The sequence below is a fragment of the Spirosoma flavum genome, assembly GCF_042686045.1.
GTDB lineage: Bacteria > Bacteroidota > Bacteroidia > Cytophagales > Spirosomataceae > Spirosoma > Spirosoma flavum.
Genome location: NZ_JBHUOM010000002.1, coordinates 1,108,084 through 1,308,486 on the forward strand (window position 1 = coordinate 1,108,084; position 200,403 = coordinate 1,308,486).

Here is a 200,403-nt window from a genome sequence, read left to right on the forward strand (position 1 = left end):
AAAGGCACTTGGAACGGCTAACATAGCCACCAACGAACCCCTGACAACCAAGTCGGCGTTCAATTTGGCCTCTGTCTCAAAGCAGTTCATCGCTATGATGATCATGCAGTTGCAGGAACGGGGAAAGCTGCGGTACGATGAATTAGTGGGGACGTATCTGCCTGTTTTTCCGTATGATACCATCACCGTTCGCCATTTGCTGACGCATACATCGGGCCTACCCGAATATTTCGATCTGGCGCAACAATACACGGGGCCGCTCGATACGCTCACCAACGCCGGGATGCTTCACTTGCTTCATCAAGACAAACCGCCCCTGGTGTTTCGACCGGGCAGCCGTTGGGACTATTGCAACACGGGTTACGTACTGTTGGGGTCTATTATTGCTAAGCTGAGTGGCCTACCCGTCGAAACGTTTTTCGAACAAAATATTGCCCGTCCGCTCAAGCTGAAGAACACCTACATCTATTATTATAAGAGCAGTACAACGCCCCGCAATCGGGTGTACGGCTTCAATCGGGAGGACGGTAAAAACGTGCTTAACGACCTGATTCGGCTGGATGGCGTTATTGGCGATGGTAATGTTTACTCGTCTGCCGAAGATCTGCTGGTTTGGGATCAGGCTTTATATACGGAAAAGTTGGTTAAGGCTAGTACGTTACGCGAGGCTTTTACGCCGGTAAAACTCAGTTCCCGTAGCGACGAACCGGGCAAGACGTATCCGTATGGCTTTGGCTGGTTTATCGACGAGGGCGGAAAAGTGTTGAAACATACGGGTAGTTGGGCCGGTTTTCGGACGCTGATTGTTCGGTATATCGACAAAAAACAAACGTTGATCGTACTTACCAACGGGACAAATGCCGCTGGTCGGATGGCCGATGAAATTCTGTCCGGTAAACGTCCACAGCTACCCAAAACGCAGTTAATTACCAACATTCGGCTCATTGATGGAACGGGTGCAGCTTCCCGCAAGGCAGCCGTTCGGCTCCGAAACGATAGAGTCTGGGAAACGGGCGACCTGACTGCCTTCCCGAATGAACCGGTCACCGATGGGCGAGGACTTGCGCTGGCACCGGGTTTTATCGACAGTCACAGCCACCACGACTGGGCTTTGAAACCCGATGCAATTCCTGTGGTCAATCAGGGTATTACAACCATTGTCGTTGGACAGGATGGGGGCGGGGTACCTTTCGATACGTTACAAGTCCGGTTGAAACAGCAACCCGTTTCGGTGAATATGGCGAGTTACACGGGACATGCTATGTTACGCCAACAGGCGATGGGTATCAATGGGCTTTATCGGACGGCCAAACCCGATGAAGTCGCTCGGATGAAAACCCTTCTGCGTACTGAATTGCAAAATGGGTCACTGGGCTTATCGACGGGTCTTGAATACGAAGCCGCGTTTTTTTCTAACCGGGACGAGGTTATCCAACTGGCTCAGGTAGCCGCCGATTCGGGTGGGCGATATATCAGCCATATCCGCAGCGAAGACATGATGCTGGACGATGCGGTGGATGAGATAATCCAGATTGGACGCGTGACGAAAATGCCTGTCCAAATTTCACACCTGAAAATTGCCCTTCGCGACAAGTGGGGGCAGTCGGCACGATTGCTGGCGCAACTGGAAAAAGCCCGCGCTGAGGGTGTAAACATCACCGCTGACTGTTACCCGTATGATTACTGGATGTCTACCTTGCGGGTGCTGTTTCCGAAGCGTGATTACACCAACCCAGCCAGTGCCGAGTTCGCCGTGAATCAACTGTTCGATCCGGCGCAATCGGTGCTAGTGCGTTTTGCCGCCAACCCGACGTATGCCGGAAAAACCGTTGGTGACATAGCCAAACTACGGCAGGAGAAACCTGCTCAAACGCTGATGGGTTTAGTGGCCGAAGCGTCGGCGTTTTCCAAAAAGAACCCTGATGCCAGTGGTGTAGAAGGAATTATGGGAAAATCTATGGATGAGCCTGACGTAGCCAATTTTTTGACCTGGCCCCACACGAATATCTGTTCTGATGGCGCGAACGATGGGCACCCACGGGGATATGGCGCGTTTACGCGGGTGCTGGGTCGGTACGTGCGCGACCAGAAAATTATGCCGCTCGAAACGGCCATCTATAAAATGACGGGGCTGTCAGCCGAACATCTTGGGCTTAAAGGCCGGGGATTAATTGCGCCGGGTTACTACGCCGATCTGGTGTTGTTTAATCCTGATACGGTGCAGGATAACGCCCGCATTGGCGACAATCGCGCACTCTCAACGGGCATCGAAGCCGTATGGGTAGCGGGTCAATTGGTGTATCAAGGGCAGAAATCAACGGGGGCACATCCCGGCGTATTAATCCGTCGCTGATGTAGTTTAGTTACGTTTCGTCTGCCACCTGAACCACACAGAAAAGGTTACCATCAGGATCTTCCAACACAATAAAATCATCATCGGGACCATACCGCCACGGGTATCGGTTTGCCCCAATCCTGACTAATCTATCCACTTCTTCTTGCTGGTTATTCGTGTATAAATCAAGGTGTATCCTACTTCTTTTCCCTGAACGTTTATCCGGAACTTGATCTAATGATACATTGGGTCCTTTACCCTGTGGATCATGAAGAACAACCCAACCGCCACTCGCTGGTTTTCTGGGAACATAATGAAGTGTTTCCTGCCAGAAGGCCAGCATTTTCTCAAAGTCAAAACAACGGATAACAATCGAACCGATTTTCATTCGCTAACACATACATAAATTTTTATCGTATTGAAATTAGTTAAACGACTGCCTGAATTCAAGCGGTGAACTATTCGTTTTGTTTTTGAATAATTTACTAAACGATTGCGGGTATTCGAAGCCAAGTTGATACGCTATTTCGCTCACGGATAATGAGGTTGTGGTAATCAGTTCTTTGGCCTTCTCTATCAGTTTATTGTGTATATGCTGCTGGGTACTTTGCCCGGTAAGGGTTCGTAACATATCACTCAGATAATTTGGAGAAACATTTAATTTCTCGGCAATATAATGAACGGTGGGTAAGCCTAATTCCTGCACTTTCCCACTAATAAAATAATCTGAAAGCAGTTCTTCCAACTGTATCAAAAGGTCATTCGTCGAGTTTTTACGGGTTATGAATTGCCGATTATAAAACCGGTTGCAATAGTTGAGTAATAATTCGATATGTGAAATCATTACATCCTGGCTATAGCTGTCAATGGGTGAGTGGTATTCCTGTCCAACATTTTGCATAATGGACGTTATCATGGCTTCTTCTTTCTCAGACAGATGCAATGCTTCATTTACTGCGTACGAAAAATAGCCATAGTCTTTGATATTTTTGGCTAATGAATAATTTCGCATAAAATCTGGATGCACGACCAGCCACCAGCCGGAAAGCGACCTATCATCATCCGTTATGGTGGAAATCACCTGTCCGGGTGAGAAAAAGGTCATGATGCCTTCGTCGAAATCATAATAGTTCTGCCCATATTTCATTTTGCCTTTAAAATCTTTTTTAATGCAGATCGAATAAAAATTGTAGATCACACTTTGTAGACTTTCATCTAAATAACATTCTATTTCACTGAGATTAATAACGCTTACCAGCGGATGCTCTGGTTTGGGCAATGACAGTAAACGATGCAATTCGGAAATTGAATTGATTACGTAAGGCTCACTTATTGCTTTTTTCATTTGTGTAGATATAAAGCAAACAGGAAAGCTACCCGTATCGATAGTACCGATAACTTTTCTGTTTGCTTTGTTTACGTTTTATAAGCTAACCATAGCCATTCCGGCTGCGTCGTAGCGGTCGCCGGTAGAGATGCCTACCGGAATAATTGCTTCTAATTGAGCCAGCTCGTCCGTCGTTAAGGTTATGTCTGTTGAGGCAATATTCTCGGTCACATAATTAACGCGTTTGGTGCCGGGAATAGGCACAAATCCTTTAGAAATAATCCACGCAATAGCTAGTTGTGATGGGCTGATGTTTTTGGTATCAGCCAGCTTTTTGATGGCATTGACTAACTCAATGTTCTTGTAAAATTGTTCACCCTGAAAACGGGGTATGCTTCTTCTGAAATCATTTTCAGGAAAATCATCCGGGCTTTGAATAGCACCGGAAAGAAACCCTCTTCCCACCGGAGAATACGCGACAAAGCCGATTCCGAGTTCGTGAATGGTGTCTAAAATACCCTCTTCTTCCACACTCCGTTCAAAAAACGAATACTCTGTTTGTACCGCTGTCAATGGATAAGTCTGATGCGCTTTTTTAATGGTTGCCGATGAAACTTCTGACAGCCCTATATAGCCAACTTTTCCTTCTTTAACCAATTCTCCCATCGCCCCAACTGTTTCTTCAATTGGTGTATTTGGGTCTAATCGGTGCAAATAATAAAGGTCAATAAAATCGGTACCCAGGTTTTTTAACGACCGTTCCACCGCTTTTTTTACATAATCCCGTTTGCCGTTTATCTGCCAGGTCAATTGTTCGTTATCATCGATTTCATACCCAAATTTGGTAGCAATAATATAGCTGTCTCGATTTCCTTTTATTGCTTTCGCAATCAGCCTTTCGTTTTCTAAGGGACCGTACAAATCGGCTGTATCTAAAAAATTACCGCCCAATTCCAACGAACGATGAATGGTCGCAATGGATTCCGCTTCATCGGCTTTCCCATAAATATCCATCCCGGCAATCTTGGTCATGCCCATGCAGCCAAGTCCTATTGCCGGAACAATAAGTCCCTGACTTCCCAGTTCAATTTTTTTAATGCTGCTCATTCCTTGTTTTCTTTATTTGTGAGTTTTGTTTTGACAAGGCAAAGGTCAGTCCAATCGCAAGGAAAAAAGTAGCTGAATCTCTTATTGTTGTATCCAAAATGAGGCTGGTTATCCGCGAACGTTTCCAGCGTAATCACTTCTCTACAACGCTCAATTCCAGATGCGATGGCGACGTAACTGATCGGAAGATCGTATGGGTAGCCTTTTGATAATCGGTTTCTTTCGCGTCAAAAATATTCGGGACAAATTTCTGGGGATTCCGGTCAATGATGGGGAACCAGGTGCTTTGTAACTGCACCATCAGTTTGTGGCCTTTCTTGAAAACGTGATTAATCGTATGTAAATCAATGGTGTACGTTTCTGTTTTATTTGGCTGAATTGCTTCGGGTTTTTCGAAACTGTTGCGAAACCGGCCCCGAAATACATCGTTCGCAATCATCAGTTGGTAGCCGCCCATGGCTGGTTGCTTCGGGTAATGAGCCGGATATTCATCAATCAGTTTGACTACCCAGTCGGCATCACTACCGGTTGTGGCGGCAAAAAGTTTGGCCCAAACCTCGCCCGTTACCGTTATGTCTTCCTGTAAGACCTCCGTTTCCCAGGAAAGCACATCCGGCCGGTCATGCACAAACCGTTGATCTTCGGTGAGCCAGGTTCGCCAGCGGGAACCCGGTCCATAAGTCGCTTCAATGGGGCGGGTTCGGTACGGAATCGGCTGGGCCGGATCAGAAATGTACGCATCGGAGCCGAATGCAGCTTTGGGCGCGTTAAACGACAGTTTTCCGTTGGCCTGAAAATAAAGGTTACGCTTGGCTGCTTCTTTCGGAGGCCAGGTTTCGTAGCGTTTCCAGGTGTTGGAACCCGTTTGAAAAGTAACGGCTTCGGCAAAATTTCCTGACCCTTTGCCCTTCAGATAGTAGGCAAACCAGGGGGCCTGAATCTCTTTTCGGAACGTAACCGCCGTGGCCGTATCGAACTGAATATTGCCTAGCGTGCGACCATCAGACCTACCCCAGCCCCCGTGGTTCCAGGGACCAGCCACCAGGAAATTTTTATGCGACTGGTCCTGCTTTTCCCAGAGTTGATACGCTTTTAGTGGTCCGTAAAAATCTTCCTGATCCCACCAGCCTGCTACGTTCATAATGGGAATTTTCGGGCGATCAATGCGGGTAATCAGCGATTGTTTCTGCCAGAACGAGTCATAATTAGGGTGTTTCACAAAGTCGTTCCAGGAAGGAAGTTTGTCCTTGAAATACAGCTTGTTAACGTTCGAAAGAGACCCTAGTTTCAGATACCAGTCATAGGTGTCGTAATTCGGAAAAGGAAAGAGGGAATCCTGCTTGGTGGCTTCTTCCATGAAGGCGTACTCAAACCCGTAACTCAACCGAAACGCCCCGTTGTGGTGAAAGTCGTCGCCCAAAAACATATCCGAAGGTGACGCCTGCTCGGAAACGGTCATTAAAGCCGGGTGTGGATCAATGGCGCCCATCACACTGGTCCAGCCAGCGTACGAAATGCCGTACATGCCCACCTTCTTATTATTGTTGGGAATATTTGCCAGCAGCCAGTCGATGGTGTCATACGTATCGGTGCTTTCATCAATAGCCTTTGGGTCTTTTTTATTGCGGGTAAATCGCTGCATCTCAAAGGTGCCCTCCGATTTATAGCGTCCCCGAATGTCCTGATAAACAAAAATATACCCGTCGTCGGCCATGTCTTTCACATACGGAATATGGTCCGGGCTTTCGGTCTCACTGACGCCATAGGGTGTGCGCGTCAGCAAAAAAGGTAGCGGCTCCTTGCTAGTTTTGAGGGTATAAATCACCGTGTTAAGCCGGACGCCGTCGCGCATCGTAATTAATACGTCCCGGCGCTCGTACGGACTGGGCGTTTGGCCAATGGTTTGAAATGATAAAAGTAGAAATAGACTATTTAACCAGAGAAAAATGATTTTCATAGAGGAAAGTGTCTGTAAGTGAGGGGATAAAGATAGAAAACATAGCCACATCATTCGTATGAACCGTAGCATGGCTTTTTGGTAAGGCGCTAAATTTTTACTTTTGTCCTCCCGACTGGCATGGTGGTGTTAGGTTCTCAAGAAAACAGCACCTTGAATTCCGGAGGGAAATGACAAATCCAACCTTGTTAGTGGCGTTGAGTTCTTGTTAGTAGTGTTAGTGGTGTCGGGTTTAAGAACGGCTGCGGCCGGCCGACACCACTGAACACCACTAAGAGAACAACGTCTGAAATATTGAACCGCACAAATCCAACCCTATTTTGATTCCTGCTGTCGACGCTCTACTGAAAGACATCCGTAACAAACGGATTGCCCCCGTTTACCTCATTCATGGTGATGAGCCGTTTTACCTCGACCGTATTGCGGAGGAATTGGAAAAAGTGGCCGTACCAATCGCTGAAAGGGGTTTTAACCAATTTGTACTTTTTGGTAAGGATACCGATGCGGGTGCTGTACTGAATTATGCCCGCCGGTATCCGTTTATGGCCGAACGGCAGTTGGTACTTGTTAAAGAAGCCCAGCAAATGAGCGGCATCAATGACAAATCGACCCAAACCCTGTTTGAAGATTACGCGCTGAACCCATTAGCCAGTACAATTCTCATGTTGTGCTACGTAAAAGAAGAAGGGAAATCGGGTCTCGATGAGCGTAAGTCGTGGGTAAAAGCCTTTGCCGCTAAAGGTAAATTGCTGAGCATAAAGAAACTATACGATGCTAAAATTCCGGATTGGGTAGGGGAGTACTGCCGCGAACAGGGGGTGAAGATTAGTCCCAAAGCGTGCCAACTCCTAGCCGACCACATTGGTAACGACCTCAAACGGCTGGCGAGCGAGATCGACAAAATGCTGATTAACCTGCATGTCGGCGAAGAAATTTCGGCGGCAACAGTCGAACGATTTGTTGGTATCAGCAAGGAATACAACGTCTTTGAACTCCAGAAAGCCCTCGTTCAGCGCGATGTTATAAAGGCGAATCAAATAATCGATTACTTCGGTCGTAATCCGAAAGACAATCCGTTGGTGGTCATTCTGGCGCAGTTGTTTGGCTATTTTAGCAAAGTGATACTCGTTCAGGCATCCAAAGACCAGACTGACAAAGGACTGGCTCCGCTGTTGGGTGTCAATCCGTACTTTGTGAAAGATTACCTCACCGCTGCCCGCACATTTCCACTGTCCAAAGTAGCCGCCATTATTAATTCCATCCGTCGGGCCGACGCTCGTAGCAAAGGCATTGATGCCCCAACAATGAACGAAGGTGACATTCTGCGTGAACTGGTGTTTGAGGTGTTACATTAACTGAAACGTCTTGACCAATACAAAAAGCCACACCGACTATCGGTGTGGCTTTTTGTATGTCGGGAATACAGCGAATAGACTAAATTTTTGTTACTTCCAAATTTTTCTATCCGACAAAAAAGACTTGCCTTAGGTACTATCATTCCTTTTATCTAATATTGCAACGTTGTTGCATTAAGCGAAATTTGGGTTCAGGTACGTAACGATCGTAGGGTGACTGATGGGGGATGCAAAGAAAATAAGTTTGTTGATAGGTCTGTTGATGACTACGGCCTCGTGGAGTTGGGCACAATCAGATTCCTGTTCAACGGTGCTACAGGGCCGGATTATGGGTCAGGATACCCATGAGCCACTGATTGGCGCAACGGTTTACGTTCGGGAATTAAAGACGGGCGCAGTCACCGATTCTACTGGTGCTTTCCGTCTTACTCATTTATGTCCGGGGAAATATAGCCTTGATTATCAATTTATTGGCTATAAAACCAGTACACTATCAGTCATCGTTACTACTGATCTTCTTGTTACAGTAGCCCCGGTACAGTTGGTTCCAGACAATCAAACGTTGCAGGAAGTAGTCGTGACAGAACACCGTTCCGAAGCCCAGCAACTGCTTCAGACGCAGGTAAGTCTGTCGGGGGCCGCGCTCGATCAGACAAGAGGTCAATCGTTGGGCGAAAGTTTAAAAACACTGGCGGGTCTGTATTCCATTCAAACGGGGCCTAGCATTTCCAAGCCGGTTATTCACGGATTATACAGCAACCGCATTATCATTCTCAATAACGGCATTCGTCAGGAAGATCAGCAATGGGGTACCGAACACGCCCCACAAGTCGATCAGTTTCTGGCTTCCCGGCTGACCGTTATCAAAGGGGCTGCTAGTATTCGGTACGGCTCCGATGCCATTGGGGGCGTTATTCTGGTAGAGCCGAAAGCCATGCCAACTCAACCGGGCCTGGGGGGGGAGGCAAATATAGTTGGGGCGACAAACGGGGGTATGGGCGTGGTATCCGGTATGGTGGAAGGCGCTTTTAGTAAGAGATTAACGGGGCTTAGCTGGCGGTTGCAGGGAACGCTGAAACGGTCGGGGTATGTTAAAACGCCCAATTATTTTCTGGAAAATACCAGCTATCACGAGACCAATTTCTCGGGTGATTTGCATTACGATCACCGGAAATTTGGTGTAGAACTATTTTACAGCCAGTTCGATACTAAAATCGGGTTATTTACGGGGGCACAGGTTGGAAGCTTAGCCGATCTGTATACAGCCATCAGTCGGCCTGAACCGTTGGTGCAACCCAATTTCTCGTATTCGCTCGACCGGCCCTATCAGGCGGTAAAGCATAACTTGTTTAAGGCGCGGGCTCATCTTCGCTTCGAACGGGGAGGAACGCTGACGGCCACAGTTGCCCAACAGCAAAATACCCGTCAGGAGTACGACTACGTTTCATTTAGTGGGGTAACTACGCCGGAGTTGTCCCTCAAATTAGTTACCCAGACGGCTGATTTAGTTTGGGAACATGCGCCCATTAAAAATAAAAATGCTGGTGGCTCACACGCCGGTGTATGGTCAGGTAGTGCAGGATTCAACGGGATCACGCAGGGCAACGTACGGCAGTACCTGTTTTTGATTCCTAATTTCCGAAATTATGGCGCGGGCTTGTTCGCTATCGAACGCTATGCCGTTGGCCGCCTGACACTGGAAGGCGGCTTGCGGTATGATTTCCGATGGCTTCGGGCTTACTTCCTCGATGATGTATCGAAGCAAACTTACTACAAAACTCACAACTGGCAAAACGCCAATGGCTCGTTGGGAGCAGCTTACCAACTTCGGCCCGAATTAACTCTGACCGCTAATCTTAGTACAGCCTGGCGCGCGCCCAACGTGGCTGATTTATATTCGGATGGGCTGCACCAGAGCGCAGTCGCTTACGAACGGGGCAACCCAAATCTGCAACCTGAGCAGGCGTATAACAGTAACCTTGTGCTGGCCTACGCGGGCAAACGGCTGAGTGGCGAGATTGGCATATATAGCAATCGGATCGACAATTACATCTACCTGAAGCCCGATTCTGTGCCGGTTGTCCGGCAGCGGGGCGCATTTCCGTCATACACGTACACGCAGGTGCAGGCCATATTTCGGGGAATCGATGCGACGTTGACCTACAAACTCACGGATCAGCTAACGCTTACGACCAAGAACTCACTCTTGTTTGCTTACAATCGGACAGACCATGATTTTCTCGTATTCATTCCCCCAAATCGCTCCGACAATAGCCTGCGTTACGATTGGTTGCGGTGGGGGAAATTGTCGAAACTCTATGCGTCGCTGAATGCCCTTTATGTGTCCCGACAAAACCGCGCTCCCGCCGTGACAACCCGACAGGAAAATGGAGCGATCATTTTTACAGGCGATTTTTCGCCCCCTCCGCCCGCTTATTTTCTGCTGGGTGCCGAACTGGGTTTTGTCGCGCAGGTAAGCGGGCATCCGTTGAGCGTGATTTTGAGCGGTACCAATCTGGCTAACATCGCGTACCGGGATTACCTGAACCGCTTCCGATATTTCGCCAATGAACCTGGTCGAAACCTCAGTTTAAAGCTCCGCCTGCCTTTTGGCACAGGTAGTTAAGTCAGTTTCTATTTTCTTTACAACCACTTATATATCTATGATTCACGTCCTGAAAAAATCCTTCCTGCTGCTGATTCCAGTAGGACTGTTGCTGGGAAGCTGCAACAAAGACGAACAGACTGTCGCGCCAACCGACGATAACGAAGCCATCACAACGGCCACGCTAACCCTGACCAATAAGGCACTTCCGGGTGATATTGTGACAGCCACCGTCGAAAACCTGAACACTACCGCCGACTTTAGCAAGGCAACGCTGACGCTGACCGCCAATGCAACCTACTCGGGTGTCGTTTCGCTTCTCGACAAGACAAAGACGCCCACGCTCGACGCAACGGAAGAAATCAGAGAGAAGCTTAATGAACATCTATTCGTTTACACGCCCAGCACGGGCCTGAACCTGACGGTGACCAATACCGATAAAGATACAAATCCATCGCCGGGGCCGTATTCAGTTGGACTGACGTTTGAGGTGGTGACCAAAGCAGCCAGCACCGGAACCCTGAACGTGGTGTTGCGTCACCAGCCAAATGTGAAAAATGGGACAGCTGCCCCCGGCTCGTCGGATTTAGACACCAAGTTTCCGGTCGTTATTAAATAAACAGCCTGATTTAGTCAGTCATTGCGCGACCGAATTTAAGGCTACCCTGCCGGTGAGGAGGCAGGCATAATCGAACCCTAAAGAAATACAGGACATAATTCACCAGCCACCCGATTAACGTTAATTACCTGAAGACAAAAAACTGATTCGGTCTGAATCAGTTTTTTGTCTTCAGGAGCGAGCAAAATCGAATAGGCCCGTTCACTTCCCGTATAAGGATAAGCAAAAAAGACCTTTTGTCTTATCCTATTTGTTGTGTACTATCCTGTTTCACCTTCGTCGCAAACATAAAAGAGCCTGATGCGTTTATTGATAACCGGTATTCGTTTTCAACGTAACACGTATTTTATTTGTATGTGTTTATTTAAAAAGATAAACTATTTGTTTATTTTTGGTAGACTTTTCGATTATTGGTGGTAATTATCATGACAAAGAAATCATTATTGCCAGGTCCTTGGACATTAACGTTACTGATTGCTTTATGCCTTTTCTGGCTAACGATACGCTGGGTATGGGATCTGTTTGAATAAACTTACTATGTAATCCGTCGGGCTATCGGAAGGAAATAGTTGTTTCCTTCAACCTGTAAAAAGGACGATAGTTAGTAAACCTACAAAAAATGTCGGCCCTAAAAGGGCCGACATTTCTGATTTATCCACATATTTGAAATAGGATTTCGAAATATACCACTATTTAAGAAATAAACTTTGGTTTTAGCGAAAGGGACAGTATAATCCACTACATATCTCTTTAGGGTTTTCGCCAGTATTTGCTCCATTTACCTGTATGGCATTCTGGCAATTAATTGATCAACTAAGTACAAGAAAGTAAGCAGCGGGTTAGGCTACGCTAACTATATGGCCCCTGCAATTGAACCTATATCGTATATACTATTACTTTTTTCGTATTCAACAGATAATAGGTTGCTACCAGAGAAGTAAGAACTATCTTTGAGGTAGACACTACCAGAAATCATTTCATTTATTATTTCTGGTATATGATTTACTCATCTCAGTTTTCTGTTTTATAACGAGCCGATTGTAAAAGGTTCTGAAACGCGTAAGAAAGCGACAAGTAGCCCTTCAAAAATACCCTGCACTCATTGCTGACATGTTAGCCAATAGCGCTAAAAGCTTTGGTCAATAACTCTTTGTTAAGAGCAGTTATTCGCATTCGTAAAAAATCAAGTATCCGTTCGGTGCATGCACATAGTAGTGTGGCGAGAAATGCCTGGTTTATTGAATCCGTAACCTACTAATTACTTCACCGTATACATGATTCTTGACGAGAAAGCGATACCCGCTGTCAGCCGTTCTTTAAGCGAACGGCTACATTTAATCAGTCTCAACCTATCACCAGGATCGTATAGCCAGTTGCAGGACTGGATTATTAACGCAGCCCATCAGCGCGAATCCCGTACGGTTTGTTGCGCCAATGTCCACATGGTCATTGAGGCTAAGCAAAACCCAGCCATAGCCGAAGCCGTTAACAGTGCCGATTGGGTGACGCCCGACGGTGTACCACTGGTATGGGCGTTACGGGGTTTATACGGCCTCCGACAAGACCGTATTGCCGGTATGGACCTTGCAGTATCACTCCTGCAACGGGCCGCTGACGAAGGCATTTCCGTATTTTTCTATGGCTCAACTCCGCAGGTCCTGGAACGACTGAGCCAAACGTGCCTGGAACGCTTTCCTGCCCTACAGATAGCCGGTGTATTATCGCCCCCGTTTCGCAAGACTACCCCCGGCGAAGATAACACGATCAGTAAGCAAATCTCTGATTCGGGAGCCGGGTTGGTATTGGTTATATTAGGTTGCCCTAAACAGGAACTTTGGATGGCTCAAATGCGGGGGCGGATTCCAGCCGTTATGATCGGCCTAGGCGGTGCCCTCCTGGTGTTGGCGGGGTTTCAAACGCGCGCTCCCCTCTGGATGCAGCAGAACGGCTTGGAATGGCTTTTCAGACTGGCTCAGGAACCCCGGCGTTTATTCAAACGGTACGCCGTGACCAATAGTCTGTATATATGGTACGTAGGTGTACAGTGGATCACCCAACGCAGGTAACCAGATCAACCTATTCTGGATTCATAAAAAAATGGTCTAGAGTAGGTTGATTCAAATAATTTAATAAATTACTTCGCACTCTTTATTATATAGTTTATTTATCAAATCAATATGTTCTGCTAAATCGTATTTATTTTCAAAACGATCCTTTATTTTTCGAGCTGGATTACCTCCGTAAATTGAGTAGGCTTCCACATCTTTCGTTACAACAGAACCTGCCGCAATAATAGCACCTTCATGAATTGTAACTCCCTGCAAAATTGTAGAACCATAACCAATCCATACATCATTATCAATACGAGTAACTAATCCTTTACCTTTCCAGTTATAGTCTAGATCCCTAATAACAGAAGCAAGACGCATGGGTTTTCCGATTTGTTGAAAATGATGATCATAACGCCCTACTATTCCAACTTTATTGCCTATAATAACCTGGTTGCCTATAATGCAATCAGTTTCAATTAATGAATCTCGGCCAATATAAAAATCTTTACCTATAACGAGAGTTTCTTTTGCCCATAAACGTACTCTAGCTCCAGCATGAAAGCCAGAGCCAATTTTATATCTACGCCAGCTAGTCTTCATTAAAAATAAAATCCTTAACCTTTTAATATAATAGAGCATGATTATCATCTAAATAAACTTAAATATTTGTTTAAAGATGCCTTCTACTTTAGAAATAATCCTCGCTCTTATTCCCATTTTTTTCTTAAATTGATTTTGATAAAATGTATTGGGATGAATTTCATCAGGAAATATAAATTGCTTTCTATACTCACTATCCATTAATGGCTGATACCTCTTTGATGAGCCTGTATTATGTGTAGCATCTTTGTCAAAACCATTATTATAAACCTTAGATAGTGTTGGATAAACCGTTAGCCCATGAATTTTGAGTTGGTGATAAAACCATCTAATGGCCCATGAATCAAGTTTACCTGTCATCTGCTTTTTCAACATTTTATTTAAATCAGAACCGCCTTTTGCAAAATCTTTTCGAGCAGTTTTGCTTTTACAAAAATCCGGGTATTCCTCTACTAACCAATCTACCTTGTTCCAACGATCTTTCCATGTGGACCATCCCCAAGACCATCCTCTGTTCAAAAAATAAGCATCACTTTCATTATCTGGCATTTTTTTCAAATTGAACGAATAACCTGATACAGAAAAAACATGTTGAACATATTCATAAGTATCTAAAGAGCTGTTCATATAAGAAAGAAAATTAGGCGTAGTCTTTAAGTCATCCTCTAAAACTATTACTTTCTCATACTGCTTAATTATTTGAGTTACCCCATCAATAATAGAATTAGCAAGGCCCTTATTGCTTACTGCCTCGTAAATAGTAACACGTTTAAATCCATTGATGGTAGACAAATAAGCTCTTACTTTCTTAATGATATCTATATCGTAATCTGTTTTTGCGGCATCTGAAAAGATAAATAACTCACTTTCACTAGCTAAATAGTTTTGTTGTAAGGCATAAATCGTTTGTTTCAACGTATCCAAACGTTTATACGTAAAAAGTAGGATTGGCGCTAATTCAGACATGATGCTGGATAATGATTTTGTACGATATTGTCAATCTTATTATCCCAAGTTTGTTGTACCGCGAAATCATAAGCTGACTTGCTCTTCTGTGCAACTAGTTCGGGATTATTATAAAGAGTTAAAATAGCCTCCTTTAATCCAGCAATAGCCGTTTCCGGGTCGGGACATTCGCAACGAATTCCTGTTAGATCATTAACAATAATAGCTTGGCCATGAAGATTCAGTGTTACAGCAGGCATATTATAAGCCATTGCCTCAATTAATTGGGCTGGGCAAGAATCCCGCAAAGAAGCAATAATGAAAACGTCATGGGATGCGTAAAAACCCTTAACTGCTTCATATTCGACTCTACCCTTCCAATCCACTGTTTTTTCTAGACCGTATTCTACTATTTTATTCAAAAAGGAGTCTTTCATTTCTCCATCACCCACGACCGTTAATGTAATTCCAGGATATTCTTTAAGTTTATCCAAGACATCCAGTATCAATAAAATACCCTTTCTGGGCATAAAACGTCCTACCCATAATAGCTTTAACCTTCCCGGCGTAGTCTGTTTAATAATAGGATTAACCGGAAAGAAGCTATCAGCTAAGGCGGCATCCAAAGTAGTTATGACATTTTTTACACCCAATGACTGGACCATTCTCTCCGTATCGGGATTAGAAACTAAAACAGCATGAGCTTTTATAAGCATATTTTTACAAGCTGGATTATACTTCAACATCCATCTGGTTATTTTTTCTCTCTTTTCTTCTGAAGTCCAGTCATTTATGAAATAGTGTTTGAAAGCTTTGGGTGCTATTTGACCCCCTCCGGCAGGGCCAAAAATAAAGGGAATCCCTAGTTTATACATATAAGACCCCATTTGTGTACTGCCCCATGTTACATGATGAGCTAAGGTAAAGCCAACTTTTTTGTGAAGATGGCTTGCCTTTCTATAAGCAAACCATTGCCAAAGAATATAGTACAAGTACATACCAGCTTTAGAAGCGAAATAAAGGTTTTCACCTCCTAACGGCAAAGTGACATAATGAAAGATCAGATTATCTGATTTAAGAGTCTTTTCAATATCCTCTTTACCAGTAATACGAGTGAAGCAATGTACTTCATATCCCTTTTTAGCCAGACCGATAGCCCAATTCCATCCATTTCCAGGTTCCGAACCCTTCGTTGGGTCACATGCAAAGGCCGAAAGAGCAAGTTTTTTCATATAGTATCAATATTTTTTTTCCACTTTTGAATAGTGTTGATGTAAATTTTATTTAAAGCAAACTGCACAATTGGTAAAAGTCCTTCTAATGTTCTGAATAAACCTACCATTTTTATTGAAAAGAATAGTGGGTGTGAAGTGCTACCTGACATTTTTCTTAATTCTTTTATAGATAGGTTTAACACTACAGACATATTAGATTTTAAAAAAGGAATTCCATGATTAGATGTTTTAAAGCTAATTTTATTAATGGCAGCGCCATTTATATGGCTGTATTGTACTTTATCCCAATCACTATTGCATGATTGAAAATAATAGATTGAGCTAGGCTTTAGTATAAAATTAAATGTATCATAATAAGGCAAAAGTATACTGTTAGATTTATTTCGATATAAAATAGGATTAACAATTTGAGAATCAGATTTATTTGACAATGATAAAATTTCAAACTGACCGTTAAATGTGTAAATACGCTCTGCATCTAATAGTTGCCCCAATATTACTGAAATGAAGCCTCCAGCAGAACTCCCTACAAGTATAAGTTTATACCCTATAGATTCAGATCGAATAAACTCAGCCATTTCCATTGGACTATTTAATGTATTATTTACGCCAGTCAAGTACCATTGTTTCTTTATATCTCTAAAGAATATATGCTTATGTCCATAATTTATCCTATTGCCATACCATTCAAATCGATTCTTTTTTACAATAGTTTCAGAAAAAGCTATGTCACTATTAGGGTAATACAAGTCATTGCTACTAAAATAAATAATGCAATATTCATTAGTCGAGGATTCATCATATTCAATTAAATAGTTTGGATTATCTCTATAGTGATCATTAACAATTAATGAATCAGCTTGGAAAATAGTTAATTCTTTTACTTCCATAACGAAGGAATTAATAAACGTAAATGAATTGTCATATAATGTTTTACAGCTTGTTTAAGACTATAATGATTATTTTCAAAAATAAAAAAATACTTTGGGTGGCTATATCCTAAAGGTGAGTACAGCGATTTACACCTTTCTATAAAAGGCGTACTGCTGTAACACCACTTGGGAAGTAGATTATTGCCTTCACAGTGACCAATGTAAGTACGTGTAGTAATAAGGTCAAATCCATGCTTCATAGCTCTTAAACCGTACTCATAATCACCAATAGCATGTGGATATATAGGGTCTAATAGGCCAACGGTAGCACATATCTCTTTATTGATTAAAACGCAATTCCCATTTATTGTATAACACGACTGAATCTTGCCGTTTGGAATTAATGCTTTTCCATCTATGGTCTTTCCTCCATAAGTGAACGTACTGTCTACAGATGAACAAAATGCACCACAAACGATTGCTTTGCTATTTTGTTCTTTTTCACACGATAACATTTCACCAATAGCTTGATGTGACAATATAGTATCATCATTAAGCCATAAATAAAAATCGTAATTCTTTGTATTTTTAGCTGTAGTCCAGGCCAAATACATGCCTCTATTCCAAAATAAAGAACCTGTACCTACTATAATATTTACTTGAGGATATTTTTCGCTGATTTCTGTACTTGTTCCATCCGTACAGCCATCATCTACCAAAAAAACATCAAAATTATGATCAATTGGTATGATACAATTATATAAATACCTTAAACAGGCAATAGTTTTATCTTTACGATTATAGCAAGTGAGAAGTATTGCTATTCTTTTCATAATTATTTACTTTAAACATTTGTATCAGTTAATGTTTATTTTCGAATCAAAGCATTATTTGTTGAATCGATAATACTGGAATTTTTCCCGTGTGAATAATCCTTTGTTTGAAAATACTATTATCGTAATATTTAAATGTATTAGAGCATAATAAAAAAATGATCCAAGGAGGTGATCCTGCCAGTGAATTATTAAATGAACCTACCAAGATAAATGACAGTAATATAATTGCCCTTTGTTCTAAGGAATATGCTTTAACGTGTTTTTTAATCAAGTTGTACAAGGATATCATTAATAATATACCCATAATGAATCCGTATTTAACGATTATAACTATATAGGAATTCTCTATGCCAGCGGCCCCCAGCTTATTTGTTACAATCATGTAGTTGCTTGAATTTCCTATCCATAAGTCTTGGGAAGAAATAAAGTTAAATGCATTTAATACATCTAACCTTGATTGGGCACTTCCATCCATTATCTTATCTTGATTTACTATCCTTCCTCCTAAACTAGTATTGAATATCAGGTAAATAGCCCCTAGTAAAAATGTGATGCTCACCAATAATGAAAATAATTTTAATATAGGGCTTTTCTTGTTTTTCTTAATAAATGTGTATAAATATAGTAAACCTAATAAACTCCAGATCAGAATAGCACCACGTGCATTAAAGCATAATAAAGTAATAAAGCCCGTTGCCAAACAAATTATTTTGAACAATGAGTTAAATTTACTAGTTATAATAAATCCTAAAATAGTTGATACGGCAACTGCATTTGTTAGAGGATTTCCTAAAAAAGCAGAGCTTCTAAACATCCAACTCTCATTATTTGAAGATATTATATTGTTGGGTTCTTCATAAGGGAATATGATAATTTCAAATATTCTTTCATAAATGGCTAGAATGCATTCTGAAAAAAAGAAAATGATTATCAATTTACACAGAACATTAATAGTATTAGTATTCTGAAATTTTATTAACATAGATACTATTAGAGGGGTAATTATAAAGAAAATAACGTTTTGTACTGATATATAATCTGTCAGTATTATTTTTACTAAGATAATCAATGTGCATATTAGTAGGACTACATATTCCTCTTTAAAAAAGGGGTTTAGTAAAAATGATCTATTAGAAAAAGTTTTTAAAAAAAATAAAATAATTAATATTCCAGAAGAGGCTAGTCCTACTTGTTGAATTCCAACGTAATATGCTGTACTTGTAGTTAAGAATAAGTACAAAAATGTTCCAATATACAGTATAAGATGTTTCATTATGTATTTAATAAATACCAATATGTTATTTGTTGATTTCAATGTTCTTCTATAGCTTATCCTTATAGAAGACCGTTTTTTAATTTTACATTTTTTTAATAAAAATTAATTATTTCATGACTGAGAAGCTTTAATTGAGTTTCTATAACAGTCCATCATTTTACTTGTGGATTTTTCCCATGTATATAATGCAACTCGTTCATGCCCTTTTTTTCTGAGATAATCTGAATATTCTTTATCATAAATTACTTTTTTTACTGCATCCGAAATGGACTTTTCATCTTTTGGATCAAAATAACATGCCGCATCCCCTGCTATCTCAGGAAAACATGAGGTATTACTTATAACCGCTGGGCAACTGTTACCAAATGACTCAAGGATTGGAATGCCAAACCCTTCATAAAGAGAAGGGAATACAAAGGCTTGTGCATGCTTATAAAGAGAATATAAGTCACTATCACTCACATACTCTGCCATTACTCTGTTAGCAATATTTAGGTTAGATAAGTATGAAACTTCTTCATTATTAAGTGGAGCTCCTGCACAGAATACTGTCAACGTCTTGTCTTCTTTCAAAATTGGTATTAACGCTTTAATAAATGAATAAAAATTTTTATAAGATGCTCTTTGGCCTACAAACAATATATACCTTCCCCATCTATTATGTGCATATTTAAGTTTTGACTTGGTAAAGCCATGATAAACTATATCAACTTTATACTCAATTTCATTACCATAGATATTTATTAATTCCTTTTTTGTATTTTCACTGACTGTAATTATTCGGCTGGCTCTTTCAATTAGTATTGCTCTATTATGTATTCGTTTTTCATTATTTAGATAGTTTTCAGGAATCAGATCATGTATGGTTATTATAAATGGTTTTTTAATAAAATTTAGAAAATAGCAATTTTCGCCAGTTACATGCATCAAATCAAAATTATTTTCTTTAATTATTGATAAACTATAGTTAAGTTCAATAGCATTATTAAGGTGAGACTTTCCTTTGAAATTAATTCCTGGAAGAAACTCTTTTAAATCAGGTTTTAGAACTTTTAAATATATGTTTGTAGATTTCTTCGTTCCAAAATATACTGAATTTTCCAGTGAAGCTAAAGTAGCAATTTCACAAAAGGCTCGAGATGCTCCTGAAACTTTATTCGTAAATACTTGGTAATCATAGAATATTTTCATAATTATATTGAAAAAGATTATATATACATCTCGTAAATTTTCATAGCATTATTTTCTAGATTAAAGGTTTTATCAACATACGCTTTAGCCCTTTCCGCTAAGATCACACTAAAATTTTTGTCATAATATAAACTAGTTACTTTCTCTGCTAGTAATGTATGTTCTTCTGGTATTAATATGCTAGTTTCTACTGATTTATTGAAATCTCTAAGGCCGGGTACATTATATAGTATAGTGGGAATTTTGCAGGCCATAGCCTCGATAGTAGTTATTGAAATTCCTTCAAAACGGCTAGTCATTAGATATATATCTGATGCAATAAGATATTTCCTTACATCGGCCTGATTTCCATAGAAACGCACGCTCTTTTCAATTGAATATTCTTTTACCAGTGAAATCTCTTTTCCTTCTGAGCTTCCTTCTCCTAAATGAAGATAAATACAGCTTTGGTTATGTTCTAAAATTATTGGTAATGCTTTAATGATTTCAGAATGGCGTTTAACTGAACTACATCCACCAATAGATATTAAAACTAAAGCTTCATCTGGGATATTTAATTCCTGGCGTATTGTTCGCTTTTCTTCTTTGCTACCTGGAGAAAACCGTTCACTGTTATACCAGTTGTAAACTTTACTTGTTGGATTGTTATAGTAGGTTAATTCATTATTATAAACAGAATCACTGATAGTATGGAATTTACATTTAAAAACATTTTTTGCACTCCATCTTAACCATTGGTGATAAGTAATAGAATACCAATTAGATTTATATACATTATGAAAAGTATATATAGATTTTTTTCCTGCTAACCAAGCACACATTGACATAACCCATTTCATACTACTATTGTGAACATGTACCACATCAATTTTATCTCTCTTGAGTAGCTTGATGAAGTTATAAAAGTAGCTTGTCCTCTTTCCGATATTTTTTAATGATGGATAGGGTAAATGCAGTATTTCATAACCTGCATTTCTAAAATATTGGCTATAATCACCAATGTTAGTACTTGTATTGACAGCTATTAATTGACATCCTAATTGTTGAAATGTAGGCGCTGCATCCACATACATAATTTCAGCGCCAGAAAACTTCAATTCGTTGAATATATGTATTACTTTCATTCGTGTTTTTTTGGATTTTTGTTTTAACTATGAGCGTAATGATTATATTTTTTAATCGTTTTTTAGTAATATATTTTGTGTTTTATCTTTATCCAAGTCAAATTTTTTGATTATAGTAATTGCCAATTTTCTGATATTTAAACGTTCTTCAAAAGAAAATCCTAATGTCCATATTAATATTATAAAACATACTGTACTTGTTATAACGACTGACATCAACCTTATCAGATTATTGTGAATAATTAATGTTGGAATAAATGATATAGTAATGAGTATTGTAAATATTAGGAAACATCTGAAGACAACATCTCTCATATATGTAGATATAGATAAATCACATTTTTCATTAGCAAAATAAAGTGTAATTATAAAGTTAACTACGGAGAAAATTAAAAATACAACATATAATGCATAGGCTGAGAAATTTAAGTTGAACAAAATATAAGAAATGACTAGCGGAAAAAATGTTATTATAGATACGAATATTTGATATTTTTTTATATTTCCTACAGCTGTTATAGAGTAATGTAAAGTAATCCCTAATTGCTCTATTAAGTTTCGTAGCAAAAGCAACCTACAAAAGATAATCACGTATTCTGGAACATTCTTTAGCCATAGACTGAATATATAGGGCATTTCTATTAAAACAGGAACGTAAAAAACGATTAATAAAAAAAAGGAAATTCTACTTCCTGTCATAGAAGCTTTTAACATTAAATTTCGGTTACCCCCTCCCTCACTTTTGTTTATAATTGGGTTTAAAGCTTTGAGTAATGTTGTCGAGAATGCACCTAATTGTCCGCTTATTTGAGAAGAAATTCCTTGAGCTGCGTTCACTTCAGGTCCAAAAAATGTGTTGATTACAATTCCTTGCCCATAATTCGCGAATAGGCTACTAGAGGAGCCTAAAAGTGACCATCCTGCAAATCTGGCCATATCTCTAAAAATTGATTTGTTGAAATATAGATTAATATTGATCCCGCATTCGGTATATTTCTTATGGCAATAGATTCTTTTGAAGGTTAAAATTGTTATAGTTAACGCTGCTGTCAATAATCCATAGACAATTAATTTATCGTAATGGGTGTAGGTAATATACAGGGCAATAGCCAGTTTAAGGGTAGACTCTATGATTCCAAGTATTGCAAATAGAAGCATGTTTTCATGAGCACTGATTACGGCATCATAAGGTACAGAGATGATGGTCAAGAGTGTACTGACGATCATAAATTGGAAGATTATCTTAGTTACTTCCATTCTTGATTCAGGAATCTTTAAAATGCCATTGAACAAGAAATAACCCACACCTTCCAAAACCAGAAATACTAGGATTGCAATGATGATATGAAGTACAATACTGACATTAAAAATGCTTTTCAGCTTTGAAAAATCGCCTTCTCCCTCAGCGAAGGACATAAACCGTTGGGTAGCAGCTGACATGGCTGAATTTAAAAATGTCAGCATAGATATGGCTCCTGCTACTACGTTAAAAATTCCAAAATCAGTTATTCCTAACCCATTTAAAATCAGCCGTGTGGCATACAAAGACATAAATACGGTTATGGCCATCCTTGCATAGAGGATACCCGTATTTTTAATTACTCTATTAGCTGCCTGCATAGATTGTTCATTGCAGTCTTTCGACTATTGCTTTCCCATTTAGAGACATGATCTATTATATGTACCAGAACACAAAATCATTTTGAATTAAGCTTGACGTTGACAAATGTTGATTCTACATCAATTAGTAGATTGTAAAATGTTACAAAGCAAACATTTACCATGCGTTAATATTCCCATTCATCATGGCTTTTACGGTCAACCAGCAAAGCCATATATCTAATTGAAGAGACTTCTTTTTATTATAAAACCGATCATACCGTACCCGATGTTGCATTTTCATTAGTTGGTCCGTCTCGCCCCGGCATCCATATACTTGTGCCAAACCGGTGATGCCCGGTTTCATTCGGTATCGCTTGCGGTAGTCGGGAAACTTGTTCCAGAAAAGTATGTCATGCTGGACCGCGTGCGGGCGTGGACCGACAATGCTCATATCGCCAATAAGCACATTGAGAAATTGTGGCATTTCGTCCAGGTTAGTTCGTCGCAAAAACTCGCCTATGCGTGTTACCCGATCATCATTTTTTGTGGCTTGTTTAAAACCAGCTTCTGGCTGATGGGTCATCGTCCTGAACTTAAGGCAGTAGAACCAGTTCCCCCGATAGCCCGTCCGTTTTTGTACGAATAACACCGGTCCTTTCGAGTCTACGCATATTAAGAGGCCAACTAAAGGGATCAGCCAGGATAAGATTAGCGTGGTAACGAGCAGGGCAAAACAAATATCGAACCCTCGTTTTCCCACCCGCTGGTACGTAATATCACTGTGCCGGGTCCGTGGCTCAGCATATACATACAGGGGTTTGTAGTGTGAGTCTAGGCTAAGCATACTGAGGTAGGTTTACGTTGCGTGTGAGTATCAAGCTGATGGACGCAGAGAATTTATAGTAGAAAAGCAGGTTGTCTAGACACCACTATCTACGCGCCCTTGTTTATCCGGGCCACCGTAATAATCGCTATAATTGTAGTTATAGTAGTAGGATTCGCCTTCACCTACACCATTTAAAATAATACTTAACTTCTGGAAGCGTTGCTCCTTATATAGCGTATCGACCATTCTGATGTAGTTTTTCGGGGTATGATCATGGCGGACCAGAAACATAGTTGCATCGGCGAAGGGCGCAATCAACTGCGAGTCGGTTACCAGACCAATTGGTGGGGAGTCAACTAATACATAATCAAAACGCTCCTTCAACTCTTCGAACAATTGAGCCAGTCGGGGAGAGCTTAGTAGTTCGGATGGGTTTGGCGGCAAGGGTCCAGCCGTAATGATAAAGTAGTTCTCATACCCGGCAATCGGCTGCAACAGTTCATCAATGGTGGCGTCACCAATCAGGTAATTGCTCAGGCCAGCCCGGTTCTCAATGTGTAAACTCTTGTGCAGTTTGGGCTTGCGCATGTCCATTTCCAGAATAACCGTTTTGCGGTCTACCAGGGCCAAACTCGCTCCCAGATTCAGGGAAATAAACGATTTTCCTTCACCACTAATGCTGGAGGTGAATAGCAGCACCTGGGGTTTATGGGGATCGCTTCGTAGAAACTGTAGGTTTGTGCGCAAGGCCCGGATCTGCTCGCCAATCACGGATTGCATACGAGGTTTGAAAACCAGATTGTCAATCGTCATCTGGCGGCTGTTAACCACTTCGCCAAGGATAGGTATCTGCGTAGCTTCTTCAACATCGGCCCGGCGCAACACGCGGTTGTTCAGGGTATCTTTGGCCGCGATAATTCCGACGGGAACCAGTAGACCGAAAAAGCCAAACAGTAAAAAAATCATTCGTTTAACTGGCTTAATAGGCTCATTACCCGTACGGGCAGCGTCAACCAGTCGGCTGTCGGATACTGTAGAAGCCGCAGACAGAGCCGTTTCCTCGCGCTTTTGGAGCAGGTAGGTATACAGGCCGTTTTTGATTACCTGTTGCCGGGTAATGTTTAATAAGGCACGTTCTTTTCCCGGCACAGTGCGAATCATGTCCTCCATGCGCCGGTTGTTGACGGCTAGCTGAGTACGGCTGCTGGTCAACTGCTGCCGTATCGTCTGAATGTTTTCGTTGATACTAATCTTCATCGCTTTTAGTTGGCTGTCAAGCGATTGGAGCAGTGGGTTATTGGATGACATCGTCCGCGATACTTCTTCGCGTTTCAATTCCAGTTCGGTCATTCTCGTCAATAAACCCGTCAGGATGGGGTCACTTAACCCCAGCGTAGCCGGTGTTACGCCTTTCTCGTTTGACTGGTTCTGAATATACCGCTCAATGTCTGCCAGTCCACTCAGCCGAATATTGACCTCGTTCAACTGCGTGTCGTTTTCTTTAACCGAAAGCAGGAATGTTTCTGCCTGTACGCTCAGGTCCGTAATTCCCTGCGTTGATTTATACAGCTCAACCTCTTTCTCAACTGTTGACAACTCGCCAGAAATTAGAGCCAGTCTATCTTCAATAAAGGTGAGTGTATTGCTGGCTTCTTTATTTTTATCAACAATGGCTTCTTTATTATACTCGTTAATGAGCTGATTCAAAATAGCCTCGCCTTTGTCTGGTACGGCTTCTTCCAGCGTCATCACCAGTACTGTAGACTGCTTGGCCGTTGGTTCAACGGTTAGGTGAGCCAGATAGCCTTCAACGGCAGCAGCATGAGCGGATACAGTGGCAATAACGGGTTCCAGCTTGCTATTGAGGGGCTTACGGGCAAACACGCGTAGCTGACCATACGGCGTTTTGATGCTTTGGTTTACGGGATAGGGGTGCCCGTTTAATTTTATCGTTTTACTGTCTATAAAGGTAAATTCTAAGGTCTCCTTGTACAGTTTTGACGCTGGTTCCTCCACCAGCAACCGAATGGGTGACTCGGTATAAATTTCTTCTCTGAACGTACTGGTTGGGTGATAATACCGAACATCGAGACCCAGGCTATTCACAACCCGATTCATCAGGGTAAATGATTTGAGGATTTCCTGCTCATTCTCCACCACTTTACTAGGCGTGAAGATGTCCATCTCCTTCATCAGACTTTCGCCCGAAATCCCTTTTTTCTCGTCCTTGATCAACAGGCTGGCCTGAACCTTATAAACAGGTGGTTGGTAAAGCAGATAGACGTAAGCTGCGGCTAACGCCAGAATCAGTGTAAGGACAAACCAGGGCCAGTTGCGCACATACCGCATGAGTATGGCACGTACATTAAGCTGTGGTTCTATTTCGTAGGCCTGGTAGGGGGTGTATGGATTCGTAACCATGTTCAGTTGTGTTAAAAACGGCTAACAATAATGGCGATAAAGGATAGGGAACTGAGAATGATTGGTAATAACTGATAGGTCCGGTCGGCGTTGGCAATGCGGGCTTTTCCGGGTTCGATATAGACAATGTCATTCGGATGCAGGTAGTAGTAGGGGGATTTGAATACATCCCGTTTGGTCAGGTCCAGGTGGTTGAACGTCCGTTGTCCATTCTCTTCCCGAATCACCAGAACATTGTTCCGTTGCCCATAAATGGTAATATCACCCGCCAGTCCCAGAGCCGCAGGTAGTGTTATTTGCTCATTTGGAATGGAAAAGAGCGACGGACGGGCTACCTCACCCGATACGGAGATCTGAAAATTCAGGTTTCGTACGTTCACCGTTGGCTCTTTTAAATAGTCAAGCAGTTTTTGCCGGATTAGCGCTGCCGCCTGTGTATTTGTTAGTCCCTGTACGGTTAGCTTGCCCATTAGCGGTAACTCAATCTGCCCCTCTTCACTAACCGGGTAACCCGGTATATAAGGCATTGGCGTCGTTTGCGTATTTTGCATTGCTCCCGTTCCTGACATTGCCGTAATGGCTGCGTACGGGTTGAAAAAGGCCGTAGCTTCCGGGCTTAAACTACTTACCTGTACGGATAGTACATCGCCTACTTTGATGGTCGGTATGTACCGGGGTGCCAGTGCGATAGTATCTTTACCAGGGCTATCTGCCTGATACATAACCAATTCTTTACTGGAAATGCAACTAGTCAGGCACACACACAAACCAACAAACCAATACCCAACCTGCCCATACATTTTACGTAAATTCATACAAGTCACTTTAATAAATTTCTTTTACCGATACTGATTCTGTAAGTAACTGCTGTGATACTGCCGAAGCAGCGCATCCAGCTGATTACCAACCCGATACCGTGAACCAATATTATACCCACGGCTATAGGCATACTCCCACCGAAATTCTTCGCTACTCCGAAGGCGGACATGTTGGGTCTGAACAATACGTCCCGGGAAAAGGGGAATGGCAAAATTGAAGCCTCCTGTTGCCCCATTCACCGTTTTCTGTGCATAAAAACCAACTTCCACATTGCCCATCTGCCGGATGAAGTCTATCCGTACCCCACGATCCTGGTAGAGATATTGTCCACCCGATAGCTTCAGCGTAATGTCACGCCTAGGAATCCGGTAGGCCACATCTGCCAGTAGCATAAAGTTTTGCAGCGACTCGTAATAGAAGCCATTCCTGGGGAAGAAGTAGAAGCCTGTATAGCTTGACTCTACCCCGAATGACCAATTTTTTGTCATGTCCGCATGGCGATACTGCACATTAACGCCATACTGATCATTGTAAAACAACCCCGCCGACAGGCTCATGAAGTTTGTCCCATCCAACGCCAGAAACTGGTTCAGGTACGTTGGTGCTGGCCGAACATTCAGCGCCTGATTGTCCAGGTGATTCACAATCGGAAACAACACCCCCCAATTCAGCATCAATCCCCGGCTCAGGTACAGTTGACTTTGCAGCAGCAGATTCGTTTTACTTTCCACCGTTTGTTCGCGAAAACCGAACTGCGCAGTAAATTCGGGTTGCAACCGAAAATCCAGTTTATACTTCCTGGCGTCGAACAGATGCGTTTTCGCCCAGTCCGCCCGCTCCCGTCGTGATAGAGTCGATGTACTAACCGTTGAGGCCAGTCGGTAACGGGCAATTGGCACCCCCTGATAGAGGGGCACGAACTCGTTTATACCCTGCGCGGCCAACGGTTTAGCCAGTTCCAGCATCCCAAGTAGCGGATTCCGATACAGCCGTTGCTCATAATAGACCCGGTGTTGCACACTATCAACCGATAGGTTTTCGTAGGAAAGCAGACCGTTTTGCCGCTGCTTTTGTGCAACACTTTCCTGTATGGGCCACGCTGTCAATCCCAACACGAACAACAGTAGGCTAAGCGTCAATGCGCGCCCAGTATCGGTTCGAACGGCGTTTGCTCTTACGTCCAGGCCCAAAGCCCCTATGTGTTCAACTACCTTCATGTTTCGTAATCAGGCGTTTCGGTAAGCGAAGCAAACGCAAGGCATAAGACGTACCCAGTGTAAGTTGATCGCCATTCAGCCAGCCAGCCTGCACAGTCCAGTGTTTGAACAGCAGCGCGTAAGCGCCCACGTTCAAATGCTGTGAATCCCACTCAACCATAAATCCTGCTTTTTGGGCGAACGTAAGCTTAACCCCTCCAAACGGCCCTGACAAATATTTATAAGGTTGGTCTCTTTTGTCTATCCAGCTAAATTTTGAAAAAATATCATCATTATGACTGTCACTTTCATCTCGATAAATGGAATACGGACTGGCCATACCTACTGTTATTCCGGCATTAATTGACTTCGTAACAGCGACATGCTTCGTAGCGGCTAAGGCATAAGTAACAAGTGAACTTGAAACGCCAAACGGTTCTGAAAGAATAATAGCCATCGATGGGCGCTTCTTTTTCTCGGTCATCACCACGTACTTTAGATCAATCTGTCGATCTCCGATACCTTTTCCACTAAAATTGATTGGTCCATTTGGCATTAGTAGATTCACATTCACTTCAAGCCGAGGCAGCAGCACCAGATTGACGAAATAGATGCTTTCCGAGTTCTTTTTATTGAATCGAAAGGCATAGTTCGATGGGTTAAGGGTATATCCCATTGAAAATGTTCCATCCTCAAGCAACTCTGCCGATGGTATATACATTAGCCCCGCTTTACCGGAAACATTCACCTGCGCCAAGCCCCGTGTCGGAACCCCGACGCTTATCAGCATCAGTCCGATCAAAAAAACCTTTTTACTGGTCCTTATGAGCTCTGTATTTTTTACCGTATAGTTATATACGTTTTTTATCACCAGCAGGTACCTGTTTTATTAATGGGTTTGACGAATAGCCTGAACCTCCAGAGGCTTCTTTCCCAAATGGTTGAGCCGTATCCTTTATGCCAGGCATAACTTAATTGTCCACCCTTTTGGGGAAGTCTCTGGAAAAGTAGTTTAGTTAAATTTGACCCGCAGTGAAAGCCCCGCTTCCAGTCCGTTCAAACTTACTTTCTCCGTTGTGCTGGTGGTCTCCGTTTTAACAACCTGATTGTAGTTGCCCAAGTGGTAGCGTACATCAAGGGCTAGATACAATTTCTTTACGAGCTGTTTCTCCGCACCTACAAACACCTGCACACCGTAATTGCTGCCTGCCTGTGTTTCGCTCAGAGAGCCGGTATTACCAACCACCTGTCGTGAGAAATCGTTGTTGATAAAGTAGCGGACAACACTAACCCCGATATAGGGCGTCAGAAATGGACTCTTGGTCTTTTCCGTCGTTCCATCCGTTTTTGTAGTCGTGGTAGCTGCCTTCGCAAAGGTGTACTTTAGGTCCAGCGAAACCGGTATGATGGAGAGTGTGAACTTTTCAGTACGATTAATACCAGCTATGCTCAAGTCGCTGGATACCGAGTTTTTCCAGTAGCCAACGCGTCCCCCAATCGACAGACCTTTTATAAGACCAATTTCGATGGCGACTGTTGGCATAACGCTACCCGAAAGTGTAGCGCCCTTTCCGGCGTTGTAATCGGCCAGCATAGACCGTTGGTTCCAGTAGTCCAGTGAAGGCTTCCAGTAGCTGGCTCCCACACTGATGCTCTTTAAATTAACCTGCGCCTGTAAAGGCCGTACAAACAGGCCGCTTAGTAAAGCAATGAATGATATGAGGAAGTATTTCTTGTTCATGATTTTGGTTAAATGAGATTTGAGTCGAGAGAGGTTTATTGCGTTAAAACGACTGGACTCATCCTCCGTTACCCTGGTTATGGCAGCTAGCAACCGCTTGAGCAAGAGCCGTAGTAAGCGTACTTACCGCTGAATTGTAGTTGCTGGTGATCTGGCTTAAGTCAGCGTCACGAGCAGTCTGGGCATTCGTAATTTTGGCATCCTTAGTCAACGAACAGGCGTTCGTCTCAGCCGTTTGAAGCGTAACATAGCCCCCAACAATCTGGCTGAAGGATACATAGCTTAAAACAACCAGCAACGCATATCGCTCTTCGCCCAAAATACTCCTGGCGGAACTTAGTGCAGCTAAAGCAGTACCAAGTGTACTTTGAGCAGCTGCAATGGAAGCGCTATACTTAGCTGGTATAGGTGCCTGACAGCCAGCTACTTCACCATTTGCAGTCGATACCGCTTGGGTGTAGGCTGCGTTAATGGGGGCACTTTGTGTTTGCCGTTGAGCGTCTAAACCGGCCTTTGCAGTAGCAAACGCAGCATTAGCGGCAGCTTTGCAGGCGTCAGTGCCCGCGTCTTGAATCGAATGCACCACCTCAATGGTAACCGGAGCCGCCACCCGGCCACCCACGGCCTTACCATTTACGGTCGGTAATGTGAATACCGGTAGGTAAGCTTGCAGAGCGGGATTAGTAGCTATGGCGTCTACTTCAGCCTTTAAACTGGCAGGCAGTTTGCCGGTGCTGGTTAGTGTCGCAATAACACCAGGTGTAAATTCGGCACTTATTGCCGTTGCCTTATCAGGTGAAACAGCTTTCGCTACGTTTGTGGTCGCCTGCTGTACAGACGCGGGTACTTGTCCGCTGGCTGTGATACCTGCCACACCAGCAGTAACGGCAGCCGCTGCCGTTGATGAAGTCACTGTGGCAGCCGTTACTGAAACAGCCGCAGGAGTTGTAGTCTTAACGTCGGGTAGTTTTGCGTCCAGGCCCTTAAACGTATAGGTAAAAGGTGTAAGCGAGTCAACATCCTTTGTTTTACAATTGTACAGGACCGTCGCCAGACAAAACCCGTAAAAGAGTAATTTGATACTTGGAATTGCAGTTTTCATGTAAAGGGGTGGTGGTTAAATGAAAAGAGATTGACTAAATGAAATTTTAACTGATTGCTCGTAATTGATACAATTCCGGACCGAAGCGACTCGTTTAGGCATGGCTCACTTACCACTCTGCTGAGTGTTTAACGTTAACCATTTTCAGAGTTTTCTAAATAAATAGCTAAGCGCTTGTAACGGGCCTATAGGGAGCTATGAGGCCGAGCGTCAGTTTGTGCTGGTATATTCGGGCAATAGTCTTCTAAAACTACCTGAGAGTAGAAGAGTACTAATCTTGATTTTTTTAAGATCTTAAGACAACATCCAACGATGAATTGTCTAAGGAAATGACCTGACTTTAGATAGTATCTACTCGTGATACTTATGAGCAGAGAACTAGTCTATCCTTATTGTTAACTATGAGAAGTGTACGTTCCCCGAGAATGCTATAGTAACCATCAGGGAGGTAATTAATTTAGAGAGGATGGTGTATTGTCATACTCTGAGAAAGCAAATGTACCTAAAAATCCATTGGATAAATATTCCCATTTTTCGCCAATTAGCCCTTGTTTATTAAACATATTAAACGGAAACATATACTTAGCGTTATGGTAATTTGGTATTTTTTATAAATCTATATATTATTGAAATAGTTATGTAAAATAAAAATTTGACTATATAATGGGTACTTTTCGTGCACTATAAGTGACATACATGAATGTTCGTCAAGATTAAGCTTTAATTAAATTTTAATCTATTTTTAATGTGAAATATTTTGTGTTTGTCAAATATGATAGGATAATTAGACAATAATTACCTTACTGTTATGATCCTAACTAACTGGCTTACAGTATATTTTGTGCTGAAATGATTGCTGCTCATTTCATGTATAATTTATTGCCTGTTTTTTTTGTCTCTTTAGTACCATGCAGGGTCTTTAGGTAACGTAAGTTCGTAGTAGAGAGAGATAGTTAAGATCGTTAGTGATGTACTTCCGGAGCGAACGGCGACTTAACCAGAGTAGCTTCTGTGTGACGATCCTCATCACGAGCTTGTAGCGTTTTAGCTCCCGCAAAATTTGCCTTTCGATATGCGTCAGGTCGTTCTTTACATTGGCTCGACTGCGCAATCTGGAGATCATTCCGGACGGCTTTACACGCCAATCTCGGGGTAAGCTTATTCAGCGTACGCTTAACCCAAAATTGGTGGTTTAATAAATGGAATTGAATCGGTTCAGGCGCTCGTTGTACAAATCCAGCAAATTATCATCCACTGCTCCGCTATGCTCCAAATCAAGTCGAGCCAGAGCCGCCCGACTCTCAACTTCCTGAACCATTGCTTCAAACCGTAACTCCCGCTTGACCCACTCTGAAGTCTTACCTAGCCCGACAGCCTGTCGAATGACCACCGCGAATACCTCCGATGTTCGTCCTACGCTACGGGTTGCCGCCTGGAGCCCGGCGATCGCCCTCATATAATCAGCATAGTTTAAGCCCTCAGCGGGTAAATCCCGATTTACCCAATCCAATGCCAACTGACGTATTATTTGATTAGCCTCCCCTGAATCCATTATTTCATGACTTCTCTACTAGTATTATCACCCCTTAAAGATAACTGTTTCCTTTTTATTTGTAAATGAGCGGGAAATAAAGGAGAACACAAAACGGTTTCTTAGCTCTCCTCGCGAGAGAAGTAGCGACCATCTTTAATAGACTTACTTGTCTTATACCAGCTTTTCTGACTACTTAAATGGGCTGCTGCTATCGTAAAAATACGGCTTACTTATCCACGCCTTATCGGATGGTCGGCTTAAACATGGACATCAACATCAACTGGTTTTTTTTGGAAACTATACACCAGATAGACCAACGCTGGCAGAATGAATATACTGCCCACCAATAGAGCTATGGCGAGTGAATCAATTGTTTTCGCGTGCCCCTGGTTTTCCAGTAAAGAGAGATAGCCTCCGTTTTTAAGCAGTACAATGTTGGGGAAATGCCGGGCTGTCGTGGTTAAAAGAATCATTGTGATCTGAAAACCCGCCAGTACTCGCACCGTGTATCGGTTTCCTTTTGCCAGCAAATACCACATTAGCCCCAGCGATACTGTAGCGGCTAGAATGGCTGTTAAGCCAGGCCAGTTGCCGAATACCCAATCGAACAGGGGAATCCCATCGGCATAGGCAGCCACAAAAACCAGACCGCCACACACAACGGCAGCCCCTGTCATAAATCGGGCTTTCCGAATAAACCGTTGCCGGTCGGCTTCTGTATCCGTTTCACCAATCAGATAAATGGCGGCCAGGTACCCACAGATAGCCACGGTGAAAAAACCTACTGAAACGGAAAACCAATTTAACCAGCTAAAAATATAAGCGGAAAGAAACGTGGTTGCCTGCGGGTCGATATGGCCTGATACGGCACTTCCGGCAATGATGCCCAGAAAAAGGGGGGTTACGGCGCTCGAATAAACAAAAATTCGGTCATACAGACCCTGCATATCGTCGACAATCGCATCGTAATGCCGAAACGCAAAGGCCGTGCCACGGGCAATAATTCCCAGAAGCATGATTGTTAGTGGAATGTGCAGATAGACCGACATGGTCGTGTAGATCGCGGGGAAGCCTACAAATAAAATAACGATTGTGATGATCAACCACATATGGTTTGCTTCCCAGATTGGCCCGATAGCCCTGTACATAGTTTTCTGCGTACGATTCTTGTTCGCTTCCGATGTAAACAGCTCAATGATACCGGCTCCAAAATCGGCCCCACCCAGCAATAAATACAGCAGAATGGCCACCCATAAGTAAATAATGACAACGTATAGCATAGCTTATTTTTTCAATTGACTGGCGTGGGCAGGTAAATCATAAAGCGTTCCAACCATCCTGATTTGCCGATATAGCATAAAACTAACGACGAGCGCGAGCGATAGATACACGCCCGTATACAAGTAAAATGAATACGCAATGCCAGGCATCGGCGTTACAGCGTCGGCAGTCCGCATCACGCCTTGAATGATCCAGGGTTGTCGGCCCACTTCGGTAACGGTCCACCCCGCTTCAACGGCCAAAAAGCCTAAGGGCGTTGCCGCGGCAAATAGCGTTAGCAACCAGGAACTGCTCAGCCATTGTTTCTTCTTCCAAAGCGCTATAAAATACAGTCCAGACAAGGCCATCATCAGCATACCTAATCCAACCATAATCTGAAACGCATAATGGGTAATGGCGACCGGCGGCTGGTTTTCAACGGGTATCTGATCCAGTCCTTTTACTTCGGCTTTGGTGTCACCGTGAACCATAAAGCTAAGCAGGCCCGGTATCTTCAAGGCATAGTTGACCTGCTTCGTTTTCGAATCTGGAATACCTCCAATTAGCAAAGAAGCCCCTTTTTCGGTGTGAAAGTGGGCCTCCATAGCCGCCAGTTTAGCCGGTTGCCGCCGGGCCACATCTTTAGCCGATATATCACCACTCAGTGGCTGCAATAACGCGGCCACGCAGCCGAAGGAAGCCGCAATCTTAAAGGCCGTTGTATGGAATTGCTTGTTTTTATTTTTCAGAATCATGAAGGCGTGAACGCCCGCTACCGCGAAACCCGTAGCGACAAAGGCGGCTAAAGACATGTGCAGCGCCTGCGAAAACCAGGCATCATTAAACATAGCCTTGATAGGGTCAATGTTAAGGTATTGCCCGTCAACGTAGTCAAAGCCAGCAGGACTGTTCATCCAGGCATTGGCCGCCACCACCAGAATACCGGAAACCAAGCCGCTAACACCCACAATGACCCCTGTAACCCAGTGAAACCACGGATTGAAGCGGTCCCAGCCATAGAGGAAAAATCCCAGAGCAATGGCTTCAATAAAAAAAGCGGTCCCTTCCAGCGAGAAAGGCATACCAAAAATAGGTCCCGCCTGTTTCATAAACTGGGGCCATAACAAGCCCAGTTCAAACGATAACACGGTGCCCGACACCGCACCGGTAGCGAAGAAAATTGCAACGCCCTGACTCCAGGCCTTTGTTACGTTTTTGTATCTTATCTCTTTGGTTGTGAGCCAATAGTAATGCGCTACAGCCATAAAGAACGGCATGACCATGCCAATGCAGGAAAAAACGATATGAAAGCCCAGCGATAGAGCCATCTGAGAGCGTGCTGCTATAAAATCATCCATTGAAACTGCGCTGTTAGGAGATACTTTACCTTGCCGTTTACCAATAGGTAATCAATCAAAGAAAAGTCTACCAAAGTTACCCGCTAAATTGGGGGTATGAAATGATGAAACTGATCTTGTATAGGACAAATCAAAGGTAATGGGCTGACAAGACCATTTCGACAGTAATTTATCTATAGGGCCGTTTACGGATTAGTCTATCCAACCCTACTTCGTTTGTTTTTTACCTGACTATCAGCGTCTTTTCCATTGGTTACTATGGCCTCACATGTTCCGGTTTATCAACTTCAAGCGTTTCCCCGCCATCAGGCCGATGCCCCCTTTTATATGACACGGTTGGAAAAACTGGTGCAGGAATTTAAGGGAATCGATAAGCCGCACTCCCATACGTTTTACCTGCTGATGTGGATTAGTCAGGGGAGTGGTACGCATACGATTGACTTCAAAACATACACGATCACGCCACATCAGCTTTACTTTCTTACACCGGGACAAGTGCATAGCTGGCAATTATCGGCTGATGTGCAGGGGTTTAATTTGTTTTTCGATGCGCCTTTTTTTCAAAGTCGACTGGGTAACCGACTTTATCAATATCCATTTTTTCATTCACATCAACACCAGCCGCTATTGACGGTAGGTGAGCAGCATACATTCTTCGGTGAACTATTCAGGTTTGCCTATCAGGAATATGAACATGATCAGCCTAACCGGGCTGAGGTTTTTCAATCCTTCGTTCATATTATACTGGAATCTGCCAATCGACTCTATAGCGAGCCGTGGGTGGTTACCGAAACGCAGTTATATGATCGCATTCGCCAGTATGAAGAGTTGTTGGAGGCCCAGTTTCTACGTGTCCGGTCGGTAAACGACTATGCTGAACAAATGAGTCTGACGCCAAATTACCTCAACCATATTTGCAAGAAAGTGTTGGGCAAAACAGCCAGCCAGTTACTCCACGAACGCGTCCTTATTGAAGCGCAACGGTTACTCACACACACGACCCAGTCGGTGAAAGAAATCGGGTTTCAGCTAGGCTTCGATGATCCCTCGTATTTTGTCCGCTTCTTCAAAAAGCAGACCGGCCAAACACCCGCTGACTTCCGCCAGTAGACCTGTAAATATCACCGACCAACTACATGAAACAAACCCTCATTATCCTTCTACACGTGTTGCTCCTTTCTGTAGGCGGCTTTGCTCAACAGGGTAAAAAGCCGATCAACGAAACACATAAAGACATGGCCTTAATCAGTGCCAGGAACAAAAGCTTTCTTATGGGATGGAATAAGGAAGAGGCTGGTACTGAATGGGCTTGCTTCATCGGCAAACACAAAGTGAGCTTTACGTATGATTTTTACATGGATAGTACGCTGGTAACACAAGCCGATTATCAGGCATTAATGCACAAAAATCGATCAGCCCATAAGACGGGTAATGGTCGGTTGCCCGTGGAGAAAGTGACTTGGTATGAGGCTGTTTTATACTGCAATGAGCGGAGCAAAAGAGATGGCCTGGATACGGTTTATACCTATAGCGCTGTTGTCCGAACGGATACATCGGTGCTTGATCTTTTAACCCTTACCTATACAATTCAGAAAAACGGGTATCGTCTGCCGACCAATGCCGAGTATGAATACACCGAGAGAGCAACTAGTCAGGGCACTTATTTCTTTGCCGACACCGCTCAGAATATAAATGAAATCTCGAAAGACTATGCGTGGTCAGAATTGAACGCCAACAAAGAAACTCATCCGGTAGCTACTAAAAAGCCGCATCCGTGGGGCCTGTATGATCTTATTGGTAACGTGTTTGAGTGGTGCAGTGATTGGGAAGGTCCTTATCCACTGACGGATCAAATTGATCCTGTTGGCCCGCCCAACGGGAAAACAGAATGCGGTAACACGTTTATCGGCAGTGAGAAAAAAGTAGCCAAAGGCGGATCGTATAAAACCGATGTAAAAGGGCACATGCGCATCAATTATCATTTTAAGTGGCCCCCCGCCACCATTACGGGCGAAGTTGGATTTCGATGTGTGGCAACCAAAAAATAATACCCTTCACTGTACCTGATTTTAGTCGTAAATCAGCATAAGACGGCCACTTATGCTTAGCCAGCTTTAACGACTATTATTTACTCAGATTTTCCAGACACGGAAACTAAGCAGGCCAATTATCCTTTCTTAGTTTAGCGGTGCGGCAGTGCCGGTCAAGAAAAGCTGATCAAAACACCCGCTATCTGGCCCAGTTGATTGGTGGGTCTCAGTTACCCCACCATCAAATTCTTCACGCCATCAAATTATTTGGGAATAAAATAGCGCCGGTAATCAGGAAAGAATTAACCCTGGTAAAGGAAGAAATTAAGCCATGAAGATAGAGAAGGGCCAGAGAGTTATTCGGTTGTTTGATGAAAAACGACTAACTACCCAGGTAAACCCAAACGGAGTTCGTTTGCACAAGTCCCATCACTACGTACGTAATTAAGCGTCAAAATCGAAAGCGGGTACGCCAGTAATCCCGCAGTCGGGCAGGACAAACAAAGACCCGGCTAGCGGCTGCTCTTGCAACTCAATCTCGCTAAGGCCCTTCTTTGCCGTTGTAATATATAGATCGGTCAGGTTGCGGCCTCCAAACGTACAGGATGTTACGTTGGCTACGGGTAGTTGTAGGTGTTGCATCAGTTCGCTGGTGTGCGGGTTCCAGCGGGTTACCTGCCAGCCACCCCAGTGGGCAATCCAAAGCATTCCTTCACTATCGATGGTCATTCCGTCAGGATAACCTTCTTCCTCTGGAATGGTCAATATTATTTTTCCAGTGCCTATCAGACCGGTCTGCTTGTCAAATGGATAAGCCATGACCTTACCCGTAGGCGTATCGATGTAGTACATAATCCGGTGGTCCATACTCCAGGCCAGACCATTAGAAATGCTGACCTGATTTATTTTTCGGACAACTGCCAAGTCGGAATTTAACATATAAAGGCTTCCCGCTTTCGGCTCCTCGGTGAGCGACATCGTCCCGGCCCAGAATCGCCCTGCCGGGTCGCATTTTCCTTCGTTGAAGCGGTTGTTGGGTAACGCAGCCTCTGGATTGGCAATCATCGACACCGCCCCGGACTGTCTGTCGACAAAACAAAACCCATCTTTAACGGCCGCTACGAACCGCTGATCTGTTCGGCAAAGCGCAAGCGAGCCAATCATCTGATTAACCTGGATGGTTGTGTGGGTTTTCTGTGCTGGTTCGTATTGATGAATTTCACCGTTCAAAATGTCGATCCAGCAAATCAGGCTTTGCCTGGTATCCCATACAGGCCCCTCAGCTAACAGGCTCTGATGATCGAGTACGACACGAATTTGTGGGTTACTAGTTCTGGGCATAATCAAAGTAGTTGTTCATGGAGTTGAGATAGGTTCCTGTGAAAGTTACAGCTATGTAGAAAAACAAGTAATGGGTAGTTCCCTACTGTTCTACATGTGCCGGATGAGTGATAATAGATGAACGGGCCAGACTGGTAATTTAAGCAAATGGGGGTAAGTAATCGGGCAGATTAGAGTAGAAAATGCTGTAAACCACTTGGCAACTATACAAACTGTACTACCTGTTTTTCGATTTCTCCAGTAGCACCAATCCTTAGCCTAATCGATAAATAGGGTAAAAAGCAAAGTAGTTTTTGAATAGTCACTCAAAAACTGTTTATTTGAATGATCGCTCATTTACTCGCTTCATACTCGCTACTCGCTCTATGCAGGACATATTATATAAACAAGCTGATTCAATGGGGGTATCCCAGCGTACTGCCCGTCTGATACCCATAGATAGTTTGCGGGGGTTGATCATTATCCTAATGGCATTGGACCATGTCCGCGATTTTTGGAGCAGTTTCCCATATCGGCCAGATGATGTTTCGCAGACCTCTGTGTTCTTATTTTTGACCCGGTGGGTAACTCACTTTTGTGCCCCAACCTTCGTTTTTCTGGCGGGCATCAGTATTTTTCTGTATCAACAGAAACAAACCGACAAACGAGCCGTCAGCTTATTTTTGCTGAAGCGTGGGGTCTGGATGATTTTTTTGGAACTGGTCATTATTAACTTTCTCTGGCAATTCAGTTATCATGTTGTGTTTATTCAGGTAATCTGGGTTATTGGGTGGTCAATGGTGTCAATGGCCTTACTAATCTGGTTGCCACGCTGGAGCTTACTGGTTATAACGCTGGTACTCATTGGGGGGCATCAATTGTTGAGTACAATTGAACCCCAACAGCTTACCGTGAATACGCTGGGGTGGGTCTTTTTTCATAAACCTGCTTTATTTCTCTCCCTTGGTGATGGGTTGCCACCGCTATTTGCCGTTTATCCCCTTATTCCCTGGGTGGCTGTCATGCTGGCGGGCTATTTAATTGGCGCCTGGTTTATCAATTCGCCCGAGTACCGGAAACGTCATCTCCGTTGGCTGGGTTGGGGCTTACTACTATTTTTTGTGATCTTGCGGGCTACCAACGTCTATGGCGATCCTCATCCCTGGAGTGTGCAGAATAGAGGACTCATTTATAGTGCATTATCCTTCATCAACGTGAGCAAGTACCCGCCTTCCCTGCTATATCTGTGTTTGACATTAGGTGTAGCCTGTTTGCTCTTAGCGACTTTGGAGGGTGTTCAGAGCAGGGCCAGCCAACTTTTAATGGTCTTCGGCAAGGTGCCTCTTTTCTTTTACCTCCTGCATATTCCCCTTATCAATGCTGGGGCTATGGTCTGGACGTATATTGCTTTCGGGCGTCCGGTTAACTTCTTTTTCGCCCCTTCAAAGTCGTGGCCGTCAACCTACGAACCCCATTTATGGCGAACCTATGTTGTCTGGATCATTGTACTAACGGGCCTTTATGTTGCCTGCCGTTGGTACGGACGTTATAAACAAACTCATTCAAGCTGGTGGTTAACCTACCTATAATATGGCAAGACCTCCCAAATTTGATCGCGTTGTTATGCTGGATAAAGCGATGCGGTTATTCTGGCGGAAAGGCTACGAGCTGACGTCCATTCAGGATTTAACCCAAGCCCTGACGATTCATCCCGGAACGCTTTACGACACATTTGGTGATAAAAAGGCGTTATTCCTCGAAGCGTTCGACCGCTACGTAGAAACGGTTGGTTTTCCGATACTCACCGTACTTCAACAGCCAGAGGCAACGCTAACCAGTATCCAACTATTTTTTAGCGAACAATACCATCTCTTACTTTCAAACGAGGGAAAATGGGGTTGCTTAATAACGAATACGGCTATTGGGCTAGGCCCATTTGATCCTCTGGTAACCCAAAAAGTAGCTAACTATCAAACTACTGTCGAAACGATTTTCGTTCAGTTAATTGATAAGGCGCAAACGGTAGGGGAGATCAGTCCACGGTCATTAGAGTCTATCTGGGCGATGGCCCGGTTGTTAAACAGTTGTCTGCAAGGTATGCGGGTGGTGGCCCGAACCAACCCAGATGCCAAACAACTCGATGACATTGTTCGGGGTGTTACCAACCTTTTGACTGACCTAAGCGGACAGGACAGGTGATTTTTACTACTGTTGACCCTAAACAAAAGCCGCAATGCACTAATGTAGATTGTTCGTGTCTGCTTAACCAATCAAATGCTTCTCGTTACTAAAATCATCGTACAAAAGTTGATGTATTCGTTATGTGTTACCTAGTTCCTTCTGAAAATCAAGCAACTGGATGAGTAAGCGCTACTAGTCCAGACTCGGCTCCGAGCAAAGCCTGACGTGAGTACTATTTCATGAGGTGACCCTAAAGAAATAGTACTCACGTCATTCAGTTTCTGCAGTTGCGCTGCCGTAAGTGTTACATGGAGCGAGGCTAAATTATCGTCCAGTTGCTCACTTGTACGAGGACCAATAATGATTACAGTGGATAGCGTTGACTGGTCGCGCTTCTGACGTATCCAGGCCAGTGCTATAGCCAAAACTTTCGTATTATGCTCTTTTGCAATGGCTTCGAGAGTATCCAGAATTTCAGTTTCACGGGCGGTGGTTTCAGCTTTTAACAGGTAACCATTCTAGGCTTCCTGTCGGTTGTTTTTGTCTGTTACCGCTGATCGGTATTTACGCGTAAGCGAACCTCCGGCAAGTGGTGACCAGAAAGTGACACCTAATCCTAACGCTTCGGCCATTGGTATTTATTTTGGTGGTGGAGGATTTGGCGAAAATTCACGGTCTACCGCTGCGGCCCGGTCAACGCCCATAAAAGCATCAATGTAAGTGAGAACCGAAGCTTCGTTGGAGCCTGAACTAGTAATCCAGTAATCTATCCATTCACTCAATTTGATAAACTAATCAAACCGTCTATCGTTACTAACCCTAGGCAATTCATCGCTTTATTTACTTCGTTATCTGCCCATGAAAGCAGCCGTATTTCACAAAGTTGGCGACATCCGTACTAACCCTAGGCAATTCATCGCTTTATTTACTTCGTTATCTGCCCATGAAAGCAGCCGTATTTCACAAAGTTGGCGACATCCGTTATGAAACGATGGAGGATCCCAAAATCGAGCAGTCACGGGATGTTGTTCTGCGCGTTACCTCAACCGCCATCTGTGGGTCTGATCTACACATCTACGATGGTTTCCTGCCCCAACTTCGTAACGAAGTGTTAGGCCATGAGTTTATGGGTATCGTTGAGGAAGTTGGTTCGGGGGTGTCCAATCTCAAAAAGGGGGATCGGGTTGTTGTTCCTTTTACCATCGCCTGTGGCAAGTGTTATTTCTGTGATCATCATCTGGAAATGCACTGCGAAAACTCTAATCCCGAATTTTATGGGCCAGATGGTGGCTTACTTACCGAAAAGGGTGGGGGCCTATTTGGCTATTCTGACCTGTACGGAGGGTACAACGGCGGACAGGCGGAATACGTCCGGGTTCCCTTTGCCGACTACGGTCTGCGCCATGTTCCTGAAGGACTAAAAGATGAGCAGGTGCTTTTTTTGACCGATATTTTTCCCACCGGCTGGAGCGCCATCGAATGGGGCGCACTAAAAGGAGGAGAAACGGTGGCCATTTTTGGGTCAGGACCCGTAGGACTCATGGCCCAAAAATCGGCCTGGTTACAGGGAGCCGGCCGCGTAATTGCCATTGATCCGGTAGAGTATCGGCTGGAACGAGCCCGGCGAGTCAATAAAGTAGAAACGCTTAATCCCAACGAAGTGGACGTTGTCGATGCCATTCGGAGTATGACCGAAGGGCGCGGGGCTGACCTTTGCGTGGACGCTGTGGGCATGGAAGCCGACCGTAATTTTCTGGAAAAAGCCAAAGCCGTTATAAACCTGGAAAAAGGAACCCCCAAAATATTAGAGTTATGTTTTCAGGCCGTCCGGCGGGGAGGCATCGTATCGGTAGTTGGGGTATATGGTACTCCTTTCGATAATATCTCGATTGGCCGCATGTTCGACAAAGGCGTTACCGTCCGCTTCGGGCAGTCGTTTGTACACAAGAACATCGATCATCTGCTGGATCTGGTCGTGCAGGGTAAAGTCGTCCTGGATGATATCGTCTCACACGTGTTGCCTCTGGCAGAAATTTCGCGGGGGTATGATATCTTCAAAAAGAAAGAAGATGACTGTACCAAAGTGATTCTAAAACCCTAACCAATTTTTACCCCTTACTAACTCAACGGTGGAAACGTCAAATAATGGTAAAACAGCCCTGATTACGGGTGCATCCAGCGGTATTGGTCGAGAACTAACCCGGCTCTTCGCCAAAGATGGATATAATCTGGTGCTGGTGGGTCGCGATAGCGATGCCTTGCAGCTTTACAGTAATAACTTACAGAATCAATATGGCACTCAGGTGACGTTGATTCAAAAAGACCTCGCTAATCCATCAGCACCCACCGAAATCTATGCTGAGACCACCGGGCAGGGTTTACAGATCGACGTTCTGGTTAATAATGCAGGCTTCGGTGAGTACGGTATGTTTGCCACCGAAACAGACATTCAGAAAGAGCTGGGTGTGGTGCAGGTCAATGCGGTAGCCCTGATGCACTTGACCAAACTGTATCTTAAAGACATGGTTAGCCGCAACGAGGGCAAGATTCTGATGTTGGGTTCTGAAGCATCGGTAGCGCCTAACCCCATGATGGCCGTTTACGGAGCGACGAAAGCGTTCATCAAATCCTTTTCGGAAGCCATCCGCAATGAACTGAACGATACGAACATTACGGTGACGGTACTTATGCCGGGGGCTACCAATACAGATTTCTTTAAAGTTGCCGGCGCCACCGAAGCGAAAGGAGCCGATCCGAATAAAACAGCCGATCCAGCCGCTGTAGCTAAAGAAGGATATGATGCGTTGATGAGTGGAAAAGACCACGTAGTAGCCGGATGGATGAATAAAGCACGGGTTGCCATGGCGCACGTGCTGCCCGACCCGTTGGTGGCCGCTAGTGCGCGCCGGGACATGATGCCTAAGGAGCAAGCCGAACAACAGCAGAAGCAAACCCTGACAATTGCTCTGGCGGTTAGTGTTGCTGTGCTAAGTGGGTGGTGGTTACTGTCTCGTAGCCGTTCGCCAATAATTCCCAGTGACATTTACAGCAAGGCCCGGTCGGGCCGGAAATCCTTTCATGCTAAAGCATCGCAGGCGGGTCATTCCACGCGAAAGGCGCTGGCTTCTGTTAGCGATTCGGTGCAAGAAGCGTATCAACAGGCCAAATCAGCCGTCGTTTAAATAATAGCGTATTTGTTGAAAAATGAATCGGTATGGCAACCTACCGACCATATTACTCGGTGTTTGCTCTGTCGAACCGCTTATATTAAAAGACCTATAGGGAAAAAAATCACCTGTAGGTCTTTTAATATAAGATCACTGGTCAATGGTGTCTACTGCGGAGTTTTACGCCAATATGCATCAACTCCAAAACATTGAGGAACAAGTATATATTATTGGCAAGGGTAAGAGGATAAAGTACAAAAAATGATCAGCTTATGTCGAACCGATTTGCAGGCCAGGTAGCGATTGTCACGGGTGGAGCCGATGGTATCGGCAAGGCCATTGCCCGGCGGCTGGCTTCTGAGGGAGCTACTATTATTCTGTTCGATATCAGCCAAATGGCTATCGAACGAACCCGAACCGAGTTTGCTGACCAGGGCTATTCGGTAACGGGCTACACCGTCGACATCTCGCAGGAGCGTTCGGTTGAAGAGGCCATTGAGCAGGTGCAGGAAACGTTCGGTCGGCTCGATATTATGGTCAATTCGGCGGGAATTGTGGGGCCTACCAGCACTAAAATTACTGATTACGACGTAGCGGACTATGATAAAGTTTATGCTACTAATCTACGGGGAGCCTTCCTTATGACGAAATATGCGATACGCGCTATGGAGATAAACAACTACGGCCGGATTTTGCTACTGGCTTCCATTGCCGGTAAAGAAGGGAATCCATTTATGGCGGGTTACTCGTCCATGAAAGCCGGAGTAATTGGTCTGGTCAAAGGTATCGGCAAAGAGTACGCCCAAACGGGCATTACAGTGAATGGATTGGCTCCGGCCGTGATTAGAACGGCCATGAATGAAAATACGGCACCTGACCAACTGGCCTACATGACGGCAAAAATACCAATGGGTCGCCTAGGCACGGTGGATGAGGTTGCGGCTCTGTCGGCTTGGATCGTCTCGCCGGAAGCCAGTTTCAATACGGGCTTTATCTTCGATATTTCGGGCGGACGGGCTACGTATTGATTAAATCTATAAAGAAAGCCGATCCAGCGATTAAGGGTTGCAGTCAGTTTCGTGAACGGTTTGACATTCAGTTTCTACAACAGTAGTGTTGCTTCCCTACCACGCCCTGAAAGTGACATAATTTTAACTTTTCGATTCTTACAGCGCGATGTAAGCCTACTCGCTGAGCCTAAATTCTGTACAATTACAAGTGTTTAACAGAGTTGTAGATAGGTTGAAATAAGTTATCACTCATAAAAAGCTGTCCTTTAGTATTGAAATGAATATCATCTTTGTAATATTCTTTTTTTATGGCTAGATCTAATTCACTTATTATTTTTCTGTTTCTACCAGTATAAAAATCTATAATTAGTTTACCTTTTTTGTTGTATTGTCCATTGGTAGTTTCCTGGATATCAGGATGCATATATATTAATAGGGGTATATTCAATTTGTTAGCCAAACTATCAAGATTTGAGAACCCACTACTTAATTTCTGAGTGTCTACTTCTTGCGTTTCCACTTTCTTAGCAAATATATTTTTAAACGCATTTAATCCTTTCTTAATTAATTTGATAGTTCCAAATTTATAGTTTTTGCCGGGATGCGTATCACTTACATCGACAATTTTTTCAAATGTCATAGGATCATAGGCATCACCACTATTACAAATATAAACTATCAAATCAGCGCTGAAAGTCCCGTATTTCTTTAAATAAGCATATATGTTATCTGGACCCCATGTGTAGGAAGATATGTTTAAGACCCTGATATTCCTTCCTAACTTTTTGTTTAAATTATTCTCTAGAAGGGTCGAAGCTAAATCATCTTGATCGATTGTGTTTCCTCCGTTAAGAATAGAATCCCCTATAAGTAACACTACAGATGTGTCGTTTTTATTAATTGATTTGCTCCTCATGGAGTACTCATTCGTCATAAAATCATTTCTGTATATTTTGGTTACTTGGTTAGGCTTATGAATATATTCAAATTCTTTACTTTCTATAAATAATGGATATTGATGTAATCCATAGTATCGCGTAGCAAGTTCAGTAAGAATTAAAATAAAGATGATTAACAGAAGGATATATTTTGACTTCTTCATCAGGATAATTGACTTTGTTGGTGTGGTGAAAAAACAAAGGTATGGAGCGTGTTCTTCTTTTGTAATGCTTAAGTAGTACAGTAAGTTGGCCGTCCTATAGTGGATTGCAATTTCTCAAATTTTTTGTATAAAATGCAACAGGAATAGATTATTTTAGACAGTTGGTACTAGTGAAGTAGTTTGTTGATTTATAAAATAATCCCTAATGAGTGCCAACTCTTTTTACCAAGGAAGGCTTACCTTAACCTCGGGCTTTCACTATGACACCCTCTCTTGAACTCATGAGTGAATGAGTGAACATACATTCAGGGCCGAAACCTTTGACTACACCAGACGGTTATTCGACCTTACCTTATAGTATGCCATGTCGGCTTCCAAACCAACCATTTTAATTACCGGTGTTACTGGCCAGATTGGCGGTGATACCTTGCGCCAACTTCGCGATGATCCTACCATTACCCTGGTTGCAGCGGTGCGCTCCCTAGATAAAGCTCAGTCATTTGACCAGCAGGGAATTCGCACGGTCACACTCGATTTTGACAAAGAAGAAACCCTCAGGCCGGCCTTGGAAGGCATTGACCGGGTGCTGTTAGTTACTGGCTACACTGTTGATATGCTGCGACAGAGCAAAGCGTTTCTGGATCAGGCTCATCAGGCGGGCGTTTCGCATATTGTTCATCTAGGGGCGTGTGGACGAGATGACACAACCGTTGCACACTGGGCTTGGCATCAGTTAGTCGAACGCTATATTGAGTGGTTGGGTTTCTCATTCACGCATTTACGTCCGGAGACATTCATGCAAAACCTGTTGAGCTACGGTGGTACAAAAGTGGTGCAAAACGGATTGATTAAACAGTATGTGGGGGGAGCCCGTCTAAGCTGGGTAGATGCCGAAGACGTGGCGCTGGTAGCTGCTCAAGCGTTGATACACCCCGAACGACACATGAGTAAGACCTACAGGCTTGGTTACGATGCGAAATCTTATGATGAGATTGCCCATGTTATGACTCAGGTACTGGGGAAACCGTTTCGGTATGAGGCCCAGGCACCGGAGATTTTTCTGGAAGCTATGCAAAATGCCGGCGCCGATATGGCTTATATGCATTGCGTTTATGATCATTATAAGCGGTATGCCGCTTATGCCATTCCTGGTGCTGACGAGGTCTTCGATAACTTCCCTGCTATAACGGGGCTTGCAGCCACTAAATGGGAAGCATTCGTAACGAAACATCGGGCCTCCTTCGATTATTAAACGCCGGATTCATCCATTCTTACGCGACTGAGATGAGATGGCCTACTGAAATGAAAACAGTACTCCACGGCCAAAGGCGGTACAGTACTGTTTTCATTTCAGCTAATAAAGTGTGCCGAAACATTTCTTCAAAAAGCCGCATTAATAGAGAAACTGGAAGTGCCTTTCAAGCACTTTTTCAGAAAATTACTGGTAGCAAAGCCCATGTTTGGCAGGTTTCTTTCAGCGTATAACCCAAAAATTTCGGGATTCCGCTACATAAATTGGGGATTCCGCCAGATAAATTTGTCGGAGTAACCATCTTGAAACAATTTTGGAATACCAATACTCAACAGGTACAAATCTATAAGTTACTAGTCTATGAACTTTAATTTTCCGTTAAGTTTTACGGCATTGCGGTCCGCCGTATTGAGCCTGCTAGCACTAGGGCTGTTATCATCGCGCCCCTTGCAACCGCCACCTGGCGATAAGCCCGAGGAGAACCGCTTTACAAAGATTGTTCTGGCCGAAAGCCTCGACGAACCCATGGAGATGACCTTCCTAAACGACGGTCGTATTCTGCTTATCGAACGTAAAGGTGCTCTGAAAGCTTACAATCCGGCAACAAAAGCAATGACTGTAATTGCTACCATTCCCGTTAGTACAAAGTATACCGCGAAAGATGGCCGTATTACCGAGGCAGAAGACGGTTTGCTGGGGATTGTTGCCGATCCAAATTTTGCGCAAAACCATTGGATATACCTGTATTATTCCGAACCGGGTGACGTTGCCAAAAATCTCCTGACCCGCTATGAGTTGCGGGGCGATGAGTTGGTGATGAACTCAAAAAAAGTACTTCTGGAAGTAGCTACCCAGCGCGAGCAATGCTGCCATACGGGTGGGGGTATGGTCTTCGATGACCGGGGAAACTTGTTTTTGACCACTGGTGACAACACATCACCGCGCGATACGCCATTTAATCCCATCGACGAACGGGAAGGCCGTGGCCCGTGGGATGCCCAGAAATCGTCGGGCAATACGGCCGATCTACGGGGTAAAATTATTCGGATCCACCCCGAAACCGACGGTACGTACACCATTCCCGACGGTAATTTATTTCCAAAAGGTACCGAAAAAACCCGTCCCGAAATTTACACGATGGGACACCGCAACCCCTGGCGTATTTCGGTTGATAATAAGACGGGTTACATCTATTGGGGTGAAGTCGGCCCCGACGCCAGCAACGATTCGACGGGGCGTGGTCCTCGCGGCTTCGATGAGTTTAACCAGGCAAAAGGACCGGGAAACTTTGGGTGGCCTTACCTTATTGGTAACAACAGCCAGTATTCCTACTACGACTTTGCAGCCGCCAAAGCTGGAGAGGCCTACGATCCGGCTCATCCGGTCAATCGTTCCCCAAACAACACTGGTCTGAATGACCTTCCACCGGCGCAAAAAGCCCTTATTTGGTATCCCTACAGCAATTCAGCCGAGTTTCCGATGATGGGCCGATCCGGGCGTAGCGCAACTGGTGGCCCCATATTTCATAAATCGGACTTCACCAATGCCAAACGGACATTTCCGAGTTATTACGAAGGGAAATGGTTTATCGTGGAGTTTATGCGCGGCTGGATTATGACCGTAACACTGGATGAGCAGGGCAATTACAAATCTATGGAGCAGTTTCTGCCCAACGAGAACTTCAGTAGTGCCATCGACATGAAGTTCTCGCCCGATGGCGATCTGTATGTGCTCGAATACGGCAGCGCATGGTTCCGGGGTAATGACAATGCCCGAATTGTCAAAATTGAATACAATGGGGGCAATCGTCCCCCACTGGTGCAGGCGTCGGCTACCAAAACGGGGGGCGCCATTCCCTTCGATGTAGCGTTTTCTGCCAATGGCACGAAAGACTACGACGGCGACGCGCTAAAGTATAGCTGGAAGGTAACCTCCAAAGCAGGTCCTGCCAAAATGTTCACGCAGCCTAATCCAATGGTGACGTTCGATAAGCCGGGTATTTATCAGGCCACGTTGCTGGTAACGGATGCAAAAGGAGCCAAAAGTAGTAAGTCGATCGAAATTAAAGCGGGCAATGAGCCGCCCCTGGTCGCCTTCGATGTTAAGAAAGGTAACAAGTCGTTTTTCTTCCCCAATCAGCCCATCGACTACGCCGTTCGTGTGAATGATAAAGAAGATGGGAGTTTGGCAAACGGAAAAATTGCGCCGACTCAGGTAGCCGTGAGCATGGACTATCTGCCCGAGGGTTTCGACCCAATTGAGGTGGCGCAAAACCACCGGGGCACAGAAACGGTTGCTCGTTATGCAACCGGCCAGCAGCTAATCAGCCAGAACGATTGCAAGTCTTGCCATATGATCGACAAAAAGTCGGTTGGGCCCAGTTACATCGACGTGGCTAAAAAATACAAAAGCGACCCGGCGGCTGTTGACCGACTAGCCAAGAAAGTTATCAGCGGTGGCGGTGGCGTTTGGGGCGATCACTCCATGAGTGCCCACCCGCAATTGACCACCTCAGACGCTACGGCTATGGTCAATTACGTCATGAGTCTGGGCGAAAAGCCAGTGGCCGCAAAAACGTATCCAGTGCAGGGAAGCTTTTCTCCGAAAGTACCGGAAGGTGAAAACGGTAAAGGCGGGTTTGCCCTGCGGGCTTCCTACACCGATCGGGGCACGAAGCTGATGAAACCTGTCTCGTCGGAAAGTGTGGTAATCTTGCGTAATCCGGACGTGTTGCCCGAAAACGCTGATCTCAAAAAAGGAACTCAATTTACTATTACGCCTAGCAAATCGTTTTTGGTTATTGGCAATGATTCATACATTGGCTACAACCAACTCGACCTGACGGATATTGGACAGATTGACCTTCTGGTACAGGCAACGAGCCGGGTTGGTGCTGTTGGCGGTAATATAGAGGTACGACTCGACTCACCAACTGGACCGTTGGTTGGCAAAACAACTGTGGTCAAGGTATCAAATCCGGCCTTCCCCGGTGCCGCGCCAGCCAGCACACAACGCCCAACGAGCACATCGGCAACGGGTGCCGCTACCCCTCCGACCAGCACATCAGTAACAGCTCCGGCGGGTGGCACACCCGACCGAGCGGCTATGATGCGTCGAATGTCGCAGAAGATGACCGCAACGATTACGCCGACAACGGGTATGCATACGATTTTCTTTGTGTTCAAGAATCCACAGGCGACGGCTGATCAGGTGCTCATGCAAGTCGTGACAATTCAATTTATGCCTGCCGGGCAGACGGCCTCCACCGGAACCGGCCACTAACCCCTTTTTATACATCCATGAATAACCGCAGAGATTTTCTTAAGAACGCCGGGGCATTGACCCTGGGTGGATTGATTTTGCCACAACTGACCCGGGCAGAAGAATTATTTGGGCCGACAGCGTCGCGTCCGATCGGTATTCAACTGTTTACCCTGTTTCGGCAGATGAACGAAGACCCGCGAGGGACGTTGCAGCAAATTGCGGCTACCGGGTATAAAGAGGTCGAATCCGCTTTCAATACGCGGGGTGGCTACTATGGCTATAAAGCTAAAGAGTTTAAGGCACTGGTTGGGGATTTAGGTATGACATGGCGGGCACACCATGCCGGTGGTGCTCCTCGTCGTCCCCGGCAAACACCTCCGGGAAGCATGACAGGAACAGCTGGTGCAGGCGCCCCTACACCGGGTGCTCAGGCTAACCCAATGCCGATGAACATGCCGCCTATGCTCAACCTGAGGGACAACTACCAACAATTAGTTGACGAAGCAACCGAAGGCGGGCTGTCTTACCTTGTCTGTTCGAGTACGCCTGTGAGTACGGTGGAGGAAATCAATAAATCCATTGAAGTGTTCCAGAAAACCGGCGAGGCTGCCAAAAAAGCCGGTATCGGTTTTGCGTATCACAACCACTCGACGGAGTTTGATGCGGTTGAAGGCGGGAAAACACCTTACGAGTTGATCCTGTCGCAAACTGACAAAGACCTCGTCAAGATGGAATTGGATCTGGCCTGGGCTACGAAGGCGGGTAAAGACCCGGTCGAGTTGTTCAAGGGGCAACCGGGTCGCTTTCCGCTCTGGCACATAAAGGACATTAAATCCGACCTGAAAACTATAACGGAAGTAGGCAATGGCGTTGTTGACTTCAAGCACATTTTTGAGGCCGCAAAAATAGCCGGCCTGAAATATATCTTTGTCGAGCAAGATATGGCACCGGGAATTGAAAACGTTCAAACCAGCTACAAGAATCTGACAAAGGTATTGGCTTGAGCCGGTCATTAAAAGAAATGAACAAATAGAAACGGGGCTGATAAGCAACGCCGTACTAAAATCGAGTTCATAACTGGTTCTAAGCCACTATCCTTCAACAATTGTTAGAGGACAGTGACTTAGAACCAGTCGTGTTTTCTGCAAGTGCCGATAAAAGCTATCTGACTATAGAAAAACGAAGGATAGAAAGGCACTACAGCGTCAGCCGTTGGCGATCTTTCAACAAAGCGTCGCGCAATTTAGCGTAGGGTAACTGTTGAGGGGACACCTTATTGTCGATGGATAGAACGGCTGCGGTAGCGGCTGACTGTCCCAGAATCATAAATACCGGCTCCATACGAATTGACCCGTAGGCAATGTGCGAACTCGACAGACAGACCGGCACCAGCAGATTTTTACACTCGCTTTCTTTAGGCAAAATGGACCCATACGCAATGGAGTAAGGCTGCTTCGGATGAACCCCAATATCACCCTCATTCTGCACGAAGCCATCATCCCGGACGTAGCGCTGGGCATTGTGAGCGTCGAGGGAATACGACCCCATACCAATCGGATTCGGCACGGTGGTTTGGCCTAACGCGTCGGCTTCTTTCATGACGTAGCTGCCGAGCATACGCCGGGCTTCACGGACATAAATCTGATGGGGCCAGTTGTCATTATCCGTAAATTCATCTTTTGCCAGTCCCCAGGGTTTCATGTCTTCCCGAACATCGGCTGGAACGCGGGGATCGTTGGCCATAAAATACAGCAATCCCTGTTGGTAAATCTGGTGTTCAAGGATGATTTCCTTCCGGCGTTCATAGGTGGCGTCGGGATAGTCGTAGTTTTTGCCGATATAATCAGAACTGAACGGGCCGTGGTTGTTCGTGTCGGTTTTTCGGTTTGGAATTGGGTCGAATTTGTTGAAGGTTTCACGCCAGCCGCTATCAAATACGCGTCCCAGCAATTCATAGCGGGCCGGGTCATAACCTGCTGGTTTTGGGAATGGGACCCGATTGTCTGGATTGTTGCTGAAGCACATCCGAAAGCAATATGCCTGAATTTTATTGTCGCCCGCGCCTTTCTCGCCCGGTCCACTGGTCGCAATTTCGGGGAGCAGTCCACTTTTTGGGTCGCCTGCTATTTTGTAGGGACTGATGTTATCTTTGAAGTAGTGGCCATGCTGAAATACATTCGGCTCGACTCCATTCCAGGACTCGCCGTAAACACTGTTGGCTTCCCGGCCTACGTGGTACTGAACACCCGCAGCCGCCATCAGGTCACCTTCGTACGTCACATCGATAAACATTTTCCCCTCGTAGACTTGTCCATTTAGAGTACGAAACGACTGAATGGCACCCGCTTTTTTGGTTACTCCCTTCGCTGATCGGTCGAGCCACTCGTTGCGATAAACAGTAATCGCGTTCTCCCGAACCAAATCTTCGAATACCTTTTCGGCTGCATGGGGTTCAAAAATCCACATGGTACGGGAATTACCGTCGATAGCGGGCGTACCCTGACCTTTATTACCGTATTCGTCTTTCTTCTGCCATTTCCAGGCCGAATCCTGCTGGTAATGCTGGTAAAGCCGCTGATAAAATTCCCGCGATAACCCACCGATAACCTCTTTGTTACCCGTATCAGTGAATCCCAGCCCACCAGACGACAGGCCCCCCAGGTGTTTATCGGGCGAGACAACGATAACTGATTTCCCCATCTTCTTGACTTGTACGGCCGCCGTCACAGCGGCACAAGTGCCCCCATAAATAATCACATCGGCCCGGCGAACTGCGTTTGGCTTAGCGGCATTCGTATCAATTGGAACAGTCAATAGAACGATAAGGCTACCAAATAAAAATTTCATTCCAATCCAGCGGGCGGTCTGCTGGCATTGTTCAGGCAGGTTTCTAAAAAAGGGCTGTTTCATTGAAAAACGGGCTATAGAAGGAAATAGAATTCACGTGTTTTGTGACAAGATAAGCTTAATAGAGTTTCGGAAATGGCGCTTAGTAACCCGGGTTCTGATCGGCGGGCTCAATGTCCGGATTATTGTCGATTTCCTGAATAGGGATAGGCCAAAGCAGGTGAGCCGTAGCCACATCTTTCCCTTTGGCGGCTTTGATAATCGCTTTTAACCGATCAGTGCCTAACCGCTTAAGGTCGTGCCAGCGTTTGAACTCCAACATGAATTCGTAGGCTCGTTCCGTTAGCACCAGTTCCCGGAATGCTGTTGCGGTTAGCCCTGTAGCCAACAGATCGACGGGAGAAGCTGTGGTAGATGGATAGCCATACGCCCGCCGATGAACCATGTTGAGCCGTTCCAGGGCCAGCGGAGTCGGGCCGCTACCCGCCTGCGAAGCGGCTTCGGCATAAATCAACAGGGCGTCGGCGTAGCGCAGGATTGGGCAGTCACTCCCTACGTTTACGGCGTTAGGGTCCTTGTATTTGCGAAAACCGAGTGGTTCGGCAGCTGGCAGGCTGGTTAGAACGCCTGCCCGGTTGGGGTACGTACTAAACAGGTTAAAGCTTTTTCGCAGGTCTTTGTCATCCCAGTTTTTAATGAGTGGCAGATCAGGCTTGCTAAAATGGGCCCGAACGCCCCCCGGTGCGTTAGGATTGTCAGCCGGGTATAAATAAGCTACGTAATTCCAGCCCTGCGTCGCCAGCTGAGCATATTTAAGGTAAAAGATCTCCTCGGTGGTAGTGACTAGCGAAGCGCCGTACAATCTTTCAAAATCGTCGGATACCTTAACCTCTACCAGCGAGTAGGCTTTCGACAGAATTACTTCATCGGCTTTGTCACGGGCTTCGGCCCAGCGTTCATTGGTCAGGTAAACGTCGGCCAGCAGGGTCTTGGCTGCCCATAATGTTGGTCGTCCTATTTCTTTCGTAGTGGCGGGCAGAGTTTTCTCCGCTTCCAGCAAATCAGTGATGATTACTTTGTACACCTCGGCTACCGGCTGACGTTTGCCACCCAACTGATTCAGATCTTCGGTTGGCTCGGTATGAATGGGTACCGCTGCGTAGTTTCGAATGAGATTATAGTAATTGAGTGCCCGTAGAAACCGGGCTTCGCCCAGAATCGGATTGCGGTCTGCGTCGGCCATAGCAATGCCCGGCGCGGTTTTCAGGATAATGTTAGCCCCATTGATTGCCTGATAAATTTGACCCCAAATGGCGTTTGTCCGGGCAATATTAGTCCCATCAAGTCCCTGGTATTCACTAACGGGCGTTTGCGTACCACGCGAAATGAGATAATCCGTTAACCCTTCCAACTGAGCCGGGTAATTCGTTCCGTAATAATTACCATTACGCATGATCGAATAAACCGCGTTTAAGCCCGCAATAAGGTCGGCCCGCGATTGGTAGAAATTAGCCTGTGACAGATTGGCCCGTGGGACTTCTGTCAATACGTCTTTGCAACCGGGCAATGCCAGTAAACTTAGACTGGTTATAACTATGAGAAATCGTTTCATGGATAAGAGACTGATCTATAGGCCGATGCGAACACCGAGCGTGGTGAGTTTGGTGTTAGGATAACTGTTCTGATCGATACCAAGGCTAACATCGCCCCCCTGCGTACTAACTTCCGGATCATACCACGAATAGCTGGTTAGCGTCAGCAGGTTCTGGGCACTCAGGTAAATTTGCGCCGACCGCAACCACGGTAAGCCTAACTTGGCGGCAGGCAGGTTATAGGCCAACTGAATATTTTTAAGCCGTAGATACGATCCGTTTTCTACATAGCGATCCGATGCCCGAAACTTGGTGTTCACACTGATTTTAGGGTACTTGGCGTTCGGGTCGGGATTCGCGGCCTGCCAGTGGTTAGCATACAGGTCTTTCAACTGGTTTTCGCCAAAATTGAAACTGTTGGCGTAACTGGCCGCATTGAAATTGAAGATATCGACGCCCTGAACACCCTGAAAGAAAACGGTGAGATCGAAGTTTTTCCACGAAATAGTTGAGTTGAAACCGTAGGTAAACTTCGGATTGGGATTGCCGATAACGGTTCGGTCATTGTCGTTGATAACGCCATCGCCGTTAATGTCTACAAATCGGATGGCTCCCTTTTCGTCCAGCCCATTCTCTTTAAAGCCATAGAATACCCCCACCGGCTGGCCTACCCGAACCAGATTGACCGGAACACCGAGTGGGTTAGCCAGCGTGGTACCAAACACATCGCTGCCGCCCGACAGTTGCAAAACCCGGTTCCGATTGGCGGATGCATTGGCTGACACATCCCAACGAACCGGACCACGCAGTACATTGGCCGATACCGATACCTCAACCCCCGCATTGCGAATGCTGCCAATGTTTCGAGTGGTTTGGCTGTAGCCCGAACCGGGTGGTAACGGAACTGTTGCCAGCAGGTCAGTCGTATTTTTGACGTAAAAATCCAGGGTTAGTTGTAGCCGGTTTTGCAGAAATCCCGCGTCCAGTCCAATGTTCGACTGCGTTGTTGTTTCCCATTTCAAATCGGGGTTCGACAGGGCAGTACCCGGCGCATAACCGATGGTCAGATCATTGCCGAAAATAGTCTGGTAGGAACTTAACTGATTGAGCGTCTGATAGGGAGAGAGGCCCGTATTGCCCGTTTTACCCCATGAGCCACGTAGCTTCAAGTCCGATAGCCAGCGCGTATTTTTAAGAAATGGCTCCTCAATCAACCGCCAGCCAAGGGCCGCTGATGGAAAATAGCCCCACTTATTATTCTCTCCAAATCGCGATGACCCATCGGCTCGTAAACTGGCGGTCAGCAGGTATTTGTCGGCAAACGAATAGTTGAGCCGACCCAAATATGACAGCAGTGACCAGTCGCTATACGACGAACTTGGGATACCGGGTGAACTGCCAGCCTGAAGGGAGTAGTACTTCAGGTTATCATTCGCGAAACCCGTTGCCGACGCGCTGAACCCCTGATTGGTTTGTTTCTGGTACGTAAAGCCGCCAAGTGCTGTTAGGTTATGCCGATCAGCCAGCGTTTTGGTGTAGGTCAATGTGTTCTCGTTCAGGACATTCAACTGGTCGGCGTACGATTGCGAAGCCGAACCGGTTGGCGTTAAATCGGTCAGTCGTCGGGATGAGTATGTGTTGCCTTTCGTTTTGTCGCTTTCGATACCAATCGATGTTCGAAACAATAAGCCCGTCACCACCTGATACGTGAGCGCCATATTGGCCAGCGTATAATCACGCTGTGTCTGATTGTCAACCTCCTTCGCCAGCGCCAGTGGGTTACGTAACACATTGGGACTGAATGTATACGGCACTACATTGCTATAATTGCCGTTGGCATCAAGGGGTGATACCGTTGGTGGAGCCACCAGTACAGCTGACGTAACCCCCTCACCCCGGCTCGTATTTTCGCCACTAACCAGATTCCGGTTTGTGCGACTCAACACCAGTGAATAGGCCAGACTCAGCCGGTCATTAACCTTATGATTGATGTTGGCGCGGGCACCCGCTTTCCAGTAGTCCGAACTTAGCACAATACCTTGCTGACGCAGGTAGTTGGCGGATGCCGAATACTGCAACTTATCGTTGCCGCCCGAAAACGTCAACACATGATTTTGCATGGGAGCCTTTCGGTATAACTCCCGCTGCCAGTTGGTCCCCTGACCGAAGTTATTAATTTGGTCGTTGGTAAAATAAGGAGTCAGCCCATCATTGCTGGCCCGCTCGTTGGCAAGCTCGGCAAATTCGCGGGCGTTGAGCAACGGAATCTCCTTAATGGCTTGCTGAACGGCGTAGTAGCTATCAATGTCAATTTGCCCCTTACCCGATTTGCCCCGGCGAGTCGTCACGATAATAACGCCGTTGGCACCACGCGAGCCGTATATGGCCGTAGCAGAGGCATCTTTCAAGACATCAATCGACTCAATGTCGGCAGGATTAAGGGCTGAAGGTGTGCCTGCCAGAGCGAACCCATCAACCACGTAAAGGGGATTGTTGCCGCCAACAATAGAATTACTACCCCGAATTCGTACCGTAACGGCTCCACCCGGCTGACCAGAATTCTGCGTGACCTGCACGCCAGCCGCACGCCCCTGCAATGCCTGCGTAACCGTAGTTTGCGGGAGCGCGTTCAGGTCTTTCGCTTTGACCGAGGCCACTGAACCGGTCAGGTCACTTTTCTTCTGGGTGCCGTAGCCAACCACAACCACCTCACTGAGAGTCTGGTCGTCGGGAGCCAGCCGAACATCAACTACAGGCCGATTTCCAACGGCGATTTCCTGGGTTAGGTAACCAACAAAAGAGAATACCAGCGTTAGTGAGGCCGGCCCAGCCGCCGGTTCAGGAATGCTTAACTGATAGCGACCATTGGCGTCGGTCGTGGTGCCCCGGTTGGTACCTTTTACGACTACGCTTACGCCCGGCAGAGTCTCACTATTATCGGTAGCTCTTACGGTACCGTTAACGGGAATATCTTTAGGGACTGTGCTGACCAAAGCCGCTCCTGGTGGTGCTGTTACAGCGTTTAATAACTCGCCGGTCGCTAGTGCCTGATCAGTAGAAGACGTTACCGGATAGCGGAAATCGCTGGCTGACGTTACTGGTTTACGGGTAAGCACCACCCATGTACCCGGTTTCACCTGTTTGTAGCGTAAATTGAAGGGCTTCAGTAAACGACTTAACGACTTTTCCAACGTTGTGCTACCGGCCAGCGCGTCGGCGGGCACGGTTAGATTGGCAATGGTGCGATCTTCAAACAGAATGTCGGTCTGGTATCGCGTTTTTAGGTCATTTAATACGTCGGCCAGTCGGCGGGTGGCCACAACGGGAGACGTAAGGGTAGTTCGGGGCTGTTGTCGGGCCATTGCAAACGTCTGGCCACTGGCGGGGTGTAAACCGCTCAGCAACGCGCCGACGAATAGAATTGGCATCGTAACGGGGTACAAACATGAACGCATAGACGAAATTTTATAAGGATAAGGGAGTCAGAAGATTAGTCGAAAAAAGTAACCGTGTTTTCATGTTGCTTGTAGTTGATTTCCAGCAATCCGGCTACCACCTGAAGAAACTCGTCGGCATTATTCGCCTGAAAGGACCCGGTAACCGTACGACTGGCTACCTGTTGATTTTTCAATACGACGCGCAGGTTATACGTATCCCGTAGAAGATCGGCGATTTCGCGAACGGGGGTGCTGTTAAAAACAAAGCGGTGATCGCACCAGGCCGTACTAACATTCGGCTGGGTGGTGTGATTTTGCGTTAGCTGGCCTGATGGGTCTATGTTGACAAAATCTCCGGGCGTCAATTTTAGTTGACGAACCGGTTTGGCTGGACTGCTGTAATTTAACTGGATAGCCCCTTTGCTCAACACAACCTTAGTGCCCCCCGGCCGGTCATAAATATTAAATTCGGTGCCCAGCACAACCACTTCGACGCCCCGATCTGTGTTAACGATGAACCGTTGGTGGGTGGCTGTATGGCTGATGGCGAAAGCAGCTTCGCCGGTTAACCACACAGCCCGCGTTTTATTGCCGAAACCGAAGCGAGGTATCCGAAGCGTCGAGTGGGCGTTTAAGGTCACACGCGATCCATCGGGGAGTGTTAACCGCCGGGTTTCACCGAAAGCAGTCTCAATGGTTCGGTAAAGTAATTGTCGTTGACCCGAATAAAGTCCTACCAAAAGGCACAGAATGACGGCTGCGGCTACCAACCAGCGCGGGTCAGTAGGTAAAGGACGTATGCGGCCTTGACGGGATTCGACCGATGTAGGTTGTTGCTGCTCCCAGGTGTCAATTCGATTCATGAGCGTGTGCAGAGCCGCGTCATCGTTGGCGAGGTATTGTAGGTGATGGCGTTCCCATTCATCTAGCCAGGCTACATACTGCGTCTGGTTAGCCGGTTGCTGCAACCAGTCGGCTATCATCGTTCGTTGCAGGGCCGTTGTGCGACCAGCAAAGTGCTCGATCAGCATTTCTTTTGTAATAGCCTGATTCATAAGGCAACAAACGTTTTTGCCGATGCTGTGGAGCTCGGTAGGTTGGATAGTGGAGTAACGGGAAAGAGTATCAACCAGAAAAATAGACCCAGTTGAAGCGTCCGGCGTAGTTGAGTCAGCGCCCGACTTAAATGGGCTTCGATTGTTTTCGGAGAAATCTGTAATTCATCGGCAATCTCGCGGTGCTTTTTCCCTTCGAACCGACTCATCACAAATACGCGCTGGCATTGGGGAGGGAGTAACCGCACGGTTTCTTCAATACGCTGGGAGAGTTCGGTATATTGGAGAAGTTGCTCAGGGTCCAGAGAGTCGACGGATTCCAGTGCATTTGCTTTAATCTGGACCGAAATGGGCTCTTGCTGAAACTCCTGCCGCAGATGGGTGTAGGCCCGCTTTCGCACGGCTGCATACAGGTAGGATTGGTAGGAAGTTGTAATGTGCTGGTGCGCCTGATTTTTCCAGAAGCTAAAAAAAACCTCACTGACAAGGTCTTCGGCTATCGTGCGGGAATGCACAAAGCGTACCGCCTGGCTACACAGTGTTCGGTGATACCGCCGAAACAGCAGTTCAAATCCCCGGCGGGCGTCTTCTGTAAATGTCTGTCGAATCAGAAATTCGTCGTCAACCACAATTGGATCCGCATCCGGTTTGCGGAATAGATTGGTGGAGTCAGGTTTAGTCGGTAGATTCTCGGACATCAACAGAAGCAGACAAACGTGGCATGTATAGTACTAAGTCTGCAAAATCGGGTTTATCCCTTAGTCGATTCGAAGATTTTTTTTTATTATTCCGTTACCATCTAAAAAAGCCCACATTTAGTCATTGATTAATCTAGGGGATGTAATGGGCTTTGGCTTGACTCTCCTCTACTTTTTTCAAACCAGCTACTCCTTTTTAATCACGGTTACGAACGGAATTGCTGTGTAGATATGGCCATCTTTCGTTTTAAAGCAAAATGAGTTACTTGCTCAATGCCAGAAAAAGGCTTGAAACTTCATCCATTTACGCGGTCACAGGGCGAAGTTTCAGTTTTATTGGTCCACCGTTGACTTTTTTGTGTGTTCTCTTAAATTTTCGCACATATTGCAATGATGAACTAAACCAGCTCGGCTACTACCCAAATTTTTATCTGTAATGCCCAATATATCCTTTGTGAAACGATCTCCAGGGCTTCTCTATGGCCTTGTAGTCGCCCTGTTGCTGGGCGCAGTTGGTTTCGCTGGCACATTCGATAGTGCCAATTTTCAACGTTATTATTTTTTAATACAGGTGCTGGCTCTGGGCATCGGGCTACTGCATCTATGGTTAAGCCCCCGATTTGCTCCGGCAATATTCGACACATTTGGACGGGGTTTGCTGGGCACCCTATTGGTACTCCTGCTGGGCATGGGATTTACGCTGGTGCTCTACCATCAGACGGGCTACCTGGGTACTCGCTGGCCTTTCGTGACCAGTTTACTGCCGTTTGTTATTCCATTTGTAGTCAGTCAGGCATATCGCTATTATCTACAAATACCGCCTGCCAACTATCGGAAATGGTATTATCCGATCAATGGTGACATGCCCGATTTGGACTTACTCGACCTGTCGAAGATTTTGGTGATCCAGTTTGAGTTTCACAAAACTCCTGATGACGCGAATTTCACGAATTTCAAGGCGAAAGCCCCTGTTGCGATGACGCTCGGTGACCTGTTTCTGGTGTTTATCAATGACTACAACGAGCGGACACCCGCCAGCCCGATTCACTACACCTCCACAACAGACCAACCGTATGGGTGGGTATTTACAAAAAAAGCAGCCTGGTGGCAACGCCCTGTTTACCTCGATCCAAGTCTGGATTTCAACCAGAATCAGTTGATCGACAACGCCACCATTATTGCCCGCCGGGTATAGTAGACCTACTCGTTATTATGCCGGGTTCAATGTATTTCCGCCATCGAACCCGGCACGCTAAGACTGACTACCAGGTACTTTCGTGGGTAGCGCCCCCAACGGTAATTTTTCGCGCGGAGATATTTAAGCTCAGTGTCATGGCGCTGCTGCTTGTCGAATTAAAACTCTCCGAATAACCAACGCAGTAACCATCCTCAAACTGTACTTCCTTGAATGTTGAGTCCTGATCGATGCGTTTGAACGTGATGCTGCCGTTGCTTTTCTTGTAAGGGTCTACCATCCAACCCATTAACCCATCTTGGTCGTTGGCCGCAACTTGCACAAAAATATTACCTCCCTGAACGTTCGATGCAGGTCGGCCTTTCTCGTCAGTAGACTGTCCGAAGGAGTAGTTACAACTCATTACATCGTAGTCCTGGCCATCAATTGTAAACTGTGCACTAAATGAAGACATGGTGATTTAACTTTTAAGGGTGACATTATATTTATTACTACGTGTTAATTCAGTTTAATCAAAGCGGCCTGCACCTCAACCAGTGCATCGCCGTTTAGCTCGACCATTGCGCCTTTTAATTTTAGTGACGCATTCGCTTTTAGTTCAGCGGTAGCATCAGCGCTGATTTTCACGTCGGGAGCACCGACTTCAACACTTGTTCCGCCGGTGAGTGACGCTTTAGTCTGCCCTTTCAGCGTTAGTTCATTACCAGCCTCCAGCACTAGATCACGTTGGGCTTTCAAGTGTATCGTGTCGCCTTCAAGCTCAATTTTTCCGGGCGTTTTTAGCGTTATTTTCCCATTTTCGGCAAACTCCAGCGTCAGTACCGTATCCGTATGGTTGACATTCGTAATCTGAATCTGCTCTTTACCAGACTCCTCCAGAAACAAAAGTTGATTGCCGCCCTTTGTCTGAATTGTCTTTTGGTTATTATCCGAATAGGTGTAGTCTACGCCTGACTTTTTCGGGTACAAACTACCTATGATATAAGGATTTTCCGGGCGGGTAGCCTCGTAGCCAACCATCACATGAGCGTCGCGCTCGGGCACGAACAAGATGCCCTCACCAGCGCCGGTATAGGCCGAACTGACTCGCAGCCAGTCCGATTCTTTATCGGCACCGGCCCACATAAATTCTACCTTTACCCGGCCCAGTTTATCCGGATCGTTGTTATCGCATACTTTAGCCAGTTCGGACTGGGCAACCGGAGCGCGGTAGTGCGGGTTTTTGGGGGGATAAGTCACTGATTCGGGGACCGCCCGGAAATGGTTCTGGTAATTGCCGCTACCATCTACCTCGTGGTTAATGTCGGTAATGCGGTACTTTCCAAAACTTTCTTTCGAATGCTTATCGCGTTTCAGCACCATACCCTGCACGTCGATGACGCTTCCCACCAGCAAGTTTGGCACCTCGCCATTCCCGCTGAATGTTAGTAATCCCGTCGCACTGACAGACTTCTGCGTTTTTACAACTTCGTCCAGTTCACTCTGTCCATAAAGGGGCCATCCGGCTACCTGCTGGCTGGCTTGGGCAAAAATCTCTTCTGACTTTTGCAGGGCGAAGCTCCCGAACTGGCCCAGTCCGCTAACCGACTGGCTGGCCGACTGACTGGTGTACTGCGTCGGCTGGCGATAGTCGTGGGCAGTCATGGTTTGTTGCGTTGGCTGCAGGCCAATGGCTAAAGAAAACATCTGGATTCCATCTACCGAAAAATCGACAGCATTTCCCGACTCCGGTGGACCCATCCGTAACTCGCGCCCGTCGTAATAAAACCATTCCCCGTGTTCAGCTGTTAGACGATTAAGAAACTCGAAATTCGTTTCGTCATACTGGACAGCATAGCGTATGTCGCCCGTACTGCGGGGCTTCAGTTGTCGGCGCAGCAGGTTGCTCGGATAGGGGTCAAGTACGGCCTCGGCAATCCGTTGCAATGAGTGTTGCAGAAACGTTCGGCGTACCCGACTGTCTTCCAGCACAATAGTTGGGCTGAACCCTTTCAATACAAACCCGTTCGAGAGGTCGGAGGTGTTCATCAACGTAATTTCTGTCACAATACCCTTGAACGCGTAATTGAACGAATCGTTGTCGTTGGCCGGGCTAAGCGACAGCGTAATCGTTTTACCGCAAACGTCCTGATGTGCCTGGTGGAAAAAGTGTTCCGACGCATCTTCCAACACCGAAAACGGCACCCCAATCTCGAACGAATGGTGCGTATTCAGGTGCTGGTCAATCCGCAGATACGTGTAGTGTTTCATCTCTTTCCCCCCTTCGAGTTCAATCTGAACCTTTACTTGTCGTGCCATAGTCGGGCTTTTTTACCGCCATTGATTATCATGCTTCGTACCACCGATTTTCAGCACTGCCGGGCTAATGCCAATCTCAATTAGGTAAGAGCCCGGCAGCATCTGATCGGCGGTGTTGGTCGGTGCCACACGCTCGGCATAGTGCACGCAATACGCCTGTTCAAACGCCAGTTCTTTGAATTTTGACTGCTCGTCGATTCGGAAAAATGTAATCTTACCATCGAGTCGTTTTTGGGCATCAGCAGCCCAGTTGGTCAGTGTTTCGTCATCGCTGCCCGCGAGTTGCAATTGAATCAGGTGCGTCCGAACACCAGAACTGGGCTTGCCGCTCTCATCCGTTGCCTGATACAGTCCATACGAAGCCGTCAGCACAGAAAATGTCTTTCCTTCAATACTCAGTTCTGCGTTGAATGACGCCATTTTGTTGGGTTGCTATTCGGCTGTTTTGCCGTCAGATGCGTTCTGCTCATGGCCAGTTTTTCTCGACAGAAACCTGCCCAATCTTCAGTTTCTGGGCCGAAATTGTAATGGTTGTGGTCATGGGTTGAGCGGATTGTGTTCCGTCGAACCGCTCGACATAATCCACACAGAACGCATCCTCAAACTTGATTTCCTTTAATGTGGCGTCTTCATCGGTGCGGTAATACCGGACGCTGCCACCAAGTGTTTTATGCGGATCAGCCATCCATTCACTAAGTGTGTCGTCCTCTGTAACATCCATTTCCAGCTTAATTTTTCCACCCTGCGTTGTAGATGATGGCCTCCCTACGGCATCTATGGTCTGGGAGATTTCCAGCCACAGTTGCCGTATGGGGTAGGTATTGCCATCAACTGAAAGCTCAGCACGAAAGGACATTTTTGTTAATCAGCTAATGAGGTATAGAGACTGCAAGCCAGACTTCCATCCGGATTCGCTAAAACCAGCGGACCATTCCACAATTGATCGGGATCCCATTTTAGTCCCGCCAGACCGCCCTGAATATCTGTGGCAGCATAGACCGGCTTATTAAGAATCCGAGCCAGAGCAATCATGAAGTTTTCGCCAGCCACGCCACTTGCCACCTGACAGCCGCGCAGTTCAACGCGCCCACCAGACGTGAACAAGGGTCGTAGTTGTTGCAAGATTGGCCGGTAATCCTCCAGATTAGAACTCCACATGGCCGACCCTTCATCAACACCTTCCTGCGCATTGGCACCGGCAGCAATCAGTTGACCCCCCGACCAGCCATGCCCCCAGATAGCGAGCAAGCGCATCTGCCCCGAGGATACCTGCTGTCGAATGTCTGACACCATCTGAGCAATGCCATTAGACATGCCATACATCTCGATAATAACCGGGGTGATGCCATTCGCCTTTCCTGAATTCCGCACTCGTTGCCGACGATCAGAACCCAGGTTACTGTCCGTCATATCAAACACATGCACATATTGAGGCATAATTGTATCCGTTTACCTATTGTTGCTGGGCGTAATCCGATTTCCACTCAGCCGAATCCGGATCGTCGCCTTTTTGTCCGTCGAGCTTGATTAAAAACGACTTAGCGGGAAAATACGGTACCATATGAATGTCCAGATAAATGCGGTCTTTCTGTTTGGGGTCTTGCTCAAAGCGCAGAATCTTGAATTTTTCAATGAGCTTACCCGGACCCGTAATTTTATCCAGAAAGCGCACAATCTGCTTCTGAATGTCCATGCGCGTATTGACGTTGAAGTTTTCAAACGCCCGGCGATTCAGGAAGTCAATCAGCACTTTGGTGATGTAATCGAAAACCCGGACGACGGAGTACGTTTGCAGACCGATATTATCACCGTTAAAAAGTGTCTTTGCCGAGAACGGCATCACTTTTCCGTATTCGGCGACCATAGGAATCAGACCAAGCCGTTCCAAACTGGCGATCTCACTCTTTTTCAGTGGGAATGCCACCCCATCGACATCATTCAGCGCCCCGTACTTACGGCCCGCCGTTACCTGAGACATCAGGGTGTTGTACACCTTACCCGCCAACGCACTCGACGCGGGTACGTGCAAATCTTCCTCTTCACCCACCTCCTGAAATTTACCCCGCCCAACAAGCCAGTTGCAGGCCATCATGACGTTAGAAAGATAGGGGTCGCTGCCGGTCATGTTAGCAGCCTCAAACAGGTCAAGGACATCGCCGGGGGCGTCTAAGTGCTGGAAGTCGGTAAGCATCATCACCTTGTGCTTGTAGGCGATTCTGGCCCATTTGTCTACAACTTTGCGCGAGCCCAAATAGCCGGGTAAGGCTAGTATCGAGTAGTTATCCTTCAGGTCGAGCCGATCATAATTACGGGAAAACTCCTCGTTTACGGCATCCAGGAAGAGCGTATTATCAAGATCGGTCAGTTGGTCGATCTCGGCGTTCATAATGCTGACATTACGTACTTTGTCCTGCTCCGTGTTAGTGAAAAAGTTAGCCACCGAGCGGTACGAGCGTTCCAGATCACGCGTGGTCTCGAAGGTGCGCCGGAGATTTTCGTTGAGCAGTGTCTGGGCGGCTTCTGACTTCGATTGAGCCTGCTGCACCATGTCAGCAACTGTATCGGCACCATTGAGCAGATCGAGTATCAATTGCAGACGCTTCTGTAACTGGTCGCGTTCATCCTGCTTAGCCGTTTCGGTCAGAAATATTTTTTTACGCGCTTTCTTCTCGGGGTTAAGGTTCTGAGTGCCTTCCAGCGTAGTTTCTACAATACCGAAACCGCCGTAGCGAATCAGTTTCGTGCTACTCGTTTCGAGCGAAGGGGCTTGGGTGTTTTCGGCTGCTTTTTCGGCGGCTGCTGCGGGTTTATTTTGTGCTTCCATAGCTTTTTCTGTTGATTGATGTCAAACTAACTTTTCGCTTCTTCCAATTCACGGATCATTGCCTCGATAGCAGACATATAGGCCGCCTTTGCCTCCGGATTTTCGAGTACCATTTTCAGGATTTTATTCGACTTCAACTGTTTGACGTACCGCTGGGAATCTTCGTACGTCGTGTTCAGCTCCTGTAGATAATCACTCTGGGCGATGATCCCTTTCCGACCGAAGTCGCCCAACGATCGGAAACGCAGCGTTTCGCTGACCGAAGACCCTTCCTGGGTTTCAAACTCTACTTCCTGCTGCGGCTGGAAGTGTTCGAATACCTCACTAACTGTTTTCAGCCCTTCGACAATGTCTGGGCGGAGGGCCGCATCAGCCGTCAGTTTTTCAATGAGTAATGTTTTGTTCTGGGGGATATCAACAATACTTTCGTTGACGTCGAGCTTGCGCTCCTGTCCACCGATTCCGTAGTCAAACATAGTTTATATAGTTAAGTAAAGGATTGAAATTCAGTATATTAATAATTGTAGGCTATTGGTCAGGACTACTATAGCCCCTATGTATTGTCTACTTATTGCCGAACAGTCGTTGCTCCGCCTGGCAAAACATTGGCCTGAACAATAGTTGTCCATATTGGAAAACGTTGCCCTACGTAGGGTACGGAAAATGTTACGCTGTCGCTGCAAAAAATAGTACCGCCCCCGTGCCGCAGTGCAGATGCTCCAACGGCCTGTAAAAATTGCGATCCATTAGTTCCTTCGCCTACGTTGCAGCCCCAAAATTCGACCTGCGCTCCATATATCAGAAATTGTTCGCAGGCAGTATGAATGATACCAATATTGGTTCGGTCGAAACCACCGCCCGGAAAATGAACGTAGCCGGGAGCCCCATGAGTTAGAAAAATCAGGTGGCTAATGGACAAATCCCGTCGCCCAGCCTGCTCAATAGCACCCGCCACCTGGTTAGCACTAGAGATGGCAGCCATGCGCGAATCAGGATTCGTCTGGGCGCAGTAGCTGGCAACGAGGCTATAATCCGCACAATATTCAGCGGCATAGCCAGCCCGGCGCTCCATGTTATCCTGCCAATCGTAGAGATATAATTTCACTGCCATGCGTTCCTGTCGTTTACTTTATGAGCCGAATTTGTGAGTCAGTTTAGCCACCAACCAGAACCGTTGGGAAACCCACCACAATGCTGCCACCGTGGGCGGTCATATCGCCCATACGGGCTGCTGGTTTACCACCGATCAGTACTGTAGCTGATCCTTTTATGATGATATCGGGCGGGCCAACGCAGGTGCATAAATCGCCCATGGTAGCCGCCGGTTGCCCGCCAATAAGCACGGTTGGAACACCCGGACCCATAATTGGCCCGCCAACGTGCGGAATTGGCACCACGGCGGGCGTAACCATCGGGCAAACATGCATATCCATTAGGCGAGCGGCTGGCTGTGACATAGGGTTGCTTGAGTTGTGTTATACATTTTTATAAAGGTTTCGGCTGTCAATGAACAGTTATTGATAATACGCTATTGGTTGCACATTAATAGCCTGTAGCTGAGAAATGGCCATAATTACAGCGCTGGTTAGTAGGGGCCGGTCTTTATTTCCCCAGGGATTATTCATCCAGCAAGTGCCACCATTAATGGCCGAATCGATGCCCGTAATAACTACTGCATGCATAGCACCCGGTGTTGCAACAGGTCCCCATCCGGGTCCATACGGGAAGCCGGCACATTGGTGGGTAAGGATAACAGGACCACAGTTTTTTAGAACATTCTCCAATTCTGAAGCGGTCGTATTAACGGCTACGGACACAAATCCACGGCTACTTAACTTCTCGTAATAATCAGTCCACTGCCCATTGTACTGGTTTGGGATGGACGAGTTGCTGGGATCAAATCCACTGGCAAAATGCCCAACGCCTAATGAGTACCCTAAACGTTCGCTGGAGACCATTGCCATACAGGTCACCCAGCATATAGGATTGGCGCTCTGTGTCACTAAAGGAACATCGTATGTAACCCTTCCCATAATCTAAGTATTTACAAGTGAGATACTTGCTCACTTTCCATGACTTTTTACTGTTCATAATACACTAGTGCCGTGTCCTGAATCAGAACCTGGCTGACTAGTTTCCGATAGCGGCTGGCTTGTGCTCCATACCACGGATCGTTCACGGATATGTATTGCCCATCTGTACCGGTGAGTACAACGCAATGTCCACCATTCCCGCCCGGCCAGTAGCCACAATACATGACTGGGCCGTTCTGTTCCATCAAATTCAGAAGTCCCTCTCCTGTAAGGGTAGCCGCCAAAACACTGAAGCCCAGATCTGTCGCGATTTCTTCAATCTCTTCTGTAGAGGTGCCATCGTTTTGGGTATAAATAGCCATCGCATTTGCATGGGTCTCAATATTGCGCAGTTGGTTGACCGTTACACCCTGATTGCGATGGTAAAGTGTCAGCATTTTAAAACTGGTCCACCAGCATAGATTGCTGTTGGGTTGCGACAGACCGGGAACCTGATAAGAGACTGAAGCAGCCATTGGGTAAATGTTAGTTTGATGCGGTTAATGCAAAAAGATTATGGGTCAAGGACAAAGCAAACAGGCATAATAGTGAAGCCGATGCCGGGTGCTATATAGGTGTCGCCGATGATACGTCCGGCGGCTACCGTGAAAGGCGGAACGCCAAACAAGACTATAGCTGCACTCCTGCCGTTGGGCTTTCCGGTGTTATCTTTAAAGTCTATACCTCCGTACGCACCCGATATAATTAGCCCCGTCCGGGCTGAACTGAAATCGTCAAGAGTCAGGATTTTGAACGGCTTGGTGGCGATAGGCCCGACGCCCGCACTGTACATATCCGGCGTAGAAAACGCACCGCCTATAACCGGCAATGGGCCTTTACTTGTTGTCAGGCCACCACCTACGTAGAACATCTCATGGACAATGCCGTCTGGGTCGTTCTTATCTTTAATGTAAAAAGACCCTTTCCCGGCGGCAAAAACCAAGGCGTCAAACTCAATGCCTTCCGACGTATCGAAGATCCATGAGGAGGACGACCAACTTCGACCCATCAGCCAATCAGACAGAAAATTAGCCATCTATAAGTATAATTTAAGTTCGTTCTAGTAGCCAATGCTTCTCACCAGCTACTGTATGTTCGGTTCAGGCGCTCCGTTAGTATATCCGCGAACCCCGTTCTGTAGGCTTCTGAAGGCCAGGGAATACTGGTTTTCCCCGTTTGTTCATATAAACCATAGTTTAACCAGTCAATATGGATGTGCGTCATGTGCAGGTCGCTCTCCGTATACGGACTGCGGGTTCCAAAACGGTCGTATTGAAAGTTCATGTAGATAATGCTGTACCATTGCATCTCCGGTCGACATTCCAGAAACGCTTCAATAATTTCTGATGCCAGTTGTTTTTCACTCTCCCGGTTAGCAAACAGAATCAGGTCCAGGGCCAAACCCGCATCATGCCGGTTGAGTGTACCATCTTTTTTCCACTGAAGCCGGGGCAGGGGTGCGCCGTTTACCTCCACGTATGTTTCGGTTAGTAAAGACACGTTGTCGAGTAGTACCTGCGCCAGTGTTCTGACAGCCGGGCAGGGCTTGTTTCCTTCGAATGTCTGCAACCCTTTGCAGACGCCTAATCCCGTGCAGGCACCCATAGGAATTTAGTTTTTGGTGTAAATCAGTTTCCAGTGTTTATTGCTCAAATCGTTCGAGGATGGTTCCGCCGGGAGCGAAATACAGGACACGGACAGCCCCCCACAAATGAACCACGTGCCCACTAAATGGATTGGATAATCCTCCTGATGTCCAACCGGTTACCTGCCCACCATTCAGTCCCAGCAGGGTCTCGCCAAATCGTTCCAGAAACCGCCAACCGGTATCCCCTTCGGCCACATTACAGCCATTGAAAACAATACGCGCACCATTTGGAAACATCCGTTCGTAGCCCCGGTTAGCGAAGAAGCTATTCACAACCGTATGATCGATTGCCGATGCACCCAGATAAATCCGACCCGGTGAGCCGTGTGTTTCGACCAGCAGGCGGTCTACCGACGTATTGGCAGCAAGCAGATCATCAAGGGCTTTTCGCATGTCGCTGAAACTGTTTACCGGCTTCCGAATACGGTCTTCGTCGCGGGCATCAGCTCCGTTGGATACCGAATTGTCGAGGCCTAAGCGCGTTGACGGATTTCCGTCATAGATATGGACCATCGCCATGATTATACCACTGGTTGTAGGTGCACTTCCTCTGTCCGATAGCTCCAATTAATCTGACCATCAGTCAGATTAACTTCTACGACCGCTCCCTTTCCTATTTCTCCCGCTACAATCATCCGCGAAATGGGACGACGAAGCTGATTTCGAATCACACCCTTTAGTTGCCTGGCACCATATTGGGGCGTAAATTCCGATAGGGCTAAGTGTTGCCGAGCTTCTGGAGTAAGTTCGAGGGTAATGCCCTGCTTCGCTAGTTGATCTGCCAGACCGCGCAGGTGCAAGCTGAAAATCCGAACCGCATTTTCCTCTGAGATAGGCGCAAACGGCACAATCTCGGTTAGGCGGGCCAAAAACTCCGGTCGGAAGTTATGGCTCATCGACTCCATCAATTCCGTAGTGGTGGGGATTTGGCCCTTCCCAAATCGCTCAATCACCAACTGACTGCCGATATTCGAGGTAAACAGGACAACCGCATCGGAGAAGTCACCTTCTTTTCCAAGCCGATCGTGTAGCTTGCCTTCGTCGAGGATTTGCAGGAAGATGTCAAAAACCGACGGATGCGCTTTTTCGATCTCATCGAAGAGTACCACGGAGTACGGTTTCTCGCGGATTTTATTTACCAGCAAGCCACCCTCTTCATAGCCAACATAACCGGGAGGAGCGCCGTAGAGCAACGCGGCAGAATGTTCTTCCTTAAACTCCGACATATCGAAGCGAATCAGAAACGACTCATCATTGAACAGGAAATCGGCTAATGATTTGGCTAACTCGGTTTTCCCCGTACCAGTCGGTCCCAGCAAGAAGAATGAGCCGATAGGCTGACCCGCTTTCGTCAGGCCGGAGCGGGCTTCCAAAATGGCATCAGCTACGGCCTTTACCGCATGGTCCTGACCAATCACCCGCTTTTTCAATACCTGATCCATCGCCAGTAATTTGTCGCGCTCCTGGCTCTGGATTTTACCCAGCGGAATGCCCGTTTTGTGCGATATTACGGCGGCTACATCGTGGCGGTCTACGGTTGTTTTCGGCGTAGTCGTCAGGGTAGTCAAGCGGCTCAATGTTTGCCGAATATGGTCAATTAAAGCCGGGACTGACTCGAGCGGGTTCGCTACCGATTCATCTTCGGGCACTGTTTCGGTAGCTAGGTTCGCCAGCAGAATCGGACTGATTTTGTTCCCTAATTCCTGATATAAATAGCGCAGATCGCGCAACGAGTCAATGCCATCGGAGTTAGCCGATAATTGGTCGAGTTGTTCGGTAAGCTGGGCCACCTCCGCCGGTGTTCGCTCGCTTATCATCCGAACCGCCGATAGCGTGCGGTCGAGCAGGTCAATAGCGGCATCGGGCAGACGGCGATTGCGGCTGTACCGTTTGGCTAGTATGACGGCTTCGGCCACGGCCTCAGTTCCAACAGTGAGTTGGTGGTGTTTTTCGTATAAAGGCACTAAGCGTTGAATCATCCGAATGGCCGTTTCAACGTCTGGTTCTTCTACGCGCAGCACGTCGAACCGCCGACTGAATGCTTCATCTGTTTCAATATATTTACGGTATTCGTCAAGCGTAGTTGCTCCAATAACCGTCAAATTTCCTTTAGCCAGTTCGGGTTTCAACAAGTTAGCAACCCCGGTGCCGAGCGGCCCCCGGCTATCCAGAAGCTGATGGATTTCGTCGATAAACAGGATGATTTTGGCGTCCTGTTTCAGCTCTTTCAGGATACTTTTCAGACGATCTTCCACTTCCCCTTTATATGATGCTCCGGCCACTAAAGCCCCTAAATCGAGCTCAAGTAACCGAGCGTTTTGTAGATGATCAGGCACTTCGCCAGCGACAATATTCAAGGCGAAACCATCGGCCAAGGCTGTTTTGCCAACGCCTGGCTCACCTACCAAAATAACGTTGGGTTTAGTGCGTCGTCCCAGCGTTTCTGTCATCATACGCACCTCGCGGTCGCGGCCCAGAATCGGGTCCAATCGTCCTTCGGCGGCCATGGCTGTTTTGTCCACGCAATAACGCAATAGGGCCTGCCCCGGCGCACCCGACGGGTTTGCTGCCCGCTGTCCGTTCTCTTTACTATCGGGAGCAACCGCCGTTTGTATGTCGGCATCGGCTAAGGCTGCCTGCATCAGTTCGGCTTGTGTCAGAGACAGACTGCGCAGTTGCTCGGCATTGAACGCTACGCCAGGCTTGAGCAAGGCTGCCAACACGCAAACGGGGTCAGTCTGGGGCTTACCCAACTGCATGGCTACCAGATCGGCCAATTCCATAGCCGTTTTTACCTGCTCATCGCCGGGTGGATTGGGCGATAGGCGGCTCGATTTTGGACTGGTTTCCATCCGTACCTCGGCCCACTCGCGCAGGTAAGGCACGTCCTGACCGATAACCGCCAGCCACGAACCGAGCCCAACCTCATTGTGCAATAGGCCCATGAACAAATGCGCCGGAGCGAACAATTCGTTCTGATATTCTTTGGAGAGAGCCTGGGCAATCTGGATAGCCCGTTTAACTTCTTCAGTGTACGCCATCGAAGTAGAGTTTAAGCGTCAGTCGGAACCTAACCGGCGTAGTTTATCATTAATTGTGGCAATGCGTTGTTTGGCGTCGGGCCGAGCGTTTTTTTCGAGCGTTTCTACGGCAAATTCATACAGGGGTCGTCGCCAGAGCGGGGGACGATTGGTGGCATCGGCTTTTTTCTCGCATCGGTCAATTATATCCATTTCAACGTCCGCCCGCGAAGCGCCGGTTGGAGCGACGGCAACGGTGGCTACTGGTGTACTGCCGGCGGCTTTTAGCTGGTCCTGAAGTTGAGTAATGCGGGTTTGGGCCGTTACCAGTTTACCGGAACATTCCTGAAACTGGGCCAGGTATTGAGCGCCCCCACCTCCTCCACCCGATGGCGCCGGAGCGGCTACTGGTGCAGCCGCCGCCGCTGGTTTGGCCGCCATAATTTTCAGCATTTCATTTTCTTGTCGAGTCTGCGTGAGAGCAGCCGTTAACTTGTCCATCTGGCTGGCATCAATGCCTTCTTTTTCCAGTACGTCGCGCAGGTAGCTAATGCTATTTCGGTAGGTGAGCACCGCATCATAAGCCCCAATGATTCCTCGGGAGAGTTGCTTGTTGAGGGGTTGAAGCTGTGCAGTGTCGGTTTTTAGTCCATTTACCTGTTGCTGAAGGCCGCTTTCTAAACCAGAGAGCTGAGATTTTAAGCTTCCCTTTTCAATGTCCGTCGCTTTCAGGTAAGCTTGATCGGTGGTTTGGAGCGTTTTGAGATCACCCGTTACCCCGTCCATTCGCTTCAATAGTTTCTGGGTTTGCTCGGTCAGGGTTTCATTGAGACGGGCATTTTCCTGCTTCAAGACAAAGTTTGGCGCGCTGAATAGCAGATACACAGCTAGCAGGGGCAAACTAAGTGATAAGCAATAAACGCCCATAAATCGGCCAAAAGCCTGCTGCCGTTCGGGTTTATTAAGTGGTTCCATGCTTTAAAAAAGAGGGTTTAACGGGTTATTGCCTGACGCATACTGATATTGACTTAAGAGACTGATAAACAGCTACTATATTGTTCACTTTACCCCAACGGACTCCATCGCGAACGAGGTTTTTCGGGAGGAGTTTCTTTTACTTCATGTTCAATGATAAAGACGTTTTGGCCTTTGCGTTTGCCAATGAAATCCAGCTGGGCGAATTTGTAAAACACGTTCGTTAGTGTTCGGTAAAACGTGTCTAATTCTGTAAGCAGCGTACCTAATTCGGTGTGCTCATAAGGTAATTGTAGAATGGCATTGAGTTGTGCTTCCAGAGCACCCGGTGTCAGGTCTGCCCATTCGCTGAGGTAACCAATGAACTCTTCGCGCTCGCGACCGCTCAGCATAGTCATTACCACCCGCACCGCCTGTACGGGCCGCAACAGTGTCTCTGCCAGTTGAACCGGTGATTCGTAAGGTAGCATCCAGCCAAATCGTGTACTTATGTCGCCCAGTATGAATGCTACCCGCTCGGCCATCAGTAACGTGCTGTTTAGCAGCGCATTCTTGGGATCTCTATCCTTCGTTTTTTGTAAAATTTTGTATGCACTGGTTTCCAGCGATTCCAGGTGCTTCCCAAACTGCTGATACCATTGTTGAAGTCTTGGCAGGCTATGAACCGACGTACAGGCGGGCAGGTACTCCATGTCCTGTTTCACCTCACCATTGTCGTAACGTATTCGGGCAATGATTAACTGGTAGCTAAGTTCGCCGGGGCGCACTTGCCCTGTCGGAACCACGTCGAGCCGGTAATCGGGCCGGGTATGCGGGTGGCGCGGGGGCGTTTCGGTCAGCAGGGGTTCGCCCGTTGGTATACGAGTGAACGGATCGACCGTCAGCAGCACGTCGAACGTTTGTAGTTTACCCGTTTGCAGTCCGTAGGTTTCAGCCAACGCAGTAAACGAGGTTGTGCAGATAAGCGCGTCCGTTGGGCTATGGTAGTCAATGCGGCCTCCGTGTGGGCTAATAGCCCGACAACTCCGAAGTTGCACCCGAATCTGCTGGTTAAAGTCGCACTGAATCTGCACGTCCAAGGCATTTTCGGCGGGAAGAATACCGTACCGGAACCTCGACAGACTCAACGCGTTGCTATCACGCAGTTGATCATGCATAAAGTTTTCCCACTCGGTAAAATGCCGACGGGCGATCTTCATGCCATCAATCCAGTTGACGGGCGGATATGTCAGTTCAGGCACAAGCATAGTAGACGGGTTATCAATTATATGCACGTCGTAAAGTCTAAGCGACCCATAGAGTCGTCGGTGGTGAGTAAAAAAGTATCGTCGAGAGTCGATGTATCCAGGTCGATGGCAATGGCGGTATCTAAGGGCACCAGATACCCCGTCAGCCACTCTAATAATCGCCGACCGTTGTGGTTTGGCAGATAAGCATCTACCCGGTCTGTTCGGTCGATATGTACGGTTATTCGTAAGAGCGGTTCCTCACTGCGCAGCCAGCCATCAAACACCGAATTGTCACCCAACTGCCACTGGCCCAGCGGGGCAGTGTTGACCTGAATGAACTCCCGACCGGGCGAATCAAGTTGCAAACTCACCCGCTCCTCCAGCAACTGCTCGAAGCAGGCAGCCATAGCGGTCAAGTCGCCCGTAATCCGGTGTATCACGGGTAGTAAATACAGCAGCCGTTTTTTCTGATCTGATGTTAGAAAGTCCGGCAAATCCCAGAACCATCCCAATAAGTCATCGGGCTGTTGGGTATCCGTATTGAGCGGATACGTCCGTTGTTCCTGCTCGATTCGAATGCGCTGCCGAAAAAACTCCTGTTCAATAGGCAGGAAAAACCGCCGGGCTGCCTGTTCCCGCTGGCGCTGGACTTGCATTTCAAGCAATACCGATTCCTTCGAAATTGACGGATCATCGGTGGTGGGCTGATGAAATACGCCCTCTGGCAACAGATCATACAGGCCGTTTCGATTCAGGTCAATCTGTAACCATCGCTGTGAGCCGTACTGCGACTCCACCCATTCTGTTCGGCTAATGTCGCGCCCAAATGCCCGCTTGAATGCTCCCACCGGATTCAGAATCAGGTCGTCGAGTGAAATACCGTCTTCGAGCATATCAGCCAGCACCACCTCCGCCCGAAAGTCAAGGGGCAGGTGGTTCAGGCGTTGGGCATATGCGTTTAGTGGTTCCATACTCGTGTTTTTCCGTTGGGTCAAAGGGGTTGTACAACAACTTGGTAAGGCAGAGCAGACACGGACTGAGCTTCCAGGTTAAGCTGTAACAGCCTGGCCTGTTGCTCCCAGTCAGCTGGCGAATAGTTACTCGCTGCCGACGCCTGGAGACTTACCCGGATACATCGTTCAAAGCCTTTTGTCAACACCGGGTCCACCCGAAAGGCGCGCTCGATATTTACAGACCGGAGGTGCTGACCTAGTTCGGCCTGACATACGGCCCGCACATCTTCAAGCGTTACGACCCGATTGCGGGTGAGCAGCGCACGTTTATACTGCGTGATTTTTTCCGATTCTTTTGGACGTTCCCGCCCACCAGCAGTGGCAGTTACTAAAAAACTGGATTCTTTGCGAATTGTGGCATCTGCGTAGGGACTTAGCCGACTACCAACCGGAAGCCGGTTAGCTGCTTCGCCGTCGCAGGTCCAGTATTCAATAAAAACCGTATCACCGGGTTGCTTTGGCTTGATAATCAAATACGGAATCGAATCGCGCCTACGGGTTTTCTGGTCTACTTTCGCTTCGAGCCGGGCCAGCGCCTGGTTCAACTCCCTAATCACCGACGACAGGAAGTCTTCACCCAACGCGGCAAACGATGCGCTTTCGTCACGGAGTAAATCCTGTAGATTGGTCAACGTCTGGCGGGCATCCCGGTCGTCGAAGCGGCTAACTCCATATTGTACCGTGTAGGTATCGGCATCCAGATCAAGTAAATTTCCGAGTGGAATGGATGTCAGTTGGCGGTCCTGACTGGTTCTGACTTCCCGCATGGCTAAAAAGCATCGCTCCGTCTCAAGCGGAATCATATTTAGGTTCTGCTGAAGCCTGTATGTGATTCGATGGAGTCTGCGGTTTATCACCGGAAAACAGTTTAATCCGCAAAAAACACTTGCTAGAACTTGCGGACTAACTACGTGCGGTAGTTGGATTTCCACCCACCAAAGCGGCTCCCGAAGTGTTCGTAAATCGCGCTCGGAAAACCACTGTCCAACCTGAGCCGGATACGCTTGCCGGGACGAACCAAGCGATTTGAATGCTAGGGCGGTTTCGACGGTCACAAAATGGCGTTCACAGGCTACCATAGCTTGTTTTTCCACCTTGTACATGACGTTGAATTCGCTTTCCAAGGGCGAATTTGGCTTCGTCTGTGCATCGTTGTCGGGTAAACCAGCCCGCACAGTTAGCGGCTGGCCAGCCAGTCGCCATGAACTGAGCGTAAGAATAGATTGGTAGCCGAAATGTCCGGCTTCGGCAGGCCAGTCGAAAAAGAATGATAATCCCTCCAGCGATGCTATACCATCAGCCAGTTCCAGACCTAACCACAGTGATTGGTAGGGTAATACGGGTGGTGTTCCCTGACACTGGGCTACGGGTGTTTTCAGATTAGCCTCATCTACCCGAAACAGGGTTTCAGTTGTGGCAATGTACCGGACGGCTCCATCAACTATCGGATACGTGCCAATTGGCGAAAAATAAGCTTCCTGAACCGGCGTATTCGCCGAGTCGGCACGGGAGGCTCCAGCTCGTTTGTGACACAGTTGCGTGGTAGCGGATAAGGTGGCTCGCGATTCAACGGGGCGTACCTGTGCAATGCCGAAGGCAGGCCGGGCCACGTCAGGCTCAGGATGCAGCACCTGCGCCAGTCGGTCGAGCAGTCGGGTTTGGGTGTTGCCAATTTCAACGGACACCCGCTCGAACTCCACCGCACAGGCTTCTATCAGCAAAGCCACGAGTGGATCGAAGCTATCAAGATCCGTCTCGGCATAGCCCCACAAGTCGGCAGCCCGGCGTAGCATCCGGTTTTTTACGCGCTCACGGGCAAAACCGTCCGAAGCAAGATCAGTAGCGGCCATTGTTTATTCGGTTGAAAGAGGAGCTAAAAACAGACTTCGCTGAAACGAAAACGGTTCATTGGTACGCGTCAGCAGGCCATCAATCCAGATTGTAAGCCGCCGTTTCACCCGGCGATTTGTTCGGCTAAGCTGCATTTCCTGGTCTGTCAAGTCGACGCGAACCCGCACCTGCGTGAGCCGCTTTTCGTGAGCAAAGACCGATGTTTCAATCGACAGCCGGATGTCTTCTTTCCATCGGCTATTTACCTGATTATCAAAGTCTTCGTTCCACAAACTACAGCCAAACGTTTCGTCGAACTGAGACTCGGCCAGGTGCGTGGTCAGCATCAGGTACAGATTTTGGGCAATTGACTGCGGCAGCGAACACGTTGGGTGGGACTTGTGTTGCAGCACTTCATCAAGGCGTAGTGGCAGAGCGTAATAGGGCTGTGGCATAGCGAGACGGGTAATTAAAACCGGAACAACAGGCCAACACCCAAACCAACGCTGTTCATTACCACGTTATAACTAGCTGATTGATTAACATCTATACCATCTTGCTTGGTCGTGGTGTAATCACCTTGATTATTGAACTGCGAGATGGAACTGTATTTAGTGACTACACCACTTTTTGTGCTTGTTGATATATAGATGTCTTCTTTGGGTCGGAACGATTGGTTATAGGCAACCACTTCTGCAAATCCGCGCAGACTCTGACTTAGGCGAAATTGAATACCTAAAGCAGCCTGGTAACCGATTGACAGGGAATTTTTCCGGTAGTCGTATTGGCTTTCCGATTTGGTACTGGCTCCCGTTGTAGGGGCATATAGGCTACTTTGACTGACTTTGTAATCAAGGACGACTCCACCAACAAGACCAAGCCGGTTATAGATATAATAAGTAGGGCGCGAGAGGGCTTTAAACGTAATATTAGGTGTAATAGACAATACTCTAAACGTTGTGTTGGTGTTACCGGTTGAGGTGTAGTTAGTGCCGTTATAATTATTTTCGCTTGTTAGTGTTGCGCCAAACAGCATGTCGGCGTCGATACCCAGATTGATAAAATCACTAACTATTATTCCGACACCAATGCCGGCCCGTGGTCCGGCTCCTAACCCTTTAGAATTATTTTTGAAGGACGTGTTCGTTCCCGTCGAACTTGACGAGTAGCTGGTAGAAACCTGTGAACCTGGCGTAAGAAGACTGTAGAACCCATAGAGTTTTATATAGAAAGGAGACTCAGTAGCGTTCGTTTTGCGCGGAGCTTTGCTGGTCGTTACTGGCTCGGTAGACCGACTGGTAGTATTCAGTGCGGTTATCGATTGGGCTTGTGCTGTCGCAAAACTTATTGCCAAGCCAAAAAACAGGTTGATGTACCGATGCATTGCCATTTAGTTTGTTTATTTATCAAGACTGCGCTTATAAGTGATTAATTAACAGTCTATCATGCTTTCAGAATGACAAAGTAAATGGGTGCGCTATCAGCGTCATAGCGTATAAATACGCGTATGAATGGGCAAAAATCCGTGTTTTACACGTTCATGAAAACGCTTTGTTCTTAATTGAAGAGAAATATGTTAGTATAATTATATTTTAGGGGAAGGGCTGTGAAATTATTCCAAGGTGCGCTTTTACCCTCTTGGTTACCTTAGATAACTCACACTTGCACGTTTGCTTATTGCTTTACTGGTTTCCCGCTGTAGCCAGTCGCGCAGAATTGATTTATAACGTATGCCAATGAGACCGAGCTGAGCCGCCTATTTGGTCTTATCCTTTGACACATCGAATCCAACAAAGTAGCACCAATGGCTAGTCTTCAAAACATATCATCGTAAAGAGTGTGAGCTACTCTTAGTGACCAACGGCCTAGTCAAATTGGAAAACGATAAGGCGGGAAAAATACCTTCGTCACAAGACAAACATAAAGTTACTTTTTATTAAATATATATATATAGTGTTACTATATTTACAAAACGAAGTACATACATCGTGGTATATCAATACTGTAATGCCAGTCCGTTTCATTTACTTGCTTCTAGTAGGGCTACTGGTCGTCCAGACAGCAAACGCGCAGCGTCAAAATATCCGATTTACCCACCTGACCACCAACCAGGGGCTTTCACAAAATAACGTGACCTGCATTTTACAGGACAGACGGGGGTTCATGTGGTTTGGTACGCAGGATGGTCTTAACAAATATGATGGTTACACCTATACCCTTTACCGGAATGATCCGCAAAAGTCGAGTAGCCTTAGCCATAGTTATATTCGTACTTTGTTTGAGGATAAACAAGGTCGATTATGGGTTGGTACTGACGATGGCGGATTAAGTTTGTTTGATGCCAATACCGAAAGTTTTATCAACTATAAACATATCCCAGGGCTGAAAAACAGCCTTAGTTACAATAAAGTCATTGCTATTGCTCAGGATGCAAAGGGCTACTTATGGATAGGTACTGACGGTGGCGGACTGGATCGGTTTAATCCCGAACAAAAAACCTTTACTCATTTTACTCATCAGGCGGCTAATCCAGCCAGTCTAAGCTACAACGTGGTGAGTTCAGTCTGGATTGATCGAGCCGGAGTGGTCTGGGCTGGCACCCTGGGGGGCGGCTTAAATAAGCTTGATCAGACGACCAATTCCTTCACCCATTACCAACATAACCCAACTGATCAGCAATCCTTAAGTCATGATCGGGTAACCACCTGTTTTGAAGATACAAAAGGCCGGTTTTGGATCGGAACCGAAGGAGGGGGGCTTAATTTACTCGACCGGGCCAAAGGAGCTTTTACCCACTATAAGCAGACTACTACTCAGCCCTCTCAACTGACGCATAACGATGTTATGGCGCTGGCGGAAGACAAAGACCATAATCTGTGGATCGGAACGCAAAATGGGGGAATTGATTTACTACACCCTGATGGTACATTTTCTTACTATACCTATCAGGAAGCCAATAGTAGAGGCCTGAATAATGGTTCCATCTACTCCATGTACCGGGATCGGGTAGGGACGATGTGGGTTGGCACCTATTCGGGGGGAGTTAATAAGCTGGACGCTGCGACTCAGAAATTCATGCTCTATCAACGCACCCGTATCAATATTAACAACCTGACAAATAACAACATACTAACCATTCGGGAAGATCAACAGGGCGATTTATGGCTGGGAACCGATGGTGGGGGCATCAACATTTTGAAAAAAGGGCAGACTGTTTTCACCGCCTATCAGGATACGAGTCAGAATGCTTACACAATTGGCAGCAATTACGTACTGGCTATTTATGAAGACGCTGACAAAAGCATTTGGACGGGTAACTATAAAGGAGGCCTAAGCTTATTTAATCGAGCCAAAGGCAATTTTAGCAGCAAAGGAGATTTTAGCCAGTTGAGTATCAGTGCTATTCTGGAAGCCAGAAATGGAATAATGTGGCTAGGTACCCTGGAAGATGGACTGATTCGTTATGATAAAACTACGGGATCCTTTATCCGGTACCGACCCAACTCAACCCAGGCTGGCAATCTAAACTATCACACTGTTACAACCCTTTGGGAAGATCGGACAGGAAATATCTGGATGGGAACGGAAGGGGGCGGTTTAAATGTCTTTCATCCCGATAAAAACAAGTTTACCCAGTATATAAATGACAGCCAAAACCCAAAAAGCCTAAGCAATAACTTAGTCAATGTACTGTTTGAAAGTTCAACCGGTCAAATATGGATTGGTACAAATGGCGGTTTGAACCAGTTCGATGCAAGCACACAAACGTTTAAAGCCTACCGTCAGTCAGACGGTCTACCCAACGAAGTTGTTCAGGGTATTCTGGAAGACAATCGGGGAACGTTGTGGCTTAGCACGAATAAAGGCCTGACGGCTTTCAACCCTAAAACCCATACAATTCGCAATTTTGATACGAGTGATGGGTTGCAGGGAAGCTCCTTTAACCGGATGTCCTGCTATAAAAGTCCCGGTGGGCAATTGTTTTTTGGAGGCTTGGGCGGACTCAACAGCTTTTATCCTGACAGTTTACGCTATAATCAGTTTGTGCCGCCTGTGTATATTACCGACTTCCAGATTTTCAACAAATCGGTCAGTGTGCAGGATGAGAAGTCTCCGCTAAAAAAGGCGATTACTGAAACCCGCGATATCACGCTATCCTACCAGCAATCGGTTCTTTCCTTCGGATTTGCCGCCTTGAATTATACAGTTTCCAGTAATAATGAGTACGCTTATAAGCTCGAAGGCTTTGATAAAAATTGGATCAATGCCGGGACGAAGCGAACAGCGACGTATACTAATCTGGATCCGGGAGACTATGTTTTTCGCGTAAAAGCATCAAATAATGATGGCGTCTGGAATAAGACCGGAACGTTTGTAAACCTCCATATTATTCCCCCTTTCTGGGAAACATGGTGGTTTAGAGGTCTGCTGGCACTAATGCTCCTGAGTAGTCTGTATGCGATTTACCGGCTACGGGTCAAAAATATCAAAAGGCAGCAGATGTCCTTACAAAAACAGGTTTGGGAGCGAACCAGCGAAGTCATGCAGCAGAAACAGGCTCTACTGAATCAGGCTGGCGATCTACTGGTAATGAATGAGAAATTGGCGCAGCAGTCGGTTCAGGAACAGCAGGCACGAGAGGAAGCTGAAACATCGAACAAGGCTAAAAGTGTATTTTTGGCTACCATGAGTCATGAAATTCGCACCCCGATGAATGGCGTTATCGGGATGACCTCGCTATTAGAAGACACGGTTCTCTCAGATGAACAGCGGGATTATACCAGTACCATTCGTAGCTGTGGAGAGAGCTTGTTAGGTGTTATCAATGACATTCTCGATTTCTCCAAAATTGAATCCGGCCATCTGGAAATTGAACAGCAGGATATTGATCTGCGGGATTGCATTGAGGGAGTACTGGATATGTTTGCGGGTAAAGCAGCCCAGATAGGTCTGGACCTGATCTATCAGATTGACCATCAAGTGCCTACGCAAGTTATCAGTGACGGACTGCGCCTGCGGCAGATCCTGATCAACCTAGTAGGGAACGCCATTAAATTTACCCCTCAGGGCGAAATCGTTGTCAGCGTCCATCTGGTAAACCGCCTGCCCGACGAGGCAGTCGAGTTGGCCTTCGAGGTGCGCGATACGGGTATTGGCATTGCGGCCAACAAGCTCGACCGGCTGTTTAAAGCCTTTTCGCAAGTCGATTCATCCCATGCCCGTCAATACGGAGGGACAGGCTTGGGACTTGTCATTAGTCAGCGACTAATTGAGTTGATGGGCGGTAGCATTCATGTGGAGAGCGAAGAAGGGAATGGCACCAGCTTTCATTTTACTCTGCTGAGTCGGGTGAGCCAGCAGGCTAAGCGGCAATATGTGTATGTCCATGCGGGTGCTAACGACGGAAAATCAGTACTGCTGATTGATGATAACCAGACGAATCGGATAATTCTCAAGGCTCAGCTCGAGCAGTGGCACTTAGTGCCAACGGTAGCCAGTTCGGGTCAGCAAGCCCTGGAAATACTCGGCCAGGGTACTCCGTTTGATCTGGTCATTACCGACCGGCAGATGCCGCACATGGATGGTATTGAACTGGCCAGTAAGATAAAAGTCAAGTACCCTGACTTACCAATAATGCTGCTAAGTTCGATGGGCGATGAAAGCCGAAAAACCCACGCCGACTTATTTTCGGCTATCCTGACCAAGCCCGTTCATCAGCAACAATTAGCTCAGTTAATTCAACAGGCCCTTAAGGACAAGCCTGTCGTTTCTCCGCCGGTCGCCGACCGACCGGAGTCGGCTTATAGTGTGGAGTTTGCCCAGAAATACCCCCTGCGGATACTTGTAGCCGAAGACAACCTGATCAATGTGAAACTGCTGGTGCGGGTACTCAATAAATTAGGCTACTCGCCTGCTGTGGCACACAATGGCCAGGAGGTACTCACTAGCTCACCCCAAGAATTTGATTTAATCTTGATGGATGTGCAAATGCCCGAGATGGACGGACTGGAAGCTACGCGCCTAATTCGTCAGCTACCAATCCAACAACCTTGGATTATTGCCCTGACTGCCAACGCCATGCAGGAAGATCGGGGAATTTGTTTGGAAGCCGGTATGGATGAGTACGTGACGAAACCCCCTGATCTTGAACTGTTAAAGAAATCACTTCAACAAGTAGCCCTCTCAAGCAGTCGACGAAAAATGTTGGCTGAATAACCCGTTAGATACTTAATCAACAGACTAAAACTTATTTGTCTAAAATGATTATTTTGTAGATAAAAAGTTTACTATATTTAGTAAGAAATTTGAAATTATATAATTAAATATACCATTATGGATAAAAAGTATCACGTGCTTCATATAGATGATGATATCTTTATACGGAAAATTATCCAGCATTCACTAAGCAAAGAGTTTGAACTCACTTCCTGCACGAACGGAATAGAAGCGATGGCGTGGTTAGAAAAAGGGAACATGCCTGATATTATTCTTACAGATTTACGGATGCCGGAAGTGGATGGACAGGAGCTAATTAGCCTGATTAGAAATAGCTCGCGCTACCGTAATGTGCCAATCATGGTGTTATCGAGTATGGAAGATAGCGCATTGAAAATTAGCTGCATAGAGCAGGGCGCTGATGATTATATGGTGAAACCGTTCAATCCTCTAGAGGTGCAGGCTAAAATTAAAGCCCTCCTGCGCCGGTCTACTGAGCAACAGACCTTTCGGGCGAATTTTGATGCAACGCGTTTGCATCAGCTTCCTTAGCAACTCTTCTTACTATCTATCCTTGCAGGTCATAAAAGGATAAATGCCGATTTCAAAAAATAACCTCACTGGCCTAATGCTTCAGTGAATCTAATATATACAATTCCCTAGCGGTTGCTTTTAAGGAGCTTTTGGCTACCGATAGATACAAGGTCAATTTCTTGAATTCTTCCGGGGCTGTCCACCGTAAGCCGTTGAGCCGAACTAGTACGGTCGTACAATTTAGTCGTCTTAATTAGGCGATTTCCGTGGTGTGGACTTCCAGCGTTACAATAAAAAAACTAAACAGATTCTGAATAAGAAGCTGCTCCTTAGTTTTTGTCCTTGCAGGCCAAGGGACTAGAGCCCGGCTAGGTGCTGTGGCTGAATATCGTTTAGCTGAATGTAGTGCAACTTTTTACTTAAAACCACTACATTAATTCCCAGCCAGTAGTTTAAAGAGGCATTCCTGACAAACGTTTGTCAGGAATGCCTCTTTAAACTACTGGCTGGGAATTAATTTTCTTTAACTAGTTTTCGAAATTCCCGTTCAACTCCCTGCTTAAGGTCAATAATATAAATGCCCGGTGGCATATCCGACAGGTCAATGGTTTGCGATATAGTCTGATCGCTTTTCTGGACTGTTACCTGTTTATACAGTCTGCCTTGGTTCGCGTCAAATATGGTCACTTCCAGAGTAGTCATTATCTTATTATCCAGGGTGACCGTGATTGAACCCGAGGTTGGGTTTGGATAGATTTTCACCGCTGTGTGCAAACTAGAGTTTTTGGCAACTTCGGACAGGCTATCTGTACTGGGGGCTATTCTGGCACCTAAAGCCAACGAGGTTGTAACAAACAAGGGCGTCTCGGTAGCGGTGAGGGTCAGCTTTCCGGCTTTAATAGGAACTTCCTGCATGTCCATGTTATCAGCACCCGCTTTGGGCCGGTAAATCCGGGCGGTCGTTTCGGTACCCAGATTAAGGGTATACTGGGCCGTTCGGGCTTTCTCATCCGGAACCACTATAGCGTAAATCGACTTGCCATTCGATTCATAGCGATCCACAATCGGATCCTGGTTAATGGTTTCTTTGTATATATAATTACCAAATAACTTATTGGTTTGATACAGATAATCGGCAGCGGGTCGGCGGGCGAGGGTCGGACTTGACTCAATCAAGCCAGACGACTCGAAAACTCCTCCTCCCGTATTGTCGTCGTACATTTCATAAAAAAACAATTTTTCGATGCCTAACCGGGCACTGAACAGAGACATGCGCAAAATCCAGTCACCCTGCGTTTGCAAAGCTGATTTAGGGCCAATCGGTATGGCTTTAAACGGGCTGGTCTGCGCAACATCATAGCCCGCTTCGGTAATCCAGACGGGCATATCGTAGGCATACTCATGGGCAACTTTAACAAAAGCCAGTAATTTCTGATCTGCCGGAGTTACTTCCGGAGCCGCGCCACGGGTTGCTGTACCCGTTTGCGACAAGGTAGGGTCAGTGGTTGTGTAAATATGGAAGTTGATCACATCCCAGCACAAATTCACGGTGCCATCCGGCTTGTAACCTCGGAATTCTTTGCACCAGTCTACCATAGCCCGAACGTATTCTGGCCCACTTACCAAGCCCGCAATGACGATCTTCATGGTAGGGTCAGCGTTTTTTACACCAACGCCTGAACCCATCGTACTTTTATGCCCATCGTAGAAGGCCGATAAATTAGCTGCATATTCTCTGGCTGTCTGATACCCTTTGCGGCCTTTCCACCATTTGTCGCGCTCATTGTCGCATTCGATATAGTTAATTAACCCCAATCCTATTTTGATAGAATTTGGCGTATCACCCGTCCACCTGGGCGTACGGTTCACACTCAATAGGGCTGGATTAACGGCGGTGTTTCTACCATAGCGGGCCGCATACTGGAAACCAACTTTAGCCTGCTCAAGGTAGGAAACCGGGTTAGAAAAGTCTTTCCCATAACGAACAGGAACGTTTTCACTATCCTGCTGATCCGCTGGATAGGTGTTGACCATCCAGTTGGGCAACGTTTTCAGACAAGCTAATACCTCAATATTTGCATCTTTACATCGCTGGTATATGGCATCGTAATTCCAGCCTCCCGAAAGGGTAGGGTTGTACGAATAGACTCCCTGCGATGATTCGAGTTTCTCCCAGTCCATATAATGACGGATACCGGTAAAACTTTTGATCATGTTCATCTTGGGTTCACTAATCTGCCAGGGCGAATTGCCGTCTTCAAAATTCCACTCGAAGGCATTCACACCAAACATATCCCGTAGTTTAACCGCTTTTTTTGGAATGGAGGTTGATGTTCCGGTTGGCGGGCTGTATGAACCGTATAATTCCATCTCTGTGGGCATACCGCTTTGAATGGTCAGCACCAAATAGCGAACATTAGATGCCGGAACATCCAGTTTAAACTGAGCATTGCCCGATAGGGAACGACTAGGATAGGGGCCAACCCAACCGTTGTAAATTGTCCCGGTGAAGGTTGCGATGGGTATGCGCTTCCATTGGTCCGTAATGACAGACAGGATCATTGGTTTATCGGTAAAAACCCCTTCGAAATCGAAAAACTTGATGCTTTCGAGGGTCATTTTCTCGCCATCAAGCAGCGGGTAGTAGGCGTCGTAACTGTCGAGTACTTTTCCCCAGCCCGTTTGAACGTTAACATTAGTGATTCCGTCGAAAAGTTGATCAAGCCCGTAGGCCGTATTGTTTAACTGATACCACCGTTTCGGGTCGAGGGTAATTTTTGGGGCCATCGGAACAACGGGAATAGCCTGAACAACCTGCGTGCGAACTACATTGTCGGCTGCCGCGAACGTGGTACCGGCAACCTGGGATGCGGTAATTGTAGCCGTTCCTGCTGCAACTGATGTTGCTTTCCAGGTTCCACTTGCATTCGATACAGCAATAATCTGTGGATTGGACGACACAAATGTAATGGGCTTTTGGGAGTTAGTACTCGTAGCCGACAGGCTGGATGGTGAATCGCCCACTGTTTTAAGAGATAAATCGGCGAAGGTGAGTACTGCTTTTGGCAATGGTACTGTTTCTGCCACCTTCAATACCTCAAACCAGTTAAAGTTAAAAGAACCCCGATTCGCATAAATCCGCAGTATCTGACTGCCCGCCGGAAGGTTAAGTGTCGTGCTGACTGTTGTCCAGATTTGCCAACCATACGTGCGGGAAATATCCACCTGGCCCAAAACCAGGCCAGCCCCATTCTTTACCTCAATCAAACCATTACTGTAGCTGTTGGCTACCCGAAAGTTGACCTTATAAACACCCGCTGCGGCCACGTTGACATTATAATCCATCCAATCACCATCGTCGATGTAGGCCACATCCTGCCCGCCACCAATATCCTGAGTGGTCTCAGGGCGTACATCGGTAATGACATCGTAGGCTTCGGCTTCAATCTTACCCGGAAGCGGTTTAGAGCCCTGTACATCAATCCAGTTGATACTGAATACGCCTTTCAGGATGTAAAGGCGCAGTGTTTGTGTTCCCGCAGGCAATAATACCGTGACCCCAACGGTATTCCAGTTCTGCATACCGCCCGTACGGGGTACCACCAGTTGGGATAGCATCGTTCCGTTAGCGGCTTTAAGTTGTAAAGTGGCGTTATCACTAAAGCCATTGGCCACCCGAAAGCGAAAGGTGTACATCCCCGCTGAGGCCACTTTTACCGTGTAATCCATCCAGCTATTGTCGGCCATCCAGCCCACATCCAGCCCGCCATCTGTGTCAGTCGTGGTCTCCGTACCAACACCCTGTTTTGCACTGTAACTCTCAGCCTCAATTTTACCCGGAAGCGATTTTTGCGCGAAGCTGGTTAAGAAAAAAGTCAGAAATAAACTAGAAAGTAAACTTTTAATCATACAGGTTACGAGTTCTGAAATCGGTATTATACTAGGGATTTTTGCACAAATGAATAGTTTCGTTAACTTCTTTCAGTAAGTAGTTAGTGAAGGGTATTCATTGATTAGTGTTGAGTTTTGTTCGCAGGGGTAAAAACTTTTATGTCGAGGGATACACTTTTATGAATGATTGTCTTAATCTCTTGACATAGGTGCCCGTAAAATAAGTAGTCTAAAGGCCATCAGAAAGGCGACGTGTTTACAGCGGGAACCAGCGCGACGTTGCTTAAACTTCGCCAGATGGATATTGGTAGAGCCGATAGAAATTCCATTGTAGTAATTGGTAAGTTCATCCCGAAATACTCAGATGCAGATAGTTGAATCAGCGCAAGGAAATAATTCGATAACGGAACCTGCACTTGTTTCTAGCACAAACTTTATACAGTGTTTTTTCAAGAGATCTATAGCTTGGAGTTCTTGTTTCCCATAGTCAGTAATACCAGACTATTTCGTTTAATGTAGCCTGGCCTGTTTAGCTTTAGGAACATAGATTCTATGGTCGGCATAGTAAGGAATACTATGTGTCGGTTCGAGGTTAAGAAGCAAGGAAAATGAAATCTGATTTGTTAAATAACCATATAAAAGTGATGTTTAATTAAATATTAAACAAATGAAGGTTTTGGTTACTAGAGACTTACGGTGAATACTAGTCGTGTAAAATCCTTATGCCTGTACTATAATTAGATTGGTCTTGTCGGAAAAAACGTGTGATGGTATTTCGGCAAAATATCATTCAGTTCCCGTTAATGCATGATTTTTTAATCCTGGAAGGGGTATTGGTTTAGATGTTTAGTGAAAAACGACCAATCAATTTTTACTTTTTGGGCACTTCTACAAGGCATCACTTTTTTGTATATATTTAATAAGTAGCAAATCTTTAGAGTTTAATTCTATCCTAAAATTGGTGAAAACCAGTATGTTGTTGCTTTATTGTAAGAACTAGTTATATGGTAAGTATCCAAATTATACTATTTGTAAATTATAAGTAGTGAAAAGCAATTAATAGTAAATATATAGGTATTTTTGCTTATTAATAGCGCTGTACATCACTTCTTACTGCTGAGATATTTGTCCGTAATGAAAAAAACTATATACGCTATACGTCTCGACCAAGTTGAGCTACGAGTTGGATACCGAGGATACAACTCGTAAAAAATATAGTACCAAACGGCTACTTTGCGACCGTGCCCCATGCCGGTAATATCCACTGTGTTTGAATCAATCCATAAATATGAACTCCTTAGAACTCCTTGAGCAACAGCTTGCCTACGAACAGGAGACCCACAGGCACACCCAAAGCTTGCTGGAAAAGGAGTCCTTGTTGCTTGACCAATCTAATAAGCAACTCCGCCACCTTAACGAACAGCTGGTCCAACAAATTAAAACTCAGGAAGGGCAACGGCAGACTAGTGAAAACCGATACCGTCAACTTGTTGAGTCGGTTCGGGATATCATTTTCAAGATTTCTCCCGAGGGGTACTTCACCTTCGTCAATTCGCGGATGGTGGATTGTTTGGGCTACACCCAAAGCGAACTGGTGGGCTGGCATTTCATTAACCTTGTGCTGCCCAACTACCGAGTTGAGTTAATTTCGTTCTACCAGACGATGATTCGAACCGGGCAGTCAGACACTTATATTGAGTTTCCGGTCCGGGCCAAAGACGGCCATACTGTCTGGATTGGTCAGACGGTTGGGCTGGTTGACGATGATCAGCATATTCCCGAACTGGTAGCTGTAGCCCGGGACATTACTAAACGAAAACATGCTGAAGACGACTTCCTGACAACCCAGGCACGGCTGGCATCACTCATCACCAACTTACATACGGGCGTACTGGTTGAAGATGAGAATCGCACAATCATCTTAGTCAATCAGTTATACTGTGATCTTTTCGGCATTACTCAAGCGCCCGAGGTATTGGTGGGTCTGGCGTTTGTCCCGGTTGCTGTTCCGGCACCCTCTCTGTTTACAGATGCAATGCCGTTCCGCCAGCAGATGGACGAAGCGGTAAACAAACAGTGCGCCGTTATCAATGAGGTCATTAGCCTGGCCGACGGGCGTATGTTAACCTGGACCTACATTCCTATTTGGCTGGACGGACACTACCGGGGTCATCTGTGGCAGTATACAGATATAACCGAGAAATACCGGTCGGATGAACGAATTCGTAAAAGTGATGAAAAGTACCGGGGTATCATGAACAGTATGGAACTGGGCCTACTCGAAGTCGACAACAATCAAACGATTTTGCGCGCCTATGAGCGCTGTTGCAATATGCTAGGCTATACAGAAGACGAACTAGTTGGCAAAAATGCCGCTAATCTTCTGGTACCGCCTGAGTTTCGGCAGGTTGTTAACGGGCAACAGGGGCAACGCAGGCAGGGCAATGCCGGTTCCTACGAGCTGCCCTTGATTCGCAAAGATGGTAGCCGTATCTGGGTGCTTATTAGTGGTGTGCCCATTACGAACGAACAGGGCGTTATTGTTGGATCGATGGGAATTCACTACGACCTAAGTGAGCGTAAAAGACTAGAAGAAGAGTTATACCTGGCTAAGCAAATCGCCGAAGAGGTCCGATACACTGAAAAGCAGTTTCTGGCCAACATGAGTCACGAGATACGCACGCCCCTCAATGCCATCATTGGCTTTTCAACGATGATGGAGACAACTCTCCTCGATGCACAACAGCAGGAATTTGCTGGTTTTATTCGTACCGCCGGTAAAAACCTGCTCATTATCGTTAACGATATTCTCGATATTTCCAAGATTGAAGCGGGCATGCTATCTTTAGAATCCATTCCATTCAGCATTCACTTACTGGCAGATTCCATTCGAACTATGCTTCACTCGATGGCTGCGGATAAAAACCTCCACCTCGTGGTTGAAACCGATTCTACGTTACCGTCTGCTGTGCTGGGCGATCCCACCCGGCTGACGCAAATTTTAGTGAACTTATTGAGCAATGCCATCAAGTTTACTAAGCAGGGGGGGGTAACGATGCGGATTGAAAAACAAGCGGAAACCGATGGAGTCGTACAGGTGCGCTTCAGTGTTCAGGATACCGGTATTGGCATGGCCGCCGATGTTCTGCCTTACATTTTTGAGCGGTTTCGACAAGCCAGTGATTTTACAACCCGCCATTATGGGGGTACTGGACTGGGTCTCAATATCGTCAAATCACTTACCGAGTTGCAGGGCGGCTGGGTTACCGTATCCAGCACACCCGGAGAAGGCTCCTGCTTGACAGTACAAATTCCATATAAAGTTGCCCCCCAACAGATAGAGCCGGTCGCCGATGAGTCGGTTGCGCCCTCAAGCACTGACACAGGAGACATAACGATTCTGGTTGTTGAGGATAATATAATGAATCAGAAACTGGCTCTTCAGGTCCTTAAACACTTAGGGTATTCAGCTCAGGTAGCTGAAAATGGCCAACAGGCGCTTGAAAAGCTACAAGAAACTAATTTTGATTTGGTCTTGATGGACATTCAGATGCCCGTTATGGATGGTTACACAACAACCCGTCACATTCGAAATACCCTGAGAAGCGCCGTACCAATCATCGCCATGACGGCTCACGCATTAGCCAGCGAGCGGGAACAGTGCTTACAGGCGGGCATGAATGATTTCATTCCTAAACCCTTCCAGATCGAGGAATTGCAACGTATTATACGCAAGTATGCGCCTAATTCGGGGTTGACTGCCCTTCCGGAAAAGCCTATCAAGAAATGGGTTGAACCGGCGTCCAGTTTCTCTTTTGAGACGTTACTACATGCGGTGGACGACGACCGGGAATTTGCCATTGAACTTTTGGATTTGTTTATGGTCCAAACACCGGCTCAGGTCCAGGCGATTCGGCAAGCGCTGGAACAAAATAACTTAGCCACAATTGGCGGCATCATTCATACTCAGAAAGCATCATTTAAGGTGTTTGGCTTAACTGAATTGGTCCGCCTAGGGCAACTTGTGGAGGCCTCGATTGCGGCTAACATAGCAATGGCCGAAGTTATCCCTCTTGTTAACCGGTATATGCAGACACTTGACGTCGAGTTAGCGGTTATTCGATCTCATGTGTAGATAAGTTTACCACCTTGGAATATCCTACTCTATTTTATCTATTTGTCGAAATTATAACAATAGTCATTACTGTTAAGTAGTAATATAGCGCTAATCGTAAACTATATTATATGAACAACCAAACTGGTGAGCCAGGCATTTACTTTTATGAGTGGTACAAAGGTTCTCAGCGGCCACCTGATAACTTTTCTGAAGCCGATAATCAGCAAATGCTTCTGAGTGTGACTAAAATCGGAGTAGTAGCAGGCTTTTACGACTTCCCCAAGCAGACATTTTATATGTATTGTCAGCGCTACGACAGTTTTATTGATAAAAGTATCGGGGGATTGACACGAGAAGAAGAGATTAACAATAGATTGGAATGGGTCATTGCGCCATCCCACCATGTGAACCACTGGATGTTTATCAAGTTGCCACCCGAATAAACCGTTCTCTTGACCGGCCAAAAAATGAATTTTCGTAGACAATAGGCTATGCAACGAAATTGACAAAAGATATTTCGGCTTGCGAATAAAGCTTCTAACCGAGTCTAGATTGGACAGTTTCTGGAATCAGCGGTAATTCAGCTATCGTATGGTTCATCATCTGGACGCAGCTTCGTATAGACATTTCCATAGCATACTTTTTACCGTACTATCATACCGCTACAGGGCATCATCTACGGTGCATCATCAGCCACGACCCAACGATACTTTGCTTATGTGGGTGCATCTGATGGACTGGACCACCGGTGGCCACTTCAGGCCATGAACTTCTTTCCCATCCTTCTTTATCGTACGAAATACCCGCTCATGGTGTTTCCGACGCTTCAATTGAAATGTACTCAATTCTTTAAAGAATTTTGTGCTTTGTAATTCATCCGTGTTTGGCTACTCCGGCTCAAAAAGACTGTCAGAGAAATGGTCAAAGGGGAGAACAATCACCCTGTTTAAGCCACGAGTTTTTTAGGCTCATTAATACCTTTCAACCACTCGGGCGTCTCAGAAATCAGGAATGGCTGCTCTTTATTGGTAAATAGCAGTTACACCAATAATTGATGAACTCGAGTAGATATAAGCGCTTATATCACTTACAAAGGACGACAAATTCGCTAAAGTCGATTATAGCTTCTATACGTGGTCGTATCGACATAAATGCTAACAAGTTGTCCAATCAGATGACGGTGTACTTCTAGACGAGCTAAAATAACGTCGGCTAACTGTATACAAATCATAGTTGCTTATTGGGACTATAAATACCGTCGAGAACAGAAAACCTCGGGGCGTTTGTCTATTCACTATATATTTGATGGACGTAGCTTGAGTTTGTTAAGGTAATCTGAAGTTAGGCGAAGTCTGATAAATTAAGTTTTCCCGGCACATGATCAATTTCAAATGATATTTATAATAGATTATCTACTATAAAACATCCTAAACAAAGGATTTTTGCTTTCCACAAAAGAGAATGGTTTACTATATTATCTATTTTATATAGTTATAAATAAATTGTTAATTTATTGTACGGCTCTTTATTAAAATAATTACTACATTTATAATAATAATTATAAAATAAAATTATTTGATTATGCGTTATGTTTTGTTTTGATTAAAACTGACAACAAAAATAGACATGTATGTTTCTATTAGAATTAAATCAAAACTTTTTATTTATTTCTAACAGTTAGGTATCGAATTGCCATAATTTCAGATTTTATTAAAGCTTATATAATTTGCGACTGGTTATTGCGCCACACCAAGGTTTATTAAACATTATGTGAAGAATTGGTACATATACTTATATCGTATCGACTATAAACTTGGTGTGCTTGCAGAAGTGATTACATTGGTAAAGGTCTTGTCGAAGTAATAGTTGGCCTTTTATTTAGAGTTTTGTGAGTAGGTAATTAACTATATGGTATGTTTAGACGTCAAAACAATAATTTATTAATTGGAGGAAAATCCTTTCAGTATTAGTATTGCTATAGTATTGTAATTATTGGTTTTATATAAGAAATTTTTATTAACTGAATGGTAAATAAATCTATAAAATATTAACTTAAAATAAGCTTGTATATTCATTCGCTAATTTTTTTTAACGAAATATATAGTACCAAACTCATTGGTATATTTCGAATAGCCTCGTACAATATTATATCTGTATACAGGCTTTTGAAAGAAAAACAAAATTTACTTTTACAGGTAACTAACATCTCGTTATCTAGACAGAAACTAATTTTGGCAACGTTGGGTAGTCAGACTTTTTTTTATAAACCTTATTAATCCTCATTCTTATGGATGAAAATTTTAATTATTTACCATATCAAGTTGTTGGTTCAAACAGTGCAAGCCCGCGAATGTTTCTGTCAAAATACGCAAAACGGTGGCCTTGGTTTCTACTCTCTGTAGGGTTAATGCTAGTAGGAGCGTATGTATTCTTATTACAGCAACAACCCATCTATAAAATACAGGCTAGCTTACTTATACAAGATGAAACAAAAGTAAATGGACAAGATAATTTGCTGAAAGAATTTGAAGTAACTACTCCTAGAAAGGTTATTGAAAATGAGGTGGAAATCCTGCGTTCATTTCCTTTAATGGATAGAGTAGTAGAAAAGCTCCATCTAGATGCTCAATATTATCTAACGTCTATGTTTGGTAAACATGAAATCTACGATACATCGCCAATTGAGTTATTAGTTGAGCAAGCCAAACCTGAATTGTATAAGAAGCCGTTAGAGCTATTTTTAGCAAGCAATAAAGTTGTAAAGATAAACGGTGTAGCATACCCACTTAACCAAAGTATCCAAACGCCTTACGGCCGTTTGCGAATAGTAACACGCGATCAGGTAAATGACACAATTAGATCCTTGTCTGTCCAAGTAGCTAAGCGATCATCAGTTGTCGACGATTATATTAAACGTTTAAAAGCAGCTCCTGTTACTAAAGCCACTTCTGTAATACAACTTAGTCTTGAAGACGCTGTTCCTCAAAAAGGAGAAGCTATTTTAGATCAACTCATTGAAGAGTACAATAGAATGGCTATTTTGAATAAGAATAAAGTAGCCACTAATGCGCTTAAATTTATAGAGGGAAGGCTCTATATTATTTCAGGTGAACTAACGAATGTTGAACAAAGTCTAGAATCATACAAGGCTACACAGGGTATAACGGATTTAAGCACTCAAGGAGAGTCTTTCCTAAAAACGGCCCAAGAAAATGACGCGCTACTTAATCAGGTAAATGTTCAACTTGCCGCAATCAATGATCTACAAGCGTATGTAAATAATCAATCCAATAAACAGGGTAGTGCACCAGCAACAGTGGGATTAAATGATCCAACTCTAATAACGCTTATTAATAAAATGGTCCAATTGCAAGCACAGCGGGATCAACTTGAACGCACAACTTCAGAGGATAGTCCATTACTGCAAACCTTAGATAGTCAAATAAAAGTTACTAAGAGCAATATGGCAGAGAATATTTCTCTGATGAAGACAATGTTGCTCAGTTCTCAGCAACAATACTTAAACAAAAACAAAATACTAGAAGGTGAAATCAGGACGCTGCCTCAAAAAGAAAGGTCGCTGATGGATATTACCCGACAACAATCGATCAAGAATAATCTTTATACTTATCTGCTGCAAAAGCGTGAAGAAACAGCCGTTGCGCTCGCTTCGGTAGCCAACGACAGTCGTACAATCAACCCTGCACAAAGTAGTGAAAAGCCAGTAAAGCCTATTAAAAGCATGGTGTATATGCTATTCATTTTTCTGGGAATCTTATTACCAATTGCAGGTATTGCTGGACATGACGCATTAAATGATCGAATCATACGACGCACAGATGTTGAAGAAGCTACGCAAATACCCATTATTGGAGAGTTAGTAAAGAAACAGCAGTCAGGGTCAGTTGTCATAACGCCAAATACTCAATCAGTAATTGCCGAGCAGATTAGAACGTTACGCGCTGACTTACAACTTATACGGAATGATTCGGAAGAAAGTCAGGTGCTGCTTTTTACGTCTAGTATAAGTGGAGAAGGTAAATCATTTATATCGCTAAACTTGGGTATGAGTTTAGCATTGGTAGACAAGAAAACGGTCATTCTTGAAATGGATTTGCGGATGCCTAAAATACATAAGGTTTTCGATATTGATAACAACAGAGGTATATGTGATTACCTAAGGAATGAAGCCACACTGGATGATATTTTAGCACCTGTGCCGGGCTGCCCAAATTATTATATTATTCCCAGCGGAACTCAAACAGGAAATCCGTCAGAATTATTAAGCAGCCCAAGGCTAAAGCAGCTGATTCATGAGCTACGTGAAAGTTTTGACTATATCCTTATTGATACTCCTCCTGTTGGTCTCGTATCGGATGCACGCTTAATATCCCCCTTGGCTGATGCCACTTTCTTTATCGTTCGTCATGATTTGACGCCTAAAAATCATCTTAAAATGCTGGAAAAGCTTTATCATGAAAAGCGCTTTCAGAGATTGAATATTATATTAAACGCAATAGATAATGATGCTTCATACCATTATAGTAGTAGCTATAAATACAGTTATGGTTATGGTCAAATGAGCAGGAAAAGCTGATTATCACTACCTCGTCGGTGACGACACGTTTTTGATAATGACCTTACATTCACTCCACAACAAATGAACAATATGCTTACTTCTATCAATAGGGACACTTTTCTACTTCAGTCGGAACAGGAAGCCTATTTTACTCAGCAGAAGGCTAATTGTATCCGTAAACGGTTCTTCGATTTGCTAATAGCGGGCTTAGTGACAATATTTATTTTGATCTGGCTAATTCCACTATTTGGGCTATTAATTAAGTTGACATCTCCGGGCCCGATCATGTTTGTGCAATTGCGAACAGGACGAAATGGTCGACCATTTTACTGTCTTAAACTTCGGACAATGACTTATGACCGTGACGCTGCTTTTAAGCAAGTTGTTCACAATGATAGTCGTGTAACTCGCATAGGTAAGTTTTTGAGAAGAACTAATCTAGACGAGATGCCGCAATTTTTGAATGTTTTACATGGTACTATGAGTGTTGTAGGCCCGCGTCCCCATGCAATTCAACACGACGAAGAGTTCTTTTCCTTAATACCGGATTACTATAAACGCTATGCTGTCCTTCCTGGAATTACTGGTTTAGCACAAGTTCGGGGAGCACGTGGCATTACGGACCATCATATAAAAATGCAACACAGAATACGCTATGATCTTTTCTACATTAACAAATATACGTTACGGCAGGATATGCGAATCTGTTGGTGGACAGTAAAATCAACACTTAAGGGAGATAAAAATGCTTGGTAAAGTTTAGGTAATATGTCCCGTTTTTCAAAGTTTAATTTTCAGTAGCCATAAAGTAAATCATATGCTTGTTTTTTTTGGGTTTTGGAATTTAAGAATTCTTATTTTATAATAAATACTAGTTGATTATGTCAACAGCATCGCGGTTAATCTCTGGAAGCGCAGCGTCATGGGTACAAATTGGCGTTAATATGGTGTTTCAGGTGATTTTGCTGCCTATATACCTTACTCATTGGGATGTTGTAACTTACGGAGTTTGGATTTCAATTCAAGCTCTGGTGAGTATTATAACAACTTTAGACTTCGGTCATCAGGAGTTTCTTACTTATGAATTTTTACGAATTGGGAAAGAAAAACCTTTAGAGTTAAGTGTTTGTCTTTGGTCTGGTATTAGTATTAGTACCCTTATAAGTATACTACAAATAGTTTCAGTTCTATTCTTCATAAATAGTGGCACATTACCACTTTTATTAGGAAAATCAACTTTACTAAGTTCTAGCCTAATTCATGAAGCTGGCCTTATTCTGTTGTTGCAAAGTATAACCTGGTTTATCTGTCTGAGTGTATCTGGATCAATCTTTCGGGTATTGGGACCTTTTGGCTATTATCCACGAATGGCTTGGTGGAATTTATTTAGTTCTATTGTCTCATCTATAGCTCCTATAGTTGCCATAAATCTTGGCGCAGACTTATTAGTAACGGGTATTACAACCGCCTGTGCATCGGTGGTATTTAGCATTCCTCTGTATATAGATTTATTTCGTTTACTGCGTAGAGAAAAAATTAAATTTTGTTATCCATCATGGAAAGTTGGCAGTAAGAATTTTCTTCACTCATTAGCTATATCTGGAAAAGGCTTACTTGAAAATGCTCGTCAGCAGGGGGTACGGCTTGTTTTAGTCCCGCTTGTTGGAGCTGCCGGATTAGTGGCCTTCTCCACAATGCGAACAGGAGCAAACGTTGCTTTACAAGGGGTAAGAACTATTATAAATCCTCTAATGCCTGAGTTAATGCGGTTTTTAAGTAAACGAGATCAAGAACGTGTAGATGCATCATTTGGAATTTTGTGGATTGTAGTGGTAGCTATAGTAGCGCCAGCTTTAGTCGTGTTACAAGCGTTTATTGAACCACTTTATCATTTATGGACGCGTGGACAAACTACTTTCGATCCACTACTTTTTTCCATTCTTTCATTAAGCATTCTTGTATATGCAGTAGCGCAACCTGCTATGGCGGTAGTAATAGGTAACAACCTACTCAAACCTCAATTAATGTTATCAATAGCAGCCGCTGCCATCGTTATTGGTGGAATGTTAATTTTGGTGCCTAAAAATGGAATTCTTGGCGCTGGTATTTCTCTATTAGTTGCAGAAATTGTCGCTACATCAGGTTATAAGATTGTTGCGCAACGCTGGTTGCGCGAAGTGGGCCTATTGTGGCCCGCACATTCTTCTCAGGTAGCAACTACATCGGTATGGATTGCTGCAATCGCTATGGCTTTCATGATTTGGTTACCTCAAATAAAATGGAGCATACTAATTTGCTCAACATTACTTCTGCTTTGGAACGCTTGGCGATTTTGGCAGGTCTTACCTTCATTCGCCACCCAATATGCTAAAAAGATGTTGATCTATTTACCCGGTATAAAAAAAATATATAATACCTAATTCTATTTCGAAAGGTACATGAATTCTAAACTGCGTCATATCAGTCATCATTTTTCGGGAACAGCCAGCGAGGAATTCGCTGTCAAAATTGTGCGTTGGTCTTGGGTTGTACTTGTTATTTCCTCTATTTTTCAGTGTATATTCTTTCAAAGCCTAGAAAATTTTGTAGCAGTTGGGTGTGTTCTGATTGTATGGTCAGTAGTTACAAATGTGTTTCTTCGTTCCAGTACATTAAAGAACTTTCCTCTTTCTACTTTTTTACTCTTAGGTTTTTCATCTACACAATTCTATTTTCCGTTGTTATTTACCTTATTAGAGGGTAAACCAATTGTATTTAATCTTGAGCTTCCTTTCGAAGTTTTCTTTCACTCAATGGCTGCTTTTTTTGTACTGGTACTAGTACATATTTTTTATCAGATACTATCTGAAAAGTGGGCCAAAGGAACATCTTCTCTGTTTGAAAGAGCTGGTTTTTTTGCTCCTCCAAGTGATCTTCAATTATGGATAATGGGGATAATTGGTGTGGCTTCAACATACTATGTCTGGCTTTACTCTCCATCAGTTGGTTGGTCTCCAACAGGAGCAGCAGAGGATAAAGTTGTTCAGGCACTGATACCTTTTTCCTATGCGCCTTATTTTATACCATTTGGCCGGTTGTATGGCAGAAATGCGGTGACTACTAAGCGATTATTGATTATGTTAGCCACCTTTACCCTTATCCTGTTTTTGGTAAGCATAGCTCGAAACAGTCGATCTGGGTTTATGCTAGGGTTCGCTTCTGTTGGATTTGCTTATGGATTAGGAGCGTTGTTAAATTATTTTAAACCTCGTTTCTTCACGTTACGTAACTCATTTATAGCAGCAATCATATTTTGGCTTTTCACCGGGCCTATAGCAGATATTGGTACAGCAATGGCTATGGTACGTGGCCAGCGTCTCGATATTCCTTATTCTGAATTGATAGAGTTAACGCTAGAAGCGTTTAATGATAAAGACGCAATTCGGGTACGCAGACTAGCCGATAATACAGAAAAACAGGATTGGGATGAAATTTATATGGATAATATTTTTATTCAACGATTTTCTAATTTAAAATATAATGATGCAAGCTTGGTCATGGCGGCTAAACTTGGTGATTATGATACTGATTTGTTGAATTTTACTATCGATCATTTCTTGTCTACACTTCCATTGCCAGTTTTAGAATTTTTAGGGCTGAACGTAAATAAGGAAATGATTAACTCTAATTCTTATGGCGATTATTTTTATTATCAAGTGACTGCTAGTCCCTGGGTTCTCGAAGCGTTTCGGACGGGGCACTTCGCTGGTACAGGCATGGCCACTTTTGGATGGTGGTATTTGCTTATACTGGCAATAGGTATTTTTCCTGTTTATGTATTATTTGATAAACTAGCTATTCGTGAGTATAAGAACACTTCTTCTGTAATCATGAATAACTCAAACGTGCGTTTTAGTTTTTGTGGATTGCTAAGTTTAACGTCCATTTTTCAATTCTTACCTTTTGAAAGTGTTGAAGTAATTGGTTCTTTTTTTCTTCGAGGTTGGATTCAAATGGTATTACTCTATTTTTTGTTTTATCATTTTACTCGTCTAATAAGTACGTTTATTCAAGGTGATGGATCGTCAATGCAAGTGAAAAGATCCAGACTCTATACGATAAAGAAGATTTAATTCTTTCAGTAAAAACTCAAAATTATTCAAGTGGCTAGTATACTTTATTTTGGTGATAGCAACCAAAGTTCAACGTCGGCTCACAGGGCAAATGCCCTCAAACGACTTGGGCATACTGTTGTAATCAAAGATCCTTTCGAAAAAGTAGCCGAATTTCCTGCCGCAAAATGGACTGGTCCAATCCATTATCGCACAGGCTACCGCCTTTTACAGGTTTGGATAGCTAAATGGGTGAGTACAATCATAAGTACTACTAAGCAACCGGATCTCGTCTGGGTAGATAGTGGCGAGTTATTTGGACCTGAAATCATAAAAACTATGAAGAGCCTGGCTTGTCCAGTAGTTCTGTACAATGTCGATGATCCTACCGGAAAAAGAGATGGACATAGATTTGACTCACTGGTGCAAGCCATACCCTTGTATGATGTTTTAGTCGTAGTTAGAAGAGAAACAGAAGAGGAATGCCTGAGGCTTGGCGCTAAACGGGTGATGCGCGTATTCAGAAGCTACGACGAAAAAGCTCACAACCCCTTTACGGATGAAGAAGCTATTCCCGCATCGTTTAAGTCTGATGTGGTTTTCATTGGCACTTGGATGCGGCACGAAAAAAGGGATGAGTTCATTCTTGAACTTATCAATAAGGGTGTACCAATTAGTATTTGGGGTGATCGCTGGACGAAATCCCCTTATTGGAAAAGTTTGCAGTCCGTGTATCGTGGGGGCGCTTTAGGGGGGCGCGAATATGTAGCAGCCATTCAGGGAGCCAAAATTTGTCTTGGGTTTCTTTCAAAGGGAAATCGGGATCTGCATACGCAACGATCGCTCGAAGTGCCCTACGCAGGTGGCTTATTTTGTGCTGAACGCACAGCCGAACACCTTGACCTATACCGGGAAGGCGTCGATGCGGTTTTTTGGTCGGATGCGGCAGAATGTGCTACTGTATGCCATCAATTACTCGAAAATGATAGTCAGCGGGAAGCTATTCGACTGTCGGGCATGCGTCGCGTTCGTGAAGGTAGAGTAGGCAATGAAGATATATGTAAAAAAGTGCTTGATGCGACCTTAGGATCGATTCACCCTCCAACGGCCTCATCTTATTCATCTGTCAATGATAGATAAGTAGTCATGTCAGATGACGTATAGTTCGCGACTTTGGCTGGCAACCGAGCGACATGAATTACTATCTACCAATAACTCTTATATGCATATTGTTTTTTTTGCTCATCCATCCTTTCTCAACCACCAGAGTATGCCTCGCTTTGCACGTGTACTAGCTGAGGGTATGAAAGAGCGTGGGCATAAAGTAGAACTTTGGTCTCCTCAGGCTCGGTTCTTTCGTCTTCCTTCCTTATCAGTAATGCGAAAGTGGCTGGGTTACATTGATCAATATATTGTGTTTCCTCGTGAGGTACGTATTCGGTTGAAGCAGTGTCCCCCCAATACGCTTTTCGTGCTTACAGATAACGCATTAGGGCCTTATGTGCCTTTTATCGCAGATCGACCTCATGTGATTCACTGTCATGACTTTCTGGCACAACGGTCAGCATTGGGTGAAATTCGGGAAAATCCAACTAGCTGGACTGGCCGAAGCTACCAGGCATTTATTCGACGCGGGTACTCTAAAGGAAAGCGTTTTATTTATACTTCTCGGAAAACTCAAGAGGACCTTCATCGGTTTTTGCCTCAACCTCCATTAACATCAGAAGTAGTATATAATTATTTAAACCAATCATTTGTGCCCTCTGATGTTGCTGGATCCAGACGTTTGTTGGGCAGTAGGTTTGGACTCGATTTAGCCGCTGGCTATTTGTTGCACGTGGGTGGTAACATATGGTATAAGAATCGCTTGGGAGTTATTGATATTTATGATGCATGGCGCTCAACAGATGAAGTAAAGTTGCCGCTCTTGTTGATAGGCGAAGTACCGGATTCTAACTTAATAAAGAGACAAGAATTATCTCCTTTCAAAACGGATATTCACTTTTTTAGCGGCATTGAAGACGAATTTGTTCGCCTGGCTTATGCTGGTGCTTCGGTCTTTATATTTCCCTCGCTTGCCGAAGGTTTCGGCTGGCCTATAGCTGAAGCAATGGCCTCAGGTTGTCCCGTAATTACAACAGATGAAGCGCCAATGACAGAAGTGGCCGGTAAGGCTGGCTTTCTAATTCCACGTCGGCCACACGCCCCATCTAAAGTTGATGTGTGGGCAACCGAAGCGGCAAAAGTTGTTAAGAAAGTTCTTCGTCTCTCACCTGCAGAATATGAAGAAGTCATTCAAAGTGGGCTCAAAAATTCGGAAAGATTTGACCAGAAAAAAACGCTGGACCGGATTGAACAGATTTATCAAAAAATTGTAGAAGCAGCATGAGCCAACTTGTATATGATAAACGGCAAATTTTAAAAGCAACATACGTCATCCTGTGTGCAGGGAAGTATTTCTGGAGAATAAAAATAAAAAAATGAAAATTCTTCATGTAGTAGCGGAAATTGACCCCAGTCATGGGGGTGTATCTCAGGCTGTACGAACGATAGTAAGTGGTCTTCAAAAAGAAGGTATTTACAACGAAGTCGTTAGCTTAGACGCGCCTGATGCACCCTTTCTTGCTAAAGATTCTTTTCTTATTCATGCTCTCGGTCCAAGAAATGGAACATGGGGTTACAATCCTAAACTCGTCACTTGGCTTGTTGAAAATTCCTCCCGCTATAATGTTATAATTCTCCATGGTTTATGGCTTTACCCAGGATATGCCGTACACAAGGCAATGCGTATATGCAAAACAAAGCAAGTAGAAGGAACCTATCCAAAGTTCTTTATTATGCCCCATGGTATGCTTGATCCTTGGTTCCAACGAGTCGCAAGCCGGAGAATTAAAGCCATGCGGAATTGGGCCTATTGGAAACTAATTGAAAGCAACGTTATTGCTGAAGCCGACGGACTATTATTTACCTGTGAAGCGGAATTACGACTTGCTCGTGAGCCATTTTATCCTTATCAACCGAAAGGTGAAACCGTGGTTGGATTAGGTGTTGACGAGCCTCCGGCCTATATGCCTGCCATGCGAGACGCTTTCTTGGAAAAATGCCCCGACCTTCGGGATACTCCTTACTTTCTTTTTCTTAGCCGTATTCACGAAAAGAAAGGTATAGATCTACTAATCGAAGCCTATATAAAGCTCGTACAGAATCTTTTAAAAAGAGAACCTGAATCTTGTGTAGGAAATGCTTCAGGAGCATGGGATATTAATGTAGGCCAGAAAATAAAAATACCGAGGCTTGTTATTGCAGGCCCTGGTTTGGAAACTGCTTATGGCCAAAAAATTCAGCAGTTAGCGTTACAATTTGAAGACCTAGCAAACCTAATTTCTTTTCCCGGTATGCTCACCGGCAATGCCAAGTGGGGAGCCTTTTATGGCTGCGAAGCTTTCGTGTTACCAAGCCACCAGGAGAATTTTGGTATCGCGGTGGTAGAAGCACTGGCTTGCGGTAAACCTGTGCTAATTTCTGACCAAGTAAATATTTGGCGGGAAATTAAAACGGCAGGTAGCGGAATAATTGCCGCAGATTCAATGGCAGGAACGAAACAACTATTGGAAGACTGGTTAAACTTATCCCATACGGATAAACAAACTATTGAACAGCAAACTAAAAAATCTTATTTAAAATATTTCGCGGTTAGACCTGCTGCTAAAAACTTAATTACAGCTATAGGATAAAAATCAATAGTTGGTAAATTTTTTTGATACACTACTTAAAAAGAAAATTTGTGAAAATTGCTATTATACAAGGTGCTTTCTTTCCGGTTCCCCCAATTCTAGGGGGAGCGGTAGAAAAAATTTGGTATAAAACGGGCCAAGAATTTGCAGCTTTAGGCCATGAAGTAGTGCATATTGGGCGCTCTTATCCTGATCTTCTGGCTAAAGAAGAGATTTGTGGTGTTAACTATATTCGAGTTTTGGGTTATGATACCCCTTCATCACTTATTAAATTAAAATGGCTGGATTTGCTTTATTCAATTCGAGCAATTAAAGAAATTCCTAGAGATGTTGATGTTATAGTGACAAATACATTTTGGTCGCCCCTATTGTTGAACAAAGAACTGCGTAAGAAAGTATGCGTAAGTGTGGATAGACTCCCAAAGGGACAGATGTGGCTTTATAAACAAGCTCCTCTTTTAAGGACAAACTCTACTACGGTTGCTGACGCAATCCGACAAGAACTGCCAATTAATCAGCACAGACGAATTGTAATTATCCCAAATTCACTACCTTTTCAAGATTTACCAAAAATTGATTTTGATGAGAAAAAACGTGTTTTACTCTACGTCGGACGGTTACACCCTGAGAAAGGTATAGAACTCTTAATCAAAGCGTTTAAAACTCTTGATAAAAACTGGAAACTTAGAATTATTGGGCCATCAGATATTAGTACCGGCGGTGGGGGTTCTTCTTACTTAAAATCACTTAAGCAGCTTGCAGGCAAGGCAAATATTGAGTTTACTGGCCCCGTATTCGATATGAATTTATTAAATCAATATTATGCCGAAGCTTCTGTATTTGTGTATCCTTCTGTTGCAGAAAAAGGTGAAACATTTGGTTTGGCACCTTTAGAGGCAATGGCTTGGGGATGTGTTCCTATAGTATCCGATCTTGCTTGCTTTTGTGATTTCATCAATCACGAATCGAATGGATTAATATTTAATCACCGGAGTAACGACGCTGTTGAATTACTTGGTAAAGCAATTGAGCGTTTGCAAAAAAATACAAGCTTCCGCAATAAATTAGCACAGCAAGCTATAAATGTACGTCAAAGCCATTCTATCTCTTTTATTTCATCGCAGTTTATTGATGAGTTTGAGCGAGTCATTGACGAAAAGAAACTAGACCAAAATGTTGTTCTATGAAAATTCATTCACAAACAGATCCATATGATAGTCCTTGGAGTGTTAGTCAGCGCATAAAGACACTTTTATGGGAATATGTCTGGCTTTTACTCTGTTCATGGACGCCTAAACCAGCTAATTCATGGCGAATTATATGGCTGAAACTATTTGGTGCCAAGATCTACGGAGTGCCTTTTGTTCATCAGCGCGCTCGTATTCAAATTCCATGGAATTTAACGCTTCACAACCGTGCGTGTCTTGGCGACCGGGCGAATGTATATTCTTTAGGGGAAGTTATTATTCATGAGCATGCTACCGTTGCTCAGGAGGCATATCTGTGTACTGGTACTCATGCTTTCGATCAGGCTGCTATGAATCTCATCACTTCACCTATTGTCATTGGTGCTCATGTGTTTATTGGGGCGCGGGCATTTATTATGCCTGGCGTTACTATAAGCGATTATGCAATAGTGGGTTCATGTAGTGTTGTGACAAAGGACGTGGCTCCCAACATGATTGTAGCTGGTAATCCTGCTCGTATAATTAGTGCACGAAAAAATTCAACTTTAAATCATATTAGCTCTATCTATCTCACCAATGAACTGTGATAGTTGCTTTTTAGGATTTGCTAGTGTAACAACTAATACAACTAATTAAATTGTTTTTTTTTGAAAAAAAAGCTTATCTAATTTCGAAGAGATATTAGCCGAAGATTTAAGAACTATATAAAGCAAGTATAATGAAAGAAGAAAAATAGAACATTGATTGTAGTATTTAATTGGTTTATGAGAAACCTTCATTACTTATCATTTGAGTGATTTATTTCTGATAAACAGTTTTTTTAAATGGCACTAATCTAACTAGTTTATTGAAAAAACAAATTGAAGGCTGTTGTTAACTTATGTTGTAAGTAATGAGGAGCTAAGAAATAACATACAATTAATCAAATTCTATTAAAAATAGAAGATGTATTACATAATAATGTTTTTATGATCTCAGTAATAATTCTTACCAAAAATGAAGAACTTGACTTGCCAGCGTGTTTAAATGCTGCTAAGTGGTCAGATGATGTTCATGTGCTTGATTCTGGAAGTACAGACCGGACGCATGAAATTGCTGAACAATTTCATGCTCATATTTGGTATAACAAATTTGAAAGTTTTGGTAGACAACGAAATTACGCTCTGGATAATATTAATATACGTCACAATTGGATTCTATTCCTTGATGCCGATGAGATCGTAACAGAGGCATGCAAACTTGCAATTTTCACCGCTATCGATCAGGCACCTACGGAGGTGGCAGGTTTTTATTTGTGTTGGAAAATGATGCTGGATGATACATGGCTTAGACGCTGCGATAATTTTCCTAAATGGCAATTTCGTTTGATGCGCAAAGGACGAGCTCGATTTACGGATTTTGGCCATGGTCAGAAAGAAGATTGTGTGGATGGGCAGATTGACTATATCAAAGAACCTTATATGCATTATGGCTTCTCAAAAGGGTGGCACTATTGGCTGGAACGCCACAACCGGTATTCAAGCCAGGAAGCGGCTGCTCGATTAAATAATTGCCCCCCTTTGAAGAATATTTTAGCTCCTCATACCAGCATAAGAAACCCGGCGCTGAAATCATGGCTCAGCCGTCTTCCAGGTTGGCCTCTTCTCCGGTTTGTGCAAGCTTATATTTTCAATTTAGGCTTTTTGGAAGGTACTCCCGGATTGATTTACTGTACTAATATGGGTTTTTATGAATTTATCATACAGATTAAAATGAGAGAATTATCGAAAAGCAAGAAACTAGAACCTAAGAACCTAACTGAATCAGTGCAAGTCTAATATTTTATGTCTTGCCTCTTAAATAGAGTAGTCTACTTAATTAATTCATAGGGCTAAATGGTAATGTGATTCGAATAACACACGGTTTTATCATCCGGCTATTTACAACTAATTAATGTTGAACAAATTAATCTGTAAATTTTTATACTTTCTTGCTATAAGAAGTCTTGTAAAATAATCAGTGTACAATAAATCTGTAAATTGTACTAGTTAATTTTCTTGAGTTTTTGTTTCAAGAATTAAATAGAAAAAATAACTCTACGAATATAGTTATGAAGGTGTAATAAGTATTTTTATAATTGAGTAACAGTTTTATTGAATATTTTTATTTAATAAATACAAAAAGTTATATTCTCTGTACATTAATAATTGTTATTTATATCCTGCTGATTAGTTTAAAAGAGACCATTGCCTAAAAAAATGAATGAAATACTGGAGTTATTGAGGTGTTTGAAAAAACAATATCTACTTTTATTGCCTAGCATTTTACAAAGTGAATTAAGATTTTTGATTACTAAAGTGAATAAACAGTATTTGTTAGTCTCGCTATTAGGCTGAAAAATGTGTGAATGTATTGGGAGAGTTGTCCTTGTGAAAGCTTTATTTATCAAACCCTCTCACTTGATAACTGCTTTTTATGTGATTGATTTACTTACTTAACTAAATTAATGTTTCAAGATAGACAAGTGTATTAGGGCCAGTTCAAAAATAGAACTAATGAATAGAAAAATTAAATAAAAGCATTAGAGTTTATAAATAATAATAAATTATGATTACCCTCTTACACTAAATAGTATAGGATCATACCTGTCCGAATTATATAATATTTTTATATATCAAGTTTGTAACTTTTAATTAACTCCCAAACCAATGGCTACCGAACGAGTTCTTATTTACAGCCAAGCTTTTTTTCCAGATCATAGCGGTATTCCCATCTATTCTTCTGATTTTGCCTTTTACTGCTCTGAAAATGGCTACGATGTTGACGTAATTACCGGATTTCCATTTTACCCACAATGGGAAAAAAGAAAAGAAGACAAGGGTAAGTTGTTTGCTAAAGAAACGGTAAAAGGCATTTCTATATACAGAGGGTATCTTTACGTAGCTAAAAATCCAACTTCATTTCAACGTATACTACATGAGTTAACGTTAGTGTTATTTGCCCTTTTGAATTCCTTTCGTGTCAAAAGGCCAGATATAATAGTTGTATTTACTACGCCTGTTTTGCTAGGGGTAATAGCCGCTTTTATGAATCTTTTTTGGAAACGGAAACTAGTTATTAATGTCCAGGATTTTCAAGTAGAAGCTGCTTATTCACTTGGCATGCTTAAAGGGTCTACAGTATTACACATTATTAATAAGATTGAAATCTGGAGTTATAAGCAAGCTCACCATGTGTCAAGTATATCAAACAGTATGACTCAATTACTTATTGATAGAAAGAAAATAGACCATACAAAAGTGATTTTATGGCCTAATTGGCTTCACGTCAAAGAAAGTAAAAGTGATTTCCCTGAAAAAGGATTGTTTCGTCAAAAATTTGGTATTAGTCAAGATAGCTTTTTGGTAGCTTACGCTGGAAATATTGGAAAAAAACAAGGTCTCGAAATTCTTGTTGATATAGCTACTAAGTTTTCTGTGCGCCCAGATCTGCTATTTTTAATAATAGGTGAAGGATCAGGCCTAGAATCCTTAAAAGCTTACGCAGCTAAATTGGGTGTCGAAAATGTTTTGTTCTTGCCTTTTTTAAATGCACAGGAATACAAAGAGTATTTAGTGGATGTAGATGCTATTTTTATATCGCAAATGAAAATACCTTTTGATGTTTATTTTCCCTCTAAATTACTAGGGATTATGTCTGTGGGACAACTCTTAATAATTAGTGCAGATCAAAATTCAGAGTTATACAAAGTAATGAAAAAAAATAATCTGGCTTTAGTCGCTGATTATGACGATACGGATACACTAAAAGAGCATATAGATACTGCCATTGGTAATTGCTCAAAAGTGAAGGAGTATAAAACTGAATCTGTAAAGTTTATAGATCAATACGATAGAGAGCTAGTACTATCAAATTTTTTAAAGAGCTTGAAGAATTTGTCGCAGAATTGAAAAATTTAAGAATGCTTTTTCATAGTCCTGTGTTAGCCGTGTTTAGCTGGACTCAGGAAAATCTGGCTACTAACGGACTGGCTAACCAGGCGACCGACTTAGCTTTGTCGCAGCCTGATAGTTAGAATATAGCTGGCCACACTGACAAGCTGCAGGGTTTGGGAATTGAGTCGAATATCTGAGTAACTATCTTACGGGGCAGGTAGAGTTAGCTTGCAAAATCGTCCCAATAATTGGCCGCAACCTATATAGTCAAGAGTGAGCACAGGCTCATATCTATATCTTCTAAGCCGGGCATAGCAATCGTATTTTTCCGAATGGTAGCCAACCCCACAGCTCATTTTTGGCTGCTCTCTTTGAGTCCGTGGACCCTTAAGTAGTCTCGTCTAAAAGTTCCGAATTAGCGGAGTAAAAAATAGCCAGCCAGATGGTTTCTACTTCCTGATGTGTCCATACAACCCGGTGCTTTACATGAGCCGGTAAGTGGAGATACATGCCCGCCGATAAAGTAATATTCTCCGCTTGGCTTTCCAGTTCAAGCCGTGCCTCTCCCTGAAACAGCAATACCCACTCGTCTTCAGCCTGATCATACCAAAAGTCATCGGCAGACCGGTGACCTTTGGAGACAATGCGCTCGAGTCGGAATCTCTGGCCCACGAGTAAATCCTCCATCAGCTCTTGGGGTAACACAGTGGGGATACCCGAAAACAGATTACCAGTTTTCATGCTCAGGAATTTATTGGTCTATACAAAGATAAAAATGGAACTGGTAAAGAGTGCCAGCCAGAACCGTAATGTCGGGCAATTGCCGATATGCCGAAATACTTAACCGAGTCGACCATCGGTAAGCGGCCCTCCAGCAGGAACAAAAACGAGAACGTAACGAGTTGATTTACATGAGGATAGTCAACTAGTTGTGCGAACTCTTACCGCCAGTCTGATCGTAGTAATGAGCTGTTAGACTTCTATGACATGGGACTCCTAATTATGGCAGGACACTTGAGCGCAAACCAGGTGATCCGTGTCTTACTGGCCTATTATCAGAATTGCTTCAGAATCAAGTTTTACGTTTACATCGTATGTCATCATAACCGCCCTGCCTTTGGTTATAGCCATGGGGAGTGTATCGGCGCAGTTTGTTGGCGGGGATCGTGCATTACAAGCCACGGAACGGTTGTTTTCAGTAACCATGTCACCGCTGTTGAGGGTGAGCCGGTTAAGAAATCGGCTAGTGGGTGTGTTAGCTCAATTGCCGACCATATGGTCGGCAATTGAGTCTTTTTGTTTTTTTTACCCTTTAAGTTATAATGAAACAACTCGTTTTATTGCTATTACTCACAGGTTCCGTCCGTTTTTCTACGGCTCAGAATCAGTTAGATACTACTGCTGTACAATTGGTAGCCGCCCAGCCGATGTTCCGGCCAACGGCCTACATCGTTCCCCTCGGACTAATGACGGCGGGTCTTCTGACACAGGGTCAAATTAGTCGCCATATCCAGTCTGAAGTAGTTGGACGATACCCCGGTTTTTCTTCACACGTCGATGATTTCGGTCAGTATGCGCCAACGCTGGCAGTCCTGGGTTTGGGAGCTGCTGGGGTAAAAGGCAAGCACGCCTTTGGTGATCAGGTCATCCTGACAGTTTTATCCCATGGCGTAGCACAAGCCATTACACAAGGTCTAAAATATACCGTAGCCTATCCCCGACCAGATGGAGCAGGTAATGAGTCTTTTCCGTCGGGTCACACGTCCCTGGCTTTCACTGGTGCGGCTCTACTGGCCCACGAGTACGGCGGGCGTAGCGGTTGGTACAGCGTAGCCGGGTACGGAGCAGCCACGACTGTTGGAGCCTTACGAATGTTAAAGAATCGGCATTGGCTAGCTGATGTACTATTTGGTGCGGGCGTGGGTATTGGTGCCACAGAACTGGTTTACCAGACCTATCCCTGGCTCAAACGAGTTGTGTTTCATAAAAAAAATATGGCTCTCGTTCCTCTTTATACGGGCTATAGCACTGGCGTTTGTTGGCTGGCAGTGTTTTAATAAATAACAGGCAAGATTTAAGATTTGGTCTGGAAGCTTTACCGCTGCTACGACGGTGAAACTGGCTCGTGTGCTCAGTATTATCCCGGCCACGCTCGGCATTGCGGCTCTTTCGCGGATGAGAAATCGCAAAGTCAGTATTCTTTATTTTGCCGTCCTGTTTATAGTGGCTATAATCGCCCACACGTATTTGCTTACGATTGAGCCAGTAGCGGTGGCGCTGGTTCACATAGCCCATATTGGTCTGATCCTGACGTTGTTTCTAATCGGCTCCGGTCTGTTTTAGAAGGATATCCAGGCGGTGGGATGAAAGCCCATGGTGCCGGGTGTGGTGCTTTAGATACTGATTTCTGCAATCTCCCTCTACGCAATTCTACATGTTTGTATTTATTTTTTGCTTCTGTCATTAAAACAAATACTATTTTCAGCCTACGTATGAAAAACGACACCTCTAAATCAACCTTATCCCTATTCAACCGGCGGGGCTTTCTCAAAGCCGGTTCACTAACAGCGTTAACGGCCCTGTTGGGTACTGACATTGTCTTCGCCGACCGACTTCCTCCAAATTACTTGCCGATGGTCTTCGATACGGACCCGCTGGCCAGTAAGAATAAAAATCTGGTCGTGCTTAACGATAAGCCCTGGAATGTGGAAACTCCGGCCTATCTCCTTGACGATGCCATAACGCCCGCCGACAAGATGTTTATTCGCAATAACGGCCTGATTCCCTCCGCGATTGATGTGGCTGGCTGGACGCTGACTATCAACGGCGAATCGGTGAAGGCCGCCAAAACCTATACGTTGAACGACCTGAAAACGAAGTTCAAGGCTCACACGTACCAGTTAGTGCTGGAATGCGGGGGCAATGGTCGGGCGGGTTACTTTCCCAAAACTAGCGGCAATCAGTGGACCGAAGGGGGTGTTAGCTGCGCCGAATGGACAGGTGTGCGGTTGAAAGATATCCTTGCCGACGTGGGTTTGAAAGACGATGCCGTGTATATAGGCTACTACGGGAAAGACCTGCATCTAAGTCAGGACCCGACCCAGGCGGTGATCTCGCGCGGGGTACCGATGCAAAAAGCTCTCGAAGACGAAACGATCATTGCCTGGTCCATGAATGGAGCTGATATTCCGCTGGTGCATGGTTATCCGCTGCGGCTGGTGATTGGCGGCTGGCCAGCCTCCGTGTCGGGCAAGTGGCTACACACAATTGCCATCCGCAATAAAGTTCACGACGGGGCCAAGATGACGGGCAAGAGCTATCGGTTACCCATTCATCCGGTTGTGCCGGGTGTCGATCCACCCGCCAGCGAATTCAGAATTATCGAGTCTATGCCTGTCAAGTCGCTCATAACTTTTCCCAAAACGGGACTGGAAATGCCCGTGGGTCAATCGATGAACCTACGCGGGCACGCATGGGCGGGGGATCGGGTGGTTAAGTCGGTAAACATCTCGATTGATTTTGGTGCAACCTGGCAACTGGCTGACCTGAAAGCACCCAAAAACCGGCTGGCCTGGCAGCATTGGACGGCGAACGTGAAACTACCCCAACAGGGTTATTATGAAGTGTGGGCGCGGGCCACTGACGATGCCGGTGTGTCGCAACCAATGGTGATGCCCCAATGGAATCCCGAAGGATACTGCAACAATGCTTGTCATCGTATCGCCATTAAAGTCGTATAGAGCAGAAAGCATGAATAAGCGACAAAAATCAATCCATTATAGCGGGCTGATTGGCAGCCTGTGCATATGGTTGCTATGCGCCTGGGTAGCCCGGCAACCAGCTCCGGTCAAAAAGCCACAGCCAAAGTCTGTGTCTTCGCAGAAATCTCGGGCATTGACACCTAACAATCCTGTTAGGCAGTCTGCCGGAATACAGGCCGGTGGGGAGGGGGTACAGACCGCATTGTCAGCCGCCGACTCGATAAAGCCCGGTGTTGTTCAGCACGATCCCGAATCGGGGCTTGCCATCGACAAGAATTTGCTGCTGGTAAAAGGGCAGTGTACGGCCTGCCATTCCAGCAAACTGATTCTGCAAAGCCACTTCGACCGTGAAAAGTGGGTGGAACGGATTCGGTGGATGCAGCGGACGCAGAAACTTTGGGATCTGGGTGAGTCGGAACCGGCTATTCTCACCTACCTGACCACCTACTATGGTCCGATGAAAATACCCTTCGATGGTCGCCGGTTGCCACTCGATGTCCCCAGGTGGTATAAGCAGGCCGGTCGCTGATTCAGCCATCAGCGCCTTGGATCTTCCTTTGTCTCCTTGCTGACTACAGGAATAAACTATTCAGGCTTTTAGAGTAAAACATGGCTCAACGCAGACCTCTTTTCGAAGAATGTCCTACGCTCTATTATCATATGTCGATGGATTCAGACATAGGCTTGCTGGCTGTTTTTCTGGTTATGAAATTCTTATAATATACCAGGTTCTAACTTTAGTATTTTAAGTCGGATTACCGAAATGTGCCTCAAACAATAGAAAAGGGGAGACACTAAATGAGACTACTTTTTATGAAATGACCGGTTAAATAAGATAAGTAACCTGCAAATCATCAGCATTAGTGTAAGTAGAGGTGTAAACGTAAATGCCGTGTGTTGCCTTCAGCCGTACAAATGCTATCTTGTAAAACTTTGATAATCAGTATTTTGTTAAAAATAAGTCAATAAAATGGAATAATAAGTGGGGATAGCAAAGAAAATGCCCTAACTCGTTGTGAATCAGGGCATTGTTCGTGTAGCGGGGAGCAGGATCGAACTGCCGACCTTAGGGTTATGAATCCTACGCTCTAACCATCTGAGCTACCCCGCCGGGTTGGTGCCACAAAAGTAAGAAAAAATTGACTCAGAGCAAAAAAGGGCGTTGACATTCGCAAAAAAAATCGTTTACCTTTGCCAATGCCACCGTTCCTAAGGCCACGAAATTATGGAGAAATTTAAGTTTATTACTGAATACGAACTTCGGGCGTCTCCCAAAATGCTGTTTCCTTACATCAGCACCGCATCCGGCTTGTCGCAGTGGTTTGCCAGTAAAGTAAATACGATGCCAGAGCAACGGTTTGACTTTCAATGGGACAACGAAAGCCACTTTGCCCGACAGGTATCTATGCGGCAGAATAAAGGGGTTCGCTTTGAGTTTCTGGACACGGATGAAAACGGCTCCGATAATAATTACGTTGACTTTCGGGTCGATCAGAGTGAACTGACGCAATCAACGTTTCTACGCATCACCGACTATTCTACGACAACTGACGAAGAAGAGCTCAAAGACCTTTGGAATGGTCTGATGGACAAGCTTAAAGAAATCGTTGGTAGTTAAAAAAGGTTAATGAATAATGGAAAATGAACCCAATAGGCGGCCTCGAATGTAATGGCTTTAGCGTAGTGTAGGTAAACCATTATCCATTCGCAATTCCCGCCTTGTGTATGTACAGTCGACGTTCTTCTGCGCGTTATATGTAGAATGAAAAAAATAGATAAGTTAGTGCTCGGCTCATTTTGGGGGCCGTTTTTTTTAACCCTTGGTGTCGTCATCTTTATTTTCCTGATGCGACTGTTAATGTTTTATATTGACGAGTTCGTATCCAAAGACCTCGACATGGCCACGTTCGGCCGTTTACTTTTCTACTTCGCTTTATTAACAATACCAACTGCGTTGCCTCTGGCGGTGCTACTGTCATCATTGATGACTTTTGGTAACCTCGGCGAATTTTTTGAGCTGACAGCACTCAAAAGTGCGGGTATTTCGCTTACACGGGCTATGCGCCCACTACTCATCGTCGCTACTGGTATTAGTGCATTTTCGTTTTGGTTTAATAACTCAGTTGCGCCCTGGGCTAATCTTAAAGGATACAGTCTACTCTACGACATTAAGACGGCCAAAGCTACCCTAAACTTAAAAGAAGGGATTTTTTATAACGATTTGCCCGGCTATAGCATCAAGGTAGACCACAAAGTTAAAGCCGCAAAAGGCAGCACCACCGGGGATCTTCTGAAGGGGTTGGTCATTTATAAACATCCGACTAGCGGGCTCGAGTCTGGTAACCGTGAGATTATCCTGGCCGATTCGGGGCGGATGTACACGGATAAGGATCGGACATACCTCGTTTTTCAACTCTTCAACGGCAACGATTACCAGGAGTATTCTGACAACAGCGTTAATTATGCCAGCAATGGGACGTCAGCGCAGGGTGCCCAATTCATGCGGAATGGATTTAAGGACTACCGACTCATTATCAGTTTGGAGTCATTCGGGATTAAACGCACCGATGAGAACCAGTTTGAGTACCACGAGTATATGAAAGACCTCAGCCAACTCTCAAAACTGACTGATTCACTGCGTAAAGATTATACAACAACCAGTTTGAACGTAGCCGGTACATCGCGGCAGTATTACAACTACCAGTTTAAGGCCGATGCTGCCCTTAAACAGAAAACGGTGACTGATGGGAAATGGGTAGATTCATTGCTGAAAAAACAACAGATAACACGGCCTGAACTGGCACAATCGGCCCTTACTCAGGCACAGAATATTTTGTCATACTCAACGTCGAACGTAACGTACCTGACTGAAAAAGAGAAGAACGTCTGGCGGTATCAATTAGAAACCCATCACAAATTTACCCAGGCTTTTTCGGTCTTTGTCATGTTTCTGATTGGCGCGTCGATGGGGGCGATTATTAAAAAAGGCGGGTTTGGTTTACCCGTACTCATTGCCATCGTATTTTTTATTTTTCTGTACGTCCTGACCATAGCGGGCGATAAATATGCTAAAGACGGGCTAGTTTGGGTGCCCATTGGTGCCTGGTTGGCTAATATTGTGCTGTTTCCAATTGGTCTGATGCTGATGCAGCGCGCCCGGCATGATTCGCGTCTGTTCGATAAAGATGTTTACATAATTGCCTGGGAGCGGCTCAAGAAAAAATGGATTGCTTTCAGGCAGCCATCAACCACCGTTAGCTAGTGGTTAACAAGTATTTTGCTAACCGGCAACGAACTTAATACCGACTATTTTTACTATCTTTGCACCCGAATTCATTATTTTAATCAAATTAGCTGTCTGAAGATGTATCTAACGACCGAAAAAAAACAGGAGATATTCTCCACCTCGGGTCATGCCAAAAGTGCAACTGACACCGGGTCGGCCGAATCCCAGATCGCGCTGTTCACTTACCGGATCAGTCATTTAACTGATCACCTGAAAGTTCACAAGCACGATTACGGCACTCAACTGGGTCTGTTGAAATTAGTTGGTAAACGTCGGCGCCTGTTGAACTATCTGCTCAAAAAAGATATCACGCGGTACCGGGCTATTCTAGCTGCATTGGGACTCCGGAAATAATCGAGCCACCCCACAAAAAAGGGAATCTGCTACACAGTAGATTCCCTCATTTTTGTTGTTTATGTATGGGCTTAGAGAAAATCCTCGAAAGACGAAATTGACGAGTAAACCGGTTTAGTAGCCGGAGCGGTTTAAAGCTGTAAGACGTATTCAAAATCTGTTGTATGTTTGAAATCACCACGCAATCCGTTGCGCTGCCCGACGGGCGGGAAATTACTATCGAAACTGGCAAACTGGCCCGACAGGCCGACGGGGCGGTAGTTGTACGATTAGGCGACACAATGCTGTTAGCCACCGTTGTATCGAGTAAAGATGCCAAAGAAGGCGTTGATTTCCTTCCTCTATCCGTTGACTACCAAGAAAAATTCGCATCGGCTGGCCGTATTCCGGGTAGCTTCCAACGGCGCGAAGGTCGTTTAGGTGACCACGAAATTCTAATTAGTCGCTTAGTTGACCGTGCTTTACGGCCTATCTTCCCAGATAATTACCACGCCGACACGCAGGTAATGATTACATTGATTTCGGCAGATCCCGAAGTGCAGCCCGATGCCTTAGCTGCATTAGCGGCTTCTTCAGCACTAGCCGTGTCAAATATTCCGTTTAATGGTCCAATCTCAGAAGTGCGCGTCGCCAAAATTGACGGACAGTACAAGATTAACCCTAAAACGTCTGAACTGGCACGGGCTACCATCGACCTGATTGTCGCTGCTACAGAAAAAGACATTTGCATGGTGGAAGGCGAAATGAACGAATGTTCGGAAGCCGAAGTAGTGGAAGCTATTAAAGTTGCCCACGAAGCCATTAAAATACAATGCCAAGCCCAGAAAGAACTGGAAGCCAAAGTTGGTAAGACCGAAAAACGGCTATACAACCACGAAACGCACGACGAAGATCTGCGGGCTGCTGTACGGGCGGCTAACTACGACAAAATTTATGCCGTTGCCCTCCTACAGAATCCAAGCAAAAAAGGTCGTTCAGATGGCTTCAAGGCTGTTCGTGACGAATATTTAGCTTCGTTTGCTGAAGGTGAAAGCGTAAATGTAGGCTTGATCAAAACCTATTTTCACGATTTGGAATGGGAAGCATCACGCCGGTTGGTACTCGATGAGCGTACCCGTTTAGACGGTCGTAAATTAGATCAAATTCGTCAAATTTCGGCTGAAGCAGGTTACCTGCCCGGTCCGCACGGATCCGCTTTGTTCACACGGGGCGAAACCCAATCGCTGACAACGGTAACGCTCGGTACTAAAACCGATGAGCAGATTGTTGACCAAACCATGTATCAGGGGTATAGTAAATTCCTGTTGCACTATAATTTCCCCGGTTTTTCAACGGGTGAAGTGAAGCCTAACCGGGGTGCTGGTCGGCGCGAAATTGGTCACGGTAATCTGGCCCACCGGTCATTGAAAAAGGTGTTGCCGCCCGCAGAAGAGAACCCATACACGATTCGGATTGTGTCCGACATTCTGGAGTCAAACGGTTCATCGTCGATGGCAACGGTTTGTGCCGGTACGATGGCCTTGATGGATGCCGGGATTAAAATAAAAGCACCCGTAGCCGGGATTGCGATGGGCTTAATTTCGGACGGTGACAAGTATGCTATTCTGTCGGATATCCTTGGCGACGAAGATCACCTTGGTGATATGGACTTCAAGGTTACGGGTACCGAAAACGGAATCGTAGCCTGCCAGATGGACCTGAAAGTAGATGGGTTATCGTATGAAGTGCTGGCGCAAGCGCTGGAGCAGGCCCGTTTAGGTCGGTTACATATTTTGGGTGAGATGAAGAAAGGCATCACGGATGTCCGCTCGGATTTGAAACCTCACGCACCCCGTGCCGTTGTTATTAAAATTGACACTAACCAGATTGGCGCGATTATCGGGCCCGGTGGTAAGGTTGTTCAGGACATCCAGAAAGATTCGGGTGCCGTTGTTAACATCGATGAACACGACAACGCGGGTTGGGTTAGCATTTTTGCCACCAGCAAAGAGAGCATGGACAAAGCCGTGTCGCGTGTGAAAGGAATCGTAGCTGTACCAGAAGTTGGTGAAACATACGTTGGCAAAGTGAAAACGATTCAACCCTTTGGGGCCTTCGTTGAATTCATGCCGGGTAAAGATGGACTTTTGCACATTTCCGAGATTAAGTGGGAACGCCTGGAAACGATGGATGGTGTCTTGCAGGTAGGGGAGGAGATAACGGTAAAGCTGGTTGACGTGGATAAAAAGACCGGAAAGTATCGTTTATCGCGCAAAGTTTTACTGCCTAAGCCAGAGAACAAAAACGCGTAAGTCATTGTTACTTTTTCGTGTAATGTAACGTCAAACGTTAACGTTATATAGTCACACCACCGGGAACAACGGATATGAGACAGCTAAAAATTTCGAAACAGATTACCAACCGCGAGAGCCAGTCGTTAGATAAATACTTGCAGGAGATTGGTAAAGTGGATCTGCTTACGCCCGATGAGGAAGTAACGCTGGCCCAAAAAATTCGGGAAGGTGACCAACTGGCGCTGGAACGCTTAACAAAAGCAAATTTACGCTTTGTCGTATCGGTTGCTAAACAATACCAGAATCAGGGCCTTTCACTGGGTGACTTAATCAACGAAGGAAATCTTGGTCTGATTAAGGCCGCTCAACGGTTCGATGAAACGCGTGGATTTAAATTTATCTCTTACGCTGTTTGGTGGATTCGCCAGTCCATTCTACAGGCTTTAGCCGAACAGTCACGGATTGTGCGACTACCCCTTAACCGGGTTGGCTCGCTGAATAAAATTTCCAAAACATTCTCCGATCTTGAGCAGAAGTTTGAACGTGAACCGTCGCCGGAAGAATTGGCGGCAGTACTCGAAATTTCGGCTGCTGAAGTAGTTGATACGCTTAAAATTTCGGGTCGCCATGTATCGATGGATGCTCCGTTTGTGCAGGGTGAAGAAAATAGCCTGCTCGACGTACTCGAAAACGATGGCGAAGATAAACCCGATTCGGGCCTGATTAACGACTCGCTTCGGAAAGAAGTACAACGTGCTCTCTCGACATTAACACAACGTGAGGCTGACGTAATCACGCTTTACTTCGGCTTGAATGGTGAACACGCCATGACACTCGAAGAAATTGGTGAGAAATTTAACCTGACTCGCGAACGGGTTCGGCAGATTAAAGAAAAAGCCATTCGTCGGTTACGCCACACCTCACGGTCGAAGGCGTTAAAGACGTACTTGGGTTAAGATTCCTGTTTGCTTATGCAAAACGGCTCCTGCGAAAGTGGGAGCCGTTTTGTTTTATAGTTTCCTTAACATCAAGGAATGCAATTGATTCAAACATCTGAAAACAAGCCTTTGTGATAGAAATAATGCCGTAGGGAGTTTCAAAGAGAGCTATCAGATTTTCCTCTTTCTACTGTTAATTCAAACGTTTTTTAGACTGGTAGGTTACTTATAAATCAGGCTATATAGACGTACGGTCGATCTGGCAACACAGGTCTGACAGTATATAAACTTCACTTCGCCTGAGGCACATAACCAATGGCCGGATTATGCCCCATAAAAGTTCTTTTTAACAGCACAAATTACCTTATTAATCAGTACACGTTATGATTGCAGCAAAAGGATACGCGGCTCAGGATGCTCACTCGCCCCTGGCACCGTTTCAGTTCGATCGGCGAGAGCTCAAAACCCATGATGTTCAGTTCGATATTCTCTATTGTGGTGTCTGTCACTCGGACTTGCACCAAATTCGCGATGAATGGGGCGGATCAATTTTTCCAATGGTGCCGGGCCACGAAATTGTTGGGCGGGTTACGCAAGTCGGTGCCCATGTTACCAAATTCAAGGTTGGCGATCTAGCTGGTGTTGGCTGCCTTGTTGATTCATGCCGTCAGTGCGAAAACTGTCAGGAAGGGTTGGAACAGTACTGCCTTGTCGGGAATTCGCAAACATATAATGGTTTAGAACAGGATCGCAAAACCCCTACTTACGGCGGGTACTCCAACCTGATTGTAGTACATGAGGATTTTGTATTGCATGTCTCCGAGACGTTAGATCTAGCCGGTGTTGCCCCATTGCTGTGCGCAGGTATTACGACGTATTCGCCCCTGCGGCACTGGAAAGTCGGCGAAGGGCACAAGGTCGCCGTGTTAGGGCTGGGCGGTTTGGGACACATGGCCGTTAAGTTCGCTGTGGCCTTTGGGGCCGAAGTTACTATGCTGAGTACGTCGCCTTCTAAAGAAACGGATGCCAGACGGTTAGGTGCGCACAAGTTTGTCTTGACCACTGACCCAGACAGCGTAAACGATGTAAAGGGCTACTTCGATTTTATTATCGATACGGTTTCGGCTCCGCACGACTACAATCTATATCTTTCTCTACTGAGGACAAACGGCGTACATATTTGCGTAGGTGCGCCCCCAACGCCAACTGAAATTCTGGGTTTCAACCTGATAGGCGGACGGAAAAGTATTGCCGGTTCAGGAATCGGGGGACTGCCCGAAACACAGGAAATGCTGGACTACTGCGCCGAACATAACATTATTTCGGACATCGAACTGATTTCTATCAAAGACATTCAATCAGCCTACGACCGTATGCTGAAAGGAGATGTGCGCTATCGGTTTGTGATTGACATGCAGTCACTGAACAATGAAGCGTAGATTTGGGTAAACCTATATTTTTATGAGCACCATCTTTAGCCGGATGGTGCTTTTTTATGCCATCTTTTGTGACCTTTACACCAAGTAGTATCCCCTTACCTATGCATTCATTCGAACGCCGAAAATCTATTGCCAGCGGTTTAGTCTGGCTCCTGCTGCTATCCGCTTCTTTTGGTGCCAGCGCCCAAAATACTAATCCGGTGCAGGCTATCTTTCCGCCGGGTACCCGAATGATTCAGAACGTAGCCTATGCTGGTGACACGCTGAAAAAACACCTTCTGGACATTTACCTGCCTGCCAAGTCAGGACCGACTACACCCCTGATCGTTTGGGTGCATGGCGGAGCCTGGATGTTGAACGACAAGTATGCCGACATGAGCTACATGAAAAACACCATTCGGAGTATTCTTGACAAAGGGTACGCGTTGGCGTCGATTGATTACCGATACAGCACTACGGCACCGTTTCCGGCTCAGATTCAGGATTGCAATCAGGCTCTGACGTTTCTGTACCGGAACGCTGAAAAATATAACTACGACAAAAGCCGAATCGCCCTGATCGGATTTTCGGCGGGTGGACATCTGGCTTCACTGCTGGCTTTGTCCAATAATAATACCGTTCCTGATTTTTACGTTGATCGCCAACCGGCTCCTTTTCGCATCAAAGCCGTGATCGATTTCTACGGTCCTGCCGACCTACTGGCGATGATGCCCCAAAGCGGTTCGCTGTCAGATAGCATTAGTAATCCAGAAAGTCGTTTGTTGGGAGCCACACCGTTGCACCGGCCTGATCTGGCTAAACGGGCTAGCCCGGTCACCTACGTAGATAAGAACGACCCACCCTTTCTGATCATTCACGGTCAGAAAGACGAGTCTGTTCCACCGGCCCAGTCAATTCTGCTAAGCTCATGGCTAACGCTCGCCCATGTAAAAAACAAGGTGATTATCGTGCCGGATGCGCCACATTATGGCGTTTTGTTCGATAGCGATGTCAACCGGCAGGCTATTTTTGATTGGTTGGCTACATATCTAAAGTAGGAAAATCCTGCGCCAGACCACCTACCATAGGCGACACTTAGGTAAGTAATCGATTTACTTCATCATAGGTCGTCTACTTTTTCCTTTCTTCTTTAGGGCAATTACTACAAACCACGCCATAACGGCAAGAGGTATCGTAAGCGTAATCCAGGAAAATAGATCCAGAAAGTTGTCGCCTACCAGGGCTGATATGAGCCCCAAAAGACTCAGTATTGCCAGCAGAAGAGGCATCAACCAGACATGCCAGAAATTACGATTCATTTTGTTGTTCATTCTGCTCACTAAGGGTTAGAATTTCAGACTCTTCCTGTTTGTGACTGGCGGGTATTCGCTGACTGGATGTTCCTATACGAGCCATCTGCGCTTTGGCGGCTCTGTTGCGGACAAACCACAAATACAATCCACTGCCGAGTACGACGATGGTTACGAGGTCGAATAAGGCCCAAATGATTTTTAGAGGGAGACCTCCATAATCACCAAAGTGGAGCGGTTGTGAGATATACAGCGCATTTACGTACCAGGGCATATCCCGCATATCGGTCAGTTTTCCGGTTTTGGCATCAACTAAAGCAGGGGTGATCAACCGCTCTGTCAGGGGCGTGTTGCCTTTCATGAAAATAGCGTAGTGGTGCTTGCTGGAAAACAGTGTGCCCGGATAAGCTATCAACGAAGGGGTCATAGCAGGGGCTGCTCTTTTGGCTACTGCCACCGCCTGATCGAGTGAACTGAGCTTGCCGCTGAGTGGAGCCGCATCTTTATACGGGGCGACCATCTCGGCCAGTTGTCCTTGTTGCCACAAGCCCAGCACCACCTCAGACAACGTATTGATAACGCCCGTAAAGCCCACTACTACAGCCCAGGCCACGGTGACAACGCCCAGTAGATTATGCAAGTCGAGCCATTTCAGCCGAGTCGATTTCTCCGTACGGACCAGCCCAAAGTCGAATCGTTTCATGATCGGGCTGTACAACATCAATCCCGAAACGATGGCCACCACAAACAGCATTCCCATCAGGCCCAGAAATAGTTTACCGCCAAGACCCATGAACATGTCTACGTGCAATTGCAACATTACATACATGAAGCCTTCCTGCAATGCAGGCTCGTCAAGAATTTTCGCTGTACGGTCGTCGAGGATAACATTCTTGAAATTATCCGCTGGAGCCGTCAATGAATCTGTTAGTCCGAAGGTTGTCGTGTTTGGCTCGTGTTCGTCCCAGAAAACATAACGGGTAACTTTGTTCGGATAGGCCAGTTTAACCGTTTCGGCCAATCGGTCGAGACCCGCGTTTGGCGTTCCGGCAGGCAGTTGGGGAGCCAGATTTGCCGCGCCTTCCATATGTTCAATTTCTTCGTAGAAGATCAATGGTAGACCCGTCAGACAAAGCATTAACAGAAAAGCTGTGCAGATCAGGCTCGTCCATTTATGTATCTGAAACCACGTCTTAACTCCCTTTGTCGTACTCATAAGGATTCTGTTTTTATGTTTACCCGGCAAAATCTGTCTATTCCCAAATTCTCTGAAGTGACTTTTTCTGAGCGTGAGCATAACTCACTTCAGGGAATTTAGAGATAAATGGGTTTCACCGACTTCTAAAACTTGTACGTGATACTACCCGCAAAGCTTCTCAGTTTTTGCGCATTCATCGTCGTGTAGCCAATCCAATAATGCTGGTTGGTGAGGTTGTCCAGTTTAGCCGAAATCCTGAATTTATTGTGCTCATAAAAAGCCGACGCGTTTAAAACTGTATAGGCGGGCAGAATAAAGACGCCCTGGCTAATGCTGTTCAGTATTTTATTGTCACTGGCGTAGTTCCCGCCAAAACCGAAACCTAAGCCTTTGAGCGTATAGTCGGGTAACCGATAGCTGAGCCACAAGTTGGCCAGATAAGGGGAAGATGCCGTAGTGGGTCGGCGGCCAACTACATCACTATCAGCGTTTACCAGTTTAGAGTCGTTATAGCTGAACCCAGCAATGACATTGAATCCGTTGAATGGATTGGCAATCATATCCAGTTCGATGCCTTTACTCAACTGCGTTCCGTCCTGCGTTTGGGCAAACCGGGCGGCTGCCAACGGGTTAGGGTCGGACCGGAGAATGTCTTTCACCCGGATGTTATAATAGCTAATCGTTGTTGTTAGTTTTCCGCTAAAGGCATCGATTTTAAGGCCCGCTTCAAACTGGTTGGCCTGCTCCAGTTTCGCAATTTTTCGGGCGATACTGTCTGGTGCCGTTACGTCATACCCGTTATATATCCCCTTGTTGGTAAAGCTGTTCTGATAGTTGGCGAACAAGGAAATCCGGTCCTTGAGAGGTTGAAACACCACGCCAAATTTGGGCGATAGAGCAGTCTGATTGTATGGCGCAACATCGCTTCCTACGGTTCCTCCATTGTTTTCGAAATGGTCTACCCGCAATGCAGCTAACACACTTAGCTTATCGGTCAGGTTCAGCACATCTGACGCAAATGCACTGAGGACATTAGTTTTATTAACGATAGGATATGTAAACTGGGGTGGGCCACTGGCATACAAAGCGTTCATTGTGCTCCCGTTAAACTGGCTGTAATCATACCCGGCAACATTGAGCGGTACTACGTCGAGCTGGCTACCGAAAAAATGCTGATTTGAATTAATACGTAAGAAATCCAATCCTAGAACGATGCGGTTTCGTAACGAGCCGATGTGAAAATCGCCATTGAAATTCTGCTGGATTTCGAAAACTTTGTTGGTGCTGTTTGCCGTCGATTGGTCGGCTCGGGCTAGATAATTGGCTTTGCCAGTGTCAGCCGCATTGCCGGTGATAACAGCGTCGGGAATCAAATAGAAATAAGGATTCAAGCCGTTCGAAAAACTGTTGCTAAACGTAAAATTGGTTGACGATGTGAAATTCGACGATAGCTGGTATTTTATCCGGCCAAACAAATTGGTGCTTCTCGATTCCTGTGTAAGTCCACTGCCCATGTACGAATTCCGGTAGTCTACGTTCAGTTCATCGGCTCGTGAAGCGCCCAGTGCAGCAGCCGGATAATAGAAGAAAATGCCTTGCTTGCCCACATTTCGACCCTGAAATAACTCGGCATCCAGCAAAACAGACAGGCGGTCATTGACCTTATACGACAAACTGGGAGCGACGGTGAAGGTTCTGGAAAATCCCTGGTTCTGGAAGCTACCTTCGTAATTAAACGCTGTGTTTAAACGGAAAAGTAACTGTTTTGCCTTGTCTATCGGCGTATTGATGTCAGCACTAACGCGGTTGAACCCATAGCTACCACCCGCGTATGAAACTTGACCGCCGAAGGTTTCATATGGTTTTTTTGTGACACGGTTGATTAAGCCGCCGTAGGAGGTAAGCGTACTACCAAACAAGGTAGCCGACGGCCCCTTGATGACTTCCAGCTTTTCCAGGTTAGCCGCATCGATACTGCTTGTTACGTTGCCAGCCAGCCCATTTCTAAGCTGACTTTGCACAATAAAGCCACGTGTGTTATAGTAGCTGCCACCATCACCAGCGCGACCGGTTGCTTCCCACATTTTTTGTAGACCAGGCGCATTTCGCATGGCATCATCCACCGAAAATACTAATTGTTCGGTCAGTAGTTCTTTGCCAATCGTATTGTAAACCTGCGGATTTTCCAGATTTTTCAATGGCATCTTCGACACATCGTCGCTGCTTTTAGCCGCAAACCGGTTCAATTTGCCCGCCCGTATGATTACTTCAGTTAATTGAGCCGTATTCTCCAGCAAAACGAAATTAACTGTTGCTGTCTCACCGCTGGAAACTGTGATCGTTTTCTCTTCAGACTGTAAGCCAATGGCAGAAACTTCAACCGTGTAGCTTCCTTCTTTTACCCGGCTAATGCTGTATTCGCCTTTGTTATTAGTAATAGCGCCCTGTCCTTTCTCTTTTAGCCGGATGGTCACGTACTCCGCCGGGTTGCTATCAGACGTTACTACTTTCCCCCGAATCGTAGTTGTTTGTTGAGCATTGGTGAGTAGAGGAAAAGAAACGAAAACGGAAATGATGAGCAGAAACTGTATAAACTTGCACATGTAATGTTCTTATTTAGACTAATTATAAAAACACAAATGACTGTATAAAGTGGAAACAACACAAGAGGTTGGCTTATTTTTACAATAAAGTGATAGACGAAATTTATATCATTATACTTTATATGCTTGATTCAATACTATAGTGATAGTCCTTGCCTTATATGGAGCTTTGTTAAGTCTGTCAACCTATTGATAGAACAGAGATTGACGAATAAAAATGAGCACCCGTAGCGGATAAGACGAAACCTTGGTACAAGTGCCCGTTTAGGATACTGATAGAGTACTGTAGAGTATAGTATATGGGTAACGTTCCGCCCATGTGACCGAAAATAAGTTCTAGGTCTGAATAGCGTTCAGACGTGCTGATCACATAACGTGCGCAAAGACTTATGTAACTATAAATGATGATTTATGTAACTTGACACATATTTGATAAAATCAATTTTTTATTTATTTAGTATAAAACTGGTTATCAGGTTGCAAATTTGAAATTCCTTTAGAAATTTGTACTTAGGTAAGTAATAATAGTACCTATTTAGGCTTTTACAAATCACAACTTACATAAAGTTGACCGTTCATAAGTGAATCCAATATGTATGACGAATCGGGAATAAGTAAGCCTCACTGTTTTTAATCACAGATACAAGGCAGAATTTCCTGTAGGTTTCACTCAAACAAAGCCCCATTTTAGAGAAAAAACCAGATGTGTAAATAAATAGTGTCTATAAGACACTTAACGGCGTCAATTAATCAACAGATTACAAATTCCTAATTCAACCTATTCCTCCTTACCACCTTTCCCTCCACCTATGACAAAATTAGAATTCGAATAAAAAAAGTCAGTGATGGGCTAACATCACTGACTTACGAACTCTCCCTATTTCTCCTGTGAAAAATTCATCCATTTCGGATGCAGGGATTTCTTTGCCGTTTCCAAACCGACAAACCTTCAAAATTATGTTAAATCAACTACAGTTACGTGGCTTCCTGCGTATTTTTTTGCGACATGGGCTCTACCAGTTAATACTTATATCGACACTGACAATAATCGCACGGGCGCACAACGCTCCCGCTGATCAACCAGTTTCCGGGCTGGTACTTGATGAGAAAGGCAGTCCGTTAACGGGTGTAAATATTCAGATTCGAGGTACCACGCGAGGCACTACCAGCGATGCTCGGGGTGCTTACCGAATTGAGGTTCCGAATGGCAGTACGATCTTGGTTTTCAGTTATATTGGCTATAAAAAACAAGAGATTACGGTAAATAACCAATCGGTTATCAATGTATCGATGGAGTCTGATGCAGGCTCGCTGGAAGAGGTCGTTGTGGTTGGCTACGGTACGCAAAAACGTTCGTCGTTAACGGGTGCTGTATCATCGGTAACGCCTAAAGACCTGACAGCCCTGCCGGTGCCCAATGTCACATCGGCCTTACAAGGTCGGGTGCCAGGTGTATCTGTCGTCAATAATGGGGGACCGGGCAGTACGCCAATTGTGCAGATTCGGGGTGTTGGCTCAATCAACTATGCATCAGGGCCTTTATACGTAATCGACGGGGTGCCAACGGGTGACCTTAACAGTTTCAATACCAATGATATTGAGTCACTGGAGGTGTTGAAAGATGCCAGCTCAGCCGCCATTTACGGATCAAGAGCCTCGAACGGGGTTATCCTGATTACCACTAAAAAAGGAAGTCGCGATGGGAAAGTACGGATTACAGTAGACACCTACACGGGTACGCAGAGTGCCTGGAACAAAGTAGATGTGCTCAATCGCGATCAATACGTTCAATACGCCACGACCTTAACCACAAATGCCGGTATTCCGGTACCGTCGCGCCTGAGCAATCTAAACACGCCAATTTATGCCGGTGCAACTCAAACATTTGCCCAAACGGAAACGAACTGGCAAAATGAGCTTTTTCAGAAAGCGTCTATTTCGCAGCACCAGATTTCGCTCTCGGGCGGTGGTGCCGTCTCCCGCTTTTTTGCTTCCGCGAGTTACTTCAAGCAGAATGGGATAATGAAAGGTACTGACTTTGAGCGGGGTTCGTTACGGTTGAATTCGGATCATCAGGTGACCAAGTTTTTAAGTTTTGGCCAAACCCTGACAGGGTCTTTCAGCAACCAGCGGGGCGAAACAACGGGCGATCGTTCTCAGCTGATGCACGCCATCCGAATGATGCCCTATTGGCCTACCACCGATCCGACTAAAGTTGGTGGCTTTAGTGCGCCAACGGCTCTCGACGGCTCTGATCCCGAAAACCCACTTCGGGCGGTTACCATTGATATTGCCCGAACTAAATTTCTGAAAGTCTTCGCCACCTTCTATGCGGATGCCAAGATCACAAGTTTCCTGAAATACCGCTTCAATTATGGTGTTGATTTAGGCTACTCAACGGGTACTACCTTCTTGCCTATTTATGGCGATGGCTATACCCAGCGAACATCAGCAACGGTTTCGGATGCCCGCAGTACAAATGTCTCGCAGGTGTTCACCAACCAGCTTTCGTTTGACAAGACCATTGGCAAGCACAGTTTTAGCGCGTTGGCTGTTGCAGAAAATCAGAAAACGCTTTATACGAGTCTGACAGGTTCGGGAACCCGGCCCAACAATGACCTTACAGTCATTCAGGGGGTGAGCAATCCCGCTATTACCAGCACCCGTAGCGTCACTGATCTGATTTCCTACGTAGGGCGGGTCAATTATGATTATGACGGAAAGTACCTTTTCAGCGCATCGATTCGTCGGGATGGCTCATCGCTGTTTGCACCGGGTAACCAATGGGGGTCTTTTCCGTCGGCATCGGTGGGCTGGCGTATCAATCAGGAAAACTTCATGAAATCGCTGCCTCAGCTTTCCGAACTTAAAATCCGGGCCAGCTATGGTAAAACCGGCTTCAATGGAATTGCCAATTATGCCTGGCAATCAGTGGTGCAGGCTGACGCTACGGCCTATCCGTTCGGCAGTGCCAATACGTTAGGTTCTTTTTTCAATGGTCTGGGAAACAAAGATTTGAAATGGGAAACAACCGACATGGTCAATCTGGGCGTTGATGTCGGATTGTTTAATAACAAGTTCACCTTTACCGGCGAAATATATAACCGAACAACCGATGGTCTGATTTTATCCGTACCCATTCCGAATTCAATTGGTTATTCGACGGCACCCGTCGCCAATATTGGCAGCATGAAGAACTGGGGCTACGAGTTTCAGGCGGGCTATAACTATGCGAGAGGTGATTTCCGGGGGACTGTTTCGGCAAACATTGGCATTACGCACAATCGGGTTTTGAGTCTGGCAACACCAACGGCAGCCATTTATGCCGGTCAGAATGCTGACTACGGCGGGTTTGATATTACTAAAACAGAGGTAGGGCAGCCTATTCAGTCATTCTATGGCTGGAAAGTGGATGGTATTTTCCAAAATCAGGCTGAAATCAATGCCGCTAATGCCATCGACGGAAACGACAAAACTTTGTATCAGGATAAAGCCGCACCGGGTGATATTCGGTTTAAAGACGTGAATGGCGATGGGAAAATTGATGCCAGCGACCGCCAGTATTTGGGTAGCTACCTGCCGAAATTCAACTATGGCGCGAATTTCTCCGGTTCGTACAAAAACTTCGATTTTACGCTTTACCTGCAAGGGGTTCAGGGGAACAAGATTTATAATGGAACGAAGGTCGTAACGCAGGGGATGCTTCGACTGTTTAATGCGGGCACTGCTGTCCTAAACGCCTGGACACCAACCAATACCAATACAGATGTACCTCGTGCTGTGAGTGGTGACCCCAATAATAACAGCCGCACGTCGGACCGCTTTATTGAAGATGGTTCGTACATGCGGATCAAGAATCTGACCATTGGCTACTCAATTCCCACCGCCAAGCTCACCGGTTTGACGAAGGGATATGTAAACCGGGTTCGGGTCTACGTGTCGAGCCAAAATTTGCTCACCTTAACCAAGTATACCGGGTACGATCCGGAAATAGGATCACGAAATGGTACGCTGCTGCGAAGCGGTATCGACTATGCCAACTATCCACAGGCCCGCACATTCCTGGCCGGACTTCAAGTTACATTCTAACTGGTTTTTAACTAAACCTAAACCACGAATTTCTTTATGAAAAGGCATTATTTTCTTACCGGAGGTTTACTGCTTGGCCTGACAATTGGGTGTAGCGATAAAGACCTCAACCAATTGAATCCCAACGCGGTAACTACTGATAGTTACTTTAAAACCGATGCCCAGATTCGTAGCTCGATCAATGGCGTTTACGCGGCCATTCAGTCTACTAATCTGGTGGCGCGGGAGTGGTTCTTTACCAATGATCTGCGTTCCGACGACGTAACCGCCGGGGGTGGTCAGCTCGAAACACCTCGTAACCAAATGCTTAATGGTGTTCATGATACCGGCAATTCATTAGTAAGCTCCGTCTGGACAGGGGCGTATCGGGTTATTCACCGGGCCAACGTCGTGATTGATAATTCAGCCACGTCTACTGGCCTTACGGCCACGGTAGCGGCTCAGGCAGTGGGAGAGGCCAAATTTCTTCGAGCCTGGTCTTATTTTGAGCTGGTGAGCATGTGGGGTGGGGTTCCCCTCTACAAAAGCTACGTTACTTCGCTGGCGGGTGCGGGTGCCCGTGCCCCAGAAGCAGATGTATACGCCTTTATCGTTGCCGATCTAAAGGCTGCCCAAGATGCTTTGCCTGCTACCTATGATGCGGCTAATCAGGGTCGGGCGACGAAAGGTGCTGCGCAAATGTTGCTGGCTCGGGTGTATATGCAGCAGGGTGATTATACCAATGCGAAGACGGAACTTCAGAAAGTAATCAGCTCAGGCACCTACCGGCTGGTTGACGAATATTCGGACAATTTCATCGAAGAAACCGAATTCAACAAAGAGTCGATCTGGGAGGTTAACTTTCTGCCATCGGGCGGTACATTCAATTGGAATGGTGATGCCGATGGTGCTTCGGCGGGGGAGGAGACGGTACGAACGCAGGAGTATTCGGGAATCGGCTGGCGTAATATTATTCCCTCCAACAGCTTATTGGCCGAGTTCGAGAAGACGTCAAAAGGCGATGCCAAAACGGATCCGCGTTATGCTAAATCGGTGTACACAACGGGGGACAAGTACAACAACGACCAGACCGTCCTGACCGATGCGGTTCAAAACGGCTTCAGCTCGATAGTAGACGGCAAAGAGCAGAAAATCAGTTGGCGTAAATTCACTCTGATGTACAAGGCGGGCGTTTCAACAACGGGGGGAATCAACCAGCGGATCATGCGATATGCTGAAACGATTCTGGCTATGGCTGAGTGCGAAAACGAACTGGGCAGTACGGCCAGTGCCATTACGTATCTGAACATGGTTCGGAGTCGCCCCAGTGTCGCCATGCCAAGCTACCCAACGGCAAACTACCCAGTATCAACGAAAGATCAGGTATTGGCCGCTATTATGCACGAACGACGAGTCGAATTGAACGGGGAGGAAATCCGCAATAAGGATATCTTGCGCTGGCGTAAACAGGGCAAGCTGAAAACTGAACCACTGACTTATTTTCAGAAAGGTAAACACGAGTTGTTGCCAATTCCGCAGCAGGAAATTGATAATAATCCAAATATTGGCATCAAGGGTCAAAATCCTGGTTATTAAGCAGGTATAGTACTGATGTTAGGTACCAATGGCACTGGGGTAACCCGGTGTCATTGGTGTAAAAAGAGGGTCGTAAACAAGTCATTTTATGCAAAAGATGTGGTTACAGGTCATCTGGATTGGTATTCTGAGCAGCGTATTGACGGCCTGTCGCCGGGAGGAATCCACCTTGTTTGAATCGCTCTCCAGTGACCGGACCCATGTAACATTTACCAACACGTTGACTGCTACCGACAGCTTAAACGGCTTTACGTTCACCAATTTCTACAACGGCGGGGGTGTTGGCATTGGCGACTTTAACAATGATGGATTTTCCGATGTGTTCTTTACCGGCAATCAGGTCAGTTGCCGTCTGTATATAAATCAGGGTAAACAAGGCAAAGACGCTTTCGCGTTTGACGACATTACCGAATCTGCCGGACTGACTACCAATCGCTGGTGTTCGGGTGTGGTGATAATTGATATTAATCAGGATGGATGGCTCGATATTTACGTTTCTGTGGCGAGTAATCCAGCCTTCAAACAGTCTGAAAACCTTCTTTTCATTAATCAGGGGGTTAAGAACGGGAAACCTGTTTTTAAAGAAATGGCAAAAGACTATGGATTGGCTGACCCGGCCTTCACCACGCAATCCGCCTTTTTTGATTACGACCTGGATGGGGATTTAGACGTCTTTCTGCTCAATACCGCGCCCGACTTTCAGAATCCCGCCCGTCTTCGCCCGATTGTTTCGAACGGAACACACCCCAGTACGGGCAAACTTTATCGCAACGAAGGAATAGGTGCCGCTGGCCATCCGGTTTTCAACGATATCTCCCAGGAAGCGGGTATCACCTACGATGGCTTGGGTCTGGGGGTAGCTATCTGCGACTTCAATAAAGATGGATACCCGGATATTTATTGCTCCAATGACTTCACCAGTAGTGATGTCCTGTATTTGAATGACGGAAAAGGGCATTTTGCTAACGTGATTAAACAGGCTACCGCACACACCAGTATGTACGGAATGGGCGTTGATGCTGCCGATCTTAATAACGATGCCCGTCCTGATCTGATGCAACTGGATATGTTGCCCAGGGAGAATAAGCGACTCAAAATGATGCTGAACGGTCAGGACTATGACCGCAAAGAAATGAGTGTTTCAGCCCCTTACGGCAATCAGATGCAGTACATGCGAAACTCTCTTCAATTGAATCTCGGCAATTTGGGCGAAAACAATGCGCCACTCTTCAGTGAAGTTGGCTTGATGGCGGGCGTCGCGCAAACCGACTGGAGTTGGGCAACCCTCCTAGCCGACTACGACAACGACGGTTGGAATGATATGTACATCACCAACGGCTACCGTAAAAATGTTACCGACCGCGACTTTATTACGTTTACCGAGGATTTTTCCAACTTCGGCACCACTGAATACAACCAGAAAAAACGATTCGAGTTACTCAATAAAGTACCCGAGATTCCACTCGCTCACTATGCGTTCAAAAATACTGGTGACGCTTCTTTCGTCGATGTTTCCAAACAGTGGGGTCTGAATGCCGAGTCGTATGCTAACGGCGCAGCCTACGCCGATTTTGACAACGATGGCGACCTGGATATCGTGGTTAACAATGTGGACGCTGAAGCGTTCATCTACCGCAACCAAAGCCGTGAGCACTCACCCAATCAACATTATTTGACTATCAAGCTTCAGGGAGATTCGGCTAACCGTCAAGGCATTGGCGCTAAAGTGACCCTTTGGCGGGCTGGTCAACTGCAATATCAGGAACTGGCGGTGGTGAGAGGGTATCTGTCCTCGGTTGACCCTCTGCTGCATTTTGGTTTAGGTAAAAAAGATCGAATCGATTCTCTGAGAATCGAATGGCCGGGTGGTCGCGTTGAGATGAAACGAAACGTTTCCGTCGATCAGCGGCTTACCGTATCATTTCAACAAGCCACTTCTTTGGACAAACAAACCCTGTCTACTTTGGCAAGTCCACTTTTTTCGGACATAACCCGCTCGTATCCTATCGACTTTGCCCACCGAGAGTCGGACTTTGTTGATTTTAAGCAAACGGCAGCCATGCACAAAATGCTGTCACGCTCCGGTTTCGCGCTGGCGGTTGGCGATGTGAATGGCGATGGGCTCGATGACTGTTTCGTGGGCGGCTCGTATCGGGGTAGCGCGGCTTGTCTGTTCTGGCAAAACAAAAATGGTGAATTTGTTAAACGGCCATTTTCTGCTCAGGCTGGGCAGGAAGCAACCAGCGCCTTGTTTTTCGATGCTGACGGCGACGAAGACCTGGATTTATATGTGGTGTATGGCAGCAATGAACGGCTTGCCACGGATAAAGCATTTTATCAGGATCAGTTGTATTTAAATAATGGCAAAGGAGATTTTAGTCTGGCACCAGCCGGTGCATTGCCCGATTTATCCGGCAGTGGGTCCTGCGTGGTGGCCTACGATTTTGACCATGATAATGACCTCGATTTATTCGTGGGCGGGCGTCAGATTCCCGGCCAGTATCCCTTGCCAACCCGCAGTTATCTGCTTCGCAATGATCAGTCGATGCAGGGGCTTCCTCATTTTACGGATGTGACTCGGCAACTATGCCCGTCGTTAATGACGGCGGGTCTTGTTTGTACGGCTTTATGGTCTGACTATGACAACGATGGTTGGGCAGACCTGCTGCTGGCAGGCGAGTGGATGCCGTTGACGATCTACAAAAATGATAAGGGGAAACTCAATTCCGCATCATCTCCTTTTCAACTGTCAAACACGACGGGTTGGTGGAATTGTCTGGCGCAGGGCGACTTTGACCATGATGGCGATCTTGACTATATCGCTGGTAACGAAGGGCTGAATACACTGTACCGAGCCTCAACGAGTGAACCGGTCAAAATTGTCGCCAAGGATTTTAATAGCGATGGGACACTTGACCCGCTCATGGGCTACTACATTAACGGCATCTGTTACCCGGCTGTTCCTCGTGATGCGTTGAATCAGCAAGTCATTCAGTTTCGACGAAAATACCAGCGTTATGCCGATTATGCCGATGTGACATTTGATAAACTGTTATCTGAGGATGAGATAAAGGGTGCTTATCAAGCGCAGGCAACGTATCTGCAAAGTGCCTATATCGAAAATCAGGGACATGGGAAATTTGCCGTTCGCGCCTTACCCCGAATCGTTCAGGAATCGCCTGTGTTCGGCATTGTCGTGCATGATTTCAACCAGGATGGTCATTTGGATGTCGTCTTGACAGGGAATTTTTATCCTAATGAGGTCAACATGGGGCGCGAAGATGCATCAGTAGGAGTTGTGTTACTGGGCGATGGACGGGGACATTTTAAGTCTCTACCCCCGACCGAAAGTGGCTTAGTCATTCGGGGGGATGCCCGAACGTCGGTTCTTGTAGCGGGCAAAAACAAGGAAATGATACTACTCACGGCGGTTAATTCGCAGGGTATACGCCTGAATCGTTGTCTGCCACCGAACGTTGCGGTAATCAACAAGCGTATCGTCAGATAACACGCTTGTTGATTACCAGCTATTTAACTCGTCCCAATACTTTGTCTAGATCAACCGTAGCCGTAAGAAAATCATACACCGCCTGTAAGTAATTTGATTTGGCCTGTGTAAGCGAGAGTTCAGCATCAGACAGATCTAATCGCGAAGAAATGCCTTGTTTCCAGCGGTCGCTGGTGATGCGATAGCCTAGTTCGGCCACCGTTATGGTTTGGTGCTGCGTTTCGATACGTAGACGCGCTTCCTCGACGTTAGCCAGACCGATTTTTACTTCGGCTCGTACAATCGCTTTGAGGTTAGCTACCTGTGTTTCGCTTTGTCGGCGCGTAATCTGCGCCTGTTGTATTCGCGAATTTGTTCGGAAACCCGTAAAAATCGGAACATTTACCTGCAATCCTACAAAGGAACTCACTGGCCACTTGTAGTCGCCCAGTTGAAAATTATTGGCCTGCGACTGAGATTGAACAAGTCCTATTGCCGATAATTTAGGTTGCTTTTCAGCGGCCTGAAGCACAATTTGTTCGCGGTTTAATTTTTCAATTAATTCCAGTCTACGTACTTCAGGTCGGGCCTGAACCGCGTCCAGAAATGCATCTGAACCGGGCGAACTGAATAAGGCTTCGTCGTAACGTAAAGAATCCTGTAGGTCAATTATTTCCAGCTCATCCAGCCCCATTGTCCGTTTCAGAATCGTTTTGGTTATGCCGATCCGATTGGTTAATTGAATCACGGTCGGGCGTAGGTTCTCAACCGTAACGAAGGCCCGCAATGTGTCCACGCGTGAGGCCCGTCCCTGAGCCAGTAGCGAACGGGAATCTTTCAACGCCTGCTGGTTACGGGCAACGCGCTGCTGTTGCAAGCGGAGTTGCTCCTGTGTGATGAGAACGTCCAAATAAGCCTTCTTGACAACCGTGACGACGGTGGCCCGGACATCATTTAACGCTTCGGTTGTGGCTGATTCATCAAGCTGTGCAACCCGGATGCCGGACCGAACACTGGCTTGAAAAAGTGGCTGCGATACGGTAACGCCACCAAGGAGCGCATTGGATCCGCCAACCCGAAACGTAGCCAATTGATTGTCGCTGAGGCCAACGAAACTGCCTGGCAAAAACGAAACCTGTTTGTTGATATAATAGAGGTATTGAGCTGAACCGGCTACAGTTGGCAGAGCGTAACCCCGCGCTTCCTGCACTTTTTGGGCCGATTTGGCTGTCTCCAGCGTCGCTACTTGCAAGTCCCGGTTTTTGTCCAGGGCTAGTTTAACGGCATTGTCCATCGTCAGTTGATGAACTTGGGCCTGGATGGGTTGACCAAGAATAAGGCAAATAAAGGCTATAAACGCGCCGATATAATTCGTGTGTCTCATGATTGTTGTAATGAAAAAAGAGAATAATCAGGCTACCAGCTCCGGCTCTTTTGCCTTCGTCTGAGGAACCCGAGAGAAGTAGGAGTACACCGCCGGGATGATGTATAGCGTTAGTAAGCCCGCGAATAATAAGCCGCCGACAATGACGGTTCCGAGCGAGTTGCGGCTGTTTTCTGTGAGCGCAATCGGAATTGTTCCGAAGATCATCGCTAGGCTGGTCATTAGAATCGGTCGGAATCGGGAGGTGGCGGCCATTTTGGCGGCTTCCAGCGTACTGAATCCCTCTTTTTTACGCTGATTGGCAAATTCGACAATCAAAATGCCGTTCTTCGTGATCAGACCAACCAGGGTAATAATTCCGATCTGACTGAAAATATTCAGCGTCTGATCAGCTAGCCATAAACTAAGTAGCGCGCCCGTTATGGCCATCGGTACGGTCAGCAGAATGATGAGTGGATCAATTAAGCTTTCGAATTGAGCGGCTAGAATAAGGTAGATCAGCACTAAAGCAAAGACAAACGCGAATACTAAACTCGACGAGCTTTCTGCGTAATCCCGCGATTCGCCGGACAGTGCCGTTTTGATTGTAGGCGGCAGCACCTTTTTAGCAATCCGTTCCATCTCGGCCACGCCATCGCCAATGGTTTTGCCCGGTACCAGACCCGCCGAAACAGTCGCCGAAATAGACTGATCGTAGCGGTAAATAGCTGCTGGACTAATACTTTCCCGGAACGAAACCAGATTATCCAGCGAAACGACATCGCCGGTTCGGGTGCGCACAAACATAGCTTTCAGATCATAAGGCGTATCGCGGTCTTGGCGTTGGAGCTGGCCAATGACCTCATACTGACGGTCGTTGTAGATAAAATAGCCGTACCGCTGACCGCTCAGGGCTAACTGCAAACCACGGGCAATTTCGGCAACCGAGATACCTAATTCCGCAGCTTTATCGCGATTGATCTGAAGCACCAGTTCTGGCTTATTTACTTTCAGATCTGAATCAGCGAATCGGAGAATCGGACTTTTCTGGGCTTCGGCCATGAATTTTGGCAATACGTCCGTTATAGCCGCCAGACTCGTACCCTGTAACACAAACTGAACGGGCTGTGCCTGACCGAACCGGCTCCCGATTGTGGGAGGCTGAACCGGAAACACCATCACACCCCGGAAATTCTGGCTATTTCGGACATAGGTTGCGAATACATCGGCCTGAGTGTTGGTCCGCTCGCTGGCCTTTTTGAGAAAGACGTTCTGAATCGCCACGTTAACCGGAGCCGGTGGGCCAAACGTCAGAGCCAGAATGGAATACGTCTGGAACAAGCCCTGGGTGGAATCGACCGAAAACTTGGCAATTTCAGTCATGTATTTTTCCGTGTACTCGTATGACGACCCTTCTGGAGCAACTACGGCCAGACCGATTTGCGAGCGGTCTTCCAGCGGAGCCAACTCCGACGGAAGCTGCTTGCCAATGAAATAAATCAACCCAAACGTAACGAGCAGCGTTGGGAAGGCCACCCAACGGAAACGCAGGAACCAACCCAGCGATGTTTCGTACCCTTGGTTCAAGGCAACAAAGTAAGGCTCAGTCGTGCGATACAGCCAATTGGGTTTGTCATGCCGTTTCAGCAGATACGCGCTCATCATCGGTGACAGGGTTAGGGCCACAAATGCGGACACCAGTACTGATCCGGCCACCACCACGGCAAATTCCTGAAAGAGTTTTCCGGTAATTCCGGGCAAAAATAGAATCGGCAGGAAAACGGCGGCTAGGGTGATGGTTGTTGAGATAACGGCAAAGTAGATTTCCGACGATCCTTTTATGGCAGCCTGTAAGGGCGACATGCCCTCTTCTACTTTGGCGTAGATATTTTCCAGCACCACGATGGCATCATCGACTACCAGACCAATGGCCAGTACCAACGCGAGTAACGTTAAAATATTGATCGAATAACCGGCCACGTACATGATAAAAAAGGCCGATACAATCGACACCGGAATCGCTACGACCGGAATGATCGTTGAGCGCCAGTCGCGCAGGAAGAGGAACAGAATCAGGATAACCAGCCCGAAAGCGATGAACAGCGTTTCTTCTACTTCGGAGATCGACTCGCGAATTGGCTCCGTGAAATCTTTCCCGATAGTCAGTTCATAATCGGCGGGAATTTCTTTGCGCAGTTCGGTTAGCCGACGGTAGAATTCATCCGCGATGGCTACAGCATTGGCACCCCGTTGAGGTTCGACAAACACGCCTATTGTTGGAGAGTTTCCTTTCAGACTGTTGAGAATGGCCGTCCGTTCATTTTCCGCGCCCAGCTCGGCATAGCCAATATCCTTAAACCGAATAATGCTATTTCCTTCCTGTTTGAGGATCATATTGTTGAAATCGTCCTCCTTTGTCAGTCGCCCCAACGTTCTGACGGTCAATTCGTTCTGATCGCCTTCGATGCGGCCCGATGGTAAATCAACGTTTTCTTTGCGTAGTGCTTGTTCAATATCAGAAGGAGTCAGTTGATAAGCCGCGAGTTTGGCCGGGTCTATTCGTAACCGCATCGCGTATTTTTTCTCTCCGGCAATCCCCACCCGTTTTACACCCGGAATGGTCTGCATACGTTCTTTGATGATGGTAGACGCGAGGTTGCTCACTTCCAGAATGCTACGGGTTTTGCTTTCCACCGCCATGAAAATAACGATATCGCCACTGTTTGCTTTTTCGACAATCGGGGGATCGACATCACCGGGCAACAGCCGTCGGGCTTTGGTAACTTTATCCCGCACATCGTTGGCAGCCGCTTCCAGATCGGCATCAAGATTAAACTCGATGGTAATGACACTGGCGGCTTCGCGCGAAACAGACGAGATTGTTCGGATGCCATTGGCCTCGCCAATCGATTCTTCCAGCGGTTTCGTAATCTGATAGGCAATTACATCGGGACTGGCTCCCGGATAGGTTGTGGTAACGGTAACGATTGGCGAATCTGTGACCGGATATTCCCGAGTGCCCAGATACGTAAGGCCAACGAAACCAAACAAAATAATCAATACAGAGAGTACACCGGCCAGCACGGGCCGGTGAATACTAATTTCCGATAAACTCATGAGAGCGTATTAGTTAAGTCAATAAAATGGTAGGATAATGATCGGGAGACAGTTTAGTCAAGCGAAGAGACGGTAACGGGTATGCCCGTATCCAGTCGTAATAGATTGGTGGTCAAGACTGTATCACCAATAGCTAGCCCTTCCAGAATCTGCACAGTTCCTTTGGTTCGGCTGCCGGTTTTTACGTCCCGACGTTCAGCTTTTCCGCCGTTGAGTCTGAACAGTGAATAGCCTTTGGCCGTTGGAATCAGCGCTTGCGTAGGCACCCGGATACCGTCCTGAGCAACGTGGAGGATAAAAGCAATCTTGGCCGAGGCACCCGGCACCAGTTTACCCCCTCTGTTTTCGCTGATGGCTCTAACCAGCAAACTCCGGGTGTTAGCCTCCATTTTGGGGTCGGTGGCAACGACTCGGCCTACAAACGGTTGACTGCTATTTTCAGTTGTGAACTGAATGGCTTGACCGGCTCGAACGTCGGACGCGTATTTTTCAGGAATGGTGAAGTTTACTTCTACCTGGCTGACATCGTCAAACGAACTCAAAACAGTAGATGGCGTTACATACGCCCCAACGTCAACGCGCTTTAAACCAAGCTTACCCGCAAACGGGGCTCGAATTTCGGTTTTGGCTAAGTCAACGTCTACCATGGCAATTTCGGCTTGCAACACATTCAGGTTGGTCAGCACCTTGTCGTATTCCTGTTGATTGACTGCTTCGGTCGTCAGGAGTTCACGGAATCGTTTTTCGTCCAACTGGGCAAGTTTTGCCTGGAGGACAACCCTCCGTTTCTTTGCCAGCAGGTCAGCGTCATCTAACTTATACAACAACGTGCCTTCATTAACGTAACTGCCTTCCCGTACATACACCCGAACGAGTTTACGCGCTACCTCACTCACCAGGTCGACTTCCCGATTAGCGGCAATGGTGCCCGTGGTTTGAAGTTCATCTGTAATGGTTTCGCGTTTGACGATGAAGGCATCTGTGGCTATTTTAGTATCGGCTGGTGGAGAAGCGGAAAGCGTGCTGTTGACTGGTTCAGGTTTCTTAGAAAATAATTTTGGCGTGAAGAAGAATAGGGAAATGGCTAGTATCGTACCACCAGCGGCAAGAGATTGTGTTCGAACATTGATCGTTTTCATCGTGTGTGAGGTTGTATTGTTTTATAGTTCTACAAACGTCGAACTATATGTTTTGTGATCGTCGAACAAGGCTATATGCCAGATGGTTTCATGGTTGTAAAAAACTATTGAATTTTTTTTGTCCCATCGATTGTTGCACTAACAATTACTGTAGCTACTTCAGTTAACTTATGAAACAATACCAGCATCCTACCGCTGATCAGTTTTCTCTAACATGCGTACTGCACGCCCTTAGCGACCCGGTGCGGCTGAATTATGTGCAGTGTCTGGCTACGCTTACCTGTGAGCAACCCTGTGGTGCTATTGCAACACCCGTTGCCAAGTCTACCATGTCGCATCACCTGCGCGTGCTGCGTGAGGCCGGAATTATTCGTATCCGAACAGAAGGTACACACAGCTTAACGTCGTTGCGTTGGGACGAATTAGAAGCGAGATTTCCGGGGGTGTTTACGTCGGTCTTGAAGGCCGTTGATAAAAATGTCCTTGTTGAGGAAGAATAATGTTGAGCCCTGAGCAAACGATGTTCCGTTTTGTTTGACTACATTTCCCCTGAAATGTCTTAGGCCGCTTCTCATTATGACACCCCAGTTCCACACGACTGCGAAGAAACGTATAGGTACCTTTCTTCTGATTTTTAGTCTTGTCTCTCAACAGGATAGCCTGTTTGCTCAGTCCGAACCCGGTATAAGCCAGCTAATCAAAAAGGTAGAATCGGGGTTAATCCCGCCAGTGCGTTTGCAAGGCGATTCCATCTGGAGTATCGCTGAGCGAATGAAACACTACGGCGTTCCCGGACTGAGTATAGCGGTTATTAAAGACTCAAAAATTGTCTGGATAAAAAGCTACGGCGTCGCTGACCGGGACAGTAGAGAGCCTGTCACCAGCCAAACACTTTTTCAGGCGGGTTCTATTAGCAAACCCGTAGCGGCCTACGCAGCCCTGAAGGAGGTTGAAAGGGGCAAGTTGAGCCTTGACGAGGATGTTAATAAATACCTTACATCCTGGCATTTGCCTGATAATCAATTCACAAAGGAAAAAAAGGTTGCGTTAAACAATCTTCTTAGCCATACCGGGGGCGTTACGGTACATGGCTTTAATGGCTACACAATTGATGCGAAAATACCCACGCTGATACAGGTATTGAACGGAGAATCTCCGGCAAATTCGGCCGCTGTTCGAGTCGATAAAGCACCGGGAAAGGGGTTTCGGTATTCGGGTGGTGGGTACAGTATTGTCCAGCAAATGCTCATTGACGTAGAAGGCAAACCCTTTCCGTCTATTATGAATGAGTTGGTACTGCAACCGCTTGGTATGAAGAGCAGTACGTACAGCCAGCCCTTACCCGCCAGCCAACTAAAACTGGCCGCTACGGGTTATATTCCTGATGGGTCGATGACTGTTGGAAAACGTCATACCTATCCTGAAATGGCGGCTGCCGGGCTTTGGACTACAGCCGAAGAGCTGGCGAAATTTGCCATTGACGTACAGCTAACGGTACAAGGAAAGAGCCATAAAGTGCTTTCGCAGGGGATGGTGACTAAGATGCTCACGCCCTTTATAGAAGATTATATTGGGTTGGGTCTATTCATAGACAAACGAAAAGAAGATATTTATTTTAGTCACGGCGGGTGGGATGAAGGCTTCTCCAGCAATATGATAGCCCACCGGGATAAAGGCTATGGCGTCGTTATACTGACCAACGCCAATAAGCCTTTGTTTATTAATGAGCTTACCCGTTCGGTAGCTGCGGCTTATAATTGGCCTAATTATTTGACGCCTGTTTACAAAAAAATGCCGATTAGGTCGGCTGATTTAACGGGGTTTAGCGGGCGTTACCGTTTTGAAGAGTACGCAACCATAAAAATTTACGCGCAAGGAAACCGACTGTTTTATCAAAAACTGTCGGAAGAACCCTTGGAGTTGTTCAAAATTGCCGATAACACGTTTATTCGCCGGGATTGGGAGGCTAAGGTTCAGTTTTTGGTTAATCCTGCCGATAACCAACGCTATCTGGTTTCTTCGTCAGACGGAGAGCCAATTGCTTATAAGTACCCGTTAATGAAGGATAATGAAAAAGTGCCCTTCGACTGGATACTTGAGGGGCAGTTCGACAAAGCACTAGCCGCTTACCAACAGGTAAAAGAACAGCACGCCGATCAGTTCACTGTTGACGAAGGGTATATTAACACACTAGGTTATCAACTTGTGAGAAGTCGGGACGTCAAAAAGGCGATTGATATGTTCAGGATTAATACAATCCTCTACCCAAAGAGTTCTAACGCCTTCGATAGCTTAGGGGAGGCGTATATGCTCAACGGTGACAAAGGACTTGCCAGGAAAAACTACGCACTATCGCTGGAATTGGATCCCAGGAATGACAACGCCCGAAAAATGATTCGTAAACTAGAAGTAAACTAATCGCGATTTAGACAAACCAGCGACCAGTTTACTTCTATACAAACGACCGGCAGCGGAGTACCCAACGTCAAGAGCATATGAATTCTCTTTTAGATGGTTGCCGTTAGCCTCAAATAAGAAGTCACTAACTATCTCATGCGTAGGTAAATGGATTACCCGAGGGGATATAAGTGATTTTGATAGCTGGTAACTGGGGCTTCAGCCAGGGGACCAGGTATTCCATACCCGCTGCTTCACTCATGATATGACCCAGCACAACCAGGGATAGCTTCTGTCCCTGACGACGCGCATCTCGAACGTACTCCGGCGTTTCCCACTCACTGGCTTCCCCGCAGAGGATCACATCTGGTTTTTCCTTTTCAATAGCAGTTATCTGACTCCGCCCGCCCGCGGCTCCCGGCATGAGCAGAACCCGCTGACAAGTCTGCGTCGTATCGCCAACGACGCGCACCATCTTGATGCCCAGTTTTGCTTTGGCATGGGTAATAAGCTGATGCAGGGGTGTAGCAGGTAGGGTAAGCACATGCGGATTCTGCGCATCTGTATATTTCTCCCAGCCTAGTGCAGCCAACATACCCGTCTGAATCCCATCGGGGCGGAGGGAATGCCAGTAATCATGAAACCGCCAAAGGGCAATACCATTCTTGGTTAATAAATCATGCTTGTAGCGAAAGACTTCATCATTTCGCAGCCAATCGGTTTCGTCGGCATGATTGTAGAAAGTTGGTTCGTGGGCAATAATGAAGTTAGCGCCTGCGGCAATGGTTTTTTCGATCACCTCTGCCGTGGCAAACATCGTTGACACAATACCGGTCACTTTCTGGGAAGCACTACCCGATTTTAACGTGTCAACTGTCTTGGCGAATGGCGCATTAGGAATTGTCTTAATCATTAATTCCATTACCTGACCAACGGTAAACGATGATTGGCTGGCCAATAGGGGCTCTGCCCGGCTCAGGCCAGGCGAATTGATTAGCATAGACGTGCCCACCGCTTTAGTTAAGGTTATGACAAATTCTCGTCTTCCGGGATTTTTCTGCATCTTGATCTACCAGTTTTAACGGCCAATAATAAGCAACTTCGGTGAGCTAATCAGCGTCTATACGTGCTGTTTTTTGTACCGTATTTTAGTTTTGTGGCGTAGTGTAAATAGGGTTAAATGTACGCGCTTTGTTTGAATGAGCGTATGGAGAATATCCTGTAAAAAAAAAGCTGATTTATTGTTAGCCCATAGGCCCTGTTATTTAGTTACGGATATAGTAAGTTAGGTAGATAAACGCTCCCTTTTGTCTTACCAAACCAGCACTCTCAACGTTCTGTTTCCCCGGCCTCATGGTCATTCTAAAGCATGGAAAAGTCCCCAAACAACGAATCTAAGCCCAGTAAGCCGGCTGAGCAGGATGTCAATAATAAGCCTAGAAGCGGTGAGCGCCCCAACCAGGGTACCGAGATGACCAACGACCACTATGATTCACAGGGGAAGCCCGACGCCGATAAACGCGTTTTCCCCGCTCCCGACAATGTAGGGGCCAAGCATAGAAATCCTGTGCTGGCTCAACCGCCCGAAGAATTTACGGGTCTTAAACTCGGCAAACCTGCAACGGTGGCTGCCGGGGTTACCGCCGTGCTCAAGTCCATGGAGTTTTCGTGGGGTGAAGCGGGCGTTAGTCGTGGTACACAGGCGCTATTGAACCTTAACCAGAAAGATGGTTTCGACTGTTCGTCCTGCGCCTGGCCTGACCCCGACGACCATCGTTCGTTTGCTGAATTTTGCGAAAACGGCGCTAAAGCAACGGCGTCTGATGCTGATACCCGTCGCGCCGATCCAGCGTTTTTCGCTAAACACAGCTTAGTGGATTTGTCGCACATGACCGACCGCGATTTAAATAATGCCGGTCGGTTGACGCATCCGATGGTGCTTCGTCCCCAAGCCACGCATTATACCCAGATCACCTGGCCCGAAGCGTTCCAGTTGGTTGCTGATGAGCTGAACGCCCTGAAGTCGCCCGACGAAGCCATCTTTTACACGTCGGGGAAGGTGCCTAATGAACCGGCGTATCTATACCAGCTTTTTGTGCGGCAGTTTGGTACGAATAACCTGCCCGACTGCTCGAATATGTGCCACGAAAGTAGTGGCTCGGCCCTAAGTCCTACGTTGGGATTAGGCAAAGGGTCGGTGACGCTGAACGACGTTCATGAGGCCGAAGTTATCCTCATTATGGGGCAGAATCCCGGCACTAATCACCCTCGTATGCTCTCGGCACTGCAAATAGCCAAGCGTAACGGGGCCAAAATTATTGCCGTTAATCCACTGCATGAAGCGGGCTTGAGCCATTTCAAGAATCCGCAGGATTTTATGAATCCCATCAAGGCGGTTGGTACATTGCTTGGGCAGGGTACGCCTATTGCCGATCTTCACCTACAGGTTAGGATTAACGGCGATATGGCTGTGCTTCGGGGCATTATGAAGCACCTGTTACGATCCGAAGAATTGAATCCCGGTGAGGTCATTGATTATGAATTCATTAAAGAGTATACGACCAAGTACGATGAGTTTCTGGATACGATCCGCAAGACTACTTGGGAAGATATTGAGCAAATGAGTGGCGTGTCGCGGGAGCAACTGCTCGAAGCGGCCAACATCATTGCGCCCAAACAAAAGATTATTACGTGTTGGGCAATGGGCCTTACCCAGCAGAAAAATGGTGTGATGAGCATTCAGGAAATTGTGAATCTGCACTTGATGAAAGGAGCGGTGGGCAAACCTGGAGCTGGTACCTGCCCCGTGCGCGGCCACTCGAATGTGCAGGGCGACCGAACGATGGGTATCTGGGAGCGGCCTCACAAGGAATTTCTTGATGCGCTGGTAAAAGAGTACAATTTTGAACCGCCCCGCGAACATGGCTACGACACAGTAGAAGGCATTAAGGCCATGTACGAAGACAAAACGGGCGTCTTTATAAGCTTGGGTGGTAATTTTCTATCGGCCTCGCCTGATACGGAATTTGTAGCTGAGGGCCTTCGTAAACAGCGACTTACGGTATTTATAAGTACTAAACTAAATCGTGGTCACCTAGTAACGGGTAAGACATCGTTGATTTTGCCCTGCCTGACCCATGTTGATATCGATATGCAACTCTCAGGTCACCAGTTCACCTCCTGCGAAAACTCGATGGGTGTCGTCAGTCAAAATAAAGGCGTTCTGAAGCCTCTGGATGGAGAAATGCTGAGTGAAGTAGCCATCATTTCGGGTATTGCCATTTCTACATTAGGCGACCGAACGAAGGTTGACTGGGTAGGGTATACAGAAAACTATGATACGATTCGGGATGCTATTTCCCGCGTGATTCCCGGCTTCGACAAATTCAACGAGAAAATTCGAATACCCGGTGGTTTTTATTTGCCCAATGGCCCCCGCGAACGAAATTTCACCACAGAAAACGGCAAGGCTAATTTCACGGTGACTGAGATGGTGCAACACAACATCGAACCCGATCAATTAGTACTGATGTCTATTCGTAGTCATGATCAATTCAATACGACGATCTACGATTACAATGACCGGTATCGGGGTGTATATGGCGAGCGACGCGTAATTTTCATGAACCCGCAGGACATGAAAACCCGTGGCATTCGGGAGCGTCAACTGGTGAATATCACAAGCCACTTTGACGGACAACAGAGAAAGCTGGAGAAGTTTGTCGCCATTCCTTACAATATTCCCAAGGGCGATACGGCGGCTTACTACCCCGAAATGAATCCGTTGGTGCCCGTAGCCAGTGTTGCCTACATTAGCAACACCCCAACGTCGAAGTTCGTGATTGTGACCGTGGAACCCGTTGCTGAACATTTGCCAGAGGGCAGCACGTTGGCTGTACCAATGGCAATGGAAGCCTGATACAAGTAGTGTAAATGGGGTGAGTTGAAACCTAAGTCATCCTGAATTTTCGATACAACTGCGAACGTAAAAGCCTTCCGAATGTCGTAGTTTGCCAAACTATGACATTCGGAAGGCTTTCTTATGCGTATGAGTAGGAAGGATCATCTGCGTGCATATATCCGCTCAACTAAAAATGGAGCGTTCGTCGTACGTGCCTGAAAAACTAAAAAACAAACTAGCTGAGAGGAACATGGAAACACAAAATAAACTGGAAAACGAACAACCAATTACGACCTTATTTGTGGACATCGGGGGTGTTTTACTGACAAACGGATGGGGCCGTCAGTCTCGTAAGCTAGCCGCAGAAACATTCGATCTGAATTTGGTTGAGTTAGAAGAAAGGCATCATCTGACCTTTGATACTTATGAGGTTGGTAAGCTGACGCTGGAAGAATACCTTGATCGGGTGGTCTTTTACGAGCCCCGATCATTCACTATCGACACATTTCGGGCGTTCATGTATTCACAATCGAAGCCTTACCCGGAAATGATTGCCTTGGTTCGACAATTGAAAGAAAAGTACCGTCTGAAAATAGCCGTAGTCAATAATGAAGGACGCGAAATGAATTCGTATCGGATTCAAACCTTCAAGCTGAATGAATTTGTAGATTTTTTCATTTCTTCCTCCTTCGTTCACTTTCGCAAACCTGACGCAGATATTTTTCGGGTTGCGCTCGACATCGCTCAAGTACCCATCAATCAGGTACTCTACCTCGACGATCGATCTATGTTTGTCGATGTAGCGGAGGGTCTGGGAATTCAAGGAATTTGCCATGTAGACTACCTGTCTACGCGTGCCAAGTTGGAATCGTTTGGGTTGACTATAGAGGATTAGCTACAGGAGCAAATTCTTATTATCTCGTTTCAATTGCCTTGAACTGCCGCATTTGTTAAACATATTTCAAGCAGCAATGGTGTACCACGATCTAACCGGGTCGTGGTTTTTTTTTGAACTAATTTATTAGTAGTAAAACTAATTTACTAGTTTTGTCGCTGGCTTATCCTTGTCTACTCCTTATAAATCAAATACACCGACGCTGAGTAATGAACAAATTAACACGAGCTGAGCGCCACATAAGTACATTGGGCAAACGTAGCAAATCAAATATCACTTTCCTGCTGGTCGGTTTTCTGTTGAGTATGCCGGTCTACCTGTCGGCCCAGGGCCGTTTGGCGGATTACCAACGATCCGAAGCGTTGAAAACCAAGCTGAAAGATAAAGTATATAATGCACCGTCGCAGGTTAACTGGACGGCAAGCGGCAAGCGGTGCTGGTACCTAATTCAGACGGCACGTGGTAAAGAGTTTGTTATTATTGAACCCCAGAAGAAATCCCGGCAATCCGCTTTCGACCACGAACAATTAGCGAAAAAACTGTCGGAAGCAACGGGTAAAAAAATAGATCCTTTCCAACTTCCATTCACCATTATCACATTCGAGAAAGACGATCAGGCGTTTGACTTCGTGGCCGAATGCTTTACCTGGCAGTATTCGCCGGGTTCTGGGACTATTCACAAAAAGGCACCCGTATTGGCTGATCAACCTGACCGTCGACTGGGGGGGATTAGTGCCACTGGACAAACCGAAAAGCCCGTTTTTTCACCCGATAGTAACTCAACTGCTTACATAAAAAATCACAACCTATATGTGCGTTCTGAAAAAACGAAACAGGAAAGACAACTAAGTTTCGACGGCTCAGCCGGTGACTACTATGCCGGAACTATTCAATGGTCACCCGATTCAAAAAAACTGCTAACCAGCAAAATCCGTCCAAATACCCCACACCTCATTTATTTCGTGCGCTCCTCGCCACAGGATCAGCTTCAGCCTAAGCTGGAGAATCGGGAATATTTGAAGCCGGGCGATGCGTTGCCCGTGAGTCGGCCTCAGCTATTTTTGGTTGAGGAGGGCAAACAGATTCCAGTAGACGATGCGTTATTTACCCAACAATACCGGCTGACGCTGCTGGAATGGCGAAAAGACAGCCGCGCCTTCACATTTGAATACAATCAGCGGGGTCACCAGGTGTATCGGGTGCTGGAAGTCAACGCAGCTACGGGTGCGGTCAGGCCATTAGTGGAGGAGCAAAGTAAAACATTCATCGAATACACCTACAAGCACTACCGCCACGACGTAGCCGACGGTAAAGAAATGATCTGGACCTCCGAACGCGACGGCTGGAATCACCTTTACCTGATTGATTGCGCAACAGGCAAGGTCAAGAAGCAACTCACGAAGGGCGACTGGGTGGTTCGAAACGTGGTACAGGTAGACGAAGCAAATCGCACTGTTCTATTTGCGGGCAGTGGTAAAAATGTTGGTCAGGACCCGTACTTTACACAGTATTACAAAGTAAACTTTGACGGTACCGGCCTGACTGCGCTGACGAGTGACAATGCCAACCACACGGCTACATTCTCGCCCGATTTTCTGACGTTTATTGATTCGTACTCCCGGGTCGATATGCCGCCGATAACCGTGTTGCGCAGTGCCATTGACGGTTCCGTACTGATGGAACTAGAAAAGGCGGACATCTCAGAATGGCAAAAATCGGGCTGGCAGGCACCGGATGTGTTTACGGCTAAAGCCCGCGATGGCAAAACCGACATTTGGGGTATCATTATCCGACCAACCAACTTCGATCCAGCCAAAAAATACCCAGTTATTGAGAATATATATGCCGGGCCGCATAGTTCGTTTACGCCCAAGGCGTTTATGACAAACAATCGATCGATGCACGAACTGGCCGAACTAGGCTTTATTGTTGTGCAGCTGGATGGTATGGGTACCTCCAACCGCTCGAAGGCGTTCCATGATGTATGCTGGAAAAATCTTAAAGATGCCGGTTTGCCCGACCGGATTCTCTGGATGCAGGCCGCTGCCCAGAAGTATGCGTACATGGACATCAGCCGGGTGGGTGTCTATGGCACTTCGGCGGGCGGACAAAGCGCAGCCGGAGCAGTTCTGTTTCACCCCGAATTTTACAAAGTCGCTGTGTCGTCATGCGGTTGCCACGATAATCGGATGGATAAAATGTGGTGGAATGAGCAGTGGATGGGTTATCCTGTTGGCCCACAGTATGCCGAATGCTCTAATGTAACGAATGCGTACAGGCTACAGGGCAATCTGTTACTGATGGTGGGTGAAGTAGATGATAATGTCGATCCGGCCTCGACGATGCAGGTAGCTGATGCCTTAATTAAAGCTAATAAGGATTTTGATCTGGTTGTGCTACCCGGTGTTGGTCATTCGTCAGGTGGCGAATACGGCGAACGCAAGCGTCGGGACTTCTTTGTCAAACATCTGTTAGGTGTGGATCCTCCCGCCTGGACAAAAAATCCTTAATTGAAAAACAGTACTGCGATAGGTTCACATATGCCGCTGATTTGGTTGGATGCTACTAGATTACGTATCTGAATACTGAAGTAAAACGAACATTTCAGTCGTTAACTCCCCACGATTCATCACAAAGCGCATCAAGATCGGTAGGCCGTTTCGCGCCCGTGCTACTCGAAAAATGGTCTACTGTAGCCTTGACTAAGCGGCAGGTACGAATGCCGTGATGATTAATTTTCTGAAATTTTTCTGGCGGTCAGCAATAGTTCAGCTTCCCGTACAGGCTCAGGCTGTTTTCTTCCAACTCGCTGACCAGCTCCGCCTACATCTCCTAATCCGTTGTCGACAAAGTCCAACGGGTTCCAAGTATCGTGCCTTCTCGTATTTTACTGTTATTATTTACCAGATAATATATATTTATACTATTAGTTAATAAAAAGTAAAATTATTAAACATATATAAAAAAATATTAAATTATAGTAACATATATTTAGGGTATAGTTAATACGTATCCTATCCGAATGCAACTATATAGCAATAATAGTTTACTTACTACTAACACTCTAGCTTTATCTGTAACTTGAAGAAATATTCACCCCACCGGGCGGTAATGCTGATGCGTTATGGCCCGGTTTGTCTACTGCTTATTGGCGGACTGTCAACGAGTTTTGGGCAAACAACTTACTACGTAGCCAACTCGGGCAACGACAGTAACACCGGGCGCTCAAGCGAGATTCCGTTTCAGACAATAGCGAAGATCAATAGTCTGACTTTACAGCCTGGAGATCAGGTATTGTTTCGGCGAAGCGATACGTTTCGAGGCAGTCTGCAACTCCGCCAGTCGGGCTCACCCGGTAAACCCATTGTGGTTGACGCGTATGGGTCTGGTAACAAACCTGTTCTGGCCGGATCTGTGGCGATCAGCAACTGGGTAAGCATTGGTAATAATACCTGGCAGGCTACCTGTTCTACCTGCGGAGACCGCGTGACGGGCCTATACCGCGACAATTCAGCCTTACCATTGGGCCGGTACCCCAATCTCACCGCAACCAATAAAGGTTACCTGACTGTGCAATCGCACACGGGTAAAACGCAACTTACCAGTCAGCAAGCACTACCAACAAACTGGACAGGAGGGGAGGCCGTATTTCGTCCAGTGACATGGATACTGAATCGGGCCAAGATTACCGGGAAGACTGGCAATACCTTAACACTGGAAGGTGGTGGTAATTACGATATAAGCGACAACTGGGGCTATTTTATTCAGAATCACCCGGCCACCCTCGACCAGGTAGGTGAATGGTATTACAACCCGGCCAACAAAACAATCCAACTGTACGACGACCAGACAAACCCGAACGGCAAGACGATTACGGCTACTACCTTTTCCGACGTTGTGAATTTGTCCAACGTGTCTTTCGTGAGTGTACGTAATCTACAACTTACTCAGGCACGGTCCACCGGCCTGGCGATTACGAACAGCTCTAACCTCGTTATCACGACTAATGACATTACCCAATCGGGTGAAGATGGTATCCTTATTCAGGGAAGTGGTAATCAGGTGTTACTGGAGGGGAATCTGATTGAAAATGTCAATAATAATGGTGTTAACATCGCTGCCTATCAGAACGTTACATTCCGGGGTAATACCATTCGGAACGTCGGCCTCATTCCGGGCCGGGGTAAAAGTGGCGATGGCACCTACGTGGGTTTCCAGTCGGCCTGCACCGCTAATACATTGATTGAAAACAATGTATTAGATAATATTGGCTACAACGCACTCAACTTCTCAACCAGTACAACCATTCAGCGAAACAAAATCAGCAACTTTTGCCTGACTAAAAGCGACGGAAGCGGTTTATACATCTGGAATGGTAATCAGCAGCCCCTGGCAGATATTCATTTGTTGTCCAACGTTGTCTATAACGCTATTGGTGCCCCGGAAGGCGCGCCAAGCGGCACATACTCAGGGGCTAATGGTATTTACCTCGACGACTGTACAACGAACATTGAGGTCGCTGGTAATTCGGTGTATAACTGCAATGGCTATGGCGTGTATCTGCACGGTTCATCCAACATTAAACTGACGGGTAACACGGCTTATAACAATTCCGGTGGGCAGTTATCCATCACCAGCTCCAACGGTTGTCAGCCGCGTAACAATGTAATTCAGAATAATATTTTTGTGAGCCGGTTGGCAAATCAGTTCAATGTAAAGTACGAGTCGAACCAAAATGATTTAGCCAGCTACGGTCTTTTTGATAACAACGTGTATGCGCGCCCCTTCGAGGATACCTACACAATCTTAGCCGTGTATAATCGTACCATTGGCGCTTCCCTCTCGATGGCACAGTGGAAAAGCCAATACGGAAAAGATATGGCATCGACCAAAAGCCCGTTTACGTACACCTCCGGCAACCCGGACGACTACATTAAATACATAGCTAATTCAACGGCTACTGCCACGCTGGTTTCGCTGGAGGGTACCTATCGAGATGCGCGAAACAAAGTGTGTACCGGTCAAATAACGGTACCCGCATTTTCGTCGGTAGTCTTGCTAAAAGATATTACCCCGGTGGTGCCGCTACGGAGTGCTGATAACCCGGCCACTACCGTAGCCGGACTGGACTACCGATGCTACGAAGGTAACTGGAGTAACCTGCCTGATTTTAATACACTCATCGCCGTTAAGACTGGGGTCAACAGCACACTTGATCTCTCGGTGCGCAGCCGCGAAAGTACGTACGCTTTGCGCTACACGGGCTATATCAATATACCCACCGATGGGACGTATACTTTCTATACCACCTCCGATGATGGCAGCAAACTCCTGATTGGTACGACTGAGGTAGTCAATAACGACGGCCTTCATGCAGAAACCGAAAAGTCAGGAAAAATTGGTCTAAAAGCCGGTAAACATGCACTAAGCATTCTCTATCTTCAGGGGGGCGGGGGCCAGACACTTACTGCCAGCTATGAAGGCCCCGGCATCAGCAAGCAGGCGGTTCCGGCATCGGCCTTCTATCGGGTGCCTCCCATTAGTACTGGTAGTGGGAGTACCAGTGTGGGTAATGGCACTGGTCTTTTGGGTGAATACTTCAATACGACCAACCTCACCGCACCCGCTGTACTAACGCGCACCGATGCAACGGTAAATTTTGACTGGAGTACCAATTCGCCCGCGCCCGGCACTATTAACACCGATAATTTTTCTGTTCGGTGGACGGGTCAGGTGCAGATACCCGTTACGGGCAGCTATACGTTTAGTACCACATCCGACGATGGCGTTCGGCTTTGGGTCAACGGTGCCATGGTCATTAATGACTGGAATGCCCATCCTACAACAACCAATAATAGTACTCCGCTGACGCTGACCGCTGGCCAGCGTTACACCATCCAGATGGAATACTTTGACGGGACAGCTGGTGCGATGGCTAAATTACTGTGGGCCTATCCGGGACAGGTGCAGCAGGCGGTTCCTAAGAGTTATTTGTATCCGGCTACACCGACACCACCACCATCCAGCGGCAAGGTCACATACCTATCTGACTTAACCTGGACGGCTGCCACGAATGGATATGGACCTGTTGAAAAAGACCGTAGTAACGGTGAATCGGGGACGGGGGATGGGCGGACGTTAACGCTCAACGGGGTGACTTATCCAAAGGGTCTGGGCATACACGCGCCCGCCGATATTACGTACAATCTAGGCGGTAAGTACACCATCTTTAGTACAGCGATGGGTATTGACGATGAGATGAGTAATGACGGGTGCGGAACGGTTAATTTCAACATCTACGTAGACAATGTGCTGGTTTATAGCAGCGGTAAGATGACTCCGGCCAGTGCGACTAAATCAATTGATCTCAATGTGTCGGGCAAACAGACGTTACGATTAGTGGTGACAGATGGGGGCGACGGTAATACCTGCGACCATGCCGATTGGGCCGGGGCACGATTGACAGGGTCAGGTAGTGGACGAATAGCCGCTCTTGGTGATGAAGTTAAGTCAGACGTGATCATCCAAATTTATCCGGTACCCGCCCATGATGAAGTACGTATTCGGTACTATGCTGAGTCTGATGGCGAGGTAGCTGTGCAGTTGGTCAGTATGGCGACTCTACCGGTTAGACAAGTAATTCACCAGGTAGTACAGGGCGAAAACATCATTAAGGTACCCGTTGGCGACCTTGATCGGGGTATTTATGTACTTACATTAACCCAGGGCCAGCAACGCTTAAGTCGTAAAGTGCTACTTACCGAGTGATAATATGTAACATCTAAACTTTTTAAGCAGTAGGTTACAACTACTTAAAAATCAACTGAAAAGCCGTGTCTGTTAAATCCGGACGCGGCTTTTCAGTTGATTGATTTTGGGATTGTCTTAGCCTGGAAATCTATACAGACGTTTTCGCAGGCGGTAGCACACTGGCAACTGGCCGGATTTTACTATTCTTATAAAATCTGTTCTTACAAAAGATGAATTGGTTTTCGGACTACCTTTGCCCGATCATGCGTTCCCTGCTGACATACATTCTGTTGTTTGCCGTTCTGCTGCCTAGCGTCAGTCCGTGGGGAATTATTGCGCATTACCAACTTAATAAGGAATACATTGCCCGCGTCCTGTGCGAGAATCGTAATCGCCCCGAGTTGCACTGCGATGGCAAATGCTATTTAGCCAGGAGGCTCCAAGCTCAGCAGGATAAACAGGATAAGGAAACCACCGAGCGGGTACATAATATGCCTCTGATGCAGCTTTTCTGTGAATCGGGCTTTTATTTCAACTTCTCTGGCCCCACCCGATTCTTTACTCTCCAGCGTTTCGTTTACTTAGTTTCTCATTACGATTCGCCCATCTGCGTATTGCTTCGTCCTCCGCGCAGGCACGCCTAGTCAATAAACCAAGTTTGGGTAGTCCATCGGTTGTAGGTTCACTACAACTCAATTCGCTATGCATTGACTGGGCCTCATTGACGCTCTGTCTTCACCAATTTTCGGTAGTCAAGACGGCGGTACTTGTCTCGTCTATTGATAGTTACGTCGTTTATTTTATTTCTTCTTTATAACTTCTTCACTTCCCTTATTCGTCTGTACTTAGTATAGTCAGCGAGTAAAAGGATATTTAATTACGAATAATCATGATCAAAATTCAATCCTTACTAATCTGTTTGCTAGTCCTGGCAGGGGTTGGCTGTCAATCCAATCATCAATCCGAAACGGCAACTACGTCGTCCGACACAACCACTCAGGCCACTTCGGAAGTGGTTGCTTCTCTGGAAAAAGACGTTTTGGCTGTACACGATAGTGCCATGCTTGACATGAGTGATATGATGCGGGTGAAAAAGGCAGTGACTTTACAGCTAACCGAATTATCTGGTAAAAAGCCTTCTGCTGAGGTGACCCAGCGTAAAGAGCAGGGATTACGTGTCAGCAATGTCCTCGCCAAAGCAGATGAGGCTATGATGGCCTGGATGTATGAGTACAACGGAGACACTCTTCATAAACTCGACCATAAACAGGCGATGCTATACTTGAAAGAGCAGCAGCTAAAAGTCAACACCGTGCGTCAACGGATGCGTAAAAGTATAGCCGATGCTAAAACGTATCTGAAATGACCATGAACTTATATCATTGTGAAATCGGTCTTTTCTGGCTTGTCGGTAGCAATCGCTATGGATTCTCAAGCGAAAGATTGCCTCACTTGAGAAAGCTGGAAATTGTCAAAAAGAAATTGATGGGGAAATCATTGTATGAATAAAACGCGTCGTTTATTTAGTCTCCATAGCTGGTTTGGCCTGCTCTCCGGCGTTTTTCTACTCCTCCTGGGGCTAAGTGGCTCATTCTTGGTTTTTCGTGATGAGATTGATCACCTGGCCAACCACACGTTATTGACGGTTCAGCCGCCGTCTATGGATGGCCATAGTGGGAATGCTCCCTGCTGTCCGGGTACTCGACATACTCCGGGCACTCGTTCACTTGCTCAGTTCTACCGGATTATAACGGATCGCTACCCTAACCTCGATGGTATTGCCTGGCTCAATCCCAACGCTCGACCGGAGGAAGCCTACGATTTTCGATTGTATCTCAACGATGTTCACCTGTTCACTTACGATCTGGGGCTAATCTCGTTTAATCCCTACACCGGGGCTATCCTGCGCGAAGGGAAATCCAGTGATTTTACTCCTAGTCTGATCGAGTGGATATACCAGTTTCATTTTAGCTTTCAACTAGGCACGCCGGGGGCTGCGCTAACGGCTATTTTCGGGCTGACAATGCTGGTGTCGTTACTTACCGGACTCGTGGTGTACCGTAAATCTATATGGAAAGTGCTTTTCTTCCGGGCTCGCCTTAATCGAAAGAACTGGCGTACCCTTAGTTCCGACCTGCATCGTATTGTGGGAGTGTGGGCACTTCTGCTGAACTCGGTTATCTTTTTCACCGGTTTCTGGATGAATCTCTTTGCGTTTAAACCTGCTTCCTGGCATAATGAAATCACGCCGACAAAGCCTAATACGCTGACTGGACTATCGCTCGACACGCTGTACAGAAAAGCCTTAGCCCAGATGCCGGACCTGCAACCTTCCTCGGTATACTTACCTACCCAACCTGAGCGTATGTTTCGCGTCAGTGGTCCGGTAAACGGGCAACTGGCTCTTTTTGGGGGTAGTAATTCGGTTAGCCTGGATGGTCAAACGGGTGCCGTCAAGCAGGTTAGCCGATTGTCTCAGAAGGGAACATGGGCCAAAATTGAAGCAACTTTCTTCCCATTACACGTCGGTAATTACGGCGGTCTACCGGTCAAAATTCTGTACGTACTCATTGGGCTAACGCCTGGTTTGTTATCTATTACAGGCTTTCTACTCTGGTGGCGACGAATGAGTAAACCAGTACGAAAAGTTACGAGGACAGCTATACTGGCAAAATCGGTCTGACAGGCGAATCCGTTGTTATAACGCACGCAATAATCAAAAAAACGGTTTTGGCTCCCCGGCATAAAAACTGGGGAGCCTTCATTACGAACCATTATCTAAGCAGTTTTATATGACAAGGCTGTCCAGGCAACGGCTTGTAAATCAGTGCAATGAATTTGTGAAAACCACGTAAAATTATTTTAGTGTAATACAATCATTAGCAGACCAATATAAAATTACACTTGTCGTCTTTAGACTTTATAGACTATAGTCATCATTCTTTGGTCGGTTTTATGACAGTTGATTATCGTGATTTAACTCCTCAGGAATTATGGCAACGCTTCAAAGCTGGCGACGAGCGAGCTTTGGGGGAATTAGCTCGGGAACACTATCCCAGCCTGTATAACTATGGCCTGCGGGTAACGACGGACTCTGAACTAGTTTGGGACACAATCCAAGACCTTTTTCTGGAGCTGTGGGATCGTCGGGAATCGGTGGGGAATGCTGTTTTTGTAAAAACATACTTGTTAAAAGCACTACGCTACAAATTATTGAAAATTCGGGTTCAGCAGTATCCACCCATTCACCTTGATGAGTCTGAACCAGTCAAAATGCCTTTTGTCGTATCGATAGAGGAGGAAATAATTGACAATGAACTACATGATGAGCAGGCGCGGCTGTTGCATCAACTGATGGCTACGCTCAGTAAGCGTCAGCAGGAAGTCTTATATCTACGGTTTTATCAAAATTTAGACAATCACGAAATTTCTCACATAATGGGGATGGAGCGTCAGAGTGTGGCCAATCTTTTACACCGAACGTTTAAAGAACTCCGGAGCCAGTGGTCACCTCATTTGTTTATTTTCTTATTGATGTTTGCCCAGTCAGAACGGTAACTGGCGCTAAATTGTACTCTAGGCGAAAATATTTTTACATTTTTGTGAGTATCGATTACGGAGAAATAGCACTATAGAGTTAGAAGCAACAGTGTGCTATTTGCTCCGCCATGAACTACGAGACTTACAACGCCGAAGATTTTCTGTTCGATGAGTCATTTCGCCAATGGATAGAGGGAACCTCTCCTCAGGCGATTACTTTTTGGGAGCAGTGGCTGGTGCAACATCCTGACCGGACCGATGTGGTTAAGCAGGCACAGGAACTCGTACGCGCCTTGAACGACCATTACCGTGATGATGCGCCCACTGATCGGTTTACGAGCGAACTCGACTGCCTGATGCAGCGTGCCGCCGAACGTCGGGATGCCGAATCAGAGACGCCGATCCTCCCAATTGGTCAACGTTATTCGTGGTGGCGTTGGGGAGTGGCCGCTTCCATTATTATTACGGTTGGTTTGAGTATTTGGCTATACCGTCACATTACCCCAAGAGCAGGACATGATTCGTATGCTCATCTTACGAAAAAAGCTCCGCTTCCGCTTCAGGAAAAGGTCAATACCAGTACCCATGTTGTCAACATTTTACTCAGTGATGGCACCCTCGTAACGCTACAGCCCAAGAGCCGTTTGAGTTATCCGAAGCGTTTTGATACGAGTGACAGAACGGTTTATCTCAATGGTGAAGCCTTCTTCGATGTGGTCAGGAACCCTGCTAAACCATTCCTGATCTATGCTAATCAAACCGTAACCAAAGTACTGGGTACCAGCTTTATCGTTCGGGCATTTGAGGAAGAAAAGGATGTAATCGTAACCGTGAGAACGGGTCGGGTATCGGTTTATAAACAGCAGGATTTCGAAAAAGCACAGCAGTCAGGTTTGCGACGGATTCAAGGCATTATATTGACGCCAAACCAGCAAATGACTTACAACCTGGAGGATAGCCATCTGACGAAAGCCCTGGTTGAGAAACCAACGGCGTTGATGCCGGAAATTCCCAGTCGTGAACAGGTCTTTGAAGATGCCCCCGTTGCTAAAGTCTTTTCGACTATTGAACGGACATACGGCGTGAAGCTTCTTTACAATGAAGATGATCTTTCGGCTTGCCTGGTCAATCTTACCTTTTCCAACGAAAGTCTGCTTGAGCGGCTTGATGTAGTCTGTCAGACCGTTGGGGCTTCGTATGAGGTGTTGGATGGGCAAATTGTCATTACCAGTAAAGGTTGCAAGTAGTTCCAATCCCTTAACCTCTAGTATCTCGCTTATGAAGCAGTAATTCCCTTTTCAGAAAAAAAGTCAGCGATGGTTCCAGCATCACTGACTTCAATCGCACCCTTGTTCGAGACCCTCATCCAGGATGAGGCAGGGGGTTCTTTGTCTATTCCTAAATTCAAATAACCAAAAAACAAGTAAAAATATGAAAGAACTTCGACAACCGCTTAGCCTGTTGCGTAGCCTTATGAAATTTACTGTATATCAGTTACTACTAGCGGCAATAGTAGCCGGGTTGGCAACTGCCCGCTCGGTTGAAGCACAGCAAGTTATGGATCAGCGCGTTACGCTGCGAGCCGATAACATGACCATAAAAAACCTGTTGAACCAACTGGGACATCAGGCTGACGTACGGTTTGCCTACCGGTCAGCTCTCGTACAGTTGAATAACCGGGTATCGATGAATGCCACGAATCAACGTTTAGGTGAAGTCCTGGACAACCTGCTCAAACCTCTTGACGTAGCCTATTACGTGAAAGGACGGCAGATTATTCTTAATCAGGAACCAGCACCGAAAGAAACTGAGGAGTCAGCAAATACAAACGACGCGGCTTTTACTGACCGTGCCGTTTCGGGGAGTGTTTCTGATGAAGCAGGTGCCGGACTACCCGGTGTAAGCGTGGTTGTGAAAGGTACGCAGCGTGGTACGACGACGGATGCAAATGGGCAGTACCGCATAAATCTACTCACGGGCGATGCTGTACTGGTGTACAGCTTTGTCGGGTATTTAAGTCAGGAGGTTACCGTAGGTGATCGCTCTGAACTGAATGTCAAATTAGCCACCGATACCAAGAACCTCAACGAAGTAGTGGTCGTTGGGTACGGTACGCAGAAGCGATCTGATCTGACTGGCTCTATCTCATCGGTGAAATCTGAAGATGTAAGGAACCTTCCCGTCAGAAGCGTAAACGAAGCATTACAGGGCCGGGCCGCAGGTGTTCAGGTCACGCGTAATGACGGAGCGCCGGGAAGCAGTTCGGATATTGTCATCCGTGGGGTCGGGTCAATTGGCGGCATGTCTCCCCTGTACATTGTCGATGGCATACGAATGTCGGCGGGTAACAACTTTAATCTTCAGGATGTCGAATCCATTGAAATTTTGAAAGATGCCAGTGCTGCCGCTATTTATGGAGCGCAGGCTGCTGGTGGAGTGGTACTCGTTACGACCAAACGAGGTACGACTATGGATAAAATGAAGATCAATTTCAATGCCTACTATGGTGTTCGACAACCCAGGAATCTATACAAAATGCTGAATACGGCGGACTATATTACCGCTAAAAAAGCGTTTGGCGTTAGTACCGGCGGCTGGGGTGACCCAAGTACATTGCCCGATAACGACTGGGTAAAGGATTTGTACCAAAATGGATCGGATCAGAGTTATTCCCTGTCATTATCGGGAGCCACCGCCAAAACCAATTATTACCTATCGGCCAATTACCAGCGGGAAGGTGGTACAATGATCGACAATTCGTTTGAGCGGTATGGGATTCGTTCGAATGCTGATTTTAAAATCAATAAAAAACTGAAGGTGGGTGAAACCTTGTATGCCTGGAAAACGAGCAACAACCCGACCGTAACTACTACCTTTCCCTTCCGGTCAGCGCCTGTCGTTCCGGTGTACGATGCCTCCAATCCGTATGGTGGCTGGGCCAAGACAGGGACATTTTTTACCGGGTCAAATCTTGTAGGACAGGAATACCAGAACCACATAAAGAATGAACAATATGCGCTGGAAGGCAATATGTATGTCGACTGGGAAATTCTTAAAGGGCTTAATCTTCGCTCTACGGTAGGGGCTTCGATATACAGTACAAAGAACTACAAATTCACGGAAGCGTATGACTACGGAACGGTTGCGAATCACAATGCCTACCTGAACCGTGAAAATGACAATCAGCGTAATTTTACAGCCAACTTTGTTCTGACCTATGCAAAAACCATTGATCAGCACGAGTTTAAAGTATTGGCAGGGTATGAAGCGTATCAATCAGACCTGAGTAGTTTAGTGGCGTCAGCCCAGAGCTTCCCCTATGTTACGTATAATTTGGGCCTGACCAGTAACCCCAGCAGCTACGTAGCGAGTGGCGGTGAGTTTCCCCAGACCCGTTTACTGTCTCAATTTGGGCGTATCAACTACACGTACGCCAATAAATATCTGCTGACGGCCACCGTTCGCCGGGATGGTTCAGACCGATTCGGGCCAGCCAATAAATTTGGTGTTTTCCCATCGGCCTCGGTTGGCTGGAAACTGAATGAAGAAACGTTCATCCGGGATAACCTTACCTACGTTTCGAATCTGAAACTGAGGGCCAGCTACGGGAAGCTGGGAAGTACCAGCAATATACCCCAATATACGTATCAGAATTCGTTTGGTGGAACGGGGGGAACCACCAGTATGGGTCTACCTGACGGGTCACGTTCCAAAGGATATGCACTTACCGCTCAGCTAGCCAATCAGGACATTAAGTGGGAGTCCGTTAATCAGGCAGATATTGGCTTAGATATTGGCCTGATGAATAACCGCCTGAATATCACGGTTGATTGGTATAGCCGCCAGACAAACGGAATGATTTACCAGGTTCCAGCCCCATTGTCTACTGGTTTCGGCAGTACATCCGTCTATACCAACATTGGTCAGATGAGCAACAAGGGCCTTGAGCTAGCAATCGATTATCGGGGTAAAGCGGGGCAGTTTACCTATGGAATTTCGGGCAATGCTTCATTTAATGCCAACCTTGTAAAAAAACTGGATGGTAATAACAACAACCCGATTAATGATGGGACTGCTGGTGATTATCTGGAGAGTACGGTATCCCGCACCCAGGCAGGTCAACCTCTGGGCCAGTTTTATGGGTATAAAACGGATGGGATTTTCCAAAGTAACGCGGAGGTAACGGCGCTGAACCAAAAGGCACAGGAAGCTGCCGCTGCGGCTGGAGGTAGTACGGCAGGGGTTTATTATCAGGCGGCTGCTACGGGAGCGGGCGACTTGAAATTCCAGGATCTCAATGGAGATGGTAAGATTACCACAGCGGATAAGACCTTCATTGGTAATCCGTGGCCGAAAATGACGTATGGTATTACGCTGAATATGGCCTGGAAAGGATTGGACTTTTCGGCCTTGTTTCAAGGGATTACCGGAGTAGATGTGTTCAATGGAAACAAATACTACACGCCCATCTTTGTTGGTGATTACAATACCACCAGAGAAATTTTCAACACGTCTTACTTTAATGGCAATGGCCTCACCAACCTACCCCGGGTAGGGTACACGGATGCGTCCGGCAACTACGTTCGTGACCCCAACGCTAACTATACTCGCATCTCAGATTATGCCGTTGAAAGTGGTGCGTTTCTCAAACTGCGTAATGTTCAGGTCGGCTATACGCTTCCAGCCTCGCTGATGAAACAGTGGAAGATGTCCGGAATTCGAGTGTACGTGCAAGGCCAAAATCTGCTAACGTTCACTAAATACTCCGGACTTGATCCTGAAGTACTTGGCCGTAATGGTACTACCGCGCGGGGCGTCGATACGATCTACTCGTACCCTCGTACTACTCTTGTTTCCATGGGCGTTGACGTGACTTTCTAATCATCATTCACTGTCGTAAGTGACACAAAAAAGATACTCCATTATGAACGTACTAGTCAAACTCTCCCTCTTTGTCTTACTCTTGAGTATAGCATCCTGCAAAGAGGATTTTGTGAATGTAGACAATCCAACGGCTATTTCTACCGCCAGTTATCCCAATTCGGTGTCTGATCTGGAACAACTTCTCGCGGGCGTTTATGCTACTCAACATGCCTCAGGTCTATTCGGGCATAACATGTTAGCCAAAAATACCTATCTGTGGGAGCACACAACGGATTTAAGCTGGCAGGGAACAACCACATGGATTCAACTGGCGCAAAATAATTCACAGCCCAATGATAGTTTTTTGCAGGGAACCTGGCAGGACTTGTGGCGGGGGGTGCAGCGTTGCAATACATTGCTGGCCAGCATTGAAACCTTCAATGCAAAAGCTACTGCTACGGACGTGGTATCTGCCAATTTTATCAAAGGGCAGACGCTCTATCTGCGGGCCTGGTATTATTTTTACCTGACGACGCTATGGGGCGAAAGTTTTATTGTAGACGGACAGGGTGGCGACAAAATGGGTGTGCCTATTATCACAAAAACATCGTCCAGTCTCCCCGAAACGCAGGTAGCGCGGGCTACGGTCAAGGAGTGCTGGGCTTTCATTGTCAGTGATCTGAAAGCCGCAGAAACCATTCTGACCGCGAAAACATGGACTGGATCGACCGATAAATACAAAGTAAGTGGATGGGCTGTTAAAGCATTTCTGGGGAAAGTGTATGTGTATACACAGGACTGGACGAATGCTAAAACATACCTCGGCGATGTGATCACGAATAGTGGGAAGTCGCTGGTTTCCTTCGATGTATACAAAACCATGTTTAACGGGCAAAATGAGTTCAACTCAGAGTCACTAGTTGAGCTTAATATGAACATTGACATGACTTATCGTGGCACGGACGACCTATCAATGGGCTCAAGTATCGGGATGGTTATTGCCCCGACCTATGTGGGAACCAATGGCGCACAGGCGGCATCGGCCTGGTCGAACGTCTTTCCGCATGCTAAAAACATTGCTCGTTTTGGCTTTAATCTGGGGCACTATTTCCCGGCCGGAACGGCTACGGCCAATGTGGCTAATGTCGATAAGTCATACATCACCCGTTCTGTGGCTGCCCGTGCCAATAAAACAGTGGATCCCCGCTTGTGGGTCGCTTGTCTGCAGCCTTATGTCGATTCGATGATTGTGACGGGAGTCAAACAGCCAATTTCTCACTATCTGGACGTCTCGGAAATTGATATGGAAGCCTGGAGTTTCCGGAAATATATTAATCTGGCGGGTACGGAAGGGGAAGTTAATATGGCTAACGGCGACAATATACTCTGGCTCCGTCTGGCTGATGTATATCTGCTGTACGCTGAAACCCTAACGCATACCGGCGACAATGCTACCGCGTTGGAATATGTCAATAAAGTTAGACGACGAGCGTATGGGTTTGCTGTCAATACGCCGTCAACCGTTGATTATAAAACCTTGACAGATCAAACCAGTGCTCCCGACATTGTACTTAAAAATGACCCGCTTAAATATGAACGATGGGCTGAACTGTTTGGTGAAGGGTACTGGTGGTTTGACGTTTGTCGCTGGAAAATTGGCGATAAGGAAGCCGCTTACTATCAGCGGGTTCGCGGTGGGGCCATTCAATGGAACGCCACCGATTATGCCCAACCTATCCCGATCAATGAGATCACGTCAAACTTCAGTATGAAACAAAATCCTGGCTATTAAGCCGGAATTTGCTGTCAAGTTGATGACCGCGTAGGTACTATACAACAGACTGCCTACGCGGTCATTAATGAATTCAACCCTACCTCATGAAGCAGACATTCATTGTTTTTGGTGTGCTGTTTAGCATGACCAGTGCTATTCCTTTGACCATTTTTCGCAGGTTTACCGGCTGCTTATAAATAGCCGATTCGCTGACACCTGGCTGTTTTTCTAAAGAAGCCATTTTACATAGGCATCCATGAAGTACATCATAAGACTTGGATTGATTGGCGTGTTGGGCCTGGTATTCGCGGCCATTCATCCGAATCGGGATGAAGTATCTGCTGATCCACCCGGTAATTCAGATTGGGTCAACTACGGCGGTAACAAGGCTGGTAACCGGTATTCGCCCCTTACGCAGATTAACCTTGGAAACGTTAAAAATCTCACTGTAGCCTGGACATACAACGCGGCTGATGTTGATGGTAAAACCAGCCGCCAACCAGAGATTCAGTGTCAGCCCATTGTGGTAAATGGCGTTCTCTACGGCACAACACCTAAACTAAAATTATTTGCGTTACGGGCTAACACAGGCGAACAAGTCTGGACATTTGATCCATTTAAAGATAAGGCCCCTCGATTCAATCCGAACCGGGGTGTCATGTATTGGGAAGATGGAGCGGACAAACGCATACTCTATACGGCTGGCCCCACACTCTTCGCGATCAACGCCTTGACGGGTGAACCTATTGATCTGTTTGGTAAACATGGCGAGGTGGATTTACGGGAAGGTTTAATGGACAACCCGAAACAGGATATAACGAAGCTGGCCGTCACGGCAACCAGTCCGGGCGTCATTTATAAGGATTTGCTGGTCATAGGTTGCACCGTCTCCGAGTATGGCGATGCCGCACCGGGCCATGTACGGGCTTTTGACATACGTACCGGAAAGATACGCTGGACATTCCACACCGTTCCCCAACCGGGTGAGGCTGGCTACGAGACCTGGCCTAAAGATGCCTACAAAAAAATAGGTGGAGCTAACAACTGGGCTGGCATGGTTCTCGATGAAAAACGGGGCATGGTCTATCTGGGCACAGGTTCACCGGCGGTTGATTTTTATGGCGGGAGCCGGGCCGGGCAAAATTTGTATGCGGACTGTATCCTCGCCCTCAATGCCAAAACCGGTAAAATGAACTGGTACTACCAGACCGTACATCATGATTTGTGGGACCGTGATTTGCCGTGCCAACCCAATTTGGTTACCGTAACGCATAATGGCCGCAAAGTTGATGCGGTGGCTCAATCTACGAAAGATGGCTTGATTTATGTGCTTGACCGTGATACGGGTGCTTCCCTTTTCCCCGTTGAGGAACGGGCTGTTCCAACATCTGGTCTCCCCGGTGAACAGCCCTGGCCTAAGCAGAGATTCCCGCTGAAGCCAGTGCCCTTTGCCCGGCAAGTGTTTACCGAAGCGGACATTACGAATCGCACACCCGAAGCGCATGCCTTCGTTAAAGAGCGATTTCAGAAAACGCGCTCAGGCAATAAGTTTATGCCACCGAGTCTGGAAGGAACGCTGTTCTTCGGCATTGGTGGCGGGGCCGAATGGGGTGGTAACGCTGCCGACCCGGATGGTATCCTGTACCAGAATTCGAACGAAATGGTCTGGGATTTAAAAATGATGGATATGGCCGCCCGGACCGCCGAAATAGCCTCAAAAGGGAAAGCACTTTACCAGAACAACTGTGCCGCTTGCCACGGTTCCGACCGGAAAGGGAGTGGCGACGCCTATCCCAGTCTGGTTGATATTGGGAAGAGACTGTCGCCCCCCGATATACAGGCTATTCTGAAAACAGGTCGGGGCCGGATGCCCTCATTCGAGCATATTGCCGAGCAGGACCGCAGTACACTAGTTCGTTTTCTACTTAACACGGAAACCAAAGCCAGTGAAACGGGCGATCAGCACAGTGCTGCGGCTCCTGCGGTTGTCGCCGAGAAATCCGACTTCCCGTACATCCCACCTTACATCAACAATGGTTGGACACGCTTCTTCGACCCGGATGGCTATCCGGCTGTAAAACCGCCCTGGGGAACGCTCAACGCTATTAATCTAAATACCGGAGAATACGTGTGGAAGGTTTCGCTAGGCGAGTTTCCTGAATTGACGAAAAAAGGTATGCCAATAACAGGCACCGAAAACTATGGCGGACCGATTGTCACGGCGGGCGGTCTAATCTTTATCGCAGCTACGTATGATGAGCGAATCCGGGCTTTCGACCGGAAGACAGGCAAGGTTGTGTGGGAATATCAGCTTCCGGCTGGCGGTTTTGCTACCCCCATTACATACCAGGTTAATGGAAAACAATATGTCGTCATTGCTGCCGGAGGGGTAAAAAACGGCCACAAACCGGGGGGGTCTTACATCGCTTTTGCGCTGCCCTAACTAAAACCTGATTGAACAGAAAGAATAAATAAACGCCTTAACTCGTCAAAACTCATTCTATGAATACGCCCCCTGAATCACACGAAAAACAAGTGTATCAAAACCGCCGTGATACGTTAAAAATGCTGGGCTTCGGCTCTACGGCCAGTCTCTTAGGCTTGTTTGGTGGTATGTCTACCGCCGAAGCACGCGAGCAACAAGCCAAACCTCAGTACGCCGTCGGCGCACCAACAGTCAAAATTAAAAGCGTGAAAGCCATCGCCACCGCACCCCAGGGGTCCAACCTGATTGTGGTGAAAGTGGAAACCACCGAACCCGGTCTCTATGGTTTGGGCTGCGCCACCTTCACCCAACGCGCGGCAACGGTCATCGTAGCCATCAACACCTACCTCAACGAGTTCTGCGTCGGCAAAGACGTCGATAACATCGAAGACATGTGGCAGGCCGCCTATGTTAGTTCGTATTGGCGCAACGGGCCTGTGCTCAATAACGCTCTCTCGGGTCTGGATCAGGCCCTGTGGGATATTAAAGGCAAACGAGCCAAAATGCCCGTGTATCAATTATTGGGCGGTAAAGTGCGCTTCGCCATTCCCTGCTACACCCACGCGGGCGGTAACACGCCCGAAGAAGCCGCCGATAGCGTCAAGAAATTCATGGAGCAGGGCTTTCGACACATTCGCATTCAGCAGGGCGGTTACGGGGCGGTGGGAGCTACTTCTGATAAACCTGACTTTAAAGCGGCTGGGTTTGGGGGCGAAACGGACAATTACATGAACGTACAGCTCTACCTGAAATCTGTTCCCAAGATGTTCGAGGTCGTTCGAAAACAGTGCGGAGATGAGATTGAATTGCTGCATGACATTCATGAACGGGTACAGCCCATCGAGGCCATCAACATAATTAAGCGGGTGGAAGACTATCGCCCTTTCTTCATTGAGGATCCCTTCTCGCCCGAAAACATGAAGTGGTTTGCGCAACTTCGGCAGGCTACGTCGGTGCCCATTGCGATGGGGGAATTGTTCAACAACGTCAATGAGTTCAAAGAGCCAATGGTCAACCAGTGGTTCGATTTTATTCGGATCCACGTCTCGCAGATTGGGGGTATCACCCCAGCGATGAAAGTGGCCCGGTTGGGCGAGTGGTTCAACATCCGCACCGCCTGGCATGGACCGGGAGACGTGTCACCGGTGGGTCACGCGGCCCATGCGCACATCGATCTGGCGGTATGGAATTTCGGCATTCAGGAAGCGGTGCAGTTTTCGGACAAAATGAAAGAGGTATTCAGTGGTTGTCCAACGATGAACAAGGGCTACATGTCGGTCAATGAGGTGCCGGGGTTGGGTGTAGACATCAACGAGAAGGAAGCGGCCAAATACCCCATCAGCACCAAATCTAACTGGCAGGTGCGCAAGATGGACGGCACCATCATCAGACCGTAAAAAAAACTGACTGAACCAATCTCTTGAAGGGAGCTTCACTAACGATCAATCAAAGGTCCCTTCAGGAAGTTGGTTCAGCCAATCAAGGAAAGTTTGCTTTCCTGTTAAATCGATGCGAAAGTCAAAGTAGCTAAGGAGCCGACTATTGCTTTGGTTATTGCCAGCCGTGAATATACCTTGTCGTCTGGCAGGCTACCGAGCCTCCTGACATACCATGAACAGAAAACTGATCTTTTTTATCCTGCTTGTCTGGGTGCCGTATCTGACGGTTTTCGCCCAGAATGCAACCGAATATACATGGTGGAATCCGGCTCAAAACCAATTTCCGGTCATTGAAGGGCAAGCCTGGCCCAAGGAGGTTCAACATCCGTATGACCGGCTCCCGGCGCAGGCAGAAAAGAGCGTCAGAAGTGCCGTATGGAATCTGTCACACAATGCGGCTGGTTTACTGATTCGCTTCAGGGCCAGCACCGACCAAATCGTTGTGCGGTATACTGTAAATGGACCCCACGCCCTGCCGCACATGCCCGCTACGGGGGTCAGCGGGGTTGATTTATACGCCGTTACTAGTGACGGTGACTGGCGCTGGTGTACCGGAAAGTACTCGTTCAAGGATACGCTTGAGTACCGCTTTACTAATCTGGAGCCGAATGATCAGTATCACCAGAAAGGGCGTGAATATCGGTTGTATTTGCCGCTGTATAATTCCGTCAACTGGCTGGAAATTGGCGTTCCAAAAGGGGCATCCTTTACGCCATTGCCAACCCGAATCGAAAAGCCTATAGTTGTGTATGGTACGTCGATTGCGCAAGGCGCCTGTGCATCAAGGCCGGGAATGGCCTGGACAGCAATTCTGGGACGCAAACTCGACCGTCCGATAATCAATCTGGGCTTTTCGGGCAATGGCCGATTAGAAAAAGAAATCGTGCAGTTGCTGCCGGGCATTGATGCGAAACTTTACGTGCTGGACTGTCTGCCGAATCTGGTTGCCACGGTAGGCATCCCCTCCGACGAGATAAAGAACCGGATTATTGAGTCGGTCAAAACCCTGCGTCAGAAACGACCCGGAACCCCGGTTCTGCTGGTTGAACACGCGGGCTATACCGACGGCTCGCTCAATGCTACCCGGCGAAAACTCTACAGCGATGCCAATGATATTATGCGTTCGGCCTTTACCCAGTTGAAAACGGAAGGTATAAATCAGATTTACCTCTTGCCTAAAACAGCAATTAATCTGGACATGGATGACATGGTAGACGGTACACACCCTACCGATCTAGGTATGCAGCACTACGCAGATGGGTATGAAAAAAGCATCCGTACTATCCTGAATGAACCCACAGGTTTATATTCCACGACTAAGCCGTGTACCCAATTTCGGGATGCCGCTATCTATGACTGGGAAACCCGGCACCGGGATATGGTTGCGTTGACGAAAGCCAAGCCCCCTCGACTGATCTTTCTGGGTAACTCAATTACGCACTACTGGGGCGGTCAGCCGCAGGCACCAATCAGCCGGGGAAGCGACTCCTGGAATGCCGTTCTCGAACCATTAGGTGCCCAGAATTTCGGCTACGGCTGGGACCGGATTGAGAATGTATTGTGGCGGGTATATCACGATGAACTCGACGGCTACGCTGCCGCGCAGGTAATCATCATGATTGGTACAAATAATCTGCAATTAAACTCCGATACAGACATCATTGAAGGACTGAAATTTCTGGTTGGAGCAATTAAAGTACGACAGCCGACGGCGGATATTTTACTGCTTGGTATACTTCCGCGTCGTGATGGTGAGCCGCGAGTTATGGAAATCAATAAGGGCATTGCTCAGGCATCGGGGCAGTTGAATGTAACGTTTGCCGACCCGGGAACCGTGTTTCTGAACGCAGATGGCAAAATTAATGAATCATTTTTTGGTGACGGGTTGCACCCCAACGCCGAAGGTTATCAGAAACTACTTAGTAAACTAACGCCCTATCTGAAACCTATTGAACAGAGCCAAAAACAAAAACGATAGTTCTGAACCTCGGCTGTAGCCGTATTGCCTATGAAGAAGACAGCATTAGATTCTCCGAAAATTGCCGAGCGAACGCCCCCGAGCAGAAAGCGCCTGTTGCTATTTAAAGGGATGGCGTTGCTGCTGCCTGTTCTTCTATTGACTGTATTGGAAGCAGCTTTACGGCTTTTTGGCTATGGCCATGATTTGCGGCTTTTCGTCGATGACCCACAGCAAAAAGGCTTTCTGGTTATGAATCAGTACGCGTCGGAGAAGTACTTTACGGACACGGATAATGCTACCGTTGGCAACTTCGAGCCATTTCGGAAACAGAAAGCTGACGGTACATTTCGGGTTTTTGTGCTTGGTGAATCAACAACCATCGGCTATCCATATATGCACAACGGGTCTTTTCACCGCTGGCTTTACTACCGATTGATGCACACATTTCCGGATAAAGAATTTGAAATTGTCAATCTGGCAATGACAGCCGTAAACTCGTATACCGTGTTTGGCTTCGCGCAGGAACTGGCTGCTTATCAACCCGATGCCGTCCTGATTTACACGGGGCACAATGAATATTACGGCGCTTTAGGCGTTGGGTCCACGAGTTCCATAGCCCGTAATCCCCACGTGGTTCGGCTGGTGTTAAAACTTCGTGAGTTCCGGCTAGTGCAATTGATCAATCATATGCTGGCGGGAATCCGGAAAGCAGTCTCGGGCCAGCAGATCGATTTGCGGGAAAATCTCATGAAACGCATGGCCGCCGACCAGCAGATTGTCTATGGTTCAGCCGCTTACCAGCAGGGAATCGACCAATTCAAAACTAACCTGAATGATCTCTGTCAACTATTGACGAGTCAGAAAATTCCAGTTTTTATTAGTAATCTGGTTAGTAATGAAAAAGATCTGAAGCCCTTTGTCAGCGCGACGGGAAGTACGGCGGCATCGGCTCAGCAGCAATATCAACTCGCTAATCAAGCCTACAGACAGGGCAATTTCAGGCAAGCAAAAAAGGACTACGTGCGAGCCAAAGAACTGGATTTATTGCGTTTTCGGGCTCCGGAGGCAATGAATCAGGTTATTCGGGAGTTAGCGACCCGCTACCCCGGTGTGACGGTTGTGGATGCCAAAGCCCATTTTGAACAGCATTCTCCCCAGGGCATTCTGGGGAAAGAAACGTTGCTTGAACATGTTCATCCAAATTTACTCGGCTATGGGTTGCTATCTGATGCCTTTTACGAAGCCCTGAAAACACGCCGACTGATTAATCCGGATAGCAAAAACGAACTCTCGTTCGCTCAACTGAGACAGCAAATGCCCATTACGGTGGTGGATTCGCTTAAAGGTGCTTACGAAATGATGATCCTTAAAGAAGGCTGGCCGTTTAATGAACCCATGCCACCCGAAGAGAAACGACCCAAAACAGTAGAGGAGCAATTAGCTGGGGCGTTGGTAGTTAAACAACTGTCCTGGCGCGATGCCATGAATCAACTAGCCACGTATTACCTGAAAGAGAACAACCCACTCAACACATTGCAGGTGACCAAAGCCCTGTTGCTTGAGCATCCGTACGAGGCAAACCTATACAATCAGGCCGCCAAATTATGCATGACCCTCACTGAAAGTGAGCAGGCTGTTTTCTACCTGAAAAAATCCTTTCAGGTAGAAAATACATTCGATACGGCCAAAAATTTATTTATTGTCCTACTGAAACTCGACAAGCCGGACGAAGCCTTAACTTATCTTCGATATGCATCAGCCCATAACCCGTCTCAATTTAGTCTGAATGAATTGCAAACCTTTGTTGAACAGTTGATTGCCATAAAAAGCCAATACGCCAGGGATACAACAAACGTGAATTTGAGTAATCAACTAGCGGCTGGACATCTCAAATTTGCGAATGCCACCGCTGCCACGAAGTATGTAGAAAAAAGCCTGAAAATAGACGCAAATAACGCCGTTGCTCTGCAACTGAAAAAACAGATTTTGGCTATCAAGAAATAAACGTCAAGACAGACTTACTCATGGAATTTCTAACGGATTTCTGGCTTTTCATCAGGGCGCGTAAACGCTATTGGCTATGGCCTTTATTCCTTTTGTTGCTACTACTGGGTGTCTTATCCGTGTTTACAACTGGGTCTGCACTGGCCCCTTTTATTTATTCAATTTTCTAAATCAACACCTACTCTGCCACTTAGTTACGACGGCTAAAACCGATTTATCATCATTTGTCCTCTATCTATGTCTTTTGTGAATAGCAAAAATAGGGTTTACCAGAAGGCCACTTGTACAAGTGGCCTTCTGGTAAACCCTATTTTTTAGTAATCGCGTCGAAAACGCTATTATTAGACAATGTACACCCAGGGTACGCCGATGTAATTTGCGTTACCATCGCTAAAGTTAAGCTGCGCGGTGGAGCCGCCACCCCGCGCATAAACATAAAATGAGGCAGTTACTCTGAGATAAGCTTGGTCAGCACCAAGCAGATCGGAATAATACATGGTTCTATAGCCGTCGAAGCGGTCATTCACATTAATGTTTTGGCTGCCCATATCAAATACGTTAGAACTGCCAGTCGCTTTGTAATTGTATTGGTAGCCTACCGCTGAAAGGTCGATTCGGGCTTTCGCTTCTTTAGAGTCCCAAAAACCGTCGTCTGCTTTTATGATATAGTACCCGTGAAAAGGAACTTGAATGGTATGGGCATAATTGCGGTTTTCTGGAGCTTTAAACGTAAACCACCAATCTAAATATACGGTAAAGGAGGCTGACCCACTGCCAAAAAGTCCCGAACCACTGCCATTTGCAGAATCAGATAAGTCGAAATTGCCTGGGTTATAACCCTGCCAGTATACAGCACCATTAGACCCATGTAGGGTAGCGTAGTACGGAGAATACCAGCCTAAAGCCAGGGCGTTGGTCGAGTCTGATAACAGATGCCCTTCTACTAAGCCAGGGTGAATTGACGTTATGTTTTCAGGCGATACCTCAATAGAAGAGAGCGACGTTTTAGCCTCAGCCGTGTATGATTCGATAGCCGCCTGCTCTTCTTTGTGCGTTTTCTCCTGATTGTCAAGAAAGGTTACAACATCTTGAGGTAAGCTCTTTTTTAGCTGGTCCATACGGGTTTGTCCCGACTTATTAGCTTTCTCAATTTGCTCCGCCTGTGATTTTTGTAACCGCACTACTTCCTGACGACGTTCTGCTACGAGTTGCTTTAACTGGTCATCAGATGATTTGAATTTAGTTTCCATGTGATTTTTGTGTTTAAAATAGTTAATTAGTATTGTCTTTCTTACCAAGTTATCTCGGCGTCTGGAGGCCCAATGTCAATGCCCTGCTCTGGAGATATATCAGCAACGCCAGGAATTAACCTGAGCTTTTCGGCTACATCGTTACTTGCGGTTCCAGTAACACACCCAATCTCGGTGAGTACCTGATCGACAGTAAATCCCGTTTTGGTCAATTCCTCTGTGATGTCAGTTAATGGGCGTTTGTTAGACATCGTGATAACCCATCTTTTGCTTTCAGCCATAGTGGTTCTATAATGATTTAGTGATTGTTGGTCTCCGCTGACTAGCACAGCAAAGAGACAAATGACAATCCATCGACTGTACATAGCGATTAGCCGTCGTACTGAAAAGATGTATGTAGTCAGTCAGGGCTTTGTTTAGGGAGCTTGCACAAGTCCTGCACCAACCCGCGCAGCCGAGAACGGCAACCGCCTTGCCGTCGCTTGTAGTCGTCGCCATAGTTGTAATCCTCGTAAATTTGGCGATGTCTCAGCCCATAATGCCGCGCACCCAGCTACATGCGGTGTGGCCATGCTGGTGCCATTTTTAACACCATACCGAGTAGGACGAGGTACCGACGAGTATATGTTCCGACCGGGAGCCGCTATCTCAATCTTGCCAAAGTTGGAGAACGACGACGGACTCAAATTCTCATCTAGTGAGGCCACCGACATAATAGTTGGTGAATTGGCTGGATAGCCTGTTGAAGAAGCTGAGTTGCCTGCTGCTGCAATAATTAGACAGCCGTTGTTCAGGGCGGCTTGGCCTGCTGCCGTATAGGAAGGCTGTACGCCACCCTGCCCGCCAAGAGACATTGAAATTACCGGGCAGCGGTTAGCAATGGCCCAGTTCATGCCCGCGAGTACGCTACCCCCAACGCTGTTGCCTGTATTAGATAATACCTTACCCGCAAAGATTGACGACCGATAGCCAATACCATAACGCGGGATAGAGCCTGCCGGTGCTTTAGGCCCACACGCTGTACCTATACAGTGCGTACCGTGACTGTGTAAATCCTGTACGGGTTGACCAACGAACGTTGCACTAACAATTGGGCGGCCAGCAAAATCAGGGTGTAGCAGGTCCATGCCCGTGTCGAGTACCGCCACTTTGATGCCAGTTCCACTTCGCAGGCTTGGTGGTACCTTGCACGCGATGAGTCCCCAGGTGGCCCCCAGAACCTGTACTTCTTCTTCTATTTCCAGTTGAGAGTGTCCGTTTGTCTGCATTTCTCTGGCAATCGTCTCCGTTGCCTGTAGGAAGCCGCGTAGGAATTCTGCCGAAGTCGCTGGAACTGTTTGAGTCAAGCTATCCTGTAAGAGTCCGGAGTACGTATTTTCTGCAAACACGAAGTACTCAGGATCAATTGATTCGAATGGACTGTCTGTCGCAATCTCGGCAAAGGTGTTCATATTGCGCTCCTGAGCAGCATTACCACCAAGAAGCGCCACGCCAATTTCCGGAAAGACAACCGCATCGGCATCACCGATATTCTCCAGTATAGCCGCCTGATCGTCAAAGTCACGCGCATCGGCAACGCGCATCCCCTGAGTTCCTAAAGACTGACGACCTTCGTCACCCGCGCCTTCCTTAAAGGTTACTAGATACCGACCTGTCTGGAAACTGTTGTCATCACGTTCAAGAGCTGCGAGCAATAGTTCGTCAACAGACGATGAAGCGCGATAGGCAGATGCCCCATCTGAGGAATCATTAGAACTTTTCTTTGCCATGATTGTGTGCGTTTTTGATTGTGAGAGAGTTGATTTAGGCGTTTACTGTCAAGCGATTAAAGTTGATAAGACCTTAGTCGAAGGAATGTAAAAAGGAGGAAACAACAAGAGGATTGGGACGAATGCAATGTTGCACTCGTCCCAATCCTCTTGTCTACTAGTGTAGCCGAAAAATCCTAAATGAAGCCGCTTTTGTTCTTACTTCTCTGTTGGGCTAGTTTTTAGGGAAAGTCATAGATAAAAATATTCCCGCGACGGGTACACTCGACTTAAGCCCCGTGATACCATGTTCGAGGTTTACCCGAATTGGGTGGTGCTTAAATCGATTAAGCAACATGATGACCGTCAGTTGAGCCAGCCGTGGAGATTACAGTAGCTGGCCAATAAAAGGGAGACTGCGTTACTACTGGCCCGTCTTTGTTACAGGGGTATTTCTGTGGCTTTTTGCCGGCTGTCGGTTGTGAATCGTATCTTTAGTCGTCGTTGAAAGCTGAGAGGGAAATGCACCGCTGGACAATGATCCTACACGTAATTTTGCAGTCGGACCACAAAAGTATTTACGGAACGGGTAGGTGCCCAGACCGTTGTCGTTCTGTGTTTGCAATACGCCATGCGTGTGCTGACCGGTGAGCCTGAAGAGGTAATGCGGTTGTCAGTCAATTAGTAAAAAGCTGGATCAATGGGGAGTACAGTATACGTACTCATTAGCTAGTATATGAGCCGCATTTCTCATTAGTGCGGGCTCTGTACGACAATACGCATTCATACTCGCCCTGTATCTATATCCGAAACGGGGTTGTAGCTAAACTCGAAAATATCGGGGTAAATAAGTAGTAAACTATTGATAATCAAACAGTCTACTTGGTCGAAACCTGGAGGTTACAAAAGGGGAGGGGCCTTGTTTTTATGTCGTTCTCATCGAAAACGTAGTAAGGAGCGACTTTAGCTACTAAAACTGTGGGAAGATTCGCCTTGAGACTGCTCCGTTATTCGGGCTGAGGTCGCAATACCCACCAAGCTCAATACAGGCGACGGCAAAATCAGACGGTTGATTTAGTAGAATCAGCCTTGAAACAGTCAGTGCAATTGCGATGACAATACCAATACTGCCCTTTAGACTACTGGCCAATTGCCCAGTTAGTATATATAGCGAAGTGCCTAAGTTTATTTTTTTTTGTGTCCGCAGTTGTGGGCACTGCCGACCAGCTTTAAAGTTGGGTTTGGTGAGACTAACCTACAGTTGATACGCGGCTGCATCACACAACTGCCGAACTTTCTCACGCGAACGTTTTAAGCGCATCTTTACCGCACTCTCTTTCAAATTGAGCTGACCGGCAATCTGATGAATGCCCAGCCCCTCCTGGTACTTCATCCGTAAAATCATAGCCTCCTGCGTAGAGATACTGTTCATGGCTGTGCTTAGTCGTTGCAGGCGTTCTTCGGTATCTTCAGTATCATTGGTACTGGTGTACTGATAAGACATTTCATCCTCAAGTCTTGTCGTCGTCAGGCGATTTGATACCCGTATCTGGTCCAGACAGTAGTTGTAAGAGATAGAATATAACCAGGTTGAGAAAGTAGAGCGTTCCTGAAAGCGTTCCAGCCGGGAGAAGGTGCGGATAAAAATATCTTGCGTAAAATCCTGGGCTTTCTCTGCATCTTTGGTCATGGATAGGCAGCGTTTGTATACTTTGCCAACGTACCGCTTATAAAGAGCCTCGAAGCAGATATTGGGATTGGTGTTGAGATGTTGGCGGATTAATTCCTCGTCGTTCAATTGGGTTTTCATAAGAGTAGTCGTTTTGAGTTGTAGGTTCTTAGCCGGTTGCATTAAGTTTCCTATTGTCTTTTAACGATACAAATTTGTTACTATCCGATTGAGGTTGAGGTCCGATTTCGATGAATTGTCGCTTTTGCCCGATTTTTGGGAGAAAATTGTCCCCATTGTGAATAAACCAAGTGTATATATTCCTGATTTTTACAATGAATGGTTACTATTTCTTGGTTTATTATAACTTTCCTTGGTGCTCATGAACAGAAGAATAAACTTCGTTTAAAAGAACATATTCTTATACAGACATTACGACCGTATTTAGTGTAGCTTACCAGGAATTGTTTATAGTTACACGTGTATAGCTGAGGATTGGGTATAATTAAAGATTGGACGCAGTCGGCTTATTGATTTATAGATTCGGCTTTTGACCGTTCCTACCGGTAAGGCTAATTGGGTCGCTATTTCTTCATGTGTATAGCCCTGCCAATAAGCCATATTGATTACTTGCCATTCTCTATTAGACAACGCTCCTTTAACTAAATATTCAACGCCTATTGCGTCAACAACTGGCCCATATTCTACAGCAGCTACATCGTTTAGCTCTATATCCAACGTCGAATAAACTAGTTTACGTCGGGTTAAAGCACTGAGAGCGGTGTTCCGAGCCACCTTCAGCAGCCACGTAAACAACGTGCCTAGTTCTGGATTGTAATAATGGAAACGTTGCCAAACCTTTACATATGTATCTTGTAATAGGTCTTCGGCTTCATCAGGGTCTTTAACAATAAGTAGTATTGCCTTCAATAGAGCCTTGGAGTAGCGGCTGTATAAATGTTGGAAGGCCTTTTTATCCCCTTGCCGTAGATGGCCAATCAGGATCTCTTCAGTTGTGTACTTAATCATTTGCAAATTTCGTCAGGTTGAGTAAGAGTAAGACTCGCGTTATCCTTTAAGTCACTTTATGTAACTTATATATTAACTCGAGGGGACTTGCCTGACGCATTCGTAAAGAACTAGCTTCATTCAGTAGGCATAAATTTCACATAAAATTAATTTGCCTGCATAACATGTATACTATTTATACGGTTAATGCCATGGTGAAGTGCTATTCGTTACTATTAGATGTAATGAGAACCTAATTTGCACTTTTTTTAGTACGTAAAGTTTTTTTGTACATCTGTGACCTCATTTAATGAACGTAGTCTAAAAAATGAAACGCTCCTTGTAACAGGTAACACATTTATACATGTTCGTTTTCTATCTATACAAATCATGACGAGTGATTCCTTCAATCAATTATTTGACAAGTATCTGCAACAGGTTAGTGAAACAAGCACTGCTTCAGTGAAACCAGACCCAACCGGTGATAAACCTACATGGTTATTCCTTCTTCAACGTCACGTTCAGGAATGGAAGCAGCATTATCGCCTGGAAAGTCAAGCTATTGAACAGATAAAGAGTAAAAGTCAGCGATTCAACTCCCAAGTTGACCGGCTAAGTTTTCTTGACCAAGACCAGGCGATTGCCGAGGTGACTACGTTTTATGACGTAAAACGGGAGTTAATCAGAGATCGTCAGCAGCAGGAATTAACTGAACTTGGGCTGGCTTTTTAGGTATCCGTCAGCATAGATTACAGTAAAGTCTACTGCTACAACGCTTGAAACCAGAATAAAAAACGAGCGAAAAGACCTTAATAAAGCCAACCTCTTTTTTGTAGATGAGCTAAATGATCGTGTTTCGTAGCCATGAAAGCTGGCTACGAATCCGAAGACTTCCCCTAGTGGGCCAATATCACGTCTGATGATGGGTCAACTTTAATTGGCTGCTTAATAAATCTACGACCAATAAATAGTACCAGCAAAGCAATCACCGAAGTTGCCGCCATAATGGCCGCCATGGGCATAGACGAATGACTGCTGAACATACTTACCCCTACGGAGGCCAGTGCACCAATGCCCAGTTGCATAGCCCCCATCAAAGACGACGCCGTCCCCGCATTTTTGGAGAAGGGGGCCAGCGAAAGAGCCGCTGCATTCGGGTTGATCAACCCCACACAGCATAGGAACAAGAAGATCATAACAATGGTACCATATAGCTCAAACCAGCCAAGGCTGGCACCGATAAAAAAAAGTGAGGCCAAAAGCACTTGAGCAACTATAGCAACCGGAACGACCTGCTCACTTTGGAATCTTTTAAGCAATAGGTTATTCACTTGGCTGGAGCCAATAAAGCCAATTGACAGTATCGCAAAGATCCATCCATATACTTTGCCATCTACGTGAAAGACATCCATAAATACCAACGGTGAGCCAGAGACATAAGCAAATAATCCCGAAAAGGCGAAGGCACCTGCAACAGCGTAAGTGTAAAACTGTGGGTCAACAATAACCGACAGAAAGTTTTTGATAATGGGTTTTGGTTTTAACGAGAAGGCTGGATTAGGCTTATATGTTTCGGGAAGACTAATAATTACGGCTAGTAGTATAAGCACCGCAATAGCCGCCAGAATGATAAACACTCCTTGCCAGCCAAAAGCAGCCGTTACATAGCCGCCAACGGTTGGAGCGATCATGGGTGAAGCCCCTACGACTAACAAGAGTAACGCAAATACTCGGGCACTATCCTTGGCCGGAAATAAATCACGTACCATGGTCACTGACGCTACAGCAGCAGCACAACTGCCGATGGCCTGAACAAATCGCAAAATAATTAAGGCATCAATACTTTTGGCTAACAGGCAGCCTATAGATGCTAGGATGTAAAGTGTTAATCCAACATATAGAGGCTTCTTCCTGCCAAACCGATCAAGTAATGGGCCGTATAACAATTGGCCAGCCGAAATGCCAACGAAGAAGCTCGATAAGGAAAGCGACACTTCAGCTGTAGTAGTATGCAGATCCTGGGCAATGGCCGGAAATCCTGGCAAGTACATATCAATAGAAAAAGGTCCCAGCGTGGACAGGGTACCAAGTAGGAGTATAAGAAAAAAATGGCGCTGTCTGGTCATGTAAATAGTATGTTAACTGGATAGTAAATTTACGGCTATCATTAAAGAATCTCTTTTACCACCTGAATAAACAGGATAAGAGCAGGAATCGGCAGTAAACGTGAGGAAGTCAACTTCACCGGGAAGCACGTTTGTCAGCACAGCCTGCTGAGCCTTCGACCAGGTGCTGCTAAAGTATGTGAGCGGGGCGCAGCACAATAAAAATTGACCGCTTACGGGGATTCCCCAAACCCTTCGGTGCCGTGTTACTTACGTTTTGCCAGCCGCCGGTACCTGTCAGGTGCTATCAGGTGAATGGACTATAGGTTTAGAAAGGCAGACAGGCTATGGTGAGGCAATATCAAAGATCAACGTCTAAATTGCGAGTATCCTGTACGATCTGTTGATAGTCTATTAACTCTTTGACGCTGATAACTTTGAGATTAAATCGATCTGCTACCTGTCGCAATTCAGGCAGGCGGGCCATCGTTCCATCTTCGCTCAGCACCTCAACCAGTACACCAGACGGCGCAAAGCCTGCTAACCGGGCCAGATCCATAGCTGCTTCAGTATGACCAGGGCGGCTTAAGACACCCCCTTTCTGGGCTATCAGGGGAAATATATGCCCCGGGCGCCCCAACTGATGAGGAAGAGTAGAAGGATTAACTAAAGATTGAATCGTTTTGGCCCGATCATGAACGGATATGCCTGTTCCACATCCGTCACCCTTAAGGTCAACAGACACAGTAAAGGCCGTTCTATGGGTAGCTGTGTTGGTCGCTACCATCAGGGGCAGTTGCAGTTCCTGGCAGCGTTCCTCTGTTAGCGAAACACAAATCAGACCCCGTGCTTCCCGGGTCATAAAATTAACAATTTCGGGCGTGATGCAGGCTGAAGCACAGATCATATCGCCTTCGTTTTCGCGGTCTTCGTCATCAACGACGATAATTACTTTGCCTTGTCGAATATCAAGGATTGCCTCGTCAATACTATCTAAAAAACTGTACGTCATATTGTTGCTGACTACTCATCTGTACTACGTCTGAAATTAAAAAAAAAACAGCTTGCCAGTAGCCTTCGTGGGTTTGGCTGTAGCGACAAAGATACGTTGGGGGTCAGTGTATCTTGGTTTTTCTTCGTTCTGTTCAACGCCTAATTAGTCACCAACTGTCGCAATTACTCGCTGGTAACGGGTTAGGTGGGGGGCTTTGGCATCGGTCACTTCCAGAATCAGGTGAATCGTTTTTCCAGGAGTGGCATCTTCCGGTACAGTAAACGACGCTTTGGCCTGATCAGCCTGTTGAATGTCAACTTTTCCCTCGTAGGTATCTACTTCTTCGTATTGCCACCAGCGATAGCTAACGTTATCGCCATCCGGATCGGTGGCTGAACCACTAAGTGTTATGCTCTGGCCCGGTTTTACACGAAGGTCATGGGCATGATTGAGTTTGACGACTGGTGGATGGTTGGCTTCTTTGTAGGACTTCACACACCAGTCGGCGCGGGTGGCAAAGTCGTTCTGCAACACGGGAATCCATCGCGTCTGCGGGTAAGCCGCATCGGTCTTTTTGGTATAAGGGTCATAATCGGTCACGTGTTTGCCGTCTTCCCAGCGGTAAGGATTCGTGGGCGATTGCACCATGCGTCCGCCCCAACCACCGTAAGAAACGTTTTCCTTACTCCGTAGGCCAACATCAATCAGGTAAAAAAAAGCAGGAGAGTCACCTTCAGAAATAAAATCGTACTGACTCCGGCCAAATTTCTTGGCTTCTTCCATATCACCGTGTGTATGTTCGGGGTCACCCGCTAACTTCTGACCATCGCCCCAAAGGTAGTAGGCTGTAAGCAGTGGCCCGTGCCCAAACTTGATATGCTCGGCAAACCACTTTCCGCCTAAATAAGGTTGTAATTCAGCGGGAACCACGCGGGGCCATAGATAGGCAAAACTCCAAAACTGGTCCGAATTGTAGAGCACTTTAATGTGTGGCCAGTTCGGGGCGACGTACTTCTGATACGTCGCATCCTGGTCGAGTACGGCGTATATGATCGCTTTATCGGATACTTTTTTGGCAATCGCCGACCAGTTGGGCGTGTTTTTGTACTGATCTTCAATAGATTTCAGGGCTCGGGCGACCGTGTTGGTGCCTCCCCAGATTTGCAGGTAAACCGGGCTGGGGTTATTGTCGAGTAGAATCTTCTTAATAAAGTCCGACCCTTCTGTATCGTGGCTCATTTCGCCCTCAAAATCGATGTTACCGACCCGCACAAGACTCAGCAGATGATCGGGTGTGGGGTACCCTTTTGCGTGTTTTATTAAGTTAGGATACACCTTAGCGTATTTGCCGATGTACTCCTCCATCCAGGTCGTACCGGGCCAGCGTAGTGCTGTCTGTTCGCCGTAGCGTTTGGCCGTATTGGCCACCTCAGACGTAAATTTGGTGCCTTTGCCATCACCTTTATAATGCCATTGAGAGCTGCTATACGTCAATCCCACAATATCGAACTCGTTGCTATACAGCAACATCCGGATAAACGTATCGACATCGTCTACTTCACCATCGGTCGTGATGATGGTGCGTGGTTTGGTTGAGGTGGATTGAGCTATTGCCGATGTTATTGCCAGCGGCCATAGTCCGAGCAACACTAATAATAGTAAACCTGTTTTTTGCATTGTTTAGGGTAATTAGTCTTAGTTCGCATATATGTGGTTTGCCAACCAATGTAATCGGTCAGGGCTTATATCGAGCCCGTGCAATGTCCTTCCCGACCTGTATTAATCAACTTAAGATGAGCTAAGTCTCCATAAATACTCACATTCACCCTGACTGTATTGGCTCGGCTAACTGTTAAATAGAGCTTCAACAGCTCATATTGTTACTCCAAAACCTCACTCATAGGGCATGAGTTATCACTCAATTGTCTTTGTTAAAGCGGCTATCACTTCCATAACCGGTAACCAGGTGAAATGATACTTGGTCTGGGAGGCCTTGTATACCGTAATAATTCTGATTACCAAATCAAAAATGGCTCCGTATAGTACAAGGATAGACTTATTGGTGAGGCTGGTTGCGTTTCAGGCACTAAATTCTGTCTTCGCCAAAGATAAGCATCAGGCTTATTATCGGGGGTTACCAACCAATTCTTTTTGGGTTAAAAAAGTCAGTTGTTCTAAATGGTAGCTTGTATAGTTGGTTCTGCCGATCAGTACATTGAATTTATTCCGGTTTGAGTTAATCACAAAATCTTCCTCAAAGATAGCCGTATGCTTTTCGAGCCATTGCTGTAGTGCCGATGTCAATTTTTAGGGTATATTTTGGCTAATTAGTTAGAAAATTTGTTGGTAAGGACGAAATGAAGCTAATTCGTACCACAACCTCCGAACTTTCTACTGCTCCATCGGCTCGGCTTCGTCAACAGGGCAAAAACAGAAAAGGATGATTATTCAGCAGAAAATTGGCAATATAAACGCTATCGATCCCGGAGACCGAACCATTGACTGGTTACCACTGGAATGGTTTGAAACGAGCAAGCGAATTTTACGGAAACGAACGCAGTCGGGACAAGAGATCGCCCTAAAGTTTTTGGCCGAAAACCCGCAGTTGACCCAGGGCGATGTGTTATACGAGACTGATCAAATGCTGATTGTGGTTGAAGTTCTTCCATGTGATGTACTCGTCATCAGGCCCACATCGATGTACGAGATGGCGTCGGTCTGTTACGAAATAGGCAACAAGCATTTGCCCCTATTTTTCGATGAAGATACCGTGTTAGCTCCGTTCGAGGCACCCCTGTTTCGGTTGCTAACAGCGTCGGGCTATGCGGTGGAGCAGCAGCAGCGGAAATTATTACAACCTCTAAAGACGACTGTGTTACCGCATGGCCCCACCAACGGCAGTGAAAGTTTGTTCTCAAAAATTCTCAAACTCACTACGTCCCCAGAATGAATACTAGCCTGTTACATCTCCTGCAATTGAGCGACCCGACGCTGCCCATTGGCAGCTATGCACACTCAGCTGGCCTGGAGACCTATGTGCAGGCTGGCGTGGTGCATGATGCTGGTACGGCCAAGGCGTTTGTCACGGAAATGCTTACCCAAAACCTGTACTATACTGATGCGGCTTTGGCCTCGCTGGCGTATGATGCCGCTGCCCGGAATGATTGGCATGAAGTAGTACAACTGGATGACGAATGCACAGCGGTGAAACTGCCCAAAGAAATGCGGCAGGCCAGCCAGAAATTGGGCATTCGGCTGATGAAAATTTTCCAGCCACTTTGTAATAACGCGCTGGCAAATCAGTATCGGGAGGCTGTGTCAACCCAACAGGTAACAGGGCATTATTGCCTTGCGTTTGGTTTATATGCCTATGCATTACAAATTCCGAAAGTAGATGCTCTGACCGGGTTCTATTACAATGCAGCCGTTGGTATGGTAACAAATAGTGTAAAACTAATTCCGCTTGGGCAGCAGGATGGGCAGGAAATTTTGTTTTCCCTGCATTCGCGGATTCAGGCGTTGGTTGTCAGTACGTTACAACCCAATCGGGCTTTAATCGGCCTCTGTTGTCCCGGTTTCGATATACGAAGTATGCAGCATGAACAACTGTACTCGAGATTGTATATGAGTTAATTGGAGTCCGGCTGAGCGTCAGCAAACGTATAATTAAAATCAGGGAAGTAACGGCAACCAACAATGACCAGGAGACTAACAAGGCTCGAAAAGTGAAATAACTGACACGTGACACCGGGCTTAACCTGCATAATTCCCCCAAATGACATCACAGATTAACATGACGAGAAACTACATAAAAATTGGTGTTGCGGGGCCGGTTGGGTCGGGGAAAACGGCCCTGATTGAGCGGCTATCCCGCCAGATGACCGACCAATACAGCATTGGCGTCATTACCAATGATATTTATACCAAAGAAGACGCTGAGTTTTTAACACAAAACAGTCTATTGCCTGCCGAGCGAATCATTGGTGTAGAAACGGGCGGGTGCCCCCATACCGCCATCCGTGAAGACGCCAGTATGAACCTTGAAGCAGTGGAGGAAATGGCTCAGCGATTCCCGGATGTCGAAATTATTTTTATCGAAAGTGGGGGAGATAACCTGTCGGCCACGTTCAGCCCTGACCTGGCCGACGTGACCATTTTTGTCATCGACGTAGCCGAAGGCGACAAAATACCCCGGAAAGGTGGTCCCGGCATCACCCGCTCCGATCTGCTGATCATTAATAAAATCGACCTGGCACCCTACGTCAACGCCGACCTGGGTGTGATGGAACGCGACGCTCGTAAAATGCGAACTGGTAAGCCGTTTGTATTCACCAACTTAATGAGTCTGGAAGGTCTGGATAGTGTAATTGATTGGATACGTCGGTATGCTTTACTGGAAGCCGTGGACGAACCAAAATTGTGGCGATGAAGGCGGAGTTGCACATTCAGGCTGCCCGGCGTGATACCAGAACGTATCTGAAAAAAGCATATTTCACCCCACCGCTTAAAGTGGCGGACATTACCGAAGACAAAAAAGCGAATCAACTGCAACTGATGTTTATGAGTTCGTCGCCCGGCATCCTGGACGGCGATGAGTATCAGCTGCAAATTGACCTGGACGAAGGTTGTTCACTAGAGTTACAGACTCAGTCATACCAGCGATTATTTACCATGAAGCAGGGCGCGTCGCAACAAATGCGTGTTTCGATGGCCAAAGGGTCGTCGTTGTGTTTCCTGCCGCATCCGGTTGTGCCTCATGAGCGATCAAGTTTTTCGGCCACCAATGATATTTACATGGCTGATGGATGCAGTCTGATTTGGGGAGAAGTGCTTACGTGTGGTCGAAAATTGAACGGTGAGATCTTTCAGTTTTCAAAATACCACGCTATCACACAAGTATTTATTGATCAAAAATTAAGAATTAAAGAAAACCTACTGATTCAACCATCGACAATGGATCTAAAAGCAATTGGTCAGATGGAAGGCTTCACCCATCAGGCTAGCCTGATTTATCTGAATGAACAGGCTTTATTACCAGCAATCCGGGAAACAATAACAACTTACTTAGCTCAACAGACGGATATTTTGTTTGGTGTCTCGGCAACTCCGGCCAATGGACTGCTTGTTCGATTGCTTGGGCAACGGGGCGAACAGCTTCATACGTGTCTGAAAACGATTGCCCGGCACTTACCGCAAACGACGATAAGTCAATCGAAATCCATAGCCCATGAACCCTGAAACCCAGCTATTGATCCTGACTGCCATTACGGTTGCCATTCTGCACACAACGACCGGCCCCGATCATTACCTGCCGTTCATTGTACTCGCTAAAGCCCGGAATTGGTCGTTAATGCGAACCATCGGGTGGACTATTCTTTGCGGTTGCGGCCACGTCTGGAGTTCCGTGTTGTTGGGATTAGGCGGAGCGGCTCTTGGCTGGTCGCTCACCAAAATCAGTTGGCTCGAATCGGTCCGGGGGGGCATGGCTGGTTGGTCATTACTGGGTTTTGGCCTGATTTACAGCATCTGGGGTATGATTCGGGCTTACCAGAACCAGCCGCACAAGCATTTCGACTTACAGGACAATGGAGAAATGTATGTTTTCGAGCATAACCACGGCGAAACGGATCGCCAGCCAGTTGTTTATCCGCAGAATCGCTATAAAGTAACACCATGGGTCATGTTCGTCATTTTTGTTCTCGGCCCCTGCGAACCGATGATTCCGTTGCTTTACTTCCCGGCTGCTCAACAATCATGGAGTGGTATGTGGCTATTAATCAGCGTGTACACGGTCTCTACACTGGCCACAATGACTGGGATGGTTTTGTTGGGTTACTATGGAATGGCGTTTCTGAAAACCGAAAAACTAGAACGCTACATGCATGCGCTGGCCGGAGTAACCATCTTCATTTGTGGAGCCGGTATGGTGTTTCTGGAATGGTGATTGTGGAGTCGGCGGGGCCGCCCGCGCAGTTCTTAAACCTAACTCCACAATCACTATTTATTCTCTGGTCACCGTTCCTGTAATGTAGCCGTACGGTTCGTCGGTGGCGATAAAAATTTCGTTGTTATTGTCCATACCAAACTGGTCTAAATTGAATGGGATGTGATGTTTATTAGGCATTTTTAAATCAATTTCTTTTACAACATTATTCGCTTCTAATACGGCGTAGCCCATGGCTAGTAACGTCTGCTGAACAGACAGACTTTTATGGTAAGCAAACGTTTTCAATAAGGCTTTCCGAATTGTAGTAAACAGGTCTGTAAAGTCAAGTTTGTGGGTCGTGTATTCCCAGCTGGCTTCACATTGGGTAGCAAATATCCGGTCGGCTGTTTCTCTTAAGGTCGTATATTGATCTTTAATATAATTCTCAAATCCAGAGTCAGTCGTTTTTAAAATAAGCAAATCTGTAATTCCAGAGGATATAGTAATTTTATCAACAGTTTGTACAACCGTTGCTGTATGTTTCTCTGAACCGCTACTAATATAAGCATGTGGATGCGTTACCCCATCGAACGCCATACGACTCCATTGATGTTCAGTGATTTCGATTGTCGCTTTTGATACGTGTGGATTATTGATTATGAAAAAATTAGCCAAGTAAAGTCCGAAATTCTCGATAGAATCAGTAAAGTGATCTTTAGCTAAAGCGTATACGGTATTTTTCTGCGTGTCGGTCGGTAATATTTTTGTATTATCCCCTATAGTATGTGCCGTTTCAAAGTCTCCCTCTAGCGACACGTTGACCGAGATTTGTCGAAATTCATGGTGGTCTGGATGCCGGATAACCTTCGATACATTAATCGCGTTCTTGCCGTACGCGTTTTTTTTTAGCTTGAGTTTCATAATGAGTTCGGCTGTTTTGGTTGGTACTGACCCTAATTTCAAAAATTAATTTCCTATTTTTAATCAGCATCAGCAAAGCAACTGGAAAATAATTGACTGTAGTCTATGGTTGAATTAGCAATAAGAGGAAATAAAATTCTTACACCCGATGGTATTCGAAAAGCAGTTGTGTTGCTGAGCAACGGGTTGATCGTTGATGTAGTTGATGAATTACCGGAAGCAATTACCTGCGAAGTGGTTGATATACAGGATAGCGTGCTGATGCCGGGCGTTATTGACCCGCATGTACACATCAACGAACCCGGTCGGACAGATTGGGAAGGCTTTGACACCGCTACTCGCGCGGCCATCAGTGGAGGCTTGACAATGCTGGTTGATATGCCGTTAAATTCCTCGCCCGTTACAACAACGGCAATAGCATTTGACGAAAAAAAAGCGGCAACGATTGGGAAACTTCACACAAACTGCGGTTTCTGGGGTGGACTTGTTCCTGGCAATGCCAACGACATTGAGGCACTAATTGATAAAGGTGTTCTGGGGTTCAAAGCATTTTTGACGCATTCGGGTATTGATGATTTTCCAAATGTGACGGAAGCTGATTTGCGAAAAGCAATGCCGATTATAGCCCGTTATAACCTTCCATTATTGGTGCATTGCGAATTGTCGACAAACGAAAAATTAGAAACGGGTGATAATAAATCGTATAAAAACTACCTGAAGTCAAGACCAAAAGAGTGGGAAGATAACGCTATTGAGTTGATGATTCAATTGTGCGAGGAATATAACTGCCGAACGCATATTGTCCATTTGTCGTCTGCTAACTCAATTAAACGTATTGCAAAAGCCAAACAAAAGGGATTGCCATTGACGGTGGAAACCGCACAACATTACTTGTATTTTCAGGCAGAAAATATTCAGGATGGGCAAACCCAATTTAAATGCGCACCACCCATTCGGGAAAAGGGAAATAATGATCAATTATGGGACGCCTTAAAAGACGGAATCATTGATTTTGTTGCAACCGATCATTCACCGGCTCCCCCTGATTTAAAATTAATACAGAGTGGGAATTTTATGAAAGCCTGGGGTGGTATCGCTTCCTTACAAGTAGCACTGCCTGTTCTATGGACAGCCGCAAAAAAACGAGGTTTTGCCGTAGAAAATGTTGCTCAATGGTTGTCTGAAAAGCCAGCTTACTTAGTCGGGCAAGAGCACAAAAAAGGTGAACTTAAAAAAGGATACGATGCTGATTTGATTGTCTGGAATCCTGAAAAAAAAATCATCGTTACGGAAGAATTGCTTCAACATAAACACAAAATGACGCCTTATTTTAATGAAGAATTATATGGCGTAGTTGAGCAAACCTATCTGGCTGGTATAAAGGTTTTTGAAGATGGTCAGATTATAAAAGTAAACGCCGGAAAACTCATAGGATGGTAAATCAACTTGTAAGGACTATTCTTGTCTTTATGTTGCTCATTGATACCTTTCATCATCGTTGACAAAATCCAGGAACTTTGTTAACGATTAACCGCCAACAAATGACTGACTACTTGCAGCGAGCAGAAAATGTACTGAACAAAATCAATGAACTGGCCGCCATTAGTGACGATGAAACGTGTATTAACCGCACCTTTGGCACAGAAGCATTCCGGCAGGGCAGTCATACGATACAAACCTGGATGCAGGATATTGGCTTGCAAACGCGGGTTGATGCCATTGGTAATGTGAGAGGGCGGTTGGTTAGCGCCAACGCAGCTGCGAAAACCTGGGTCATCGCTTCTCATATGGATACGGTCGTGAACGCCGGGAAGTTCGACGGGCCAATGGGCGTGATTATGGGGTTAGACCTCATCGAACACATGATTCAAGTCGGTAAACCGCTACCATTTTCTATTGAATTAATTGCCTTTAGCGACGAAGAAGGTGTTCGCTTTCATACAACCTACCTCGGAAGTAAAGTTGTTGCCGGGTCGTTTAATAACAGCCTTCTGGATAAAAAAGATGAATCCGGGCTTACACTGACGGAGGTTATTCAAACACTGGGTGGTGATCTCAATCAGTTGCCATCGGATGCGCTGGCACACGAACATTGGCTAGGTTATTTTGAAATTCATATTGAGCAAGGGCCGGTATTATATGAACGCAATGTACCCGTGGCGGTCGTTACGGCCATTGCCGGGCAGAAACGAGTGGAGATTTCGTTCCGTGGAATGGCGGGTCATGCCGGGACGGTACCGATGGATATGCGTCAGGACGCCTTGTGCGCTGCCGCCGAATTTATTCTGGATGTTGAGCGATTTGCAACCGACAATAAACAAAATCTGGTTGCTACGGTAGGCAAACTCAACGTCGTTAATTCCGCCAGTAACGTCATTCCGGGCGAAGTAACGTGCAGTTTGGATGTACGTAGTAATGATGCCGTAACCCTGGATACTGCGTATCAAAAAATTCATGAATTATGCGCCAGTTTATGCGCCCGGCGTGCGATCAATTTCCACTGGAATCTGATTCAGGAAACCGAATCCGTATCTTGTGATCTAGCCACAAATGAATTGCTTGCGCAGTCGATACAGGAGAGTGGGTATGAGGTAATTCGGTTGGTGAGCGGTGCCGGGCACGATGGCGTACCAATTTCGCAAGTCGCGCCCGTAGCCATGTTATTTGTGCGGTGCTTTAAAGGCATCAGCCATAACCCGTTGGAAGACGTGGAACTAGCCGACATAGCCGCCACACTTAACGTTGCCGATACATTTATTAATCACCTCATTGAACAGTATCAATAAGTTAACGAGTATGGAAATTTCCGCGCTTACCCGGTCTGTTGTTAAACGCAACCACGCAATCATTAGTCCCGACGGATACATTAACAGTCGCGTGCCCGGCTGGGATAACTGCACCGTGAATGTTATTATTAACGAGCAAATGGGCGCTAACCTGTGTCAGACGCTCATCACACTGAACGAAAACAGCAGGCTCACGGGCACAACGAAAGCGTCACAACTGTTTTTCTACATCATAAACGGCAAATGCACAGCAACGGTAAACGGAGAAGAAAAAACGTTGACAACGGGCCAGTTCGTTTATATCCCCATTGGGAAAGCGTACACTTTTGATAAGCCGGAAGCGGGTACCCAATTGCTTACATTTCACAAAGTCTACGAAAAATTAGATGGCTACGATGTGCCGCCCGTTCTTTTTGGGGATGCCGCCAATGTAGCAGGCCCAATGTATCTGGAGGATCCGTCCTTGCGGTTGCAGGTGTTGCTGCCTGATGAGTTGTCGTTCGATATGGCGGTCAATATTTTCACCTACGATCCGGGTGGACATTTGCCCCTGGTGGAAACACACATCATGGAACATGGCCTGATTTATTTACAAGGCCAGGGTGTGTATATGCTTGACCAGCAATGGTATCCAATCAAAAAAGGCGATTCGATCTGGATGGCGCCCTACTGCCAGCAGTGGTTCACGGCGATGGGTAAGGAACCGGCGGTTTATATTTATTATAAGAACGTAAACCGTTTTCCGACAAGCGTTTAATGACACTATCCGAACTAAACCAGTTGCCAGATGCTCAATTGAAAGAGACACTTTTCACTTGTTGCGGCTCTTCGTCCTGGATTAACAAACTGGCCAAAATCTTTCCCGTCGAGAGTAAAGAAATGCTATTCGAGCAGTCTGACATTAGCTGGTTTGCCTGTTCTGAAAGCGATTGGCGGGAAGCCTTCACGCATCACCCGAAAATTGGCGATATAAATTCGTTACGGGAGAAATTTGCTAACACGAAAGTTTGGGCTGAAGGTGAACAATCGGGTGTTTCGGTATCGTCTCAGCAGGTATTAGAAGACTTGTCGGCAGGAAACCGACGCTACGAAGAAAAATTCGGGTATATTTTTATTGTTTGCGCTACTGGAAAATCCGCCGAAGAAATGCTGGAAATACTGACCGCACGATTACCCAATTCACCAGAAGATGAAATCCTGATTGCCATGCAGGAGCAGAACAAGATCGCCAAAATTCGTCTGGAAAAATTACTTGCTTCATGAGTCCAATCACCACCCACATTCTTGATACGACGCGGGGAAAACCAGCGGAAGGTGTTAGTATTGTTTTGTATCAGCAACATAAAGAATGGACAGAAATAGCCCGGGGAATCACGAATGCCGATGGGCGGATTGGTAATTTACTGCCCAAAGAAACTGTCTTACCGACTGGCACATACAAATTACGGTTTGAAACCGGGGCTTATTTCGACCAGCTTAATACCACAACGTTTTATCCATTCGTAGAAATCACGTTCGCTATAACGACTGGCGAGCATTACCATGTTCCGTTACTGTTAAACCCATTTGGGTATTCAACCTACCGAGGTTCGTGATAGTGTGGTGGTGTCGGTTTTGAGAAACCGACACCACGTCAAAGAACCGCGCGGGCGGCCCCGCCAGCTCCACCCCGAAATAACACCAATCATTATGAAATTTTCAATTCAGGAAAGTGAAAAGACCAGTTTGCTGGATACGTTAAAAGCAGCTAATCTGGCGTTTCAGGCAACGTATCCCGGCGACAAACCCGACCGCCAACCCGTACATACGGTTTATGGAGGAGCCAATCTGTTCAAGTCGGATACGTGCGTCAGGATGGGCGAAACAGCCTTGAAAAACCTGCAAACGTACTCGCCCAATTTCGTTATTCTGGCAAACGTGCTTCAATTACCGGGCTACGAGCATCTGCCGCATCTGCAACATGAGATTGCCGAACTCACCAGCCGGTTAGATAAGCTATCCGAGGCTGACCGGCGAAACGAACCGGCCTGGCTGGCGTACTCCGTTTACAACAAGATCGTTCAGAAACTCCAGACGGAAGCCGTTGAAGATTTTCGTATTGATTTTGAAGATGGATTCGGGAATCGGCCCGACGATGAAGAAGATGCGACGGCTGTTCAGGCAGCTCTCGACGTGGCCGAGGGCATGAAAAACAAAACTCTGTCACCATTCATCGGCATCCGTATCAAGCCATTTACCGAAGATTTAAAGTTTCGGGGCGTTCGCACGCTAGATATTTTTCTGTCCACGTTGCTGGATAAAACGGGTGGTGTACTGCCCGACAATTTCGTGGTGATGCTGCCCAAGGTGACCATTCCCGAACAGGTAGTCACGATGGTTCGCTTACTCGAAATTGTAGAGAACGGAAATAATCTCGCGCCCGGCACCCTCAAAATAGAGACGATGGTGGAGGCCACACAAATTGTTATGGACGACGAAGGCCGGAATCCGTTGATGCGCATTATTAAGGCCAGCGAAGGGCGTTGCATTGCCGCCCATTTTGGTACGTATGATTACACGGCTTCCTGCGGTATCACGGCAAAATACCAGACAATGAGTCATCCGGTTTGCGATTTTGCGCATCACATGACCAAAGTCGCGCTGGGTGGCACGGGTATTTTTCTGTCCGATGGCGCTACCAATGTTATACCCATCGGACCGCACCGGGGCGATGACCTGACGTTTGAGCAACTGGCCGAAAACCGGGAATCGGTACATTCTGCCTGGCGGCTTGGCTTTACCCACACCACGCATTCCCTCATCAATGGTTTTTATCAGGGCTGGGACCTGAATCCGGCCCAGTTACCAATGCGGTATGCGGCTACGTATGCGTTCTTTTTGAGCAGCTACGAAGATGCGGTATTTCGCCTGAAAATATTTGTCGAACGAGCGGCCATTTCCACCCTTACGAAAGATATTTTTGATGATGCCGCCACTGGACAAGGCTTGCTTAACTTTTTCCTCAAAGCCATGAACTGCGGTGCCATTTCGGAAAATGAAGCACTCGCAACAGGCCTGACACTCGACGAGATTCGAAGCCGCTCGTTTTACCGAATTCTGGAAGGAAGACGGAAGTAACCTGGATATTTCTAGTAAAGAATAAAAAAATACCTGCCGATAACCGGCAGGTATTTTTTTGTGGAATAAACGTAAATAAAGACTTAACTATCAGATAATCAAGTTACTAGTTTGGCGGTTATTGACGAGGAGTAAGGGAAGTCCTCCTCTTATTTGCTCGCTATGAGTAATCTTCTAAAAAAACTTTACGATTAATTAAAGTAAAAGCTCAGGCCCCTCCGTCATCTCTACTAAAGCCCCAAACCAGGAAGCTAGGGAATCGAAATAATCGTCAGATTTTATAACGTTTATTTCAGTCTCAACTGCCTTCCTGCCAGATGGGGCTAGTAATGAACCATTAAATAATAAATAACATGAACATCATTTGGAGAGTAGCTGGCTTAGCGCTAGTGGTCGGATTGGCCCTGTTTTTACTAACACTAGTTGTGAAAATTCTTTTGGTTGGCCTGGGCCTTTTTCTGATTGTCCGGGTAGCCGGGGCACGTTTGGCAGGCCGGTCATTTGGTCAGTTGGGGCGCGGTAACTGGCAGTCGTCAGACATCATTTCGATCGATAATCCGACCTATCGTTCACGGGTGAACAGCGGGAGTTTTGACCGAATTATCCCCATCAGCTAAGCCAGAACGAGTAAACAAGTAGTACCAAAACAGTAAACAAACACAAGACTAAAACACAAAAACATGTATAATAAACAAGCATTCGAATCAGGTAACAAAGGTGGTTGTGGTCCAATGGGCCGTGGTGGATTTGGTGGCCCGATGGGTCGCGGTAAATTCGGTAAATTCTGGGGCGGGCCAGCGTTTGGAAGACACGCTGGTGGAGCTCACCAGGCACAAGTGCCGGTTAATATTGACGAGACCGATACCGAGTATGTAATCTCTCTATTTGCGGCTGCTCTGGTTAAAGAGAACGTACAACTGTCGGTTAAAGACGACGTACTGACGATTTCCTATCAAGGCAATGACCAGTCAACGAACTCCGAAAACGCCACAACTGGCAACTACACGTATCAGGAGCACAGGGACCATTCGTTTGAGCGGTCGTTCCGACTCAATGACAAGGTCATTACGGAAAGCATCTCGGCCAACTACACCGATGGAGTTCTAAAAGTGACCTTGCCCAAGAATCCGGCTACCAATAAGCCTGCGCAAACTATCGCCGTGGGCTAAGCCCGTTGTAAGATAAGAGATAATCAAAAAGGCCAGCACCGCGAAAAACGGTACTGGCCTTTTTGATTATTGTTGTCGTTTTTTACACACCATTCGTGAATTATTGCTTTCTGACTTCTCCACGAATCTCTCCAGATGGGTATGTCTTTGTGTGCAGGTTAGCATAATACTGACCGGCCAGCAAACTGTCTACTTTGGACTGAGGCAAAACGGCTGTTGTTGCAATAATTGGATTTGTCAGCGATGGGAACGGTATGTCAACTGGGCCAGTTCCGTTAACTGCCGTAATCCGATGCAAGTGCCCACCTGTCAACGCTTCAGAAAATCCTTGGTACGTAACTGTGTAGCTAAGTACCCGCGTCGTTGTGTTTAAATCACCTACAAATGTACCCGTTGCCGTTGATGAGGTTGAGGTTGGTTTTTCATTAGCCCCGTTCATCGTTGCTGTTAATCGAGTTGTTGTGTCGGTGATCGTTGGATTCTCGTCGTTACTACAGGACGTAAGTGTCAATCCTAAGGCTAGTAAGGCCGTAAGGGATAGGAGCGTGTTTTTCTTTTTCATAGGAGTTAGTGTCTGTGCGGCAACTGTTTTTGTACAAATGGTTAAGAACTGACTATATGTATTGCCGCGATTCTAACCGCCAAGATAGGTTGATTATCTATTTTGTTCTATAATCGTGATTTAAAATACAGAAAACGAGGGTTTTTATGGGCGACTTTGGCGTTGTTTATAATCCATTCTTGGGAATATTTCCAAAACGTGCCAGAATCTTCTAATTTTGACCCGCTAACGGGAATCCATTTTCCGGATTCGTTGGTTGTTCTTTATAGGATATCCCTTTCAGTAACCTGTTTTATTCCTACTTGCTATGGCTTTTGATTTAGACATGATTCAGCGCGTTTATGCTAATCTCGGCGAACGCGTCGATGCCGCCCGGCAGGCAGTGGGCAAACCGCTGACCTTGTCGGAGAAAATTTTATACAGTCACCTCTTTGCGGGAGCTGGTTCGTCAGCCCTGCCGACTCAGGCATTCGAGCGGGGTAAAGCCTACGTGGATTTTGCGCCTGACCGCGTAGCCATGCAGGATGCGACTGCCCAAATGGCTTTGTTGCAGTTTATGCAGGCAGGTCGGCCACAGGTTGCCGTTCCATCAACCGTTCACTGCGACCACCTGATTCAGGCCGAAGTAGGAGCCGTGGAAGATCTGGACATCGCCAAAAGTAAGAACAAAGAGGTATACGATTTCCTGGCGTCCATTTCCGACAAATACGGAATCGGCTTCTGGAAACCCGGCGCAGGAATTATTCACCAGGTGGTGCTTGAAAACTACGCGTTTCCCGGTGGCATGATGATCGGGACAGATTCGCACACACCCAACGCGGGTGGTCTGGGCATGATTGCCATTGGCGTTGGTGGAGCTGATGCCTGCGACGTGATGGCGGGTCTGGCCTGGGAATTGAAAATGCCAAAACTCATTGGTATTAAACTAACGGGTAAACTGAGCGGTTGGGCATCGGCAAAAGATGTGATTCTGCGTGTAGCCGGTATTCTAACCGTGAAAGGTGGTACGGGTTGCATCGTCGAGTACTTTGGCGAAGGAGCCGAAAGCCTATCCGCTACCGGAAAAGGCACTATCTGTAACATGGGTGCTGAAATTGGGGCGACAACCTCGATTTTTGCCTATGACGAAAAAATGTCGAACTATCTGCGGGCTACCAGCCGTGCCGATATTGCCGATGCCGCTGATGGGGTAAAAACGGATCTTCGGGCTGATGAAGAAGTCTACGCTGATCCGGCCTTATACTACGACCAGTTGATCGAAATTGACCTGTCGGAATTGGAGCCGCATATCAACGGACCATTCACACCTGATCTAGCCTGGCCGTTATCGCACTTTGCCAAAGCAGTTAAAGAAAATAACTGGCCTGCCAAACTTGAAGTTGGTTTGATTGGCTCCTGCACTAATTCCAGCTACGAAGACATGACTCGCTCGGCTTCGATAGCTGCTCAGGCAACGGCCAAGCATTTGAAAACCAAAGCTGAGTTCACCGTAACCCCTGGTTCCGAACTGGTTCGGTTTACGGCTGAACGTGATGGCCTTTTGACTACGTTTGAAGCAATTGGTGGTGTCGTACTGGCCAATGCCTGCGGACCCTGTATTGGGCAGTGGGCGCGTCACATGGACGATCCAACGCGTAAAAACTCAATCATTACGTCGTTCAACCGGAACTTCGCCAAGCGGAACGATGGTAACGCCAGCACCCATGCATTTGTGGCCTCGCCCGAAATCGTGACGGCTTTGGTTATCGCGGGTGATTTGACATTCAACCCAATGACCGACACGCTGACCAACGAAAATGGTGAGCAGGTAAAACTCGACGAGCCACAAGGCATTGAGCAACCCGTAAAAGGCTACGCCGTCGATGATGCCGGTTATCAGGCTCCGGCAGAAGACGGTTCAGGCGTTACGGTACTGGTTAGCCCAACCTCCGACCGCCTGCAATTACTGGCTCCATTTGCCGCTTGGGAAGGTACAGACCTGAAGGGGTTGAAACTGCTCATCAAAGCGAAAGGCAAGTGTACGACCGACCATATTTCTATGGCTGGTCCGTGGCTGAAATATCGCGGTCACTTGGACAATATTTCCAACAACATGCTGATTGGCGCGGTGAACTTCTATACGGAGAAGACCAACAGCGTGAAAAACAAACTGACGGGCGAATACGGTGAAGTGCCTGCTGTTCAACGGGCTTACAAAGCCGCTGGCATTGGGTCAATAGTTGTTGGTGACGAAAACTACGGTGAAGGTTCTTCTCGTGAGCACGCAGCTATGGAACCCCGTTTCCTTGGCGTGCGGGCTATTCTGGTCCGGTCGTTTGCCCGGATTCACGAAACGAACCTGAAAAAACAGGGTATGCTGGCGTTAACGTTCGCTAACCCTGCCGATTACGATAAGGTTCAGGAAGATGACACCATCGACATCGATGGTTTGACCGAGTTTGCGCCGGGTCGTCCGCTCGAAATCGTTCTTCACCACGCTGATGGCACTGAAGATGAGTTCATGGTCAACCATACCTACAACGAAGGTCAGATTGAGTGGTTCAAAGCGGGTGCCGCTCTGAACATCATCCGAATGAAACAAAATGCGTAAGTAATTTATCGATTTAGTACAAA

General features: G+C 46.1%; 148 protein-coding genes, 1 tRNA gene and 2 pseudogenes (1 of these 151 only partly in view). 79 read left to right on the top strand and 72 right to left on the bottom strand.

Annotated features, from left to right (window positions below):
* Positions 1 to 2,353 carry the 3' portion of a serine hydrolase gene (locus ACFS25_RS10120; protein WP_381499512.1) on the top strand. The gene continues 179 nt to the left of window position 1, outside the view, so 2,353 of the gene's 2,532 nt are visible here — the last part of the coding sequence; the start codon falls outside the window, past its left edge; the stop codon is at positions 2,351 to 2,353.
* A gap of 10 nt (positions 2,354 to 2,363) precedes the next feature.
* Here ACFS25_RS10120 and ACFS25_RS10125 read toward each other — a convergent pair whose 3' ends face one another.
* The 4 genes from ACFS25_RS10125 to ACFS25_RS10140 all read right to left on the bottom strand — a co-directional run bounded on the left by ACFS25_RS10125 (position 2,364) and on the right by ACFS25_RS10140 (position 6,726).
* Positions 2,364 to 2,723, bottom strand: a complete 360-nt coding sequence (locus ACFS25_RS10125; protein ID WP_381499514.1) for a VOC family protein — start codon at positions 2,721 to 2,723, stop codon at positions 2,364 to 2,366.
* A 36-nt stretch (positions 2,724 to 2,759) separates the two neighbouring features.
* Positions 2,760 to 3,680, bottom strand: a complete 921-nt coding sequence (locus tag ACFS25_RS10130; protein WP_381499517.1) for a helix-turn-helix domain-containing protein — start codon at positions 3,678 to 3,680, stop codon at positions 2,760 to 2,762.
* A gap of 78 nt (positions 3,681 to 3,758) precedes the next feature.
* Entirely contained in the window at positions 3,759 to 4,769 is a 1,011-nt protein-coding gene (locus ACFS25_RS10135; protein WP_381499520.1) for an aldo/keto reductase, read from the bottom strand.
* A gap of 133 nt (positions 4,770 to 4,902) precedes the next feature.
* Entirely contained in the window at positions 4,903 to 6,726 is a 1,824-nt protein-coding gene (locus ACFS25_RS10140; protein ID WP_381499522.1) for a CocE/NonD family hydrolase, read from the bottom strand.
* Between the two features lie 320 nt (positions 6,727 to 7,046).
* Here ACFS25_RS10140 and holA point away from each other — a divergent pair, with 320 nt between their 5' ends.
* From holA to ACFS25_RS10160, 4 genes are all read left to right on the top strand, one after another.
* The gene (gene holA / locus ACFS25_RS10145) at positions 7,047 to 8,081 is read left to right on the top strand and encodes a DNA polymerase III subunit delta (protein ID WP_381499525.1); all 1,035 of its coding nucleotides are present in this window, start codon (positions 7,047 to 7,049) and stop codon (positions 8,079 to 8,081) included.
* A gap of 262 nt (positions 8,082 to 8,343) precedes the next feature.
* Positions 8,344 to 10,707, top strand: coding sequence for a TonB-dependent receptor (locus ACFS25_RS10150; protein ID WP_381499526.1), 2,364 nt, complete (start codon positions 8,344 to 8,346; stop codon positions 10,705 to 10,707).
* Between the two features lie 37 nt (positions 10,708 to 10,744).
* Positions 10,745 to 11,305 (top strand): hypothetical protein, encoded by a 561-nt coding sequence (locus tag ACFS25_RS10155; protein WP_381499529.1) that lies wholly within the window; start codon positions 10,745 to 10,747, stop codon positions 11,303 to 11,305.
* 1,274 nt (positions 11,306 to 12,579) lie between these two features.
* Positions 12,580 to 13,371, top strand: a complete 792-nt coding sequence (locus tag ACFS25_RS10160; RefSeq protein ID WP_381499532.1) for a WecB/TagA/CpsF family glycosyltransferase — start codon at positions 12,580 to 12,582, stop codon at positions 13,369 to 13,371.
* A 138-nt stretch (positions 13,372 to 13,509) separates the two neighbouring features.
* Here the strand turns inward: ACFS25_RS10160 and ACFS25_RS10165 are convergent.
* The 19 genes and pseudogenes from ACFS25_RS10165 to ACFS25_RS10255 form a co-directional block, all read right to left on the bottom strand.
* Positions 13,510 to 13,668 (bottom strand): annotated as a pseudogene (locus ACFS25_RS10165) (acyltransferase); the annotation flags it as partial.
* A gap of 336 nt (positions 13,669 to 14,004) precedes the next feature.
* On the bottom strand, positions 14,005 to 14,922 hold the full coding sequence (locus tag ACFS25_RS10170; RefSeq protein ID WP_381499535.1) for a glycosyltransferase family protein: 918 nt from the start codon (positions 14,920 to 14,922) through the stop codon (positions 14,005 to 14,007).
* The gene (locus ACFS25_RS10175; RefSeq protein ID WP_381499537.1) at positions 14,910 to 16,133 is read right to left on the bottom strand and encodes a glycosyltransferase family 4 protein; all 1,224 of its coding nucleotides are present in this window, start codon (positions 16,131 to 16,133) and stop codon (positions 14,910 to 14,912) included. Before ACFS25_RS10175 ends, ACFS25_RS10170 begins: the two co-directional genes overlap by 13 nt.
* The gene (locus ACFS25_RS10180; RefSeq protein WP_381499540.1) at positions 16,130 to 17,026 is read right to left on the bottom strand and encodes a hypothetical protein; all 897 of its coding nucleotides are present in this window, start codon (positions 17,024 to 17,026) and stop codon (positions 16,130 to 16,132) included. Before ACFS25_RS10180 ends, ACFS25_RS10175 begins: the two co-directional genes overlap by 4 nt.
* Complete coding sequence (locus ACFS25_RS10185) at positions 17,017 to 17,841, bottom strand: glycosyltransferase family 2 protein (protein WP_381499543.1); 825 nt, start codon at positions 17,839 to 17,841, stop codon at positions 17,017 to 17,019. The genes ACFS25_RS10180 and ACFS25_RS10185 overlap by 10 nt, the downstream gene beginning before the upstream one ends.
* 46 nt (positions 17,842 to 17,887) lie before the next feature.
* Positions 17,888 to 19,117 (bottom strand): hypothetical protein, encoded by a 1,230-nt coding sequence (locus ACFS25_RS10190; RefSeq protein ID WP_381499546.1) that lies wholly within the window; start codon positions 19,115 to 19,117, stop codon positions 17,888 to 17,890.
* Between the two features lie 114 nt (positions 19,118 to 19,231).
* A complete protein-coding gene (locus ACFS25_RS10195; RefSeq protein WP_381499548.1) occupies positions 19,232 to 20,311 on the bottom strand; it encodes a glycosyltransferase family 4 protein in 1,080 nt (359 codons plus the stop codon).
* A 17-nt stretch (positions 20,312 to 20,328) separates the two neighbouring features.
* Complete coding sequence (locus tag ACFS25_RS10200) at positions 20,329 to 21,435, bottom strand: glycosyltransferase (protein WP_381499551.1); 1,107 nt, start codon at positions 21,433 to 21,435, stop codon at positions 20,329 to 20,331.
* 51 nt (positions 21,436 to 21,486) lie between these two features.
* Positions 21,487 to 23,055 carry an MATE family efflux transporter gene (locus ACFS25_RS10205; RefSeq protein ID WP_381499554.1) on the bottom strand — a complete coding sequence of 523 codons (1,569 nt, stop codon included), beginning with the start codon at positions 23,053 to 23,055 and terminating at the stop codon, positions 21,487 to 21,489.
* A 157-nt stretch (positions 23,056 to 23,212) separates the two neighbouring features.
* A complete protein-coding gene (locus ACFS25_RS10210; protein WP_381499557.1) occupies positions 23,213 to 23,881 on the bottom strand; it encodes a sugar transferase in 669 nt (222 codons plus the stop codon).
* Between the two features lie 75 nt (positions 23,882 to 23,956).
* A complete protein-coding gene (locus ACFS25_RS10215) occupies positions 23,957 to 26,284 on the bottom strand; it encodes a GumC family protein (RefSeq protein ID WP_381499558.1) in 2,328 nt (775 codons plus the stop codon).
* An 11-nt stretch (positions 26,285 to 26,295) separates the two neighbouring features.
* Complete coding sequence (locus tag ACFS25_RS10220; RefSeq protein WP_381499560.1) at positions 26,296 to 27,099, bottom strand: polysaccharide biosynthesis/export family protein; 804 nt, start codon at positions 27,097 to 27,099, stop codon at positions 26,296 to 26,298.
* A gap of 24 nt (positions 27,100 to 27,123) precedes the next feature.
* Positions 27,124 to 28,320 (bottom strand): YjbH domain-containing protein, encoded by a 1,197-nt coding sequence (locus ACFS25_RS10225; protein ID WP_381499563.1) that lies wholly within the window; start codon positions 28,318 to 28,320, stop codon positions 27,124 to 27,126.
* Positions 28,307 to 29,089 carry a YjbH domain-containing protein gene (locus ACFS25_RS10230; RefSeq protein ID WP_381499566.1) on the bottom strand — a complete coding sequence of 261 codons (783 nt, stop codon included), beginning with the start codon at positions 29,087 to 29,089 and terminating at the stop codon, positions 28,307 to 28,309. The genes ACFS25_RS10225 and ACFS25_RS10230 overlap by 14 nt, the downstream gene beginning before the upstream one ends.
* Before the next feature lie 222 nt (positions 29,090 to 29,311).
* Complete coding sequence (locus tag ACFS25_RS10235; RefSeq protein ID WP_381499569.1) at positions 29,312 to 30,040, bottom strand: hypothetical protein; 729 nt, start codon at positions 30,038 to 30,040, stop codon at positions 29,312 to 29,314.
* Positions 30,041 to 30,098: 58 nt separating this feature from the next.
* A complete protein-coding gene (locus ACFS25_RS10240; protein WP_381499571.1) occupies positions 30,099 to 31,142 on the bottom strand; it encodes a hypothetical protein in 1,044 nt (347 codons plus the stop codon).
* Between the two features lie 1,192 nt (positions 31,143 to 32,334).
* On the bottom strand, positions 32,335 to 32,598 hold the full coding sequence (locus ACFS25_RS10245; RefSeq protein WP_381499573.1) for a hypothetical protein: 264 nt from the start codon (positions 32,596 to 32,598) through the stop codon (positions 32,335 to 32,337).
* A gap of 335 nt (positions 32,599 to 32,933) precedes the next feature.
* The gene (locus ACFS25_RS10250; protein WP_381499574.1) at positions 32,934 to 33,956 is read right to left on the bottom strand and encodes a cytochrome d ubiquinol oxidase subunit II; all 1,023 of its coding nucleotides are present in this window, start codon (positions 33,954 to 33,956) and stop codon (positions 32,934 to 32,936) included.
* Positions 33,957 to 33,959: 3 nt separating this feature from the next.
* On the bottom strand, positions 33,960 to 35,294 hold the full coding sequence (locus tag ACFS25_RS10255; protein ID WP_381499577.1) for a cytochrome ubiquinol oxidase subunit I: 1,335 nt from the start codon (positions 35,292 to 35,294) through the stop codon (positions 33,960 to 33,962).
* A gap of 258 nt (positions 35,295 to 35,552) precedes the next feature.
* Between ACFS25_RS10255 and ACFS25_RS10260 the strand changes: the two genes are divergently transcribed.
* Positions 35,553 to 36,404 carry a helix-turn-helix domain-containing protein gene (locus ACFS25_RS10260; protein ID WP_381499579.1) on the top strand — a complete coding sequence of 284 codons (852 nt, stop codon included), beginning with the start codon at positions 35,553 to 35,555 and terminating at the stop codon, positions 36,402 to 36,404.
* A gap of 26 nt (positions 36,405 to 36,430) precedes the next feature.
* Entirely contained in the window at positions 36,431 to 37,342 is a 912-nt protein-coding gene (locus ACFS25_RS10265) for a formylglycine-generating enzyme family protein (RefSeq protein ID WP_381499582.1), read from the top strand.
* A gap of 426 nt (positions 37,343 to 37,768) precedes the next feature.
* On the opposite strand, the gene ACFS25_RS10270 is transcribed toward ACFS25_RS10265, so the two are convergent.
* Positions 37,769 to 38,665 (bottom strand): SMP-30/gluconolactonase/LRE family protein, encoded by an 897-nt coding sequence (locus tag ACFS25_RS10270; RefSeq protein WP_381499584.1) that lies wholly within the window; start codon positions 38,663 to 38,665, stop codon positions 37,769 to 37,771.
* Positions 38,666 to 39,030: 365 nt separating this feature from the next.
* Here ACFS25_RS10270 and ACFS25_RS10275 point away from each other — a divergent pair, with 365 nt between their 5' ends.
* Positions 39,031 to 40,233 carry a DUF1624 domain-containing protein gene (locus ACFS25_RS10275; protein ID WP_381499587.1) on the top strand — a complete coding sequence of 401 codons (1,203 nt, stop codon included), beginning with the start codon at positions 39,031 to 39,033 and terminating at the stop codon, positions 40,231 to 40,233.
* Position 40,234: 1 nt separating this feature from the next.
* Positions 40,235 to 40,843, top strand: coding sequence for a TetR/AcrR family transcriptional regulator (locus ACFS25_RS10280; protein ID WP_381499590.1), 609 nt, complete (start codon positions 40,235 to 40,237; stop codon positions 40,841 to 40,843).
* Between the two features lie 131 nt (positions 40,844 to 40,974).
* Here ACFS25_RS10280 and ACFS25_RS10285 read toward each other — a convergent pair whose 3' ends face one another.
* Positions 40,975 to 41,334 (bottom strand): aldo/keto reductase, encoded by a 360-nt coding sequence (locus ACFS25_RS10285; RefSeq protein ID WP_381500850.1) that lies wholly within the window; start codon positions 41,332 to 41,334, stop codon positions 40,975 to 40,977.
* A gap of 31 nt (positions 41,335 to 41,365) precedes the next feature.
* On the opposite strand from ACFS25_RS10285, the gene ACFS25_RS10290 reads away from it, so the two are divergent.
* From ACFS25_RS10290 to ACFS25_RS10305, 4 genes are all read left to right on the top strand, one after another.
* Positions 41,366 to 41,545, top strand: a complete 180-nt coding sequence (locus ACFS25_RS10290) for a hypothetical protein (protein ID WP_381499592.1) — start codon at positions 41,366 to 41,368, stop codon at positions 41,543 to 41,545.
* Between the two features lie 223 nt (positions 41,546 to 41,768).
* Positions 41,769 to 42,926, top strand: coding sequence for a zinc-dependent alcohol dehydrogenase (locus ACFS25_RS10295; protein ID WP_381499595.1), 1,158 nt, complete (start codon positions 41,769 to 41,771; stop codon positions 42,924 to 42,926).
* Between the two features lie 28 nt (positions 42,927 to 42,954).
* Positions 42,955 to 44,007, top strand: coding sequence for an SDR family NAD(P)-dependent oxidoreductase (locus ACFS25_RS10300; RefSeq protein WP_381499597.1), 1,053 nt, complete (start codon positions 42,955 to 42,957; stop codon positions 44,005 to 44,007).
* 257 nt (positions 44,008 to 44,264) lie between these two features.
* Positions 44,265 to 45,020: an SDR family NAD(P)-dependent oxidoreductase gene (locus ACFS25_RS10305; RefSeq protein WP_381499599.1), complete on the top strand. Its 756-nt coding sequence runs from the start codon at positions 44,265 to 44,267 to the stop codon at positions 45,018 to 45,020.
* Between the two features lie 184 nt (positions 45,021 to 45,204).
* On the opposite strand, the gene ACFS25_RS10310 is transcribed toward ACFS25_RS10305, so the two are convergent.
* Positions 45,205 to 46,104, bottom strand: a complete 900-nt coding sequence (locus ACFS25_RS10310; RefSeq protein ID WP_381499601.1) for a hypothetical protein — start codon at positions 46,102 to 46,104, stop codon at positions 45,205 to 45,207.
* 364 nt (positions 46,105 to 46,468) lie between these two features.
* Between ACFS25_RS10310 and ACFS25_RS10315 the strand changes: the two genes are divergently transcribed.
* The 3 genes from ACFS25_RS10315 to ACFS25_RS10325 all read left to right on the top strand — a co-directional run bounded on the left by ACFS25_RS10315 (position 46,469) and on the right by ACFS25_RS10325 (position 51,624).
* Entirely contained in the window at positions 46,469 to 47,356 is an 888-nt protein-coding gene (locus tag ACFS25_RS10315; RefSeq protein WP_381499604.1) for an SDR family oxidoreductase, read from the top strand.
* A 360-nt stretch (positions 47,357 to 47,716) separates the two neighbouring features.
* Complete coding sequence (locus ACFS25_RS10320; protein WP_381499605.1) at positions 47,717 to 50,638, top strand: PQQ-dependent sugar dehydrogenase; 2,922 nt, start codon at positions 47,717 to 47,719, stop codon at positions 50,636 to 50,638.
* Between the two features lie 17 nt (positions 50,639 to 50,655).
* Positions 50,656 to 51,624 carry a sugar phosphate isomerase/epimerase family protein gene (locus ACFS25_RS10325; protein WP_381499607.1) on the top strand — a complete coding sequence of 323 codons (969 nt, stop codon included), beginning with the start codon at positions 50,656 to 50,658 and terminating at the stop codon, positions 51,622 to 51,624.
* A 193-nt stretch (positions 51,625 to 51,817) separates the two neighbouring features.
* Here ACFS25_RS10325 and ACFS25_RS10330 read toward each other — a convergent pair whose 3' ends face one another.
* From ACFS25_RS10330 to ACFS25_RS10350, 5 genes are all read right to left on the bottom strand, one after another.
* Positions 51,818 to 53,467: an FAD-dependent oxidoreductase gene (locus ACFS25_RS10330; RefSeq protein ID WP_381500854.1), complete on the bottom strand. Its 1,650-nt coding sequence runs from the start codon at positions 53,465 to 53,467 to the stop codon at positions 51,818 to 51,820.
* Positions 53,468 to 53,609: 142 nt separating this feature from the next.
* Positions 53,610 to 55,079 (bottom strand): RagB/SusD family nutrient uptake outer membrane protein, encoded by a 1,470-nt coding sequence (locus tag ACFS25_RS10335; protein WP_381499608.1) that lies wholly within the window; start codon positions 55,077 to 55,079, stop codon positions 53,610 to 53,612.
* 15 nt (positions 55,080 to 55,094) lie between these two features.
* Positions 55,095 to 58,514 carry a SusC/RagA family TonB-linked outer membrane protein gene (locus ACFS25_RS10340; protein ID WP_381499611.1) on the bottom strand — a complete coding sequence of 1,140 codons (3,420 nt, stop codon included), beginning with the start codon at positions 58,512 to 58,514 and terminating at the stop codon, positions 55,095 to 55,097.
* Positions 58,515 to 58,549: 35 nt separating this feature from the next.
* Positions 58,550 to 59,551 carry a FecR family protein gene (locus ACFS25_RS10345; RefSeq protein ID WP_381499613.1) on the bottom strand — a complete coding sequence of 334 codons (1,002 nt, stop codon included), beginning with the start codon at positions 59,549 to 59,551 and terminating at the stop codon, positions 58,550 to 58,552.
* The gene (locus ACFS25_RS10350; protein ID WP_381499616.1) at positions 59,548 to 60,249 is read right to left on the bottom strand and encodes an RNA polymerase sigma-70 factor; all 702 of its coding nucleotides are present in this window, start codon (positions 60,247 to 60,249) and stop codon (positions 59,548 to 59,550) included. The genes ACFS25_RS10345 and ACFS25_RS10350 overlap by 4 nt, the downstream gene beginning before the upstream one ends.
* Before the next feature lie 436 nt (positions 60,250 to 60,685).
* On the opposite strand from ACFS25_RS10350, the gene ACFS25_RS10355 reads away from it, so the two are divergent.
* On the top strand, positions 60,686 to 61,444 hold the full coding sequence (locus tag ACFS25_RS10355) for a TssN family type VI secretion system protein (RefSeq protein WP_381499617.1): 759 nt from the start codon (positions 60,686 to 60,688) through the stop codon (positions 61,442 to 61,444).
* A 67-nt stretch (positions 61,445 to 61,511) separates the two neighbouring features.
* On the opposite strand, the gene tssD (ACFS25_RS10360) is transcribed toward ACFS25_RS10355, so the two are convergent.
* The 21 genes from tssD (ACFS25_RS10360) to ACFS25_RS10460 form a co-directional block, all read right to left on the bottom strand.
* A complete protein-coding gene (gene tssD, locus ACFS25_RS10360; RefSeq protein WP_381499619.1) occupies positions 61,512 to 61,898 on the bottom strand; it encodes a type VI secretion system tube protein TssD in 387 nt (128 codons plus the stop codon).
* 44 nt (positions 61,899 to 61,942) lie between these two features.
* Entirely contained in the window at positions 61,943 to 63,742 is a 1,800-nt protein-coding gene (locus ACFS25_RS10365; protein ID WP_381499623.1) for a type VI secretion system Vgr family protein, read from the bottom strand.
* A 12-nt stretch (positions 63,743 to 63,754) separates the two neighbouring features.
* Positions 63,755 to 64,162, bottom strand: coding sequence for a type VI secretion system tube protein TssD (gene tssD / locus ACFS25_RS10370; RefSeq protein WP_381499626.1), 408 nt, complete (start codon positions 64,160 to 64,162; stop codon positions 63,755 to 63,757).
* Between the two features lie 46 nt (positions 64,163 to 64,208).
* A complete protein-coding gene (tssD, locus tag ACFS25_RS10375; RefSeq protein WP_381499629.1) occupies positions 64,209 to 64,598 on the bottom strand; it encodes a type VI secretion system tube protein TssD in 390 nt (129 codons plus the stop codon).
* Between the two features lie 5 nt (positions 64,599 to 64,603).
* Complete coding sequence (locus ACFS25_RS10380; RefSeq protein WP_381499633.1) at positions 64,604 to 65,179, bottom strand: DUF4347 domain-containing protein; 576 nt, start codon at positions 65,177 to 65,179, stop codon at positions 64,604 to 64,606.
* A gap of 16 nt (positions 65,180 to 65,195) precedes the next feature.
* Complete coding sequence (locus ACFS25_RS10385) at positions 65,196 to 66,566, bottom strand: DUF5458 family protein (RefSeq protein WP_381499635.1); 1,371 nt, start codon at positions 66,564 to 66,566, stop codon at positions 65,196 to 65,198.
* Between the two features lie 26 nt (positions 66,567 to 66,592).
* Positions 66,593 to 67,042 carry a hypothetical protein gene (locus ACFS25_RS10390; RefSeq protein ID WP_381499638.1) on the bottom strand — a complete coding sequence of 150 codons (450 nt, stop codon included), beginning with the start codon at positions 67,040 to 67,042 and terminating at the stop codon, positions 66,593 to 66,595.
* A 92-nt stretch (positions 67,043 to 67,134) separates the two neighbouring features.
* The gene (locus ACFS25_RS10395) at positions 67,135 to 67,677 is read right to left on the bottom strand and encodes a DUF4347 domain-containing protein (protein WP_381499641.1); all 543 of its coding nucleotides are present in this window, start codon (positions 67,675 to 67,677) and stop codon (positions 67,135 to 67,137) included.
* A gap of 43 nt (positions 67,678 to 67,720) precedes the next feature.
* Positions 67,721 to 68,023, bottom strand: a complete 303-nt coding sequence (locus tag ACFS25_RS10400) for a PAAR domain-containing protein (RefSeq protein ID WP_381499644.1) — start codon at positions 68,021 to 68,023, stop codon at positions 67,721 to 67,723.
* Between the two features lie 57 nt (positions 68,024 to 68,080).
* The gene (locus ACFS25_RS10405; RefSeq protein WP_381499646.1) at positions 68,081 to 68,599 is read right to left on the bottom strand and encodes a papain-like cysteine protease family protein; all 519 of its coding nucleotides are present in this window, start codon (positions 68,597 to 68,599) and stop codon (positions 68,081 to 68,083) included.
* Between the two features lie 47 nt (positions 68,600 to 68,646).
* On the bottom strand, positions 68,647 to 69,114 hold the full coding sequence (locus ACFS25_RS10410) for a papain-like cysteine protease family protein (protein WP_381499648.1): 468 nt from the start codon (positions 69,112 to 69,114) through the stop codon (positions 68,647 to 68,649).
* A 38-nt stretch (positions 69,115 to 69,152) separates the two neighbouring features.
* The gene (locus ACFS25_RS10415; RefSeq protein WP_381499649.1) at positions 69,153 to 69,674 is read right to left on the bottom strand and encodes a hypothetical protein; all 522 of its coding nucleotides are present in this window, start codon (positions 69,672 to 69,674) and stop codon (positions 69,153 to 69,155) included.
* Positions 69,675 to 69,715: 41 nt separating this feature from the next.
* Positions 69,716 to 70,243, bottom strand: coding sequence for a hypothetical protein (locus tag ACFS25_RS10420; protein ID WP_381499651.1), 528 nt, complete (start codon positions 70,241 to 70,243; stop codon positions 69,716 to 69,718).
* Positions 70,244 to 70,280: 37 nt separating this feature from the next.
* The gene (locus ACFS25_RS10425; protein WP_381499654.1) at positions 70,281 to 70,805 is read right to left on the bottom strand and encodes a DUF4347 domain-containing protein; all 525 of its coding nucleotides are present in this window, start codon (positions 70,803 to 70,805) and stop codon (positions 70,281 to 70,283) included.
* A gap of 2 nt (positions 70,806 to 70,807) precedes the next feature.
* A complete protein-coding gene (locus ACFS25_RS10430) occupies positions 70,808 to 73,327 on the bottom strand; it encodes an ATP-dependent Clp protease ATP-binding subunit (RefSeq protein WP_381499656.1) in 2,520 nt (839 codons plus the stop codon).
* 18 nt (positions 73,328 to 73,345) lie between these two features.
* A complete protein-coding gene (locus tag ACFS25_RS10435) occupies positions 73,346 to 74,281 on the bottom strand; it encodes a hypothetical protein (RefSeq protein WP_381499659.1) in 936 nt (311 codons plus the stop codon).
* Between the two features lie 89 nt (positions 74,282 to 74,370).
* Complete coding sequence (locus ACFS25_RS10440; RefSeq protein ID WP_381499661.1) at positions 74,371 to 75,528, bottom strand: hypothetical protein; 1,158 nt, start codon at positions 75,526 to 75,528, stop codon at positions 74,371 to 74,373.
* 17 nt (positions 75,529 to 75,545) lie between these two features.
* Positions 75,546 to 76,481 (bottom strand): hypothetical protein, encoded by a 936-nt coding sequence (locus tag ACFS25_RS10445; RefSeq protein WP_381499664.1) that lies wholly within the window; start codon positions 76,479 to 76,481, stop codon positions 75,546 to 75,548.
* A 20-nt stretch (positions 76,482 to 76,501) separates the two neighbouring features.
* Positions 76,502 to 78,373, bottom strand: a complete 1,872-nt coding sequence (locus ACFS25_RS10450) for a type VI secretion system baseplate subunit TssF (protein WP_381499668.1) — start codon at positions 78,371 to 78,373, stop codon at positions 76,502 to 76,504.
* Positions 78,374 to 78,376: 3 nt separating this feature from the next.
* On the bottom strand, positions 78,377 to 78,808 hold the full coding sequence (locus tag ACFS25_RS10455; protein ID WP_381499671.1) for a GPW/gp25 family protein: 432 nt from the start codon (positions 78,806 to 78,808) through the stop codon (positions 78,377 to 78,379).
* Positions 78,809 to 78,822: 14 nt separating this feature from the next.
* The gene (locus tag ACFS25_RS10460) at positions 78,823 to 79,737 is read right to left on the bottom strand and encodes a hypothetical protein (protein WP_381499673.1); all 915 of its coding nucleotides are present in this window, start codon (positions 79,735 to 79,737) and stop codon (positions 78,823 to 78,825) included.
* Positions 79,738 to 80,360: 623 nt separating this feature from the next.
* Here ACFS25_RS10460 and ACFS25_RS10465 point away from each other — a divergent pair.
* Both ACFS25_RS10465 and ACFS25_RS10470 read left to right on the top strand, forming a co-directional pair.
* The gene (locus ACFS25_RS10465) at positions 80,361 to 84,569 is read left to right on the top strand and encodes a two-component regulator propeller domain-containing protein (RefSeq protein WP_381499675.1); all 4,209 of its coding nucleotides are present in this window, start codon (positions 80,361 to 80,363) and stop codon (positions 84,567 to 84,569) included.
* A gap of 117 nt (positions 84,570 to 84,686) precedes the next feature.
* Entirely contained in the window at positions 84,687 to 85,121 is a 435-nt protein-coding gene (locus ACFS25_RS10470) for a response regulator transcription factor (RefSeq protein ID WP_381499678.1), read from the top strand.
* 495 nt (positions 85,122 to 85,616) lie between these two features.
* Here ACFS25_RS10470 and ACFS25_RS10475 read toward each other — a convergent pair whose 3' ends face one another.
* Positions 85,617 to 89,012, bottom strand: a complete 3,396-nt coding sequence (locus ACFS25_RS10475; protein ID WP_381499680.1) for a carbohydrate-binding protein — start codon at positions 89,010 to 89,012, stop codon at positions 85,617 to 85,619.
* Positions 89,013 to 90,282: 1,270 nt separating this feature from the next.
* Between ACFS25_RS10475 and ACFS25_RS10480 the strand changes: the two genes are divergently transcribed.
* From ACFS25_RS10480 to ACFS25_RS10540, 13 genes are all read left to right on the top strand, one after another.
* Positions 90,283 to 93,129 carry a PAS domain-containing hybrid sensor histidine kinase/response regulator gene (locus ACFS25_RS10480; RefSeq protein ID WP_381499683.1) on the top strand — a complete coding sequence of 949 codons (2,847 nt, stop codon included), beginning with the start codon at positions 90,283 to 90,285 and terminating at the stop codon, positions 93,127 to 93,129.
* Positions 93,130 to 93,239: 110 nt separating this feature from the next.
* Positions 93,240 to 93,554, top strand: a complete 315-nt coding sequence (locus tag ACFS25_RS10485) for a hypothetical protein (protein WP_381499686.1) — start codon at positions 93,240 to 93,242, stop codon at positions 93,552 to 93,554.
* Positions 93,555 to 95,398: 1,844 nt separating this feature from the next.
* Positions 95,399 to 97,708, top strand: coding sequence for a GumC family protein (locus ACFS25_RS10490; protein ID WP_381499688.1), 2,310 nt, complete (start codon positions 95,399 to 95,401; stop codon positions 97,706 to 97,708).
* A 72-nt stretch (positions 97,709 to 97,780) separates the two neighbouring features.
* Complete coding sequence (locus ACFS25_RS10495; protein WP_381500856.1) at positions 97,781 to 98,446, top strand: sugar transferase; 666 nt, start codon at positions 97,781 to 97,783, stop codon at positions 98,444 to 98,446.
* Between the two features lie 125 nt (positions 98,447 to 98,571).
* The gene (locus tag ACFS25_RS10500; protein ID WP_381500890.1) at positions 98,572 to 100,110 is read left to right on the top strand and encodes a lipopolysaccharide biosynthesis protein; all 1,539 of its coding nucleotides are present in this window, start codon (positions 98,572 to 98,574) and stop codon (positions 100,108 to 100,110) included.
* An 18-nt stretch (positions 100,111 to 100,128) separates the two neighbouring features.
* On the top strand, positions 100,129 to 101,802 hold the full coding sequence (locus ACFS25_RS10505) for a hypothetical protein (RefSeq protein ID WP_381499691.1): 1,674 nt from the start codon (positions 100,129 to 100,131) through the stop codon (positions 101,800 to 101,802).
* A gap of 30 nt (positions 101,803 to 101,832) precedes the next feature.
* Positions 101,833 to 102,921 (top strand): CgeB family protein, encoded by a 1,089-nt coding sequence (locus tag ACFS25_RS10510; RefSeq protein WP_381499693.1) that lies wholly within the window; start codon positions 101,833 to 101,835, stop codon positions 102,919 to 102,921.
* 82 nt (positions 102,922 to 103,003) lie between these two features.
* On the top strand, positions 103,004 to 104,170 hold the full coding sequence (locus ACFS25_RS10515; protein ID WP_381499695.1) for a glycosyltransferase: 1,167 nt from the start codon (positions 103,004 to 103,006) through the stop codon (positions 104,168 to 104,170).
* 91 nt (positions 104,171 to 104,261) lie between these two features.
* Positions 104,262 to 105,515: a glycosyltransferase gene (locus ACFS25_RS10520; RefSeq protein ID WP_381499698.1), complete on the top strand. Its 1,254-nt coding sequence runs from the start codon at positions 104,262 to 104,264 to the stop codon at positions 105,513 to 105,515.
* A gap of 50 nt (positions 105,516 to 105,565) precedes the next feature.
* The gene (locus tag ACFS25_RS10525) at positions 105,566 to 106,702 is read left to right on the top strand and encodes a glycosyltransferase family 4 protein (RefSeq protein WP_381499701.1); all 1,137 of its coding nucleotides are present in this window, start codon (positions 105,566 to 105,568) and stop codon (positions 106,700 to 106,702) included.
* A complete protein-coding gene (locus ACFS25_RS10530; RefSeq protein ID WP_381499703.1) occupies positions 106,699 to 107,289 on the top strand; it encodes an LbetaH domain-containing protein in 591 nt (196 codons plus the stop codon). The genes ACFS25_RS10525 and ACFS25_RS10530 overlap by 4 nt, the downstream gene beginning before the upstream one ends.
* Positions 107,290 to 107,670: 381 nt before the next feature.
* Complete coding sequence (locus tag ACFS25_RS10535) at positions 107,671 to 108,519, top strand: glycosyltransferase family 2 protein (RefSeq protein ID WP_381499706.1); 849 nt, start codon at positions 107,671 to 107,673, stop codon at positions 108,517 to 108,519.
* Between the two features lie 870 nt (positions 108,520 to 109,389).
* Entirely contained in the window at positions 109,390 to 110,631 is a 1,242-nt protein-coding gene (locus ACFS25_RS10540) for a glycosyltransferase family 4 protein (protein ID WP_381499708.1), read from the top strand.
* Between the two features lie 372 nt (positions 110,632 to 111,003).
* Here ACFS25_RS10540 and ACFS25_RS10545 read toward each other — a convergent pair whose 3' ends face one another.
* Positions 111,004 to 111,357, bottom strand: coding sequence for a cupin domain-containing protein (locus ACFS25_RS10545; protein WP_381499711.1), 354 nt, complete (start codon positions 111,355 to 111,357; stop codon positions 111,004 to 111,006).
* Between the two features lie 581 nt (positions 111,358 to 111,938).
* Between ACFS25_RS10545 and ACFS25_RS10550 the strand changes: the two genes are divergently transcribed.
* The 4 genes from ACFS25_RS10550 to ACFS25_RS10565 all read left to right on the top strand — a co-directional run bounded on the left by ACFS25_RS10550 (position 111,939) and on the right by ACFS25_RS10565 (position 114,906).
* Positions 111,939 to 112,673, top strand: coding sequence for a phosphatase PAP2 family protein (locus ACFS25_RS10550; protein ID WP_381499713.1), 735 nt, complete (start codon positions 111,939 to 111,941; stop codon positions 112,671 to 112,673).
* 22 nt (positions 112,674 to 112,695) lie between these two features.
* A complete protein-coding gene (locus ACFS25_RS10555) occupies positions 112,696 to 112,959 on the top strand; it encodes a putative sulfate exporter family transporter (RefSeq protein WP_381500859.1) in 264 nt (87 codons plus the stop codon).
* A gap of 149 nt (positions 112,960 to 113,108) precedes the next feature.
* Positions 113,109 to 114,356, top strand: a complete 1,248-nt coding sequence (locus ACFS25_RS10560) for a sulfite oxidase (RefSeq protein ID WP_381499716.1) — start codon at positions 113,109 to 113,111, stop codon at positions 114,354 to 114,356.
* A gap of 10 nt (positions 114,357 to 114,366) precedes the next feature.
* Positions 114,367 to 114,906, top strand: a complete 540-nt coding sequence (locus tag ACFS25_RS10565) for a hypothetical protein (protein ID WP_381499717.1) — start codon at positions 114,367 to 114,369, stop codon at positions 114,904 to 114,906.
* A 508-nt stretch (positions 114,907 to 115,414) separates the two neighbouring features.
* On the opposite strand, the gene ACFS25_RS10570 is transcribed toward ACFS25_RS10565, so the two are convergent.
* Positions 115,415 to 115,488 (bottom strand) — tRNA-Met (locus ACFS25_RS10570).
* 114 nt (positions 115,489 to 115,602) lie between these two features.
* Here ACFS25_RS10570 and ACFS25_RS10575 point away from each other — a divergent pair.
* The 7 genes from ACFS25_RS10575 to ACFS25_RS10605 all read left to right on the top strand — a co-directional run bounded on the left by ACFS25_RS10575 (position 115,603) and on the right by ACFS25_RS10605 (position 123,704).
* Positions 115,603 to 115,995, top strand: coding sequence for an START-like domain-containing protein (locus tag ACFS25_RS10575; protein ID WP_381499720.1), 393 nt, complete (start codon positions 115,603 to 115,605; stop codon positions 115,993 to 115,995).
* Positions 115,996 to 116,139: 144 nt separating this feature from the next.
* On the top strand, positions 116,140 to 117,639 hold the full coding sequence (locus tag ACFS25_RS10580) for an LptF/LptG family permease (protein WP_381499722.1): 1,500 nt from the start codon (positions 116,140 to 116,142) through the stop codon (positions 117,637 to 117,639).
* A 102-nt stretch (positions 117,640 to 117,741) separates the two neighbouring features.
* The gene (gene rpsO / locus ACFS25_RS10585; RefSeq protein ID WP_381499725.1) at positions 117,742 to 118,017 is read left to right on the top strand and encodes a 30S ribosomal protein S15; all 276 of its coding nucleotides are present in this window, start codon (positions 117,742 to 117,744) and stop codon (positions 118,015 to 118,017) included.
* Between the two features lie 164 nt (positions 118,018 to 118,181).
* Entirely contained in the window at positions 118,182 to 120,308 is a 2,127-nt protein-coding gene (locus ACFS25_RS10590) for a polyribonucleotide nucleotidyltransferase (protein WP_381499728.1), read from the top strand.
* A gap of 74 nt (positions 120,309 to 120,382) precedes the next feature.
* Positions 120,383 to 121,246, top strand: coding sequence for a sigma-70 family RNA polymerase sigma factor (locus tag ACFS25_RS10595; RefSeq protein WP_381499730.1), 864 nt, complete (start codon positions 120,383 to 120,385; stop codon positions 121,244 to 121,246).
* Positions 121,247 to 121,611: 365 nt separating this feature from the next.
* Entirely contained in the window at positions 121,612 to 122,667 is a 1,056-nt protein-coding gene (locus tag ACFS25_RS10600; protein WP_381499732.1) for an NAD(P)-dependent alcohol dehydrogenase, read from the top strand.
* Between the two features lie 101 nt (positions 122,668 to 122,768).
* On the top strand, positions 122,769 to 123,704 hold the full coding sequence (locus tag ACFS25_RS10605; RefSeq protein ID WP_381499736.1) for an alpha/beta hydrolase fold domain-containing protein: 936 nt from the start codon (positions 122,769 to 122,771) through the stop codon (positions 123,702 to 123,704).
* 54 nt (positions 123,705 to 123,758) lie between these two features.
* Here ACFS25_RS10605 and ACFS25_RS10610 read toward each other — a convergent pair whose 3' ends face one another.
* The 3 genes from ACFS25_RS10610 to ACFS25_RS10620 form a co-directional block, all read right to left on the bottom strand.
* Positions 123,759 to 123,965 (bottom strand): hypothetical protein, encoded by a 207-nt coding sequence (locus ACFS25_RS10610; protein WP_381499740.1) that lies wholly within the window; start codon positions 123,963 to 123,965, stop codon positions 123,759 to 123,761.
* Positions 123,955 to 125,172: a PepSY-associated TM helix domain-containing protein gene (locus ACFS25_RS10615; protein ID WP_381499743.1), complete on the bottom strand. Its 1,218-nt coding sequence runs from the start codon at positions 125,170 to 125,172 to the stop codon at positions 123,955 to 123,957. Before ACFS25_RS10615 ends, ACFS25_RS10610 begins: the two co-directional genes overlap by 11 nt.
* A gap of 125 nt (positions 125,173 to 125,297) precedes the next feature.
* A complete protein-coding gene (locus ACFS25_RS10620; protein WP_381499746.1) occupies positions 125,298 to 127,757 on the bottom strand; it encodes a TonB-dependent receptor domain-containing protein in 2,460 nt (819 codons plus the stop codon).
* A 957-nt stretch (positions 127,758 to 128,714) separates the two neighbouring features.
* On the opposite strand from ACFS25_RS10620, the gene ACFS25_RS10625 reads away from it, so the two are divergent.
* From ACFS25_RS10625 to ACFS25_RS10635, 3 genes are all read left to right on the top strand, one after another.
* Complete coding sequence (locus ACFS25_RS10625) at positions 128,715 to 131,846, top strand: SusC/RagA family TonB-linked outer membrane protein (RefSeq protein ID WP_381499749.1); 3,132 nt, start codon at positions 128,715 to 128,717, stop codon at positions 131,844 to 131,846.
* A 36-nt stretch (positions 131,847 to 131,882) separates the two neighbouring features.
* On the top strand, positions 131,883 to 133,421 hold the full coding sequence (locus tag ACFS25_RS10630; RefSeq protein WP_381499752.1) for a RagB/SusD family nutrient uptake outer membrane protein: 1,539 nt from the start codon (positions 131,883 to 131,885) through the stop codon (positions 133,419 to 133,421).
* 88 nt (positions 133,422 to 133,509) lie between these two features.
* Complete coding sequence (locus tag ACFS25_RS10635) at positions 133,510 to 136,929, top strand: VCBS repeat-containing protein (protein ID WP_381499754.1); 3,420 nt, start codon at positions 133,510 to 133,512, stop codon at positions 136,927 to 136,929.
* Positions 136,930 to 136,948: 19 nt separating this feature from the next.
* Here the strand turns inward: ACFS25_RS10635 and ACFS25_RS10640 are convergent, their stop codons facing one another.
* The 3 genes from ACFS25_RS10640 to ACFS25_RS10650 are packed head-to-tail and all read right to left on the bottom strand — an operon-like array spanning position 136,949 to position 142,527.
* A complete protein-coding gene (locus tag ACFS25_RS10640) occupies positions 136,949 to 138,292 on the bottom strand; it encodes a TolC family protein (protein WP_381499757.1) in 1,344 nt (447 codons plus the stop codon).
* Between the two features lie 27 nt (positions 138,293 to 138,319).
* Positions 138,320 to 141,388, bottom strand: coding sequence for an efflux RND transporter permease subunit (locus ACFS25_RS10645; RefSeq protein WP_381499759.1), 3,069 nt, complete (start codon positions 141,386 to 141,388; stop codon positions 138,320 to 138,322).
* A gap of 53 nt (positions 141,389 to 141,441) precedes the next feature.
* Positions 141,442 to 142,527, bottom strand: coding sequence for an efflux RND transporter periplasmic adaptor subunit (locus ACFS25_RS10650; RefSeq protein WP_381499761.1), 1,086 nt, complete (start codon positions 142,525 to 142,527; stop codon positions 141,442 to 141,444).
* Between the two features lie 170 nt (positions 142,528 to 142,697).
* Here ACFS25_RS10650 and ACFS25_RS10655 point away from each other — a divergent pair, with 170 nt between their 5' ends.
* Both ACFS25_RS10655 and ACFS25_RS10660 read left to right on the top strand, forming a co-directional pair.
* Positions 142,698 to 143,027 (top strand): ArsR/SmtB family transcription factor, encoded by a 330-nt coding sequence (locus ACFS25_RS10655; protein ID WP_381499763.1) that lies wholly within the window; start codon positions 142,698 to 142,700, stop codon positions 143,025 to 143,027.
* A 76-nt stretch (positions 143,028 to 143,103) separates the two neighbouring features.
* Positions 143,104 to 144,945: a serine hydrolase gene (locus ACFS25_RS10660; protein WP_381499766.1), complete on the top strand. Its 1,842-nt coding sequence runs from the start codon at positions 143,104 to 143,106 to the stop codon at positions 144,943 to 144,945.
* A 133-nt stretch (positions 144,946 to 145,078) separates the two neighbouring features.
* Here ACFS25_RS10660 and ACFS25_RS10665 read toward each other — a convergent pair whose 3' ends face one another.
* The gene (locus ACFS25_RS10665) at positions 145,079 to 145,987 is read right to left on the bottom strand and encodes a Nif3-like dinuclear metal center hexameric protein (RefSeq protein WP_381499768.1); all 909 of its coding nucleotides are present in this window, start codon (positions 145,985 to 145,987) and stop codon (positions 145,079 to 145,081) included.
* A gap of 306 nt (positions 145,988 to 146,293) precedes the next feature.
* Between ACFS25_RS10665 and ACFS25_RS10670 the strand changes: the two genes are divergently transcribed.
* The 16 genes from ACFS25_RS10670 to ACFS25_RS10745 all read left to right on the top strand — a co-directional run bounded on the left by ACFS25_RS10670 (position 146,294) and on the right by ACFS25_RS10745 (position 174,705).
* Positions 146,294 to 148,843 carry an FdhF/YdeP family oxidoreductase gene (locus ACFS25_RS10670; RefSeq protein WP_381499771.1) on the top strand — a complete coding sequence of 850 codons (2,550 nt, stop codon included), beginning with the start codon at positions 146,294 to 146,296 and terminating at the stop codon, positions 148,841 to 148,843.
* 232 nt (positions 148,844 to 149,075) lie between these two features.
* Complete coding sequence (locus ACFS25_RS10675; RefSeq protein WP_381499775.1) at positions 149,076 to 149,720, top strand: HAD family hydrolase; 645 nt, start codon at positions 149,076 to 149,078, stop codon at positions 149,718 to 149,720.
* Between the two features lie 305 nt (positions 149,721 to 150,025).
* Positions 150,026 to 152,230 carry a S9 family peptidase gene (locus ACFS25_RS10680; RefSeq protein WP_381500862.1) on the top strand — a complete coding sequence of 735 codons (2,205 nt, stop codon included), beginning with the start codon at positions 150,026 to 150,028 and terminating at the stop codon, positions 152,228 to 152,230.
* A gap of 571 nt (positions 152,231 to 152,801) precedes the next feature.
* Positions 152,802 to 156,488, top strand: a complete 3,687-nt coding sequence (locus ACFS25_RS10685) for an NPCBM/NEW2 domain-containing protein (RefSeq protein ID WP_381499777.1) — start codon at positions 152,802 to 152,804, stop codon at positions 156,486 to 156,488.
* Positions 156,489 to 156,700: 212 nt separating this feature from the next.
* The gene (locus ACFS25_RS10690; protein WP_381499780.1) at positions 156,701 to 157,114 is read left to right on the top strand and encodes a hypothetical protein; all 414 of its coding nucleotides are present in this window, start codon (positions 156,701 to 156,703) and stop codon (positions 157,112 to 157,114) included.
* 245 nt (positions 157,115 to 157,359) lie between these two features.
* The gene (locus tag ACFS25_RS10695; protein ID WP_381499783.1) at positions 157,360 to 157,836 is read left to right on the top strand and encodes a hypothetical protein; all 477 of its coding nucleotides are present in this window, start codon (positions 157,360 to 157,362) and stop codon (positions 157,834 to 157,836) included.
* 135 nt (positions 157,837 to 157,971) lie between these two features.
* Positions 157,972 to 159,153: a PepSY-associated TM helix domain-containing protein gene (locus tag ACFS25_RS10700; RefSeq protein WP_381499786.1), complete on the top strand. Its 1,182-nt coding sequence runs from the start codon at positions 157,972 to 157,974 to the stop codon at positions 159,151 to 159,153.
* 272 nt (positions 159,154 to 159,425) lie between these two features.
* Positions 159,426 to 160,028, top strand: coding sequence for an RNA polymerase sigma factor (locus ACFS25_RS10705; protein ID WP_381499789.1), 603 nt, complete (start codon positions 159,426 to 159,428; stop codon positions 160,026 to 160,028).
* Between the two features lie 110 nt (positions 160,029 to 160,138).
* Entirely contained in the window at positions 160,139 to 161,257 is a 1,119-nt protein-coding gene (locus tag ACFS25_RS10710) for a FecR family protein (protein WP_381499792.1), read from the top strand.
* A 184-nt stretch (positions 161,258 to 161,441) separates the two neighbouring features.
* Positions 161,442 to 164,891, top strand: coding sequence for a TonB-dependent receptor (locus ACFS25_RS10715; RefSeq protein WP_381499795.1), 3,450 nt, complete (start codon positions 161,442 to 161,444; stop codon positions 164,889 to 164,891).
* Positions 164,892 to 164,934: 43 nt separating this feature from the next.
* The gene (locus ACFS25_RS10720) at positions 164,935 to 166,665 is read left to right on the top strand and encodes a RagB/SusD family nutrient uptake outer membrane protein (protein WP_381499798.1); all 1,731 of its coding nucleotides are present in this window, start codon (positions 164,935 to 164,937) and stop codon (positions 166,663 to 166,665) included.
* 238 nt (positions 166,666 to 166,903) lie between these two features.
* Positions 166,904 to 169,090, top strand: a complete 2,187-nt coding sequence (locus tag ACFS25_RS10725; protein WP_381499801.1) for an outer membrane protein assembly factor BamB family protein — start codon at positions 166,904 to 166,906, stop codon at positions 169,088 to 169,090.
* Between the two features lie 59 nt (positions 169,091 to 169,149).
* Positions 169,150 to 170,529, top strand: coding sequence for an enolase C-terminal domain-like protein (locus ACFS25_RS10730; protein ID WP_456242997.1), 1,380 nt, complete (start codon positions 169,150 to 169,152; stop codon positions 170,527 to 170,529).
* Between the two features lie 214 nt (positions 170,530 to 170,743).
* Positions 170,744 to 172,549: an SGNH/GDSL hydrolase family protein gene (locus tag ACFS25_RS10735; RefSeq protein WP_381499802.1), complete on the top strand. Its 1,806-nt coding sequence runs from the start codon at positions 170,744 to 170,746 to the stop codon at positions 172,547 to 172,549.
* A gap of 30 nt (positions 172,550 to 172,579) precedes the next feature.
* Positions 172,580 to 174,535, top strand: a complete 1,956-nt coding sequence (locus ACFS25_RS10740) for a hypothetical protein (RefSeq protein ID WP_381499805.1) — start codon at positions 172,580 to 172,582, stop codon at positions 174,533 to 174,535.
* A 20-nt stretch (positions 174,536 to 174,555) separates the two neighbouring features.
* Positions 174,556 to 174,705 carry a DUF5989 family protein gene (locus ACFS25_RS10745; protein WP_381499808.1) on the top strand — a complete coding sequence of 50 codons (150 nt, stop codon included), beginning with the start codon at positions 174,556 to 174,558 and terminating at the stop codon, positions 174,703 to 174,705.
* Positions 174,706 to 174,876: 171 nt separating this feature from the next.
* Here the strand turns inward: ACFS25_RS10745 and ACFS25_RS10750 are convergent, their stop codons facing one another.
* The 5 genes from ACFS25_RS10750 to ACFS25_RS10770 all read right to left on the bottom strand — a co-directional run bounded on the left by ACFS25_RS10750 (position 174,877) and on the right by ACFS25_RS10770 (position 180,231).
* The gene (locus tag ACFS25_RS10750) at positions 174,877 to 175,785 is read right to left on the bottom strand and encodes a hypothetical protein (RefSeq protein WP_381499810.1); all 909 of its coding nucleotides are present in this window, start codon (positions 175,783 to 175,785) and stop codon (positions 174,877 to 174,879) included.
* A 41-nt stretch (positions 175,786 to 175,826) separates the two neighbouring features.
* Positions 175,827 to 176,036 (bottom strand): hypothetical protein, encoded by a 210-nt coding sequence (locus ACFS25_RS10755; protein ID WP_381499813.1) that lies wholly within the window; start codon positions 176,034 to 176,036, stop codon positions 175,827 to 175,829.
* A gap of 165 nt (positions 176,037 to 176,201) precedes the next feature.
* On the bottom strand, positions 176,202 to 177,554 hold the full coding sequence (locus ACFS25_RS10760; RefSeq protein ID WP_381499816.1) for a S8 family serine peptidase: 1,353 nt from the start codon (positions 177,552 to 177,554) through the stop codon (positions 176,202 to 176,204).
* Between the two features lie 1,234 nt (positions 177,555 to 178,788).
* Entirely contained in the window at positions 178,789 to 179,343 is a 555-nt protein-coding gene (locus tag ACFS25_RS10765; RefSeq protein WP_381499819.1) for an RNA polymerase sigma factor, read from the bottom strand.
* Positions 179,344 to 179,676: 333 nt separating this feature from the next.
* A complete protein-coding gene (locus tag ACFS25_RS10770; RefSeq protein WP_381499822.1) occupies positions 179,677 to 180,231 on the bottom strand; it encodes an RNA polymerase sigma factor in 555 nt (184 codons plus the stop codon).
* A 369-nt stretch (positions 180,232 to 180,600) separates the two neighbouring features.
* On the opposite strand from ACFS25_RS10770, the gene ACFS25_RS10775 reads away from it, so the two are divergent.
* Positions 180,601 to 180,942, top strand: coding sequence for a hypothetical protein (locus tag ACFS25_RS10775; RefSeq protein WP_381499825.1), 342 nt, complete (start codon positions 180,601 to 180,603; stop codon positions 180,940 to 180,942).
* 164 nt (positions 180,943 to 181,106) lie between these two features.
* Here ACFS25_RS10775 and ACFS25_RS10780 read toward each other — a convergent pair whose 3' ends face one another.
* From ACFS25_RS10780 to ACFS25_RS10790, 3 genes and pseudogenes are all read right to left on the bottom strand, one after another.
* A complete protein-coding gene (locus ACFS25_RS10780) occupies positions 181,107 to 182,336 on the bottom strand; it encodes a multidrug effflux MFS transporter (RefSeq protein ID WP_381499828.1) in 1,230 nt (409 codons plus the stop codon).
* 382 nt (positions 182,337 to 182,718) lie between these two features.
* Positions 182,719 to 183,327, bottom strand: a pseudogene (gene ribB / locus ACFS25_RS10785) (3,4-dihydroxy-2-butanone-4-phosphate synthase); the annotation flags it as partial.
* 144 nt (positions 183,328 to 183,471) lie between these two features.
* Positions 183,472 to 184,986: a DUF1593 domain-containing protein gene (locus tag ACFS25_RS10790; protein WP_381499831.1), complete on the bottom strand. Its 1,515-nt coding sequence runs from the start codon at positions 184,984 to 184,986 to the stop codon at positions 183,472 to 183,474.
* Between the two features lie 763 nt (positions 184,987 to 185,749).
* On the opposite strand from ACFS25_RS10790, the gene ureE reads away from it, so the two are divergent.
* From ureE to ACFS25_RS10815, 5 genes are all read left to right on the top strand, one after another.
* On the top strand, positions 185,750 to 186,259 hold the full coding sequence (gene ureE, locus ACFS25_RS10795) for an urease accessory protein UreE (protein WP_381499834.1): 510 nt from the start codon (positions 185,750 to 185,752) through the stop codon (positions 186,257 to 186,259).
* Positions 186,256 to 186,942 carry an urease accessory protein UreF gene (locus ACFS25_RS10800; protein ID WP_381499837.1) on the top strand — a complete coding sequence of 229 codons (687 nt, stop codon included), beginning with the start codon at positions 186,256 to 186,258 and terminating at the stop codon, positions 186,940 to 186,942. Before ureE ends, ACFS25_RS10800 begins: the two co-directional genes overlap by 4 nt.
* A gap of 142 nt (positions 186,943 to 187,084) precedes the next feature.
* A complete protein-coding gene (gene ureG / locus ACFS25_RS10805; RefSeq protein WP_381499840.1) occupies positions 187,085 to 187,738 on the top strand; it encodes an urease accessory protein UreG in 654 nt (217 codons plus the stop codon).
* Positions 187,735 to 188,547 (top strand): urease accessory protein UreD, encoded by an 813-nt coding sequence (locus tag ACFS25_RS10810; protein WP_381499844.1) that lies wholly within the window; start codon positions 187,735 to 187,737, stop codon positions 188,545 to 188,547. Before ureG ends, ACFS25_RS10810 begins: the two co-directional genes overlap by 4 nt.
* The gene (locus ACFS25_RS10815) at positions 188,537 to 189,253 is read left to right on the top strand and encodes a hypothetical protein (RefSeq protein ID WP_381499847.1); all 717 of its coding nucleotides are present in this window, start codon (positions 188,537 to 188,539) and stop codon (positions 189,251 to 189,253) included. The genes ACFS25_RS10810 and ACFS25_RS10815 overlap by 11 nt, the downstream gene beginning before the upstream one ends.
* A gap of 57 nt (positions 189,254 to 189,310) precedes the next feature.
* Here ACFS25_RS10815 and pucL read toward each other — a convergent pair whose 3' ends face one another.
* Positions 189,311 to 190,156 carry a factor-independent urate hydroxylase gene (pucL, locus tag ACFS25_RS10820; protein WP_381499850.1) on the bottom strand — a complete coding sequence of 282 codons (846 nt, stop codon included), beginning with the start codon at positions 190,154 to 190,156 and terminating at the stop codon, positions 189,311 to 189,313.
* A 105-nt stretch (positions 190,157 to 190,261) separates the two neighbouring features.
* On the opposite strand from pucL, the gene allB reads away from it, so the two are divergent.
* From allB to ACFS25_RS10860, 8 genes are all read left to right on the top strand, one after another.
* Complete coding sequence (allB, locus tag ACFS25_RS10825) at positions 190,262 to 191,596, top strand: allantoinase AllB (protein ID WP_381499852.1); 1,335 nt, start codon at positions 190,262 to 190,264, stop codon at positions 191,594 to 191,596.
* 101 nt (positions 191,597 to 191,697) lie between these two features.
* Entirely contained in the window at positions 191,698 to 192,942 is a 1,245-nt protein-coding gene (locus ACFS25_RS10830) for an allantoate amidohydrolase (RefSeq protein WP_381499855.1), read from the top strand.
* 10 nt (positions 192,943 to 192,952) lie between these two features.
* Positions 192,953 to 193,699: a (S)-ureidoglycine aminohydrolase gene (allE, locus tag ACFS25_RS10835; RefSeq protein WP_381499858.1), complete on the top strand. Its 747-nt coding sequence runs from the start codon at positions 192,953 to 192,955 to the stop codon at positions 193,697 to 193,699.
* Positions 193,699 to 194,205 carry a 2-oxo-4-hydroxy-4-carboxy-5-ureidoimidazoline decarboxylase gene (gene uraD, locus ACFS25_RS10840; protein WP_381499861.1) on the top strand — a complete coding sequence of 169 codons (507 nt, stop codon included), beginning with the start codon at positions 193,699 to 193,701 and terminating at the stop codon, positions 194,203 to 194,205. Before allE ends, uraD begins: the two co-directional genes overlap by 1 nt.
* Positions 194,202 to 194,537 carry a hydroxyisourate hydrolase gene (gene uraH, locus ACFS25_RS10845; protein ID WP_381499863.1) on the top strand — a complete coding sequence of 112 codons (336 nt, stop codon included), beginning with the start codon at positions 194,202 to 194,204 and terminating at the stop codon, positions 194,535 to 194,537. Before uraD ends, uraH begins: the two co-directional genes overlap by 4 nt.
* A gap of 94 nt (positions 194,538 to 194,631) precedes the next feature.
* Complete coding sequence (locus ACFS25_RS10850; protein WP_381499866.1) at positions 194,632 to 196,059, top strand: DUF6986 family protein; 1,428 nt, start codon at positions 194,632 to 194,634, stop codon at positions 196,057 to 196,059.
* A gap of 353 nt (positions 196,060 to 196,412) precedes the next feature.
* Positions 196,413 to 196,676 (top strand): hypothetical protein, encoded by a 264-nt coding sequence (locus tag ACFS25_RS10855; protein WP_381499868.1) that lies wholly within the window; start codon positions 196,413 to 196,415, stop codon positions 196,674 to 196,676.
* 63 nt (positions 196,677 to 196,739) lie between these two features.
* Complete coding sequence (locus ACFS25_RS10860; RefSeq protein WP_381499871.1) at positions 196,740 to 197,228, top strand: Hsp20/alpha crystallin family protein; 489 nt, start codon at positions 196,740 to 196,742, stop codon at positions 197,226 to 197,228.
* Positions 197,229 to 197,328: 100 nt separating this feature from the next.
* On the opposite strand, the gene ACFS25_RS10865 is transcribed toward ACFS25_RS10860, so the two are convergent.
* On the bottom strand, positions 197,329 to 197,790 hold the full coding sequence (locus ACFS25_RS10865) for a CHRD domain-containing protein (RefSeq protein ID WP_381499874.1): 462 nt from the start codon (positions 197,788 to 197,790) through the stop codon (positions 197,329 to 197,331).
* Positions 197,791 to 198,097: 307 nt separating this feature from the next.
* Here ACFS25_RS10865 and ACFS25_RS10870 point away from each other — a divergent pair, with 307 nt between their 5' ends.
* Positions 198,098 to 200,380, top strand: a complete 2,283-nt coding sequence (locus ACFS25_RS10870) for an aconitate hydratase (RefSeq protein ID WP_381499877.1) — start codon at positions 198,098 to 198,100, stop codon at positions 200,378 to 200,380.
* Positions 200,381 to 200,403 lie beyond the last annotated feature (23 nt).

Bases quoted from the DNA above. Each gene is read 5' to 3' on its own strand.
- ACFS25_RS10125 (WP_381499514.1), bottom strand. From the start codon at position 2,723: ATGAAAATCGGTTCGATTGTTATCCGTTGTTTTGACTTTGAGAAAATG.
- ACFS25_RS10130 (WP_381499517.1), bottom strand. From the start codon at position 3,680: ATGAAAAAAGCAATAAGTGAGCCTTACGTAATCAATTCAATTTCCGAA.
- ACFS25_RS10135 (WP_381499520.1), bottom strand. From the start codon at position 4,769: ATGAGCAGCATTAAAAAAATTGAACTGGGAAGTCAGGGACTTATTGTT.
- ACFS25_RS10140 (WP_381499522.1), bottom strand. From the start codon at position 6,726: ATGAAAATCATTTTTCTCTGGTTAAATAGTCTATTTCTACTTTTATCA.
- ACFS25_RS10150 (WP_381499526.1), top strand. From the start codon at position 8,344: ATGACTACGGCCTCGTGGAGTTGGGCACAATCAGATTCCTGTTCAACG.
- ACFS25_RS10155 (WP_381499529.1), top strand. From the start codon at position 10,745: ATGATTCACGTCCTGAAAAAATCCTTCCTGCTGCTGATTCCAGTAGGA.
- ACFS25_RS10160 (WP_381499532.1), top strand. From the start codon at position 12,580: ATGATTCTTGACGAGAAAGCGATACCCGCTGTCAGCCGTTCTTTAAGC.
- ACFS25_RS10170 (WP_381499535.1), bottom strand. From the start codon at position 14,922: ATGTCTGAATTAGCGCCAATCCTACTTTTTACGTATAAACGTTTGGAT.
- ACFS25_RS10175 (WP_381499537.1), bottom strand. From the start codon at position 16,133: ATGAAAAAACTTGCTCTTTCGGCCTTTGCATGTGACCCAACGAAGGGT.
- ACFS25_RS10180 (WP_381499540.1), bottom strand. From the start codon at position 17,026: ATGGAAGTAAAAGAATTAACTATTTTCCAAGCTGATTCATTAATTGTT.
- ACFS25_RS10185 (WP_381499543.1), bottom strand. From the start codon at position 17,841: ATGAAAAGAATAGCAATACTTCTCACTTGCTATAATCGTAAAGATAAA.
- ACFS25_RS10190 (WP_381499546.1), bottom strand. From the start codon at position 19,117: ATGAAACATCTTATACTGTATATTGGAACATTTTTGTACTTATTCTTA.
- ACFS25_RS10195 (WP_381499548.1), bottom strand. From the start codon at position 20,311: ATGAAAATATTCTATGATTACCAAGTATTTACGAATAAAGTTTCAGGA.
- ACFS25_RS10200 (WP_381499551.1), bottom strand. From the start codon at position 21,435: ATGAAAGTAATACATATATTCAACGAATTGAAGTTTTCTGGCGCTGAA.
- ACFS25_RS10205 (WP_381499554.1), bottom strand. From the start codon at position 23,055: ATGCAGGCAGCTAATAGAGTAATTAAAAATACGGGTATCCTCTATGCA.
- ACFS25_RS10210 (WP_381499557.1), bottom strand. From the start codon at position 23,881: ATGCTTAGCCTAGACTCACACTACAAACCCCTGTATGTATATGCTGAG.
- ACFS25_RS10215 (WP_381499558.1), bottom strand. From the start codon at position 26,284: ATGGTTACGAATCCATACACCCCCTACCAGGCCTACGAAATAGAACCA.
- ACFS25_RS10220 (WP_381499560.1), bottom strand. From the start codon at position 27,099: ATGAATTTACGTAAAATGTATGGGCAGGTTGGGTATTGGTTTGTTGGT.
- ACFS25_RS10225 (WP_381499563.1), bottom strand. From the start codon at position 28,320: ATGAAGGTAGTTGAACACATAGGGGCTTTGGGCCTGGACGTAAGAGCA.
- ACFS25_RS10230 (WP_381499566.1), bottom strand. From the start codon at position 29,089: ATGCTGATAAGCGTCGGGGTTCCGACACGGGGCTTGGCGCAGGTGAAT.
- ACFS25_RS10235 (WP_381499569.1), bottom strand. From the start codon at position 30,040: ATGAACAAGAAATACTTCCTCATATCATTCATTGCTTTACTAAGCGGC.
- ACFS25_RS10240 (WP_381499571.1), bottom strand. From the start codon at position 31,142: ATGAAAACTGCAATTCCAAGTATCAAATTACTCTTTTACGGGTTTTGT.
- ACFS25_RS10245 (WP_381499573.1), bottom strand. From the start codon at position 32,598: ATGAGGGCGATCGCCGGGCTCCAGGCGGCAACCCGTAGCGTAGGACGA.
- ACFS25_RS10250 (WP_381499574.1), bottom strand. From the start codon at position 33,956: ATGCTATACGTTGTCATTATTTACTTATGGGTGGCCATTCTGCTGTAT.
- ACFS25_RS10255 (WP_381499577.1), bottom strand. From the start codon at position 35,294: ATGGATGATTTTATAGCAGCACGCTCTCAGATGGCTCTATCGCTGGGC.
- ACFS25_RS10260 (WP_381499579.1), top strand. From the start codon at position 35,553: ATGGCCTCACATGTTCCGGTTTATCAACTTCAAGCGTTTCCCCGCCAT.
- ACFS25_RS10265 (WP_381499582.1), top strand. From the start codon at position 36,431: ATGAAACAAACCCTCATTATCCTTCTACACGTGTTGCTCCTTTCTGTA.
- ACFS25_RS10270 (WP_381499584.1), bottom strand. From the start codon at position 38,665: ATGCCCAGAACTAGTAACCCACAAATTCGTGTCGTACTCGATCATCAG.
- ACFS25_RS10275 (WP_381499587.1), top strand. From the start codon at position 39,031: ATGCAGGACATATTATATAAACAAGCTGATTCAATGGGGGTATCCCAG.
- ACFS25_RS10280 (WP_381499590.1), top strand. From the start codon at position 40,235: ATGGCAAGACCTCCCAAATTTGATCGCGTTGTTATGCTGGATAAAGCG.
- ACFS25_RS10295 (WP_381499595.1), top strand. From the start codon at position 41,769: ATGAAAGCAGCCGTATTTCACAAAGTTGGCGACATCCGTTATGAAACG.
- ACFS25_RS10305 (WP_381499599.1), top strand. From the start codon at position 44,265: ATGTCGAACCGATTTGCAGGCCAGGTAGCGATTGTCACGGGTGGAGCC.
- ACFS25_RS10310 (WP_381499601.1), bottom strand. From the start codon at position 46,104: ATGAAGAAGTCAAAATATATCCTTCTGTTAATCATCTTTATTTTAATT.
- ACFS25_RS10315 (WP_381499604.1), top strand. From the start codon at position 46,469: ATGTCGGCTTCCAAACCAACCATTTTAATTACCGGTGTTACTGGCCAG.
- ACFS25_RS10320 (WP_381499605.1), top strand. From the start codon at position 47,717: ATGAACTTTAATTTTCCGTTAAGTTTTACGGCATTGCGGTCCGCCGTA.
- ACFS25_RS10325 (WP_381499607.1), top strand. From the start codon at position 50,656: ATGAATAACCGCAGAGATTTTCTTAAGAACGCCGGGGCATTGACCCTG.
- ACFS25_RS10330 (WP_381500854.1), bottom strand. From the start codon at position 53,467: ATGAAATTTTTATTTGGTAGCCTTATCGTTCTATTGACTGTTCCAATT.
- ACFS25_RS10335 (WP_381499608.1), bottom strand. From the start codon at position 55,079: ATGAAACGATTTCTCATAGTTATAACCAGTCTAAGTTTACTGGCATTG.
- ACFS25_RS10340 (WP_381499611.1), bottom strand. From the start codon at position 58,514: ATGCGTTCATGTTTGTACCCCGTTACGATGCCAATTCTATTCGTCGGC.
- ACFS25_RS10345 (WP_381499613.1), bottom strand. From the start codon at position 59,551: ATGAATCAGGCTATTACAAAAGAAATGCTGATCGAGCACTTTGCTGGT.
- ACFS25_RS10350 (WP_381499616.1), bottom strand. From the start codon at position 60,249: ATGTCCGAGAATCTACCGACTAAACCTGACTCCACCAATCTATTCCGC.
- ACFS25_RS10355 (WP_381499617.1), top strand. From the start codon at position 60,686: ATGCCCAATATATCCTTTGTGAAACGATCTCCAGGGCTTCTCTATGGC.
- tssD (WP_381499619.1), bottom strand. From the start codon at position 61,898: ATGTCTTCATTTAGTGCACAGTTTACAATTGATGGCCAGGACTACGAT.
- ACFS25_RS10365 (WP_381499623.1), bottom strand. From the start codon at position 63,742: ATGGCACGACAAGTAAAGGTTCAGATTGAACTCGAAGGGGGGAAAGAG.
- tssD (WP_381499626.1), bottom strand. From the start codon at position 64,162: ATGGCGTCATTCAACGCAGAACTGAGTATTGAAGGAAAGACATTTTCT.
- tssD (WP_381499629.1), bottom strand. From the start codon at position 64,598: ATGTCCTTTCGTGCTGAGCTTTCAGTTGATGGCAATACCTACCCCATA.
- ACFS25_RS10380 (WP_381499633.1), bottom strand. From the start codon at position 65,179: ATGCCTCAATATGTGCATGTGTTTGATATGACGGACAGTAACCTGGGT.
- ACFS25_RS10385 (WP_381499635.1), bottom strand. From the start codon at position 66,566: ATGGAAGCACAAAATAAACCCGCAGCAGCCGCCGAAAAAGCAGCCGAA.
- ACFS25_RS10390 (WP_381499638.1), bottom strand. From the start codon at position 67,042: ATGTTTGACTACGGAATCGGTGGACAGGAGCGCAAGCTCGACGTCAAC.
- ACFS25_RS10395 (WP_381499641.1), bottom strand. From the start codon at position 67,677: ATGGCAGTGAAATTATATCTCTACGATTGGCAGGATAACATGGAGCGC.
- ACFS25_RS10400 (WP_381499644.1), bottom strand. From the start codon at position 68,023: ATGTCACAGCCAGCCGCTCGCCTAATGGATATGCATGTTTGCCCGATG.
- ACFS25_RS10405 (WP_381499646.1), bottom strand. From the start codon at position 68,599: ATGGGAAGGGTTACATACGATGTTCCTTTAGTGACACAGAGCGCCAAT.
- ACFS25_RS10410 (WP_381499648.1), bottom strand. From the start codon at position 69,114: ATGGCTGCTTCAGTCTCTTATCAGGTTCCCGGTCTGTCGCAACCCAAC.
- ACFS25_RS10415 (WP_381499649.1), bottom strand. From the start codon at position 69,674: ATGGCTAATTTTCTGTCTGATTGGCTGATGGGTCGAAGTTGGTCGTCC.
- ACFS25_RS10420 (WP_381499651.1), bottom strand. From the start codon at position 70,243: ATGGGTGCCTGCACGGGATTAGGCGTCTGCAAAGGGTTGCAGACATTC.
- ACFS25_RS10425 (WP_381499654.1), bottom strand. From the start codon at position 70,805: ATGGCGATGGTCCATATCTATGACGGAAATCCGTCAACGCGCTTAGGC.
- ACFS25_RS10430 (WP_381499656.1), bottom strand. From the start codon at position 73,327: ATGGCGTACACTGAAGAAGTTAAACGGGCTATCCAGATTGCCCAGGCT.
- ACFS25_RS10435 (WP_381499659.1), bottom strand. From the start codon at position 74,281: ATGGAACCACTTAATAAACCCGAACGGCAGCAGGCTTTTGGCCGATTT.
- ACFS25_RS10440 (WP_381499661.1), bottom strand. From the start codon at position 75,528: ATGCTTGTGCCTGAACTGACATATCCGCCCGTCAACTGGATTGATGGC.
- ACFS25_RS10445 (WP_381499664.1), bottom strand. From the start codon at position 76,481: ATGGAACCACTAAACGCATATGCCCAACGCCTGAACCACCTGCCCCTT.
- ACFS25_RS10450 (WP_381499668.1), bottom strand. From the start codon at position 78,373: ATGGCCGCTACTGATCTTGCTTCGGACGGTTTTGCCCGTGAGCGCGTA.
- ACFS25_RS10455 (WP_381499671.1), bottom strand. From the start codon at position 78,808: ATGCCACAGCCCTATTACGCTCTGCCACTACGCCTTGATGAAGTGCTG.
- ACFS25_RS10460 (WP_381499673.1), bottom strand. From the start codon at position 79,737: ATGCATCGGTACATCAACCTGTTTTTTGGCTTGGCAATAAGTTTTGCG.
- ACFS25_RS10465 (WP_381499675.1), top strand. From the start codon at position 80,361: ATGCCAGTCCGTTTCATTTACTTGCTTCTAGTAGGGCTACTGGTCGTC.
- ACFS25_RS10470 (WP_381499678.1), top strand. From the start codon at position 84,687: ATGGATAAAAAGTATCACGTGCTTCATATAGATGATGATATCTTTATA.
- ACFS25_RS10475 (WP_381499680.1), bottom strand. From the start codon at position 89,012: ATGATTAAAAGTTTACTTTCTAGTTTATTTCTGACTTTTTTCTTAACC.
- ACFS25_RS10480 (WP_381499683.1), top strand. From the start codon at position 90,283: ATGAACTCCTTAGAACTCCTTGAGCAACAGCTTGCCTACGAACAGGAG.
- ACFS25_RS10485 (WP_381499686.1), top strand. From the start codon at position 93,240: ATGAACAACCAAACTGGTGAGCCAGGCATTTACTTTTATGAGTGGTAC.
- ACFS25_RS10490 (WP_381499688.1), top strand. From the start codon at position 95,399: ATGGATGAAAATTTTAATTATTTACCATATCAAGTTGTTGGTTCAAAC.
- ACFS25_RS10495 (WP_381500856.1), top strand. From the start codon at position 97,781: ATGCTTACTTCTATCAATAGGGACACTTTTCTACTTCAGTCGGAACAG.
- ACFS25_RS10500 (WP_381500890.1), top strand. From the start codon at position 98,572: ATGTCAACAGCATCGCGGTTAATCTCTGGAAGCGCAGCGTCATGGGTA.
- ACFS25_RS10505 (WP_381499691.1), top strand. From the start codon at position 100,129: ATGAATTCTAAACTGCGTCATATCAGTCATCATTTTTCGGGAACAGCC.
- ACFS25_RS10515 (WP_381499695.1), top strand. From the start codon at position 103,004: ATGCATATTGTTTTTTTTGCTCATCCATCCTTTCTCAACCACCAGAGT.
- ACFS25_RS10520 (WP_381499698.1), top strand. From the start codon at position 104,262: ATGAAAATTCTTCATGTAGTAGCGGAAATTGACCCCAGTCATGGGGGT.
- ACFS25_RS10530 (WP_381499703.1), top strand. From the start codon at position 106,699: ATGAAAATTCATTCACAAACAGATCCATATGATAGTCCTTGGAGTGTT.
- ACFS25_RS10535 (WP_381499706.1), top strand. From the start codon at position 107,671: ATGATCTCAGTAATAATTCTTACCAAAAATGAAGAACTTGACTTGCCA.
- ACFS25_RS10540 (WP_381499708.1), top strand. From the start codon at position 109,390: ATGGCTACCGAACGAGTTCTTATTTACAGCCAAGCTTTTTTTCCAGAT.
- ACFS25_RS10545 (WP_381499711.1), bottom strand. From the start codon at position 111,357: ATGAAAACTGGTAATCTGTTTTCGGGTATCCCCACTGTGTTACCCCAA.
- ACFS25_RS10550 (WP_381499713.1), top strand. From the start codon at position 111,939: ATGAAACAACTCGTTTTATTGCTATTACTCACAGGTTCCGTCCGTTTT.
- ACFS25_RS10560 (WP_381499716.1), top strand. From the start codon at position 113,109: ATGAAAAACGACACCTCTAAATCAACCTTATCCCTATTCAACCGGCGG.
- ACFS25_RS10565 (WP_381499717.1), top strand. From the start codon at position 114,367: ATGAATAAGCGACAAAAATCAATCCATTATAGCGGGCTGATTGGCAGC.
- ACFS25_RS10575 (WP_381499720.1), top strand. From the start codon at position 115,603: ATGGAGAAATTTAAGTTTATTACTGAATACGAACTTCGGGCGTCTCCC.
- ACFS25_RS10580 (WP_381499722.1), top strand. From the start codon at position 116,140: ATGAAAAAAATAGATAAGTTAGTGCTCGGCTCATTTTGGGGGCCGTTT.
- rpsO (WP_381499725.1), top strand. From the start codon at position 117,742: ATGTATCTAACGACCGAAAAAAAACAGGAGATATTCTCCACCTCGGGT.
- ACFS25_RS10590 (WP_381499728.1), top strand. From the start codon at position 118,182: ATGTTTGAAATCACCACGCAATCCGTTGCGCTGCCCGACGGGCGGGAA.
- ACFS25_RS10595 (WP_381499730.1), top strand. From the start codon at position 120,383: ATGAGACAGCTAAAAATTTCGAAACAGATTACCAACCGCGAGAGCCAG.
- ACFS25_RS10600 (WP_381499732.1), top strand. From the start codon at position 121,612: ATGATTGCAGCAAAAGGATACGCGGCTCAGGATGCTCACTCGCCCCTG.
- ACFS25_RS10605 (WP_381499736.1), top strand. From the start codon at position 122,769: ATGCATTCATTCGAACGCCGAAAATCTATTGCCAGCGGTTTAGTCTGG.
- ACFS25_RS10610 (WP_381499740.1), bottom strand. From the start codon at position 123,965: ATGAATCGTAATTTCTGGCATGTCTGGTTGATGCCTCTTCTGCTGGCA.
- ACFS25_RS10615 (WP_381499743.1), bottom strand. From the start codon at position 125,172: ATGAGTACGACAAAGGGAGTTAAGACGTGGTTTCAGATACATAAATGG.
- ACFS25_RS10620 (WP_381499746.1), bottom strand. From the start codon at position 127,757: ATGTGCAAGTTTATACAGTTTCTGCTCATCATTTCCGTTTTCGTTTCT.
- ACFS25_RS10625 (WP_381499749.1), top strand. From the start codon at position 128,715: ATGTTAAATCAACTACAGTTACGTGGCTTCCTGCGTATTTTTTTGCGA.
- ACFS25_RS10630 (WP_381499752.1), top strand. From the start codon at position 131,883: ATGAAAAGGCATTATTTTCTTACCGGAGGTTTACTGCTTGGCCTGACA.
- ACFS25_RS10635 (WP_381499754.1), top strand. From the start codon at position 133,510: ATGCAAAAGATGTGGTTACAGGTCATCTGGATTGGTATTCTGAGCAGC.
- ACFS25_RS10640 (WP_381499757.1), bottom strand. From the start codon at position 138,292: ATGAGACACACGAATTATATCGGCGCGTTTATAGCCTTTATTTGCCTT.
- ACFS25_RS10645 (WP_381499759.1), bottom strand. From the start codon at position 141,388: ATGAGTTTATCGGAAATTAGTATTCACCGGCCCGTGCTGGCCGGTGTA.
- ACFS25_RS10650 (WP_381499761.1), bottom strand. From the start codon at position 142,527: ATGAAAACGATCAATGTTCGAACACAATCTCTTGCCGCTGGTGGTACG.
- ACFS25_RS10655 (WP_381499763.1), top strand. From the start codon at position 142,698: ATGAAACAATACCAGCATCCTACCGCTGATCAGTTTTCTCTAACATGC.
- ACFS25_RS10660 (WP_381499766.1), top strand. From the start codon at position 143,104: ATGACACCCCAGTTCCACACGACTGCGAAGAAACGTATAGGTACCTTT.
- ACFS25_RS10665 (WP_381499768.1), bottom strand. From the start codon at position 145,987: ATGCAGAAAAATCCCGGAAGACGAGAATTTGTCATAACCTTAACTAAA.
- ACFS25_RS10670 (WP_381499771.1), top strand. From the start codon at position 146,294: ATGGAAAAGTCCCCAAACAACGAATCTAAGCCCAGTAAGCCGGCTGAG.
- ACFS25_RS10675 (WP_381499775.1), top strand. From the start codon at position 149,076: ATGGAAACACAAAATAAACTGGAAAACGAACAACCAATTACGACCTTA.
- ACFS25_RS10680 (WP_381500862.1), top strand. From the start codon at position 150,026: ATGCCGGTCTACCTGTCGGCCCAGGGCCGTTTGGCGGATTACCAACGA.
- ACFS25_RS10690 (WP_381499780.1), top strand. From the start codon at position 156,701: ATGAATTGGTTTTCGGACTACCTTTGCCCGATCATGCGTTCCCTGCTG.
- ACFS25_RS10695 (WP_381499783.1), top strand. From the start codon at position 157,360: ATGATCAAAATTCAATCCTTACTAATCTGTTTGCTAGTCCTGGCAGGG.
- ACFS25_RS10700 (WP_381499786.1), top strand. From the start codon at position 157,972: ATGAATAAAACGCGTCGTTTATTTAGTCTCCATAGCTGGTTTGGCCTG.
- ACFS25_RS10705 (WP_381499789.1), top strand. From the start codon at position 159,426: ATGACAGTTGATTATCGTGATTTAACTCCTCAGGAATTATGGCAACGC.
- ACFS25_RS10710 (WP_381499792.1), top strand. From the start codon at position 160,139: ATGAACTACGAGACTTACAACGCCGAAGATTTTCTGTTCGATGAGTCA.
- ACFS25_RS10715 (WP_381499795.1), top strand. From the start codon at position 161,442: ATGAAAGAACTTCGACAACCGCTTAGCCTGTTGCGTAGCCTTATGAAA.
- ACFS25_RS10720 (WP_381499798.1), top strand. From the start codon at position 164,935: ATGAACGTACTAGTCAAACTCTCCCTCTTTGTCTTACTCTTGAGTATA.
- ACFS25_RS10725 (WP_381499801.1), top strand. From the start codon at position 166,904: ATGAAGTACATCATAAGACTTGGATTGATTGGCGTGTTGGGCCTGGTA.
- ACFS25_RS10730 (WP_456242997.1), top strand. From the start codon at position 169,150: ATGAATACGCCCCCTGAATCACACGAAAAACAAGTGTATCAAAACCGC.
- ACFS25_RS10735 (WP_381499802.1), top strand. From the start codon at position 170,744: ATGAACAGAAAACTGATCTTTTTTATCCTGCTTGTCTGGGTGCCGTAT.
- ACFS25_RS10740 (WP_381499805.1), top strand. From the start codon at position 172,580: ATGAAGAAGACAGCATTAGATTCTCCGAAAATTGCCGAGCGAACGCCC.
- ACFS25_RS10745 (WP_381499808.1), top strand. From the start codon at position 174,556: ATGGAATTTCTAACGGATTTCTGGCTTTTCATCAGGGCGCGTAAACGC.
- ACFS25_RS10750 (WP_381499810.1), bottom strand. From the start codon at position 175,785: ATGGAAACTAAATTCAAATCATCTGATGACCAGTTAAAGCAACTCGTA.
- ACFS25_RS10755 (WP_381499813.1), bottom strand. From the start codon at position 176,036: ATGTCTAACAAACGCCCATTAACTGACATCACAGAGGAATTGACCAAA.
- ACFS25_RS10760 (WP_381499816.1), bottom strand. From the start codon at position 177,554: ATGGCAAAGAAAAGTTCTAATGATTCCTCAGATGGGGCATCTGCCTAT.
- ACFS25_RS10765 (WP_381499819.1), bottom strand. From the start codon at position 179,343: ATGAAAACCCAATTGAACGACGAGGAATTAATCCGCCAACATCTCAAC.
- ACFS25_RS10770 (WP_381499822.1), bottom strand. From the start codon at position 180,231: ATGATTAAGTACACAACTGAAGAGATCCTGATTGGCCATCTACGGCAA.
- ACFS25_RS10775 (WP_381499825.1), top strand. From the start codon at position 180,601: ATGACGAGTGATTCCTTCAATCAATTATTTGACAAGTATCTGCAACAG.
- ACFS25_RS10780 (WP_381499828.1), bottom strand. From the start codon at position 182,336: ATGACCAGACAGCGCCATTTTTTTCTTATACTCCTACTTGGTACCCTG.
- ACFS25_RS10790 (WP_381499831.1), bottom strand. From the start codon at position 184,986: ATGCAAAAAACAGGTTTACTATTATTAGTGTTGCTCGGACTATGGCCG.
- ureE (WP_381499834.1), top strand. From the start codon at position 185,750: ATGATTATTCAGCAGAAAATTGGCAATATAAACGCTATCGATCCCGGA.
- ACFS25_RS10800 (WP_381499837.1), top strand. From the start codon at position 186,256: ATGAATACTAGCCTGTTACATCTCCTGCAATTGAGCGACCCGACGCTG.
- ureG (WP_381499840.1), top strand. From the start codon at position 187,085: ATGACATCACAGATTAACATGACGAGAAACTACATAAAAATTGGTGTT.
- ACFS25_RS10810 (WP_381499844.1), top strand. From the start codon at position 187,735: ATGAAGGCGGAGTTGCACATTCAGGCTGCCCGGCGTGATACCAGAACG.
- ACFS25_RS10815 (WP_381499847.1), top strand. From the start codon at position 188,537: ATGAACCCTGAAACCCAGCTATTGATCCTGACTGCCATTACGGTTGCC.
- pucL (WP_381499850.1), bottom strand. From the start codon at position 190,156: ATGAAACTCAAGCTAAAAAAAAACGCGTACGGCAAGAACGCGATTAAT.
- allB (WP_381499852.1), top strand. From the start codon at position 190,262: ATGGTTGAATTAGCAATAAGAGGAAATAAAATTCTTACACCCGATGGT.
- ACFS25_RS10830 (WP_381499855.1), top strand. From the start codon at position 191,698: ATGACTGACTACTTGCAGCGAGCAGAAAATGTACTGAACAAAATCAAT.
- allE (WP_381499858.1), top strand. From the start codon at position 192,953: ATGGAAATTTCCGCGCTTACCCGGTCTGTTGTTAAACGCAACCACGCA.
- uraD (WP_381499861.1), top strand. From the start codon at position 193,699: ATGACACTATCCGAACTAAACCAGTTGCCAGATGCTCAATTGAAAGAG.
- uraH (WP_381499863.1), top strand. From the start codon at position 194,202: ATGAGTCCAATCACCACCCACATTCTTGATACGACGCGGGGAAAACCA.
- ACFS25_RS10850 (WP_381499866.1), top strand. From the start codon at position 194,632: ATGAAATTTTCAATTCAGGAAAGTGAAAAGACCAGTTTGCTGGATACG.
- ACFS25_RS10855 (WP_381499868.1), top strand. From the start codon at position 196,413: ATGAACATCATTTGGAGAGTAGCTGGCTTAGCGCTAGTGGTCGGATTG.
- ACFS25_RS10860 (WP_381499871.1), top strand. From the start codon at position 196,740: ATGTATAATAAACAAGCATTCGAATCAGGTAACAAAGGTGGTTGTGGT.
- ACFS25_RS10865 (WP_381499874.1), bottom strand. From the start codon at position 197,790: ATGAAAAAGAAAAACACGCTCCTATCCCTTACGGCCTTACTAGCCTTA.
- ACFS25_RS10870 (WP_381499877.1), top strand. From the start codon at position 198,098: ATGGCTTTTGATTTAGACATGATTCAGCGCGTTTATGCTAATCTCGGC.